This is a genomic window from Sphingobacterium sp. JUb56 (genome assembly GCF_014191365.1).
Taxonomy (GTDB): Bacteria; Bacteroidota; Bacteroidia; order Sphingobacteriales; family Sphingobacteriaceae; genus Sphingobacterium; species Sphingobacterium anhuiense.
This window is the reverse complement of record NZ_JACHWL010000001.1, coordinates 2,479,874-2,710,559: the sequence shown is the minus strand read 5'-3', so window position 1 is coordinate 2,710,559 and position 230,686 is coordinate 2,479,874. Positions and strand designations below refer to the sequence as shown.

Here is a 230,686-nt window from a genome sequence, read left to right as displayed (position 1 = left end):
ATAATTTAGCTTATATTAATCTTTCCAAAAGACACATCACGTCCGAAAATAGGAACGATTATATCGGATATACACAGCGTTTAATTCAAGATCCTAACCATGCAACATCTGGTTATGATTTCTTAATTAGGATTTATGAATCTGTTGGAGAAAAAGCGGCTGTTTTGAAAACATTGGATGAAGCAATGTTTTTCTTTACCACATATTTTACAGCAGATAGAGAACAGCGGGACCAGTATAATGCGATCTTCCTGATGAAGAAGATTTATCTGCTACAGGAAAATAAATTAATACCTCCCGATCAAATCATTCAGGTTATAACAGATCACATACAGCAATTTGCCAGCGATGATGATAGCGACTACCTGTATCTTGCAGAAATAGCTTTTGAAAATGAAGATATGGCCTTGACAAAGGCCATCTTATTGAAATTGATCAGAGGAACAAATAGTAAAGAGGACGTTTTGGATGGGCTGGTGAAATGGCACCAACGTTTCGATAAGCTCATTAAGAATGGACTTGTCGATGATGACGTGTTTTATTTCCAGTTAATCGTTGAGCGGAATCATTTTGAGAGGATGCATCTAAAGGCCGATTTTTATTATCATCACGCACTGAGGCTGTTGGATACGCATTCCGATAAATTTTCGTTGTATCATTTTGCAGGCACCTATTTACATGAAACAGCCCGCCACGCAGAAGCATTACCACTACTGAGTAAAGCCCTAGAAATTAAATCGGCATCCATAACCTGGAGACGCTATTTTATATCTAAATATTTAGTAACGGGAGCAATCGATCTGGAACTTCCAACATTTGAAGATTTGCCTCGGGAACTGTACAATGACGGCGTTGAACTTAGCGAATTTATTACGGAGGAAATTACAGATCCGGAAGATCTTGCGTTGTTTCAAGCGATGTTATCGGGTCTTTATGAACAATCTTTTCATGCTTTCCAAGCATATTACGAAGAAGGTAGTTATGAAAGTGACTATCTCGGCAGCAGACACAATTGGGCCATGTGCTGCAATAACTATAGTATAGAACTTATTAAAAATGGATGTTATGGGACTGCAGTCGATGTGATCCATACTGGTCTGCAAAATAGTGAATTTGAGGAACTCCATCATACTTTATTAGATGGATTAATAAAACAAGAAAATTATGTCGATGCAAAAGCCGCGTTAACAAAATTCTTTCATACTTATACGGCAGAAGATTCCAACTTTTATTTATATCTGAAACATCAAGCCGATTATTTAGTTGTCAAGAATGGCTTAGGGGAGACTGAAAATATTGCTGATGAAGCACAGGAATTGCTAATTAAAATCTATCAACACTATATCGAGAATCCTGATATTTCCGATTATGATTTTAGAGATTATGAAGCCGCGAAAAATACTGTTGAAGGACTGCTGTACGATATTTATGGCGACGAACCATATGATGTTAAGATCGCTTATTATACGCATATTATTGAGCAGTATCCCCATGAAGCACATGCGCCCTATGTGCTGATGCAAATTTACAATGAACTGGAAGACTACAAAAACGTCAACCATAACGCTCGATTATACTTAGCCAATAAGAAGGAATTTATTATTAATGCCTTTGATAAAGCAAAAACGTTGTATATGATTATGAAAAGTCATTATTTCATGGAGGAGTATTCAGCAGGAATTGACTTTTTTACAGCACATGATTCTTATTGTGAAGAAGCATTTGACGCACCGGAATATCTACAATGGCTGTTATATGGTATCAAATTATTTGCAGCTGACAATCAACTGGAACCCTTGCTTAGGTACTCCAATAAATTAAAGCATATTTATGAGACCGAAGATCGGGCATATGATGATACCTCCGAAGAAGTTCATCTGTTAGTGGCAAAAGCTTTGTATGTCAGTGGCGATTTGAAGCAAGCGCATCAACATCTTGACATTGTATTGGGCTATAGTGATCATGTTGCTTTGGCAGATGAGTACAAAAAGACTTGGAAAAAACCAGGTTTATTCTCAAAATTATTTTAGTGATCACGTTGTTATCGTTTTTTTACTGAAGCTAATTCCATGACAAGCAGTGCTAAAAAGTACTGCTTGTATCGTCAAGAGATGAACGTGAAAAATCGATTTCAACTGCAATGTAATTGAAGAAAGTGGGTTTACCTTTAGCAGATATCGCTAAAAACACAGAAGTTACACGATGTCAAAATCTCCACCGTACTTTTAATCATAGCTTGGTTGGTATCGATCAAGATTATTGTATTTTGATTTCAAAGCCTACAAGAAAACTTGGTGAGCATAACTATAGTCTTCAAGAATTGGAAGGTACTAAATTTTGTCACCAGATAATCTAGCATGGCATAGGAGGAAAGTGGATAAGAAAGGATAGATATTTAGTAATAAGTCCTTAAAACAGATTTAGCAAATAAATGTAGCTGATTTCCATTGTCATAGGGATTATAATAGCATTAATATATTCCTATTGATGGTAAAAATCTATATATTTATTAAAATTGAATTTAATAGTATATTAATTTATAGGATTATTCTCTTTACGAAACAGTTTGTAAAGAAGAATTAAATTGATAAAAGACGAATACTGCTTTAGGTTAAAATTTAATAGGGTTTATTTTATCATCCCATTGTTTAAATTTAATTAAGTACAAAAATTCGGTTTTAAATGGCTGAATTTCGACCTCATCGTTTTGTGGATGGAATTTTAAAGATGCTTATCTAGTTTAGATCTATAAACTAATTTAATATGAGCATAAGAAGAATTTCCTTCGTATTATTTTTTTCATTGACATCTGTTTTACTATTAAAAGGGGGCTCCATAAAAAAAGTAGAAAATGTAATATCGCAGAGAATCGGATTAGATAGCGTTATATTCTATGGGAAAATTTTAGAACAAACAACAGAAAAGGTAATCCCATCTGCGACGATTCAAGTAATCTCTATCAATGATAGAGAAATTATCGATAGATTATCATCTGATCAGGAGGGGAGCTTTCAGATGCGAAAAGTTCTTAGTGATTCAATATTACTTAAAATTTCACATGTCGGTTACGATAGTTTGGATTTTTTTTTAAAAACTTCGTCGATCTCAAAAGAGCCTTTAATAATTAAGCTTTTTCAAAAGAGCCGAACCATTGATGAGGTTTCTATAGTATTAAAAGCTCCAATAGTAGAAGAAAAAGATGGTAAATTAATTTATAACGTTGATGGAACCAACAATTCGGATAGTTTTACCGCAGACGAATTACTAAGAAAAGTACCATACGTTAGCGTTGATTTTAATGGGGAGGTCAAACTACGTGGGAGTTCTAGTGTGAAAGTATTCATTAACGACAAACCTTCTACTCTTATTGCTGGATCAGTTTCGGATGCATTGAAATTAGTTCCCGCAAGTATGATTAAACGTGTAGAAGTCATTACAAATCCAGGCGCTAAATATGATGCAGAGGGCACTGTCGGCATCATAAATATAATAACAAAAAGAGATCTTAAAGGCATCAATGCATTTGTGAATGTTTCGGCAGGCTCAATTGGAAATGCGAATATAGCAGCAGGCGGCGGTATAAGTAACACGAAGTTTTCATCAAATGTTTCTTTAACTTCCAATTATTACAGGAATAAAATTCATTCCGAATTAGAGAGAAATAGTTATGGAGATCAAACACAGTATTTATTTCAAGAAAGTGATATAAGGGCCATTGGACGGTCTTATGGAGCCAATCTATCATCAAGCTATAACTTCTCTCATAAAAATATTTTATCAGCCGGAATTCAGGTGAATGATGTTAATAATGATAGGTATGAGGATATCAGTTTTTGGTCCTCGGTTAAAGGAGTGGGAACGGGTGCAAATTCACGATCTATAGATAATAAGATTAAAAAACCAGGTTATTCTTTACATCTTGATCACAATTTGAAGTTGAAGGGTGAAAATCACTCTTTGATTTCATCCATTATATTAAGTTCATCGGATGATAATAACCATTATTTTCTTAATCAAGATCGTGCTTATGATGATAGAAGTTTTAATTTGCAAAAGCGTAAAGAACTGTCGGCACAAATAGATTATTCCAAACCACTTTCTAAAAGGATCAATCTTGAATTTGGAATGAAATATATTGGAAGAGCTTTTAACAGCTCTTCGCTGATGTCGGCATTTGATAATGCTAGCCAAAGTTTTGAACTTATGGACAGTTCATTGAATGAAATGGATTATGATCAGCAAATTATTTCTGTTTATAACAGTTATAATGTTTCACTAGGAAAAGGTTTCCGATCCAATACAGGATTACGTTACGAAAGAACAATAAATGATGGAAGAGTGGATCGTTTGCATTCTTTCGAAAATGATTTTCGTAACCTTTTGCCAAGTTTGTCTTTCGTAAAATCTTTTGGGAAGACTAAGCAGTCTATACGATTAAGTTATAATCAGAGGTTACAGAGACCGGGTATTACATTTCTAAACCCCTTTATAAATCGTGCTGATGTCAATAATGTTCGTTATGGAAATCCAAACTTGAAACCTGAAAAAAGTCATCAAATAGAGGTTGCATATTCAAATTTCTCAGTTAACAAATTATTTTTTACACTGTCACCTTTTTTTACAATCGTGAATAATTCTATTCAAGAAAAAAGAGATGTAGGTTCAGATGGCTCAACCTCTGTTACCTTTCAAAATATAGGAAAAAGTAGATCTTTAGGGGGAAATATCTATTTTTCATATCAGGATTCCAAATTTTCTGTTGCACCAAATTTGAATATTTTTTATAGTAAACTTTCAAGTGAAACTTATTCCAATAAGGGCCTTACCATGAACGCCAGTATATTTGCTTCTGCAAAATTCAGTAAAGGTTTCTCATTAGAGTTATATTCGAACTATAATACTAGAGAAATTAATTTACAAGGGTATTCAGATGCGCTTTCGTATTCAATGATTGGTGTCAAGAAAAATATAATAAATAAAAGTTCAAGTATTTCCCTATCGATGTTAGAGCCATTCCATAAAAATGTAAAATTACATACTGAAGTTTCAGGATATAATTTTAATCAAAATTCTACAATAGTAGCACCAATACGACAATTACGTATAAGTTTTCGTTATCAATTTGGCAAAATTAAAAAGAGTGCGAAACAGGATGATTCGGATGTCATTGAAGACAAAAACGCTGGAGGTACAGCCATCCAAGTTAATTAAAAAGTTAAATAATTAGAAAATTAAAACTATAAAAGCTATTCCATAATATAAGATTCAATGAAGAGATTTTTGAGTACATATTTTAGGGCTTACCTGTTTGCTTTTTTATTGTTTGCCATTATTCTATCGAGTGAAGTTCAGTTTAGTTCCGAATATGTGTTGGGTTCTATCTCCGACTTCTTTCTATCCATCTTTCCAAGATCTTTAATTTATAGCATTCCAGTGGCATTTTTAATGTGGTACTGTGGACAATTTGATTTTCAAAAGCCTAAGCTTAATAGATTAATACAAATTGTAGGATTCCTCTTAATTGGTGTGGCAGTTACAGTGCTCGAAAAGCTGTTGGAGTTTTATTTAGGTACTTGGAACGTTAAAGAATCTTTTGGACTTTTTTTAACTAGCCGTTTCTTTCCCACGTGGCTTGGATTAAACATCTATTCTATAATTTATGGTGCAGTAACTTTATCTATCTCAAATATGCGCAGAAATGTTCTATTACAAGAGCAACTTCAAACTGCTAGTATCAATGCAATAAAAGCCCAGTTAGAACACCATTTCTTATTTAATAATCTCAATACTCTTTATTCTCTTATAGATGATACTAACCCCAAAGCATTGAACTTTTTACATAATCTTTCCGAACTATACCGATATCTTTTAAAGAACGCTGACAACCAAACTGTATCATTAGTGGAAGAGCTTTTGATCGTAGAGAAATTCATTAAGATGACACAGGAAAGGTATGGTTCCAATTTAATAGTTTCGATAAATTATTCACACCAACTTGATGATAAGGCTGTTATTCCTCCTTTGTCAATATATAATCTTGTTGAAAACGTAATAAAGCACAACATTATTGATGATAGTCATCGCGTGAGATGTACGATTGATTTAACATCCCAATTTGTGGTTGTCTCAAATAATATGTTTGGTAAAAGGTATTCTTATACGAAGGAAAACAGTGGGATTGGTTTAGCAAGCTTAAGAAAAATATATGCAATGCTTTCAACAACGAAAGTGGAAGTGGATATCATAGACAATTTCTTCATTGTCAAAATTCCAATATTACAATCCCATCAAACCAATGGAAAAATTAAATTAATAGCATATGAAAATTGTAGTCGTTGAAGACGAAATCGCTGCTTACAATAATATTGAAAGACTAGTTCGAAATGTTAAAAGTGAATCTCTTTCGATTATAGCGTGGCTGAAAAGTATTGAGGAAGCTGAAAAATGGTTCATGCTAAACGGTGAGCCAGATTTATTATTGTTGGATATCCACCTGAGTGATGGCTTAGTATTCGAACTATTTACAAATTTAGAGATTAATTGCCCTATTGTATTCACTACGGCGTTTGATCACTATGCTATAAAAGCATTTGATTATAATGCATTGTCATATCTATTGAAACCAATTTCACAAACACAGTTTGATGATATGATTAAAAAGGTATTTCAAAACAGTTCAAATTATAAAATCGATAATTCTTTGCGTCGGTTAATTACGCAGCTCGATACTTATAATTCTAAAAATATTTTACGTGAACGGTTTCTCCTTAAAAAAGGTGAAAAGTATTTCGTGGTTAAAACTTCTAATATCCGTTATATATATATAGATCATTCCGTGATACTGGAAACGCTCGAAGGTGAGCGTTTTATTTTAGGAAACACACTTGACGAACTTGTTAATCAGTTAGATCCCTTGAAGTTTTTTAGATGCAACAGACAAGTAATCGTTAATGTTGATGCCATAACAATAGTAATACCTTATTTTAAAAATAGTTTATTATTAAAGCTGGATACAAAGACCGACTGTGAAATCGTAGTTCCTAAAGATAAAGTACGAGCCTTCAAACTCTGGATGGATAGATAGAAAATATGAAAAAGTTACCTTATTTATTTATAAACAAATTGTGATTATTTTCCATTTACAGTAATTTTGACTTCATTTCCCTCTTGTAGACCACTCACACCTCCGCCAGTATATTTAACAGTGTACTTTCCCGGTTTGATCGTATAGTTTTTTGCAAGGTTGTATACTGTACTGACGCAATCATGTGGTTGCACTAGAATATAACTTTCCGCAGGAGGTGGCATCACCCTTCTTGCCATCGGACCAGTAAACTGCGCTTCTGTTCCCTGTTCATCGATAATCTCCATATATTTTCCTAAAATCGGTTCAAAGGGTGTTTCCCATTTACAAAACCGCTGTACCGTGTCTGAATGGTTGAATACAGAGAATGATAATAGTACGGAATCTGTGGAAAAATTAGGGTCAATCGCCTGTAGTTGTGTCTCCAGAGGAATTAACGTTGACGTATCCTGTTTAACTTCAGTTGTGTCAGAAACATTTTTTTGATTTTGACAGCCCGTCATTAATATAGCTGCAAGAATTAAGAAAGAGAAGGGACGAATCATATGTATGTATTTAATTAGGGGTAATTACTGATCAGTAGTTAATGAATTTGGTTTTGCCTGTTATATCTAAATAAAAGAGATTTATGATCATTCCAAGCAATTTGCAGTTGATTTAAATCTGTATTTTGTCAATATGTGATACGGTTTTAATACAATTGCGGCAGATTGGCAATTAATATCTCGGTTAGGAACTGATTCCGGATCAGGATTAGTGGATGCTTTTGATCGTATTGTGAAATTTTTCTCCAAACATTTAACCGGCTTCTCCGCTATAAGATAAGTTCGATTTTCTTTGATGTTATCCTTCGTTGAGCCTTCTGGACCATCCTCAAAAGACCACGTGGTACTGGTACTGTAAGTGAAAAATAAAGTACTGTCCTGTACAAAATAACGATCTACAGCCTCATAATGATCATATTCATTATATCTGTGGACAATTAGCCTGAGGTTACCATTTTTTGTAAAGTAACTCACCGTCCCATTTTTTTCATCTTTGCATGAATATTTAAATGTTGTGGAATCCAATTGACCATCTTCGAGTTGTTTATTGACAGCTGCATAAGCCTTTTTTATATCATCCATATTAAGAAGAGGTATATGTTCTTCTGCTGATCTTGTGGGTGACAGTGTATCAGTATTATGAATAGTTGTATTTGTTTTGCTTTTATCAGAACCTGCTCGATCTGTACATGCAGTAACAACACATAAAATGATCAGAGGTAGCAACATCTTCTGCGATGGCAAGATCTTAAGTATTTTACGAGTTTTCTGCATATTGACGGAGTATCTATTTATATCGATAAAATGCTCAAATGATATTATAATATTATAACAATACTGATATAGAAATGTTCATCCACCCTCAAGTATAGCTATATAACAGACTTTGATATCGTATCTAAAGATATCCGTTCAAACGTGTAGAAAGAGAACCTGGGCTATCTAGGGGAAAAATAACTTATCTGAAAAAGTTATCGGTCAGCATTGGGTTAAACTGTTCATAAACCATAGGCAAAACTCATGAGATTCGATATAGAAACTTATAAAAACAAATAGATAAAATATACATTTGCGTAATCTAACCCATATCTTGAATCCGCTCATGCTCAGATAATGAGTAAACCTTTAAAATTCGAAAATCGGCCTTAAATCGGATTAAACCTATATGTTACCATTATTCATCTATTGGATCATTGATATAGTGTAAAATTACACCTTATTTTATTAAGTTGGTTTAAAATATAACTAAATTGTGTATGGTAAGATATAAATACAAAGATGGAAAAGGAAAATCAAATTACAGCAGATAAAATATTTGAATTGTACGGAGAGTACATTTTGAATCACGGTGAGCAGCCAAAAAATATTTACCGTTTTGCAAAGGACAATGATTTTGAAGAAAAAGACTTCTACGATTATTTTACAAGTTTCGAGCAGATTGAAAAATCAATGTTGGTCAATCTTTTTGAAAAGTCCGTAGCATTGGCGTCAGAAGTTAATATTTCTGATAAGATCACTTCGAAAGAAAAGCTTTTGAACGTATATTTTATCTTTTTTGAAAACATGACGATGAACCGTTCGTTGGTTTTGATGATTCTGGGGAATGATAAATTACATGCTGCAAAAATTTCAGATCAACTCAAGGAAACGCATCGAAACTTCATCAAAACCCTCGATTTTAACGATTGGAGTATAATTAAAGAAGCAAAAGATGATGTGAAAAATTTTCATGACAAGGCTAGAGAAGAAGCATTTTGGCTTCATTTGGTTTCTGCCATCGAGTTTTGGAAAAGAGATACCTCGCCATCATTTGAAAAAACAGATATTTTCATTGAAAAAACAATAGATACAGGTTTTGAACTGATGGATAATGAACCATTGCGAAAAGTAGTCGACCTTGGCAAATTTTTATTCAAAGAAAAATTCAGAAAAAGTTAAATGACAGATCTGCATTTAAAATCCTACTATTTTTCAATCAACATGATGGAAATTCTTGACGTCTATTAGCAATGAAATTTTAAAAATGAAAACACTCCATAAAATACCGACAGGAAAGTTAGAAAGAACGAGCAGTTTGCTGAAAGCAGGCGCCAAAGTTGGCGTTAATTACATCAAATATTACGGAAATAAAATTACAAAAGATAAAGATGAGGACGAAGCTCGAAAAACTTTAAATGAAGATAATGCGACCGATATTTACGATTCTTTAAAAGAATTGAAAGGTTCTGCTCTGAAAGTTGCTCAGATGCTGAGCATGGAAAAAAATATTCTTCCGCAAGCCTATGTAGAGAAATTTTCTTTATCTCAATTTTCGGTTCCGCCACTTTCCGGAGCTTTAGTAAAAAAAACTTTCAGAAAATATTTCGGGAAAAATCCGGAAGATCTTTTTGATGAGTTTACAGATGAATCTGTTAATGCGGCAAGCATCGGACAAGTTCATAAAGCCAAGAAAGATGGTCAAGATTTTGCAGTCAAAATTCAGTATCCGGGCGTGAGGGAAAGTATTTCAAGCGATCTGAAAATGGTCAAACCGATTGCGATGAAGATGTTTAATATCAAAAAAGAAGGTTCAGAATCGTATTTTCAGGAAGTGGAAAATAAATTGTTTGAAGAGACAGATTATGATCTGGAACTCAAAAGAAGTCAGGAAATTTCTGAAAAATGTGCGCATCTTCCGAATCTCGCTTTTCCTACATATTATCCAGAATTTTCCTGTGAAAGAATCATTACGATGGATTGGATGAATGGAAAGCATTTCTCAGAGTTTACAAAACTAGATAATTCTCAGGATGATTTGAACAAGATCGGACAGACACTTTGGGATTTTTATATGTACCAGATGCATGTTCTGAAGCAGGTACACGCCGACCCGCATCCCGGAAACTTTTTGGTTTCCGCAGATAAAAAGTTGCTTGTGATTGATTTTGGTTGCATCAAGGAAATTCCGAATGATTTTTACAAACCTTATTTTGAATTGGCTGAACGTAAGAATCTGGATAATCCTAAATTTTACAAAGAAAAATTATATGAGCTTGAGATCCTGAGTGATCAGGATTCAGCAAACGAACAAGAGTTTTTTACTAAATTATTCTACGAATTACTGGAATTGTTTACAAGACCTTTCAATGTCGCGAATTTTGATTTTTCTGATGAAACTTTTTTTCAGGAAATTGCAGATTTAGGTCAGCGGTATGCGAAACTGAGTAATATAAAAGGAATGAACACCAACAGAGGGTCGAAACATTTTATTTATCTGAACCGCACATTTTTTGGATTGTACAATATGATGCACGATCTGAAAGCGCAAAATATCGTCATCAATCACTATAAAAATTTTAAACAATAATGCCTGCTAACTTACCTTCGAAGATTTGTGTAGTCTGCGGATTGCGCTTTAATTGGCGAAAAAAATGGAAGAAAAATTGGTGAGACGTAAGCTCCGCTTGTATTGCGGTAAATAACACCTGTATTTACCGCATACACTTTAGAAGCGATGGCAGTCTATATACACGAGCGACATAATTGGACAGATTTCCAATGGTGAGACCAGAAGATACTTAATTTATTAAGCGAAGTTCGATACCTGCAAGGAAATCTTATTCGAAAAGTAAAGTTGCAAGGATTCGAACTGAATACAAGATATCTCACCTTTTATCAGGATCATGAAAAGCCATTCTGCCAAGAATGGCTTTTATTTCTTAAATATAATCATCATCAATAACATTTTAATGTTATTTTGGGTGTAGATTAATGATAGACTATTATGCAACTAACCAACCAGATACTATTTAACCCTTATTTGATTGAATATGCAATGCAGCAAACATTGGACAGACAATAACATGTATTCAATGAACAGATATATCCTAGTTTTTATTATAGTTCTATCTGGATTACAGGTCTTTTCCCAGTCCACATACTCCAATATTTCTGACAGTGCGGCGTTATACCCGAAAAAATATGGGACATTCAAAGATTACGCATTTTTGCTTAATGGAAAGCTTATCAAGCGAAAGGCTTTACTTAATAATCCAGAAGCTAAGCTGAATAATGTTTTCTCGAACAGCATTACGCTGGAAGGTAAACGTTATGCCGGAGCAGTATATTTTCATACGGAAGAGCGGTATGCTCCTCACGTCCGATATGCCGATCAACCGGCCTATTTCATTAATGGCAGACAGGTTAGTCCTTATCAGATCCGGTTGATCAAGTTGGAACTTTATAAGCGGATCTCGAAGTCAGCACAGGATACAACAATAAATGGTAGCCTTTACCGGGGTTCTATACATGTAGATACCGATGAAGATTTTTTTGCAGACCGTATTGCCTTGCCCGATCTTATTGAAAAGTATACCGGTTTAAATCCTGAACTGGTCACCGTTCGTTGGCTCGGTTCTGAAAACCTAGATAACAGTGAAAATGATACGGGTACGATAATCGGAAGTAATTTTCCACTGTATTCATTCAAAATCGGTAATTCATCCGTTAAGAAAATAGAGGTAGATCGTTTCCACTTTGCTCAGGGTGAGCGGTATGTGGTTCATCTTAGTGACTACAGTTATAAATGGAGTAAATCTAAAGCTGCATTATTATTTGAAGAGCCTTTGGCTCTTGATACGGTATTTCCCTGTTATGTTTCGGACTATGATATGCAAGAATATAGTATTTTTACTCACGCACAAATTGATCCGACAGTCTATAATGGTCTAAATTTTTACCTAAAGAAATTATCATCGACAATGGAACTTCTTGCAGTTAAACCAAGTACGGCTACACAGACCGATTCGATTACCGTTCAGTTTATCGTGATGAAGAATGGTATGATTACCGCTCTAAGCAGTGTCGAATCAGATAAACCTGGTCATGGAGAAATTCTTTCTGCTATTAAAAAAAATGCCTGTGTCTGGTCTCCGGCCATAATGGGCGGTAGACCTGTTTTTTGTCATAAAAAAATGGTGATTTTCTATAGTATAGATAATAAGGGAAAAATTCAATCGTTAGATCGTGTTGAATACCGTTATGATCATCATTAACCGAATATAACCCACAGATATTTCAAATTTTGACGAATCACAGCTTAGATTCTAAATAAGCTGCAATATCACATTGGGGTTTGACTCAATAAGGTGATCTTGGACACTACTATTGTGCTGCTTATTTTGTGCGGATATTAAATAGTTTATTCTCCGCTTTTATTGCGGTGAATAATGCTTATATTTACCGCATATATTTTAGAAGCGATGGCAGTCTATATACACGAACGACATAGTTGGACAGATTTCCAATGGGAAGACCAGAAGATACTTAATTTATTAAGTGAAGTTCGACATCTGCAAGGAAAACTTATTGGAAAAGTAGAGTTGCTAGGATTTGAATTACAAGACGAAGCAAACTTAGAAACACTTATACAAGATGTCGTGAAATCATCAGAAATAGAGGGTGAAATACTTAATCCAGAACAAGTGCGCTCTTCAATAGCTACTCGATTAGGGTTAGATAATTCAGGCTTGATCCAATCTGACCGACATATTGATGGTGTGGTAGAGATGATGTTAGATGCTACACAGAATACAGATAAGACCATAAGTATAGAAAGATTATTTGGCTGGCATGGCGCATTATTTCCAATCGGTAGAAGTGGCTTGTATAAGATTGATGTAGCACAATGGAGAAGTGGAGATATGCAAGTGGTTTCGGGAGGAATGGGAAAAGAAGTCGTACACTTTGAAGGACCTAAAGCTGAACGTCTCGAAGAGGAAATGAAGAGATTCATAGGCTGGTTTAATATGGATTCTAGTATAGATCCAGTCTTAAAAGCTGCTATTGTACATTTATGGTTTGTGACTGTACATCCATTTGATGATGGAAACGGACGTATTGGTCGTGCATTAACAGATATGCAACTATCGAAAGCGGATGGTGTCAATCAACGCTTTTATAGTATGTCTGCGCAAATTAAACAAGAGCGTAAGGAATATTATACGATTCTAGAGAAAACGCAAAAAGGCGATTCTGATATTACCAATTGGGTAGTTTGGTTTTTAAACTGCCTTAAAGAAGCTATTATTGCTTCGAATACGATAATAGATAAAGTCGTGGGAAAACATCACTTTTGGATGCAAAACAATGTTAATATCAGTAATGAAAGGCAACGTATGATGTTGAATAAATTAATGGATAATTTTGAAGGAAACCTGACTTCATCAAAATGGGCAAAGATGACCAAGGTATCGGCTGATACCGCATTACGAGATCTTACAGATTTAGTTAATAAAGGTATTCTAATAAAAGCAGATTCCGGTGGCAGAAGCACAAATTATGAACTAAATTGGTAGTCTTTTCATTTTTAACAGACTATAAGATACATCACCTTTTATCAAGATCATGAAAAGCCATTCTGCCAAGAATGGCTTTTATTTATTGAATATAATCATCATCAATAACATTTTAATGTTATTTTAGGTGTAGATTAATGATAGACCATTATGCAACTAACCAACAAGATATTATTTAACCCTTATTTGATTGCTAGTGCAGTGCAGCAAAAATCGAATAGGTAATAAGATGTATTCAATGAGCAAATATATCCTACTTTTTATTTTAGTTTTATCCGGATTAGAGGTCTTTTCCCAGTCTGCATACTCCCATACTCCTGATAGCGCAGCCATGTTCCCTAAAAAATATGGCGCATTTGAACACTATGCCTTTGTGCTTAACGGAAAGGTTATTGAGCATCAAGCGTTGGTTAATAATCCGGAAGCAGAGCTAAATAATATTTTCCCTTATCCGATAAGGTTGGGAGGGAGGCGCTATCTTGGAGCCGTATATTTTCATACTGAAGCACGCTATGCTCCTCCGGTTCGGTATGTTGATCTTCCGGCATATTTTATCAATGGAAGGCAGATCAGTCCTTATCAGATCCGTTTGGCCAAAATTAAAGCCTATATCAGCATTGTGAAGTCAACAAAAGATACAACGATAAATGATGTGCTGTACCCGGGTTCGGTACATGTGGATTCCGATGAGGATTTTTTTGCAGACCGTATTTCCTTGCCCGATCTTATCGCAGAGTATACCGGTTTATCGCCAGAACAGGTCATCATCCATTGGCGAAATACCCGAAATAACTACCAGAATGAAGATGATATCGGTATAATAATTGGAAATCATTTTCCGCTCTATTCATTTAAGATTCGAGATTTATCCGTTAATAAAATAGAGGTAGATCGTGTTCGCTTTGCTGGAAAAGAGCGGTATGTCATTCACATTAGCGACGACAGCTATAAATGGAGTATGCTAAAAGGCACATTAATTTTTGAAGATCCTTTGGCTCTTAATACAGTTTATCCGTGTTATATATCAGATTTTGATCCGAAAGACGAACAAATTTTTATCTCGCCAGAAGTGGATGCGGCCACGTATAAAGGTTTAAATTTTTATCTGAAGAAATTATCATCCACAACGGGAATTCCTTTAGTTAGACCCAGTTCCACTACGAAGACAGACTCTATCACAGTCCAATTTATCATACTCAAGGATGGTATGATTACTGCGTTAGAAAGTCCTGATTTAGATAAATCCGGTCATGAAGCTATACTTACCGCTTTCAAAAAAAATGCTTGTGGATGGACTCCTGCCGTCCAGGGAGGGAGGCCAGTCCTATGTCGCCGAAAAATGGTGCTCTTTTATAGCAGGGATAAAAAAGGAGATATCCGTTCGCTAGATAGTCTTAAATATCGCTAAAACATTATTTAATTTAAAAAAAATTTATGACCACAGCGCCTATAAAATACCTTTTACTTTTCGTTATCATACTGGTAAACATTCACGTCGCGCGGTCCCAGCAGTTAAGAACCAGTGCTCCGAACAGCACGTTATTATATCCCAAGGAATATGGAACGTTTGAAAATTATGTTTTTATCTTAAACGGTGGTATCATTGAAAAGCAGGAGCTGCTCAATTATCCAGAAGCAAGGTTAGGACGCGTTTTCAATTATACTTCACACATAAAGAGTTTGTATGAAGGTGTCGTAAATTTCCATACACCTTGGTATCCACCTTCACCGCCAGATGAATATGCTAACGATCCTGCTTATTTTATTAATAATATACAGGTGAGCCCATATATCGTACGGTCTTCATTAACAGAACAATATACCGGTATCAAGAGATCAGAACGAGACACCCTTATTGACGGTATTGTCTATAAAGGTTCTATACATATAGATACGGAAGAAGATTTCTTTGCCAACCGCATGACAATATGCGAGATTGTTAAGAAGTATACCGGTCTACCAATTAAAGATGTTATCGTTCATTGGCGTAATGATTTTTGTAATATCCAAAATCCGGGACTTATTATTCAGGATCATTTCCCATTATATTATTTCGACCTCAAGGGGTTGCAAGAAGTGAAAGTCGATCGTATCCGTTTTGCCGGGGGTGAACGTTATTTCATACATTTAGTAGATGAAGGATATCCATCTGATAATTTTTCTAAAAATTCATTTAGATCAACGCTAAAGGCTGATATGATCTTCGATTATCCTATGGATTTCGATCCCGAATCGCCTTGTTATGAGGAAAAATTCAATAGTGCTATTTATGATATCCACCACCGTGCAAAATCTGAATCTAAACCATTTGGAGGAGAAGAAGATTACATGAAAAAATTAGCAAATAATATGGGTTTACAAGCTATTAAACCTCCTGTACAAACCACGCAAGATTCGATCCTCGTGCAATTTATTGTTCTTTGGAAAGGAGGACTTACTCATCTTGAATCTGTGAGTCCACAAAAGCCCGCTCATGCAAAGATCTTAAAGGCCATAAAACATTTTTCCTGCGTTTGGTCTGGTGCAGAGGTGAACGGGACACTCTTGCTTTTCAGGAGAAAAATGGTGATCTTTTACAGTAAGGATAAAGAGGGGAATATTCGGTCGTTAGATCGACTTGAATACCGTTATGATGATCATCAACCAGTAAGTTAGGAAAGGAGGTGGGGACCTATTATTTAGGTTTTAACCCCATTTTAGAAGCTTTCTACTATTTAAGTTAATAATTCAATCCCTTATTCTCTATTTTATAAATACTCCAATTTTTTGGGAGGAGGTTATACTAAGTAACTTTTGTAAGTTTTATTCATTGTTAACTGTGTTCATAATTACTATAAGGTCTAAGAAAGAATCTCTATAAGATTAAGAGATAAAAATCATGCAATACGAATTTCAAGTGAAAGGAAATCGGTGTGTGTGTGTGTGTGTGTAGAAATAAAAATTCATGAAAATATTTTAAATTTATTCTTTCAACAGTAAACTGGAGGGAAAGCAGAAAATTAAAATAAATCTATAGAAAATGCAAGAATTATTCATTAAGCAATATTGGAATGAGGAAGATATTTTGTTTTACATTCACTTTCAAAATGGAGAGGCCGTTAGACAAATAGAAGTGGCTTCTAATAGTAAAGTTTTTTTAACATCCGAGAATCCACATCAAGGAGAGTCATTCTTATATGATCAATCTTTTGATGAACTTGATTTAGAACAACCTGACTTTATTACAGAAGAAGAATTTAATAAAGTTTGGGATGATCAATCTTAGTATTGACAAAAACTGAACTATATCATCCATCACAAGAAAATCTAGAATGGCATATATAGGAAGTTTTTTTGAGCGATTTACTAGATACGCTAAGTAAAAGAAGTTGATAATAATGTTGCATTTGATCAAAAGCGGATAAAATTATTAAAGATGAAAAACTATTTGAAAATGAATTGATGTCTATTTTTAAGCCAATCTACTAGTCTAAAGATTTGGGACATTTATCTGTAAAATTTGCTAATGAGTTAATGTTATAGAAGATATTACTACTTTTTTTAGAACTCAGAGAGCAATGATTCGGAAGGTGATCATGCAGTTGTAAATGATAATACATCTTATAGAGTTAATCACACGATCCTAAGAATAATAAAAGGCTTGGTTTTGAAATGATAAAACGTGTTGACTGTAAAGGAGCGGCCCGTGTAGAAAAAAGACTGATGGCAAAAATTGAAACATCACTTGTTTAATAGAACGAAGAAGTAAGACCTGTACCAGAGAAAGATATACCTAGGAAGAAGTAAATATGATAAAATGGTTACAAAATTGGTATTACCAATTATGCGATGGAGAATGGGAACATCAGAATCGTATTCGTATTGAGACAATTGATAATCCTGGATGGAGTATTGAAATTGATATTAGTAAATGCGGTTCAGATATTTTACCTAAAAGTTGGACCTTATATGAATTATCAGATAATAATTGGATAGGATTTAAGATACATGACCGTATCTTTTATGCAGCTGGTGATTCCTTCAAGCTAGAAGTATTAATTAGTCTTTTTAGAGAGTTGACCGAAAAAGGAGAAATTAAAGAAGAATACATCTGGAGTATTATTAATAGCAAATAGAAAGAGATATTTGAATGTAATATTATAATTGAGAAGGCTGTTCAATTTTAGTAATTATAAAAACGGCTGTAAAGACTTGGTTTGTAAAGAAAATAAGTAATAAAACCTACTTGATTATTGGAAGGGTAAGCTTTTGTTTAATCAAGTAGGCAGATAATATAAAATGTCAAATCATCTTAAGTATTAATAACATTCAAAGCAGAAGAACAAAGCAATGAAATCATTAAGAGTACCACTATTATTCGGTTCAATATCAGAAAGTATAAATTCTAATATATTATTTTCGAATTTTGATCAGAAGTATCAACTTTTACGACCTGCAATGCATTGTATTTTTTGATATAGCTTAGAAATATGGGGTAATTGAATGTTTTTTCATTCTCAAATGAAGCAATTACTTCCGGTGCTCCAGTAAAAAAGCGCTTAAGGTTCTCAGCTCTTTTTTTATTTCCTGGGAAAAGCGCATTATCGTCAGACTGTCTCAGTAATATGACTTCTCCTGTGCTCTTTTTTAGTGCAAACCAAGATTTAACGGTGGTAAATCCAATAAGACCCATTTTAGAACCTGTTCCAATTCCACCTCCCAATGCAAAATTTGAATCTTTTACGAAATATACCATGATATCACCATCTGCTTCTAATTCGGCAAATGTTGGAGCACTATTATCTTTTATTTTAATTTTATAAATCTCAGGTTTTGATCCCTTCACAAGTTCTAAGTTTTTCTCAATAAAAGAGGGAGCATATGTTTTGTTTTTTTTCGCTTTATAAATTCGATAAACTTGATCAGGGTATATTTCACTTTTGTCTTTACCATCAGCAATAACAGCTATTTTGTCATTAACAGATATAACATTTGTGTAAAATGAATCGCCGTTCATGAGAATGATTTGGTCTTTATTATCCTGGGCTTTACACAAAGTTGTGATCATTGGTAAATAAATTATTGCAAATGCAATAATAAAGGGTCTAATTTTAATTAAATTCATATGTGATTAATAATAAAATCAAAAGTAATACTATTTATGAAAAAAATATTGATAAAAAGTTAGGATTTTACCCTCGGTTATTCCTGTCTTTTTTAAGATTCGCGGGTTGCATTTGCCTATTTTACTTTATTCTTATCGTACCATCTTTTTAGATCTTCACTCGATTCAGAGAATTGAAAATATTTTGGTTCCGATAAGATTGATTTGCGGTATACATCATTTGTTTTATTCGATGCCTTAATTTTAATTAAAGTCGAAAAGTGAACCAAGAGAGTACTATAAAAATTAGATAATTGTGTCATTTTATAGGATTTGGTTTTGTCATATCCAATCCATTCAAAATCTTCAAAATCAAAATTATTATAACAGTAATATTCATTATTATTTATCTTCGGCATTTTTTTGATAAATTTCATGATGTCTTTATCATTCTTGACATACTGCAGTACTCTTATCCTCGAGCCAATCAAATTGTTTATTAAACTAAAATATAGGATAGCCTTTTCTTCCGGATTGTCTAATTCAAGTTTTTCTAAATTAATATTGAAGTTGGAAAGATTACCCTCATTGAAGTAAAATGAAAGTCCAGATAATATCCTGCTATAATAATTATCCAGTAGATTTCTAGGATCAATCGTAGATGACAATATTTTTTTAACTACCAAAGAATCTGCAATGGGTTTTTCGTTATTATGATTATAATGAATCTCTCGTATAATATACCAATATAAAAGTATCTCATGACTAGGTTTCTTGAGCATTTCAATTTGAAGAATATCAGCAGTTTTTGCATTTATTACTTTTAATGCAGAAATAATCGGTTCAAGTCTTGGAGTACTTAATTTCTGAAGAGAATCTTGGTAATTCTCACCACCAGATGAATATAATTGACCTATTGACAATAAGTTATTGAAGTCTCTGGAATCAATTAATAGCTGGGACCAGCTGTAATTCTTTACAGAAAATAGTATTAAGAACGTAATTGTCAGTAAAAAAGTCTTCATTAATTTGTGAAAATTTGATTTAAATCTTGTATTAATATGAGCTGTCATTATGTTTATAAATGCTTCGATTTGTAAGTAAAATAGCGAATGCTAATCCAAAATCGAAATAGCCTTTAAAGTCTTTGGTGGATTATCCGTTAATAACAACTTGCTGATCGAATCTAGCTTGTACATGCTGACAGGAGCAAAGCTAAATGGACTAACATAGTATATTCCCTCATTATCGTAAGATTTCTTGTTCTGACGGTTTAAAGGATTATCACTATTAAAGACTTTTACTAGGCCAGATTTTTCCAGTTTATAGACCGCATGTTTCAACTTACTGGCATTGCCCAGTTGCGCTGCAATATCTTTCCTTTCCTTTAATGTTTGACTCCATTCTAGACTATCACCATCTAATCGGTGCTGTAACCTGGGTGTTATTTCCCACCAACCGCCAATAGAATAATTATCTTGATGTGCAACAACTAAGCTGTCTCCGGTTACCTCTTCTTGCATACTATACTTTGTTTGTCTAAGGTAAAATAGGGTATCTTGTTTATTTCTTACTTCAATACAAGAATACATAACGTAGTCGTCTAAAAATGACAGGTTTTTAAAAAGGCTATAAACGATCACTGAGCTATCTTTATTTGACCAATCTGCTTGTTTACCCTTTTCCCAGTTTTTTATGTCAGTGTAAGATACTTGATAATATTCATTTTCATCTCTAGAGCAACTATAATAAACCGTAGTGCCTAAAACTATGACACACAAAATACTTATTGAATTCCAAAGTTTGTTTTTTTTCATTTCGTAGCCAAGATAAACAATTGTTAGAGACCCTGAAAAGAAAGAGTCCTGTTTAACAATGGCATTCTTTCTTGTCAACTTATTTTATGTTATTTCATCATCATAAATATTAATTATATTTACGGTTTAAAATAATTAACCAGACTTATAGACAATATGAATGAAAATTTAGAAAATGAAAGCGTGTCATTGGACTATCCAATTGAAGATCAAAAATTAGTGACCATCACGCAGTATATGTTACTTAGTATTGCCACGTTTGGCCTTTATACCGTTTGGTGGATGTACAAAGAATGGCGTTTTTTTCGAGATAAAGAATATCTTGATATTTATCCTGCCGTACGGGCAATATTTTCAGTTTTCTTTATTTATTCTCTTTCTCAAAGGATTCTAGATTATGCCAAATCCTTGGGGTACACAAAAACCTACGATCCGTTATTAATTCTATTTGTAGTTATTTTTAGCAATATTGCGTCAATATTTCCAGATCCGTATGGCCTTATTTCCATTATATTTTTTTTTGTGTTGGTACCTGTTGTTGAGGCTTCCAATTTTGCGAAATTTCAAGATAGCAGTTTCAACTGTGGATACCAGTCATCTTTTTCGGCGAAACAGTTAATCTTATTAATTGCGGGAGGGATCTTATGGTTTTTTGTTATCATTGGTCTTTTATTTGGAGATCCTAATGAAGTCATCTAACTTTTTTTAGAAGTCATGTAAGTTTTTATCTAAGCATTTAAACGTTATAAGGAATCCTTATCTATCGATTCGCATGTCCTAGAATTTATTGGATATTGATTGATTAATCCTATGCAAGGAGCATATGGAGCTAACAAATATTTACATTCTAATTTTTTAAATTATGTGGAGTTTAATTTTATATTTTTTATTCGGAATAGGTCAACCTTCTAGTTCACAATCAATACAAGGAAATCCGACAACGATGCAATCAACAGATGATGGAGATCCTAATGATCCTAACGATGGTGATGGGGGAGATAAAGGTAATATCAGACCATGATAAATGACAGAATCTTAACGTTATACCTTTTTTATTTATCAGTCTAATTTTTTAAAATATGTGGAGTTTAATTTTATATTTTTTATTCGGAATAGGTCAACCTTCTAGTTTACAACCAACACAAGGAAATCCGGAAACGATGCAAACAACAGATGATGGAGATCCTAATGATGGTGATGGTGGAGATGTAGGGCAAGTAAGACCCCCAAAAGGATAGATGGTTTTTTTATACTAATAAAAAGGGAAGCAATACTTCCCTTTTCCCAGTGAATATTTAAAAATACCTAATGGAGTACAATATTCAATTCCTCTTGGAGCAATTAAATAAAATTATATGTTTAATGAAATAAAAAATAAATATGAAGATTTTTCGGATTCTTTGATTTCAGAAATAAAATATTATCAAATGCATAATATTAGAATAGTAGAAGTTACTTTAAAGTGCATGAATAGTTTCAATGATTATGATTATGAAAATATTAAATTAATTTTCAATGATGTTACTTTTTTTCATTTTAAAGAGGCTGAGCCGTATTCAAGTACGGCTATTAATTCAGCATTTTTGAACAATGACAAAGGGATTATTGTATTTGATTTTTTTCCCTTATTATACGATAATAAATTGGAAGAAAATCCAGAATCAGATCTCATTATAAAAAGCAAACGTCTATTTTATATTAAATTGAAAGATCAGTAGTGTTTAAAATAAATTTTATAAAATACTACATTATTGTAACCGCCCGGTTTAATGCATCTTAAAGTGGGAGGACGTCACAGGTTCAATAGATATCATGTTATTACCAAGACCTATATAGGATTGAATTAAAAATATCGCTGTAGAAGAATCTCTTCTATAGCGATATCCAAAAGAGAAGACATATGAAAAAAAATATAATAGCAGGGTTTATGATATTCGGCTTGTTAAGTTGTTCAAAAGATCATGTTGAGGTCAAACCTTATATTCCAGGTAACTTTAACGGTGAGATTGGAAGACATGGATTTTATGTTAAAAATGATAAATTTAAAAAAAAGATTAAAACATTAGATGGCGATGCACATTCTATCAAATTCGAATTTGAATTGGATAACAGTTTTGAACAATTTATCATCTATAATCAGCTTATCGTCAATTTAAAAGATATTGGTGCTCAGACGGCATATGAAAGGTTTTTTACCTATACTGGTAATAACGTAGTAAATGAAAATTGGATCTCTCTAAAGATTAAGGACGGTACTATTGGAAACGACAATTCAAAAACATATACCACTCTTCAAGATCGAGAAACTTTTAAACTTCAAATTGAAAGAATTAGTGAAGTAGGAGCTAAAGTTCCTTCTGTACAGGGAAATATGAAAGGTTATCTTTTTAATGTGAAAAATCAGAAAGACAGTATTTTAGTACAAGCTTCATTTTTGACAGAACCCGTTCAATAGATTTCTTTTTGCAGTGAGAAAATGTAATTATAAATGATATTATCACCATTTCTTGTCCAGTACCCTATGATCCTTTTTATAAATATTATTCAGAATTAAGTTGGAACAAGGGTAGTTTTTTCATAAGGTAAATAACAAAGCCATTCTATGTAGAATGGCTTTGTTATTTAAAGAACATTTTAGATTTCAAGAACTAGTTAATGGAGTTAGAACTACTGTTAATAGAACAAAACCAATAATTAATGGACAAAGTTATTTTTATTACGAGACAATTTAAGGTAACTAGATTTGTATTAGTTTTTAAAGGTAAAAAAGCCTCAGGTCAAAACAACCTGAGGCTTGAAAATAAACATTGGCCATAAATAAACTACAACTTTTTCAGTTTAAAAAAGGGTTCTATCAAACTGATAGAACCCCGCAATCTGTAGATTACTAAATTATAATTGTAGCTCGTGATGAAATTATAAAAAATATTTTTTTATTCACTGCTTAATATTAAAAAACAGTGTTTGTACTTGTCGATTTCCAGTATTTTAAACATGCAAAAACAGCTTCAAGCGGGTGCCTTAAGCTGTTTAAAAGGACTGGTCAATGTCATGAAAGAATTGAATCTTCTATTTTCCGCGCAATAAGCTCTCTAGCTTTTTTCACTCTTTTGCCAGTTTGCTATCATAGAAAGCATACGCATACGTTTTTTTTCAAAGTTGTTCATAACAACATAATGGGACATAAGTCAATATGTACTTGATAGGAAGGACGGTGTCAGCTTGGGATCTGTAACTCGGACAAATTGATGACTACCTAGTTCTCCATCATAAGGTTTCATTAGTGAAATGATATCATCTTTGTTGGTAGCATGTAACCAGGCATCTTCGTCCTTTTGTGCAATAATCAGATCAGTCTTTTCCATTTGTCCGTTTCTGCAAATTCTTTAATCATACTATTTCTCGTAATGAGAAATTTGTGAAGATATGCTGTTAGAATCAGTTTGTTAAATAATCTTCCAAATATCCCCATAGGCGATTGAAATGTAAAGATATCTTTCATGATTACTTTTTCACCATCCTGTTCAAATATATGTTCGTGGTATAGCGATTTGAATGCACCACTTATTTGCTCATCAACAAAGTAATAAGGTCTTTCAAAAGCTGTTATTTTTGAAGTTAGAATCTGTCTAATACCAAAATGTGTGGCTTGCCAAGTAACATATTCATGTAGCTCTATTAATCCTTGTGTTCTACCACCAATAGCTTTTTCATTTGTTTTTGAAGTTGAAATAGTATGTAAATCAATACTCCTAGCAAGATCAAAACACAATGCTATAGGTGCATTGATTATAGTAATAATTTCAATTTTGGGCATCTATTATTTGCTTACAGTTGTAAAGTTAATAGAAATTATGCTTCATTATTTGAGGACATATATAAAAATGTTGCCTTATCTCAAGATTATTTCAATTATAGTGGACTAGGTTACATTGAGGAAAAACTATGGAAGAGAGTTCAGTATGATACTACTGGTGGCGAGTTTAATAGCTATTGTGTTCAATCTTACTCAGATTGAACTTTCTTGTTATACAACATTCATAAATTTGAGCTTAAGTTATGTGATTGATTATGTATCTGCTGAAAGTGTATTTAAACCCAAATCTGCATACAAATAAGGTGTTTAGAGGGATAATCAAATATTTACAACCTACATAAAAATGAATATTTTTGATTACCTTCAAGGTATCAAACCGTGTCAGAATGAGGGTTAAATATCTTTCAAATAAATGCCTGCTCAATATCGCTATTCTTATATTATTCGCTATGCTGTCAATTGGTTATTCCCAAGCACAAACATCAGATGATAGTCTTGAAAAAAGGGTAGAAAAGGATATAGTCTGGATAAAGCAATGGACCAAATCAAATGTTCCTGATTTTCATTTAGTGAAAATCTTGAGCATGATAAATAGCGTCAATATTGCGAAAGAAGAAAAAGACAGTATTTTATATTTTTATCCGACGCCTTATTGGGGCGGTATGAATACAATTATTGCCAAACCTAATTTCCAGAGTCTAAGTCCATCTGAGTTATTTACATATTGTATGATTAACTATGAATGGTATAATCAAAATTGTAGTGGAAGAATTGTAACAAAGGAAGATGAAGCACAATTATATGGCACTTTTTATCGAAAGTATAGGGAATTTGTGTGGAGCGATAGGCAATTGAATGCTTTAAAGCAGCATAGAGATACCATATTTCATCTTTTGCGTAATGTTATAAGTAAGGATGGATTTATAGGAACTAATTCTTTACTTATGATGGAATCCCTGAATTTTAGAGAAGGGATTCCTATTGTATTGGATCAATTGGATAAAAAAGAGAATAATGATTTATATACTTTGCTCATGTTATTCATGATGAAGGGGGATTATGCTAAATTCAAAAAAACAAAAATTTACGAAGATATATATGGTCCCGAATCCCATATTCGAAGTGCAATCGATAATTCTCAGGAAAATAGAGATTTAATACGAAATATGGCGAAATCATTTTTTGAACAAAATGACGAATAAAGAATTGAGGACGTGGAATTACTTCCAAGTTATCGACATTGGATTAAAGAACTCGTTTTCAGGAAATTACCTCAATTTATTTGCTAAAGATTGTGTTGTCAGCGATTTGTATCTTCTAAAAGTCATAAGCTTAAATATTCAATGAATTATTTTAATAAATGCTTCAATTTGTAAGTAAAATAGCGAATGCTAATCCAAAATCGAAATAGCTTTTAAAGTCTTTGGTGGATTATCCGTTAACAACAACTTGCTGATCGAATCTAGCTTGTACATGCTGACAGGAGCAAAGCTAAATGGACTAACATAGTATATTCCCTCGTTATCGTAAGATTTCTTGTTCTGACGGTTTAAAGGATTATCACTATTAAAGACTTTTACTAGGCCAGATTTTTCCAGTTTATAGACTGCATGTTTCAACTTACTGGCATTGCCCAGTTGCGCTGCAATATCTTTCCTTTCCTTTAAAGTTTGACTCCATTCTAGACTATCACCATCTAAACGGTGCTGGTACCCGGGTGTTATTTTCCACCAGCCATGAATACTTTGATTATTTTGATGGGCGATCATTAAGCTGTCGCCTGTCAAAACCTCATCAATACCATAATGTATTTCTCGGATATAAAATAGGGTATCTTGTTTATTTCTTACTTCAATACAAGAATACATGAGATAATCATTCATAAATCTAAGATCTTTAAAAAGGCTATAAACGAGCACTGAGCTATCTTTATTTGACCAATCTCCCCGCTTACCCTTTTCCCAATCTTTGATTTCACTGTGTTGTACTTGATAATATTTATTTTCATCTCTAAAATAACTATGGTAAATCATAGCACCTAGAACTATGAAACACAGAATGCTTTTCCAATTCCAAAATTTGTTTTTTTTCATTTCTTGGTCCTTCACGCAGCTAAAATAGGCAATTTGAGCTGTTTTTAGTTGACGAATTTAGGAATGCAAAAGTATTACCGAACTGGTCAATATAGATTTCCATTATAAGCGAGGACATCAATATTTCTTATAGAAAATCAAAATATGAAATGCGAATTCATTCGCATTTCATATTTTGATTTCAATTCAATTTTATTTACCAGAATATAAGTTCATAAGAGGTATATCAATTTTTAACCCGACATTAATGATGGCCGCATCAAACGCTTTGTCATTGATCATCTTATTCGAGTTTTCAGGAAGATAAGACTTTAACGGTAAAAGCTTCCCACCTATGAAAGCTACAATAGGTGTATTTTTAATATTGTAAAGTAGATTGAAACCAGGACTTAAGACCTCGCTAAAATGGACTTCTTTGTTGTATGCCGAGTCGGGTGTGATAAGGTAATGGTTAACTAGATTTCCGAGATCCAGAACTTGTACATTAAGGTTGAAGTATTTGAAAAAATCACCTTTTAGTTTTACAGTAACTCCAATTGGAGCAGTAATACCGCCAGTCCATTTGCATCCTAATGATGAATTGCCTATAGGAAGTATACGTCCAGCGAATGCACCTACATAAGCGTTTAAGTCCACTGAAGAAGACATTTTTCTTTTTAGTTTGTAGGAGGTTGGAGGTAGAGCATGTGATTCGATTACATTGCTTAATTCAGCTGAAGTAGAAGATGTAATCACATCCCCAAAGAAGCCCGAAAGCTTCACCAGTTGATTAGCATATGACATTTCTGACAATCTTGTCACACTCAATGATTCAGCTAGCTTAGGATTCTTATGTGAAAGGGTTTTTATCATAGTTAAAATCTCTTTATTAGGTTCTTCTTTTTGAAGACTGTAATATAAGGCTATTAGATTTATAAGATAAAGCTGCTCTTCCTTATTTGGTGTTATCTTTTCTATTGCTGTCACAAAAGGACCTATATTTTCCTTCTTTAATTCTTTATAATATTCTGATAGATCTTTTTTATCTATACGTTGCAGGGTTAGATTTACGTATTTGATATACTCTATTTGATTTTCCTCTATTGAGATACGATTCCAACTGTTTCCACTTTGAATCGTGATTTCATTGTTGAAAAAGTGGAGTTTTAGTAAATTTTTATCGATCGCATTCTGTGCTTCAACCAATTTCGTCTGAATCACCTTATTGGTACCATTGGATTGATAATAACTGTCGACTAATTTTAAAGTATTCTGTGTTGCAGCAACAAAGTTTTTCTCTTGAATATCTTCTATGACTTTAAAAATATTCTTTATACTTTCCAAATATTTGTTCCTTTCTATAGCATTCACTGATGTCGTGGGCAAGGTTTCAAAATTGGAAATTACTTGCGTAAGCACAGTCCAAGTACTAGAAAATGATCTGTTAATTTGTTCCGGTTTACTTTTTTCTAATAATGCTTGCTGTTCCTGATTGATTTTGTCAAATTGACCTAGTGATATTAGTAAGGGGCTTATCCAAGCAATGACCTTTTCTTTTGTGACCCCCTTGACATCAGGTAGGTTTTTAAACACCTGACCATATTTTAATTCAAACAGTTCTAATAATACTTTCCATTGTTCATTATCAAGCGTCTTAAGTTCTTCGTAGCTCAATAGTCTATATGATTTTTTATCATCTATGGTGAATAATTCATTGGTTATCATGTAAAGCACTGCAATTATATTTTGTACTTGCTTATTATCATTTATTTTTTTATAAATATCTGGATCCGCGCTGTATTTTGGGTTTAGATATAATTGACGGATAATATCCCTGTAATTATATCTCGCCTTGATCAAAGCATCGATATCATAGCCGAGATCTACTGCTGATTCCAGTTGAGTGGCGTCTTCTTTAGATAAAAACTGTTTTGTCCAAGTGCTTTTCGATATATTTCGTGGCATTTCAACAAAATCTTTCGATATAGCATAGCGCCATGAGGTGCCAAAATTTGCGGTCTGATAATCTGTTAGACCTTCCAACAGTTCAATTGTTTCTGGAAACACATCAAATACAAGTGGGTTCTTTACCCTTGCTCGTAACTGGTCCATGAACCAGATAACAGCTTCCTGTTTTGCTCGTTTGGCTAAAAACATGGCCATTGCTTCTATCATCTGAGACTGGGAAGGTATGCTCAATCCGGTGTAGTTAAGACCTTGTTGTGCATTTTGTGCGGTTGTAGTAAGATTTATCTGTAAAGATTCTTGTTGGTTTTGTCCAATCTGTTCAACAAGGAAACTTTTGATAGACATGGGCACATCTTTATTATCAAGCATATTATTTGCTAAAGCCTTAGTTTTGTCTTCTAATTGTTTATATAGGCTATCTCGTTTTATAGATAATGTATTTTTTGGATCTATTTCATTGCCTAAGCTTGTTATCTCACTAGTGTTCTCAGTTTTAATTTTATTTAATAATAACTTAACCTCCTTAACGTCAGGGTTTTTTAGAGAATCGAGAGGGTAATTGTTAATTTTGTGTCTTTTTAGTATTTCCTCTATTTGTACAATAGTTGCGTTCTCCATTAAGGCTAAATCCTCAATAATACTTTTGTTATTTTCAGTTTTCTCCTGAAATTGTTTCTTTTTGGCAGTTAAGTCATCATCAAGTTTTTTCCATTCTGTATAAAGCAGATTAAATTCACTAAGCTCTTTCGTCGAAATTTTAATTGGTTTAATTTTAACGTCTCGGTTTGTATTGTTATTACCAATACCTTTTAAATCTTCTAATACCTGTTCTGCTTGTATGTTGATTACTCTTTCTTTAAATTCATAGATTTTCTTGTAGGTAGAGTCATTGGTGATAGTCGCCAATTTATCTTTTCCGACAAGATTCAGCATGCTGGAGTAAATTTTATCCATATCCTGTGGACTACGCCTAATATGACTGAGATATTTACTCAAATAGAACAGATTGTAGGGCTGTATGATGTTACTTTTTAGATCACTGCTATCGATCATTAAAGTTAAATTTTTTGATTTTTGTGTAGCATTAATCTTAAAGTTGATGCATATCATCAGCGAGAAGATAAAAATATAGTATCTTTTCATGAAAAATATTTTAGGTGGTGACTAATTTGGATGTCCTCTATATGGTTGACACCAATTTACAATATTTCTTTTAATAAAAAAACTAAAATGGAGTAGATTTAACTATGATAAAAATACTTGACAAGCAACGCAAGGAAGTGTGGCAACTATGTAATCAACGGATGATGGGAGCTCAAATGATATTAATGATGGTGATTTAGGTCTAGTAATATCTTCAAAAAGGAAATATTTTTATTCAATAGACGCTAGTTATATTCACAATTAATTTTAAATTTTTAAAGTAAGATGATAGCTTTTGATAAATTTGTTTGACTAATCTCTACATATCCTTTCTATTGTGTAGTTCTTCCAAAATCAGATTCTGGTGACTGTGTTTCAATTTGATTTTTTTAACTTAGAAAATGGAAATTTTAATAACTCAAATAGTGGAAATTATAAAGGAAATGGAGTTAAATTCATTTGGTTTTTCATTTATTGTTCTTTCTATATTTATTTTTTTAAACTTAAATAATATTGTAGGTTTTCTTAAATCTTGATTTTCAATTAAGGATCCTGTTAATTTGACTCAGTATTGTATTGAGGACTCATCTCCAGATGCAGAAATACTTAGAGAGATTAATGCTGCGTTAGCATTTAAGAAAATGACAGGAATTACTGCTGGAAAAATGAAAAGAGAGATACTTTTGCAAATCTATAATAGAGATACTCTTAACATAACATGGCCTTTAATAAAATCAGCATTACCATACATATTCTTTAAAAAAAAGAACTTAGCTGTAATAGATAGTGAAAAAGAGGATAAAGGAGATGAAGATAGATTCACAATAGAATTCAATAAGAATTCTGGTAAAATTGATAAATTTCTGATGTGTTTTTCTTATTTTTTATTAATACAAACCCTGTTAATATTTCTAGCAATTATCTTTTTTTTGATAAAAGATGAATATGCTTTAGCGTTCGGTAGTTTAGTTTTGTTTGTACCAATATGTTTTGCCCTTATTGTGGTATCGGCTAGTCGATTCCCATATCGAGACGCAAAAAAGTTAAAGCAAATGGCAAAAGAGTTTACTACCGAATGATTTGATGTTAGACCGAAAATTTATCACTTGTCTTAAAAATATATATCACTTACATTCTCTACCTTCCACCTACATGAACGACCTATCCATTTATTTAAAAGCATTTTTAAGATTAAAGCAGGGTATTACCAAATATGGTAAAGCACCTCATAAGCCAGTTTTTCTATTGACATTGATTGAGTTAATTGAGCAGGGCTTGGATAATGACAATCACTTTCTTGTTAATGCAGATCTGGTCGGTTTATTTCAGGAGAATTGGCGATTGTTGGTTACCACAGCAAATCAATCCGATTTTACACAGCCATTTTTTTATCTGCAAAGCGATCAAGTCGATGGACATTCCTTTTGGCACATTCATACATCTAATGCAATTCCTATGCAAGCACATATCAAAAGCGTTAGTACATTAGCATGCATTGTTGCTTACGCAAGTCTTTCACATGAATTATACGTATTGTTGCAGTCTGTTGAAAAAAGACAGTTAATCCGCAATGCTATTTTGGCGCATTATTTTCCTAACCAATTTCAATCTTATTATGACCATAAACAAATAGGGGATGGCTATTATCATAATCTGCAAGCTTTGGTACTTAATGATCCTGAAGTCAAGTATAAACATATTGTGATTCATACAGAGGAAGATGTATTTGTACGATCGCACCTTTTCAAAAGATATATACCCCAATTGTATCAGGATACCTGTGCGATGACAGGTATGCAGCTGCGGTCCACTTACAATCACAATTTTATTGATGCTTGTCATATAGTACCCTTTTCAATTTCGCATGATGATAATGTCACCAATGGACTTGCATTATGTCCCAACCTGCATCGCGCTTTTGATCGTGGCTTGGTTTCCGTAGATCAAGATTATCGTATTTTGGTCTCAAGACATATACGGGAACTTGGAGAGCATCCCTATAGTCTCAAAAAATTAGAAGGAAATAAAATTATAATACCAAAATCAGAACAATACCATCCATCACAAGAAAATCTAGCATGGCATAGGAGGGAAGTGTTTAAGGAAGGATAATTCTGATAAATGGTACAATCTTTATATAGAGTTGGATATATAAGTTTTTTGGATTAATCCCTTTATCTAATTGTATTTCAAACAATATTTCAGATATTTGGGTAGATCCCTTAGCAATTAAAAAATTTCATCATGTCCGACATTCAACATTTATTAGAGCAGATCCGTCAGTTCCGAGATGCCCGTGATTGGGAGCAGTTTCACAATTCCAAAGATTTAGCTCTGGCATTGAGTATTGAAGCCTCTGAGCTTCTGGAGCTTTTTTTATGGAAAGGCAATGAAGATGCGGATCCTGATAAACTCAAAAAAGAACTAGCAGATGTTTTGATGTATGCTTTATTGCTTGCCGATAAGCATGGTTTGGATATAAAAGAGATTGTTGAGGAAAAGATGAAACTTAATAATGAAAAATACCCGGTAGAGAAAGCAAAAGGAACGGCCAAGAAGTATAACGAATTATAATGATCAAACCTTTCCAGATTATTCCATATCCATTTGATGCGCAGTTGGAACTTACTTTATTGCAACAGCAGCGTGATTATCTGTCATGGCCAATTGTCTATTTTCTTCAGGATAAAAAGGAAGCTTATGTTGGTGAAACCACCGATATGGTTACCCGAATGAAAGCACATCTTAAGACTGTCAGAAAACAACAGTTACAGTCTGTCGCCCTTATCCGGAGTGAACTGTTCAATAAGTCAGCAACTTTAGATATCGAGTCTAATTTGATCCGCTATATCGCCGCCGATGGGCAGTTCGATTTACAAAATGGTAATCTGGGGATCTCCAATCATAAGTTCTATCAACAGAAAGAAGTTTATTGGGAACTGTTTCGTGATATCTGGTCAGAATTAAGAAAAATGGGTATAGCTCGTCATTCACTTGAGCATATCGATAATTCAGATCTTTTTAAGTATTCTCCCTACAAAAGCTTATCGCGAGAACAGACAAATGGATTGAAGATGATTCTTAGATGTTTGCTTGATGATCGTGCAAAGGTTAGCTTGATTCACGGTGGAGCAGGAACAGGAAAGTCTATCCTGGCTATATTTCTTTTTAAATTATTGAAGACCGATTTACAGGATTTCAATAAAGCTGATTTTGATGAGTCAGATGAAGAACTATTTCAGCTAGTAGAAGCTGTCCGTCAAAAATATGGTGACTTGGAAATGGCTCTCGTTATTCCAATGCAGTCATTTCGTAAAACCATCAGTAAGGTCTTCAAAAACATTAAAGGATTGTCACCAAAGATGGTCATTGGTCCAGCTGAAGTGGCTAAACAGAAATATGATCTCTTGATCGTAGATGAAGGCCATCGCTTACGCCAATGGAAAAATCTTGCTGCTTATTATGGTACATTTCGTAAAGTATCACAGCAACTGGGTTTAGATGAATTAAACTGTACGGAGTTGGATTGGGTGCAGTTACAATCCGTTAAATCCATTATTTTCTATGACGAGTTTCAATCTGTCAAACCATCCGATGCCGATAAGCAACGTTTTCTCGATTTGCAAGCATTAGAAAGTACACGGATTGAACGTTTACGCTCTCAGTTCCGAGTAAAAGGAGGAGCACATTATATGGAGTTCGTACATCAGCTCTTCTCTGATAATAATATACTATCACCAAAATCTTTTGAAAGCATACATTACGATTTTCAGTTATTTGATGATCTGGATGCCATGGTCAAGGAGATTAAGCGTAAGGATGATTCTGAAGGCCTGTGTCGCATGGTAGCAGGTTTCGCCTGGGATTGGATCTCCAAGAATGATAAGTCGCTTCACGACATTGTTATTGGTGATACAGAGCTACGGTGGAATAGTACTGATGTCGATTGGGTTAATTCGGCCAATGCGATCCATGAAGTCGGCTGTATTCATACCACGCAAGGCTATGATCTCAACTATACCGGTCTTATTATCGGTCCAGAACTGGATTATGATTTCGATACGAATGCTTTTGTTGTATATAAAGATCGATATAAAGACAAAAATGGGAAGAACTCAGTCAAAGATCTATCAGTTCTTAAAAATTATATCCTCAATATCTATCGTACCATCCTTTTTCGCGGTATTCAGGGAAGTTATGTGTATGTCTGCAATGACAATCTAAGAAAGTATCTAGCACAGTATATTAAAACACCGTCGATAGAAGATAAAAGTGAAACTGATTATAGCATCACCGATTTCCCGTCTGAAAATTCAGTTCCATACTATGACCTTGAGATCGCGGCAGGTAGTTTTTCAGAGCTCCAACAAGCAGAACACACTCGTTATATTCAGGTAAATGGAATCACAGTAGATCCAGCGCATTATTTTGCATGTAAAGTAGTAGGGGAGTCTATGAACAAGATTATCCCTAATGGCGCTATTTGTCTCTTCGAGAAATATCAAGGCGGTTCCCGTAATGGATTGATCTGTTTAGTTGAGTCCAATGATTTTGTTGATCGGGAATTTGGATCCAACTATACGATCAAAGAGTATAACAGTAAGAAAACCATCAGTGAAGAGGGCTGGGAGCATCAAGAGATTACGCTTTTACCCAAATCTACCAATGAAAATTTTCAGCCTATTGTACTGCGAGATGAAGAGCTCTTGGATTTGAAAGTAGTTGGTGTGTTTAAGAAGGTGCTAATATAGGACTTCAAAAAAATAAAGTCATAGTTTCTGAAATGGTTATTTTGCAGGAACTATGACAAAAATCAGTTATAAATAAGCATATTTATTAAATACAGCTTTTTCAATTCTTAATCACACATACTTCTATCCACATAGGTTTTCCCTCCGTTACCATTAATGTAGTAACATCCACCACGTGGACCTCTTATATATGATCTTGCTGAAGAATTTCTTTGTTTCTTAGAAGATTTTTCTTTCAAATTGGAGTTACCAGTTCCAGAAGATAGTTTATTTATAGATGATGAATTAGATTTTACATACTCCCATGTCCCATCCGATTTTAAAATCACCTTCTGACCACTAGCTGTAGTAGCATACTGACTTTGACCAAATAAAATCACTACAATTATTGATAGTGTGAATATTAAAATTAGATTTTTTATCATGTTTTGTTATTAATAAAGATTTTAAGGTAAAGATTCAATGGATTTATTATCCAAATTTACGCTTTTACGCCCTGCCCAAGTATTGATGATATGTTCAGTAGCCGCTTTAAGAGATTTTTTATTGTGTACAGGATGATGCCCCGCAAGAGTAAAAAACTCAACCTCATTTTCAATTTTTGAATACCAAACTTTACCTACATCTGCTTTAGTCAAGGTATCAGGTTTCATGATTTTCTCAAAATTATTGAGCTTATCCTCATTTAGACCTATGATCTGGTTGGGTTGTGTATTATCCCTACAATCTACCTTTATATACTTGATTCCATTCCAGCACATACACTCCTTATTTATAAATGAAAATATAACGATTGCAATAATGACAATTGCCAAACCTCCATATGGATAATACGTTTTGTTCCTGAAAAAAGTTTTACCCTTTATAGGACTTGGTGTAGAAACTTCTGTAGTATCAACCGAAGGTCCAGCTTTAGTAATTACGACTTTTTCACTCTTATCACCATCGCTAGCGGCGGTATTTTCATGTTGACCAGTTGGATCTGGATCATTTATTCCCTTCTCGATTTTAGTTGATTCTTCTTTAGAAGTATCTTCCTCTGTGGAAGGACCAGTCGCTTTTTTTATATCATTTCCCTTAACTTCTTCTTTTTTCTTTTCGTCATCTTCAGTATCTGTCTGGATAGGTGGTTTCTTTGTACTTGAGTTGTCATTCCAATCATTAAAATTATAAGGACGAGGACTGAAATCTACTAATACGGCTAGCAAATTTACATAATTTCTGTCAGGTCTTTTGGCTTTATCGTTAATGATAAAGTATCTCAGAGGGCGGAGTTTATCTGCATCGAAATTCTTTACAATTTCTTTAAGGGATCGATCTGTCGATTTGCTATCATTAAAAAAAGTTTTAAATATAGCTTCATCCTCCTTTGTCAGCCCACGCTCCAAACATTGCTGACACCAGTTTTTTAAGTCGCCTGTTGAAGGCGATTCACGCGGAGAGTCCAGCTGGTTATTATTCTTTAAATCTAGGTAGGCATTTCTTACGGCCTCTTGAAATTTTTCAAACATGGTTCAAAATTAAGTCAATTCTACATTGTAAAATACGGGAAACCGTAGCTTCAAAAATACTTATAATCATCGCGTTCGATTGGAAAATATTGGAAATCGATTGAAAGCTTTTGAAATGTATTGAAACATTGGAAATGTTTAATGCAGAGGCTTTTAACAGCTATACCTTTGTTTTCGAAGTCAGATGATAGATTGATTAGTTTATGAGACTAAGATACTAAATAGATTTCACAATGAGAAGATCTCACGGTAGTCGTTAGCCGGTTTGGGAAGCAGCTTTTGCCTCCCGTGAGTGACACTCTTACTTCCCAAAAAATTCAGAAGGCCTTCTGAAAACACATGTAGTAATCCTATGCACGGAGCATATGGAACTACCAGGTTTTTACATTCTAATTTTTTGAATCATGTGGAGTTTAATATTATATTTTTTATTCGGAATAGGTCAACCAAGTAGTTCACAGCCAACACAAGGAAATCCAACAACTATGCAAACATCAGGCTATGATGATCCAGATGATGGTGATGGTGGAGATAAAGGTAATACAGTACCACCAAAACATTAATTTTTTTTAAGGGGTAAGGAAACTTACTCCTTTTTAGTTACTCACAATTGTATTGTTGGGTAAAATTTGATAAATTCGGTTAAATCTTTAGCCGTGTATAAAATCTTAATCTTTTGCCTTCTACTACTTAGTTTTACTGTTTCTTGTACAGATGTTAAGCACAAAGAGGCAGAAAAAATATTGAATGAAAATGAATACTATGACAAAGCATTTTTTTTATGGGAAAATGGCAGAAGCGATAGTACATTTTATTACTTTAATAAGGCAAAGGAAAAGTATCTTCAGTACAAAAACAGCGTTTACGTTGCACGTTGTTTAATTTATATGGCTACTATCCAATATGATTCGGGTGATTTTTTTGGAGCTCAAGAGACAGCTGTGGAAGCCATCAAGTATTTGGATCCGAAAGACAAGAATCAGCAAGCAATATTAAGTCATACTTATAATACAATAGCCAATGCAACAGATGAAATGCAACAGTTTGATCAAGCTATTCCATATTATAGGCTAGCCATTCAGTATTCAATAGATCATGACAATATTTTGTTATATAAAAATAATTTAGCCGTTTGTTTAAGAAATGTCAAACGCTATGATGAATCTATTAAGCTTTATGATGATATTCTTACTAAGACTCCAAAAGGTACTACTGCGTACGCTAAGTTTTTAAATAATTTGGCAAAAACGAAATGGGCGTCTAGTCATTCTTATAATCCAATTCTAGTCTACCATATAGCTTTAAATATACGGTTAAAAGAAAATGATCTATGGGGGCAAAACTCAAGTTATGCAACACTTTCTAAATACTATGAAGGTAGAGATATGGATTCATCCATATATTATCTGAGTAAGCAATATGAGATCGCTAAAAAAATTAAAAGTGCTGATGATCAACTCAACGCATTAAGAGGTTTGGTCCAAATGAACCCTATTTACTCTGAGCGCTATCTCAGCACATATCTTAGTTTAAACGATAGTCTTCAAACTGCAAGAACAGCAGCTAAGAATCAGTTTGCTTTAATTCGTTATGAGTCCGAAAAGAGCAAAGCACAGAATTTAGTATTGGAAAAAGAGAATGAAAAAAAGGAATCGCATTTAGTTATTCAACGTATTGGGATAGGTTTTCTCCTGTTTTTAATTGTCCTTGGAATCTTCTGGTACAAAAAACGTAAACAGCGACTTGAACTTGAAGCACAGAATAAGATCAAACAAAACCAGCTTCATCTTTCGAAGAAAATTCACGATGTCGTAGCCAATGGAATTTATCGTGTTATGACTGAAATCGAGTATAAGGAAGATATTGATCGGGAAGGTGTACTGGACAAACTAGACGATATGTACCAAAAATCGCGGGATATCTCACATGATGTTGAAGAGCAGACTGTAGCCGAGGTTTCTTACAGTGAAAAACTGGCAGATCTCCTCAAATCATTTGCAAGTGATCACCGTCGTGTCCTTATTGCCGGAAATGAACCAGATCTATGGACACGACTAAATAAACGGGCCAAGGAAGAGGTTAGTCATGTCCTGCAGGAATTAATGGTCAATATGAAAAAACACAGTCAAGCAGATCAAGTTGTTATTCGTTTTGAAAACCAGGGTAATCAGTTAGAAATTTTTTATAAAGATAATGGGATTGGTCTCGCAGATTCAAAAACATATGGAAAAGGTTTATCTAATATGGTTTCCCGTATCGAAGGTATTGGTGGTGAAATTATCTTTGTCAAAGAAGAGAGGAAGGGGCTTAGTGTGAAAATCAATATACCCATATTATAAAAAAACGATAATGTATGTTTAAAAAAGTACTCATTGCCGAAGATCACGAGATGACCAATATTTCAGTACAGAAAACACTTAAAGATCTTGGTGTAGAAGATGTCAAGTACGTTCATTATTGCGATCATGCATTGACCTGGATAAATAATGCACTTCGCGATAAGGATCCATATGATTTGATTATTACTGATATTGAATTCGAAGATGATGAAAGCCCACAGCAATTAAAAGATGGCTTATCACTGATTAAAGCGATTAAGATGGTGCAACCTGATATTAAGGTCATATTATTCACAGCAAAAGATCGAACTAGTAAGATAAGTGATATGTTTAAGTTAAATGAAATTGATGGCATGGTCCGTAAAGCGCGACATGACGGGCGACATTTACGCGAAGCACTTCAGATCGTATATAATAATAAAACCTATCAATCTCCAGATGTAAAAAAAGTTATTCAAGAGCGCAACTCGCATGAGTTTACACAATTTGACCTACACATCATTCGGTTATTATACGAAGGGATATCTCAAAAAGATATGCCACTTTATTTGCAGCAACGAGAAGTTATTCCATCTAGTTTAAGCAGTATTGAAAAGCGGCTCAATATCATGAAAGATGTGCTAAATTTCACTAAAAATGAACAGTTAGTTGCCCATTGCAAAGAGCTAGGTATTATTTAGATTTTTTTCACTTCGAATTTGTTTTAGAAAAAAGGAATTACATAGTCTAAATTTGATACTTTAAAAAATCATTCTTTAATAAAAAATTTGGCAATAAGTATTTGTTTGTCAATATTTTAATGCAATTATAAACTTAATATTAGGCTATCTTTGGATAGCCTTTTTTATTTGTTTGAAAGTGACTTTTAGTCTTTAAGTAGTATTCAGTTGTCTTAATAGTGAGAGAATATTAATTGGATTCTTTTGTAAAAACTTATCAGCAAATTATCAATTCCATTACCTGAAAAGGTTATTCAACTTTAATATTCTCTTCTATAGTTTTTTACTGCTTTCTTTTTTCTTAAATGATTCTTTTGGTTATGGGAAACCGTAACCAACGCATACTCTCATCTTTTACTTTTGTTCACAATCTCAACAAAATTTTAAAAATTAATCTAAAATGAAAATAAACAATTATGGGAAGGTAGTTTTAGTTATCCTGACATGTAGTATCCTGTATTATAGTTGTGGGATTTTTGGCACAAAGTCAGAATTAACAAAAAAAATAGAGGAGCTAGGTAAAGATGGAGTATTGGATTGTAATGATCTAAATGAGTTAACCAAATATGTTCAAAAGAATTATGAGGATAGATCATTAAAGAGATTTATTAAAAACGGTAAAGTAGAGCAGTCTTCTATCAAGGAATATTTAGGTAAAAATGCTGGCAAAAGTAAACTTGATCTCGGAAACTGTGATGGAATTAAAGTAGTTCCTAATTTTTCTATTTATTTAGAAAATTCTGCGAGTATGGATGGTTACGTAAAGGGTGTCTCTAATTTCGAAGCAGTTTTATCAAACCTGGTTATTGGACTTAATTATCATTATGATCAAAAACACGTTAAATTCAGTTTCATTAATTCTGATATATATCCTAGCGATATCAGTAATGTAGATAGTTTTTTTAAATCCCTAGAACCTGGAGTAGCGCCTTTCAAGGTTGGAAATCAGTTTGTTTCCGAGTTGAATCAATGTTTTGAGAAAGTCTTGACTAAAATGAAGCAAAACGATGTTTCCATTTTTGTATCAGATTGTATCTATTCGTTAGAAAAAGGTAGGTCTAGTCAGGAAGGTTTGATTTATCAGGAGAATTTAACCAAGAATGCTTACATGCAACGCTTGAAACAGTCAGATTTTTCAACTGCAATAATTAAACTGAACTCTAGTTTCAATGGAGTATACTATAATTATAAAAATGAAAAAACGAGCCTACACAATGTAGACAGACCCTACTATGTTTGGATTATGGGAGATGATATGCTGGTTCAGGATCTATTGAGTAAACTTAAACTAGAAGATTTACCAGGTTATCAGCATAGTTTTTTTTTAGAAGGAAATAAAGATGTTAATCCAAATACACAGTATCTGTCCACGAATAGTAAAGGTCAAGCACATTACCGTGCTAACGAACCTACATCTTTGAAGAAGATTAAGTTTTTAGATGGAATATTTCAGTTTTCTTTAGCAGTAGATCTAAATAATTTTCCCGATAAAAAATCGCTACTGGATATTGATAACTATTTCATCAGTTCTGGTGCTAGTGTAGTTGCTATTCAAGAAATTCCAAAAAATAATCAACCGGCATTGATCAAACAAAATGATTGGAATAGAATTAAAGACAACGGATTTACTCATTTAATGACCTTGAAAATTGATCAAAAAACATTTCCTGAACAATTAAATATTAGCTATAGAAGTCAAATTCCAAAGTGGGTAAGCAGCTCGTCAACAAGAGATGATTCCGATGTACATAGCACGCTTCAACAGACATTTGGCTTCAATAATTTAGTCCATGGAGTTTATGAAGCTTACAAAATTCACAATAACAACAATGACGTCTTATTTGAAATTAAATATAACCTAACTAAATAACCAACTATGAATGATTTTTTCGCAAGTTTTTATGAGAAGTTTTATTACGCAACAGATTTCTCATTAGAGATGTTCGAACGGTTTCTCTATCAAAGGTATGCACTTGCTGCGATTTTATGTGCTCTAGCATTTTCACTAATTTATTATTTACTATTAGATAGACCAAAGTTTGCTAAACGTATTGTTTGGTTAATAATGCTATTATTAAGCGCTATAATAAGTGCAGTATTTTTATACAATGATTGTAAAGGAATTTTTGAAAACGAAAGTTTAGATTTTCCAAGTGAAGCATATTCAGCACTTGCTTTTGGCAGTTTTATTTTAACCACATTGCTTTTCATTGTTTTATCGCTTTTGTTCAAAAAGATATCAAAGAATGTATCCAAAATTCCATTTTAATCATGCCTAAATTATATGTTTTTGCAATAGGGGGGACAGGGTCTCGCGTATTGAAATCATTAACAATGCTACTTGCTTCAGGAGTTCGTACAGGATATGAGGTAGTTCCAATCATATTAGATCCGGACTCATCTGCAGCTGATGTCGCTAAAACGGAGTCCCTATTAAATGAATATCGTAATATTCAGAAAGCCGTAGCTCCAGAAAACGAAAATGTTTTTTTTAAGAACAAAATTGAATCTCTTGGTGACGTGATAGGTACAGTCGGGACCAATGCTATAGGAAAAGAATTTCGTTTGAGTATTGACGGACTTAATGGGGGAAAATTTAAAGATTTTATCGATTACAATGTGCTAGAAGATGGGGGCAGTAATCAAGCGCTCATGGATATATTATTTTCAGAAGCAAATCTCAATTTAGATCTAGAGGTTGGGTTTCAAGGGAATCCTAATATTGGTTCTATTGTGTTAAATAAGTTTACCGAATCGGATGAGTTTAATCAATTTGCTAATTGCTTTACCAGTAGTGACCGAATCTTTATTATTTCATCCATTTTTGGAGGAACGGGTGCAGCAGGTTTTCCATTAATTCTGAAGAATATTCGACAAGGCATTGTTAATGGAAAAAACTTTGATCACCTTCGCAATGCTGTTGTTGGCGCAATAACGGTCATGCCTTATTTCAAGTTAGATGGTGATCTTACAGATAGTATTCAGAGCTCGACTTTCTATTCTAAAACCAAAGCAGCATTACAATATTATCATAATAATATAAGTGAAAGCAAGGATATCAATGCCCTTTATTATATCGCAGATGATAATAACAATGTTTATAAGAATGTCGTTGGTGGTAGTGGACAGAAAAATGATAGCCATTTTGTCGAATTAGCGGCAGCGCTCGCTATCGTTGATTTTGCCAATGATAATACATTGGAAACCAGCAATGGAAATGCCCAAAACCCGAAATACAAAGAGTTTGGTGTTAATGATCTATCATTGGATCATCCTGTAGTTACTTTTAAAGATTTAGCTCTTGAAACTCAAAATCAGATCCAAGTTAATTTAACCCAATTGTTGTGTTTTTCATTGTACTTGGAAAATGAGCTAAAGGAAAACCTATCTGCACCTTTTGCAAAGGAAACATCACCATTAATCGATCAAAACTTTTTAAGTTCTACATTTTACGCTCATTTAAACAGATTCTTACAACAATATCGAATATGGTTAGGAGAAATGAAACGAAATAGGATCAGTTTTGCTCCTTTTAATATCAAAGAAATTATCGATAATCAAGGTTCCGTTACTGGAATTACTACCCAGAACTCGGATTTACTTCAATTAGTTGCTGGCATCGCAGAGAGAAAAGGACTCTTCAAATTATTTAAAGAGAAAAGCTATGATTTATTGACTGCAGCCTTAAATGAACATCGTAAAAGTAAATATCCAACTGTAGAAAACAAGCTATTGGTGAAGTTTTATAATGCGACTGATAGTATGTTAATCAAAAACTTATTTTAATATTATGGCAAAAGTTTTTAGACTTTTTGAAGATACCCCAATGACACATTGGCAAGCACGAGGAACAGATTATAGTAGTGTTGTCATTGATAAAATTATAAGCCCTGACGGCGATCAAAGTAGTGCATTACCAACCTCTATACCATCACCATTTGCGCGATTGGATTTGTTTCATTCGGCATTTAAACATTTCAATGATTTAAAGAATAAATTAGATGGATATACGCATCATCACAAATTAGTAAGTGACTGTCTGGATCTATTGGAACTGCTCTATAATAAAGATTCTATCAATGGTGAGTTGACAATTAAGGTTTGGGATAAACAGCGCGATCTGGTCAAGTTAGTAGAATCCAGTTATTCCCGTCACCAATTACTGGGACGTACATTGGATCTTTTTCTTAAACAGGACGATCAAGCATTTAATTTTGATAAGCTTAATCGAATTTACATTTTCTATTTCAATCATAAAATTATTGGTGCCACCTCTCCAAAGACACTCGTATTTACTTCAGCCAATGATTTGGGTTTTGCACAAGTTACTTTACATGACCGTAAGTTATTTACGGAGCCTGCATCACTAAAAAATAGAGATGAAGACTTTATTCTCTATTTGATGGCTTTTTTTAAGGAAAATCCTTCATTGAACCAGTATATGTCCACGTTTCATAATTACGTAAAACGCAATATCAAAGAAAAAATGGATACAGACAGCGTATTTATGACGGCGGTGAATACTTTGGATGCTCAATTTTTAGAGAACAAAACAACGATCGATGGAAATGATTATCTCGTTGAAGTATTTAATGTGCCTTTTCGTACCAAAAGTGTAAAAAATACCCATGAGCGAATCGGTAGAGAATCTCAATTTTTGATCCATGCATCGAAAACGGTACAAGGTCTTCTCCCTATGGTACTTGCGACCAACGGAAATTTAGGTATGCTGGATTATTTATACCAAGGAGTTAAATGGGACGTCAATACAAAGGTTCAGCATCCGACGGATCAAATATTAGATATACGGATCTTACCCGGCAAGGATATTAAGTACCCTTTTTTGACCGTAGATGATTTTCTGGAGTCCGAGATTTACGAGATACCTTATGAGGTTAATAAGGAATCTTTTTTTGATGGAAATTTCATTAACGATTCCGACCAGCAAGGGGTTGGCTATCTTCTCCCTTTAAAATCTACATTTTTCACTTATTTCAGCGAGAAAGATCTGATCGAATGTAGCTTTTCTGGAAAGAAAATGATTGAGATAATAAAGAAGAAGAGTTCAGTTAATGTGAAACTGCGTATTCCGATTGACGGGGGACGGCATGTTGTCGAACTGGAAAAGAAGTATGATACAATGGATCTGAATTCTCAGAAAGGAAGAATCATACCCTGTGCTAAATATTTCCAGTTATTTCCAATTCAAAAGGCTACTGTGAATCCTAATTATTATGTTCAGGTTATCGACGAGGGATTAAATGATTATAGCCATGCCTTTCAACTTGCTTTTGATGGCATGCCTGCTGCAGCCAGGAGCATGAAAGCGAAGCGTGATAGCCGTAATGGATCATTTTATAATACCTATTATTTTAGATGTAGACAGCATTTTAATGCCATCCATTTTCAAGAAGAAGGAAGTTCTTGCCGTAATTATCTTATTCCTTTATGGCGAGATGAACGCCATATTGGTGGAGCATTTACTTTTGCCCTTGATTTTGGTACCTCTAACACTCATGTTGAGTATGCTGTTAATGGAAGTGTACCTTCACCATTGGATCTACCATTCGATAAAAATGGTTTTGCTACGTCATTTAATAAGCTAGATACTGATATTAGTAGCTTGAATGAAATTCAGAATCATAAGGATTTAGAATTTATAGCAGAGAATGTGTCAAAGGGATCGAATTATAATTTCCCAATTCGAACAGTCCTTTTCGATTATAATAATTTTAATCCAGCTAACTATCAATCCATTTTGGATTATAATATTGGGTTTACTTACGAAAAAACTAGCTTACCTACTTTCAATAATGTTACACCAAGAACTAATCTTAAATGGGTAAATGGTATTGAGAATCTAGAGGGTGAAGCTTGGGTACATTCGTTTTTGGAACAGCTTTTTGTCATGTGTAAAACTAAAGTGTTAGTCGAACGAGGCGACCTTTCTAAAACAAGATTTACCTGGACTTATCCATTAAGTTATGGGCAGTATAAAATAAATTTAATTGCTGGATTGATAGAACAACTTGTTGCCATTCATTTTGGTCAAGGAATTGAAATAATAAAACTCTCCGAGTCTATTGCTCCATTTTATTCAATTGCGAGTACAGGAAAGATTTTAGGAACTACTAATACCATTTTATCTTTAGACATTGGTGGTGGAACTATTGATAGCGTTGTATATCAGAATCGAAAAGTTATTAATATTTCATCTGTACTTTTTGGCGCCAATTATCTTTATTCCGCGGGTTATGCGACAGATTTTAGATCCAATGGATTTTACAAACTTGGTACTAAGTTTTTTTCTGGATTATCTAGTGTAAAAGGCTACCATAATTTACATGAGATAGAGGCTACAATCCAGCAAGGTGGTAAGATCGAAGATATCATTGCTTATTATTTTTCCATTGATAAGAAAAAAGAACTACAAGATGTGAACAACAAAAGCTTTAATGGATTCTTAGCAATGCATTCTAATGAACGGGCTGTATTTTTATTCTATCTTGCCGCTATCATCTATAATAGCGTTAAAGCAATGAAGATTGCTGATATACCTGCCCCCAGCTACTTGACCTTTTCCGGAACAGGATCTAAATTCTTATCGATTATTGATAAGACTATTAAAAAGGAAAGTATTGTCACATATGCAACTGCAATTATTAATGCTGTTTACGGATTGCATGAATCTCCCGACAAAATGCGAGTAAAGGTATTGGTGCCGGATAATCCAAAAGAACTGACTTCAAAAGGAGCAATAAATGTACTGGAAGAAGGAGAAGAGATTCTCGCAGAACTTTCCATGAATAGTCTCGATGAAAAGTTTCGAAGTTATTTAGGAGATAACGAAGGAACCATTATATCTAATGATAATCCATTGAATTACGAGGATCTAAAAGGTCAATTTAATGAAAGTGTATTTGGAGCTTATAAGGAGTTTGTTTCCTTGTTCCTTCAACTGCCAGGGATTAATTATAAGAATGATTTTGGTATCGATTATGATCTCAAACGAAAATTTGAAAGTATCCTACTAGATAAGAAGGTTGCCATTGAATTTCTGGAAGCAGGTCTCGCACAGCGACTCAAACAGATTTCGATGACAGATATGGTATCGGATAATCTGTCTTTCCACATCGTTCGCGGTATGCTAGGTGAAATGTTAAATAAATTACAAGAAGATGAAAATTGGTAAAATAAACAAAAGTTTAATAATTGTAGCACTGCTATTGGCAATCAAACCAAGCTCTGCATTTGCTCAACAGAGTGATATTGATAGTCAAACACTTTTAATGTCTGATATGACGTTGCAATATGTAGTTATCGGATTAGGGGTGACAGTTTTGTTTCTCCTGGTCGCAATGATAATCCAATCGAATAATCAAAAAGGAGCGATTTCTGATTTAGAAAACAGAATCAAATTTCTGGATAAACAGTCTTTGAATCAAAGTCAAACGTCCAGACCACAAGTATCTTCAACCTTAAGTAGATCTAATGAATCAGATATTGATACATTAAAAAAGCAGATTCAAGAACTGGTGCGAAAGATCGAGGAATTGAACAAAAAAGTTGATGCGAATGATGTAAAGTCTAATCAAGTAGTTCCTGTAGATGGAAGTGTTTCGACTGAATCTTCATCAACTGTTGAGACAATAGAATCCGTAATTCACCAAGATGTGGAGACTCCTTCGGAACCGATAATTCTTTCAGTTCCTCAGCAGCAGGAATACGTCGGGAATTGTATGACTGGTGGAGCTTTTCAAGACCTTCAGTCTGTCAGTAAAAAAGATAGACGTACACCTTATATTATCTCAATGCGTGATAATGAATATTATTTTCGCTTGGATGAATCAAATCTGGACGCCATTACAAACTCATTACAACATCGTGATAGCTATATTGATGGTTTTTGCGAATCATTGAATAATTACTTTCCTGGTGCAAAGTCTTTTGTTCAAGAATCTAAAGTTGGCAGGCTTCAGAAAGTTGAAAATAGGTTGCAGGTTATAGAAAAAATTAATATCAAATATATTTAACCACGATGGGTCAGGTTCATATTATTTTAGAATTATTAGTTGTTGGCTATTTTGTTGTTCAACAGGTGAAGACAGGTATCGCACTTAAAGAAGCTATCCGTCAGTTTGAACGATTTATTCCGCGTCACGATTATTTTAAGACAGAAAAATTATCTGTTTCAAAAAGTTTATTGCAAGAAGGTGAAGTTGCCGAAATATTTCAAAGTTTACAAAATGAAGAAAATACAGAAATCAGTTCAGAAGGAACTGTAAATGTAACATTAATCAACCCCAGTAGTACATCAGGGACTTACTTTGATAAGATTATTGAATCTCTAAATATCTATTTGCTTAAAAACAATGGCGGTATTGCAGATTTCAGTATCGTAAAAGATCTAGTTGAGCGTAATGTGAACGTAGAAGAGGAAGAAATCAAAGAAACCATTAATAAGCCGCTTTACTTAGGTTTAATGGCTACGATCGTTGGTATCATATTTGGTCTTTTCACTATGTTGATCAAACTTTGGAGTACTGATGATTCAGGTACATCTGGTGCTGTTAAACAATTAGAATTGAATGACTTTTTGTTAGCTGTGTGTATTGCAATGATTTCAAGTTTTTTGGGACTATTTATTACCTCATTTATTGGTTTAAATTCATTTAAAAAAGCAAAAAGAACAGTAGAACTAAATAAAAATGGGTTTTACAATTTTGTGCAGACAGATCTTCTTCCTGTCGTTAGTCAAGATTTTGGATCTTCAGTTACGAAGTTGACGAATACTATGAATTCCTTTAATATGGAGTTTACAGCCAATATTAATACATTGAGTTATTTGTTTAAAAAGAATTATGAAACGTTAAAAGTTCAGGATACTGTTTTAGGAAGATTGGAACAACTCAATGCGAATGATTTCGTACAGCTGAATGCCAATGTTTTATTAAGACTTGAAAAAGCAACCAATAACTTTGATAAATTTAATGTCTTTGTCGAAAGCCTTAATAGCCGTTTAGGTGAAACCAGAGCATTGAGCGATAGTATATCAAAATTACTGGATCGCGCCAATAACTTTGAAGGGATAGCCAATAAAATTGATTCACGGGTTGATGATACCAATTCAATTATATCCTTTTTAAAGCAGCAGTTTTCAAGTTTAGATGACATGTCCAGTCGCTATCAAAAGATGATTCTCAGAGTAGATGATAACCTGGATGATACGTTAAAATCGTTCGAAAATCATGTCATTATGAAGCGTGAAGGTCTCGTTAACTTGATTAATCAGCAGCATGAATTATTGGAAAAAGCCTATACTGAAAATGTCACCAAATTTGACAAATTTGATCTTTTGGATAATCTTACCGTATTACCTGAGATAAAACAAGGATTTGATCAGCATCAATCTGATATGCTCACTAAGCAAGTTAATCATGTTGATCAAGTGAACAAATTAGGTTTAGATATCCATCAGAACAAAGAACAAATATCAACGATTGTGAGCACACTTAATGAGGTAAATAGTAAGGTTTCCAATGTGACAGATAGAAAGGAAGAAATCAGTAAATTAAATTCTATGTATAACCTTGTCAATAAGCTCAAAGAAGAAGTTGAAAAAAATAACGAAAGCTTTTTTAAACGTATTTTCCAAAAGAAGTAAACGATGGCTAAAAAAGAAGGAAATAATATTTTCTGGGTTGGATTTTCTGACTTGATGACAAGTTTGTTTTTTATTGTACTGGTCTTATTTGTTGTTACATATGTCAACAATAGAAATACCATTATTGCACAAGATGAACAATTACAAGTTTATAAAGAAGTCGAAAATTCGCTCATGCCTTTAAAGGACAATAGTTCATTTACCTACGAGGACAAGTACAAACGTTTTTTACTTAGCTTCGATGTTAAATTTAAACCTTCCAAGTTTGAGATTATGGATGGTAATTTGGAAAGATATCAAGAAACCAAAACTAATATTATTAATGCCGGTAAAAAGCTTAAACAAGTTTTAGATGACGTTGTCAATTCTGCTAAAGAACAAAACCGGGAGAATAAAGAGAAGGTATCTTATTTAGTTATCATATCTGGATACGCATCAAAACTCTATAGTGCAGATACTTCTCCTATTGGAATGAAAAAAGAGTACGACCTGAGTTATAATCGTGCATACGCCCTTTGGGAGTTTTGGAAAAAAGAAGGGATAGATTTTGAAGAGAAAGCTTATGGAGAACTTATAGATTTACAGCTATCTGGCAATGGATGGGGGGGAGTAGGACGTAAGATTGATAATGAAGATAATAACCAACGTTTTATTATACAAATCGTTCCTAAGATTTCGAATCGTAAATTATAAGAGTGGCAATGACAGAAAAAGAAATGACAGCATTAATTTAATGCTGTCATTTCTTTTTCTTGCTATTCAGATTCAGTAGTAACCATATTGCAGTAAAGACATCAACGATGTTCCAGATTGTCCGTCCTAATGGAAGTTTTAGAATAGGTTGAAATAGGAGTAATAATATTAAATAGATAATGAGTTCTTTATTATTTCTCTTTCTTTTGCTCTTAGGGATATTTAATATGAGCAAGATAAATACGACACATGAAAATACACGAAGTACAGTAAAGTAGCCATAAGGTAAGGGAAGTAATGCTAAGATCAATCCGCATATCAAAATAATTTTAAGATTTTTTAGATTCATTCTGTAATTGGTTTTGCCCACAAACCTAATTTATTTTCCCGAGCATATTTTTGGCTCTCAAAGAAACGTTTTTCATATTTTACATTCGGAGCAATCGTCATCAGGACCGCATACCCATCTTTGATAATTTTTTCATTTACAAAAGTATTATCAAGCAGATAAGCATAAGCTAGTGTACGACCAAATTGATCCATAGAATCCACATCAAATTCCAGTCTGATTTTTTCATGTAGAAGAAGATTTTTTGCGTATTGGGAAGCCTCTTTGCCAAAAGCCTGCTCTTTCATCCGAAAATAATTGCGGGGCTCTGGTGCATCTATTCCGATAAGACGAATTTTGATTCGCTGCTCTCGATCGTTTTTACACCAGAAGGTATCCCCATCAGATACCTTGGTTACGAGGTATATGTCCTTGGAGATGCGTTTACTTTCGGCTGTCCCATTGTCGGAAAATCCCAGCATTTTCTGTTTGTAATCTTCTGATTTAGATTGGCATCCAGTTATCGGAGATGATATCAGGAGAAGAGAACTGAATAGAAAGCTCCATTTTCGATTAGTACTTTTCATATAGAGGTTTTATTTTATCTACCTTCTTCCTTTTCTTTTCTCTGCCGAATTGCGACACCTTTCACAGCAATAGGATTTTCCAAAAAAGAGCGTTAGGACTTTCATTGGAAAACTTTTCCCTTTATAACTCTTTTTTTCTTTTCCAGACTGGATTTCTTTATTGCACCAGGCGCATGAATTATACATGTTTTAGTTATTTAGTCGTGAATAATCAGATTAATAATGATGTCAAAAGTATCATTTAAATTTTTTCTGTCGTTATGGTATCCCGTAACTACCCCTTTAGGTTACTTATTACTTTTGGAGTATCAGAAACGATACTCTTCTCAGGAATAGGGGAGATTGTTTTCTTAATTAAATTCTACCCAATTAATCATGATTTCAATAAAGGAATTAATTTCAGAGGAGCAAGATCCTAAAGTAATTGAGAAGGTGTTACCAAAGGTTAAAGAGTTCTGTACAGAAAATGAAGAGATCAAATACATCGCTGTACAAAAAAAGACCATTGGAATAAATTTTTCTCCAGATTGTATCGTACTGACCGATCGTCGTATTATTCTTATTCGCCCAAAATCCTTCGGATTATCGTTAAGTTTTACTGACTTTTCGTGGATCCAAGTAATGGATGTACATCTGCGTGAAGGGATATTTGCTGCAGATATTACGATCAAGACCACTACGGGACAAACTGATATAATGGAAGATATACCTAAGGCGCAGGCACGAAAATTATATCGTTTTGCACAAGAAATGGAGGAGATGAAGAAAGATGAGAGAAGACTTCGCGACCTTGAAGATAAACGCGCATTAGCAGGTGGAGGTATTGTCATCAATTCTCCTGTTAACTCTGCTCCTGTAGCTCCGGTACAAAGTGAAGATCCTCTTGAAACTCTTTCAAAATTGAAAAGAATGCTAGAAAATGCATTGATTACAGAAGATGAATTCAATTCTAAAAAAGAGCAAGTACTCTCACGAATGTAATTTATATAACACAAAATAATTTATTATGGATTTTAAAGATGAAATTCGTCAGTTCTCGAAAAGAGTAGATCGACTTTTACCACAAATCAAAACCGAAGAAGCTACCAAAACATCACTCGTGATGCCATTCCTAAAAATATTAGGGTACGATGTTTTTGATCCTTTTGAGGTACAACCAGAATTTATAGCTGATATTGGGATTAAGAAAGGTGAGAAGGTCGATTATGCGATCTTACGTGACGAAAAACCTGTTATTTTGATTGAGTGCAAGCATTTTGCTGATGGCCTAGATCCACACAACTCACAGCTTTTCCGTTATTTTCATACTACAGAAGCCAAGTTTGGACTATTGACCAATGGTATTGAGTATCGTTTCTATACAGATCTTGTTACCGCCAATAAGATGGATGAAAAACCCTTCTTCGAATTCAAGATTATGGATATCAAGGACAATGAAGTGTCCGAATTAAAAAAATTCCATAAAACAGTATTTGATTTAGAAAGCATTTCTAGTGTAGCCAGCGATTTAAAATATTTTAATGAATTGACCATTTTAGCTAATTCCGAAATACAGAATCCTAGTGATGAGTTTGTTCGATTTTTTACCAGACAAGTATATCCCAGTGTTGTAACGGCAAAAGTATTAGAACAATTCACTCCTCTTGTGAAACGGGTATTTACCCAAATCATTAATGACCAAATAGCCGAACGACTCAAAAGTGCGCTTAAAAAAGAAACTGAAGTTGAGGAACAAAATGCATCCGCAGTTCCGATTGAGCATGATGCGGTTATTGTAACAACAGAAGAGGAGATTGATGGATTCTTAGTCGTGAAGTCTATTTTGCGCAAAGACATTGAAGTAGGGCGTATTTTTATGCGCGACAACCAGTCTTATTGTGGTATACTGCTCGATGATAATAACCGGAAGCCGATTTGTCGCTTTTATTTCACTCCTAATCGCCTACGTATTGGATTGTTCGATAAAGAGAAAAAGGAAGTGAAATATGATCTCCAATCGTTAGACGATATATACAAATACTCCGAGCAGATTGTAGAGACAGTCGCGAACTATTAACAATCATTAAAAACTAATCCAATCTAAAAATATACATGATGAATATTAATAAATCAATTGTATGTGTAGCTATTCTAATTTCTGCAATACATATTTCTTGCGGAGGAAATTCCGATCATAAAGATAAGGACCAATCGGCAGACGAAACAGAATTAACAAGTAAAAGTTTAGCGTCCGATATAGCAGAGATCTCTGCCGATAAAGAAGGTGTTATTGAAAGTTCAAACTCAGAAAATGATCATGATGCCAATGAAGAATCTGACAATGCAGAAGAAGAAATTGTAACAACTGCTAGTTCATCAAAAGGTAATGAAAATTGGGATGCTTTATTGAAAAGTTATGAAGACTACATTGATCATTATGTTGTATTGATGAAAAAAGCAAAAAATGGAGATTTAAATGCGATAGCACAATATGCAGAATATATGCAAAAAGCAACCGATTTGCAGGAGAAAATTGAAAATGCACAAGGAGATTTATCTATTTCACAGTCTGCAAAATTTATCAAGTTGCAGAGTAAATTGTTGAAGACTATTACTGAAATATAAACAACATTAATTATTAAATCTATATACTAACTTAAATTTTAAAATTATGGCACTAAAACCAGGACCAAAAAGGACAGCAATTTCAACAGGGAAACCAGACAGAAGGCAACGTGATAATAAAGAAACACCGGGTAATACTCCTTCGTTAAAACCTCCCAAGAGACAGCAAGGAAAATAATCATTCCCGTATAATATCTTAAAATGTTTCTTGAAAATTCGAAACAAACTAAAAATGCGAGGTTTAGTTTATGAAAAGTATCTATGTTTTTGGATAAATTTCTAAAACCCTTGCATTTTTTTGTTAAATGTGTAATTAAAACAAACTAATATTTAATTCACCGGTTTTTAGAATGAATTTTAAACGATTAATCATGTTTTACAATTGTTGGAAGCCTCATCTTATCAAAGATATTCGCATTAAAGAAGTATCTCTTTTCGATTTGCAGATTATGATAGTTATTTTTAAGTAAGTTTTGAATCTTTTAAGCTTAACTTTTGTAATATTTAGATATTCTTAATAAAGAAAAACCGACATGTTTTTTTTGACTATGTTTTATACGGTTTTCCATAAGTAAACTAAGTTGTTTTGTAGTTTCTTAGGGTTCATTTAAAAAATATAATTTTTATGGGAACAACAGTTTCAACAATTGTGATATCATATGATATCGACACACAACATTCACAAGTGAAAGATAAAATGAAAGAATTGGGGTATTCAGAATCTTTTAGTTTTAACGGACAAACTAAAGTTTACTATTTACCGAATACGACTTTATGGCATTCAAATAAATCTTCTGATGCCGCGATCAATGATCTTAAATCAGTTTGCAAAAGCTTAAATGTGACCATAGATAAAGCACTCGCAGTCTTAGCTAAAGAATTTGTTGCGATTTAATATGCCATCTTTAGCAACCTATCATAGATTCATATGACATTGGTTCTTTGATTATCCTCCACATTTAACAAATTGTGGAGGATTAAAATTCTAAAATATAATTTATCAGGTAGATTTTAATTTTCTAAACTATTTCTATCTTAAAAAATGTCACTACTTCCACAGCCTTCTTGTCTCTAAGAACAGTTCAATCTGATTGAGTACAATTGGAAGGTTCTTGATGATATCCTGTGTCCAGAACCGGAATACAGTATAGTTCAAGCTACGTAAGGCTCGATTGGTGCGGACATCTTTTTGCATATTTCTTTCGATCTTTGGTATCCAGAATAGCCGGTTTGATTTGATGCGGTTACAGTTATTTATCCAGTCGTATCCATGCCAGAATTCTCCATCTACGAAAATAGCCAGCTTATATTTTTTGATGACAATATCTGGTGTCCCTGGAAGAGATTTATCATGAAGTCGGAAACGGATATTCTTTGACCATAATGCTTTTCTTAATATCAGCTCAGGTTTGGAGTTTTTGGACCTAATTCTGGACATATTCCTGCTCCGTTTTGCGCTAGTGTAGAAACCGGCTTTTTCTTCAAAGCGGGGAACATGAATTTTTTCTGAGTCATCATCATAAAATTGCATGATATGAATTTACGTAATAAAATGGAAAGAAACGAGGCAGAAAGTTATGTTATATTATTTAACTTTTATAGTTTTAACGTAGATGTAATATCTAATTTAAATAAATAGAATTATGGATAATGTAATATTTAGTAAAATATGAACACGTTGTTATTCTGAAAACTTAACCTATGCAATATTGATATATGGGTTGACTATAAGAAAGTTTAATGGGGCTAGCTCGCTATGCGCATCCCTGTATTGTATCTCGCTTTTTACTTTTTTTGATCATAGCATCTATTTTTTTCTGATTTTTACTCATTATTCAAGTTTGTTTTATTGTTGTTAATTTTTTATAATTCCAAGCTTTAGATAGGAAAAGTACATTGTATACTTTTAAAGTGTTTTCAGGACGAGACAATAACAAGTATCTGGATTTTTGTGAAAAAATCCAGATACTAAAATAACTTTTTTTAATCCGCTATTTAGAGAGTGTTTTCATTGGTTACAATGTAAGTGGGAGATTTCATCAATTTCAATACCAAACATTCTTTTAAACTCTTCCTTTAGTCTAGGAATTATCTCTTCATTTCTTTCATTCATTAGCCACTTGTAATCAAATTTGAACTCACCATCTTCACTAATCCACTTAAGAATTAACTCAAAAAGCATTGTATTAAGATAAAATTGATTGAATGTTTCTAACAAGTTCTCTTCTGAAATTTTTTCACGAATTATTGGTTTTATTTCACCATCTTCAGCATCTGTGAACAAAGCTTTGTGATTTTCAAATAATATTTTTACATAATTATTATTCGGTGTAGACATATAATGCCCAATCCAACAAAATACTTCAGGAAAATCCTTTTTATCCAGTTGTATTTTAATAAATTTCGCTAAAAATAGGCGAAATGGCATGTTTTCAGTTTTATACTTGTGGTTTTCTTCTTCTTTTAATAGTTCCTTAATACTGTCATTTTTTAACCACTCTGTATATACTGATAATGATTGGTATGGACATTTGTACCCCAGAGCTTCACTTATCATCTTCGATAGTTCGATGTAAGTTTCTTTAGATGGTATTTTACATTTTTCTAAAAAATATGTTTTCTTTTTAGATATAAAAGAACATATACTTATAAATCGTAATCCGGGATTATTCTTATTAATAAAACCTCTGAAATCGTAAATATCCAGTGGAAAACCATTTGTTGGATTTATTGAAAGGTCACATGATAAAAGAAATAACGATATTAGGCTATCTTCAACAAATATGGGTCTTTCTTCATTTAGTATTCTTAGAAAGTGATCAAATGCTTCTAGATAAATTCCATGTAAAATACCTTGATCAATAAAATCTTTAAAAATAATATTATTTTCCTTGAAAGCATTTTTTAAATAAACTATTTGATTAAAAACAGCTTGACCTTCAAAAATTTGACGTATACCTAATGGCGCGTAGTGAAGCTTGGAATCTGGATAAAATCCATCGACTTTCTTGTGTTCAAGATTTTTAAATTCATTCACCCAATTATCATAATTTGGTATAAATTTAAAGTCGTGATCAATGGTATCTTTATAGACATGTAAAGCATTTGTCCATAATATATTAAAACAATGACCCATTGATAAAAAAAATCTTCTGTCATCAGCAATATCCATTATTGTTTTGTTATCTAAACAAAATAATTTAGCGTACTCAATATCATAGAAATTATTTACTATAATATTTACATCAGCAATATCAGCTGATCCATTTTCTTCGAAATAACTTTTTTCATAATCCAAAATCGGTTTTACTTTTATTCCCTGCTTTATGATATTGTTAAGTGGACTAATTGATTCTACTGCAAGTGCGGGAAATGACGTGTTTAATATAAATCCGAAATTTGAACCTATATGTTGCCACCAATGTATAGTTTCATGTAAGTATGTAGAAAATGCTTGTTTTTTATCTGAATCAAACTCTGTCGATTCATTCAGATTATACCTAACGTTTTCATTTAATCTTAAAACAAATTGCATTGTACTATAACTTCCTTTAATTGAGGATTTATATTGTAAATTGCTTAATTCTTCTGTGGATAGTAGTTTGCTGTTAAATAGCATGTCAAAATATTAATTATTTGTAAATAGCTATTGTATGTTTATTTTTTAATCATTGTTTATACAATTGTTATTGCCAACTTCATTAAGCAAATGTGTAATTTTAATTACTATATTATTTATTTGAAAAATTTTAATAATATAAAAACATCACAATTACTTTTCTCGTTGATTTTATATTGTTAATAATCTAGAGGTTGATATCATGATTTTTTTTACGATCATTTCGATTATTGTGATATCATTTCCTAAGTCTTTTAATTCTGGTGAAGAAGGTAACAAAGGTTCATAGTTTTTTTCCGAAGCTTTAGTATGTACTACTCTACATCTTATTTCATATATTCTTTCTGCAGATTCATTAATTAAATTGGTAGATTTATTTTCAAGGTTAAAAGTTTTATTTGAAATTTTTTTCGACTTCCTTTCTTTGTAAAAATCAACCATATCATTTTGCTGGATAACTTCTCTAATGTCGTCGTCAGTTACACAACTACTTATTGTCGCCTTTAATTGCTCTAACTCAGTACCGAATCCTTCTCGGTTTTTGTTTAAAGAAATTGCAGAAATAATCCTTGTGATGTCTGAATCTTTATTAGCATTAAATCTTGGATCCTTGATAAGATCTTTAATTTGTTGATGAGCAGCTTTTTGTGAAAATATAGGGAAATAAAATTCTAAAATTTGATATAGTGCGAGAAATTGTAACAAAGGCATTTCATATGCAGATTTTGCATACCAATATAATGAAATAGGCTCCTTATCATATTCGTAAATTGGAAATGACTTATCTACTAAAAATTCTGATTTTCGGTTCTTATTGAAAGATTTTTTAAAACTCCTATCTTGAGCTAATTTTAGTCCTAAATTTAGAGTCATATCAATCTTAAAAAGTAACGAATTTCCTATTTTTTCTAAAATTTTTTGTGCTTTTTCATGTGTTGGAATGCTGATATTTTCAATTCTGATAGTTATTTTTCTCCTATTAAAGCTGAAATTAGAGTATGCCCCAGATTTACATGCTAAAAGTGCATACTCGATACTTGCATGACCAATACTAATTTTTATTCCTACCTCAGAATTGTCAAATTCATACCTATTATAATCTTCCGAGTTGTATTCATTCTCACCAAATATTCTATGAAGATTTCTACTTAGTAAGGTAAAGCCCAAAAATTTTCTTGTATTTTCTAGTTCGCATTCGATAACTTTTTCCTCCGTTGACCAAATTGCTTCGTAATCCTTAATATATTTGTATTTTTCAAAGTTACTTTTTAAGTAAAAGTCAGCTTCAATATCTTCTTTTAGATTAAGTAAGGTGAATTCCCTTTCACAGGGGATTTTAGCATAATGCTTTGTTGTAGCTTCTTTGCCATTTTTTTTTATTATATCTAACTTAGAGGTCTCTTCAATTTCTTCAATTTCAATTTCAATTTTAGCATTTTGCAATTTTTGCAGGATTTTGGCGCTTATTGGCATTAGTTATAGGTAATAAATTAGCGTTTTGGATAATTATAAAATATAGTAATATTTTATAGTATCATTATGATACTATATATAAAAAGGTATTAAATTCCGAAAATATTACCAATTAAAATGATATTTATATGTTAATTATTGGGTGTGAAAATCAGTATTGGTACAATCATAAATTGCGAATGTCTATCGGGATTAAACTCTTTTAAATATTTAATTGCATCTTCTTCCATATCGAATTCTCCGGGTAGAATTTCAAAAGGGTGTTCAATTCCATGTTTTAATTGTACAATTTTGTACTTTTTTTCTTTCCAAGCCATTTTGGGTGAATTTTATTTTAAAATCAAATACTATTCTTTAAAAAGCCATGCTAACTCTGATTATGTAGATGCTTGTAATTTTAAAGAATATAGTTACTTATTGATAAAGGTATTAATTGATATCTTTAGAGTTTACGGGTTCCCGTATTTTTCAAATTTAATTTATAATTGTACACTTATTTTATAAAAGTAAGATGAGATTAGCTACAAGAATCTTTATGAGAATTGTCTATAAAATTAGAATTTTAAACAGTTCTATTTCATTCTTAGTTTTTAAAATTTCATAACATTTATCTCGCCTGATATCCCTTTACTATTTGCTATAATAAATCTTAAATGTTCACTTATATCCGATTGACTTATAGTCGAAAATTAACGAGTTTGCACTATGGATATAAAAGAGAAAATTGGTAAACATCTTAAAAATTTAAGAACTGATAAGGGGTTGACACAGGAGAAGTTATCCTATGAATCTGATGTAGATAAGACATATATAAGTGAAGTTGAAAATGGTAAAAGAAATATTTCCATAATCAATCTAGAAAAACTGATTGTAACCTTGGGTGCATCTGTTAAAGATTTTTTTAACCATAAAGATTTCGAATAGATGCCAATTCCAATTGTAGATTTATTTGCGGGGCCAGGGGGCCTTGGTGAGGGGTTTTCATCAGTATTGGATGAAGATAATAATCGCGTATTTCAAATTAAACTTTCTATTGAAAAAGATCAGTATGCACATCAGACATTGCGCTTAAGAAGTTTTTGTAGGCAATTTGCTGATGACCAATATCCTCAGGAGTATTATGATTTTGTTCAGGGTATAATATCATTAGATGATTTATATAATGCTTATCCTGTGGAATACCAGTGCGCAGATGATGAGGCTTGGTGTGTGACTTTAGGGGTTCCTGATGAAAGTGACTCAAATGGAGTTTCTAATGAAAGAATTGATGAGCGTATAAGTGATGCATTAAATAATGAAAGAAACTGGGTGCTTATTGGAGGACCTCCTTGTCAAGCATATTCTTTAGTAGGACGATCAAGAAGACAGGAAACAATTTTGGATGAAACCAAAGATAAGCGCGTTGGGCTGTACAAAGAATATTTAAGAATAATTGCAGTTCATAAACCAGCTATTTTTGTTATGGAAAATGTTAAAGGGCTTTTATCTGCTAAAACTGAAGATAACAGTATTTTTTCAAACATTTTAAGTGACCTTCAAGATCCAACTAAACCTTTTGTAGATGAGATAGAGATTGATAGAGTTAGATACCATATCTATTCATTATCATCTTTACCTAATGAATACGATTTAATTACCGGTGAACCATATTTTAAGCCTCAAGATTTTTTAATAAAATCTGAAAATTATGGAGTTCCTCAGAAGCGACATCGCGTTATTCTTTTAGGAATTAGGGACGATATAAATGTAATTCCTAATATTTTAGAAAGAAGTCCACTTGAAACAGTGAGAAATGTTATAAATAATTTACCTAAGCTACGAAGTGGTTTAACAAGAGAATATCTTGATTTTGAGTGGATACTTGATGAGAGGGGGAACAGAAAGAAGAAAAGAATATATAATAGATTGACTGATAATTTTAATATTTGGAAGGATAAACTGTTGTCATTTGATAAGCAATTGCGAGATATGTTCGATTCAAATTATTCGTTGTGTGAATCAGATTTAGCCTCTTCTTTAGGAAAGGATTATGTTGCGACAGATGAATTTGACCTTAATGATAATCATATATTGAAAGATTGGTATTATGATAGAAAGCTTAATGGTATTCTTCATCATGAATCGAGGAAACATCTTTTGCAAGATATCTATCGTTATTATTTTGCGGCTACGTTTACTATGAAAAGGGGAACTTTCCCTAAAATGATGGATTATAAAAGTGCGGGAAATGGCCTTCTTCCTGATCATGAAAATGCAGAGTCTGGTAAATTTAATGATAGATTTAGGGTACAGTTGCCAGATGATGCAGCTACTACAGTAACTAGTCATATCTCTAAGGATGGGCATTATTTTATTCATTATGATCCGTCACAAGCACGTAGTTTAACTGTTCGAGAAGCGGCTCGTATTCAGACATTTCCTGATAATTATTATTTTTTCGGGGGACGTACAAACCAATATCATCAAGTCGGAAATGCGGTTCCCCCTTATTTGGCTTTTCAAATTGGAAAAATAGTTAAAGCTGTATTTGATCAAATAGTCTAAATAAAATTGTTGTTTGTATGTCTAAGTTAGAATGCTTTAATATTGATTTTGCTACTTCGGATGAATTGCGACCTCACGACATCCTTACGTTTTTGGAAAATAATAAAGAAGGTTTTCTTTTTCAAAAGGTGATAGAAGGAGCATCTCATTACAGTGACCTAGCTGATTATTATTTAGAAGCATCTTTTATCTGTGAGTCCGTTGCTAAGTTTGGGACGGTATCAAATTATAAAGTTTGTACAATTAACTATCACAGACCAGTAGCACAGTTTAAGATAACATCATTTGATGTACAATTATTAAGTACTTATTTATATCAGATGGTTTTAGCCTTACAATATGAGGAGATTGAGGAGTGTGAACTAGATCTCGTAGACTTGCTTGAAAATTATAGATCTGAGATTAAAACTCGAACTTTGCACTTTCCTCATTTAGCGGATGATTATTTAGCTAATTTGATTAACGGAGCTTATTTTGAAGAAGAGTGTAATTATGATAATCCGAAAGAATTTCTTGATCAAATTATAAAATACGATCCAGATCATGTTTTTGGTTTTTGGCGATGTAGTTCTTCACAAAATATTAAACAAGATTTCTATGTTTCTACCGAATCTTGGATTATACCACCGCAGAGTGATATCAAAACTATCCTAAGTCGATACTCAAAGGTCAGGATTCCTAGAAAATCATTTGAAAAAGCAGGTATGTTATCTTTGAACGGCAGCTATTATGTAATAGGTGAAAAGTATATTTTTAGTGTTCCCTTTAGTTCCTTATTAAAGGCTTTTCAATGTATATCCCAAGTGTTTGAGAACGAACGTGATTTTTCAGATCAACATAATTGGATGTCACACATTAATTCAGATCTATATGTCGAAGTGTCTCATCAGGTTAGTTTTATATTGTTTCACTATAGAGGTTATAAAGTTTTGTTTTGGGATTGCATTAAGTTAAACTTTAATGAGATATTACAAATTAATCAAAAAGCTTCCATAATAATGTTTACAACAGGTAATTTAATTGGTTTAAAAGCAAATATTGAATGCGAATGGGAAATGTTGGACGATGAGTCCTTTGAGGAGCTTTGTTATGACTTAATTTATTATGACCCCAGATTTGATAATAAAACTATTCAAAAGATGGGTAAATCTCGTAGTAGAGATGGAGGACGTGATATAGTTGTGTTTACATCACCACGGATAGGACATATCCCAAAAAAATTTATTTTTCAATGTAAGCTTCTTCAGAAAAATAAGTCACTTGCTGCTTCAAAAGTATTAGATATCTCTGACATTATAGAACAGTATAATGCTGATGGTTACGGGATTTTTACATCTAGTGTAATAGATTCAACTTTATATGATAAAATAGATGCTATTGCTTTAAGAAAAAAAAATGTAGTAAGTATGAATTCAAAATATGAAATGGAAAGGGATTTATCAAGGCTTACAGTTTTGAAAGAAAAGTACTTCAAATAAGTAATGTAGAGCGCTATTAAGATTTTAATATTAAACCAATTGACCTAAATATGAGTTCAGATTATTCAAAATATAAAACTGCTGATGCTGCACCAATTGCAGTTAACATGCTCGAATCATTCAGAGCTGTGGGGTATAGTATGGAAGCTGCTGTTGCGGATATATTGGATAATTCAATATCGGCAGGAGCAAAAAATATATGGATAGATTTTGATTGGAAAGGAGCAAATACTACATTTTCATTGAAAGATGATGGTTATGGTATGACGAATGATGAATTGATCAACGCAATGCGTCCAGGATCTAGAGATCCGAATGAAGATCGGGATGTAAATGACCTCGGCCGTTTTGGTCTGGGATTGAAAACAGCCTCATTCTCACAGTGCAGAAAGTATTCTGTCATTTCTAAAAAGAAATCAGAAGAACCCTTTTTCTGGACATGGGATCTCGACTATGTGTATCATTATGCAAAAGAGTGGAAACTTATTGCTTCATTACCAGATGGGAACTGGAACGAACAAATTCAAAATTTATCTTCCGGAACCATTGTTGTCTGGCAGGATATGGATCATTTGTTGAAAGGAATAGCAACTAATAACCAAAAAGCTTACGATAAATTTCTCCAGACAATGGAGCGAGTCAAAAAGCATATTGCAACTGTTTTTCACCGATATATAGAAAGTAATAAAATAAAAATATTTTTCAGTGATAGGGAAGTTGAAGCATGGAACCCTTTCCTGATAAAACATACAGCAACACAAAATTTTCCTGAGGAACCACTACATAATGGGAAAATAAAAGTCAGGGGCTTTGTGTTACCTCATAAATCTAAACTTACACAGGAAGAATTTAGAAATGCAGAAGGTGTAAGAGGGTGGAATGCACAGCAGGGATTTTACGTATACAGGAATGAACGGATGCTGGTTAATGGTGAATGGCTGGGACTGTTCAGGAAAGAAGAGCACTTCAAACTTGCAAGAATTATGATTGACTTGCCAAATAGTCTGGATGGAGAATGGCAGATTGATATTAAAAAATCAGTTGCAAGAGCCCCTTTCGGACTCAAAGACAATCTGAAAGCTTATGCATCTCTGGTAAGAGCTCAGGCTGTTGAGGTTTACAGGCACAGAGGTAAAGTCGTTCAACGGAATTCTGCAACACAGCATTTTCAGCCAGTCTGGATAGAAAAACAAAAGGGTGGAAAGCGTTATTACGAAATAAACCAGGAACATCCTTTCATTTCATCAATGGATCTGAAAGCTATAAAACCGCTTATCAGATTGTTGGAAGAAACATTACCGGTTCCATTGATTGTTATTAATGAGTCCGAAAATCCAGATTCATTTTTGAGACCATTTGAAAAAGCAGCGGCTTCCAGTGAGCTGAAAGAATTGCTGAAAACAGTATATAACTCATTATTGAATACTAACACACCGGAACAGACGAAAAGCAGATTATTGCTGATTGAGCCATTTAATGAGTATCCGGAATTAATTGAATGTCTATGACCAATTTCGAACAGGCCAGACAAATTTGTATTACAATGCTTTCTGTAGCTACAGAAAGCATCAATGCAGATTTTATAAGGCAAAAAATAACACAAGTAAATCAACTGTTTAATCTTTCTGAAACAGAACAACATACTTTACAAGAACAACTTGAAGCACTTTATGCTGTTTTTTCCGACAAATACCGTATTCTGGATGATAAAAAACCAGAACCGTGGGTAAAAAGCGTAAAGGCTGAAATTAAGTGGAACTTCTGGAACAGGTATCGTATGTTATTGGAACAGAAAAATTATGCGCCTGATACCATCAATCAATTGGATAATTTGACTGATGATGTACTAGATCGCTTAATCCGTCCCGGTCATAATATACACCCATTTGATAAACGGGGATTGATTGTAGGTCACGTACAGTCAGGAAAAACGGGCAACTATATAGGGCTTATGTGCAAGGCTGCCGATGCAGGCTATAAACTCATTATTGTACTTGCAGGTATTCACAATTCACTGCGTTCGCAAACACAGTTGAGGGTAGATGAAGGATTTCTGGGTTTTGACACACAAATGGCGAGAAATTTTACTCAGACTACCAACAGAATTGGTGTTGGCAAAATCAATCCAAACCTTGCCGCACACTCACTCACTACCAATACAATAAACGGAGATTTTAATCGAAGTGCATCGGAATCCTCTGGTATTAATATTCGTGGTAATGATCCTATTATCCTAGTCATTAAGAAAAATGCATCTGTAATGAAAAACCTGCTGAGCTGGTTGGCAATCAGAGGTGAGATGATGGAAGATGGAAAAAAGCAAATTAAAAACCTGCCTTTGCTGGTAATTGATGACGAGGCAGACAACGCATCTATCAATATTAGTAAAAACCATGTATCAGGTATTAATGCCTGTATCCGCTCCATGCTCAAGCTATTTGAGCAAAGTGCTTATATTGGTTATACTGCAACACCGTATGCCAATATTTTTATTAAGCAATATACTGATGATGATGTAAAAGGTCTTGAATATAATATCAATAACATTCCTCTATCACTGGGTAACGATATTTTTCCGAAGAATTTCATTGTAAATATTCCTGCACCTTCCAATTACATAGGCCCCGAAAAATTGTTTGGAATAGAGTCCCTGGAAAATATAAAAAAAGACGTACACCCACTAAGGCTGTTTAGAAAAATAGACGATCATGAATCCTTTATTCCCGAAAAGCATAAAAAAGATCTGAAACCCAGTGATATTCCTTACAGTTTGCACAAGGCAATTAGATGTTTCTTTTTATCCTGTGCTGGTAGGCTGGCACGTGGCCAAGAAAATGTACATAACTCCATGCTGATTCATGTTACGAGATTCATTGATGTGCAGGATGAAATAGCTACTCTGGTAGAAAATGAGGTAAAGAATTATATCAGGCGTATAGAGTTCAATGATCGTAATTTTATTAGAAATCTTGAACAATTGTGGAAAGATGAGTTTGTGAAAACTACAAGAGATATAATAGATAACCGCTCTGTAAATGATCCGGACATTCAACCTATCGCTTGGGAACAGGTAGAGAAAAACCTCTATCCAGCAGTGGCAAAGATTGAAGTGAGAGCCATACATGGTGATACAAAAATCGATCGGTTGAAACACAAAAACATCCGCCCGTTGGATTATTACGATAATCCGAAAGGCTTGTCAGTGATTGCAGTAGGTGGAAATAAGCTGTCACGCGGACTCACCCTCGAAGGATTAACCATTAGTTACTTTCTCAGGGCATCAAAAATGTATGATACCCTAATGCAGATGGGACGTTGGTTTGGTTACAGGTCAGGCTATTTAGATTTATGTAGGTTGTTTACAAGCAATGAGGTGATAGAATGGTATGAACACATTACAGTAGCAACAGAAGAAATGCGTGCCGAATTTGACCGCATGGGTGACCTAGATAAGACACCAGCCGAATATGGTCTGAAAGTGCGTACACACTCCGGGGCATTGGTCATTACAGCTTCGAATAAGTTTCGTTATAAAAAAATTATGGAACTCAGTCTTTCTGGAGAACTCGAAGAGACGTATTCATTCCGGAAAAATGATCCAATTCATCTGGAAAACTACACGCACACCCTAGCTCTTATTAACAGTCTCGGTCTACCCGATCGAGCTCCTAATAACCAATCACGTTTCAGAAATCATTTTGTATGGAGAGGTAAAGGTAACGCAGGCAAGGTTATGAACTATTTGGAGAGATATCAAACCAAACAACCATCATTTAATGTTAGGTTAATGTCTGATTATATCCAAGCACAGCAAAAAAATGGAATACTTACCGACTGGACTATAGTGCTGATTAATAATACAGATGACAAAAAAGGAATAAAAATCAATGAAGAAGTCACAGTAGGATTGACGAAACGAACTGATGCAGAAACACAATTTAATTATTATACCATTAATAAATCACACATTATCGATCCACGCCATGAGTACATTGATCTTACGGATGAACAGATCGAAAATGCACTTGGCGATTCCAAAAAAGATGTAGAAAAAAATGGCAAAGACCCTTCGCGTGTAGATAAGCCCAGCCCCATTCGTATTAAAAAGAGCAGACCAGAAAAGCAAGCATTACTATTAATTTATTTGTTGAACCCTAAGCCAGAAGAAAACAAAGCCGCATTTTCAGAAATGCCATTAGTAGGTTTGGCCGCAAGTTTTCCTTGGATAGAAAATGATGAGAAGATTGAATATGCCGTAAACCAACGCTTCCTTGATGAGCTGGATTACGTTGATGAACTGGATGAAGAAGAATTGGATGAACCTCTTGTGACCATAGTTGAAGAAAACCAGCAAGAAGAAAAGGAAGCATTGTGGGGAGAGATAAAAAAGATGGATGGAAGCTGGAAACCTGATTTTCTTCAGGGAGTTACATCAAGCAGACTATCGATAGTTGCTAAAAAAGAAGAAGGCATCCCTTTAGTACATGAAAATGATATTCATCGGTATTATATTAATCCTGACATCGAAACAGGTGTAATAAATGAAAACGTAGCTCAAATAGATAAAGGATTCGTTGTAACTACAGCAATAACTTGTCAGGCACAAAAGTTTGCTTTATCTGAACAAAGACTTGTTATCAGCAGTAGCTGTCTGGCGTTCAGAAGTCCAGAAATGGCATCCGAATACTTACTTGCACTTTTTAACTCTGCATTGTTTGCTTTTTATAATAGTGAAGCAAAAGATAGGAAAACAAAAAGTGTGATTGAGAACTTTCCGGTTGTAACAACAGGACACAAAAATATTGGGATGATATCATTAGTTAAAAGTATTCTAATGCTTGAAAAGGATAAGGTTTCCAGAGATAGCCGCATTTTGAGCTCATACTTTATAAACGTATTGGATGTAGCTATCTTTGAGATTTATTTCCCGGGAATATTTAAAGATAATCGTCTAAGCGTCCTGTCCGAATTAAACAATCTCGAACAATTTGATAACCATATGGAGCAGATAAGAAACTATTATCAGATATTGAATGCTCCACTAAGTACTGTGAAAAAAGCAGTATATACCATTAATACTATTCCTAGGTTCAAACTTATTTACAAAACGCTGACTAATGAAAATTAAACGTATACATATCAGCAATTACAGAGCATTCTTGGTAAATGAGGATCAGGAGTCGTCTCGCTACATGATAGATCTCCCTCACGGAGATAACTTACTGATATATGGAGAAAATGGAAGTGGAAAATCGTCACTATTCAGGGCTCTAAAAGACTTTTTTAATGCTGCATCAAACACAGGAAAGCCATTTTATAAAAACCTGTTTTATAAACCAGGGAATACTTCGGATGAACCCTTTATAGATATAGAAATTGATGATAATAGCCATCATAGGTTTTCCTCTGATGGTAATCAATACCTATTGGTTAATAATGAGTCAGGAGTTGATACAAACTATATTAGCCAGACAAACATTACTAATGGATTTATCAGTTACAGGGATTTACTCAAACTACATTTCAGACCGGATAATCAGGAACCCGATTTGGTTTCTTTATTTCTTGGACAAGACGGATTATTCTCTGACATGGTTGTTCCTGCACCGGCACAACGAGAAAATAAAATAGCTTATAAAAATCTCTGGGTTAAATGTGGAGGATTGGATCAGGAAGCTCTGACTGATTACAATACTAATGTTACTGCTCTTTTCGAGGCGCTTGAAATGAAAGCAAATATGCTTCTTACTTTTTTTCAAAAGGAATGTAGCTTAAAAATACAATATATAGATGGAGAAATAATAGATGGAGCACTTAATAATCCAGCAATTTTATTTAATGTGAAACTTTTTGGTAAGGATTTGCCGGAGCATGATGATATGTTAAACGAAGCCCGTCTTACAGCTATAGCAATCTCTGTATTTCTGGCTCATCAACTCTGTGTTCCCCCCACAGAAATAAGAATTCTTTTTTTAGACGATATCTTTATCGGACTGGATATGAATAATAGAATTCCTTTGCTGAAAATACTCACTTCGGATGATCTTGGAGATGGTAGTTCATTTAAAGGTTCTCAAATTTTTCTCACTACTTATGACAGAGAATGGTTTAATGTCGCTAAATCATATCTTGAAGGCTGGCAAAAAACAGAATTCTATGTAGATAATCACAGTAGTTCGGTTGACAGACCATTAATCAGAAAATCAGGCAGCTATGAAGAAAGAGCGTGGTTTTACTTAACACAGGGAGATTATCCGGCGTGTGCAAATTATTTACGAAAGGCATTTGAACAAAAGTTACGTGAAATTCTTCCTGAGAATATGCTACATTCTGGTTTTTCAAGATCAGATAATGATACCAGCCATATTGTTGTGTCAAAAAAGCATTTATCAATTAATCAAAATGATGAGGTATGGTTTTTCATGCCAAAAGAATCAAATGCTAAGAATATTTCTCAGTCAGGCTTTACGGGGTTACAAAAACTGATAGATAAATTTGAAACTCTGATTAAAAGCTACGGGATGGATTTTAAGTATATTGATGATTTAAACAGAATTAAGAACAGATTGTTGAACCCTCTGTCGCACCACGATTTAAGGTCTCCAATATTTAAAATAGAACTTGAAACAGGTTTTACTATTCTTAAAGAATTAAACAAGGTGAAAACACAAATTATTGTTGAAGTTCTGGATGAAAACCCTGTCTATCTCTTTTTTGATAAGGAAGATGCTAATACAGGTTACGATTACAGATATAAATTCCAGCTTTTAGAGAACCTAATATTGGTGGAATACAGTGGAGAAGAAAGAATGTTGAATGCAGAATGTAAACCAATAGCCCGTTTTTTAAAGTCTGACAATTCAGAAGAGCCCAGAGAAGGAAAAAATCAAAAATCTCTATCTGATTTATGTAAGGGTATTTGTATTTTTTCAATGTTGCATAAAGAAGATAAAAGAAATGTTGTTTTTAATCCTTATGATTTAATTAATGAGGTTTACAATGAGGCTGGGCAGATATTAAAAAATCTTTTGTAAATGGCACAACAGGAACTCAATCGGTTTTATACCGATTTATTACAGGATATTCGATCAGAGCAGCTTTCAAATGAAAGAGGAGGCTCATTAGAGCAGTTGTTTACTAATCAGGCTATTGTTCTTTTGTCAGAAGGAGGTGACACAGCAGATGTCAGGATTTCTTTTCATGAAAGCATCGTACCAAGAAACCGTCATAAAATCAATGCTTATGCCATTTCTGATAATTATGAGACACTCGACCTTTTTATTACAATATTTAAATGTACAGAAGTACCTATACGTATTCAGAAATCGGATATTGATAATGCCGCAAAATTATTACTCTCATTTTTGAAAAAAGCCGATAACAGAGAATATGCCGATAGCCTAGAAGAATCATCAGAGATATTTGATTTTGCAAATACATTAAATGCCTCGATACAACTGAGAGAAAACCTTGTAAGAATAAATATATTTATTTTAACCGACGGTATTTATAATGGGGAAATTCCTGCACAAAAAGAATTAAATGAGATTCCTGTTTTTTTTAGAGTGATTGATTTGAATTATCTTTTCAATATTTCTGAAAAAGAATATGTTCCTATAGAAATCGATTTTGAACAGGACGGTTTTGAAGTACCCTGTATTAAGGCGGATATAGATAATCCTGAATATCAGTCTTACCTGGCTTTAATCCCAGGACAAGCACTTGTCTCAATTTATGAACAATATGGAGCCAGATTACTAGAACAAAACGTGAGGTCTTTTTTACAATTTACAGGAAAAATAAATAAAGGAATACGAAATACAATACTGAAAGAGCCACAGATGTTCTTAGCTTTTAACAATGGAATTGCTGCTACTGCCGACGATTTGAAACTCAAAAAGACAGAACAGGGATATCTGATAGAATCTGTAAAAGATCTTCAGATTGTAAATGGAGGGCAGACAACGGCATCTATATATCACACTTGGAAGAAGGATAAGGCCGATATAAAAGATATTGTGGTTCAGGTCAAACTGAGTATCATAAAAGATAAAAATAATTTTGCTGAGATCGTAAGCCGTATTGCTGAATACGCCAACACTCAGAATAAAGTTTCGATTTCTGACCTTAGTTCTAATACACCATTTCACATTGAACTTGAAAAATTATCCAGAAATATATGGGCTCCTCCTATTACTGGTCAATCCCATCAGACCAGATGGTTTTACGAAAGAGCCAGAGGTCAATACAGAAATGCAAGGTCAAGAGAGGGAACTACAAAAGCTAAGCTGAAGGCATTTGATCTTAAAAACCCCAAAAAACAGTTTTTTACGAAAGAAGAACTGGCAAAATCAATAAATACATGGAGTGAAATCTATGTGGAAGACAAGCTTGTTATCGGACCTCATATAGTTGTAAGGGGAAGTCAGAAAAATTACGCACAGTTTATTGTACATAATATTCCTGAAAATCCGGATAATAAATATTTTGAAGAGGCAATGGCAAAGTCAATTCTATTTAGGACAGCAGAAAAGTTGTACGGAATAAAACCTAATTCTATTGGAGATATGAGATATATTACGGTACCTTACAGTCTTGCCATATTAGCATATAGGAAAGAATTAGAAATAGATCTTTATCAAATATGGAAGAAGCAAGGTCTATCTGACGAGTTGCAAACTACAATTTATGATCTGATGGTTCAGGTAGAGCAATTTATTAAAGATAAGGCACCGGGGTCTTTATATGGGGAATGGGCAAAGAAAGAAGAATGTTGGACAGCGGTTAAGAATAATTTTCAATAAATAATGTGCCGAACCGAATTTTGATTCGGCACTATGCTTGGTAATAATTTTCTGTAAGAGGCTGTAAAAAGTTAAGAGTGCTATTTACTAAGTGAAATATCTTTGTACTATATATTGATTTTTTAGGAGTAAACCTTCTGTAATAAAGCTCACATTGAAAAAATCTTAGCGTTCAATCAAATCTGGAATCAATAGTAATTGACTTTTTTATCATCCCTAAAAATTTCTCATTCTTTCAATTTTCTAATTAATCCACTCTTTAATCATTGCTTCGTAGAAAAAATAAGATGCATATGCTATAAGTGTTACGTTTATCACATATAGGTATTTGATTTTTCCAAATTGGTCATTTCTCAATATTAGTAGATTCAATAAGGAGGCAACAGCTCCAATTACACCAGCTAATACCGCACCTAAAGCACCACCATCAATAAAGGCCAGTAAAAAGGGTAGGAGGGCGAATGCCATTTGATACCAGGGCAATCTTTCGACGATACTATATTTTATATCATTAATTTCTAAAACAGGTATGATGTCAGGAAATGCAGATTTTGGATATGCTTTCACAATTTTTCTATTACTATCAGGTATTAAAAAAGGTTTACCTATTTCAACTGATTGCTCCACGAGCACTTCGTCTTTGTATAATATCTGCTTACCTGTCCAAAATGAAACTTCTATCTCAAAGTTGGAATCAGGAAAAGAAGGCAATATAAATTGATGTTTCATCTATCGTTACTATTGATATTTGTTGGGATCGCTCACTTTAGCTCCTCAGCTATTGCGATTTTTTCATTTAAGATGTTATCTATCCATTGTGTATTAGATATACTGCTTAATTTTTTTGTGTAGTCATATGATCTTGTCTTTAAATTAAAGGTGGAAAGTCTTTTCGGCTGCCTGTAAGATTCAAAATAGAAGTCAAATGAACCGCCCACGATACCTTTGCCCGGTATATATATAAAACGATCTATACCGCGGGGATAATTCCATCCGTCCACAATATTCCATGACGCATATGTCCAAAATTTATAAGCTTTCTCTTTGCCAATTGTAAATATATCTGACAGATACATCCTCATATATTGTTCGTTAGTTCCATACGGTACCATTGTGCTTACTTTGTGATTATAAAAGTAGTCTGTCATGATATAAGGTTTTCCAGGAAAATCTTTCTTATAAATTTTCTCCATATCACGGATTGAAAGTATACTTTGTCCGATATTGATTACATTAATAGGTGTATTAAAAGTGCTACTGTGGTTTGCAAGACCGAAATATTGTGTAAAACAAAAATTAGCTAAATAATAACCATCTTTTTCCTTCTTGATTATAAGTATATCAATGCGCGGTTCAAGGTTTAAGGAAAGAGCAAAAGGTCTTTTAAAATATTTATTATAATCGGCAGGTTTTATGAAATCGTCTGATGCAATATTTTCAATATTGATTTTTGTCCATAAACCTTTGTCGTTTATATTTGGAGGTAAAACAGAAATTAGTACCAAACCTTCTTGTCTAGGCAATATGATATTGAAAAGTTCTACTGTACTCGCAACACGATATAATGAGTCCATCCTTAAAGTGTACCTTTCTACATCAAAAGAGTGTTTCAAACTATCTAATAAGAGGTATTTATTCTGTCCATATGATGAATGTCCTATTGCACAAATAAGCCATACAACTATTATAATTCTCTTTATGATAATTTGACTATAATTCATCCCTTTTCTTGCTTCCATTTTTTAAATTTTTCTATCGCGTAAAAGCAAAATAAATCATATTAAACCAGCATAAGATGCTATGCAAACAGCCCGAAGGATACATTTGTTTCTGTCCCATAAGGCTGCAATAGATCTTAGATATAATCTTTCAGTATTAAAAATTAATCCTATTTTGTTTGACATCTATTTTACTTTTTCGGTAATGTTAGCTTAAGTGGCAACGTATAGTTAACGGCTTTTTTTACACCGTCAATTTCAGCTACTTTCCAGTTTTTAGCTTCAGAAAGTTTTTTCACGACGTGATCATCTAAACCATAACCCATACTATCTTTAACTCTAATATTTGTTAAATTACCTTCAAGGTCAACTGTAAAAATATATTCGCCTTTGAGTTCTTTTTTACCAACTTCTTTTCGAGTCGGAAGTTTCATCGTTTTAGTGAAATCTAATGCCGAGCCCATAGGGTTATTTGATTGTGCCATCCCATTTATAGAAAATGCTAGAAGCGATATTACTATCATTAATTGCTTTATCATGATTTTTTTGTTGTTGTATTTGAATTGTACTTTTAAATCGTCATTTTGGAAATGGAAGGAATATAAATTGGCTATTCATATTTACTTATTATCCATTTTTCGTAATCTGTTATTCTTATCAGTTATAGCGAAGAAAATAACGTAAAACCAGCTAAAAATCCCATGAAGGATAGCATAGCCCAATGATCTGTTTCTATCCCACGAAGTCACTACAGCTATCATAGAACCTAATCCAACCCCTGATTGGGTAATTGTTTTAACAGTTGTGTTTGTGGTCTCCTGTCCAAAAACAATAGTGGTCAGTGACATTAAAAATGTAAGTAGCGCTAGCTTTTTCATATTTCTAATTATTATTGGCGGTTTTCTCTTAAATAATTTTTTAATATTTCTATGCTCATAAGACCACACTTTGTATATTATTTTCTCAACTCTTCTTGTCTTAATAGTTTTCTAGAAATATCAAAAAATACTACTTTCGAAGGAAGGTATTCTGTCGGGTCAACCTCAAATTGGTCACATAGTCCCGATAGTTTTTGTGAATGCACTTTTTCCACATCAAAGTAAGTATATATCATATTGTATTCATCAGATACATAGATCACTTTATACGCCGATTCGCAGCTCATACCATTGCCACTAGAGGCGATTACTCTTCTAATTGCTCTAAATCTATCTTGATATTTTTTCCATTCAGTTTCAGGACGACCAGTTTCTTGTAAGGCATCGATCAAACAATCATTAGCTTTTAAACTAACTGGATTTACTAACAGTATCTTTTTTGCTTCGAGTATTAGACCTTCATAATTTTCCTCTTTTTGGAGTTTATTTAATGCTCTTTCATCTGGCTGATTTTTTAAATAGTCATCTTGAAATGAAAAGCCATAGTATATTAGTGCATACTCGTCAATTGTTAACGTGCTATCAAAGTCGTTGAATCTTTGCAATAATATTGGATAGTATGTGCTCGAGTTTTTGTCTTCGACTTTTGCCTTAATTTCTGAATAATCAATCTTTAATCCTTCTTGTGCTTTAAGAAGTATACTCATTGACAATATAAATGCAAGTGTTAATAATTTTTTCATTGACTAATTGATTGATTTTTCTGTTTTACAAAAAGTATTACCGTTGCAATAATCTGAAGTATGGAAATAAGAAGTGTCAATATATCATTGATAGGATACTTTTTTAAAATTATTGCTTGTAATTGTATTACAGTTTTGAGCGCTATGTACTAACCTTTTTTAAGGATTAAAATTCACGGGCAACTCCATAGTGACATCTACGTTTTTTCCTTCTTGCACACCTGGTGTCCATCGGGGCATGGATTTTATAAAGTCAAGAGCTGCACCGTCAAGGATTGCATTTACGCTTTCGACCACTTCAGCATCTTTCACTCTACCAGTTTTGTCTACCACAAATGTTACTATCACTTTTCCTCTGCTGCCCTTGGCTTTATCAGGATAGATGAGGTACTCACTTACATATTCCGAGAAGGTTGATTTGCCTCGGTTGAAAACCGGTGCTTTTTCTAGCGCCCTAGACTCGTATACACGTTTTCCATTTTCATAAGAAACCGTATTTACCTTTTCCTGCTGACGGGTTATCTTACCATCGCTATCCCACTCAGTTATTTTGGTAGGCTCATTTTCTTCAAATACCATCCAACGATTTTTTTTACCTTTTTCATCCCACCAAGTAAATTCTCCATCTCTCGTTTCGGGTTCTAGCGTGCTGTACCAGCCATCCATCTGCATGATTCCATTTGGATAGTAATCCTGCACGCGTATTGGTTTCTTCTTTACCTCACGATATATGACACGGTAGAAATGCTTGTTTTCACGATCCGTCTTTTCCCATTTGGCATTATAATAAATCGTATCTCTGCTTTGTGCGTTTGCTTTATTAAGGATAAAAAAGCTTGCTGCAATTATTATCGATATGGATATACCCAGTGTATTCGAATTTATTCTATTCCTCATTTATATAGCCCTTGAACTTTTCCTTTAGTCTATTATAGATCTTGCTTCCTTTTTTTAGCTTTTAGATTAAATAATCTTATTATTCTATTTGTAAGACTAGCTCTTAAGAATTCTGTCTACATTTTTATCTATCCACTTTTCAATATGTGGTTTCAATAAAGAAAAATTGTACTTCTTCAATTTAAACTGGTCTATTGGGTCACCCCACACATTTTTTTCAATATAATTATATACATATTCTAGATCTTGATTACAGTCGTACAGCTCAATTGTATCTTTTTCATCCTTACCTATTATTAAAAGAAAAGGGGATTTTTCCCATCGATTATTTAAGCTTAGCGATTTATCACTAATCGATATGATTGTATAAAAAGAAAGATCAGGACCAAAAAATCTGGTACTGTTTTTTATATGCGTTTCGATTCTAAGCACAATGTTTTTATCCAGAAGAGTGGTTTTTAAACTATTGGCTAGTTCTTGAACATCAGTGAAAATTAACCTCTCGAAATCTGCTTTAAATTTTTTGAATTTAATCCAATAGATTTCATACTTAAGATTTTCCTTTTCCTTCTTTTCTCTGCTTGTTAATTCTCTTTCAATGCTTTCTTTATCAAATGCTAAGAGACTTTTTTCCATTGATTTAATAAGGTCATCCATATCAGTCTAATATTTTATTTTTATCCCAAATTCTTTTTTATTTTATTTCTGAAAGTACCCTTATATTTTTAATTAGTTCATATATCGCCTTACGCTTAGTATTGACATTTTAATCTTTATCTTTTACATTAGTTTTATCTTGAGTTAGATTAATATCGCCATATATACTTTTAAACGTTTGAAGAATATCGAGTTCCATTCCATCGCAGAATTTAATAACTTCATCTGCGGTAGCTCGTTTTTTCGGGTCTGCAATTAATTTGGATATTTTATTTTTTGGCATTCCAATGGCAGTTTCAATAACGTTCTTAGATTGAGTATATTTTGCAAATAGCTGTGCAGAGGGTGATAAATCATTTAAGGAATTAATTATAATTCCTTTGTTTCTGTTTAGAATAATTTCGCTTACTGAATCATCAAATTGTTCCTCAGTTTTCCCCGCATAAAAATTAGCAACATAAAGTATTGGATAAAGTTCATCTGCATATAGTATCGCTGTATTTTCATTACTGAGCGCATTTAATCTATCTTCGCTTACTCCAATCATGCTAGAGATCTTTGCTCGGTTTGATTTATGCTTCTCTAAATATTCCCCAAGAGGTGTTTTCATGTTTGTGAAAAATTTATAAGATAATTGGTTGAAAAACTTCCTTATCTCGTATAATTTGTTTATGTTTGTGTATGTTTTAGTAAAAAGCGACATTATTTAGAGGGCTAATACTCTCTATAAACGACGTCACTCATAGTAGAAAACCGCTAAATTTCCATATGAGCTGAACGTGGGGTCGCCAATCTATTGGATTAAAAACTATCTTTGTGATAATTTCCAATAGGGCGCTCTCCATGTTAGACTCTGTGGAACCATGATTTAATTTATGGTGGCTCTTAGCGGTGCCTCTACCAGAGCTTTGGAGACGCTTTATTGGTTAATAGATTTCAATAAATTATCCTCTTCTCTTGCTAGGGTCACATCGTTCGCATAACCTTTTTAAATTATGATGAAACGAAAATTAAACATTCACGGAACCACCACCAACTTGATCCAGGATCAAGCTTGTCGGTTCATTTATTTTAAACTTATAAAGAACGTAAGACGAGCACCACAATAGCTCGTTAATAAAAAACATAAGCATAAATAGGATAGGGGAAGCTTTTTCCAAATCTAAAAGGCGCGTTTTAGTACAAGCATGGTGTAGCGACCATACTTAGCATTAAAAATGACGTTCTAATTAGGTTAAAACTAGCTTATTCCCATTCCTGAATGGTTTTATGTTACCGACTTTTATTTTATTAGTGCACAATTAGATGCTCCAACAAAAAGAGGATCGGAGGCCTACTTTTCAACTTAACACTTTAAAAGTACAATCTTTCCTTTTGTAAAGCAAATATTGTTCGTTAATATTTTATCGTAATACATTAATATTATAAAAGTCGGTTTTGTTCTTTAATCCAAATTATGCAATGGCGGAGACTACAAATAACCAATTGACGAAGACTATATAATTGCATTTTCATTCTTTATTTTTTTAACCTGGTTTCCTTAATGCCCAAGTTATGTCCAATCGGGTAGGGTTTAAGGGAGCCAATTTAAACCTTAAAAAAATGCAAAAAACTTGCAAAGGGGACAGCTATGCGCTATCCCGAGAGGAAGAAATGTTTTCGTATTTGAGTGAAAAGTGCGTCCCCGTTATCAAAAAACGAACTATGATAACACTTTTACCCACAAGAACATTGAAAAATGCTAGACGAATGAGATCTAAAGGTCACCAGCCTTATGTGCCTAAGGCTATCTTAGAAAAAAGAGCGAAGGAATCTTATTATTCTTTATTGATTCCTTCGGAAAAAGATATTAGTCCATTTATTACTATTGTACGCGATGCACGCAATGATGTAATACGGATTACTATGGTCAATATGGCGATCTATGAGTGCTATCTGTTTGCTCTTGGGTTGCCCGCTAACTTTCCGACTGAGCAGATCATCGTTCATGGTCACGATCGGGCCCGATATATCCCCTGTCGAACTTGCCAGTACTGTGAAAAACTGCTATTCGACTATGAACTCACTGTTCCTAGCGGTACAGGTATAGAAGCCTATCAACAGCAGGTCTTGAATGATCTGAATATGCACTTTCAGTTAGATGTTAAAGTCGAGAATCTTTCCGTAGTGAAAGACAGCAGAAGAGTATTTACTACGGCTGGTGAGTCGGTCGAGCTGATCTGGGAAGAACTGCCGATGCTGATTATAAAAGCTAAAGCTGCAGTTGAAAAGAATCAAGAACTCATATTAGAAAAGAATTAAATAAAGTTTCACTACCTGTGGACGCCGATTCTTCCGAGGGATACATTGACGACCTGGTCAACCCTCGGCAAGAAACGGTGATAGGGGAAACTTTGTCCAAAAATTAACAACAATGAACACATATATATTCTATGTAAACAAGCTCTGGGGATATCTCCGGAAGCTATGCAAGCCACGAGGAGCAGACATACTGGTAATCAGTAAGGTGCTCTTAATGTGCTTATTCATGACCTTTCATATGTTGAGTAGTGCTCAGACGCCCCGCAAGGACAGCGGGGCTGATGGGCCTATGAATCATGTGCTGCGCGGTACAGTTGTATCTGCTGTAGATAACAAGCCATTAGATGGTGTATCAGTTCGGGTAGAAGCAGAAAAAGCTAGAACCTCCACCAAGAAAGATGGAACTTTCAGCCTTGCGGTCGAGAGTCTGAAAGGTCTTGTTAGATTCACTTATGTCGGCTACAAAAGCCAAGAAATCAATTATACCTCAGGGGTATCAATAGTGGTAAAATTGATACCTGAGGATAATAAACTTGACGAAGTGGAGGTGGTGTCGACTGGATACCAGAAAATTCCGAAAGAGCGTGCAACGGGAAGTTTTGAACTGATTAATAACAAAGTACTCAATAAAAGAATTGGAGGGAATATAATGGATCGGTTGGAAAATGCGAGTGTGAGCCTACGTATTGATAAAGACTATCAGTTCAGTGACCGATCTCCATATGCAGCTACGCCTCCCAATGCCTTATTAATACGAGGAAGATCGGCTATTTCTGGGGATTTCAAACAAACTGTGGTATTGGATAATGCGATTTATGAAGGCGATATCCGTGATATTAACCCAAATGACATTGAAAGTGTTACTGTTTTAAAGGATGCTGTAGCTTCTTCAATCTGGGGTACAGCTGGTGGTGGAGGTGTTATTGTTTTGACAAGCAAAAATGGTAGTTACAATCAGCCCAATAAAGTAAACTTTACCTCGAATATGACTTTTGCTTCTAAACCTGATATTTATAAACTGCCGTTTATGTCTAGTCCTAATTTTATAGATTATGAGAAATATTTATTTGATAAAGGGTATTATGATTATTTTTTGAATGATAGGAATAGCTATAGTACAGTAAGCCCTGTTATTGAATTACTAGGGGCATTGAGAAGTGGAAATGCCGAGGAAAAGGAAGTAAATAATTATATTGAAAAGTATAAAAATCAAGATGTTCGTGATGACTACAGTAAATATTTTTATAGAAATTCATTTCAGCAACAATACAACTTAGATTTATCCGGAGGCAATCAGAAAGTTACCTATTTATTTTCTTTAGGGACAGATATTAATAAAAATCAAAATATTGCTTCTAAAAATAACAGGTATACATTTAGATCTTCTGTAAAGGCCAAGCCAATAGCTAATTTAGAAATCAATGCTGATCTACGATATACAAGAGTTCATGCTAGAGACCAAAGTATTCTTCAGACGATCTCTTACGGAGCATCTGATGCGAATGGAAGTGAATGGCCTTATCTTAAGCTCGTAGATGAAAGCGGAAATCCGATAAACGTGGATATTGTGCCAATTCGTAAAGCCTATAGAGATACGGCGGGAAACGGAAAACTGTTGGACTGGCATTTTAATCCTCTAAAGGAAATTGGCGATAATTATCAATTGACAGATCCTAAAGATTTATTGATTAATCTTTCTGCTAAATATAGGGTGATCGATAATCTTGATATAAACCTAGCATATATCTATCAAAATTTTCAGAATCCGATCGAAGACTGGGTGGGTATTGATTCCTACGCAGCAAGAAATATGATCAATTTTTATACGCAGTGGAATGACAACAGCGTATTGAAAAGACCAATTCCAGTTGGAGACCGGATTAACTATCTCAATGACAATACAGAAAGTCATACAGCGCGTGTGCAGGCAAACTATAGTTGGCTTTCATCGGATAAACGGCATCGTTTGCAACTGTTGGGAGGTAGTGAGATAAGGAATAGAAAATATACCAGAAATGCTTATGTGCTTTATGGTTTTAATCAAGAAAATTTAAATGATCTTCCAGTGGACTATGTTTCTGTATTTCCAATATTGAATAAAAGCTATGGAGGCAGTAATATAGAAGATGGTGTCGACCTCATGTTGCAGCAAAATCGCTTTATATCTTTCTTTAGTAATGCTAATTACGAATTTAAAGATAAGTATATACTTTCAGGGAGCTTGCGACAGGATGCGTCAAATATTTTTGGCATAGGAGCCAATAATAAATGGCAACCTTTGTGGTCGGCTGGTGCATCTTGGAGAATAGATAAAGAACTCTTTGCAAAAAGTGATCAGATTGATCAGTTAAAACTTCGTTTTACTTATGGGTTCGCGGGGCGGGCTAATAGCTCCTATAGTGCTTATCCGATCATCTATTATAATGGAGCAGATTCGTATACAAATCTGCCATATGGCTCATTGAGCTCGGCTCCAAATCCAAGTTTAACATGGGAGAAAATTCAAACAATAAATTGGGCAGTAGACTTTTCTTTTTTCCGTAACAGACTTTCTGGAACGTTTGATTACTATCAAAAGAATTCGAAGAATTTGATTACAAGTGTACCCATAGATCCGACATTGGGCTACGAGTCGGTTACAAAAAATGGGGGTGAATTAAAAGCAAAAGGATTTGAACTAACACTTTTAAGTCAAAACATTCGCTACGAGAATTTCCGTTGGAATAATAAATTGTTATTGAGTAAAAATCGGACTAAAGTGGAAAGGTATCCTTATAAATGGTCAAGTCCAGCGACTTATGTAACCACATCAGGTTCCGCTGGAGGATTTTTACGCGAGGGGTTTGAAGAGGCGGCTGTGTTTGCATTTGCTTCGGCAGGCCTTGATCCGCTAAATGGAGATCCTCAAGGGTATCTGGATGGTGAAGTTTCTAAAGATTACAGCGCTATTTTATACGGTTCATTAGATAATATGAAATACATCGGGCCCGGGCGTCCAGTTTTCTACAGTTCGTTAGAAAATGAATTTACATTCGGTAACCTTTCGCTCGCTTTCAATCTGCAGGCAAGATGGGGGCATTATATGTTCAGAAAATCTTTCTCTGAAATGGATTTTGCTCAGAATCGTGTGGGGCACGATGATTATCTGAAAAGGTGGCAACAGACGGGAGATGAGTTGAACACGGTGGTTCCTTCATTGCGATACCCATTGGATGCTCCAAGGGACGAGTTTTATAAGAAATCTGAAGTTCTCGTTATCAAGGGAGATAATCTGCGTCTGCAAGATTTCTATTTATCCTATCAGCTGCAGAAGCCCAGTTTCTGTAAGTCGATTATAGTGACTGCTTTTGCAAAAAATATAAATTGGATTATCTGGAAAGCGAATAAACTAAATATAGACCCTGAGTATAGAGATGCAATTCCATTGCCTTTTACACTATCGGTGGGTGCTAAGTTTGGATTTTAAGGATAGATTTTAATAATAACAAAAATGAAAATAAAGAATATAATTTTTATGTCGCTATGGATCTTTTTAGGACTCACAAGCTGCGATAAATATTTGGATGTTAAACCCGATCAGAAAATGCTGGTGCCAAAAACACTTGCAGATTGCGATGCTTTGCTTGACAACAGGACGACTATGAATTCAAATTTCTCTCCTGTACCAGATATTGCGTCTGATCATTATTACTTGACGGATGTCAGTTTTAATGCGATTGCAAATAGTGAAGATCGAAATATTTATAAATGGGATGCAAAAACTGATTTAGCAACAAATCATTGGCAAGCACCATATAAGGTTGTTTTAATCGCTAATCAGGTATTGGCTTTATTAGATGACATAATACGTGACAAGAATGTGATGGATTATGATCGAATAAAAGGAGAAGCTCTGTTTTACAGAGCATATGCATGGATGCAACTGGCTCATGTCTTTACTCTGGGTTATGCTTCGGAAACTGCCAAAAAAAATATGGGGTTGGTATTACGCTTTTCGCCAGATATTGATTACGTAAGTCCTAGATCTTCCTTAGAGGAGACGTATGTAAACATTAAAAAGGATTTGGAAGCTGCTACGACACTTCTTCCAGAAAAGATCACCGTTAGAACAAGACCTACGAAGGTTGCTGCTTTAGCTGCTTTGTCCCGTTTGGGGCTAATGATGGGAGACTATGTTTTGTCCGAAAAAACAGCAAAAGAAGCCCTAAATCTTTACAATGTTTTAATAGACTATAATACATTAAGCAAAACAGCTTCTGCGCCTTTTCCACGATTTAATAATGAGGTGATATTCCATGCCGTTACTTTGACAAATGCCTGTATTAATCCTACAATAGCAAAAATCGATTCCAACTTGATCAAATCATATGTGAAAAATGACCTGAGAGGGAATCTGTATTTTAAAAATAATAACAATGGTACTTATGCCTTTAAGGGCAGGTACGATGGAGCTGTAAATGCTTCAACATTCAGCGGTATAGCTACAGATGAGCTCTACTTCACTTTGGCAGAATCGCTCGTTAGGAACAGTAAATTAAAAGACGCTATCGACTGCTTAAATACGCTGTTAAAAACCCGATATGTCAAAAATACTTATGTTGACTTGATATTAAATACGAAAGAAGAGGCGTTGCGTGAGATTCTTTTGGAGAGAAATAAATCTTTAATCATGCGCAACTTAAGGTGGATGGACATGAAAAGATTAAATCAGGACAAGTCTCAGCAAAAGATCTTCGAGCGCGTTATTGGTAGCGACACCTATTTTCTTAAAGCAGATGACCTGCGCTATGCATTCTTAATTCCTAAAAAAGTGATAGAATTTAATTCCCTTATTCAACAAAATCCAAGATAAAAATGATGAAAATAAATTTATTGTCCATTCTATGTGTGTGTTTATTAAGTTCATTAAAACTGCAGGGACAAGATCGGGGAGAGATGGCGCTCAAAATAGGTGATCAATTTGATTATAAGAAGAGTGTTAAAACATTAAAAGGAGCATTCGACTTTTTGAACTTAAAATCAGACTTAGTTATTCTTGATTTTTTTATGACGAACTGCACTGCATGTATAGAAGCATTTCCAAAAAATAATAAACTTCAGCTCGAATTTGGAAAAGTTATAAAAATATTACCTGTTTCTCCAGAAGAGCTTACAGTTGTTAAAAATTTTTTTGATAATAATACCTATACCAAACAAAATCGATTAGATGTTGTGGTTGAAGACCAGTCTTTGAAAGAACTTTTTCCTCATAACGGTTATCCACACGTTGTTTGGGTCTTTAAGGGAAAGGTGATAGCTATTACAGCTGGCGATATGGTCAACAAAAAATCAATCGAGGAGATCCTGAGTGGTAAAAATACAAGTGAATGGCCGATTAAAAATGATTTTGATGAGCTACAGTTTGTTGATGGTAATTATGACTTTAGCTCTAAACTTTCCGACTATAAAAACGGAATACCAAGTAGTTATCAGATAGATACTATAGGTGATAAGGTGAAATACCAAATGTCTAATGTGTCACTTCTACCTGCACTTTTTTACGCTTATTCCAAAGTTAGAAAACTTCCATTGATGAAAAAAGAAAGGATACAGCTAATTGGTTTGCCGGAATCTGATTTTCTTGATTATCAAGCGGAATCCAAGTCGCAATGGTTAAAAGACCACGGATTCTGTTATGAATCCTTTTGGCCGTTGGGATGGACAGAAGAAGAGCGCGTTAATGCTTTAATTGTAGATCTGACCAATAGAATGAAGGTGCAGGCATCGCTTGGATTGGCAGATCGTAAAGTATGGGTAGTAACAAAGGATACTGCAGTACTAAATCCTGTTTTAAGTAATGATGGTATGCGTGTAAAAGTAGCGTGTACACTCTTAGAAATAAATAATCCGGATTTTCCACCCATAATTTTAGAGATAAAGGATGAAAAAGAAAAGGTTAAAATAGGCCCAGTTACTAATTTTGAATCCTTTAAGTATGAGATGCAAAAAAACGGATTTAAAGTGTCGGAAGAAAATAGAGCTCTTGATAATATCATTCTCAAGAGTCTGAATAAATAAATTCAAAAAGGCCGAAGATGTTATTCTTCGGCCTTTGCAATATTAAATTTTAGGCCTTAAGCCTTCAATTTAACATTTGTGGTATTGCTATGTGTATTCAAAGCAGTTACCATTTCACTCAATAGATTTTCATCTATTTCAGGTTGTCCAGAACCATTGTTATTTGCAGTTATTGTACAAATACGTTGATCTCCTACACAACTTGGAGTACCGGAAGCTAATGAATAGCTACTTTCTTCAGCTGGTGCGCTTTGATTATTTAATTGAAATAGTGCCATTTTGCAAAATTTAAATTAGTAATTAGGTTTATGAATTAATCACAATACGTTATCAGCGTATTGGCCCCCTGCAACTTCCAAATGGAGGCTGCTTTTTTTGGCTTTAGGACTCCTTATTTGACCAAAAACTTTTTCCCGTACCATTTTCTTGGGAATGTCGTAAATCTACGTCCATGTGCATCACGCACCGGACCTGCGCAACAGCAGTTTCCTCTTAAAGACCTGCGGTTTACCGCAATCTGTCTAGCAGTCCTGCAGCTCATAGTTGTAGACCCGTAGCTCATCATGGAGCTAGCAAAGCGCCTTCCTTTTGGCTGCCTTCCAGATTGTCCTTTATTTGTCTTCTGTTGTTGCATGATGATTCTGTTATTACTCCTTTTTTCTTCTTTCGTATATTTCAAAGATATAGCAGGGATTTTGGCGAAAGTAGGTCATAGGGTGACCTGAAATAGACAAATTTTTGGGAAATGGATTATTTTTTCTCTAGATCTGGATAAAGGTTTTTTTATTGCTGATGGGGTGGCACCATATTTCTATTTTATACCGTCATTCTATAATCATGGAATAAATAATTATCTTCAGTAAATTTTTTAACCATTAAACCGATGAAAAACCTTTTCATTACATTGCTTGCTATATTTGCTGTGCTGTATAAATCAAACGGGCAAACAAAACTCAGTGGCCAGCTGTCAAATTATAAGTCAGATTATAAATTGACATTACGCTTATCGAATGCAACAGTAAAATTGGATAGTACAATCGGCGTGTCAAGTGATGGGAAGTTTGCGGTCGATTTACAAAACGTCGTGCAGGAACCTTCTTTTGCAATACTCTCGTTGTCGGATAAGGATAAAAGCTCGTTACTATTCTTAAATCTTTATATAGCACCAGATTATTCATTACAACTTACGGGCAATATTAAAGATGGTGATCCAGATGAAACAAAGAAATCTATTGTAATAGCTGGGAAGGGTAAACATCTTTCTCAGCTTTATTTAACTCCTTTAGGAAAGCGAGATACGATCAATTGGCTTAAAAAGGATATAAAAACCTATGTCGATTATTTAAATAATATGGCATGGGTAAATTATGATAAAAGAGTGGATAGTTTACTGAAAGAAGATTCCAGTGATCCTTCGATCAAGGAATGGAGATCGATTTTTAAACTGAATAAGGAGTACTCCAAATTACATGATTTCATCGCTAATTATTGCTATAACAATACGATTCCTTCTGAAAAAAGTCAGATCTATCTGAAAGATCTCGGATTTCCAGATCTGTGGAATCAATTAAATCAAGATGAAAATTTGAAATCAAGTGCATATAGATCCTTCGTTGAACAGATATTTCTTCTTGAAGATGAAGGCTTGATAAAATATCCGGGTGCAGTTTATCAAAAAATTAATGCTACTCCGCTTTCAAGGCAATTGCTCGTAAAGGAGCTGTTTACTGGTAAAGTGCGCGATTATGTACTGGAATATGAAATTCGTGTGGGTATTCTCAACACACATCAGTTGGCCCAGGTAGATTCTCTACAGACTTTTATTTCCTGGATTACGAATGGAGCGTATAGAGATAAATTGCAAAAGCTTGTTGCTCGTCGGAAGGCTATTATAAGTGAAATAAAGCCGGGAAATAAAATTAGTAAAGTGATTAAATTAAAAAACACAATCACCAATGATACGTTGACATTAGAAGACCTAAAAGGTAAAATGGTATTTCTTGAATCTTGGGCGAGCTGGTGCGGTCCTTGTAAGGAAGAAATTCCACATCTTAAAAAGCTGGTCGAGCATTATAAAGATAATCCTAATATTGCATTCATCAGTGTTGCTGCGTTTGATGATAAGGAAAAGCAGGTAAAAAACAGATTGAAGATCATCAAGGATCAAAATATGAACTGGACCCAGCTTGAGGATATTGATAATAATTTTACAGCTTATTTTAAGATTCATGGTATACCCCATAACGTGATACTGGATAAAAAAGGTGTTATCGTAGACAACGATTGCATTCGTCCTTCGAATCCGGGTATCATCGCTTATATCGATAAACTGCTCAGTCAGAAATAAAATGAAAGGCACCGAACCGATAAGATTCTGGTGCCTTTTTTTTATCCATATAAAGTAGATAATAGTGGTTGACAGAAAACGATTATCGACTATTTTTTCTTCTCAGAAATAGATTTTTAGCACGGTATATGGAGCTCTCGGATGTAAGAAGTAATCTAGCAAGTTCCTGTCGACTGAGGTTGCGGTAAAGGTTTGGGAGATTGTCTGCTACATAGAATAGGCGGTCTGTGACCAAAGTAATACCATCCATAGCCCGTAAGTGTTCCAGTTGGTATTTCTTTTTATGCATTAAAAGCTGTAACAGGGTATCGATGCCTTTATCGTTGTTGCGGTAAGGTTTTATTTTTTTGTAAGGGATCTGCAGTACGATTCCCGGCCGGACAGCAACAATATCCCCCAGTGCTGGGCTTTTGCTGTAATAATGCATGGTGGTGAAAAAGCCCATATTGGGCAAAGCAACAGTCAGGATCTGCTTATTGTTGTTACATGTGGTGTACCGCTCTTTAACCAAAAGACCACGCAATACGATGTACAGATTTTCTTGTTGATCATCGGACTCATATAGTACCTGTCCTTTTTTGACGCGCAGGATCTGTGCATGTTTCGCTAACCAGTTCCGATGGAAGTCTTCCAAAGGTGGATAAATCTTTTCCCAATAAGAGTAGAAGTCTTGTAGTACTTCTTTTTCGGTGTAATAGGTTCCCATAGTTTAGTCTAAAGTTTTATAAAATACAGCGGTATTGCGTAAACGTCGCAATTGTTCGCCGTAAAGATTAGTAAATACACTGATCTCATTGTCACTCAAATAGTCGATGTAGGGTGCGTATTCTTCTAAAAAGTAATGTAGTCTTTCATGACGGTCGGAAAGCTGTCTCAAGAATTCTGATAAATAGTGTTTTGAGTTGTACAATAAATCGATATTTGCCCGCCATTCATTGAATGCTGCTATGTCAGTGCAGATCAGCTGGAGTTTATCAAGCGGTATTTCGAGCAGCCAAGTTGGTGCCAGCGCTTTTGTATAAAACCGAAAACAGACCTGATCATAAATCCAGCAGGTGTCGGGAGCCAAGAGTTGGATCAAAGATGAGGGCTCGATGCTCCGTTTGGTACGGTGATATTCTTTTACCAGTCCGTGTACCAAAAAGAAAAAGCTAGGATGGGGGTGTTCTAATCTTTGACCAGGTGCTAGATAGTGGACCCGAACACTTGCTGTTAACTCATTTTTGTTGGGACAGCATCTTATACCTAATTCATTTATTCGGTGAAAGAAATAGGGAAGTAACTGCGCTTTAATTTCAACATCATTTTTCATATTTATTAGGATTTGGAGATCAACCTATGCAGCATGTTGGTGTAGTATTTTTCATAATAGGCCATGGCTAGTAGCATATACGTCGATCTTTCATAAAATTAGTACCTATTGTGCTGAATAGAAAGGTATATTTTATTCCATTGTGGGTTTGTAGAATTCATTATAGGAATAAAAATATCTCATTGATTAATAAATTGTTTAAAATTGAAATTATTGAGTATATTTTATGTAGTGTACCCTTTTTTTTACTCAATATGGAGAAATGAATTTTTATTTAAAACGATATTTCGATAGATTTAGTGTTTATTTTATTTGTAATATTAAATATATTGCCATATAGACGTAGATTATGAAAGAAATCCATGAGAGCATATTTGAACTGATTGCGGAAATTGAACCGAATCCAATTGTCCGTGCGGAAAAATTGACACAAGTATTTGGCGTTGGACAAAGGTCGGTTATCAATCGTGCAAAGGGATATACGGTGCTCCGGGTGGATGAAATAGAGAAACTGATGGCAGCTTTTAATTTCAGCTGGCTAGACATAGCCAGGCTAAATGGTGAGATCTCCATTGACAATTCAACTTATGAATATGTAAGACTTACGAAGGAAAATTTTTTTCATGAAATTCCTAATTTTTTGCGTCTTTACCGAGACCTGATGGAAGAGATGCTGAAAATGGACAATCCTTGGATCAAAATCATCTGTTCGGATGTACCTATGTTTCATATTATGAAGTTTGAACATTTGACTTATTTTAAGTTCTATATGTACTATCATCATAAATTTGATAAAACATTAACTTTTGAAAAATTTAGGGAACGTCTGAAACTGCTCTGCCTAGATCTAAGTTTTGAAACGATAGCAACCGCTTATGCTTCCATTAAAAGTGTTGAAATATGGGACAGGAAAGCTTTCGAGGAATTGCTGTTACTGATTAAAGAATGTAACGATTACGGCAAATTTGAGCATGTGGCTTCGCTCAGGGTATTGATGGAAGAAGCGAATTTACTGGCCCGGTATCTGCAGAAATGTGTAAAGTCTGCTCAAAAAGGTGATCGGGAGAAGGTGAATTTTTATGAGTATGGATCCATTCTGAGGGATGGTTTTGTGGTTTATGGAAATGGGGGGCGTCCATTTAAATTGAGCCAGAAGGAATTCATGCTGCAGAGTTTTTTAACCAGTGATGCGGTGCTGCTGGCAGATTTTGATGATTCGTTTGCTACATTGAAAGGCCGTTCTGATGATTTGATTAAAACTTCGGTCCGTAGTCAACGTTCTTTTCGAAAACACTTTCGGTGGCTTTTCAAAATGTACAAAAAATGTATTTTCCATTAAAAGTAGCGCTTTTTCTTTAAACCTGTCAGTTGCTGACTATACAGCAGTTTAGAAGGGAATTGACGCTAACATGAATCATATGGAGGAAAACCAATCGTGTCGTTGTCTCGGACAACCATCGGAGTCAAAGGGCTGCCAGCATCATTGCTGGTTTGTTTTTTTAGAGTCTTTGAAAAAAGAGATCCTGGATTGCAAAACGGAAATCAAAGATCTGATCTGCCGTAAAATCCCCGATCCGCCGGTGGTATTGGTCAATAGCAAAGAGGTATGCGAGTATGCAGCCATCGCGCCTAAAACACTCTACCGCTGTGAAAAGAAAAACATGATCAGCTATCACAGCCGGACAAGTAAAGGCAAACTGTATCGTTATGAGGATATGGTCAAATTGAAAAAAATATACCACAATCTCCCTGATTGATCATCCCATTGATCGATCTTTATTCCGCCCGGAATAGCGACCCTAATTCTTCTTTCGTATTTCCATTTTTGCTTCAAGTTTGTATAATTTTCTGCTAGGATTAGCTTGCCTCTGTATTCGTACACTGTTCGGAATAGATTCGGCAATGCTCTACTTCGTCTATACTGTTTGTCTACTGTGCCTCCACAGTTCCTCTAGTATTTTAGTAGAGGCGGGGTATAGGATGTGTATAAGATCTGTGTAGGAAAGCTGAAACTTTTCCGAAGCAGACCCGAATAAATCTCGAACTTTTAGTGACTATTATTTGGTAAAGGAGTGACAATAGTAACCTAGTGACAAGCAACGGAGTAAACACTGTCTAAGTGAAGATAAGTTGTCTCTAACCATCTAACCTCATAACTTTCTAACCTTATACCCATCTCATCTCCTAAACCTCTAATTCCTTAAAAAACGCATAGGACAGCAACTGTACAATTTACTTTTCTTATGGTTCTTATCCCCAATTTGGGCCGGTCAGCAAGTGGACAAAGGTCTTTTACCCCTTGATTTCGAGGTGTTTCCTGTCGTATGTTTGCTTTCGTAAAGTTAGCTATACCGGTATGCATCAATGCTTTATGATGGTTTAATTTTTAAATAAGAAAACAATGGGAAAAATTTTGCAGGGAGCGCTAGGAGGATTTAGCGGTAAAGCGGGAGCTATTATAGGCTCTAGCTGGAAAAGTATTAATTATATTAAGGGATTGTCTAAGAAACGGACAAAACCTGCATCGGAAGAACAGTTGATACAGCAGGCGCGTTTTTATACGATAGCCAAATTCATCATGCCGATAGCGCCTTTTGTCGAGCTGGGCTTTGGTCAGATCAATGCCGATATCATGACGCCGACCAATGTGGCGCTACAAGCCAATATCAAGACCGCAGTGGTCGGTACATATCCTAATTTTACACTTGACTACAGTAAGATCTTGATTTCAAAGGGTAATCTGCAACCTGGAGGTACAATAGGGGCCAGTGCTTCGATCGGTATCCTCTCCGTTACCTGGTCGCCCGAGGCGATAGAAATACAGAAAGGCGAGCTGGATGATGCTGTACATATTTTGCTGTATGTGCCTGCTATCGATGAGTTCTTAACGGCTCCTGTTCCACCGACTAGAGGAAGTGGGGCAGTTGATATCGAATATCCGGAACATTTCATGAGTGAAAAGGCACATGCCTGGATGTTCTTTGCCGATAGAAAAGGAAAGCGGGTAAGTAAAACGAATTATCTCGGTGAACTTGATTTAACGTAATGGTTTAACCTGTAGCCGGCGCTATGTGCCGGCTACATAATGGATATGATATGAAAATATTAGCAATTCAATCTTCAAAAAAATCTAATATTGAAAATGGACGTCAAACTGTTCGGCTAAAATTTCAAAAAGCACGTCAATTTTTGAATCCTGTAAATGCAATTATCCAGATTGGTTTTGCACGGGGGAAAAATAAAGGGACTGCAATAGGTAGGGCCATGTCCTATATTTTACATAGTGCTATGGAGGGTTTATTCCCAGATATCACCGTCAATGCATCTCAAGCAAGATTGAGTGCCGGTGTAATAAGTGGGCTTCGGGTAACGGATATTTCCCGTGTCGGTAAGTCCATATCCGTGTCGTGGGATCCACAAGTATCTCGAGTAGCTTGTACTGAACACGATGACCGGGTATTGCTTTGTGCTTATGCGGTAGAGCAGGAGCTTGCTGCTGTCAATGAGGAGCAGGTGTGGCGCAAAGTTGGGAAGTTACAGCTGGAACTACCCGCGGGAATGGAGCAGCTTGGCGTACATCTTTACCTGATCGTACACGACCGTAGTAAACAGAATTGCAGTAATAGTCAGTATCTAGGATGGTATAATTAAGCTCATGGTTATGAAATCTATATTAAAAGTGCTGCGTAAACAGCTGGGGAAGAACAGTACCCTGTCTGAAATTTACCTGAATAACCAGTTTATCTGCTATGGGCTGGAAGATATCCCTCGTGCGAAGAAGATACCGGGAAGCACTTCCATTCCCTTGGGTATTTATCCCTTGGGTTTTAATAAGGATGGCGGCATGAACGGCAACTATTACGACCGTTTCCCGAAACTGCATCGGGGTATGATCGAGATCAAGGATATTCCTGGTTTTAGCTACGTCTATATCCATATCGGCAATACGCACAAAGAAACTGCGGGCTGTCTGCTTGTAGGGACGGGCTATGTCTTAGAGCATGGAGACTTTCGGTTGGTGCAGTCGGTGACGGCGTACAAGAAATTGTATGCGTTACTGGTGGATTTGTTGGTGAGCGGGGAGGTGTTTATTGAAGTGACGGAGTAACAGAAGTAACTAGTGACAGAGTAACGGAGTGACGAGGGGAATACTTTGTTAAATAACATACTAACGATCTAACCTCATAACCTTCTAACAATTAAAAAACATGAAAATTATAATTCAAAAAATAAGCCGTGCGCTACAGGTAGTGCTTATGGCGCCGATTAAATTGCCGGGCAAGGCATTGAATATTATTAAATACATCGCACTGGGGCTTGGCGTGGTGGAGACCGTAATGGATGATAAAGATAAAAAAGGAGCGGAGGAGTCGTCGCCATTAGAGGAGGGTTCTTCACAGAAAGAAAAGGAGGTGCAGGATGAAGTGGAATGATATCCGGGTCGGAACTATCGGGGGTACTTTGTGTTCGATCTGGGCTAGCTTTTCTTTAGGGGATTTATTCCAAACAGCCTTGATGGCTGTGGTGGGTACAGTTGTGAGTTTTGTGACCAGTAGGCTCCTAGGGAGAGTACGGCGACGTAAAAATGACTAGTTTTTTCTCCTAATTAAATGAGCAGAAATTTACTTTAAAGTCTCACAATCTATAGGGGGTAGCTTTTTGCTATCCCTTTTTTATAAATGGTATTGTTTTGTGTTTTATTCATTAAGTTCCAGAAGAGATGTAAATCCTCTTATTTGTAAGCAACTTGTTTTGGTACAAATGTTACTTTCTTTTCTTCTGGATGATAGTACATTTTTGAGAACATTAAATTAGAAAAGTTCAATCCTAGCTGTAGGAAAAATGGAGCACATACAATAAGGCACTCCTTCAATTTTTGTGATTACACAATCTGTAAAGTTTTTTCATGACAAAACTAATTCTTTGCCTACCAATTGCTCTACTTGCAAATCTCTTGGTGTAGCAACTTTGAGCCGTACAGAAATATTCTCCTAAATTGAAATGTGTAGCTTTGTCTTTATCTAATGAACATGTAATATAAACGCTCAACGATGAAACAGAATGATACATTAAAGACAATAAACTATTCGGGTATTTTCCTTTCCTGTTTTACAGATTTTAGTGAAAAATGTATTCATGCAGCACCGGAGCATGTTTTGGTGTACCTGTATTCGGGCGAGCAGATTATAGTGGACGGAAATAAAAGAACTACAATAAAAGCTGGTGAATGTGCATTTATAAGGCGAAACCACCGATTGACCATGTACAAAAACAGCAAAGGAAGTGAATTATATAAAGGAATTTCTTTGACATTCAACCGGAGCATATTGCGCGAGTTTTACAGTAAGTTTGATAAGGCATACCTGCCTAAAAGAGTCTTGATTTCTGATAAAAATGTTGTTAAGATTGAACCGAGCCCTGCTATCACCAGTCTGTTTCAATCGCTCACGCCTTATTTTGATGAAAATATAAAACCGACCGATGGTGTTACCCATCTGAAATTGCTGGAAGGTATTTATGCGCTGTTGGATAATTCGGATATTTTTTATCCTATATTATTTGATTTTACTGACCCTTGGAAGATCGATATCCTGGAGTTTCTGAACGATCATTATATGGATGACCTCACGATGGAACAGATCGCGGCCTATACGGGGCGGAGTTTGGCAACATTTAAAAGGGATTTTCAAAAAGTCAGTAACCTTAGCCCTCAAAAATGGTTGATTAAAAAACGGCTGGAAGCGGCCTACGTTAAACTGAAAGAAGAGGGTAAAAAAGTACAGGAAGTTTATGTGGAAGTGGGTTTTAAAAATCCCTCACATTTTTCTACGGCATTTAAAAAGCAATATGGCGTACCGCCTACAGAAGCTTAATATTGAGCTTTAGAGAAAAGATAATTGAGCCTCACAACAATACTGTTGTGAGGTTTTTGCTTTAATTTTGTATTGTAATTAAAGGAGATAATATGCAAACAGTTGATATTTTTGAACGCTTGCGAAACGGTGAAACTGTACCAGCTGGTGATCCCGAAGCATATAAATTGAGGGAAGCTTCCTTTGCTACAAAAAAGTTGCTTCTCCAGATGAACAGTGCTGATGATCCTGCCGAGGTGCGCAATTTGTTATCGCAGATTACAGCTACAGAAATTGATGAAAATACGGCGGTTTTTACACCCTTGTATATCAATTATGGGAAAAATACCAAGATCGGTAAAAACGTTTTTATAAATTTTGACTGTGTTTTTTTGGATCTGGGCGGTATCACGATAGAAGACAATGTGCAGATCGCACCCAAAGTCAGTCTGCTGTCGGAAGGTCATCCGATAGCCGCTAAAGACAGACAATCGCTGGTTCCTGGCCATATTCACATTAAAAGAAATGCATGGATCGGAGCAAATGCGACTATACTGGCAGGCGTGACCATTGGCGAAAACTCTGTTGTCGCGGCAGGTGCAGTTGTTTCAAAAGATGTACCTGACAATTGCGTTTTCGGGGGGATCCCGGCGAAAATGCTGAAGCACATTGAATAGTGATGGAAAAGATGATTTATATGCTGCTATTCCTTTTTACCAGCTTACAGAGCAGTGCCTGTACGCCATCGGAAAATAGGGTTAAACATGAAATCCAAAGGGACACTATAGCAAACAAAAAAGTTATGAAATTGAAAATAACTAAGGGAGATAAGGTGATCACGGCAATTTTGTATGAAAATCCTACTACAAGAGATTTCATTGCCCAACTTCCTTTAACTGTTGATATGGAGGACTTCGCTGGTAAAGAAAAGATATTCTACCCACCAAAAAAATTATCTACAACAGAACGAAAAGCTGTCAGCGATCCTAAGATTGGAGATATAAATGTATATGCTCCGTGGGGTAATATTGCTATTTTTTATGGCAGTTATTCAGGCTCCCGAGACTTGATCAGGATAGGAAAAATAACTGAGGGTATGGATTCATTCAATGTTACAGGTACTGTAAAGAACGTATATTTTGAACTGGTGGAACAATAGTGGGTGAAGGTTGATCTTCATAATTAGAAAAATAAAATGATGAAAAAGCTATCAATTTTAATAACGGCTTCTTTGATGCTATTGGGGCAATCCTATGGTCAGACGTTATTAACTCAAAATCAAAAAGAAATGGAAAATCAGGAACATTATACGTTTCAACTGAGCGATAAGGTAGATCGTACAGAAATTACTTTTAAGAACCGTTATGGAATCATGGTTTCCGGAGATCTGTATACACCGAAAAATAAGGGAAATGAAAAACTACCTGCTTTGGTATTGAGCGGGCCGTTTGGAGCTGTAAAAGAACAATCATCTGGTTTATATGCCAGTGAACTGGCTTCCAGAGGGTTTGTGACCTTAGCTTTTGACCCTTCTTTTACGGGGGAAAGCGGTGGCGAGGTTCGCGGTGTCGCTTCACCTGATATCTTTACGGAAGATTTCAGTGCTGCGGTAGATTATATTGGACTATTGCCTTCTGTTGACCGAAATCGTATTGGTCTAATGGCGATCTGTGGTCTGAGTGGTATGGCGCTTACGGCAGCGACAAGCGATTCTCGGATCAAGGCGGTAGCTACTGCCTCGATGTACGATATGTCCCGTAGTATCAGCCGAAGCTATCAAGACAGTTATACTCAAGAACAGCGTCAACAAGTTGTCGATTACTTAAGTCAGCAGCGCTGGAAAGATGCGGAGAATGGCAACTATGCAGTGGGTCTGCATGAAGTACCATTTGATGAAAACGGTAATATGATAAAAGGAACACGTATACTTCCTGAAACGTTGCCTGCTAATCCCGATCCTGTATTAGCCTCTTTCTTTGATTATTATAGAACAGCGCGTGGTTTTCATTCCAGATCTATCAATTCTACCACAGCTTGGACAGCTACAACACCGATGTCATTTTTTAGTTTTCCGATGCATGCAAACATTGAAATGATCGGAACTCGTGCGGTCATGCTTGTTGCTGGAGAAAATGCGCATTCGCGCTATTACTCTGAAGATGTTTATAAAATGATTTCGGGGCCCAAAGAACTGGTTATTATACCTGGTGCCGATCATGTCGATCTATACGATAAAAAGAATAAAATTCCTTTTGACAGATTAGAAACGTTTTTTAAAGATAATTTGAAATAATACTATAATCCCTTATGGGTCAATTTTTTTACAAGACTGTCTAACAAAAGGCAGTCTTTTTTTGTTGCTTATTGAAGTAAATAATTCCTGCCTTTTCTTTTCAGGTAGCTTGTTTAGAAACAGTCCTCTCCAGCTGTTTCTATTTAAAGCTAATTAGAGCAGTAGCTTTCTAATTTCTTCTTCCGGTAATCCAGTATACTCCGCAAATATACTGATGCTGACATACTGGTTTGCTTTCAGTCCGTAGCAATCGCGTATAGACTGGAAGATTTTGTAGGTGTGTTTTTCTGTACGTCCTAATATAACCGCCGCTTCTTTGGGGTATATGCATAAACGATCGTTATTTTTCATGTTATCCTGGTTTTTAGAGGGATGATCTTTTGATAATCAGATCATCTGGATTGTTCGTGATTTGTTACTCCCGCAGACAAACATATCCTATCAAACCACCTGTTAAGCAGGTATAAAGCATAAATCAAGCACGCATAAAGCTTATTTTGCTATGTACAGTATGCGCATAGGCTAAGTGCGTGTTAAGTGCGTTGTAAGTGCATGAAACATACTGTTTTTACACTGTATCTATGCTCTATCTACGCTTTATATACGCTTATGCCCTGCTTGATTACTAGGTAACGTCCAAGTTTAAAGCATACTTTATTCCTTAAGCTTTGCAGATTAGGTTTGATTCCTCTCCAGAAAATGATGTTATTGGTTATTCATTTACTAAGATAAGTTTTTTCTATAAAAAATAGTTTTATTCTCATTTCGGTACATTTTCGTCAATTTATTACGCCAATTCAGTATCATTTTTCCGCATTTTTCCTCTTTTATACGCTTTTGATCCTAGTGCTTTTTTACTGATGATCATCTTAGCAGTGTCAAAACAATAATGTCATGGCAAGAGTAGAAAGTTTAATCAAATTAAATGGAACGATCGGGGATCTTTCCTTTTACAAATCAAAAAGTGTGGGTTATCAGGCACGTATGAAAACCGGTGTATCGGGTGACCGTATTGCCAATGATCCAGCATTTGCACGTACCCGTGAGAACGGCAGTGAATTTGGCAGAGCGCAGCAAGAGGGCAAAAAGCTACGCGATCTGTTGCGCGATGTGCTGTTTGAAAATGCGGACAACAAATTCAGCTCCAGGCTGGCGAGCCGGATGTTAAAAGTCATCCAGATGGATCCGGTCAGTGTCCGCGGGGAACGCGTTTTAGTACCGCAGAACATGGTATTGCTGAATGGTCTGGAGTGTAATCAGCGGGCCAGTTTAAAAAACATCACCTTAAAACCGCTGTCGGTATCCTTCGACAATTTTAGCGGTGAAGGTTTTTTAACATGCGAGCAATTGATTCCGAATCTGCATATCGCCAAGCTGAGTGGGGCAACGCATGTGCAGTACACGTTGGTGCTGCAGGAGTTCTCGGGAGATGAAACAGATCAGCGTCCTGTGATCCAGCGGTCTGCTTATATCATGCTTGGTGAAATGCAGCCCATGGATCTGGATATTGCGGCTACTATTGTTCATGATCCTGATAAAAGTGTGATGGTACTGGTAGGAACAGGGTATTATCAGCTTGTGAACGGTGCTTATTATCCATTGGCAAATGGGCAGTACAATGCGCTGACCATTCATCAGGTCGTGATACCGTAACCTAATTTAATCGTGTATTAATGGGATATCTTCAGGAGGCCGTTCGTTATTGATGAACTTGTGCCTCCTGATATATCCTTTCATCTAAAAAGAACTTCTTATTCTTTTTAATCAATCAAAAAATGTCAACAAAAAAAATCTTGCATCTCCAACGGATTTATGGGGAGCAGGGAACGAACGGTACACTTACTTTTGAAGGTGAGGTCATCTGTCGTACTATCGAATTACCCTGGCGCAATAACCTGCCAAGGCTCAGCTGTATCCCGGTAGGGAGTTATAAATTGGAAAAACGAAAGTATACCAGACATGGAGAGCAGATCGGAATTCCTGCGGTACTGGGACGCGAAGCGATATTGATCCATGCGGCCAACGATGCACAGAAGCAGTTATTGGGATGCATCGCTCCGGTAACTACACTGACAGGGGAAGGTTGCGGTACGGAAAGTAAAAAGGCACTCGCAAAATTGAAGTCTCTGGTTTATTCACTTTGGGATATGGAGCAGGACGTGTTTTTACATATTAAGTAACGGAGTTGTCGCTCTAGCCGCGACAGGCTTTTACTTTTTGTCTTGACACAAAAAGTAAACAAAAAACTCAAGGCTGTATTCCTTTATGCTATTTCACCTTGAATTGGCTAAATGAATTGAAACTCGTTTCACTCAGACATAAATTCATTTTTAACGCCTCTTCATCGGTGTAATTCCGCAATCGGAATGCGAGGCCTTTTGGTTAAGCCTGTGGCTTTTGGGGATTGGTATAGTGATGGATTAACAGGTGACGAAGTAACGATGGAACTGCTCTAACCTTCTAACCTCATAACCCCCAGCTATTTTCTAACATTAAACAAAATGAAAAAAATAATCAATAAAATCGGTCAGGTCTTGCAGGTGATCCTGCTAGCACCTGTTAAATTGCCGGGCAAGGCATTAAATATTATTAAATACATCGCACTGGGTCTTGGTGTGGTGGAGACCGTAGTGGATGATAAAGACAAAAAAGGAGTGGGGGAGTCGCCACCACTGGCGGAGGATTCTTCACAAAAAGAAAAGGAGGTTCAGGATGAAATGGAATGATATCCGGATCGGTACTATAGGTGGGACGCTGTGTTCGATCTGGGCAAGCTTTTCTTTTGGAGATTTACTCCGCACAGCCTTGATGGCTGTGGTGGGTACAGTCGTGAGTTTTGTGACAAGTAAGCTTTTAGGGAGATTACGGCGACGTAAAAGCGACTAGTTTTTTCTCCCTATTAAATGGGCGGAGATCTACTTTAGAGGTAAGCAATATAAGGGGGGGAACTTTTAACTACCCCCTTTTACTATAAATATGATTTACATATTAGAATTTTGATGGTTGTGACGTATTCTAGGTAATCTTTATAAAAGATCAATAGAAATTTCAGAAAAAAATCCATCAATTCTGTGCATGTTAGATATTGAAATTATCTCTATTGTCCGCTTCTAATGAAATGTGCTCATTCTCATATACGCTCGTATCACTTTTGATAAATTCCAACAATGACTCTATTTCTTTTTCTGCAGAATCCCACCATTTTGTTGACCATATTCGATGAAATTCGAATCCGAAGTTTTCCAATTGTTGTTGCCTGAAAATATCCCAGGCATAAGCTTCGGGACTATTATGATACTTTGCACCATCGCATTCAATAGCAATCTTCCTACCGTTTGCAGTTTCTGGATGTATAACTATATCAATTCTAAATCCACCGACTTTAAATTGTTGTTCCACTCTTTTAGGATCTATATGAGCAATCAATCTTGAATAAACCTCATCTTCAAAAGGAGACTCAGAACCTAAGATAGAATCTGAGTGGTCATAATGTTGATCGGTACAATATTGGCTCAATAAATTTAAAATGCTCAATCGTTGATCTTCGTTATTTTCACTAACAGACTTAGCATATGCGAGATATGCATAGAGAACGCCGCGCCCCTTATTGCCTTTATGTTGGATTAACTGAGGATACTGCGTAATATAATTCTCAGAGAAGGAACAGCATATATAAACTTTTACTTTGGCACGTGTAATAATTACATTGAGCATCCTATGACCCTTGCCCTGAATTATTGGGCCAAAGTTTTGTGAAAATGTGCCATTAGGCTTGTTCCCAAAAGTTGTTGATATAATGATAATATCTCGTTCATCTCCTTGTATGTTTTCTAGGTTTTTAACAAAAAAACTATTCCCCAAAGCACCAATTAAATTATCAAAATCCGGTGATACTCTTCTCTCGGCTCCAATTTCTTCCAATATAAGATTTCTTTGATATAGGTTGAAAGTGGCTACACCTACGGAGGGATAGCTTCCGTCAGAATTTGCGAAAATATTATTTTTTAAAATTGAAATAACTGATAAAGCCTCACTACGGTTTGTAGAATTCTCATAAATTCCATTAATCTGTCGGAATTCAATTGGAATATATTCTTTTTTTGCAGGCACAGGAATGAGTCTTTTACCATAAAATGCATGATTACTGAAATCAATTAGATAAGGGTGTTGGGATCGATAATGAACAGTCAAATATGATTCTTTGAAATTTTTATCGACGGCATATGCCAGAAGAGATTCGCTATCTGCTAGTGAAAGATCAGATCTATTGCCTGCATTAATAATATCAATATCATCTTCATTTTCAATCTCATCTTCTATAGGATCTAATAATGCACCACTACCTTCAAAATATGATGAAGGCGCCATTTGATGCTTATCTCCAGATACAATTTTTGCTTTCCCCCTCACAAGTGCCGCATAGGTGTCTTCAAGTCTTAATTGACTCGCTTCATCGAAAATTACAAGATCAAATATTCCTTCTTCTAATGGAATAATAGAGCTACACACAGAAGGATTAAGCAGAACCACCGGAAAGAAATCTGTAAACAGCTCGAACTCATTTTTGACTATCGTGCGTAATGAGTTTCTTCTCATCCCCTTAGCGCCCTTTTTATTAAATAAACTATTTATTCCTTGTCCCTTCGACTTTAACATCTTAACAGCAGAGTTTTGACGATCACACCATTTGGAGATAATGTTGTTAAGCTGGCTTCCATCAAATTCTACTTTTGAACTTTTATATAATTGGATTTCATAATCACTTTTTGGTAATTGTTGTGGTTCATTTTGAGTTAGGATCCAAAATAGATACCAACATTCAAAGCGTTCTTCCCAAGATCCTTCAGTTTTACTTATCATGGTGTCGAATAGATCTTGCTCTCTTTTTTCACAACTAAGGTAAAAGCTTTTCCAATCAAAAAATGAACGGAAATGTTGAATATTTTCGCCGAGTGAATTTGCAAAATCAGACAAAATGCTTAAACAATTTCTTGCAAACTCAAGACTTTTACCTGATTGATAGGGATTGTGGCATATATCAATATTTTGCTGTTTTGTAATTGATAATATAGAAGAATTTAATGTATCATATTGTTTCGTTAATTCTTGATGATCAATACGATTTTTTTCAAATACAGACAGATGCTCTCCAAGTTTTAAAATTATTCCCGGAATATCATTTATCAAATTATTGATTTCTTCGATGGAAATATTATTCTCAATGAGATCTTTAGTAACTAAATTTGAAGTTAAATATTCGTATGTATTTAAGATTTTAAATATACTAGACTTTATTACCATACATTCCGGGTGAAAATTTGTTTTGCTAATCTCATCTAGGTAATTTTTAATTTCAGCAGGTGTATTCTCATACCATTGATTTAATTTTTGATTCAAAGCCCTAATATTATCGGGGAAGATATTTAAATCCGATGATTCAATCTGGTCATTATACTCATGGCTGATATAATTCTTACTTTGCTGTATTGTCCTAATATCTGCAATTCTACTTACTACTTCAACTCTTGCACCTTTCAGTAATTTATGTTTTTTTGAGAACACTGAAAGAAGGTTAGTTTTTAATTTTGCAAATACGCTATTAGATAGAAAGGAGTCCCCATGTTTAGATAAATACTTATCTATAAAATTCAAGTATGATTTAATTTCCGAATTTAAGCTTTGGTGATATTCGTTAAAATAATTTTTAAGTTGATTTGAATAGGTGATCTTTAATTGCTCAGCTTCCTCCGACAATTTTTGTAAATTAATTATAGTTTCCTTTATCTCCTTTTCTAAGGGAAACTCTTGTGGAAAGTAAGAAACTGATAGATTTGTACCAATAATATAATCAATATGTGGCGATAACTCGTCATAGATATACTTAGGAAGTTCTTCATATAACCTATTGGCCGTACCTTCTCCTAACTTCTGTCGGTTATCGATTGTTATTTGAATTTCAGCGGAACTATTTTTTAAACTTAAAACCAGATCTTCTAATATTACTCTAGCTTCACCAAAAGTGGTTTGACTGAAAATATTTTCATTCAGTAATTTAAATACTTCACAATAGGCTGCTGCTGATAGATATAAATTGTTGGCTTTACCTAAACAGCTTAGGAGTGTTTTTAGTTCGTCAGTGTCCTTACTCAATTTAAAGTTATCTTTTTCAAGGTCATACCGCAATGGTATGTCAATAAATTTCTTTCTTAAAGCAAGAAATCGACCGACTAATTGGCTCCAGTTTCGGTTATCATAAATAGAAGTGAAAAGTGCAAGATGTTGACTATTGATAGATTCTGTAACTGTATTTAGTTTTTCTCTATAGGATCTATAGTGAGATGCCACTTGAGAAGCATTATAAAGATTCGGTTTGTTATTTTGACGTTCACGTACAGAATCTATTATTGCCTCCCTGTCCTCATTGACATCATCAATAACAGCTACTAGCTGCGCCATTTCTTCATTAGTTCTTTCAATATTGCGTTTTATAACATCTAAAGCAGTCTTTTTTTCGCAAACAACTAGACATTTTAAGCCGTTTGCTAGTGCATTAGTAACTAAAGCTGTAAGTGATTGACTCTTACCGGTTCCTGGAGGCCCCTGAATAATTTGATTATTCTCTAAAGCTAATGTGCTAATAATGGCCTGTTGGGTAGGATCAGTGTTCACTGCACTAAATGGAGTATCAGAAAGGCTTTCAACTTTTAAATTATCAAAGTCGAATTCTTCAAAGCGGTCGAGTAACTTAGTTATATCAGTTATGATGCTTTCTTTTTGGGCGCGAAATAATCCGAAGACTCCTCCAAAATGAATATAGGCTTTGCTGTTTGCTATTGTATCTACTGAAGCGGAATCTGGCAATGCATTTATTGGTTCCAAGAATTTCTGTTCTAACACTAATAAATGTTGATGTTCAAGTCCAGAATTAAGAGAGCTCAATACAGAGGCACATGCACTTAGAAGTTCGGCTTGATCAACGAGCATATCATCCATAATTTCTGGATTCAGACCAGGTAAAAGGATATCATCCTCTCCTTTAATAAAGGATAATAATACCTCGTTTATATTTACTCCGTGAATATCTGTTTCGGCAAGTTTCCCATTTGGTAACAATACTTTATTTCGGAAAAGTGTCCATTCGTTTACCTTATTTTTGGATTTGACAGCGTCAAGAGGCCATATGAACAAAGGAGCCTTAATAATTTTTGAAGGGTCTTTAGAAGAACGGCGTATTAATATCGGATAACCAAATCCTAATGTTTTAGTCCCATGTTCTTTAAAATAATCCTCGTTCTCAATGATGATCGAATTAAGACGTTTAGAAATTAAACCAAGTTTTTTTTGTTCAATCTGATCGTATTTATTTAGATCAAGAGAATCGAACGATATTCCAAATTCAAAACTAGATTTATTTAACAAAATTTGAAGAAACTTTTGGGATAAACCTTCATCAATAAGGTCCAGCTGTTTTAAATCTAACCGTGTTGCAAATCTTCCCGGTAAGGCATTAAGATGTATAGAACGGGAATTGCCTCCTTTAAGTTTACTTTGTAGCGCTTGAAGAAAAATTTTTGACGACATGCTGAAGGTTTTTATATTATTACTAATATACATCTATTGTGTTTTAAATCAAACTGATAATATTGTTAGCTTTAATGTTAATGGATGTATTGTATTGAATAATGACTTTTCCTAGTTTGGTTTATAGTTTGTTTTAAGACATTTATTATAATATTATGAAAAAATACAGATTGAAAATTTAAACTCTCTGTAAATGGGCTAGAAAAAAACATAATATTCGCGCCAAAAGCATGAGATGTACGTTTTGAATTCAAAATGGAAATACCAATCTCGATAATTCAGAAGATAAATTTTTCTAACATAAAAAATTATGGACAGCTGAGATAGAATACCTTTTTCATGGTTATCCGACCGATGATTACTATGACAAATCGATAAGTCACATTTACAGGTAAAATTCAATTCTTATATTGCTTGGATCATTTAACCAGATCTTTTCTTTTTTACTTGATGTATCGATATGAATACCGCTGTTTTGAATGTTATTAATTGTCAAAACTTTTTCAACCTCCTGCAATTCCTCTAAATTTCTTAGTCCAAATGCAAGATGTTCAAGTCCGATGTTTGAAGGGCTAAATGTCTTTACAGCCTGATTTTCTTGTTCTTTCTGTGTGAAAATCAACACGGTTTGCCCAACTTGATACATGGCAGTATCTGCATTTGAATAAAGCGATGGACCAAATATTTTAGTATAAAAGTGTTCAGTTTCATTTAAATCCAAAATCGTAAAAACAATGTGATGTATTGTTATGCTATCTTTTAAATTAGGATGTATCATGATATTATATTTAGGGGTTTAATTTTGCTATGTTTTACATTGAACTTCTCACTGTCGCCAGCAGATCGTGCGGATATCCCAATGATATAGCACTTAATCTATCTAATGTTGCAAGATGTTGTTCGGTTAAGCGTATGTTAGTTGCCTTTAAGCTGTCTTCAAAATGCGAAATTTTACGCGCGCCAATCAAAGGGAAAGTATCTTTTGATAAAACCCAGGCAAACGCAACCTGGCCGGGTGTTGCATCTACTTCTTTTGAAATTAAAATCAGTTCATCAATTATTGCTTTTGTTTTTTCATCTTCTTTATAATTGGAATCTTGTCCCATGGTGATACGTCCCGATTCTCCGGTTCTATATTTTCCAGTTAGCAAACCACCTGCCATTGGCGAATACATCATAATTCCCAATCCAAATTCCTGTGCCATAGGAATTAATTCGCGGTCAGCTGTTCGTTGCAACAGGTTATATTCGATTTGGAGTGCGGTTAATTTTGTCGAGCTTCCAATAGCTGCGGCTTTCCAGGCAGGGAAATTGGTTAAGCCGGTGTATAAAATTTTCCCTTCTTTTTCGAGATCTTCTAAACCTCTTACAATTTCATCTAATGGCGTTACTCCATCATCAAAATGTGGCATGTAAATATCAATATAATCCGTTTTCAATCGCTTTAGGCTTGCTTCTACAGCTTGCTTCATCGATTTACGATGATTCCCATAATTGCTTATTGCAGGCTTCATTTCACTACTTTTTGTGTATTTTGAACAGACAATAAAATTATTTCGCTGACCTTTCAAAAATTCGCCTACTATTTCTTCTGCTTCACCAAATTGATAAAGATCAGAAATATCAATAAAATTGCCTCCCGCTTCTTGATATGCCGCAAGTATTTTTTTCGATTCATCGGGACTTGCTCCATATCCTTTACGAGTACCAAAATTTGCAGCTCCCAAAATAATCTCACTAGCGTATAAACCTGTTTTTGAACCAAATAATTTATATTTCATCATCATTCTTTTTTTTCAAAAATAAAGGCATTAAGCAACTCAGTCAAGTACGGATAAATTTGTCCGTATCATTATTATTATATTTGTTTGAAAAATGATTTGCTATGTATGAAAGAAAAATACCTGTTACAGTAGAATGTGGGCTTCATTTATTTATGGAGGTTATAAACGGAAAGTGGAAAATTAGCTTGATCTGGAGTATTTATAACGGTATTATTCGACCGAGTGATCTACAAAGAAAAATACCGAATGCATCAAGGAGAGTCTTGGAAAATCAATTAAATCAACTTGTGCACCACGGTATTCTAACGAAGAAAATCTATGATGTAAAACCTCCTAAAGTTGAATATGGTTTAACTAAATTGGGCGAGTCATTAATTCCTATAATAAAATCCACCGCAAAATGGGGTGAAGACAATAGAGAAGAGTTGGAAAAAGCAATTACTTAAGCAATAGATTTGCTGAAATCACCAACATTGCTACTGACCAATAAATTGCTCGAAAAACTAATATCCAATAAATCTACAGACTTACTCATCATCATTTTCACGATAACAATGATTTTTATTGTTGCATATTTAGTTGCAACTTTAATGATGAAAACAAGCTGATAAATGCTTTAAGCATGGGTGATGATAAATTATCCTTCCGATAGATCAATACGGTTTTTACAGCACCGATCTCTGGAGGTAGAGAAAATGTTTTAATTTTTCGTTCATGATAAAATGTCGATATGATATCTTGGGGCAAGAAACTAAAGCCTATTCCGGATTCTATGAAATTGACAACTCCTTCTATGGAATGCATTACTGTTTTATGATAATTAGTAATATCATGCGTTATCAACCAGTTTTCTAAGCGTGCTCTGAAGAAACACCCCTCATCAAAAACAATTGCCTTAAGCTGCGGCTGCTCCAGTAATTCATCCAAACTCTTAAACTTTAAAGGTGTTACAGCGACAATACGTTCATCCATAATATGGATATGTTCCAGTTCTTCGTTATAAACAGGCGCGGGGACAAATACCGCATCCAATCTGTAATTCAGCACATCATTAATCAGCTTATCACGCATAGCTGAAGTTAGATCAAGATCAACCAACGGAAATTTATCGGCCATTTCAGTGACAAGCCCTGGGCCTTTAAGGGCCATCGTAGTTTCTGTAAACCCTACTTTGAGCTGCCCCTTAATCATGTCACTTTTTCCAATGGATAATTTGGCTTCCTCGATTAAATTAGTGATCTGTCTGGAGTAATGCAGCAACGTTTTTCCTGCAGCTGTTAGTTCAACCTTTCTGGAAGTTCTCAAAAATAACGTTGCGCCGAATTCCTCTTCCAGATTTTTGATTCTTGCTGTCACATTCGATTGAACGGTACACATCGCTTCCGCTGCTTTGGTAAAATTACCATGAAAAGCTACCGCTGCAAATAAATTCAGATCATTAATATTCATAAATCATAAATTATGATAGTTGTTATAACTATAAATCGTTTTTAACAATCAAATATAGGATATAAATTTGTCCTATGATAAATAATATCAATACGATTATATGGGCCGTCACAATTCTATCGGCTTTAATACCAAATTCTTATATGATGGCACAGTCAAACAACAGCTTAGTAAACCACACAGAAAATGTGGAGCGTCAAATTTATTACCGTAAAGTGAATGCGGGAGGGCGCGAGATCTTTTATCGTGAATCTGGTCCGTTGGAAGCTCCTGTTATCCTTCTTCTTCACGGATATCCTACTTCATCGCATATGTTTCGGAATCTGATTCCGATATTAAATGAAAAGTATCACGTGATTGCGCCAGATCTTACCGGATTTGGCTTTTCAGAGTCACCGGATAGAAGCGAATTTAAGTATACGTTTGATAACCTTGCTAGCGTGATGCAGGGGTTTATTGATGAACTGAAACTAAAAAGGTTTGCTATTTATGTATTTGATTACGGTGCACCTACAGGATACCGTCTTATGTTGGCAAATCCTGAGAAGATTACAGGATTTATCTCACAGAATGGTAATGCCTATGCAGAGGGACTTGGCTCAGCTTGGGATGCTGTTAAGAAGTATTGGGCAAGTAATGCTGTGGAAGATAGAAATGCGTTACGTGGGTTTGTTAAAGAGCAGGAATTAAGGTTTCAATATTTTACGGGTGTTATAGACCCTGAACTCATTGCTCCGGAAACGTTTACACTTGACCAATATTTCCTAGACCGTCCGGAATCGGATGAAAAACAACTCGATTTAATCGGGGATTATAAAAATAACGTAGACCTGTATCCGAAGTTTCACGAGTATTTTAGAAAATACTTGCCTAAAGCTCTTATTGTCTGGGGAAATAAAGATCCGTACTTTTTACCTGCAGGTGCTGAAGCGTATAAGAAAGATATTCCAGATGCTACTGTCAAGTTTTATGATACAGGACACTTTGCATTGGAAACGCACGTTAGGGAAATTGGGAATGACATTCTGAATTTCATGGAAACGCTTCCACATTAAATATGAGAGGAGACAAGGAGACAATTAATATTCCAAATCTGACCGAACGTAGTCATTTAATAAAGCTCAAATGGCCGTTCGGTTTTTCCCTTTACCTCAGTTTCAATATTTCTGAACTGCAAAATTATCTCATTATGGAAAGTACCTTTTTTACTAATCTTTAGATGCTTAATTAAATAAAGCTCTAAATTCTAATGGAGAAACATTGGTTTTTTGTTTGAATAGTTTATTGAACGATTGAGAATGCTCGAAACCAAGTTCAAAGGCTATTTCGCTTACCGATGAATCGGTTGTGGAAAGCTTTTCTTTTGCCTTTTCGATAAGTTTATAATGGATGTATTGTTTCGCATTTTGACCAATGAGCGAACGTAATAGATCACTTAAATAACCTGGGGAAATATTGAGCTTCTCTGAAATGTACTGTACAGAAGGTATACCCAGCTCAATAGCTCTTTCATTATTAAAATAATCATCTAATATCGCTTCTGTTTTATGGAGAATATCCTTGTTGGTTGTTTTTCGGGTAATGAACTGTCTTTTATAGAAACGATTAGCGTAATTCATTAACAAGTCTATTTGTGATAGTATTACTTCTTGACTGAATTCATCAATCCTTTCGTTCAATTCCTCCTGTATAATGTAAAATACCGAAAGAAGAATGTCCTTTTCTTTTTCTGAGAGGTGTAAGGCTTCATTATTCGTATAGGAAAAGAAGCCATACTGCTTTATTTTTTTTGCTAGAGGATGACCCAGGAAATAGTCTGGATGAATGAACAATACGAACCACTCGGCACTCCCATTGTATTCCGTTGATCCTACGACTTGATTGGGTGCCAGAAACATCATACTACCTTCGTTGAAATCGTAATAATCTTGTCCGTATCTTAATCTCCCTTTATTATTTAAGACAAACGTAATCTTGTAAAAATCCAATATACCTAAAGATGTCAACTGATTTTCATCCGCATTACTTTCTTTTTCTATGTGGGTAAGGCTTATCAAAGGATGTTTGGGTTTGGGCAAACCACAGGCATCATGAATTTCATTTATGGACTGTAATCGATTTATATTTTTCCCGTTTTTCATTTTATGAATTTACAAATAAAAAGACCAGGAGATATTTTTCACCCAGTCTTTTTTTGGTCAAAATTGAAGGTTACCAAGGATAAACTTCTTGATTTGGTCCCGTAAACTGTCCGGTAACTCCACTTTCATCAAGTGCAACTCGAATAGGTTCTTTTGCTCCTTCTTCCACCGTATCTGTTCCCTGGAAATTATTCAGTGCCGTAGCTGTGTAACTTGGACTGACCGCATTAACTTTAATATTGTAATTCTCAAGTTCAATTGCAAAAGCAACCGTTACTGCATTTAATGCAGTTTTTGATGCTCCATATACGACATCAAAACCAAATCTGTAAGGAAATTCAGGATTCAAGTTTAAGGTAAGCGATCCCATTCCGCTGGAAACATTTACAATGCGGGCTTGTTCAGCATTTTTTAATAATGGAATGAAGGCCTGAATTACTGCGACAACTCCAAATACATTGGTCTCCCAGACAGTACGTGTCTCATCTAGAGAAGCAATACTTGGTCTGTTACTTGCCACTACTTCCTCAACTGTTCTACCTGGTTTACCTGCATGTGAAATTCCCGCATTATTAACCAATAAGTCGAGTTTTCCAAATTGTTTTTGGATTTTTTCGAAAGCAGCAGATATGGTCTTTTGTTTGGTAACATCCAATTCGACTGCTATAGCATTGTTGCCGAGCTGTGATGCTGCATTTATTCCATTCTCTAGGTTTCTAGCTCCTACAAAAACGGTGTAATTGTTTTCGATTAAAGCTTTAGCTATTTGGAATCCTACACCTGTATTGGCACCTGTAACGAGTGCTACTCTTTTTTTATTTGTCGGCATCATTTTATTTTTAAAATTTAATACCTCAAAGTTCCTCATCCCTAAGTTGTCGTTTGTGTCCAAAACGAGAATTGTTGTAATCAAATTGAGAATGACGTATCATTTTAAATGATAAGATTTGCAATGAATTTTTTGAAGGAACCTTATTGTGCATCGCCATTACCTGATACATTTTTACATCCATTATGTTGATCCTTTAAATTTACTCGTGAACATTAAAATTTAAAATAATATAGGAATAAGGCGTTTAAGAGGACTTACAAAGATAGTAGCATTGGAAGGGCAATGAATATTAACATTAAAAGAGCAAAATAATACTTTAAAAATTTTGCATCTATGGAGCAAATGTATTAAACTTGTACTGTAATTAAAATTATCACAGTATGAATAATGTTCAGTTTGCAACAGCCATCCATATATTAGCAATGTTGGCTATTCAGAAAAGTAGTTTGTCTTCAGCAAAGATAGCTGAGAGTATTCAAGTAGATTCGGCTATAGTCCGAAAGTCTCTACGATTATTAGGCGCTAAAGGTTTGGTTGTTACTAAAGAAGGGAAAGGAGGAGGGACGCTATTAGCAAAACCTGCGAAAGACATTATGCTCTCTGATGTTTATTTGGCAATTACAGATAACTCAACATCATTATTAGGTAGACTAAACCATCCTGATCCAAATTGTTTTACAGGACGACAAATAAATCTGCATATCACAAATTTGTACAATTTTGCAGAAAATAAACTAATAAAAGCTCTCGGTGAAACGAATTTGGAAGCTTTCATAAAACAATTTGAATAACCGTTTCAAGCATGTTTTGTTTACTAAAACTGAAATTAAAGGATAGTTTTTAGTGGTCATGAAAACAGAAAATTTAAATAAATATAATACTATGATGAAGTCAACATTAAAATTACGTCGGCTGGGATGGGCAGGTGTAGAAATAGCGTTTGGAAACGAGACACTATTGATAGACTACATTCAGGATACAAAACCATTGGTACAGCTTAGAAGTGAGCATGAGGTTTTCCTAGCTTCCTCACAACCGGGAAAAGCAAGTGCAGCATTAGTTACGCACTTACACCCGGATCATGCAGATCCTGAAGCAATCGCTCTTGCGGTTAAGAAAAATGCTCCTGTTTTGAGGCCTGAACCAGCAAAAGGAACAGAAGCAGATCTTGCGTTAACAAATTACGTTGAAAATAAATTTTCCCAATATGATCTGGATATAGAATTTGTTAAGCCTTGGGAGGAACGCGTTATCGGATCTTTTAAGATATGGTCAACTCCTGCAGTTTGCGGCTTTGGAGATCCTCAAGTGAGCTGGGTGATCGAATGCGGCGGAAAGAAAATATTTCATTCAGGTGATAGTATTTTTCATGGTTCTTGGTGGCGCATTGCCAATCATTTCGGACCAATTGATGTCGCATTTCTTCCTGTTAACGGACCCATCATTGACTTCCATTTATTACAACCTTCCAGCTCTTTGGAGGCTGTTATGACACCCGAGCAAGCAGTAGAAGCTGCTAAAATTCTTCAAGCTAGATTATTTGTTCCTATTCATTATGGCTCGCTACATAGGCCACCGGATTATGTGGAAACGGAAAATATTCTGGCGCGTCTTGAAAGCAAGTCTAAAGAAACAAACACATTACTTTCAATAAAACAGCCGGGAGACTGGTTCGAATTAGATTGATTTGAAAGGTCAGGATATGATGATTTTGATTTAAAGAAGCTGAAGATTGAATGAGAGCATGTTTTGCTTTTAAACGTTAAAATTTGTGTGTTGGCCTTATCTAGCGGTATTAAGAGATAAATAAGGAGAGCCTGGATTTCTTTTGTGAAATTGTCCAAAATCAAAACGATGAAACTTAAGCTTTTACTTCATCTATCGTTTATGATGGAAACGATACAAGCTCAGACGATTAATTTTTAAACAAAAAAACAGTTAGAAATGGATATTAAAACGGTATTACTAACCGCTAATAAAGCGATTACGGAGGGAAAATATGCTTATTTTTTACTTTATTGCACAGATCATATAAAATGGGATTTTGTTGGAGACAGAATATTGGAAGGAAAGTCTGCGATATTGCAATACATGGAAGAAACTTATTTAGAACCGCCTATTTTCAATATCGAAAGGTTGAATGTAAGTGGAGTGTTCCTCACAGTTACAGGTGAAATCACCTTAAAGAATAAGAATGGAGGCTATGATGAATACTACTATTGCGATAACTGGGAATTTGAGGATGGAAAAATGGCGAATTTGAAAGCCTATGTTATAAAAAAAGAGATTCCGTCCTCGCCAGAGACGACAAATGAAAAGTAAAGAAGAAATCTTTTAATTGCAATCTACAACTATGCTCTTGGTTTCATGCCCATTGGAGCGATCTTTAAAGTCAAAAGGGCCTAATTTTCATTAGACCCTTTATCTTGACGTTTTGATGTACAGTAATTTTTTTATGTTTCTTATCGTTTCCTCTTTTTTGTTTCGTCATCCAAAAGTTTTGGGTGCATTTGGATTTTCTACTGTACTACGTCGATTTATTTTCTGCTTTATAAAAAGCAGGTTTGCTATAGTTTTCAATAATAAAACAACTGTCCCATAAAAAGGTTCATGAAAAAAAATTTTTTTAATGCTTTTTATGCAATAATGGTTTTAGTTTATTTGTTTTTCGCAATTCTAAATCCGAGGTCGTCAATTTTAAATTTTGACGGATGACTTCTTCTACGTGTCGTTGCCATTACGCTTCTTTCTGTATCATAGAAACCTCCACCTCGAAATATACGATAGGAACCATATACCTCGGTATCGTATAGATCGGAGCACCATTCCCACACATTGCCTAACATATCGTAAAGCCCCCAAGGGTTTGGGGCCTTTTGTCCTACATTTTGAGTTTTATGATCCGAATTGTTTTTATACCATGCAATTGATTCTAAGTCACCATATCGAACTCCGGTTGTTCCTGCTTTACAAGCATACTCCCATTCTGCTTCTGTTGGCAAACGAAATCCGGTTGCTGTTACATCATAAGTTATTTCTTCATTTTCAGCGTTAATTTTATAATAAGGGGCTAACTGATTTTGAGAAGAGAGTGTGTTGCAAAAAATTACAGCGTCTTTGAAGGTCACGGTTTCCACTGGAAGGGAACTTCCGATATAAGTACTTGGGTTGTGATGGATGACTTGGACATAAAGATCTTGGGTTACAGGAAACTTGAGCAGCAAAAATGGTTGAATGCTTACCGTCCACTTCTCTTTTGTTCTGTCGTCGCGTAACGTAATTTTTCCACCGGGTATTTCTACCATCTGCTCCAGAAAATTTGATTTCATTATCATATTACTTAAATTCAATCGCACCTTGATTTTCTTATCGCTTTAGAGGTCGAACTTACAAAATTAATCTGTTTCAAGCTGTATGTGCCCAAAAATAGTACTTTCAGGATATGCATTAAAACTTACTCAGAAGAATTGATTTCTTTAATTAATTTACCTTCGTTATTCAGGATTTTAAACAGAGGATTTCCCAGACTGTCAACCGATATGATGATACGTGGTTTTTCATCTGGACCATTAATGACTAAACCTGAATTTCCATTGTCAGTCATTAAATTAATTCTATTTGTATTACCACCAATTTTACCAGACAGATCCTTATCATTGATGACAATACCTGATTTATAGTGATTGTTTTTATTACTTTGCTGCGTTAAAATGCCAATAGCATCCGCATTGTCATAGTCAAAAGCTAAAGCGTAAGTATTGGTTTCCGGATTTTTTGAAATCGCTAATCCTCCACATTCATCTCCTTTTTCATTATAAAATATGATACCTGCAGGATTCAGCGCGCGTTTGTACTTTTTTCCGAATAAAATCGGTGGCTCCATCCTTTCTTGGTTGGAAATAATCATCCTATTTACACCTTTATCATCAACGATATTGATCCGTTTGACTGTAATCTCATCAAACTTTTGATGTAATGTATTGAACGAGTAAAAAAGCATTAGAAAAGCAATCGTTACTATTCCTGCATAAAATCCGACGATTAACTGAGTTGTTTTTTTCATCTTAAATTGAATTTCGTTTTTGGTTATTTTTAGTTATCCTTAATAATTGATCTATTTTCCAGCCTAGGCTGTGTGCACAACATGGAGGCCGACAAAACAAAGAACGAAAATTGCAGTAGTGTATAATTGTAAAATATCATTTTTTATAACTGACAGATTAGAATAAGCGTAGGGAGCACCATGGCGAGTTCGTAAGGGAGAGGGGGCATATCCATTTTAATGGAACAGGAGGGGAAGTGGAGTGGCTACCAATCAAGATATATTAATCTTGATGAAGTAAAGTACGGATTAGAGATTATAAAAAGGATGATGGTTTTTTGCCCGTAATGGCTTTAAAATCTTTTATAAAGTGAGACTGGTCATAGTATCCTGCATTTAACCCGATTGCAGTTAAAGTGGTTTTCTTGTGATCATTTTCGAATAAATTTCTAAATCTCACGATGTTTGAAAACTGTTTTGGTGAAGTGCCAACTTGTTTTCTGAATTTTTTTTCAAATGAGTCTCTACTAATCTGCAGTTGACCTAATAGTTTTTTGATCGGAATAGAACCCTGGGAGTCAATAATTTCACGGATTGCTTCTTTAATAATGCCATCCGTATGGGCACACAATAATTCCACAAGCAGAAACCTTTCTATTTTTTCGACCATCGGTTCGTATTCATTTTTTTTAGATAAAATTTTATTTAAGCAGGAAATTTGAGGCCGGTTAAAAAACTCATCAAAAGGTATAAATGTCTCAAAAAACTCATTTATGGGGGTATTAATCAATGCGGATGCCATCCCGGGATTAAAGATAATGACAAATAAAGTGGTGCACTTTGAGAATTCAAAATGGAGTGAGGTACGGGCGATCCCAAAAGCGAAAGCTTTGGGTAAACTGATCACCTCCTGATTTTTTTGCTTCATATTGACTGCACCATTCAAAATATAGTTCATTGATACTGATGTACTGGGAAGCGTTTCTAAATTTACTAAATCAGAAGTTTCCACTATCATAAACTCTTTGACATACTCTTGAAGAAATGGGTCTGGAGTAAATCTATATTCCTTTATTTTATTAAAGTGCTCTTGTTCAAAAAAAGCTATATTTTTCTTTCCCATTTTAAGTATAGTTGTACACGTAATCCATTTGTTTATCTACATAAATGTTTTTTGTTTTGATCCAAATTCAACAATTATCTTAAAAAATCAAAATATTTATTTCTAAATATATCTGATTTTTTGGGTTTAAATTATTTGTATATTAACTTTAGGTGGAGATTTTCTGTGTAATGTTTTTCGAAAATATTGTAAACGTTGTTGATAATGACGTCCAACTTAAATAGATCGAAGAGCAGGTTTCGGAAATTGAAGACGGATTTGTTTCTTGAGTAATCTGGAAGCGGCATTTACAAGGGAACGAACAACTGCCGTGTCGGAGTTAAGAGTAAATTTATTCATTAAACTATTTTTGTTAAATCAATCTTTATAAACTGCATCGCTTATAAAAAAACTGTAAGTAATAACAAAATTCTAAATAACTACTGTATTGTTTCCTGTTCTGCTGATGCTTTATTCAGCGCCCCATCCAGTGCATTTAGCAACATTTGTAATGATGGTTGTAGTTCCTCTTTAGGAATGACTAGTGGCTTTTCTGCTAACTTTTTAGGAAATGAGATTTTATTTTTAAATTCGGGAAGCAAATAGTTTAGTTTAGCTTCATCAAAATCATTAATATCCATAAATTTCCAAGCAGAACTTGCGTTTTCTTTTATAGCCATTAAATTGGTGATACCAATAACCATATTATCTTTGCCAGGCATACGCATTATAATGATCTGAGGAATGAATTTATAATTGATAGATCCTAATTTAGCTACATTTAATTTATTATAATTAATAACACTGTCCAACTTTGCAATATCTGTCGTTTGAGTGGAAAAACTCTGTTTTAACAGCTTTATAGCTTTTTCTTTACCTCCCATAGCTTTTACTAATCGGGGTGATGTGTACTTTATAAGTTCAGCAGCATTCTGAGTCAAATTTGCTTTTACCATCTTTTCTAATGCGCTGTTTAATGCTGTATCTTCTTGTGCATAAATTTTCTCTGTGCCACTTAGCGCCAAAATTATAAGCAGGAGTATTACCTTGATTCCTTTCATATCCAAAAGTATTATAAAATATTCAGTATTTCAATGATGAGAATTCGATCAAGAATGGAATAGGGGCATGTTATGTGCTTTCGCTAAAATCTTCTGTAAATATTTAATAGCTTACTATTAGTGTGGTTTCCTGACTTATAACTGATTTATACGGTATCGTCTTATTGTTGCAAAAACTTTTGCGGAAATAAAACTACTGTTTTAGGAAATTTAACATTTAATTATACTTATATTAGATGATTTTAATCACATTAAAGAAAGATTATTTTTCTATACTTTCGAATGAAGAACCTATAAATTATGATGTTGCACATGAAATTCAAACAAGCTTTAAACACAAAAATATCTTTTTTTATAATTATAGGCTTAATGATAGGTTGTGGTCAGACCCAAAATTATGTCCATGTCAAGAATAATTTATATGTATTACCGGCAGTAAAAGATAATTCAAAAGAAAGCGCACTTGAAAGTTTACTGATCGGTAATAAAAAAGGAAAACCTTTAATTGTTTTTCTGACAGGATCTGGAAACTATCCGTTAGTAGTTCATGCCAGCGATTCTAATTATTACTATCTTTTTGACCCGGGAATAGTTGCTGATACCTTGAAATATAATTATCTATTCGTTTCCAAACCCCATATTCCGGCAGTTTTAGAGATGAACAACATTGATCCAAATTCAAAATATTTTAATTTTAATAATGACAATGAGTTGTATGCTAAGTTTTCTAGAAAAAATACAATTGAATATTACAAAGAAAATTTACCTCAATTAATAAAAAATGCGAAAAGTCAGCTATCTCCAGATCAAGTCATACTAATGGGACATTCACAAGGAGCAAGAATTGTAGCTGAAATGGCAGGATCAAAAGTTATTGATAAGTTTGTTTATATGTCTGCCTCACCTATAGGGAGGTTGTTCTACGCTGACGTAGATTCAACAACATATAAATATATTTTAGAAGACAAGTTACAGAAATCCGAACTTGAGCAAAATTTTGACCAAGGAGATTCATACAAAACATGGAAATCATTTTCTTATTCTCCAATAGTTTCAATATCACAAACAAAGAAACCCTTTTTAATAATTTATGGAGAAGAAGATAAATCATGTATTCAATGCGACCTATTCTACTCCTTGAGCTGGAAAAATCCTAAAATTTTTGTCAAAAAATATCAGGGTTTGAATCACATCTTTTACGATTCAAACAAAAAATCTTATTGGTATAAGGTTTCCTCGGATTTAGATAGTTGGATTAAAAATAATTAATGATGAAATTTTCATTATTCAAACAATTCGACTCTATGGATTTTGGCCCTAAGTGTCTGGAAATCTTTTAAAGTATTCCTCGAATGTTCAGTTATAAGCGCATCTTATTACAGTGTATGTTTCCCTCACCAAGTTGAAATGAAGATTAAACTTGGTGAGGGAAATCTAGTTATGTATATTGATACTTTTTAATGTGTCAATATTTTATTTTAATAGATCTAAAAGCTGTATCACTACAAAATAAAGTGCAGCGATCAACGCTGTTTGACCGATCACTTTTAGATATTTATTCTTTGTGGTGTTATTACTTCTAAGGATATCTAAATTATTTAGAAAAGCTACGAGTGCAATTGCGACGAGGATACTTTTACCGTTAAAAATAAAAACCAAACAGAAGGGGAGTAGTGCAATTGCAAAATCGTACCACCTAAGTTTTTCTACTATGTTGTGCTGGATCTGATCGATTTCTAGGGCTTGGACAATACTCGGAAAGTCTTTTTTGGGATAAGCCTTTAAAACTTCTCCTGATTTAGTCGGAATTAAAAAAGGTTTTCCTTTTTCCGATGATCGCTCCATAGGTACATCGTCTTTGTATAACGATTGTTCGCCAAACCAAGTTGAATATTTCATTTCAAAGATTGACTCCGGAAAGTTGGGTAATGTAAATTGATATTTCATAGTTATTTATAATCAGTTTTGCTTCATGGTATATGCATAGATCACATTGTCCGCGTTATTTTCATCAATCACATCAGGCAATAGGATAAATCCATTCTTTTCTAGGAGTTGACGGGACTTTAGATTATCACGAACTGTCTTTGCCTCGATATGGTTGAGCTTTAAAGTAGAAATAGCATAGTTTAGGACCAGCTGTATTGCACTACTCATCAAACCTTTGCCCTGAAATTCAGGTAGCAGTGCATAGCCCAGCTCTGCGGAATTTTTTTCAATATTGATCCTCCATATTGTAATTGTACCCGCAAATTGTTGTGTGTCTCTCGTGTTGATCGTAAAATAATGAGTTGTATCCATCCGCTCTTCTATAAGTGATTGCACTTCTTCGAGGGATTGGTTTAGATCTCGTTTCATAAATTTATTGACCTCAGGGTCTGTCCGGAGTTTATGGATATTGATCGTATCAGTAATGTCTATATATTTCAATAAGACATTGTTCAATAGCATGTGATGACTGATATCCTTAACTTTTGTCCCTACATTTTTGTCATTCATATTTTTTAAAGTTTAGATCAAGGTTATTTCCTCTTTTCGGACTTCTTTTTCATTTATCAGTTCTTGTAAAGAATTCGTAACCCTCTAAAGCATGCTCCTTATATTCATTTCATAGTTATGTCAGCCGTTTATTGAACTATTGTCGTTTTTACCATCTCATTATTAAAAATAATGCCGTCAAAATAATGGGGCCACACTTTAGATTCTTCCATGTATCCAAAAGGTCTTGCCACCTGTTCTTTGAATAACCATGAGCTTTTATTTAAATTTCTTATGTTCAAAAAGAAGTTCTGTTTACCGGTTTTAGAAAATAGATTTTCTAAAGTGTTCTCTTTAGCAGGGGGAATGACCTTATCTTTTTTCATTCCAATGGTGCCCCAATTGCCGTAATTAGTCATAAATGCAATGGAATATATCTTACCTTTATATTTTTCAAATAAATAGTCTCCAGTAGATTTTTCGGGGGCAGTATGATAATTCCTTGCAATATGTCTACTTGCTGCCCAAACTATTATTTTTTTGCCCGGATACCTCTTCTCCTTTAACCATATGATATTATCTGCCATGATGGAGTCTCTGGTGTTCATTGAAAAGTTGTTATCATTATATTTTCGCGAAATTAAAACTGGAGTAACGGCTACTTTATTTTTTAGAACCTGTTTTAGTAAATCAATATCTGAAGAGGACTGATTTTCTAACTGGCTTAAAAATCTTTGTGAAGTCTTTATAAATTTATTAGATAAGGCGATTAAATCGGTTTCTTGAATATCTTTTGGCAAGTTGTTCAGATAAGCCGCTAGATAAGAGTAGAATGTGAAATAGTCATTCTGTTCATTCTGATCTATAAAACCAATATTCAGTTTTTTTAAGGTTAGATATAATTCAACTGGGAAATCATTTCTGTCGATTTTAGAGATCTCCTGGTAATCCATACCGGATACAATCAGCGGATTTTCAGATTTTGCTGATGTATTGATGTACTGGATTAAAGGTTGCACTTCATTTGTCCAAGACCAATGTGGATATGTTGATCCCCTTAGATCTCGGATAGGATTGTTCGAGACTAAACTGTTTTGGAAAGATTTTTCAGCTAAATATAGACTACTTTCAAAGACAAGAACATCAAAATTCATTTGATCATGTAGAAATCTGATGAGCTGCCCCTTTGTTTTAAATACCGTACCATCCCCATGAGACTGCTCCCCTAATAATACAATTTCGGCATCTCCAATAATATCTTTCAGGGCTTTTGGGTTATTGGTTAGATTACCAGTTGTATCGATATTGAGATCGATAATTTCCTTTTTTAACCAGTTTATTTCTTTTTTTTGAGCCAGACTGAAGTTGCTGAAAACTAACGAAAATATTGCAACAATAAAATATTTCATAATTATAGGACATTGATAAAACTAAAATAATGTTTTTAAGTGACATTTTTTTATTTAATTCTAATGATCTGCATATACCCTGTGACTAGCAACATACTTTACAAGTTTAAGAATGGTTAGATCTTTGAAAAAATCAAGTTTTATTTTGTCTTTGTATAACATATTATTTATGCATTTTTTATGAGTCGTTATCCGTTAGTCGTGCATGCCGAGAATGTCAAAAAAATAATTAAGACCACTTGTTTTTAGCTATAAATATATCTTCATTATTCATGTTTATAAGTTGCTAAATTTAAAATATTGGAAATCTTATTCTGTGGCGAGTATCTTTAGAGTGTACCTCATGTGTTTAATAAAAAAGAATGGGGCCTAAAATCTCAATTGTAGTGTAAAGTCTAATGCATGCTATGATTCAGTTAAATAAATTTCATGATAAGATGTAGCTTTCTTGGTCAATACTACGTTTAAATCAAAAAAACCTTTCATGATGAAAAAGCTATTTTATTTTTCTTCCATTCTTTTTCTATTTAGCTCTTGTGCTAAAGATGACGATCTTTATTATTCATTTGATACAGAGATCGGACTGGAAATAAAAAACAAGGTCGGAAAAGACCTGTTAGATGGAGACCTTAGGGTTGAGAAGATAACACTTGCAGGAAATAATAATGGAGGAGAATCTCCAACGGGTGGACGACTTACGCCGGATACTCCGCCAGTAGATAGTTTTCAATTGAGAAAAATAGGTTCTGTCAATTCGCTACATCTTACATTCTCGCCAATTTATAAAGAATCTATTATTATGGTGAAATGGAAAGACATACCGAAGCAGGATACCCTGCGGGCGGAACTGTACAATAAAAATAATACCGTGTACCCGAGAAAAATATACTTAAATGGAAATACAGTTTGGACAGAAGGAGAAAAGGGAAGTAGAGGTGCGATTAAAATAGAAAAGGATATTTAGTTTATACATAGCCTGTTAATTTGGTTTTGTGATTCGAAAAACGAACTAATGATGACGCTTTTTTTACACTCTTAAAGTATAGGTGAAACAGTTGCTTTGTGTCGGCATATTTTCTGGTATATATGATTTCAATAGCTTCAAACGCACGTTTTCTTTTCTTTAAAATTTATATTTGATGTTTAATCTGTCAAAATTTTATATATTTAGTTTTGACAATAAAGGTTTAACAATTCGTAAAGGCAATTATGTTTAAGCATCTAAAATTCATTGACGGTACATCTGATAAATTCTGGGAAATACAAACAAACGGTGCAACACATACAGTGACTTATGGTAGAAATGGTACTGCTGGGCAATCTAAAGATAAAACATTTGATAGTGAAGAAGCGTGTCTCAAGGATGCGGAGAAGCTTATTAATGAGAAAACTAAGAAAGGATATTCGGAGGACGGCACAGTAGAAGTAGCGCCACAAGTTACAAAAGAGGGAACTGTGCGGAAACCTAACGCCTCAGCGCAGCGTAAAGAAGAAGCGGTGAAGCGTATTAAAGAGCTCATCAGTAAAGGCAGTGTATCTGATATTATTCCTTATCTGGAAGAATATGCAAGTGGGAATCTAGAGGTTATTAAAAAGGAGATTCGTGCTGCCAAGCGCTATTGGGTCGATTATGTGGATCTCTCCAAAGATCCTTTGTTTAAGTCGAAAGCGCAGTATGATTGGGGTATACGCGGGACAAAGGGGCAGCAACGTATGGTCAAATTATTGGCTTTAGCGACCTTTAGTGGTTCGGATGCTGCTAGCTGGGATGTATTTATCGAATTAATCAATCAAGTAAGAAGCCCGGAAGTTGACCAGATTCTAACGTATGCCAAACCCAATTGGCTGACACCATATTTGCTGCAATACGTGCGTAAAAATACGTGGCAATCTGTTGATTATGATACTTTAAGGTATGCGGAAAGTAAGGGGTTTCTGGAATTTGAACCGGAGGTTTACGCAAATTCGATGTCAAGACTCCATAATCCATCAGCTGCTTTACTGAGTTTTTTTACAACAGACGAATTGACCATACAGCGCGATATTCCACTTGTTTTTGATTATGAAACACCGATCCATACGGTTTACTCTAATTATAGGTATGAAAATCAGGTCAATGAACTGACCTGGGATAAAATATTTGATCAATTGCTGGCCGATAATAAAATTGATAAAGCGTTTATTTTAACAAGTGCTTTGGAGGTTCAAACCAAAAATTGGAACATTAACCTAAAGAGTTATTTTAGAAAATTGATCGATCGGATAGGCGTGGATGAGAAAATGCTGCTGGAGCACCAGGAGTTATTCTTTCCGTTGCTACACGCTGAAAATAGTGCGGTGATCAATTTCGTCGTCGATACTTTAAAACCTTATTTTGCACATGCTGACTTTAGACTGGAAGATTTTCTAACCTGGTCTGAGGGTCTTTTTATGCGCAATGATATTAAATCGGCACTTAAAACGCTGCTGGTACAATTTGATAAATTGCTTAAAAACCGTCCCGAAGTAAAACAACAATTTATTCTTCAGGCGGCCGATATCTTTATGGTGCAGGATCTGCAATTGCAGGATCGAGCGGCGAAATTTATATTAAAACATCAGAAAGATCCAATAGAAGCACTTACAGAAAAACTTACGCTTTACAGTGCGCAAATGCTGGGAAGTATTCCTGCAGATTTAAAAAATTTAATGGCGGCATCCAGCTATACTGAACAGGAAATCTTAAGTGAATTATTGATCAGTACCGGAGAGGAATATGTTTTTGATCCAGTGAACGAAAAAAAACTCCAGCAACCTATTAGTTATCCTGCGAGTTGGAATGATATTTTGTTTAAGATAGGAGAGGTCATCGGTAGTGCAGATGCCGTTCAGATGGAAATATTGATGAATGCCTGGGTCTTGCAAAGAGCGAATTTTCCGGCGGATTATAAGGAACAACTGGAGCCGTATATCAATCAGCTTAAGAAAGTTTACCGGGAATCACAATGGTTTCATCACTTTTCGGGGGTATTTTTAAATATGTACTTCCAGCCGAATAAGATCTATCAGAATACGGATCGATACTCAAACTATTCCAAATGGGCCAGTATGATCGGAGAGCAGTTAACACAGCTACAGCGCCATATCGCAAAAGAAATTCAATTGCCTTTATTGAGTTTACCGACGCATGAACCTTTTTGGATTGCTCCTCAAACATTGGTACAACGTATTTTAGATTATCAAGATAAAGGCGTAGCCCTAGATTTATTGGATCTGTCTATCGCTTTGAGCCGCACCGTTCGGGAAGATCTGGATGGTGTTGTACCGCTGATGGATCAGGTAAACGACAGTCAGGTCAAAGCAGTCCTGACCTATGCGTTAGGATTTGATGACGAACTGAAAATTGAAAAAAAATCATGGGTCAAAAAGCTTTTATCTTCATCCGATAATGCGCATGTAGGCTGGCTGGGTGTTTGGGCTACTGTTGCCCGGACGCATTATTCAGAGGCTGTTTTTCCGGAATTTGAAGATGAAAATTTGAAAGACATACCCTTTGCCCTAGCGCCTTTCCAACCGGAGCTTACGTTTACACCTTCTTATTATCAGGGATATAATTATCAGACTAAAAAATCAGAAATGGTGTATGATGGTGAAAAATTAAGTTTTCACTTTCCAAACTTCAAACAAGAACCGAACACCTTTATTTACCACAAGGATATTTATCAACGGGGCAAGGACAGTTTGCATAGTTATTATCTCTATAAAGATGATATCTCTTACATGCATAGTGTGATGCCTCAGAATACCGAAAGTCTTTCTTTGTTTCTGACCTTGGGGTTAGCGGCTAAATGTGATCAAGGTGGAAAGACACCGATTGGCTATTTGCAGGAAATGATGTATGATTTCTTTAACTTTGATCGGCAGTCGGTGCTATTTTTAGCGACTTCATGTTTTAACAAAGAAAAAGAAGTACGAGCCATGGCTACAGAAGTGCTCATCACGGCCATCGATAGGCATCGATTATCGGTTCAGAATCTGGGGCATTTCCTGGGCATCCTGATGAGTCATACTTATGGTCCATTAGGAAGATTAGAGGAGGTTTTGGGGCAGTGTCGGGATATCTCTTCCAAACATAATAATGCTTTGATACAAGTGATCAATCAGATGCTCCTGGATTACGCTATAGGTGAAAAAATGCCGACTAATTTCAAGAAACTGATCGAACTATATTATGATCTGGTACATAAGGAAAATCAGGAAATTTCCATTGAAATGAAGCAGGTATTTGAGAAATTAATGGTTTTTAAATCATTACAACCGATATTAAAAAAATTAAGCAAATAAGACATGGCAATTACAGATTTAGCGTTCAGCTACAGCAATAATTCTACACTTGTACAGCAATCAGGTATGCAGCAATTGGTGCTTGCCCACCAGTCCGAATTAAGTGAAGTAAGTGCTGTTCCGTGTTTTTTCTGGGGCAGTATTACCGATCCGCTGTTAACTTCAAAATGCTTATTGACATTGGCCAAAGTGGTGCAGTCCAGTTTTGGACCGGTACCCCCGAGCCTAAGGGATCCTATTGTATCTGCCGGTACAGATCAGATCCGCTTTGAAGGATTCTCTTCCTGCAATGGTGTGTATGCACGGGTTGACCTGCTTGAAGATGCCATTGATGGCGAGTTTATCAGTAGTGGTACGACCAATGTAGACTTTAATGAGCCTATGCTCAATGCCTTAAATGCCGTTAAAAAAACGGAGAAAATCGTGCTGGGTGTCGGAAGTAAAGAGGTTTCCGTCAGTACCGATAAAACCAAAGTAGTGGAAAAGAAAGTCACTTTACCACCCCGATGGATCAAAGGATTGACTTCTGTACAGCTGTATCTTGCCGGTATGCAAGAAAAATACAGTTTGTCCAAAATACAGATTATCCAACTGTTTCAGGGCATTCCAAAAGGGAATGTAAAAGGTGAGTTATTCCTAAGTCAGAGAGGGCCCAGGTTTGTATTTTCACCTATTGCAACAGCGGGATCAGTACGCGTAGGCGGTGTACAGCGCTTGCGTTTATTGGAAGGAATCTTGCCTTATGCCGAAAAGTTGGTCGTCTATCAGGAAGACGGAGGCGAGAGTTGTGCCTTTGTTGCCGATTTTGGTAAGATCAGGCTTTCGTTGGCATTATCGCCCGATAACTACCGCGGTTTTTCAGGGGAAGGAAATGTATTGGAAAATATGGTCAAGGCGGTGCCTCAAGAATGGGTACATGCCGTGAACAGCCTGCTTAAGTCCAATGCACTTTTTGATCCGACTTTATTAGCGATAGAACACGATGTAGATTTTGCATCCATGGATACCTTGACAGGTTCCCTTTCGTCAATAGGTTTACTCGGGTATGATCTGCACGATCATCAGCACTATTACCGCAGATTGCCCTTCAAGACAGAGCGTATCCTGGCTCTAAATCCTAGATTGAAGAATGCACAGAAATTAGTGACAACTGATGGTGTTCAATTTGTCAAAAATACGCCAAACTACATCGAAGCCCGAGTTGAAGGTTCGGGTGTAAAACATACGGTGATTATTGCTGGAGACAAACAGCAATGTACCTGCGACTGGTTTACCAATCATCAAGGAAAACGCGGACTGTGTAAACATATCTTGGCAGTAAAAATGCTAAATGGCTAGTCTTGTATTCAGAAGGATAAAGCTTTGATGAAAACAAATATCAAAGCTTTGCAGTCATTATAAAGAAAAGATGCTTTCCTTAATCGGAAAGCATCTTTTTACGTTTATTATAGCTCTATTTGGTAAATTTTTACTCTTCTGTATCTTCATTCTTCCCCACAACTATTTCTTATTTTAACGTGTAAAGGGCAAGAAAATGTTTGCTGTTATGTTATTTATTTGAGAGAAATCTGATGTCAATTATGTCGTTAAGCATCTCGGAAATAATGAAATGATTTAAATTATAGCTTAAACCTATCCTTATAATTTTTTGCTGTCTTTCAGTTCAGGTGCAAAGGGAATGCATTCGCCATACTGTCAAGTTTTTATTGAAAAATTAGTTGTTATCCTAAAATTTATTGTATCTTAGAAATATTATGTAGTACATAAATACAACCAATAATCTTGTAACTAACGTGGGTAAGATTAGATAAGACCGTAAAGAATGTGATCAAAGAGGATTTTCTAGTTACAATTTATAGTGAGCACTTTTTAAATTTTTAAATAATCATTATGAACAGAAAAACCCTAAATTTTATGGCAGCTGGTTCTTTGCTAGCTGTTTGCAGTATGCATGTGTCCTGCAGCAAAGAACATGTAAACCAATCAACTGATCAATTGTTAAATCTGTCAAAAACAAAAGCGGTTGCGATTACCGCTTCCGTACAAAGTTTATCCGATTATGAATTAATTTGGTCAGATGAATTCAATACGGTAGGTGGCTTTGACGATAGTAAATGGAGCTATGCCGAACGCGGTACTGTAGCCTGGAACAAGTATATGACGCATACACCTGACTATGTTTCGCAAGATGGTAATAATCTCGTGCTGCGCATGGACAATGCTGTGATTCCAACAGATCCAGTTCCGTATCATAGTGGCGGTGTTAAATCACAGAGTAAATTCAGTATGACCTTTGGTAAAGTAGAGGTCAGGGCAAAATTTACTCAAGGAAGGGGTTCGTGGCCAGCGATATGGATGATGCCGGAACCTGCAACGGCTTATGCTGGATGGCCGGGATGCGGTGAAATCGATATTATGGAGCATGTCAATAATGAGATGGTCGTGCATCAATCGGTGCATAATGCTACCGTAACAGGTTCTGGGGGAGGTACCAGTGCGACACATTCTACGAGCTATAATGCCGCAGACTATAATATTTATGGTCTCGAGTGGAGCCCGAATGCGCTCAAATTTTTTGTTAATAATACCCTTCAGTATACGTATACGAAGGCCACTGGAGCGACCTGGCAACAATGGCCATTTGATGTTCCTTTTTATTTAATTTTAAATCAAGCTGGTGGAGCGGGTTGGCCTGGTGCTATTACGAATGCAGATTTGCCGTTTAATATGCAAGTGGATTATGTACGTGTTTATAATCTGCCTATCTTTTACAATGGTGGGTTTGAAACGGGTACACTTTCGCCTTGGACTTCTTGGGGTGGCAATGCGGCGATTGTTAGTTCCAATATGCGTACCGGATTAAAATGTATTCAATTGACGGGGGGAGCAAATGCTGTTGAACAGTATCTAACGGGACTGCAGCCTAATACGACTTATCGGTTTTCTGGATATGGTAAAGTTGCCGCTGCTGGACAACAGGTGTTACTTGGGGTTAAAGGTTATGGCGGCGCTGCTGTCGATGCGGCCTTTAATACCACTTCATACAGCAATAATTCCGTTACTTTTACAACGGGAGCGACACAAACAACGGCAACCTTATACTTTTATAAGGCTGGTACCGGAACTGTTTACGGTGATGATTTTACATTAGAAAAATTATAACAGCTTCTATATTTTTTCTTTATCACTCCTTAAGTCTGACAAGTTTTTGTCTGATTTAAGGAGTGATATTAAGGGCATATAGGTTCCACTACCTAGAGCCTGTTTCAATCAAGATTATCCTATAGTAAAACCTCTTATTGAAAAGACAAAAAATCGAAATGACTGCGAGAGTAAAAATTTAATGATGATGGGGAAAGAATGGAGTTTTAGCAACAATGCATATTATTCTATCCTGCACTCCTAAATCTCATGTATTGTGATTGTTATATTAACCTTGTTTGATAAAATAAAAGCGCCTTTTTAAGGGCGCTTTTTATGATATCGTATTGATTTTGAGAGCGTGGCTATTTACTTGCTGAGAGTCTGAGCGGCAAGGAGAAACCTACTCGGACGGGTGCACCTCCTTGTAACCCAGGTGTCCATCTTTTTGATTTTTTTATTACTCTGATTGCCTCTTCGCCTGTACCGTATCCTAAATCCTGTATAATATTGAAATCTGTCAGATCACCATTTTTATCCACCACAAAAGAGATTTCGACAATACCCGCAACTTTATTTTTCAGTGCTTCTTTCGAATAGGAATAGTTCTTGGTAACAAGTTTCATGAATTTTTCTACTCCACCTGGATAAGTAGGCTGAACATCACGATTGGTACTGTCATAATGATAAAGTTCGCCATTTTCTTTGGTCAAAGTGCCTTCAATAAATTCTCCTTTCCTGTAAAGTTCTTTAAAAGTTCCGATCTTGTTATCTAAAAGTCTTCTTTTACCTGTCCATTCTCCTTCTTGTAGGTGTTCGATCATCTTTCCGCTTTTAAAATTTTCATCTGGAGTTCCAAATTCAATAAATCCTGTTCCTTGATCCAGTGTTTTATTTCCTAATGAATCAAAGTATGCAATATACTTAACTGTCGAGTCTGTCTCTGTTTGTGGGAAATATCGAATCATTTGGGTCCTTCCTGAAGGATAATACTGGTAGGCGGTGTCAATCATTCTTGATTTATGATCATACTGCTTTATAGATTCCAGTTGCCCTGAAGGGTAATACTGGTAGGCCTTGTCGATTATTCTTGATTTATGATCGTACCGCTTTACCGACTCCAATTGACCTGAAGGGTAATAGGTTTTTATTGTACCGATAAATGCGTAGGGCAAGTTCTGGTGACGTATCGTTCCTTCCAATTTTAGGATGTTATCTTTCTTGTACCTTTCTATTACATGATAATACTGTTGACCATCTTTGACAATCGGTGATATTGTTTGGCTGAAATAGGTCGGGGTACTGAGGGTTACCAGGCCATAATTTTCACTAAAATACTGTTGCGCATAGATTTGTTGGATAAAACTGAATTGAATAATAAGGGAAAATAGGTAAAATAGCTTTTTCATGTAAAAAATTTGCACAAAAATAAACATTTTACTCAGTTAAGAAAATTGTGTTGATAGTTTTTATAATAAGGATGAAAAAGCTCATAAGCAACATATAAATCGAAAAAATACTGCAGTGATGACCTGTGTTAATTTTATAAAGTATCGTTTCAAAGAGTGGATATGAACTAAATAGGGCCTTGTTTGTACCTTTTGTATACATAACGTTCATAATATGCTTACAGTTATTCAAAATCTGCCTGACCATGTGTTTGGCGTTCGTGCAAGTGGAGAGGTCACTAAAGATGATTTAAAAGATGTTTTATTGCCCGGACTGGAATCCCTGGCCAATCAATATAAAGAGATCTACTATCTTTTGGTATTGGATACCGATGTGCAGAACTTTACTGCAGGTGCCTGGGTGCAGGATCTGATAGCAGGAGTGAAGCACTTTACAGATTGGAAGAAGATGGCTATCGTAACTGATCAGAAAGCGGTAGAAAAATTTACGGATGCCTTTAGTTACATCAGTCCGGGCGAAGCTAAGGGCTATGAACTCCGGGAGCTGCAAGATGCGATCGATTGGTTGAGTATTAAAAAGTAAGTGTGATTGCTGACGGCATTACCTGCGGGGCTTGCTCTTGAAATCACAATTTTTCCAATCTTATTTATTAGACTCAAAATTGGAAATGGAACAATTGAGGTTCTGCAAAATTCCATTCAAAGCAATTTATCGCAGTCAAGTGTTGCGTGAAAAGCTGTACAGGTAAAAAGAAATATACTAAAAAGTGTAATAGCAACTTTGTTGCTATTACACTTTTTAGTATATTTGCCTTGTGCTGATACATAAACAGATCCAATCTAGAAGTTTAAAAACGAATCTTATCGTTTTTTTGTATCTCTATTGGATTGTCTGTAGTATATTTTTTCTACATATCCATGTTCTAAAATCGGGTGAAGTTATACAGCATAAGCATCCTTATCCGATTACAAAGAAGGGGAATGATCACCATAGTGAGAATGAAATTCGGACCTTTAGTTCTGATTATCTTTTTGAGTTTTCCGAAGGGCCTGTTTATCATAACCTAAATCCATTTTTTACACTGTGGGGTGTTTTATGGAAATTTCCAATCGATCTTTATGAAATTTCCCAGTCTTTAGTTTCGACCTTCCCGCGCGGTCCCCCAATCTTTATCAATTATATTACTATGGTGCGGTAGCACTATTTCATTTTCTGGTTTTTTACGATTTTAAAATGCTTTGTCATTGCTAATAATGATGAAGTAATGAATATATAGGATGAAGAAATTTTTATTTTTTGCTTTGTCTGTTATTGCTACGTTTAATAGTTACGGGCAGACGGACAGCAAGCATACCGGGCGCATTTTGGATGACAAAAAGGGGGCGCCGATAGCAGGGATTACTATTAAAGTACCGGACCTTAAGCTGGAGCTCGTTTCGGATCAGAACGGTGGGTTTATCATCCCCCCGAAATATAAGGGGCAACATTTGGTGGAATTTAGCGGTGTCGGTTACCAGACGCGAAGTTTTAAAATTGATTTGAATAGTCATGATGTACTTTCAATTCCATTAAGTCCGAGCAATTTAACGCTCGATGAAGTCATTGTAACGAGTGCAGCGATCAGCTCAAGCAGTAAAAAAAATAGCACTTCAATCGCTGTTGTGGGCAAACAGCAATTATTGGAGCCAGCGACGAATGCAATAGAAGGTTTGGCGAGGCTAGTGCCTGGGGTAGCGGCGATTACGACTGGATCATCTATCGCGAAACCTGTAATCCGGGGGCTATCATCCAACCGGGTTGTGACGATCAGCAACGGGGTCAAGCAGCAGGGCAATCAGTGGGGCGATGAGCACGGGATCGAGATCGATCAATATGGTGCAGATCGTGTCGAAGTATTGCGGGGTGCAGCATCTTTGATGTATGGATCCGATGCACTAGGAGGAGTGATCAATTTTTTGGAGCCCCTTGTTCCGCAAAGTGGGGAAGTTAAAGGCGAGGTATTATCCAATTATTCGACCAATGGCGGATTAAGTGCCAGTTCTGCTATGTTGACAGGTAATCAAAATGGATTTGTCTGGAGAGGAAGAGGAACTTATAAAAATGCTTATTCATTCAAGACTCCTACAGGTTATTTTCCAAATTCAGGTTTTAATGAAACGAATTTCAGCGCCATGTTTGGGCTTAATAAATCTTGGGGTTATTCCCATGTAAACGCATCTTTTTTTCGCAATAATATTGGATTTTATGAACCTGCTTTTGATAGCCAGGGTAATTATATCGATGCTACAGGGAATCGTTTTACGGATCGAGATTTTAAAAATAGAAGCCTGGAGTTTCCGAAGCAGGATATCCGACATACAAAGCTTTCCTGGAATAATCAGCTTATTTTAGATCAGGGATCATTAAAATTTGATCTTGGTTATCAGAACAACCAGCGTCGAGAACATGATAATCCTGTTCCCAATCTCTTTTTGGATCTACATACATTAACCCTTGATGCGAAGTATACTGTCAATGAATTTCAGGGATGGCAGCCAGCTTTTGGGATCAGTGCCGAACATGCTAAAAATTCCAATAAAGGGGCTGAGTTTTTGCTTCCCGATTACCAGAGTTTTGGAGCGGGGGCTTTTGGGTATCTTAAAAAGACCTGGGATAACACGACTGTTAATGCTGGTGTGCGCTATGATTATCGTGTCAATGATGGTGATGGATATGTCAAAGATGGCGAAACGTTTGAAAAGTATAAAAATCATTTTTCGAACGTTAGTTTTGCTACGGGTCTAACGCATCAATTGAGTCCGTATATTAATCTAAAAGCCAATTTAGGGAATGCTTTTCGATCTCCCAATCCGGCAGAACTTAGTTCAAATGGTGTCCATGAGGGAACCTTCCGGTATGAAATCGGTAATACGGCTCTGAAGCCCGAAAAAAGTTATCAGGCGGATATCAGTGTAGACTACGATCGGGGTATATTCAATGGAAGTATCAGTCTTTATTCTAACCTGATCAAAGATTATATCTACATTTCATCACGGCCTGGTGATGAAACAGCTGATGGGATGGCAATTTACCGGTATGGTCAGGTTGATGCACAGCTGCATGGATTTGAAGGAGATTTTAATATAACCTTATTCCGTTATCTTACTTTTAACAATATTTTCTCGTACACGTATGCTAAAAATAAAACCCTGGATAGACCTTTACCTTTTATTCCAGCAGGACAGTTCAAAAATAGCCTGAAATATAGCCCGGAAATAAAAGGACTGTCGGCCAGCTATTTGAAAGTCGGCATTGATAACTTTTTTGCGCAGCGACGCGTAGACCGTGAATTTGAAACCAGTGTGTCGGGATATACTTTGTTAAATGCCTCTTTAGGAACGACGTTTAAGATCAGGGGATTAAATATACAAACGTATGTTGCTGGAAATAATTTGCTTGATAAAAAATATTACGATGCATTGAGCCGTCTGAGACCCGGCAGATTAGATCATCATGACCTCTCATTGGGTGTCTATAATCCGGGGCGCAATCTTACTTTTGGCCTGATTACAGCTTTCTAAAAGCACAAAAGTGGAAGTAGGGATGCTTCCACTTTTGTAATCACAATAACCTTTTTTCTCCTTCTATCCAGCTCGTAAGAATCAGTTCATAAATGTATAATCTGTGTATCCTCGGGCATCGCCTCCTCCAAATAAAGTATGATTGTCTGATATGTCATTTAAGGGAGCTTCCAATTTAACACGTTGCGGATAATCCGGATTTGTTAAAAATTTCCTTCCAAAACCTATTAAGTCAACCAAATTGTCTGCTAATAGTTTTTCTCCTTCTTCAGGAGTTTTATTTCCTGTTGCGATGATGGTATTTGTGAATTTTTTTCTCAACTCTAATCTGAATATTTCTGGAATTAAGGGTGCATCTGCCCAATCTGCTTCACAGAGATGGATGTAGGCAATATCTAATTTATTTAATTCCGCCGCGGCTAACATAATCGTATCAAGTATTTCGACATCGTCCATATCCTTAAAAGTAATGAACGGAGAAAGACGAACGCCTGTTCTTTCTTTGCCTACAGCCATAATTACAGCTTTGGTAATCTGAATTAATAATCGAATCCTGTTTTCTTGGGTACCTCCATACGCATCGATTCTTTGATTGGAGTTGCTCCGTAAAAACTGGTCAATCAAATAACCATTAGCCCCGTGAATTTCTATTCCGTCGAAACCAGCTTCTATTGCATTTTTTGCTCCTTGTGCAAATTCTTGAATGACCACCTCCATATCTTCTTGCGTCATTTCTCTTGGTTCTTCGACAGGTACAAAAGTAGCATCTCCATTGGGTGCACCATTAAATATATAAACATTCGTATCTTTTGCTATTAATGCCGATGGTGCAATAGGCTGTAATCCGTTAACTTTGGAAGATGAAACTCTTCCAACATGCCACAGTTGTAAAAAGATCTTGCTACCGGCATGATGTACGGCTTTTGTTGTTAATTTCCAACCTTCAATTTGTTCTTGGGTATAAATTCCAGGTGTTTTTGCATAGCCCTTTCCTTGTAAAGAAACTTGGGTAGCTTCTGTGATGATAAGTCCTGCAGATGCTCTTTGGGCATAGTATGTTGCCATTAAAGCATTGGGAATATCGCCGGGTTGTGATGCCCTTGAGCGTGTCATAGGAGCCATCAGGAAACGGTTTTTTAATGCTATCCCTTTCAGGATATAGGATTCGAAAAGTTTTGTAAACATTTTATTTCGTTTTGTAAATATTTTATTGATGCTATTGTGATAAAGCTGGGGTAATCTGTATTTCGGGTTAAAATTTTAGTACTACTTTACCGATTGTTTTCCCACTTTCCAATAGACGGTGCGCCTCTTTTAGGTTATCTGCCGTAAATCCTTCTATGGTCGTATTAAGGGTTGACTGTAAAGTCCGGGCATCTAAGAGTTGGGCAATTTTGTTGAGAATATGATGCTGTTCTATCCTGTCTTCTGTTTGAAACATGGAGCGTGTAAACATGAGCTCCCAATGAAAGCTGACACTTTTGCCTTTTAGCTGACGGAGGTTTACCGGTTCTGTAGGATCGCTGATTGAACCTATTTTTCCCTGTGGTTTGATGAGTGCCACCATCGCATCCCAATATTGATTTACATCTATAAAATCTACAATAATATCTACCGAATCAAAACCGGTATTTCTTACTTCGTTCACTAAATCTTTGTGGTTCACAACATAGTCTGCTCCAAGTTTTTTGCACCATTCAATTGTGTCTGGTCTCGATGCTGTTGCAATAACTTGTAATCCTAAGATGTTTTTAGCCAATTGTATGGCCACGGAACCCACGCCACCTGCACCGCCGATAATCAATATGGACTTACCTTTGTCTTTGTCAGGATCCAGTCGTAAACGGTCAAACAAAATTTCGTAGGCCGTAAGCGCCGTTAAAGGCATTGCAGCAGCTTCTGCAACGCTTATCTTTTGTGGAGCAAAGCCAACAATGCGCTCGTCCACCAGTTGATACTCCTGATTGGAACCGTCTTTTGTAATGTCTCCTGCGTAGAAAACATGATCTCCTTTTTTGAAAAGCGTTGCTTTATCTCCAATTTCTTCCACAGTACCTACAGCATCCCAACCAATGATTTTTGGTTCGTTCAAGACGTTGTCTTTTGCGGCACCCTGTCTAATTTTATAATCGACCGGGTTGATGGAGATGGCCTCGATTTTTACTAAAATATCATGTCCTGTTGGTGGAATTATTTCTTTTTCAAATTCAATGAAGCTTTCTGCTTCGTTGATCGGTAATGATTTTTTAAATCCTATTGCTTTCATTTTGTCTAATTTTGTTTTTAAATAAGTGGTCTGCGGCATAACTGTTATTATTTATTTTGGTAATCAATTGGTAAAAAAACAAGGCATAAATCATTTGTATACCCATTGCTTCCCAATTTTCAATAGTGCTGCTTCCAAATAGTAATAAAATAATAAGGATAGCACCAGCAACACTTGTGCGATATGTAAATAAACCAATGATGAGCAGTAATCCAATGAGGAATTCTGCGAAAGGCAAAGCCAGTCCGAATATTTTGATCGAAAGGGAAGGAAGCCAGCTTTTTTGAAAATTGGTCACCATGTTATCACTAAAAGCATCAAGTTTTGGAATACGTGCTAAGCCGTGTCCCAGCATATTGACACCCATTGCTACTCGCAGTAAAGCATAGGCGACCGAAGAATTATTTGTCTTCATATCTGTTTTGATTTATATCGATTTATTTTTTCAATAGTTTTAAATTACAGTACAAAATTAGAGTCGCAAGGCTAGGGGTTTTAGTAAATTTAAATGTTTTTTTTGTATAAATTCATTGTTATGAACCGAATGGGTCTGGATACCTAAGTGCAACAATCTATTGCAGGTGCCAGATCTGATCGCTGGGGTGAAAATTAGGAACGAAGTTATCGGAATGCAGAAAATGATGCTGTAATAAGTATAAACTATTGGGATAGGTGGTTTATGCCTGTTGGCTTCACACAAATACTTGATTTTACCGTTAGCAGAACTTTGCTAGCGATACGTTGTTATCCTTGCGAATATGCGATGCGGTGTTTATAAGAATTGAGGTATTTTCCGGAAAGGATCTATTTTTAAAATTTTAGCGAAACAATAGTCGAGCTGAAATTTGGACCATATGCTCTTTTATTCAACATGAATGAGGAGGAGAGCGAGACTACCTTTTTTTAAGGTTTCCTCATGGAAAAATTGTCGGAGAGCATAATACTTGGATCATCAGGATCGATCATTCGGAGAATATTATTTAAGCTCATGGGAAAATGAAAGTGACCTGTAGGACACAATGTAAAAATCGACCTTCCACAGTATGCCGATAGCATATTTGATGGAAAGTAAAATCAGTAGAAAGTTGACGTGTAAAATTAATCAATAGCCTTAAATTGTATGGACAATCAAAAATTAAGTTCCATTGCGCTGATCGGTGGGGGGCCAGCCGCTTTATTTATGTTAAAGGAGATTGTCAACCAAAATCTTGCGGTTGAACATATCTCCATTTTCGAAAAAAATGAACGTTTGGGAGTTGGAATGCCTTATGGTAAATATGGGGCCCGTAAGGAACACTTGGCCAATGTTTCGGCCAACGAAATTCCAGCATTAATTGACGACGTCCCGACTTATCTGTCACGTTATACTGGAACTGATTTTCCGGATTACTATGCGCATGGTAAATCGAATCCCTACCAGGTTTTACCAAGGCTTCTTTTAGGGGATTATCTTGAAAATCAATTTCACCAATACATAGCCTTGGCCATCAAGCGTAAAATAAAGGTGGAGGTTTTTACCGAGACCGAAGTGATTGATCTGGTGTATGATAGGGCAAATGAATTTTACTCCGTATTTACGGCCACTGATGATGAATATGAAGCTGAAATGGTTGTTATCTGTACCGGGCATTATTGGCCCGAAACTTTTGAAGGAAAGATAAAAGGGTGGTACGATTCTCCCTATCCACCTACTAAATTTGATCAAATGACTAACTTTCCGGTCGCTATTAAGGGTGCTTCTCTTACTGCTGTCGATGCCGTAAAGACATTATCTCGTCTGAACGGCCGTTATATCGTTGAGAATGATCAGGTGAGTTATGTGCTGCATGAAGAATCGCCCAATTTTTCGATCCATTTATTTTCGACAGGTGGTTATCTACCTGCACTGCGTTTTCATTCGGAAGAGGAGCCTTATGCGGTATCCTGGTCCATGACACTGGATGAGATTTATGAATACAAAGAGAAAAATGACGGTTTTGTAGATCTTGATTACGTTTTTGAGCGAAATTTCAAATGTCCGTTGCAGAAAAGTGATCCTGCTTTTTATGAAAAGATAAAAGAAATGACGATTGAGGAGTTTGTGGAAGAAATGCTGCGCATCCGAAATGAACTTGACAGTTTTACGCTTTTTAGAGCGGAATATCTCGAAGCAAAAAAATCCATTGACAGAAGGCAGTCGATATCCTGGAAGGAAAAACTGGCTGCTTTCAGCTATGCCATGAACTATCCTGCTAAACACTTCTCTGCAGAAGATATGCTCCGGTTGCGGAGGGTTTTAATGCCGCTCATCAGCGTAATCATTGCTTCTTTGCCTCAGGAATCCTACAGAGAAATTATTGCTTTATATGAAGCTGGTGTCATTGACCATATTCAAGTCGATAAAGCAAGTCAGGTAGACCCTCATCATGATTTCGGTGCCATTTATAGCTACATGGACACTGAGGGTAAACAAAAGAAAACGCATTATCAATTATATGTTGACGGTACAGGACAACAACCATTGGAATTTAATGACATGCCGTTTGAAGGGATCAAAAACGAGGGTCTGATCAGTACAGGATACCTGAATTTTAAGAATAGGGCTGAAGGGGAGAAGTATTTTAACGAAAAGGGTTATCATGTGAAAAGCAGTACTAACAATTTTTATATGCAGGTAAAGGGACTGAGTATTAATGACCATTTTCAGGCACTTGATGCTTTTGGAAGTGCTACTAAAAATCTATTTATTATGGCTGTACCATTTATTGGCGGGCTGAATCCGGATTATTCAGGTCTTGACTTCTGTGACACTGCAAGTGAGCGTATCGTGAAGTTCATAAAGAATAAGGGATAAGATCTCACCGTTTTGTTTTGCGCTTTTATATTAAGAAGATACTTTTTTAATAATGTATACCCCTAATGTTTTTATTTTGAAAAATTTATCTTTACTTTGACTTTAACGTTCATGCCAATTAAATGTTAAACCAATAGTGATGTCTCCAAAAGAACTAGCAACACTCGAAAAATTGAAAGATGGGGATTTAGCTTCATTTAATGCTATTTATTTTCAATATTCTCCAAAGATCTATGTGCGGCTGATCAAATTGGTAAAAGATCCAGTTGTAGCAGAAGAAATCTTGCAGGATGTATTTACTAAAGTGTGGGTGAACCGCGCTAAGATCGATCCCACTAAAGGTTTCACCTCTTTCCTCAATCATATTTCGGATAATTTGGCTATAGATTTTTTTCGCAAGGTGCAGCGTGATAAGTCATTACAAATGGAGCTGTGGGTGTCGGCAGTAGAATTGTATTATCATACAGAGGAACATATTTATTTAAAAGATACGCAGGACATTTTAGCAAAGGCAATTGATTCGTTGAGTCCAAAGCGGAAGGAAATTTTGATCCTCAATAAATTTCATGAAAAAAGCTATAAAGAAATAGCCGAAGAACTCGATATTTCGGTTTCTACTGTTAGCAATCAACTGGTCAGTGCACTTAAAGATATAAAAGAATATATTCAAAAAAACTACCGAAATGAGGCTATAATCAGCTTTTTGGCCACTTTACTATTTAAATTTTAAAAATAATTGAAATGCCAATAGTGTGTTTCTTTCTGACAGACGTATAGAGAGTTAAATACAGCAATGTATTCGACTAATTATAAACTGTTTTGAAAGGACATTTTTTTAGAAATAAGCTAGCGGAGTATATTCATCATACACTCGACTTAAAGGAATATGAAGCATTTTTTGATGAGCTGAATGAGGTGGATCCTGTTCTGCTTCAGCAATGGATCTCACAAATTCTAGAGGCGGAAGAAGAAGGTGCGCGCGCACGTATTCCAATTCCTGATCTTTCCAGGGTTCATCAACAAGTTCTCCAAAAGGTGTATGCGATAGATCCTCCGGTGGAGCGAAAAACTCGAAAAATAACATACTGGATATGGGCATCTAGCGCGGCGGTCTTGTTATGTCTATTTTCGCTGCTGTATATCTTCTCCCCGAATATACAAGAGGAGGCTGTCAACAAATCTATGTTATCCTGGTATGAAAACAGTCATCATTATACCATCGATATGCAACTTCCTGATAGCTCTATCGCTATTCTGTATCCACATGCGAAGATCAGTTATGTGCTCAATGAGGAAGGGAACCGTGAGATTAAGCAGGTGCAGGGAAAGGTGATTTATAAAGTCCATAAAAATCCAAAGGCTCCTTTTACGGTTAATTATAGGGGCTATGTAACGAAGGCGCTGGGAACAGTGTTTAGTGTCGATCCCCAAGCGGATGAAAATATTTTGATTAAACTTTTGGAGGGTAAGGTATCGGTCGGCCTGTTTGATGCGCGACCACAAGATCTTGTATACCTGAATGGGAATGAAGAGGTGAAAGTTGATCTGAGGTTGCATACAATGACCAAAATGTCGGCTAAGGTTTTGGAAAAATCCCGTTTAGCACGAGTAGATAAAAAACTAAGGGAGCTTATTCCAAGTTTTAATGCCAATGTCGCCTGGACCAGTCAATCCGTTGAATTCAGCCAAACCAAAAATACGCAGCTTCTCCAGGTGATTGAAAACTTATATGAAGTGTCTATTATCTGTGAAAGTGCGGAATTACGATCCAATTCATTTACAGGAAGCCTCAACAGAAAAGAGCCTCTTGAAAAATTCTTAACTAATTTCTGTCAATTAAATGGTTGCTCGTTCCGTCTTGATAATGGAATCGTCACCTTAAGCAATTCAGCAAGAAAGGAGGGTCCAAATTAGGAAATCAACCCTTAATTATACCTAAAAAATAAAACGACCAGTTTTTAATTTTTAATAACCAATACTTAAAATTATGAAGCATATTTTAATCAAATTAATGCTAATGGGACAGCTATTTCTATACTTTTCTGTAGGATTTGCCCAGTCCAACCTGAAAGTTAGCGGCAAAGTTGTGGATGCCGAGGGAAATTCGTTACCCGGTGCTACCATCGATCTCATTCATGAGAAAACGAACAAGAAATGGAATTTTGTTGCTGATCATGACGGATTATTCATCTTGAGCCCCTTGGTAGAAGGGGAGAGCTATTCCATTTATGGGCATCATGTAGGTTATGCTGCTGATTCTGTCAAACATTTTGTAGCGACCTCAAGTAGTAAAAATGCGATTCTTATCCGATTGAAAACCAATACAGGTACCATTGACGAAGTTGTGGTCATCGGTTACGGATCTGTTCAGAAAAAGGATCTGACAGGAGCTGTTTCGACGGTATCGGGCAAGGATATCCAGGTACGTAAATCCACACAGCTGTCGCAAGCACTGCAGGGATCGGTGCCGGGTGTGATGGTCACCCGATCCAATAATGCGCCGGGTAGTACGGCTCAAGTACGGGTACGGGGGATTACAACGATTACTGAAGGGGGAATGAACCCGCTTATTATATTGGACGGTGTTCCGATTGCCGACATGAATGCCGTCAATCCAAATGATGTCGAGAACATAACGGTATTGAAAGATGCGGCTTCAGCTTCTATATATGGGGCAAGGGCGGCCGCCGGGGTGATCTTGATTACTTCAAAGCGCGGTGAAGAGGGGAAAGTCGCGCTGGAGTATAACGGCGAATATGGTTTTGAAAAACCTACGCAATTGCCGGATTATGTAGATGCAGTGAGGTATCTACAATTAAGTAACGAGTTGCGCTGGAACGATAACAACAACAATGAAAATAAATACCCGATCTATAGCAAAGATATGATCGATAATTATCGACAAAATAATGCTGAAAACCCGGACCAGTATCCCATGACAGACTGGAGAAAAATGATTCTGAAAAATTCGGCTCCCCGGCAGTCGCATCTGCTCTCGGTAACCGGTGCAGGAAAAGCATTGCGTACACGTTTTTCTCTTGGATATGACCATGCCGATGGCCTATATATGGACCGCAATTATAAACGGATCACTGCACGTGTGAACAATGACGTGAAGATCAATGATTTTATTTCATCGATTATTGATATCAATTTTAAACGCAGCATCAACGAAAACCCTTCCATAGACCCTATGTACCGTATCGGTATAACTGCTCCTATATACGCAGGGCAGTGGCAGGACGGGCGCGTAGCCTCGGGCAAAGATGGTGACAATATCTACGGCATGCTCACTCAGGGGGGCTTTAAAAACTACCAGTACAATCAGATCGCCGGTAAATTGGCTCTGGATGTCAAACCTTTGGAAGGACTGAAATTGACGGGTGTGTTTTCGCCACTTTTAAATTTCGATAAATCGAAACTGTTTACCAAAAAAGTTCCCTATACCGCCTGGAACAATCCTGCTCAAAATATTGGTTTCATCAATGGATATAACCAAACTAATCTGGATGAAAGCCGCATCGAAAGCTATGAATATACCGCGCAATTTTTAGCTAATTATCAAAAAAGCATTAAAAAACATAATTTCAATGTGCTGGCTGGATATGAATCCTACTATTATTTTAATGAGAATTTGTCTGCCTCAAGAGATCAGTATTTATTGACCAATTATCCTTACCTGAACTTAGGTCCGCTCGAATTCAGGGATAATGCCGGTGGGGCTTACGAAAATGCCTACCGCTCGTATTTTGGACGTATCATGTACAATTTTGACGATAGATATTTTGTGCAGGCCAATGTGCGTTACGATGGTTCTTCACGCTTTGCTCCGCAATACCGTTGGGGTACTTTCCCTTCTTTTTCTGTCGGCTGGACTGTGAGTCAGGAAAATTTTTTAAAGGATATTTCATGGATTGATTTTTTAAAGGTCAGGGCCTCTTATGGTACTTTAGGAAACGAACGTATCGGTAATTATCCCTATCAGGCATTGTTAAAATTTGAAAACAGCTCCTTATTCTATAAAGGCAATGAAGTCGTTTCTGCGCAATCGGCGGCACAATGGCAGTATGCCATCCGTGATATTTCGTGGGAGAAAACAGAATCTTTTGATGTTGGACTGGATTACGTCGGTTTCAGTAATCGGTTAAATTTTACTTTTGATTATTATAAGAAGATTACCAATGATATGTTACTGGAACTGCAGATCCCGCAGTACATCGGATTTGATAACCCAAATCAAAATACGGGTAAGATGCATACCAAAGGTTGGGAGCTGGTATTGGGGTGGAAGGATAGGGTAGGCGATTTTAGTTATGGCGTAAATGTTAATCTCTCGGATTTTAAATCGGTAATGGGAGATCTGGGAGGAACAGAATTTTTAGGTGATCAAATTAAAATCCAGGGAAGTCAATTTAATGAGTGGTATGGTTACGTGTCTGACGGACTGTACCAGACACAGGAAGAGGTGAGCAATTCGGCTGTGCTGAATGCGAATGTCAAAGCTGGGGATGTACGATACCGCGATATCTCGGGTCCAGAAGGGGTACCGGATGGGAAAATATCGCCAGAATATGATCGGGTACTGCTCGGAGGATCTCTACCACGCTATATGTACGGCGGTATGGTGAATATTGGATATAAAGATTTGAGTTTTTCTTTTGTATTTCAAGGGGTGGGCAAACAGCATGTGCGCCTTACAACCGATATGGTGCAACCTTATCAACAAAACTGGGGAAATTTTCCTATGATTTTAGATGGGGAGACCTGGTCCAATTATAATACCGCAGAACAAAACAGTGCTGCGCGATACCCCCGTTATTCTAACACTTCTGCTAATAATAACTACGCGATGTCAGATTTTTGGTTGTTTAACGGCCGTTATTTCAGATTAAAAACAATTGGAGTTAATTATAATATCCCTACTGGTTTATTGACCAAATATAAAATCAAGGGGCTTGGGATTTCGGGAACAATCAGCGATCTGTTTACCGCTAATAAATATCCTAAAGGCTGGGATCCGGAATTGACAAGTTTTGCTTACCCCATCACGACCTCATTTTTACTGGGGTTATCATTAAAATTTTAAATCATCATTATGAAAAATATAGTTCTCTTGATTTGTGGTTTTATCCTGTTGCAGGGTTGTCACTCACTTGATCTTAATCCTTTATCCGATGGGTCGAGCGAAACGTGGAATAGTACACCGGAAGAATTGGAAATGTCTTTGAACGGACTTTATAAAGAGGTATTCTGGAAAAAAGATCTGGACGACTGGACGGATGACTGGATCTATCGAGATGGTTTGACAGAGGTGACCAATGCGACATTGAATGGTCAGTCTGCCTTTATTAAGACCTGGTGGCTGGATACGTATAAAGCGATTGCCCGCGCAAACACGATTATCAAAGGAGCCGACAGGGCGAAAGATAAACTATCTCCGGAGCAGTTGAGCATTTTTGTTGCTGAGGCTAGATTCGTGCGGGCATGTATGTATTCGACTTTGTTGAGCCACTTTGGACATGTGATCTATACCGACGATATCTTGGATATTGAGCAGGCGAAAAACCTGAAACAGTCAACACCTGAGTTCGTCCTGCAGAAAATATATGAAGATTTTGACTATGCCATCGCAAATTTAAAATTAAAGAACACCAGTACGGAACTGCAGCGTGCGACAAAAGGGGCGGCTATGGCGATGAAAAGCCGAATAGCCTTATATAGGGGGGACTTTGCGACTGCAAGCGATGCGGCGAAAGCCTGTATGGATCTCAAACAGTACAGCCTGCATCCGAGCTTTGCGAATCTTTTTCTGTCTTCGACAAAAAAATCAGCCGAAAGTATCTTTTTATTACCCAGATCTATTGCTTTAAAAGTTGCTTTGGGCGATCGTCAGAATTTTATTTCACGCAATTCCGGTGGTTGGGCTGCGAAAGATCCTTCCTGGGATCTGTTATTTGCATTCACGTGCACAGACGGATTAGAGGTGGATAAATCACCGCTATTTGTTCCTTCAAATCCGTTTATCAACCGGGATCCTAGATGCAAAGAAACCATTGCCGCTTTTGATGAACCGTTGCTTGATTATATCTACACACCACATCCTGAGGCTGTCAATGTACTGAAAATTTCAACGGGTAAAATGGTGGTCAATAATGATAATCGTGTGAATGCTCAATATGCATCTTTTAATGGTCTGGTCTGGCGAAAAGGTGTGGACAGTGATTGGTTGTTAAATAGCTGGCAAACGGAACCGGATAATATTATTATCCGATATGCTGATGTGTTATTAATCTATGCCGAAGCTAAGATTGAATTAAATGATATCGATCAAAGTGTTGCGGACGCGATCAATATGGTCCGAGCGCGGGCTTATGGTGTCGAATTTCATTCGCCAGATTACCCTGCTGTAAAAGCTGCCGATCAACTGAGTTTAAGAAAGGCTTTACGAACGGAAAGAAGGATGGAATTTGCGCTAGAGGGATTACGCTACATGGATCTGATCCGCTGGAAATTAGCGGAGAAAGCTCTGAATAAATCAAACTATGGTCTTTTGGATCCTGCGGATCTCTTGGCGAAAGTGGTTAAAACGGGTAAATGGTTTCTTCCGAATGCACCTGCAATAGATGCTGATGGTCTACCTGATTTTAGTTCCTTCCACCAACAGGGGTTAGTCAAAACCATTGCCGTTCGGAAGTTTGATGCTTCAAAGCAATATTTATGGCCTATTCCTTCAACGGAGGTGTTAACCAGTGGTTTAATTCAAAATCCCAACTATTGATGAAGGGCTTAAAACTAATATTTTGGAAGGGGTAGGGGCTTATGATGAACCATTGGATGATCCTGCTTTTGTTTCTGCTGTCTTTTCAATCGAAAGGACAACAGAAACCTATTGTTCCAGAAGTCTCGATTGAATACCGGGTAAATGACACCCTTGAAATACAGGTAAATCTGATTCAGGATCAAAAGACCTCGGCTTACTTTTATCATACTTTTCTCGCGACGGATATTTGCAATGATAAGGTATGTCTTCCTATTCAAGTAGAGCTGTTCTGGAATTTGATGGGCGAATATGATCATTTTTCAGTTCCCCAAGGTCAGGTATTTACCAAATTTGACCATCAGTATTTTGATCAGACGGATTATGATTTATTACAGGAAATCTTGCTTGATACGCTCTCTCCGATCCGGGATTATGCTGTGGAAGAGTTTCTGGACAAGAAGGAACAAAAATATTCGGTAGAACTGGATGCAATAACTCGTCCGACATTGAAAGTCTTTTCAAATGTGACAGTGCCCGGGGCTTTATATACGGTCTATGCGTTATGGCATATTGTGAATGGGAACATCAAACAATTGATTCGGAATCAGCTGGATGTGGTTTATAAACAACATCAATTCGCTGATTTTTTCGCAACATCCAATAACGCCTCTTACCAAGAATATTACCTGGAGAAGTTAACTGGTGATCAGGTCGTTGCGGCAGAGCCGATTTTGGTCCGTTTACTTTTTTCACATGATGACTATATTCCGCATTATGCCTGGAGAAAATTGGGAGCAGCTTACTATGCTGATCCCGAACGGTATAATAACTTGCTGAAAGATCTGGAAAAGCTTAAACCGCATCTGCAATTGGTAGTTTTAAGAAGCTTAAGCCAGCCGAACCTGCGAACCAAAGAAATTTTAATGGATAAAGCACAAAGTAAAACTTTATTGCAAAATCAAAAAGAACTTATTTATAAACTGTTGAATTATGAAAAATAATCGAAGATCATTTTTAAGAAATTTAGGAATCGGGTCTGGAGCCCTATTGGTAAACCCGGTGTTTGGTATGAGCAGGGATGAACCTGCTGATTCTTCAAGTGGGGCTGCCGAGCATAGTGCATTTATTGCGTCGGATGTTTTTGTGACAAGAAATCTTACGACAGATTTTCTTGTTGCAGGGGGTGGGATGGCAGGTGTCTGTGCCGCTTTGGCCGCAGCCCGCAATGGGATGAAGGTTATCTTCATTCAAAACCGTTCGCGATTAGGTGGAAATGCAAGTTCAGAAATCCGCATGCATATCTGCGGGGCGTCGCAATTAAATCAAGTCTGGCGGGAGTCTGGACTTCTGGAAGAAATTTTGCTGACAGAGGCGGCCATCAACCCCCAGCGCTGCTGGGAAATGTTGGATTATGTTATGTATGATAAGGTGCTGACAAACCCCAATATCACCTTACTTTTTGATACTTCATTGTATGAGGTGGTCCGAAAAGGGAAACGTATCGAATCCATCAAAGCTTATTGCTCGCAAACAGAGGAAATCTACGATATAAAAGCGCAGTATTTCGCAGATTGTACCGGTGATGGTACTCTGGCCGCTTTGGCCGCGGCAGATTTCATGCGTGGAAGGGAGGCTAAATCTGAATACAATGAACCTCTAGGTCTGGATAAGCGTGATGATATCACCATGGGAAACAGTTTATTGTTTCAATCTACTGAACACGATAGACCTATGCCTTTTAAGGCACCTTCCTGGGCGAGGAAGTATCAGTTTGAAGATTTCAAACATCGGAAGATTCATTCTTGGGAATATGGATACTGGTGGATTGAGCTGGGAGGACTGGAAAATATTGTTCAGGACGGTCAAAAAATAAGACATGACCTCATGGCCGTGGTATTTGGTGTCTGGGACTACATCAAAAACTCCGGAAACCACCCAGAATCCGCTAATTGGGCACTGTCGTGGCATGGGGCTATTCCGGGGAAACGGGAGAGCAGACGGATCAAGGGTGATTATGTTCTGACACAGAATGATGTGCTTAAGCAGGAAAATTTTGAAGACCGGGTAGCTTATGGTGGATGGCCATTGGATGATCATCTCCCTGCAGGGATGGACGATACCTCGTTAAGTCCATTTCGATCTATCGGTCTTAAAGGTCCATATTCAATTCCTTTGCGCTGTTTATATAGTAACTCTGTTGATAATCTTGTGATGGCCGGAAGAAATATTTCGGTTACCCATGTTGCTTTATCTACAACACGGGTAATGGCAACATGCGCAACATTGGGGCAGGCCATAGGGACGGCTGTGGCTTTTGCGGTGAACAATAAAATGAAAGTCAATCAAATTGTTGGAAATAAGGAAAAGTTGCAGGAATATCAGCAGCTGTTGCTGAGACAGGATCAAGCGATTCTGAATATTAAGAATTTAGACAAGAAAGATCTGGCTTTGCTGGCATCCATTACTGCAAGCAGTGAATCGGATGGTGGTTTGGCTAATCTGGTAACCGATGGTATAAACCGTGATATTGCCGATGGTAAATTACATCAATGGCGTGCGGCGATGAGTTCGGGTGAGCAGTTTTTGGAGTTAAAATGGAAAAGCCCACAAGAGCTGTCTTTAATCGAATTTACTTTTGATACAGGTCTGAATAGGCATCTGAGACTTTCTGGAGAAAATGGAACGATGAAAAATCAAGTACGGGGTCCGCAGCCTGAGACCATTAGTGATTATCAGGTTGAGTGCTATCTGAAAGATCGTCTGCTGCATAAAATTGAATGTAAAGACAATTTCTTACGGAAGGTAGCACATTCTTTTAATACAAGTAAGGTGGATCGTGTGCGTTTTGTAGCCAAGAAAACACATGGTGACAAATATGCTAAAGTATTTGAAATTAGATGTTATGCTTAGTAATAACGGACTGTTTTTTGCTTGTTGTTTTTTTATCAATCCTTTATTATGGTCGCTACATTTGAATTTCTCGATAATATGAATGCCTTAACGTTGGTGTTTGTTTCGCTTTTGATCTTTGCGATCGCATATCGTTTTTACGGAATTTTTATTTCCAGAAAGGTCTTACGGCTCAACGATACCATAGCGACACCGGCAGTTGAGTTTGCCGATGGTCACGATTATGTAAAGACGGACCGTAAAGTGTTGTTTGGTCATCATTTCGCAGCTATTGCGGCAGCAGGTCCGCTCGTTGGACCTGTACTGGCGGCGCAGTTTGGTTATCTTCCCGGGACATTATGGATCTTGATCGGCTGTGTATTAGGAGGGGGAGTTCACGATATGGTCGTTCTATTTGCATCTGTACGACATAAAGGACAGAGTTTGGCCACTATTGCAGCGAAGGAAATAGGGCCTATCGTAGGTGGTATTGCCGGTATTGCGGTTTTATTTATCTTGATCCTGACGCTTGCTGGGCTATCGCTGGCCTGCATAAGTGCGATGCATGAAGCACCCTGGTCTTTATTTACGATCATACTCACAATGCCCATAGCTATATTTATGGGGTTACTGATGCGTTATCGTCCTGGATCGGTGACACTTGCTAGTGTATTGGGCGGTATTTTACTGCTCGTAGGTATTATTGGGGGGCATCGGCTAATGGCAATACCGGTTATCCATGATCTATTTGATTGGGATGTGAAGACGATTTCGATCGCAATCGCAGTTTATGGTTTTTTTGCTTCCGTGCTACCGATCTGGTTTCTTTTAGTACCCCGCGATTATCTTTCGACTTACTTGAAGATCGGTACGATACTGATGCTTGCTGTTGGTGTCATATTTGTCCATCCAACGTTGCAGATGCCTGCCCTGACGAGTTTTATTCATGGTGGCGGTCCGGTTATCGGTGGGCCTGTGCTTCCTTTCATTTTTATAGTGATTGCCTGCGGTGCTATTTCGGGTTTTCATGCGATCATCGCAACGGGTACTACTCCCAAAATGTTGGGTAAAGAAAGAGAAATACTCTTTGTAGGTTATGGCGCGATGCTTGTCGAAGGGTTTGTGGCGCTGATGGCCTTAATTGCAGCGTGTACCTTAATGCCGGGAGATTATTTTGCGATCAATACACCTGTGGATGATTATGCGCAATTTTTGAAGCTTCATCCACATCTTCATACCGTAGATCTGCCTCATTTTATTGAGCGGATTGGTGTGGATCTGCATGGACGTACCGGAGGTGCTGTTTCGCTGGCTGTCGGTATGGCACATATTTTTGATAAAGTCCCATTTATGGATGATATTATGGCTTATTGGTATAATTTTGCCATTATGTTTGAAGCGGTATTTATCTTGACAGCAATTGATGCAGGTACCCGGGTAGGGCGCTTTTTTTTGCAGGAAATGTTGGGTTCAGTGATTCCGGCATTTAAAGATAAAGACTGGAAACCGGGAGTTTGGTTGTGCAGTGCTCTGTTTACACTTTCTTGGGGATACTTGGTGTTCACGGGTAATGTCAGTAGTATCTGGCCGTTATTTGGCATTAGTAATCAATTACTGGCCGCCTGCGGATTGATTGTGTGTACCACCATGCTGCTTCGGATGAACAGGGGTAAATATGCATTATGTACGGCTCTACCGGGAGTATTCATGGCGACGATCACTTTCTGGGCCGGATATCTGCAGATTACAGATATTTATCTCCCTAAAGGTCAGATGCTTTTGGCCTCATTGGCTATCTTGGCTATGCTTTTAATGTTACTCGTATTCATAGGAACTTTTAGAAAGTGGTACCTTTTATTAAGGACAGATACAAAAATTGTAGATCAAAATGGAGAAATTGTAAAGGCTTTAGTAGAGCGATAAATCGATAAAGAGCAAATTGTCCTTCTAACAGTTGAACAGAAGGTGCATAATACAAATGCCTTAAAAGCGCCTTATCTATAGCGCTTTTAGGGCATTTGTATCTAACTAAAAACCGAGATCTTACTTACATTTTCGTTTTTCTAGTAATCGTATAATATGGATGTATTTGTTTAATTTTAAAAATGAGAGCCCGTTGATGTTTTAATAAAAATAAGATAATCAAAGTCATCTCTTTCTGTTGGACAACTCTTCGCCTTTAGTAGCTTTCAATTACGTTATTAATGATGTATTTACTTTAAAACCAAGGATTACATAACGATATTAAGAGCTAATGGATTCGATAAGCTCAATCGTTTCTTGATGTGCTATGGTTATATTCTTGTTGTATTCTTCTTGATTATTCGCAGCTCCATCGAGGGTTATGACATGAATTTCATCGATCCCAATGACATGGAAAACCCTTTTTAAATAATCGGTCTGAAAATCGATATGTTCATTATAGCCACCTTTTTCATATCCCTGAGATCCTCTTGTCAGTAATAAAACGACCTTTTTATTTGTTAGGAGTCCGATATATGGATTTTGGATATTATCGGGATTGTATTTCCAGGTTTCGTTGATACGAACTATTTGATCAATATAAGCTTTTAGACTACTGGGTATCGACCAATTGTACATAGGTGTAGCAACAACGATGATATCGGCATCTTTTAATTCTTTAATGTATTCATCGCTTTTTTTTAAAGCATTCAATTCATCCTGCGTTCTGTTTTCTATTGGTTTAAATGCTGCGCTGATCCATTCTTCTGTGATATGGGGTATGGATTGGTTTCCCAATTTGCGATGTTGAATTTTAGTATTTAACTGTATTTTTTGCCAATGTCCGATCAAGGTTTCGGCGAGATTTCTACTTTTAGCGTTTCTATTTCTTGCACTTGAATTAATCACCAGCAGGTTTTTTAATTCCTTATTCTGTGAGCTCATATTTATTTTTTTGACAAAAATAGATGTAAATTGACTTACATTTGTATACCAAAAAATATATAATATACAGCCCAGATGTTGCCTTATAAATCTTTAATACATATTGACAGCTCGTCTTCTGTATCGCTCTATATTCAGGTGTGTAATTATTTTATAGCATTAATAACAGATGGTACCCTGCAACCGGCCGATAGATTACCGAGTACCCGAAATCTGGCGTTATTGATCGGCGTTGATCGCAATACAGTTAAATTGGCCTATGAAGAATTAATTAGTCAGGGTTGGACGGAATCTGTGGAACGAAAAGGCGTGTATGTCTTATCTAGTTTGCCTATTCTAACGAAAAAGGATAGGCATGAAGTAAAAACCCAAACGGAAAAGCAGGATGCATTTATATGGACGAATAAGTTTACACATACCATTTTAAGTAAGAATTATCAAAAAACGCAATTAGCAATTGATGATGGTTTTCCGGATGTCAGGCTTGCTCCAATAGATGAATTAATGCGGGAGTACAGAAGTATATCCCGAAAATTCTATGGCCGTAATTTCTTAAAATATGGTAACGCAAAAGGGTCCGAAAATTTAAGAGAGTCGTTATGTGACTATCTTTCTACAACCCGTGGATTAAATGTTGATGCAGATGATATGCTGATTACCAAGGGAAGCCAGATGGGTATTTATCTATCGGCTCAACTACTGCTTGAACAGGGAGATCTGATTGCAGTAGGGGTTTCAAATTACGCCACGGCTGATGAGATTTTTAAACAAACCGGTGCCCAGCTGTTAAGGGTTCCAATGGATGAGTATGGAATGGATGTCGATTACCTTGAAAAGATACTGAAGAAAAAAAAGATAAAAGCAGTCTATCTAATTCCCCATCATCACTGCCCTACGACCGTTACTTTGAGTATGGAACGCCGGTTGAAATTTCTGATGCTTGCTAAGGCGCATAAATTTGCAATTATTGAAGATGATTATGACTTTGATTTTCACTATGCCAATAAACCTTTTTTGCCTTTAGCCAGTATAGACCATAATGAAAATGTTATCTATATCGGATCGGTCACTAAAACTTTTGCTCCTGCACTACGTATTGGATTTATGACTGGGCCATCCAGTTTTATTCGTGCCGCTACGGTTCTAAGAGAGCTTATCGATAGGCAAGGCGATACGATTTTGGAGGAAGCTTTTGCTTCGTTATTTAAGGAAGGGGAGATGAATAGATTTTATAGAAAAGCATTGAAGATCTATAAGGCTCGAAGGGATATGTTCTGCGAACTGCTCAAGGTTCATTTTGCGAATGAAATTGAATTTAAAGTTCCGGAGGGAGGACTAGCGGTATGGTCCGTTTTTGATAAAGCGATCGATCTAGTAAAATTATCCGATAATGCTTCAAAAAATGGGCTTTTTATTGACAATGGTCTGTTTTATAAAAATGAATTATTTGCAACAAACGGACTTCGAATGGGTTTTGCTTCATTAGATGAAAAAGAGCAAATGGAAGCTTGTGCAATCTTGAAAAAAAGTATCAGGTAATTTGGATCTGGGCTGTCCTTTATTAGAAATCTGGTCTATTTAGTTCTTCAAAATGTGTTTTAATTTTACAAAAAAATAGAACATGGAAGATACGTATGAGATTAAAACTATTCCGTCAGCGCTAGAAATGCAACAGTGCTTAGAAGTTGCTCTGGTACTGAGACCCCATTTATCCAAAAGCAAATGGTCGGATCGTATAACAGAAATGGTTGCCCATGAAAAATATACGTTAAAGGGAATTTTTAAAAAAGAGCAAATTATTGCTTTTATTGGTTATCGTATCATGACAACTCTGCACAGTGGACATATCATTTATATTGATGATCTATGTACGTTAGAAAGTTATAGAGGCCGCGGATTTGCCAGCCAATTATTAACGCATGTTAGGGAATTGGCTTCGTCTCAACATATGGATGCAGTAGTTCTGGATACCGGTTTTGATAATCACACAGCACAAAAGCTCTATTTTAACCATGGATTTGCGCTCTCTGCTGTGCACTTACATGCTTATTTAAGGTAATGTTTTTGGACGACTACGTGTTCTGTTGTGAGATGTTAAGGAATGATATAATTTAAAAGATTTGAAAAATGAAAAAACGTATTGATTTATCCGCTGTAACCGCAGGTGTTTATAAAAGAATTATAGCACTAGATACTGCTGTTCAAAATTCAGGATTAGATAAAACCCATCTGGAACTTATTAAAATTAGAGCTTCCCAGGTAAATGGATGTGCCTTTTGCCTCAATATGCACACCAGCGATGCTTTGAATCAAGGCGAAACGGCACAACGCATATTTTTATTAAATGCTTGGAGAGAGACCGAGTTATTCTCGAGAGAAGAACGTGTTATTTTGGCTATGACCGAAGAAATCACGCTGATCAGTCAAAATGGATTGTCTGAGGAGACCTATGAGCAGGCTGCTCAGCTGTTTAATGAAGAGTATGTTGGTTTGATTATAATGGCGATTATTACGATCAATGCATGGAACAGGGTGGCGATCAGTACGCATAAGCCTTTAGATTAATCTTTTGCTTCGCTACCAACTTTTTGTGTTTTAAGGCTATACCTTTAAAAGGTATAGCCTTAAATTTTTTATTTTGCTTAAACAAAAGTTATCTTTTAGAAATTGGCCTATGATAGGAGAGCGCTTTTGAAGTGCTGGATTACGCTGCTATAAATGGTTCTTATAATTCTTAATGTTTATGGTTTTTCCGAAACTACAGGGGTGTTATTCCGGTTTGTTTTTTAAAAAAGCGGTTAAAATATGAATCGTCTGTGAAGTAAAACTCTTTGAATTCCTGCGGGTTTTTAATTTCTTGGATATCGGAAGCTTAGACATATTTTGTTATTAGGATACGATTTTTACAGATTTGAGGTAGAACTCTTTAGGCTCCAGGTTGTGATAAATACTCAGAAAATCAGTTTCGATGTTAATACTTTCCAATCCTGCTTCTATAGGCATATACAAGAGACGTAAGTCGACACCTACAACATTGGCTGTTACTGTAGTCATCTGCGCGGCATTTCTTAAATAAAAAGCTATTCGTTTTTCTCTTATTTCCTGCTCTTCCTTATCTCTGGCTTTTTCCGGAGCTTCACATTCTATAATGAAGCCTTTTACTTTTATAGTATGTGCCAATTCCTGAAGAAAAAAAGAACCAATTCCCTGACCTCTTCCGCTATCTCGGGTGACAGCAAAATAGTCTAATAACTGCAAATTTTTGTCTTTCCACATAAAAGTCGCATAAGCTTTTACCTGCGAATCTTCTTCCAATATATAAGCGGCATATTTATTAGCCGCGAACGCATTTTCGATAACATATAACGGTTTTACTTCCTCTTCAGGAAAATCTGCTATAAGATGCTGCTGATATATGGTACTAAATTCTGTAAAGTTAATTTCTCTTATTTTTTTCATTTTCCTTTTACCACTCTCGTTCTAAACCTTCTTTCCAATCGTAAGGCAATAATTCTCCCAGGGTTTTAAATATCCCATTCTTCACTTCTATTGTAGTCTGAAGATTTTCTTTAGCTAACTGACTGATCAATTCTCTGCATCTGCCACAGGGGGGGAAGGCATTTCCATTTTCATCTACGGCTACGATAGATCTGATTTGGCTTTCTCCGTTTTTCAGCATTTCTGCTACAGCACTGTGTTCGGCGCAGCATCCCATTGAACAGGCGGTATCTATGCTGATTCCGGTGTAAATATTTCCACTAACGGTTTCAATAGCTGCAGCAACACCACCATATGCAATGAAATCATTTAATGTCTTGGGACGGGCATATTTTTGTGCGATTTGTTTTAAAGTTCCCATATCCTCTTTTAATTTGTTTTAAGATTATTTGGATCATCCGATTATTTGGCCTTTATCCATTCCATTCGGCAGTCTGTTGCACCTGTATTTTCGTCCAACATTTCTTCGATAATCCGAAAACCGTGTTTCTGATAAAAATGGATTGCTTGTTCATTCAAGGCGTACACATTTAACGAAAGCTGATCACATTTTGTCTTTATGAACTGCAGAAGTGTAGAACCGTATCCTTCTCCTTGATGAGCAGGACTTATAAACAGGGCTGCAATATGATCGTCTACAACTGATACAAAACCTTTAATACTATTCGATTCATCTTCCAAAATCCATGTTTTACTGGATGGTAAATAAATATCTTTCATCTTTTGAGCGCTATTGATCCAGAAGGATGAATCTATAAAATGATGTGCTTTTATCGAAGCTTCCAGCCAGATATCAATTAAATGACTGTAGTCATCTTGTACAGCAATTCTTATCATATTAAATTCTTAAGGGTTTTAAGTCGTTCCATATATTTTAATTTAACGATAGCGTTTTATTGAAATCAATAAGTTGCTATTTTATTTTCATTCGCATAGATTTACTAAAGGTTTCAAAACCTTCACGCAGATACAATGCCTCTGCTAGGGTATTTTTTGCCAGTACACTTAGTTCTAGATAATCTGCTTCCTGCACTTTTGCCCATTGCTTGATGCGGTCAATCAATGCTTTTCCAATTCCTTTTGCGCGCATATTCTGATCCACCACAATATCCATTAAATACATGCATTTTAACGGAACAAAACAATTATAGGGCGGGCTTTCCTCTAATTTTGCAATGGCAAAACCTTTTGCCTCTCCATCTATAGTGTAAATGAATGCAACAAAATTATCTGCTGCGGCAACTACTTGCTGAAGAAAAGCTTCATCCTGAAGGGCAGGCTGAAGGTAATCAGGTTCATAGTTTGCCAACTGTTCAAATAGCAGGGAATAAAGTATTTTTATCTGTGGAAGATCTGCCGGTGTTGCTTTTCTAATATCCATATGTTTTTCGAGCTAAATTAAAATCGATTTCATTATCTTTTTAGCTTTATTTGAGCGTCTGAATGGTCGTGCAAAATTCCTGTAAGGTGTTGATCAATTTGGCAACATGTAGGCCATCGCAAACGGCATGGTGCACTTGTATGGCCAATGGCATAAGGATTTTGTTTCCTTCCGTCTGGTATTTTCCAAAAGTAAAACTGGGGGCAAAATAGTCCGTAAAATCAGCAATATTGAGGTTAAAACTCTCAAAATGAATCCACGGAAGTGCCGAAATATTAAAATGATTTTTGGGAGCTTTTTCAGGGAGGAAGCTCCTGTTGTTTTCATTTCTTTGAAGGACCGCGTTATAGCTGGCTATAAAATCCTGGAAGCTGTCCGAATAGGGTACAGAAAGTGCAGAAAAAGTTTCTGTGTCCTGATGAAGGACGGTATAAACCGGGTTTACAGAATCCCAAATAATCAAGTCACCATCTTTCATTGCCATTTTAAACTCAGGATGTTGGTTCACGGCTTTTGAAAGTAGATAAATCATCACAGGATAAAATTTAAATCCCTGTTCTTTTACAAAAGGAATAATCGCTGAAATATCTAATTTAACGGTCAAACTGAATCCGCACTTTATCGCATCACGATAAGCACCAAAGTGTTCCTTCCGGTTCCACTTTTCTATATTTACTGTTTTGTATGCTGTCATGATCGTATTGTTTTTTTAATAGGTGTATTTTTATACGCCTAGTTTGTTTTGAGTTATTGGATACAAGTTACAAAATATGCCAGACAAGAACGAAATGTGAAATTCTACGCCGAGAAATTGTATTTAACGCCACATTATTTAACCACATTATGAAAGTCGGAAACTGGAAAATGCATGTTGCAGAGGATTGGCCGTGTGGTTGTAATACAGGCTAAATCATTATCGCCATTCAGGTATCAACTTGATATTTTTCTCATCAGCGTTTCCAAGGGGCCATTCTTATATTTTGTCTTCCATATTTTGCTGAAATAGTAACTGAAGATAAAATATACTATAGAGAATGTTAATATCCACAAGGGGTGTACAGAATCTGTTTGATTGATCTTTGCTCCATAGGGTTTACCGGAGAGGAGTGAAAAAATAATCATTCCGATGGTTAAGTGCGCAATGTAATGGGTGAGGGTCATTTGTCCAGTTGTTGCTAAATTTTGGATAAATTTATTTTCTAAAAAAAACGAACTGCTATACATGAAACCTGCGATCAGCATCAGTCCAAAACCTATTGTGCTCAACAAAAATGGTAAAAGGGGAGGAAGGTAATCTGCAGTAATGATCTCTATCAATTCTTTATTGGTAAAAATATTTTGAGCGCAGATCTGTAATATGGTAACGGGTATAAAAAGTGCTGCTCCTAATAGAAATACCCTTTTTTTGGTGATCAATAATGTCCAATTTAATCTGCCGAGATACATTCCGGTGGTAAAATAGGCTATCCAAGGAAAAACACTGTTCCAGCCATTGTAAAATGTGTTTCGTATAAATCCCGGTATCGACCATAGATCGGTATATTCAAGCGTATCAAAGTTCCATCCTTTTTCGAATGGAATAATAAGCAGGAACACATGGAAAACCAAGATTGATAGAATACTAGCGATCAGGTAATATCTTGTGGGTAAAAATAAAAGAAAAGTGGCAATGAATAGGTATAATCCATAGAAATGCAGGATATCTGCTGGCCACCATATGCTGAGCAATAATCCTAAAACGAATAGGAACAATGCTCTTTTTAAAACAGTATGTCTTAGTTTTTTCCTCTCCTCGGCCGTATAATGTGGTCTATTGGTCATCAAAGCTATTCCCATTCCTGCAAGCATGACAAATAGAGTACTTGAATTTCCACTGAAAAGCGATAGAAATTTTCCGACCGGACTTGTGTCGTTATAACTCCCAAACACCATATTAAAGTTGACAATATACATTCCAAAAATGGCATATGCTCTAGCTAAATCAAACCCAATAATTCTACTTTTGTTACCCACAATATGGAATGTTTAAATGAAAATTCAAATTTCTAAGATTGAATCTGCATTCCATTTGACTTAGGTCAAATAATCAAATTTTGGATCTGATTCTGCTCAGCGTTTCCAGGGATATGCCTAAATAAGAAGCAATATAGGTAAGTGGAACTTCAAGAATAATGTGAGGCTGTTGCCGGAGTAACTGTAAGTATCTCTCAGTTGCATTGCGTGTTCGAAATTCAAATAACCTTTTTTCGAGCCACATCGCATAATATTCTGTCATCATCAGATCAAGTTCAACCAGTTTTGGGAACTTTGCTTTAAGCATCTGAAATGATTGCGCTTCGGTCTGGTAAACCGTTACATCTGTGACGGCTTGAATAAATTCTTTACTGGGTTTTTGAAGTACATAGCTATCAAATGAAACCGCAATATCATGTTCAAAAATAAGCTCGGTTGTAATTTCCTTCGTATCATTCCAATAGAATTTTCGTAGAATTCCCTGTTCAATCCAGAAACTATACCGACATAGTTTATGTTGATGTAAGAGAAATTCCCCTTTTTTATATCTTTTTAATTCTCGAATATTTTCTAAAGCGGATAAGGTTTCAGAATCTAAATTTTGAATCAGTTCATCTATTTTTTTGAGTTGTATTTCTTCGGTCATATCCGCATGGTCTTTTTCATTTTCTTATAGCAAGCTAAACTACGCTAAAATAATGAGGCGTTTGGGTTAAAAGCAAGATTATAATCCCATATGCAAAATCGGATATGCTTTGCCTTGTCCATCAATTTCGGATCTGTTCAGTATCTGAAATCCGATATGCGTATAAAATCCAACGGCTTGTAAATTTTGTTCATTAACATCCACTTTGGAGATCTTGAAATGATCTATACCGTGGGTTACCAGCTTTTTTCCGATTCCCTTGCCGCGAGCATTATGGTGAATAAATAGCATTTCAAGATTTTCACCAGAAATCCCTATAAATCCAATTAAAGTTCCATTGTCATCATATCCAAATAGTTTAACATGTTCAAAATAACTTGGGATATGTTCTTTATAATAATTGAAATCTTCTTCTTTAAGAAAATCGTGTGTATTTGATACTGCACTCTCCCATATTTTTATCAGAGTGGGATAATCTGTTATGTTAATTTTTCTAATCATGCTCGTATATATTAGAGAACAAAAATCTGTTATTTTTTACAGTAAACGCTGAACTCAGGTTAAAAAATGTGCTTATGTATGCTGCTTAAGGCTTGAGGGGTAATATCCTGATAAGATGCAATATACTTGAATGGGATATAATTTAATACACGATCCTATTCATAGTGTGATTATCTAAACCTGATAAAGTTAATGTTTATTGCTGTTCTCTGTTGCGATTCCTTTGATTTGTGCAGTTTTCCCAAGGATATGTGTCAGTTATTATCGGTTGAAGCATGCTAACTTTGAATCATTAAAATGTTAGAATGATGGCACAGGGAAATCATAACCTCAAAAGTGGGTACAGCCAATCATTAAAGAGAAATTAATTTTATAAAATAACAAGCGCATGAACATCCTATCACAATACATCAGTTATTCCATATTTATCGGCGTTGGTGCCACGATTTTTATGGATTTGTACGCTTTATTTATCAAAACTGCTTTTAAAATTCCCTCTTTGGATTATGCTCTTGTAGGGCGTTGGATAGGTCATTTTAAACAGGGTGTCTTCGCTCATAAAAACATTGAACATGCTAAAAAAATCACTGGTGAAAGGGCTTTGGGCTGGATGGCACATTACCTCATCGGTATTTCATTTGCGCTTTTACTTTTATTGATCTGCGGGCTGGACTGGTTGTACCAACCTACATTTTTAGTTTGTATAAATGTCGGAGTTGCGACTACTGCTGCTCCTTGGTTTATGATGCAGCCTGCGTTTGGTTTTGGCATCGCCGCATCTAAAACTCCTAAGCCCTTCACGGCGCGATTAAGAAGTCTACAGGCACATGCTATATATGGTTTGGATTATATATAACCCGCATTAGTTTTGAGTAAGCTCATTTTATAACCAGATATTATTATAATCGTAAGTTTTTATTATCTGTACGGAGCGTGAATAATCGAGTCGCTAAGCGCTATACTTCTTGCAGTTTATATTTCCTGAGATCAACAGTGAGTAATTGATCGGTGCTGACCTGAAAGTAGCGCGATAGTGCTAAGAGTACATCTAGAGGCGGAGCCGTTTTCCCGATTTCATATTTCGCATAAGAATCTCTTGTAACAGCTAGTTCAGCAGCAATTTTTCCTTGTGTAAGTCCGGGTATCTGCATCCTGAGGTACCTGATATTATCAGACAAAATCGATAGTGTTGACATTTTGTGAATATTAATCACATCAAATGTAAGGATAAATGTGAAAAATATTAGCATTTTTACTAAATAATTTAGTGAAATGAATAGAGCGATTGTACATATGGATTTGGATACCTTTTTTGTATCCTGTGAGCGGCTGGTAAATTCGCAACTCAACGATATTCCGTTGATTATTGGTGGAGGGGATCGGGGAGTGGTTTCTTCCTGTAGTTATGAAGCAAGAACTTTTGGGGTGCGGTCTGCGATGCCGATGAAGATGGCATTACGGCTCTGTCCTCAGGCCAGGGTAGTAAAAGGGGATATGGAATTATATTCCAAGATGTCCCATACGGTGACAGAAGTGATTGAAGAAAGTGCTCCAGTAATGGAGAAGGCTTCTATCGATGAGTTTTATCTTGACCTGACCGGGATGGATAAATTTTTCGGGGCTTATAAGTGGACCAATGAACTAGGAGCCAAAATTGAAAAGGAAACAGGTTTGCCTATCAGCTATGCTTTATCTGTTAATAAAACGGTCAGTAAAATCGGCACAGGCGAATCCAAACCTCATGGTCATCGTGAAATACCTTCAGTGGGTGTTCATTCTTTTCTTAATCCGCTATCCATTAGAAAGATGCCGATGGTGGGGAATGCTACTTTCCAGCTTTTATCACGAGTTGGGATCCGTACAATAGGTACATTGTCCGAAATTCCTGTTGAGGTGCTGCAGCAGATGATCGGGAAAAATGGGGTCGATTTATGGAAAAAGGCAAATGGGATTGATGAAACTCCTGTTATGCCTTATTCGGAAAGAAAATCGATTTCCAAGGAAAGAACTTTTAATAGCGACACCACGGATATTCATGTCGTGAAAAGCCTCATCTCGGGTATGGCCGAACAGCTGGCTTACCAGCTGCGCTGTGAGAAGTGGTTGACTTCCACCGTAGTAGTCAAGATCAGATACTCTAATTTTGATACTGAAACGAAACAATGCCGTGTCACTTATACCTCTGCAGATCATACGCTGACCAGGATCGCTTTAGAACTTTTTGATAAAATTTATACCAGACGGATGCGTCTTCGATTGGTGGGACTTCGGTTTACAGATCTGGTGCACGGAAGTTACCAAATGAATTTATTTGAAGACAATACACAGCTTATCAATCTGTATCAGGCAATGGATGCTATCAAAATGCGCTATGGCAGTGATGCGGTGGGGAGGGCAGTAGGTTTTAATTTTTCAACTTAATTGTCTTATGTTTCTTAACTGCCACTCTTTTCACAGTCTTCGTTATGGAACACTTTCCATAGAGGAGCTCGTGGAGCAGGCCGCCGTCTTGGGGTTAAAGGAGCTTGTGCTGACGGATATCAATACCATTTCGGGCATCTATGAATTCAAAAAGAAATGTGAAGAAAAGAACATCAAACCGATTGCTGGTATTGAAGTTCGCAGAGGAAATGAGCTGCTTTATATTACCATTGCAAAAGAGTTTCAGGGTATCGGAGAGGTGAACCGGGTTTTGACTTCCTATAATTGCGATGGGATTGATCTGCCGGCACAGCCTGATTTTCCGAACTGTTTTGTGATCTATCCCTTAAGCAATATTCCTGCGCAGCTCCATGAAAATGAATATATCGGCATCCGGGAAGAAGAACTGAATAGCTTGTTCCGTAAAGAGTATCAGGCGCTGATTGCAAAGATGGTGATCCTGCAACCTGTGACTTTCACAACGAAAAAGGAATTTAATCTACACCGGATACTGCGAGCGATTGACAACAATATGCTGCTGTCGAAATTGCCGAAAAGTGAAATTTGCAGTAAATCGGAGTACTTGAGGTCGGAACAATCGCTATTGGAGGCTTATCAGCATTATCCGCAAATCATTGCGAATACCAAAAATATACTTTCGGTATGCCAGTTCGAATTTGCGTTTACCACACGGAGAAATAAAAGACACTACAAGGGATCAAAGGAGCACGATATCAATAAATTAACAGCACTGGCTTATGCAGGACTGGAAAGACGTTATGGAAAGGATCATGCAATAGCGAAACAGCGTGTTGAAAAGGAACTGCAGGTGATCGATGAATTAAATTTCAGCGGTTATTTTCTCATTACCTGGGATATCATCCGCTATAGCAACAGCATGGGTTTTATGCATGTGGGCAGGGGAAGCGGAGCCAACAGCATAGTTGCATATTGCTTGGGCATAACGGATATCTGTCCTTTGGAACTGGATCTTTACTTCGAGCGATTTCTAAATTTAAACCGAAAAAGTCCGCCCGATTTTGATATTGACTGGAGCTGGCAGGAGCGGGATATGATATTGAAATATATCTTTGACCGCTATGGAAAAAACCATGTTGCTTTTTGTGGTACGAATGTCGAATTTAAGTACCGTTCCATTATTCGTGAGATGGGTAAGGTATTTGGTTTACCGAAAGAGGAGCTCGATGAACTGACCAAAAATCCGGAAAAAGTTTTTAAAGATCAGGTGGTCCAGAAAGTGCAGGAGTATGGAAAGTTATTGGAAAAGTTTCCCAATCAGCGCAGCATGCATGCCTGTGGGATTATTATCTCTGAAGAGCCGCTTACCAATTTTACGGTTCTTGAAATGCCTCCCAAAGGTTTTCCGATCGTGCAGTGGGATATGCATGTTGCGGAGGATATCGGTTTTGATAAATTTGATATTCTGTCGCAACGTGGACTCGGGACTATCAATGATACGGTGAAACTATTGGAAGAAAAACGAGGAATTAAAGTAAATATTAGGGATACGACGCTTTCCAAGGATGAAGCTCTATGTAATGAATTTTTAAGCCGGGGGAAAACGATCGGATGTTTTTATATTGAAAGTCCTGCGATGCGCGGTCTGCTGCGAAGATTGAAATGTGATAATTATAAGGTGCTGGTGGCGGCATCATCGATTATACGTCCCGGTGTAGCGCAAAGTGGTATGATGCGGGAATATATTTTTAGGCATAATAATCCAGATCAGTTTGAATATTTTCATCCGATATTTGAAGAACAGCTCGGTGATACCTATGGTATTATGGTTTATCAGGAAGACGTGATTAAAATTGCACTTCATTATGGCGGGGTTTCTGCTGCTGATGGTGATATATTGCGTAGGGCCATGAGTGGAAAAGGCAGATCGCGTAAGGCGCTTCAAAAAGTAAAGGATGATTTTTTTGAATCTTGCAGGCAACAGGGGCATCCGGAAGAACTGAGTACAGAAATCTACCGGCAGATTGAATCTTTTGCTGGATATTCATTCTGTAAGGCGCATTCTGCTTCTTATGCCGTGGAGAGTTACCAGAGCTTATACCTCAAACTCTATTATCCTCTTGAATTTATGGTATCTGTCATCAATAATATGGGCGGTTTCTACAGAACGGAAGTGTACATCCATGAGGCCCGGATGTCTGGCGCCAAGATCCTGAATCCATGCGTGAACAGGAGTGAGCAGCAGACTACCATCTATGGTGATGAGGTTTATTTGGGATTTATGCATCTGGAGAAAGTGGAAGCGAAACTTGGCCGGTTGATTCCTGAAGAAAGGATCAGAAATGGGGAGTATCGCTCTTTGGAAGATTTTATTAAACGTATTCCGATCGGTATTGAAACCTTGCAGATTTTGATCTTTATTGGAGCTTTTCGGTTCAGCGGTGTGCCCAAAAATGAGCTATTGTTAAAATCTAGGGTGCTGCTCGGTGATTTTAAGCCTGGACGTCGCGCTGAAACCTTATTTGAGGAGCCTGTCAAGCATTTTAAATTTCCGGAATTGAAACGCAACATCTTTGAGGATGCTTTTGACGAGATAGAAATTTTAAGTTTTCCGGTCTCATGTACACCCTTCGATCTGCTGCAGACAAAGTATAGGGGAACAGTGATGGCTAAAGATCTGATCCAACATCATAAAAAGGAGGTCAAAATGCTTGCTTATCTGATCTCACGGAAGCATGTACCTACAAAAAGGGGAATCATGTATTTCGGAACCTGGGTGGACAACAATGGTGATTATTTTGATACGGCTCATTTTCCGGACTGTCTGGAACGGTATCCTTTTCAAGGGGGCGGATGCTATTTACTCTTAGGAACGGTAGAAGTGGACTTCCATTTTCCGACCATAACCATAACGAAGATGGCAAAGATGCCTTTTATTCCTGATCCACGTTACTCACATGATGAGGAAAAGAAGTATGAAGCGCAGGAACGTATGAGAGAAGATGTCAGCATGACTTTTAGAGCTCCTTACCCACAAGAACATGAGATTGGGCTGCCCAGGATGAAAACATTGAAGGAGTAACCAAGTTGCGCTGTGACAACTAAAATTGTGAGTGAATCAGTCAGTGATATGCGATATAAAAGGTTAGATCGAATAGACGGGTGTGAACCGAAGTGGTTTTGATTCATTTAGCGTCCTTTTTTTGAAAGGAGATAGGGCGATGTGCAGTTTATTTTAGCCTACCCTTTTTTTGGGGTAGGCCAATCAATGGTTGCTAGGCTGTGTTAGGCTTGTTTTTAGAGGATGTTGCCGAATCGTCCAGATCCTTATTGAGCTGATCGATAATAGCCATCAGTTTATTTTTCAGAATACGAATCTCATGATGAAGTTTGGTTTTGTCAAACTTGGGGTGCTGTGCTTCGGTTATCTTTATCCTATTGGCTGTATAAATAGGATTTACAAAGTTTTGTCCCCCCAGTTTTTTAGTTTCCCCTTTTGAAAATTTCACTTTTTGAAAATAGTGGTGGTATACGGCAAGTCCTCCCGCGGTTAAATTACTAAAAACACTCCTGTTCTCATCGCTGTCGTAATTGCTGGATGCGGGTATTTCGCCTGTGCTGCTGATCTTTTTTTTAACATATTGGATCAGTTTTTTAGATAAACTATTACTTTTGCTGTCAAATTGTACCGTAGAATAGCGTGCCACCTGTTTCAATTTGAACAGGATATCATTCAGATAGTTCCGTTGTTTATCTATGTCGGCTATATCTTCTAATGTTTTATCCAGCAAATCGAAACATTGATTGAGAAAACCGATGTGATTGAAATTTATACTGATCATGAATTTAATAAAACAATGGTTATAATCCCTGTCCCACGTATCGTGGGCAATGTGTCTGAGTACCCTTAGAAGTTTTATGAAGAATAATTGTTGTTCATAGCTGAGGTTCCGTCCGGGCGCACGGAACTGATCTTCCAATACGTGCTGAATCTCAATTAGAAAGCATTCGGAAACATCTTTTTCTATTAAAGTAGCTTTTAGAGCAGGAAATTGCTCCATCATTTCTGTTTTTAAGACATGAAGGTGAAATTGTGTAAGCGATGCCTGTGGGTCCATATCCTTGCTATAGCTGGTTTCAATATGGACCAGGAATTGGTAGTATTTGAGAATTGTTTCATCGGCCTGTTTATGTTTATAACGGTAGAGCTCATCCAACAAATTGCATAACTGTCTATAGAACAGCCTGAATGATTTGCGTGTTAGTAATAATATTTCTTTGTTGCCATGTCGTAGAACAAATTCTTGTTCTAACTGGAAGATGATAGCAAGAAGGTTTTGATCGGCTTTAACATGTTCTTCTTCATTTAAATGTGGAATGCCATAATATAGTATGGCTCTCTCCAGCTTAAGTAATACTCGGTTCATAGCTGCTATAATTTGGTTTAACTTAATTTTCTTACACTTAAAGCTACAATATTTCTTTTGAAAAAAACCAGTAGATCGTATTAAATTCTTAATGTTGGGAAAAAATATTTTACATCAATCCTAGAAATGATGCCTGGAGCTCTATTATGAGGGAATTAGATCATTTGGCCCTGGTATGGTTTATGTAACAAATAGAACTTCTCAAAAAGAAATACCATCATTTTATTGATATTCAATGATTATCTATATTTACATTTTTAAATAAAAAATTGAGATTTAAGGCTGAGCGGAAAATTGTCATTACGTTAATCTTTAGGGGATTTTTGGTCTTGAAAAGGTATGATATCAAATAATTTTCGGATCGCTTTGTTGAATTTTTATTTTTGCTTTGGATGTTGTACTGTAATACTACATCTCCTGATAAAACATAAATTTTAAGATGATAAAATCAAATAAACCACTCTTTTAAGCATATATGAAAAAGAAATCGATTTCTCGACAGTACTATCTATTCATTGTCACCACATTGTTTGTGGCTTCCTGTAGTAAAAACAGCAAAGGTGTACACGACCAAGATCTGACTGATCTACGACCAGTGGGGGTACAATCACAGCCCATTATTGAAAATGATACGATTTTAAATGTAACATACGAAAATGGCTTGCTTAATTCGGGTATTACGGGAGTAACGTCGACTAAAGCCACGGCATCTGATGCCGCGTATATGGTTAATCTTGCCGAAAATGGTTCCACCAATGCCATTGCTCATAAAATTGTATTTGGCGATCAGGGATATTACTCCGATGATGCTTACAGAAGTGAAAGTGATGCTGTGGCTATAAAGAATGCGCGTTTTTTTCCGGGTGATGAGCGTCGTTACGAGTTTAGTGTTTTGCTTAAAGATTGGACGCCCTGGGTTTCGGGCCCTACTTATGAAACAAATGTTTTCCAGTTAAAGGTATCGGGAAATAGTACGACAGGATCGGGTGTTCCACTCCAGTTTCGTACCGCGAGAAATACGATGCGTTTACGATATGAGGGTTCATCTTCTATCAAAAATATTATTCCCTATCTGCGTCCTTATGTAAATCAATGGATGCATTTCAGGGTAGATGTATTATGGGCAGATGGACCTACAGGGTATATGAGGACTTATATGAAACTTCCAGGGCAAAATGATTATACCTTGGTCGATGAGAAAACAAACTACCGTACTTTTGCGGGCAATGTAACTATTGGTAATATCGGTTATATTAAATGGGGTGTTTATGGAACACAGACGGGGCTTACGCGGATTGCTTACCATGATAATATCAGGATTATCAAACTTCCGTTGCAAAGTACTCATTGATAGAGTGACGGAGAAATCAGTAATGTAGTGATAAGTGAAGTAGGGGTATAAATAAAAAAGTCCATCTCGTTTGAGATGGACTTTTTTCGTGGTGCCAGCTGGATTCGAACCAGCGACACAAGGATTTTCAGTCCTTTGCTCTACCGACTGAGCTATGGCACCTTCCAAGTTTTTGTTTTAAATCTGTTACTTTCAGATTTGGTGGTGCCAGCTGGATTCGAACCAGCGACACAAGGATTTTCAGTCCTTTGCTCTACCGACTGAGCTATGGCACCTTCCAAGTTTTTGTTTTGAATCTGTTACTTTCAGATCTGGTGGTGCCAGCTGGATTCGAACCAGCGACACAAGGATTTTCAGTCCTTTGCTCTACCGACTGAGCTATGGCACCTTCCAAGTTTTTGTTTTGAATCTGTTACTTTCAGATCTGGTGGTGCCAGCTGGATTCGAACCAGCGACACAAGGATTTTCAGTCCTTTGCTCTACCGACTGAGCTATGGCACCTTCCAAGTTTTTGTTTTGAATCTGTTACTTTCAGATCTGGTGGTGCCAGCTGGATTCGAACCAGCGACACAAGGATTTTCAGTCCTTTGCTCTACCGACTGAGCTATGGCACCTTAACCTGCATCCCCGTTTAACTTTGAATGCGATGCAAATATACCCCGATAATTCGAATTCTAAAATTTTTCACCCATTTATTTCATGTATTTTTTTGAAAGACTTGATTTTGATACAGATAAAATTTACAAGAAATTAACACGTAAAAATTTCAAATAGCCTATCTTTGCATTTCAATAAAATAAAATGAGTAAAAGAGGAAGAGTATTAGTTGCTATGAGTGGGGGTGTTGACAGTTCGGTCGCGGCTGTCATGCTTCATGAACAAGGATATGAAGTCATAGGGATCACGATGAAGACTTGGGACTACGCTGCTTCTGGTGGCTCGTCTAAGGAGACCGGATGCTGTAGCTTGGATAGTATCAACGATGCACGTTCTTTGGCGGTGAATTATGGTTTCCCACATTATATATTGGATATTAGAGATGAGTTTGGCGATTTTGTTATTGACAACTTTGTTGATGAGTATATTGCCGGCCGTACGCCAAACCCTTGTGTATTGTGTAATACCCATATCAAATGGGAGGCTTTAATGAAACGCGCCAATAAATTGGACTGCGAATTTATTGCTACAGGTCACTATGCCAATATTCGTCTTCACGATAATAACCGTTACGTGATTTCGAAAGGTAAGGATGAAAACAAAGATCAGTCTTATGTACTTTGGGGTGTTGCACAGGAAAACCTGGCACGTACGCAATTTCCATTGGGATCGTTCACGAAAAAAGAAATTCGCCAGATGGCATTGGATATGGGACAGGTGGAGCTTGCTAATAAAGCGGAAAGCTATGAAATCTGTTTTGTACCGGATAATGACTACCGTGCATTCTTAAGACATAAGGTGCCTACTTTGGATCAACAGATCGGTCCTGGTAACTTTATCCTTACAGATGGTACTGTGGTAGGACAGCATATCGGTTATCCTTATTTTACGATCGGACAGCGTAAAGGTCTTGGTATCGCATTGGGTAAACCGATGTTTGTAGTCGAGATCCTTCCAGAGAGTAATACCGTGGTGCTGGGTGAAGAACATGAGCTTGAAAAATCATTCGCTTATGTGCGGAATGTAAATTTGGTTAAATATGCTTCTTTGGAGCAGCCTATGGAAGCGATATCTAAGGTGCGTTATAAAGATGCAGGTGCTCTATCTACAATCTCACAACAGGGGGACATGGTAAAGATCGACTTTGTACATAACGTAAAAGGTATTGCTCCTGGTCAATCGGCTGTTTTCTATGAAGGCAATGATTTGATCGGTGGTGGCTTCTTAATGAAATAGTCTATACAGATTTAAATAAAATAGGAAAGGTCTTAAAATTCAATTTTAAGACCTTTTTTCGTTGCGTGGGCTCTTGACTATTTGTAAGATTCGATGATTTGATTGATTCTCCATTCTTGATTTACGTTACATAGGGTGATACATTCTACTTTTGTGAAATTGTCATACTTCATTTCTACTTTGGCCATAACACAGTTCTCATTTTTCTCCATGATGGTGTAGGTTGTTTTACAGTTCTGCTTTAGTCCTTTGCTTGACTTTAAAAAATTGACAACTTCTGATTTGCTGTATGTTTTTGTTTTTGCATTGGATGATTGGGTCCATTTGAAGTCATCGGAGAACAAGTGCTGTATACCTTCTGTATTGCCATCTGCAGCGATCTGTATGTAACTGTCAATTACCGTCATGGGATTTGTGTTTCTCGGAGTCTTTCCTTTTGCAAAACTCATGCTCGTCATTGCGACTAATGCTCCGATTAATGCAAATACGATAAAGATTGAGTTTAGTGAATTTTTCATGATTTTTAGCTTTTTAAGTTTTTTTGATTTGTGAATTATTTAATTGATTGAATCAAAGGTATATAAGGGGGCTAAAAGTCGGAATGGTAATCAGGTGAACAGTCGGGTAAACTCGGTAAATGGAGGGGAGGATTCGGTGAATCTTTTGTGAATTTGAAAAGCTCGGTAAAAAATCCGGTAAACGGGAGTTTTATTTGTCGCAAAGCAATTTGCCTATCTTGCTATGATCTGAAATTGGCGATTCTCACTTGTCTATTCTACAGGAGTTGTCTCTTAAAACAATAAGAGTGTTGTTTTATCTATCAGTATCTTCTTGATTTTTAACTTCTTGAAGCTTCGTAATGATATTTCGTAAACGCTCTTCATGATCATCGCCCCATTGTCCTAAAGCCGCGATTACTGGAATTAAAGTTTTACCGAATTCGGTCAGGCTGTATTCCACTTTTGGAGGGACAATCGGATATATTTTCTTTACAATCAATTCGTGCTGTTCTAATTCTTTTAGCTGTATATGCAATACGCGGCGGGAGGCTCCGGGAATTTTGCGCTGGAGTTCGCTTGGGCGTTGATGTCCTGCATTTATAAACCAAAGTAAACGAATTTTCCATTTGCCATACAGTATTTCACCGATGAGGTCGAGACCACAATTTAGATCTAGGGGTATTTTTTTTTCATACATGCGACAAAGCTATGGCTATGTTTCAAAATGTGCAATAGGGGAAAAATTTATCCCTATGCAATTCGTTTTTCCGTACTTGTGTAAACCGGCTGTGTCGCAGACCTTTGTTTTAAATATTTTAGAACATGGAACAGGAATTTAATTTTAATGATGAATTATCGGGCAAAATTGCTTTGGTAACTGGCGGTACAAAGGGAACAGGTAGGGCTATTGCGGAGCGGTTGCTTTATGCCGGGGCGACCGTAATCATTACAGCAAGAAATGAACCTCTGCAGGATAATGGAAAATTACACTTTATTCCGGCCGATTTAAGTACGTCCTCTGGTACGATAAAGGTCGTAAATGAAATACTGCAACAATTTGGCAGGCTGGATATTTTGGTAAACAATATGGGCAGTTCTGAAACGAAAGGAGGAGGCTTTGCTGTTTTGAGTGATGAGGATTGGGAAAAGACGTTTTATACAAATTTGCTGGCTCCGGTTCGTCTGGATAGAGGGTTTTTGCCTCAGATGATAGCTCGCGGAAATGGCGTTATCGTTCATATAGCTTCTATTCAGGCAAGATTGCCTTTGTATGATGCCACATTACCTTATGCAGCGGCTAAAGCAGGATTGGTGAATTATAGTAAAAGCTTATCAAATGAAGTTTCACCAAAAGGTATTCGGGTGTTGACAGTCTCTCCGGGCTGGATCAAAACAGATGGTGCTACAGGGATGATGGATGAAATCGCGAAAAGAACTGGTATTTCTGTTGATGAAGCGGTGCAGCAGGTCATGGAAAGTTTGGGGGGTATTCCTTATGGCCGACCGGCAGAACCTCAGGAAGTGGCCGAATTGGTCGGTTTTTTAGTGTCACCAAGAGCGGCTTATTTGACAGGAACAGAATTTATTATTGACGGAGGTACAATTCCAACAATTTAAAAACCTTAAAAAAACACTTGAAATGAACATACCACAAGTAATGGCCGCATTAGTTCGTGCGCAGAACAATTTTGATTGTGTCTCCTATGCAAATTTTTTTTCCGAAACAGCCCTGATTGTTGACGAGAGTAATACATACAGGGGGAGAAAAGAAATTGAAAATTGGATTGTCGCAGCAAATGAGCAATATAAAACCGTCATGAAGCCATTGAGCTATAAAAAAGGAGAAACCGAAAGCATATTAAAAGCAGTAGTTTCTGGAAATTTTACTGGAAGCCCCGTTGTACTGTTTTACCATGTTCGGATTGTTAATGAGCAGGTACAATCATTGAAAATTACAGGATAAGGTCTTTTTGTATGGTTAAATGTCATGCTTGAGGCCGTACTGGATGATCGTCTGAATAATGGGTAGCAATTCTTTTCCTTTTTCGGTCAAGGTATATTCGACCTTTGGCGGGATTTCGGCAAAGGACTTTTTATGGACAATATCTTTATCGCATAAAAACTTCAATTGGCTGATCAGCATTTTTTCACTGATTCCGACAATACAGCGCTTCAGTTCGCCGTAACGGATGGTGCGTTCGTTAATCTGGAAAATAATGAGCATGGTCCATTTTCCGCCAATGATTTCAAGTGTTTTCCTTAGGGGACAGTTTTCGTCAGAAATATTTATATTCATTGTGCTGTAAATCAGTAATTATTACTTTAACGTAAGTACCCTACTTTTAGGTAGGTACTTGACTATTGTACTGCAAATGTAGAAATTTGTCATATAATTTACTTACTTATAAAATTAAATAGGATGTCAAAAAACGTAAAAATAGTGCAGTCGTATTTTAATGCGGTGGCAACAGGAGACTTTGATACAGTCGGAAGTTTATTTGCAGATGATATTGTATGGCATCAGCCGGGAAAAGGTGTTCAATCTGGAACGTATACCGGAAAAGTAGCGGTGTTTGCTCATTTGGGGAACTTTATGCAATGGAGCAACGGTACCTTTGCTATTGATGATATTGAATATACAAGTGATAATGGAAATCTTGTGGCAGCTTCAATTCATTTCAAAGCAGCAAAAGGTGAGGGGACACTTGCGATGAAAGGTGTCGATCTATTGCGGATCGAAGATGACAAAATAAAAGAAGTCTGGCTGTTTTCAGAAAGAATTGAAGTGGAAGATGATTTTTGGAACAGTGCAGCGAAGAATTAAGATTTGAAGGGGAAATGAGGGTAAGATTTTAGGGTTCTGCTTTGCTTAATTGCGTTAACTGTGCTTTGTGCTGTATCCTATAAAAATCATGTTGCTGTATCTGTATCCATTAAGACTTATATGATAACTTTGTTTAAAAGGAATAAGAATATGAAATTAACAATTTATCAGGTAGATGCTTTTACGGATATGGTATTCAAAGGAAATCCTGCGGCCGTTTGTCCCTTAACGGAGTGGCTGGCGGACGATATTCTATTAAAGATCGCCGCAGAAAATAATCTATCGGAAACCGCTTTTTATGTGCCTAAAGGTGATGGTTATGAAATCCGTTGGTTTACACCTGCATCGGAAGTAGATCTTTGTGGTCATGCAACTCTTGCCACGGCCTACGTTTTGGCCCATTGTGAAAAGCAAGTAAAGGAAACGATTAATTTTTATTCGTCAAGAAGTGGCAAACTTCCCGTAAGCGTACAGCAGGATAAATTTGTGCTCAATTTTCCTGCAGACCAGTTTTCGGAAACTGAATTGACCGATGCACTGCTGGCAGTAACGGATAAAAAACCGATTGCAGCTTATCGCGGAAAGACTGATTATATGCTGGTTTTCGAGAAGCAAAATGATATCGAGGCTTTAAAACCCAATCTACCTTTGATGACTGGTATGGCTGCAAGGGGATTTATCGTAACGGCGAGGGGAGAAAACCATGATTTTGTTTCCCGCTTTTTTGGACCTGTGGTCGGTGTTAATGAAGATCCTGTCTGTGGCTCGGCACATACGACGCTGACGCCTTATTGGGCAGGACAACTCAATAAAACTGAATTGAGGGCATTTCAGCTTTCAGAACGTACGGGTGAAGTATACTGCCGTCTGCTGGGCGACAGGGTAGAGCTGGCAGGAAATGCGGTGCTTTATATGAAAGGCGAGATTTATATTTGATCAAACAGTATTGATGTAACCTGTGTAGCAAGATGCGTCTGATATATTTTTTTGGGTTTCACTGCACATTGTGAAAAATCGTCCCTAATATTAAAATGTTTGTTTTACGGTAATTAAAACTAAAAACAGCTCTTTACGATTAATAAAGAGCTGTTTTTGTTATGTTTAAAGGGGTTTAGTACTTCATCCATTTGATGATTTCTTTCCAGTTTGCCTTTTTTCCGTAGATGAGGATACCTACACGGTATATTTTGGCTGCTAACCAGGTGACCAGTAGAAAGGTGCTTACCAACAATGCCAGCGATACAGCAATCTGCCAGGTGGGTACACCGAACGGAATGCGGACCAGCATGGCAATAGGGGAGGTGAAAGGTATAAAGCTTAGCCATGTTGCAATGGGGCCGTTAGGATCGTTAATAATGACTCCAAACGACAAGACATAGGTCAATAGCAAAGGCATGGTAATGGGCATGGTAAATTGGTTGGCTTCTGTTTCACTATCCACTGCCGATCCTACTGCAGCAAAGATGGCGCTGTAAAGTAAATAACCGGCTAGGAAGAACAGAAAGAAGCAAACGATAATTTCGGTGACATTGACTGATTCCAGATGTTGTAAAATGCCAAATCCAAGACCTGAAGCCGGTGCCTGACTGACCGTGTTCATGCCGGGACCTCCTTGTTGCATTGCAGCCTGTTCTACGGTTTCTTTATTGATCAGTTTGGTGGCTCCAAAAACCAGGCCTCCGGTCAAGATGATCCAGAGTAGGAACTGGGTGAGTCCGACCATTCCGATACCGATGATCTTGCCCATCATAAGCTGGAAAGGTTTGACCGATGAGATGATAACTTCGATAATGCGATTGCTCTTTTCTTCAATTACACCACGCATCACCTGTACACCATAAAGAAACAGCGATAAGTAAACCAATACGGCCAAACCTACACCGATACCCATAGCAATACCTGTGTTGCTGTTTTTCTCCTCGCCATCTTCTGTTAGCTCTTTGGCATTGACGCTGATATGAGGCTGCACCGATTGTAACAGCTCTGGGTCGATACCTAGCTTCTTGTATTCGCCGATGCGGATGATGCCTTCAAGTTGTCTTGCTATTGCATTCTGGATCGTGATATTGGCTTTATCTGCTGAAATCAGCTCGATGGTAGTCTGCTGATAAATTTCTTTCGGAATGACCAGGATGGAGCTGTTCTGCTCATCGTCTTTAATCTGCTTTTTAAGATCCTGCAATGAGCGGTCGCTCACACTAAAAGTAATGTTAGGGTCGCTTTTCAGCTGCTGTGCAAAACTGCCCTGCTGATCCAGAATATATACATGTGCATGGGCATCTTTGAAACTTTTCTTGGTCAGATAAAATATCCCTCCGTAAAGCGCAATGAAAAATAATGGGACTAGAAAAGTCATCAATAAGAATGATTTCTTTTTGACACGGGAGAAGTATTCGCGCTGAATAATGAGTAGTATCTTATGCATGGTCGGTTTCTTTTTTAGCGTTGTTGGATAGGGTCACTTGCTCGATGAAAATGTCATTGATAGAGGGTACTATTTCTAATACTTGATGGATTTCGGCCAGAGGTAAGAGCTTTGTGAGTACTTGATTGATACTAATGTTTTGGTTTAACTTAATGGTGATAGTTGTTTTTTTTTCAGATTGTTCTATATTTTTTAATTGGTATAGATTTTCTATACGTATTGATTTTTCATCATTAACGGCCTGTAATTCGATTTTGTAGGTCTGATTTTTATAGTTGTTTTTGATGTCATGAATATTGCCGTCAAGGATCTTTTGGGAGCGGTTAATAAGTGCAATGTGGTCGCAAAGTTCTTCGACGGACTCCATTCTATGCGTCGAAAAGATGATTGTAGCCCCTTTTCGGTTCAATTCAAGGATTTCATCTTTGATTAAACTGGCGTTTACAGGGTCAAATCCGGAGAAGGGCTCATCCAAGATAATAAGATCAGGTTCGTGGAGTACGGTCGCAACAAACTGTACTTTCTGTTGCATACCTTTACTAAGGTCTTCAACCTTTTTATCCCACCATGACAAAATGTCAAACTTCTCAAACCAATGATTTATTCGATCATTTGATTCTTTCTTACTCAGTCCTTTAAGTTGTGCTAAGTAAAGCATTTGTTCTCCTATTTTCATCTTCTTGTAAAGGCCTCTTTCCTCTGGGAGGTAGCCAATTCGTTCGATATGTTTGGGTGCTAATGGCTCTCCATCGAATAGTATTTCGCCCGAGTCCGGTCCTGTGATCTGGTTGATGATCCGGATCAGGGAGGTTTTGCCGGCCCCATTGGGTCCTAAAAGTCCGAATATTTTTCCTTTGGGAATACTGAGGGAGACATGGTCCAGCGCTCTATGACTGGCATAGTCTTTTACAACATTTTTGATTTCTAAAAGCATGTATTATTTTGGTTAGTCATATGTGTTTAATCTATTTTTTTAAATCGGTTATCTGGCATGGTATTCCTGGTGCTTTCATGTGTTATAGCAAAATGCTCTCCTGCTGTATTTCGGTATTTATTTGTACCGATGCGCGTTAGATGGCCATGTTTACCAGCATATTTTTATCATTAGTAAAGCTGATCTGTGAAACGTTACACTTTTGCCTCCATTTTTGTTTTTAAATAATGAAACGGATCGGAGTTCAATTTGTCAAAAGGATAGTTTTATGCTACCTTTGCAAGATGCAAATTAAAAAAGCCGAATTCATCTGTAGTAATACACGAGTTGATAAATTGCCAGAAGGCAAACTCCCTGAGTATGCTTTTATTGGTCGTTCCAATGTGGGTAAATCATCACTGATCAATGCTATGGTTGGTAAGAAAGGTTTAGCTAAAACTTCTCAAAAACCGGGTAAGACGCAGCTGATCAACCATTTTATCATCAATGACGATTGGTTTCTAGTGGATTTACCGGGTTATGGTTTTGCAAAAACATCGAAGTCCAATCGTGAAGCTTGGGAGAAATTTATTCGCCGTTATTTGACGCATCGCGATAATTTGCAGTGTATATTTGTTTTGATCGATAGCCGTCATGAGCCTCAAAAAATAGATCTTGAATTCTGTTACTGGTTAGGTGAGCGGGGTTTACCTTTTATGTTAGTATTCACGAAAGCTGATAAGCAGTCTAACGTGAAGTCTGATGTGAATATGTCTAAATTTAGAAAAGCATTAGCGGAGTGGTTTGAGGAAATTCCAAAGTGTTTCCTAACTTCTGCTGAAGTGAAGTCGGGCTGTGATGCTATTTTAGAGACGATCGGGGATATCAATACCCGTTTTGTTATGCCTGATTTAACGGCTCCTAGTGATGAAGTCGGGTATGAAGAAGGGGATGAAGATAAATATGGTGATGTGGATCCAGATCGTTATCGTCACGCTGGTGAAGAGGAGTAGTCCATGAAGAAGTATCTGTCCCTCGTACTGTTTGCGCACAGTATTTTTGCATTGCCTTTTGCTTTTATTGGCTTTTTCCTGGCTTTACATACCACCAATCATACTTTTGACTGGAAGTTACTCGTATTAATGCTGGTGTGTATGGTGACCGCACGTAATGCGGCTATGGCCTTTAACCGTTACCTGGACCGTGATATCGATATTTTGAATCCGCGGACAGCAATGCGCGATATACCTGCGGGGCGGATTTCTGCTAGAGGGGCATTGCTATTTACAATCATAAACTGTGTGTTTTTTGTCGTTGCGACTTACTTTATCAACAGTTTATGCCTTATGTTGTCACCTATTGCTTTATTTGTCGTACTCTTTTATTCTTATACTAAGCGTATTACGGCTTTATGTCATCTGGTGCTCGGTCTAGGTTTGGGGCTTGCTCCGGTGGGTGCATATCTTGTGGTAACGGGTCAGTTTCATATTGTTCCTGTACTTTACGGCCTTGCCGTATTGTGCTGGGTGAGCGGTTTTGATATTATCTATGCTCTGCAGGATGAGGCGTTTGACCGTGAGCATAAGCTGAATTCCATTCCAGTATTGTTGGGTACTAAAGGAGCGCTACGTTTTTCCGAGATCCTGCATGTATGTTCGTTTATATTTGTGCTCTTGCCGGTTCTGTATATGGAGGTGGGATGGTTCTATTATCTGGGTGTTGTTTTTTATGGCAGTTTGCTAATCTATCAGCACCGGATTGTGAGTCCAACCGATCTTAGCCGCGTAGATCGCGCTTTTATGACGACCAATGGTATCGCATCTGTTATTTTTGCAGTTTTCTATCTGCTGGATATTATCGTGCTTTAGACGATAGCGTCCAGATTTATATTTTTTATGGTCAAAGCCAGATTAATCTTGATTAATCTGGCTTTTTGTATTTTCTGCTCTATTTTTTGTGCCATCCTGAATAAAAATTTATATTTTCAGGGCTTGTTATTAGGATGTGTACACCAATTATTTGTAAAAGCTTAGATTATGGTAGATAATAATTTTGAAAATTTTGTAAAAATCGCATCGGAGCTGGTGTGGAGTGATGTTTTTATTTACCTGTGTCTTTTGACGGGTTTGTATTTTTCTGTACGGACTGGATTTCTGCAGTTGACCTATATTAAAGATATGCTGCGATTGCTGTTTCAGAAAAAGCAGTCGGACGAGGGTATATCATCTTTTCAGGCCTTTGCATTGGCAATTTCAGGCCGCGTGGGCACAGGAAATATCATCGGAGTGGCCACGGCGATCTATATGGGAGGTCCGGGTGCAATTTTCTGGATGTGGGCGATTGCTTTCCTAGGTGCTGCATCTGCTTTCGTGGAGTCTACGCTGGCGCAGGTGTTCAAACAGCAGGTCGGAGATGAGTTTAAAGGTGGTCCTGCCTATTATATTGAAAAATGTCTGGGTGTGAAGTGGTATGCGGTTCTGTTTGCCTTAATAACCATTGCAAGTACAGGCTTTTTACTTCCCGGCGTGCAAAGTAATGCTATTGCATCTTCGATGCACAATGCATTTGAAATACCTGTCGCTTATACGGGGATTGGAGTGGTGGTTTTGTTGGCTGTTATTATTTTCGGCGGTGTACAGCGTATTGGCCGAGTGGCTGAACTAGTGGTGCCGTTTATGGCGGGAGCGTATATTTTAATGGCTTTAGTGATCATCGCTTTAAATTATACACAGATTCTGGATGTGTTTGGTCTTATCTTCAGTTCTGCATTTAGTCTGAATGCCACTTTTGGCGGCGTTGTGGGTATGGCGATTGCCTGGGGTGTCAAGCGTGGCATCTATAGTAATGAGGCCGGACAGGGCACCGCACCGCATGCTGCGGCCGCAGCGGATGTTAGTCATCCTGCACAGCAGGGTTTGGTACAGGCTTTTTCGGTGTATGTGGATACAATATTCGTTTGTACAGCAACAGGACTTATGATTTTATTTACCAATCAGTATAATGTGGGGCAATTTGATGGAGCCGGTCAACTGGTCGGTTTTATATCGGAGCATATACCAGGGGTCAATTACACGGCCTTTACACAGGCGGCGGTGTCGCATCATTTTCCATTGATCGGAAATGGCTTTGTGGCCATCGCTTTGTTTTTCTTTGCATTTACGACGGTTATGGCTTATTACTACTATGCGGAAACCAACTTATCGTATATCTTTTCCAATAAGGTAAGTCCGGCGGTTACCTGGATATTGCGTATTGTATTTCTTGCGGCGGTATACTATGGTTCTGTGAAAACAGCGGAGATTGCCTGGGCAATCGGTGATATCGGTGTAGGGCTGATGGCTTATGTCAATCTGATCGCGATCTTACTGATGAGTAAAACAGCGCTCAAGGTATGGCAGGATTATAAAGTGAAGCGTAAAAGAGGGGATATGAATCCAACATTCAGTGCCAAGGAACTGGGAATTAAGAATGCGGAGTTCTGGGATAAAGAGAAATAAAAGGAATAAAAAAATCCCTCACCAAGTGTTGAGGGATTTTTTTATGTTTAATTCATTTTTCCGAATTTATCTCCGGCCATATCTTTCTCATAGTAGGCGGTAAGATCATCCCGGTGATTCAGCACTTTTGATTTGGCTATATACTCCTGGTTGTCGGCATAGATGAATAGTAATGATCCATCTTTAATGGTATTGATAATAGGCTTCGCTAACTCTCTAGGCAGCGCAGGACAGCCGTAGCTTCGTCCTAAGCGTCCCAATGAACTTACGATGCGTGGATTTGCATAATCTGCGCCATGAACCACTACAGCTCTTGATTTGGCTCTATCATTAAAGCCCTCTTCCAGTCCATTTAAAACCAAAGAGTAACCATTTGAACCTTGATAAGTATTCTCCGTTACATAAAAGCCCAATGAGCTCTGGAATGACTCCGGCGTGTTTGAAAAAGAAGTAGCGTAATTACTACCGCTATTTTTACCGTGTGAAACGAGCGAATGAAAAAGGACTTTTTCGTTTTTAAGGTCTAGGACGACAAGCCTTTTTTCGGTAGATGGTAAAGTGAAGTCAATGATTGATAATACATCTTTGTTTTTGGCGGGAAGTAATCTATAGCCTTCCATCGCTTCTTTAAATGCTTTATAATTGACTACATCTTTGAGATTCATGCTTTCGTAGAGTGCATCTACTTTTGATATTTTCTTTTTAACTGTAATTTCTTTTTTATGAATTTCTGTCGGTACTACATTTTTAGATTCTGAGAACAACGCTGCATACAAACCCATAAATAAAATGAACACTAATTTCTCCATACTTTATCCCTTATTTGTTTTTCGATAGCAAATTTAAGAACTAAAGATAGTTAAAAAGTGTAAAAAATTGTTAATCAGTATCTTAATTATCGTTAATCAATAACTATTACCAAAGTTTGGAAGTCTTTTGACCGTTTATAAACAAATTGTGCATGTGATGACGCATTTCTGACACACATATGTGACCTGGGGATGGTGCCTAAGCTCCAGCTGTATTCGATCACTTTACCGTTCGGATTATTGACAGGAACGCCGTGTACGTACGCTCCGGCCGTAAAACGGCTTGCAAATGGGGCGTAACCTTCGATAGATTTTGTGCCATCTTTGAAATAAAACATCTTGGATTTATGCTCCTGTAAAACAAAGATTCCAGTAGGAGTTTCCTGTGCATGAGGAGGCTTGTGACGGCCTGTAGTGGCTGGATTCATGCTTCTTACTGCCCATCCTTTTTCTGTTTTATCCAGTGTACAAATATTTTGGTTTGTAACATCCACGACGATTACTTTGTCAAATCTGACAGAATCGCCTATTGTTTTGAGGTATCTTTTCGGTACTTCCCAAGTTCCTTCGAAGGAAACACCTTCCACTTTGACACGTTGTAACGTGTCGCTACTCTGCAGTTTAACCAGCCAGCCATCTCTACCATAAATGGAAGGTAATTTGGTTTCGCCTTCACGATATAAGGGACTCGCTTGGTAGCGTTCTGTTCCTAGGGAGTCAGCAACACGTTTATAGGAATCTCTTTTGAAATGTGGAATAGTAGGTGCCTCACCATTTGAATTCTGATAGTTTTGCAGCACACCATAAATAGCGTTGCCGTTCTGGAAATTCTCAACAAAAGCCAGTTTTTCTTTTATTTTATCCCATTGAAATTGCCTTACTGTATCTTTATAGGGATAAGTGTCTTCTAATGTATACTTGGTGTACTGGAGTTCTTTGGTAATTTCAATATCTGCCGCTGTTTTTGGTTTGGCCTTCGCGATTTCTTCTTCTTTCTTTCTAATCGCATCGATTGAATCTTTTGTTTTCTCCTTTTTCTTTTCTTCCGGATCATTTTTTGATTGTCCTTGTTGGCAAGAAATAAACAAAAAGGAAACGAAAAAACTATATATTAAAATGTTTTTAATGTACAAATGCTTCATAAAACAGGGCTCATTAAGATTTTTACTTTTGAGAAAAGGTACATTATTGTATCGATGCCCCTTTTCTGAATGATTTCATTACCAAACATAGTGCCGAGATTTACATGGATGGATTAAAGATACAAGCTGCTCGCGGAATAGTAAGAGTTAAATTTTTCATTTATCGACTATATATTGAATGGCAGTAAAACAATTTTATAATGATGAGGTTGTATCAATAATTTCTGCTATTTTTAATGTATATGATTTCAAACTTACGTTACTTAATAATACTTGTATTTATATCGTCCTGTGGGATTATGCACAATGTGCCTCTTTCACAGAAGCCGAATTCGTTTGATAAACCCAATATTTCCAATTCTTTTGTGGATCAAAACGGGAATTTTTATCCTGATAATTGGCGTAAGACGTACGGCAGCCCACCTAGTAATGGAAAAAGAGATGCTTACTCTTTAATGAAAATCGCGGCAGACAAAGGTATCACGGATGAGCTGACGGGATTTGAAGTGAAAAAACTAAGGGAATTTAAAGAGCGTGTGAAAACGAAGAAGCGTGTTTTTGTGTTTGTTCACGGCTTTAATGCAAACAATGAAGAAGTAAATGAGAGTTACGGTTATATCCAGAAGCTTATTAAGGTCAATGCTAAGGATGATGAGATTGTGCGTTTTTATTGGGACGGGCTATGGACGAGCAATCCTTTTGCCGGGGCAAAAATCTGGTTTACCGCGACTTCCTTTAGTCAGATGGCCGGTGAGTTTGGTTTAAGGCGTGTGCTGAATACGATTTCAAATAAAGATGTCTATATCATTTCACACAGTCGAGGTGCTTCTGTGGTACTGAGTGCATTGGCGGAACCGCATTTCAATGAGAAGTTTGTAAAAGACATCAAGGAAATTCATAATGTTGATGTGGAAAACGCGAAAGAACTCTTGGAGAATAAAAACCGGATTACCTGTATTATGCTAGCTCCGGCAATCGGATTAGCTGATTTTAAATCGCAGGAGGCAGGCAATGACTCCTTCTGCACGATAAGTCCACAGGTGAAAAAAATGCATATTACAATCAATAATACAGATAAGATGCTGAAGAAGTTTTTCGGTTTTTTTGCCGATAAATTTAATCCGACCGACCTGGGCTATAAAGATAATGTGTACAATGAGCTGGTGAAGCAGTATACCTGCTTTGATAAAACAGACTTCTCGGGTATGGAAAGCCATGCATTCAATAGCTATATTCGCAGTCCGAAATTTAAAACGATGCTAAAAGCAAATGGTATTGCTTTAGCGAAATAGTGTTAGTGTTGCTTGTTGTTCTCCCGGTTATTGTAGGTTAAGTAGATTCTCTTGACTTCCATTTGCTCGGCTCTTCCTTTATTGATGAGAAGCTGACGTTGTTGGGTAAGTCTGGACTTGTTATTACGCATTTTGTTTTTTAAAACATTGAGATAGGCTATGGCACCAATTCTGGTGGTGTCGAGGCCTAAAAGTCTACAGGAATAGCTGCCTAGGAGAAAATGGTTATAATAAAGATGAATTTCGCGCATCATTTTACGTCCCAGCGCTGATTCCGGATAATACGCGGCTATAGGCTCTTCCTGTAGGGCCTGGGCCAATAACCTGGAATCGGCATCGCCTTCTTTTTGTGTCATGGTCCAGTAGTAGAGCGCTTCAATAGCCTGTTGTTCCGTGTCAGGAAGTAGTTGCAAGGGGATACCTAACAAGTAACCGATATATTTCCAGAGGTGAAGTACTGCTGTTATTTCTTCTGGAAGGATCTGAAATTTCATGCGCTGTAACCCGACGATAAAGACCAGCGAAAATCCCAGGTTGGTGGCAAGCATGTCCCACTGATTGAGCGGTAGGCCCCATTCATTTTTGTCCCAATCCGTCTTCGCCAGAATATTGATCCGTGAGAAAGCATGGATCATGCGGGTTTCCATTACTTTTTGATAACCGATCTGCCCGCTTTTTAAAGATCCATTTTCCATGATGTCTACCCAAAAGTCTACTGTATCTGCCAGGCGCTTCACGGCTCCTTTTTTTAGTGCACCGGTATAGATAAGTGGTTTATTGATTGCTGCCGATTCGTAACCACCCATGAGGCAGTAGTCGCGCAAGACGATCAGACCGCTTAATCCTGCGCGCTGACTTACTGCGATGCCACTTTCCAGCAGTTCCCAGTTTAACCAGGACGGTGAGCTCTCAATCGAAGAGAAAAAAGTGTCAAGTGCTTCTCTATAGGGCTCATCGACATTTTCCGGAGCAACTAAATACGCACGTAGTAATTGCTGTCCCTTGCCAAAACCAACTTGCTGATGGAGCTTTCTGACCAATTCGTCTGCCGGTTCATCGCAGTTGAAGAGGTAGGGAACCAACTTGTTTGCTTCCCGAAGGTCGGGCTGCTTTGGCAGTTTTTTTAACAGTTCTACTCCGGCACCTGCGGTCCAATAATGATGAAAGGAGGATGTATTTGTTTTGAATCGGCTCGGTATTTCCATCTTAATTGTCTATATCCCAATTCATAAAATTGCCTGTAGCAACGATGTTCCCAGATGTATAGGAGAAATCGAAATCAACGTAATCGGACTGGCAGGAGATCGTATCACTGCAGCAAAATTGGCGGTCGATGTTGAAGCTGATTCGAAATCTACCTTTCTTTTCGATATCGTTGAAAGTGAAACTCGAGACGCTAAGATCGCCGATCTGCGGTGCGCCATCTTTGTCGGATAGGCTGTCGAATACCGCTTCCTGCAGCTGTTTGCGGTCTTCGGCTGTGATCTGATCGAGCAATAAGGTGAAATTTTGCTTGATTTTCTGTAATGCTGTATCTGTAACCGGTATGTTTAATGTGATTGTTGACATGTTTTTAGTGTATAAGCTAGTTGATGTTCGAGCTGCTGTTGGTCTGGAAAATATGTTGTTCTGATCTTCGGATCTAATGAAATCTGTGAAGAAATGGCTTTAAAGGCCAGGTAATGGAGTTCCGAGACCGATAAGCACGTGACCGATGTGCTAAAAGTAATGTTATTTTCTGCCTGCAGGCTGTAGAGACTCTTTGGTAATGCCCTAAGTTTGATCTTACCCACCAGCACATTTAATTTTTCTTCCCAATAGCCGATTTCGTCTGCTAGCTGCTGGAGTATAAATTGTTTCTGCCAGTCATGTAGCTGTTTTTGATAAGTTGTCCCTTTACAGTACAAGGTAATGGTTCTGTTTTTAACCAGAATTTTGTTCGAGGTGGTATTCTTGATGAGTTTGAGTAAATAGTTTTGTTGAAAGAGACGTACCGGATGTTCTTGATACTCGACTTCTTCAGAAACTGTTCGGCTATTCTTGTTATTTTTAATAAACTGTTCTAAGGTGCTGATTTCAAAGTCGACGGGAGCAAAAATGCGCGCAATGCCCGGATGTTGCTCCAAGCGGATTTCTTTGGAATCGGTTGTAATGATTTGATAGTTTTTTCCAGCTATTTCGATTTGCATACTGAAATTAAATGTTCGACCTTGTAAACATAATACTAACTTTTATTAAGTTTGTCATTAAATTAAAACAAATAAACGGTAATATGAAAAAACATTCAGTTCTTGCCGCTTTACTGATGTGCGGAGGAATGCTCTTTGCACAGCAGCAGCCGGCAATCAATACAGCCTTTATGGATAAGAGTGTTCGTCCTCAGGATGACTTTTACAATTTTGTAAACGGTCAATGGATGAAGACAGTGTCGATACCTTCGGATAAAGCGCGATGGGGATCTTTTGACGAGCTTCGTGAAAACACAGACATTGCGACGTTGAAGATCTTGAAAGAATCTTTAAGTACCACCTTTGCAAAAGGTTCTGACGGTCAAAAGATCGGTGATTTATATCGCTCTTATATTGATTTTGATAAACGTAACCAATTGGGCGTAACTCCAATTAAACCTTATCTGGATAAAATCGATGCGATCAAGGATTTTAACGGTCTGTACAATTATCTGGTTGAGGTGACGCCAATCGGTGGCAATCCTTTTTTCGGTGCTTATGTCTATGCGCACTTAAAAAACAGTAACGTCAATACGGTTTATTTAGGTGCTGCAAGTTTAGGTCTGGGGCGTTCTTACTATCAGGTTGTAGATGCTAAGAATACGGAAACTTTAGGTGATTATTCTAATTTTATCTCGGCGCTTTATAGTAAAGTCGGTCAGCGTACGCGTGACTTAAAGGGTCCGAAGATTGTTGCTTTTGAAAAAGAACTGGCTAAAAACCTGAAAACAGTGGAGCAATCCCGTGATGCTGAAAAGCGTTATAATCCGGTTGCTGTTGCTGATCTGAAGAAAATGGTCAAAAACATTGATATTGCCAAATATCTGAAAGATACGGGTTTTAAAGCGGATACAGTGATTGTTTCAGAACTGGCTTATTATCAGAACCTAGACAAGGTATTGAAGCCTGAAAACCTAGAAGCGATTAAGGAGGTCTTGAAATTTAACGTGATGAATGATGCTGCGGCATATTTAACAGCGGACCTGGATCAGCTTAATTTTGATTTTTGGGGTAAAAAATTGAAGGGTCAAAAAGAACAGCGTGCGTTGGAAAAAAGAGGAGTTGAATTTGTCAACAGTGTGGCAGGCGAGCTTTTGGGTAAACTTTACGTGAAAGAGAATTTCCCGCCACAAGCAAAAGAGCAGGCAGAGGAATTGGTCGGTTACTTGATCAAATCTTTCCAGCAGCATATCAATGATCTGAAGTGGATGTCGGCCGATACGAAAGTAAAGGCTTTAGAGAAACTTTCGAAATTCAATGTGAAGATCGGTTACCCGGACAAATGGAAAGATTACACTACGTTAAATGTGGGTACTTCTTTATTTGATAATATCCTGAGCGAGCGTAAATGGGCTTTTGCAAAGAATTTAGATAAGCAAGGTAAACCTGTTGACAAATCGGAATGGGGTATGACACCACAAACTGTCAATGCTTATTACAGTCCTTTGTTTAATGAAATTGTATTCCCTGCAGCGATCTTACAGCCTCCATTTTATGATTATAAGGCAGATGCAGCGGTTAACTTCGGTGGTATCGGTGCGGTTATCGGTCATGAGCTGTCTCATGGTTTTGATGATCAAGGAGCTAAATATGATGGAAACGGTAATTTGAACAACTGGTGGACCGAAGAGGATAAGACGAAGTTTGAAGCTTCTGCTGATGCATTGGTAAAACAGTTTGAAGCTTATGAACCTGTACCGGGTGTGAAGGTGAATGGCCGTTTTACTTTGGGTGAAAATATAGGTGACTTAGGTGGTTCTTCTGTTGCTTTCGATGCCTTGAAAATGTACCTGAAAGATAAAGGTAACCCAGGTCTGATCGATGGATATACACAAGAACAACGTTTCTTTTTATCGTGGGCTACGATCTGGAGAACTAAAACAACGGATGAGTTTGTTGTGAACCAAGTGAAAACAGATCCGCATTCGCCAGCTCAATATCGTGCTTTTGCGCCGATTATCAATTTGGATGGTTTCCATGAGGCATTCGGTACGAAGGAAGGTGATAAATTATTTGTCCCTAAAACGGATAGAATTGTGATCTGGTAGTTCTTATTTGTATAGGAAAGATCGAGATTAAAATAGAAAGCCCTTACAGATTCCTGTAAGGGCTTTTCTATTATTTTAGTTAAGACGGTTAGAATTTTTTTAACTTCTGAGTCTTCTAGCCATTTCACTTATTAGTTTAGTAACTCTTTAAAAAAGTAATGCTCGGATCTGTTTTTCATCTTCCTGGATCTGATCTTTCATATCCTGCAAGGAATCAAAACGTTCGTCATGACGGATGAAATGCAGGAATTTTACGCGTAACGTCTTCCCGTATATATCATCATTGAAATCAAATAAGCTTATTTCAATGCTTCTGTTCATTCCATCTACTGTTGGTCGGGTACCAATGTAGCCCATTCCTTTAGCAATTTTGATTGGCTGTATTTCTATGTATTCGCCTGTGGTAATATTTTGTAAATGATCGAAAATATGAACTTCAACAGCATAGATACCGTATGCAGGAATTAATTTATGCTGTTCGTGCACCTGCAGGTTGGCAGTCGGAAAACCGATTGTACGGCCGATTTGGTCCCCGCGGATCACTGTTCCTGTTAATTCAAAAGGATAGCCCAAGTAAAGGTTTGCGGTCTTGATATCACCGGTAATCAGTGCAAGGCGTATACGTGTTGACGATACTGCAACGTCGTTGATGTCCTGTTCGGGGATCTGTTCCACCGAGTAGTCAAAAATATCAGCGTACTGTTGCAGATCTTTTAAGCTTCCACTTCTATCTTTTCCGAAATGATGATCGTATCCGATCACTATTTTCTTTGTGCCGAGTTTTCCGACCAGTACATTGCTGATGTATTCTTCAGGTGTCTGGTTTGAGAAATCGCGTGAAAACGGTGTGATGATTAAATGGTCGATATCCAATTCAGATAGTCGGCTCACTTTTTCTTCTATATCATTGATAAGACGTAAACTGTCATCATCCGGATTGATAATTAATCTAGGGTGAGGGTAGAAGGTTAACAATACGGTCTCACCGTTAATTTTTTTAGCGCATTCTTTTAGATGAGTTAATATTTTTTGATGACCGATATGGACACCATCAAATGTACCGATGGTAACAACTGCATTTTCCAATGCTTTAAAATCATCTAAACTTCTATAAATTTTCATTTAATGAAATATTTTTCGAGAAATAAATCAATAGAAATCAATCGTTACAATTGAGGTTCTGTGATACTAATTTCTTTGTGAGCCTTTATTTTTTGAATTAATTCTTCTAGGTTCCAAGCATTTTCAACTTGGTAATTGCCACTTTTCGTTCTTCTTAGTGAACTTAAATGTGCACCACTGCTAAGCGCTTTTCCGAAATCGTACGCCAGGGAACGGATATATGTTCCTTTGCTGCATGATACTCTGAAATGAACGACCGGCATTTCTATTTTTTCGATGATAAAGCTGTTAATGGAGACTTTACGTGTTTTTAACTCGACTGTTTCGCCACGGCGAGCCTTTTCATAAATACGTTCTCCGTTTATCTTGATTGCTGAATGTGCTGGTGGATATTGGTCGATATCTCCTTCGAAGGTTTTCGCAGCATCGTGGATCATCTGCTCCGAAATATGATCGGTCGGAAAAGTTTCATCAACTTCGGTTTCCAGGTCGTAAGAAGGGGTCGTGCCACCTAAGGTGATGGTTCCTGTGTATTCTTTATCTTCAGCTTGATAGCTGTCTATTTTTTTTGTGAATTTACCTGTACATACAATTAGTAAACCGGTAGCTAGCGGGTCTAATGTACCTGCATGGCCTACTTTTATCTTTAATGGTTTAATGGAGTTACGAATTTTCCCCACCACATCAAAGCTAGTCCAGGTCAGTGGCTTATCTATCAGTAACATTTGTCCTTCGGCAAATGAAAATACCTTTTCTATTTGATCTTTCTCGTTATTTTCCATTCATTAGTTCAATTGCACTAGATCATTGATTTTATTTTATTTGCTGAATCTCGTTAAAAGAAGCTTCTAGTAAAACAAAGTCAAGCTGATTTTGTATTTTTTTGCAAAGGTACTCATATTATTTTTCACCATAGCGGGTAAAAGTAAGCGTAGCGTCAAAGTATTAGTTATTCCAGAAGAATACTAATAAAGCAATACCGATAATAATGCGGTACCAGCCCCAGAATTTAAATCCGTATTTCGTTAAGACGGTAATAAATGATTTAACTGCAATCATAGCTACTATAAATGCGACAACATTGCCGACAATAAAGACGATGATGTTTTCATTACTGGCAAATATCATCTCATAACCTTTCTGCGCATGTGCTGTTCCTTCGCCCCACGTTTTTACAAATACGGAGTAAACTGTTACAGCAAGCATAGTCGGAACTGCTAAGAAGAATGAAAATTCTGCTGCTGCTCTACGGTCTAATCCTTGCGTCAAACCACCGATAATAGATGCTGCTGAACGGGAAGTACCTGGCATCATGGCTAGACATTGCCAAAAACCTATAATTAATGCTTTCTTAATCGGAATCTCTTTTTCATCCAAGATAGTTGGATTCTTGAACCATTTGTCAACAAATAGCAGGACAACACCACCTAATACCAAGACGGTTGAAATAGCGATTTGATTGCCTAATACGGCTTCGATCTTATCGTCCAGTAGTTTTCCTAAAACCAATGCCGGAATAACAGCAATAGCTAGTTTGTAATACAACTGGATATTTTTGATGTCGAAAAATTTCTTCCAGTAGAGAACTACGATGGATAGGATGGCGCCAAATTGGATAGACACCTGGAACATTTTGAGGTATTCACTTTCCTGCATACCCATTAAGGCTGCAGTAAAGCCCATATGGGCTGTAGATGAAATTGGAAGATACTCAGTTAATCCTTCTACAATCGCTAGAAGGATGGCTTCAAATAAGGACATAGTGTAATTCTACTTTTATTTAGATTTTGGTTTGTAAAGAATGGCTACAAAACCCAATGCAAAACCAAGTACTATGACGATGGGAGCTAACGTGATTTTAGTAAAACTATAGATATCTGTATTACCGCTCATAAGCAGGAAACCGATGATAACGATAATGATACTAACAATAAATAATTGATAATTCAATTTTCCGAAAACAAAAGCACCTTTGTTTGTCGTTTCAGATTTTTTGATTTGAGCCATTTTTAACTGTATAAATCGTTAGATTTTGCTTTTAAATATTTGGTTACGGCAAAGTATGTACTTAAGCCAGAAATTAGAATTCCGATTGCGATGACCACGATAAAGATCGCGGCAAATTCGTACCAGTTTCTTAAAAATACCAGTTCTGGAATCTGCTGCTGTGCAAACTTCAGTGTGAATATTAATAATAGGATGGCGATAAGGGAGCCCAATAGTCCATGAATAATACCGTAGGTGATGAATGGTTTACGGATGAAGTTTTTGGTTGCTCCTATTAATTGCATGCTTTTGATCAGGAACCGCTGTGAATAGATCGCCAGACGGATGGTATTGTTGATGAGGGCTACTGCTATCACTAATAAGATCGCGGCAAACGCCAATACTACAATACTGATAATGCGTACATTTTTATTGACCATATCGATAAGCGATTCTTGGTAAACCACTTCTTTGATTCGGGTGTTGCGTGATATTTTGTCTATAAAGGTTTTGATACTATCCGAATTGGCGTAATTTTCTTTCATGTATACGTCAATAGAAGGAAGCAGTGGGTTGTGGCCTAAGTACTGTACAAAGTCTTCGCCTAAATCTTCTTTCAATGATTTTGCAGCTAGTTCTTTGCTAATATATTCTGTACGTAGGACATACTTATCTTTTTCTAGATCCTTTTGCAGTGAAAGTACATCTCCTTCATTGGTGCCATCGTTAACGATGACATTGAGTACGATGTTTTCTTTTACGTATTTCGATAGATTCTTTGCGTGAACAAGTAATAAACCTAGCAATCCAGTCACTAAAAGGACTAGAGCTATACTGATAACAGTAGAGACGTAAACTGATTTTGTCTTTCTTTTTTGCGTGCTTGATTCGTATTCTGACATAATAAGCAATAAAAATTTATTTGCGAAAGTAATGATTTGAGGGGATTTATTCGAATTATTCTTGTAATAACTTTCTTGCGGAAGTATGAAAATTCGCTATATCCTTTGTAATTAACTTTTCAATACTATCATTTATTGTTTAAACTACAAAACTTTTCTTACAATTCGCTATTAAAATCGTAATTTCGCAAGTCTTACAAAATTCCTCAATACAAAAATGGAGTACAATCACAAATCGTTAGAAAAAAAGTGGCAAAAATTTTGGGCCGATCATGAAACATTCAAATCTGCGGATACACATGAAAAACCGAAATATTATGTTTTAGACATGTTTCCTTATCCTTCTGGAGCTGGACTGCACGTCGGTCATCCACTTGGTTATATCGCTTCGGATATTTTTTCAAGATATAAACGTTTAAAAGGTTTTAATGTTTTGCATCCTATGGGATATGATTCGTTCGGTTTACCTGCAGAGCAGTATGCCATTCAGACGGGACAACATCCAGCGATTACGACCGAGGCAAATATAAACCGTTACCGTGAACAATTGGATAACATTGGTTTTTCTTTTGATTGGAGCAGAGAGGTACGTACTTCCGAGCCTTCTTACTATAAGTGGTCGCAATGGATTTTCATGCAACTGTTCAACTCTTGGTATAACAATGATTCGGATAAAGCAGAGTTAATCGATACTTTAATTAGTCGTTTTGAAAAAACTGGTTCAGAGAGAGTTAATGCTGTTTCTGATGATGATGTATTAACATTTACAGGAGCGGAATGGCTTGCCTTTGACGAAGTAAAACAACAGCGTGAGTTGTTGAAATACCGTATTGCGTACTTACGTGAAAGTACCGTGAACTGGTGCGCAGCATTAGGGACAGTGCTGGCGAATGACGAGGTGATCAATGGTTTTTCTGAGCGTGGCGGTCATCCGGTGGAGCAGAAGAAAATGATGCAATGGTCGATGCGCATCACTGCCTATGCTGACCGTATGTTGCGTGGTCTGGAGCTTGTGGACTGGCCAGAGCCTTTGATTGAGATGCAACGTAATTGGATCGGTAAATCGGTGGGTGCATTAGTGAAATTTCCAGTTCCACAGTTGGAGACGAATATTGAAGTGTTCACCACCCGTGTCGATACAATATTTGGTGTTTCATTTGTAGTATTGGCTCCGGAGCATGAATTGGTTTCAAAATTAACGACTGCTGATCAGCAGGCTGCAGTTACTGCATATATTGATAAAACAAGTAAAAAATCGGAACTGGACCGAATGTCTGATACAAAAACGGTGTCGGGTGCGTTTACAGGTTCATATGCCAAACACCCGATTACGGGAGAGGATGTTGCGATCTGGATTGCTGATTATGTATTGGCGAGTTACGGTACAGGTGCTGTAATGGCTGTTCCTTCGGGCGATCAACGTGATTATCTGTTCGCAAAGTATTTTGATCTACCGATCGTCAAGATTTCTGACTCGCAACAGATCGAAGAGGAAGCGGATGGAAATAAGGATGGTAAATATATCAACTCTGATTTTATGAACGGCTTGAACTACCAGGAAGGTGTGGCTGCTGTAATTGCAAAGTTGGAAGAATTACAATTAGGAAAAGCTAAAATTAACTACCGGATGCGTGATGCGATCTTTGGTCGCCAGCGTTATTGGGGTGAACCGGTTCCCGTTTATTTCAAAAATGGATTGCCTTACTTAATAAAGGAAGAAGAGCTTCCTTTGTTATTGCCTGAGGTGGACAAATACTTACCTACTGAAACGGGTGAACCACCTTTGGGACGTGCGGAAAACTGGAAATACGAAGATCAGTACGAGTATGAATTGAGTACAATGCCAGGATGGGCCGGATCTTCTTGGTACTGGTTCCGTTATATGGATCCTCAGAACACAGAAGCTTTTGCTTCGAAAGAAGCGGTAGATTATTGGAAAGCTGTTGATTTATATATCGGTGGTTCTGAGCATGCTACAGGTCACTTGCTATACTCACGCTTCTGGAATAAATTTTTGAAAGATTTAGGTTTCCACAATGAGGAAGAGCCTTTCAAAAAACTGATCAATCAAGGGATGATCCAGGGACGTTCTAATTTTGTATACCGCTTATTAGGCGATGAAGGAAAAGCAACAGATACGTATGTTTCTTATGGTTTGAAAGATCAGTACAACACGATTCCATTACACGTAGATGTTAATATTGTGGTTAACGATGTGCTGAATCTGGAGAAATTTAAAGCGTCGAGACCAGATTATGCCGCTGCTGAATTTATTTTGGAAGACGGTAAATATGTCTGCGGAACGGAAGTGGAGAAAATGTCTAAATCAAAGTTCAATGTTGTCAATCCTGATGATATTATCGAAGCTTATGGTGCAGATACACTACGTTTGTATGAAATGTTTTTGGGTCCGTTGGAACAGGCAAAACCTTGGAATACGAATGGTATTGAAGGTGTTTACAAATTCTTAAAGAAAGTATGGCGTTTGTTCCATGATGCTGAAGGTAACTTTAATGTATCGGATGCGGAACCTACAAAAGCGGAATATAAAGCTTTGCATAAGATTATAAAAAAGGCGGAGGATGATATTGAACGTTTTTCATTCAATACGTCGGTTTCAGCTTTTATGATCTGTGTGAATGAGCTTACTGATCTTAAATGTAATAAACGTGCTATTTTAGAACAGCTGGTTGTTGTACTTCAGCCTTATGCACCGCATATTTCGGAAGAGCTGTGGTCGTTATTGGGTAAAGAAGCTGGATCGATCTCGTATGCGACTTATCCGACATTTATTGCTGATTATTTAGTGGAATCGGAATTTGCATATCCGGTATCGATAAACGGTAAGATGAAAATGAACTTATTGTTGGCATTGGATCTAGACGCAAAAGCTGTTGAAGAAGTTGTTCTGGCCAATGAAGATGTACAGCGCTATATGGACGGTAAAGCATTGAAAAAGCTTATTTTTGTTAAAGGGAAGATTATCAATATTGTAGTTTAATCTAAAAACGCTATAATCATATAAAAAATGCGCTTTTGATTTTTTCAAAAGCGCATTTTTATGTTTTATACTATTGTTCCTTTATCGTTTATGATCGCTGAATTTTTATTCTGGCTCTTGCTCTTACACTGCCAGATTCGGTTATCAAGGTGTAGGCACTTTTCGCATTTGATTACTTTCAGTTCGATATTTCTAACTTTATAACCAGAACTGTTTTGAAACCTGAAAGCAGGTTTTAAAACAATACATCTTGAAATGCTTCAGTTTTATCAAATACAGATTTTGCAAAAGGGCAAAGGGGCATGATCTTCGCATTTTTTTTGCGGGCATAATCAACAGCTTCGAGTACCATCTTTTTGCCGACACCATTGCCGTTAAATTCCGGGTGTACTTCGGTATGATCAATAATGAATTTGTCTTCTCCAGCCCAGGTATATTCCATCAAACCAGCTTCTTTACCATCGATTTCTGCGATTATTTGACCCTTTTTTTCGTTTTCAATGTTTTTTATAGTCATCTCTTTTTAATTTAATAAACAGCTAATTTCTGCCTTTGGTTTTTTAAAAATAAGATTTTTATAACAAATTTTTTTCATTTAAATATTTCCAATAACGTTTTGGTAGACTCTGAACATGTAGTTTTGTGTTTTTTCGTTCCTTGATATTGACTGATTCAAAGTAGTTTTTCCAGAGATCACTGTAGCGTGATTCTTCTTCGTCTAAGTGAATTTCGATTTGATTTTTAGCTAAAGTATCGCTGAATTTAACTTCTGTTACTTCCATTAAATCATAGTATATGCCATATTTTCGCTTCAAATCATAGATAAGCCATTTTTGGTCTGCATAGCGTTCTTTGAAAAACTTCACAATTAGTGGTAGGACATTAAAATCAGGTTCTAGATTAGCAAAATATAAACCATCTTTCATTTTTTGAAATCTGACAAATGCTTTTACCCGGTGTCTTTCTCTGGAAACAGAGCGAACAATTTTTTTTATCTGTAAGATATCGTCATGGCCATAGTTTTGATTGGCTTTGGTTTCTGATCTAAAATAGTAAATGATACTTCGCAGTATCAAAAGTTCTCGATCTTTGATTTCTGAAAGATGGACATAATAAAGTTCTTGGATCCCCTGAAGACCTATTTTCTTTTCAAGACCGAGGAGTACGCGTCTGGCTTTTTCATTATCTGTGCTGATCAATTCTGGAGCAGTAAAGAGGCCTGTTTGGCTAGATGAAGCATGTTGCTGTATAGCGCCGATCTGCCATTTGTACTCAAAGGAGCAAAAGACACATGTCATTAGTCCTGACCAGGTACCATCGTAGTTCAGTGTTTTTAACATCTTAGAAAAGGGTTAATTGTTGACTGTCGTTTTTAATGTACTTACTGCTGGATTGTGCCAGAATATATTGTTTGATATGGGATCCGGGCTTGTCCGCATAGAGTTGTTGAAAACCGAGACAAGTAATAAAATACTTTGCCCGATTGGTGGCTACTCCTAGCTTTTGCAGGTTTTCGAGGCGTAATGGACCGAAGCGTCGAGCCAGAATGATCTTTTTAGCAGACTGTACACCAATACCCGGTACCCGCAAAATAAAATGATAATCTGCTTTATTGATATCGACAGGGAAGGCATGTTGATTGCGTAATGCCCAGCTGAGTTTTGGATCGATATCGAGATCTAGCAAGGGATGGTTGTCATTGACAATTTCGTCTGCCCTGAAGCCGTAGAACCGCATGAGCCAATCGGACTGATACAGTCTGTTTTCGCGTACCATAGGAACCGCAGTGCCAATTTGGGGCAAGCGTTTGTCGTAGGAGATGGGTACGTAGCCGGAATAGTAGACACGTTTTAAATGATAATTTTTATAAAAATGCTGTGCGGTCTGGATGATATGTTTATCTGATTCGCCGGAAGCGCCAATAATCATTTGTGTACTTTGTCCTGCTGGAGCGAATGTCGGTGTAGATTTGATGATCTTTCGTTCCTCATTTGTTCTGATAATTTCATTTTTTAGATAGCGCATAGGAATGATCATATCTTCCCGGCTTTTATCGGGCGCTAAAAGTTTGAGTCCTTCTTTTGTAGGTATCTCGAGATTGATACTCAAACGGTCGGCATACAATCCAGCTTCATGGACGAGCTCATCGCTTGCTCCAGGAATGGTTTTTAGGTGGATATAGCCATTGAATTTATGTTCCAAACGTAATTTTTTAGCGATGGACACTAATCTTTCCATCGTATAATCGGCATTTTTAAATATACCTGAGCTTAAAAATAGTCCTTCTATGTAGTTCCTCCGATAAAAGTTGATCGTCAGATCGACGACTTCCTGTACGGTGAATGCCGCCCGTTCGATATCATTGCTCTTTCGTGATACGCAGTAAGCACAATCATAAATGCAATGATTGGTTAACAAGATCTTCAACAAGGAAACACAACGTCCATCTTCGGTATAAGAATGACAGATGCCGCCTTGATTGGCATTTCCGATTCCTTTATTTTTATTAGCTCGATTACTTCCGCTCGAACTGCAACTTACGTCGTATTTGGCGGCATCGGCTAAAATATTAAGTTTTTGAACTATACGATCTGACATAACGCTGTTAATTTTAGTAAAGATACTAATATTATTAGTTATTTATATCAATTGCGATAATTTATAGCAAATTATTTCATTTATGATATCAGAAATAAAGGAGGTTACTCGAATTTTGTAGCCTACGATGCGATCAATATTTTTAAGGGATTTTTAAATTTCCTACCTTGTATCTGAATTTTTAAGGGGATGTGCATGTACGAAGTTTTGGAATTAAATTCTTCAGTAAGGATAGTATGGAAATAGATAGCTTATATATTGAACAGGTTATTGCAACGAGGACCTGGAAATTACGTCAGCAGGTACTGTATCCGGAAGGCTCGTTAAAGGATGTGATGATTGATGTGGATTTTGACGGGACGCACTTTGCGGCGACCATAGCAGGGGAGCTGATAGGGGTAATCTCTGTGTTTAAGATAGAAGAGGGGTACTATCAGTTTCGAAAATTTGCGGTTCTTCCTCATTTTCAGGAAAATGGTATAGGTGCTGCACTATTCAAATCTGTTGTTGACTTTTGTCAGTTATGGAATGGTGTTTCGCTTTTTTGTGATGCACGTATAGCAGCTGTTCCTTTCTATGAGAAACTAGGAATGCATATTAAGGGAGAGCACTTTTTCAAGAAAGAACTTGAATATGTTCGCATGGAAATCGGTTTATTTAATCAGAGCAGACATCAGACTGGTATATAAAGTGATTCGGTTGAGTGAAGTCGTATCGCATCTAAAGCGCTATTTGCCGCGAACGTAACGATGTGCTAATTCCAAGTTTTTAAGTTTTGGGGGTAGAATTTCCATTCAGGTGTTCTGATTACATCACCAGATAAGACGTACCAAGGGCTTAAAGATTTGTTAACGGGATTATTGATAATCTGCAATTCCTGTGCAGGCATATAACTTTGAGCCATTAAAACCAGTTTCTGACCATTTTTAGGGTTTACGGCTATATCGACAATAATAATAGCATGTCCAATCGGATTTCCTTTTTGGACGAAGGTATCACCTATTTGGACATCATCCATGGATTTGACAGTTGTCAGTTCATCGTGAAGGGAGCTTGTATTGGCATAAGCAAAAATATTCTCTAGGTATTTCCAGTATTTTGGATAGGTGTAATCTCCAGCGGCAAATTGTTCATAATAACGAGGTTTACCATCGGACAGAAAATTGAAATGAATATCTTTGTATTTCTTATTTTGGTATAAATAGTCAGCTCGCAACCGCATGACAGCATCTGCACATTGATGTAGGTCTCTTTTTCCTATGGGCAGATCGATTACACTTGCGTAGATGTCTCTTCTATCTTTTGTTCTTCCATTATAATAAGTCACAAGTGACTCAATAGGTTTGAGAGGGAGTTGCTGTAAGAAATAACCAAATTCATTTTTTTTGTAGTTTTCTCTTTCGTAGCCAACCGGGGGTTTGAATCTGTCTTTAATGGTTTTACCCTGGGGATCTATCAATTTCTGATTATAACCATCAACCACATGCAACTGTTCGGGCTTATCCTGAGATTTATTTTGATTGGATGATGCTGTACAGCTCATGAGGACAAAGGGGACAGAAATGAGGTATAAGATCTTCATGTGTTTTTTTGTTAAAATAAAACATTGTATCCCAATGAGAAACGTGCAAATGGGTAGCTTTTGTTGATATCAGGATAGTCTTTGAAATTACCTTCTAATCTAAAATAACCAGAATTCATGTTTAAAGAGAAGTTTTTCAATAGACGTAGACTGCCACTAATCGATGCTGTATGTAAAAAATAATGGGATTCATTGCCACTTAAGGTAACAAAATAACCACCATGGTATTGTGCTCCGAATTTAAATCTGTTCAGCACACTGATTTCTCCTGAACCGCGGACATCGACACCTGGTCCGTAATTGTAATTACGGCTTTCTCCAAAGAGGAGGTAGGGATCAGGAACTGCTGCCAGTATGACAGGACCACCACCTATAGTTGTTGTTAAGCGATTCTTGCCTCCTAAACTAAAGTTTGATATGACGTTGTAATTCATACTTTGTGCTCCGTAGAAGAAGGCTTCATTATGATAGAAGTCATAATTTGCAGAGAGGACGCCGAGATGTCTACCCGGAAGATTTTTGATAATGCGTTTTCCGTAGAGTGACGCATATACGTTTACGGTGTTGACAAATGAGCTGTCGTCTCCGCCAACCTCCAGATTGACATAGAAATCATCAAACGGTTTTTTGTTTTCAATGTTGTCATTGGTATAGATCAAGCTTAACCGCACAAAATAATCTGTTTTTCCTTTTGTGATAATGTCTAGGTCTTTTGTGTCAAAACGGCGGAAACCAAAATCGACCTCGGCTTTGACTTTAGAAGAATCAATAACAGCTCCTTTTACGACTCTTCCCCAACGGCCATCCAATAAACGATTTAGCCCGTTGACTGGATTAATGAAAAAAGCTAATACTTCTTTTCCTTGCCGTTCGGCTAAGGAACTGGTGGGTCTGGACAGTACATTTTGTGAAATACGGTGTGTGATTTCCCCCAATATAATGCCGCCATAGGTTGTGTTTACTAAATCATTGATTGAAGGGGCCTGTGTCTCTCCTGCAGTTTCCCAGATAAAGCTTCCTGCTAAAGTGGCAAGGGAGGATTGAAGAAAGCTATAGTTGTTGGATCTGAATGCATTAAAATACAGTTGACCGTGATAAGGGTGGGCAATTTGATTTGTAGCAAATGCATTGTCGTCCCATGCCCATGCACTTGGTTTAAGATGTTTGAACCAGTTGTTTAATGTGATGTGCGAGTAGGGATCTTTTCTGATGAAGTAGTTGAAAGAAGCTGGTAATGCCTGAAACATGAACCATTCGGTCGCCGCTCTTGCAAAGTGTTTCCGAGGGTTGTGATTGATGGTATCCTGGTAGTTTGGAATCTGATAGCTCTTATTTACATAACTTTGCTTTACAGAGTTATTTGAATAAGGAGTGACCTGAGTGTTGCTGATGACCGTATCGGTGTTATATTTTTCATTTAAAGGTTTAAATTTGTTTACGGTATCTCGATATTCCTGTATATATTCTTGTGCATAAAGAGGTCGTGCAATAGTGATAACCAATAATAGGAGGGGCAAGATAAAAAAGGAAAGAGAAGCGCGCTTCGTTGTTGTAATCATATCTATACTTCAGGCTTAATTTCTTAAACAAGTAATAAACTTAAATAGTTTTAAACTTAATCGGAAAAAATATTACTGTTACGCAATCAATCTTGACTTAAGTTTGATTATTCTGAGCCTGCTTTTGTCAGATCCAGTCTGTCTGCTTCCGTAATTGGCCGAATGATCTGACATGGGTTTCCTGCGGCGATGACATTGGCCGGTATGTTTTTGGTGACCACGGAGCCGGAACCAACAATACTGTTTTCACCGATCTCTACGCCAGAATTAACAATAACATTGCCTCCTAACCAGACATTGTCTGCTATGTTGATCGGTTTAGAACATTGCCATCCTTTTGCGCGGTCTTCAGGATGGATCGCATGAGTGGACGTAAATAATGAAACATTCGGGCCGAATAAGACATTTTTACCAATTGTAATCGGAGCAGCATCTAGCAGAGTGCAGTTATAATTGGCGAAAAAATTGTCGTCTATAGAAATGTTAAAACCATAGTCGCAATAAAAAGGGGGTTCAATAAAAAAACGGTTGGATTTCGTGTTAAGTAGATTTTTAATGATGATCTGTCTTTCTTTGAAAGATTTTGGTTCGGCATCATTAAATTTCTTTAACTGCATTTTTGCATGGAGTCTTTTCTCGAAAAGCTCTTTTCCAGATTCACGATAATATTGATTCGTTAGATTCTTATTGTCCATGGGCCGAAATTACTTCAAAAAAACTAACTTTGTTGTTGAAATAGAAAAAATTATGGCAAATAATAATTTAGATACCTTAGCTCCTCAAGAGCTATGGGCGAATTTTTCTGCATTGAATGCAGTTCCACGTGCTTCGAAGAAAGAAGAACGTGTTATCGCATTTATGATAGCTTTTGGTAAAAGCTTGGGTCTTGAGGTTACTGAAGATCATGTTGGGAATGTCCTGATTAAAAAAGCGGCAACTGCTGGTATGGAAGACCGTAAAACGGTCGTACTGCAATCCCACTTGGATATGGTTCATCAAAAAAATAACGATACTATTTTTGATTTTGATACGCAGGGTATCGATATGTTTGTGGATGGTGATTGGGTAAAGGCAAAAGGCACGACTTTAGGTGCAGATAACGGAATTGGCGTTGCTACAATTATGACCATTTTAGCTTCCAAAGAACTGGAGCATCCTGCAATCGAAGCCTTGTTTACGATTGATGAAGAAACGGGTATGACTGGAGCAATGGGGTTGCAAGGTGGTGTATTGACTGGAGATATTTTATTAAACCTGGATACGGAGGAGGATGATGAACTTGATATCGGGTGTGCAGGTGGAATTGATGTAACAGCTACTAAGTCTTATCAAGAGGAGGCTAGTCCCTCTGGAGCTGTTGCTTTTGAAATTGTTGTCAAGGGCCTTAATGGCGGTCACTCAGGAATTGAGATTCATAAAGGTTTGGGGAATGCGAATAAAATCATGAACCGCCTTTTGTATAAATCTTATGATGAGTTTGGTTTACAGCTGGCAACTCTAAATGGTGGAAGTCTTCGGAATGCAATCCCGCGTGAGTCTACTGCAACGGTAATTGTTTCTTCTGAACATGAGGATAATTTTGCGTCAGATTTAGCTCCTCTTATTGAAGCTATTAAAACTGAGTTTAAAACAGTAGATGGTGGATTGACAATATCAATTGAAAAATTGACTACTGTTCCTGCTGCTGTTCTTTCTGCTCAAGATCAGGAGTTGTTGATCAATGCAATCTATGCGGCACATAATGGTGTTTACCGTGTGAGCGCAGACTTTGAAGATCTTGTGGAAACCTCTAATAATATTGCTAAAGTGAGTGTTGGCGATGGAAAAATGAGTATTAAATGCTTAACACGATCATCTGTTGAAAGTTCTAAAATAGACTTAGCCCAATCTTTGGAAGCTGGTTTTTCAATAGCTGGATTTGATGTTGTATTTTCAGGATCTTACCCTGGATGGACACCAAATGCTGATTCTGAAATTTTAGAGGTTTTGAAACGTATTTATATTGAACAGCATGAAGAGGAGCCGAAGGTGGTTGCGTGCCATGCTGGACTGGAATGTGGAATTTTGGGAACGAATTATCCTGACATGGATATGATTTCCTTTGGACCAACTATTTTGGGTGCACACTCTCCGGCAGAGCGGGTATCTATTTCTTCTGTTCAGAAATATTGGGAATTTGTGAAACAAATTTTAAAAGAAATTCCTAAAAAATAGGATATTGTATCAAAAATAAGAAAAGGCTTAAATTTAATTTTAAGCCTTTTTTTTGTTTTCTCTATTGTTATTTTAATAAAGTTTGTATATATTTACTTTAGATCGATTTTAATTAAGGGGGTATTACCTCTTTTATTTAAAATAACCTTGATCTTCATGTTTGGCATTCCCATGCTACTGCTGTAAAATATAGTTTAAGAAGGCCTGCCTTTCATTTATTCAAAAAGGACAAAGTTTTATTCTGACTAGAATTGCCAATGTGGTAATTTAGACTAGTTTTTGCAATTAAATATTTAAAATATATCCTTGAGTTTTTATGACTTTAAAATATATTTGTTTGTTTAATGCTATTTTATCAAAATTTCAGGTGTCAAAAAAGATGTTTTAACATATTCATTTCATGTTAAAATTAGTTAAATAGATATGGGAGTTTTACTTTTGCAGCATCAAAACTATATCAAACACATCTTACATGAAAAAGTCTCTACTTTTTTTTGCTCTTGCTGTCGGGAGTTATGGAACTATCCATGCACAAACAACAACAAGCAGTGTTACAGGGATTGTAAAACAATCTACTGGACAAACAACGACAGGTGCAACTATTAAAATTACGCATCAGTCAAGCGGAGCCACCTTCAGCGGATCGGCAGATTCGAATGGACGTTTTAACATCGCAAATCTTCAAGAGGGCGGACCTTACAAAATTGAAGTTACCTACATCGGTCAAAAACCAGTTGTTTACGATAATGTCTTCTTGAAAGCCGGTGAAGCACTACAATTAGATCCTGTTTTTGCAGAATCATCTGAAACAAATTTAGGAGAAGTTGTTGTTGTAGGTCGTGGTTTAATTGATATCGCGGAAGATCGTAAAACTCCGATAGCTGTTTCTACAATCTCGAAACAAATCATCGAAGAAAAAGTGGGTGCAATGGATATCACTGCTTCCATGGTCAATACACCTGGTGTATACGTATCTGGTCAATCAAAAGGTTTTGGTGAATCTTCCATGACAACACGTGGCTTTGATCAATCTAACACAGCTTTCTTATTAAATGGCCAACCGATCAATGGTATGGACAATGGTCGTGTTTTTTGGTCTAACTGGAGTGGTTTGTCAGATATTGCTTCTTTAGTACAAATTCAACGTGGTTTAGGTTCGTCAAAATTAGCGATCTCTTCAGTAGGGGGTACGATTAACTTTGTGACTAAATCTACAGATATGCAACAAGGTGGTTTTGTTAAAACAACTATCGGTAACGATATGTTTGTAAAATCTACGATTGCTTATAACACCGGTTTGATGAAAAGTGGATTTGCAGTATCTGCAATGGTAACTGGATGGCAAGGAAATGGTTACATGAAAGGTACTGAAGGTGCCGGTCAAAACTATTTCTTATCTGTTGGTTATAAAGTAAACGAGAAGCATAACTTAAATTTAATGGTTACAGGTGCTCCACAATGGCATAACCAGGGTTATACTTCTGCATTGAAAAACTTCCTGGATAACGGAAGAAAGTATAATGATAATATGACTACTATCAACGGGGTAGAAACTAATCCTCGTAAAAACTACTATCATAAACCGGTTGCTAACTTAAACTGGGATTGGACTATTGATGATAAATCATCATTATCTACTGTAGTTTATGCTTCTATGGCTCGCGGTGGCGGTCAGTCTAAACGTACTGATGCTTCTAAAGAAAAAGTTCCCTATTTAGCTGCTGACGTTAATAACCACCAATGGTATGGTGTGGTTTCTAACTATAACCGTAAATTGAGTGATAACTTGAACTTTAATGTTGGTTTTGATTTACGCGACTATAAAGGTGAACACTACAGACAGGTTACGGATTTATTAGGAGCTCCAAGCATCTCCCATAAAGACAATGTAAATTTACCTGGCTTAACCGTTACTTCGAATGAATACTCGACAAACCCTTGGAAAACATGGGGAGATAAACCTAAAGATGCCAAAGACCGTTTAGCGTGGGATTATGAACAAATGATCAGATATGCAGGTTTATTTGGACAATTAGAGTTTGCGAAAGATGGTTTTACAGCTTTCTTTCAAGGTTCCCTTTCTGGTCAGCAAAACAGTAGACAAGATTATTTCCTTTATAAATTAGGTGAAGGTAAATCTAAAGATGTGAACAATTTAGGCTACAATGTAAAAGGCGGTGCAAGTTATACATTAGGTAACCATACCATCTTTGGTAATGCGGGTTATTATTCTCGCCAGCCATACCAAAACAATATCTTCATGAATTACATGAACGATGTTAATCCATATGCTGTTAATGAGAAAATTTTAGGTTTAGAGGCTGGTTACAAATTTGCCTCTGAATATTTTGATGTTAGCGTAAATGCATACCGCACGACATGGGCTGACCGTACAACAGGAAGTTCTTTTACGGCTGCTCAAAAAGAAGTTGACAAATATGGTATTGACAAAGTACAGGTCGGAAGTTTAATTTATAACACGAACTATGGTGTAAAACAAGATCACCAAGGTGTGGAGTTAGAGTTATTAGCTCGTCCATTCCGTGGCTTTGAATTAAAAGGTTTTGCTTCCTTAGGTAAATGGGAATATGATGGTGATGCTATAACGATTGTTCGTAATGAAAATCGTGAAGTATTAGAAACTACAACGAGAGATTTAACAGGTGTTAAAGTTGGTGAATCTTCTCAGACGAGTTGGGGTTTAGGTGCTAAATACAAAGTCTTAAAAGGTCTTTCTGTGGATGCTGATTATAGACGTTATGAAGATCTGTATAGCTCATTACCTGCTAATAGGCCTACGATGAAGTTGCCAAACTACGATTTGTTAGATGCAGGTGTATCTTACAAGGTTGTTTTGAGTGATAAAAATGCGATCAGTTTCCGTGTTAATATGAACAACGTATTAGACAAATTGTATATCTCTGAAGCGACTTCAAATGTTGAGTCTAAAGCTAATGCTGAGTACTGGAAAGGTATTGATACCTCTAACTACGTGTTAATGGGGTGGGGACGTACATGGAATGCTTCTGTGAAATTCACGTTCTAAGCGAGTACAAAAATAAAACATAATTATACTTCTTCAAAGCCGTTGCAATAAATTGCAACGGCTTTTTTATTTTTCGGCTTCATTACCACCAATGCTTGCTTGTCCTTTACTTTGTCATTATTTAAGGCTCCTGATCAATGTGCTTATCCTACAAGCTGAAATTTTGGAAATCTATTCTTTATTTCTTTGGTGTAATTAGTAATGATTGATAAACCTTTAAGCATGTGTAAGATTATAGGGATAATGCGATGGAATTGTTGTATTGGTATTGAGAAGTTTGTGGGGTAGTGGCGTAATGCTATTGCCATAATGGGATTTCGGTGGTATAAAATAAGGATGTATTAATGTAATTTCCTTGATGTTATTATAGGAAGCAAAAAAAAAGGCTAAACATCAACTGCTTAGCCTTTCTATATTTTTTAACGTTATATCTATCTTGACATAGACTGAATCACACTCACATGTGATTTGAATGCTGAATTGAATGTTTTGTATTCAAGATATTTAACATTGAACTCCAAACAGGTCTCTCTGACCAATTTATTAATCGCGGGATAGTGGATGTGACTTATCTTAGGGAATAAATGATGTTCAACCTGATAATTTAAACCACCTAGAATCCAAGTTAGAAATTTATTTTTTGTAGCAAAATTAGCTGTAGAGCTCAATTGGTGAATCATCCACTCATTTTCCATTTTTGTTGGGTCTGCAGTCTCTTCTATGGCAACAAATTCTGTTTCAGTTACGACGTGCGCAAGCTGGAATACGGTTGCCAAACAGATACCACAAGCGATACCTGAAATTAGTAACCCAACTAATGTTGGTAACCATCCTACCACTAAAACTGGGATAACGATGAAAATACTGATGTGAATAATTTTACTTACCCAAAAGATCACTTTTTCACGTAAAGGGAAATCGAATGATTTCTTTTTGCTTCCCATGGCTTCAAGAAAATATTTCTCATAATCTTGATAGAAAATCCAAGCTAAGTAGGAGATGCTATATAGAACCATAAAATAATATTTCTGGTAGGAGTGATGCTTTTTTAATTCTTGGTCTTTATGCACACGCATAAATTTGATATCAATATCATGATCTTCACCTTCAATGTTGGTATAAGTATGATGTGCAATATTGTGCTTCAATTTCCAGAAATAGATATTTCCACCCATTAGGTTAAGACTGTAGGATAGGGCACTGTTTAGTCTCTTACTATTAGAGAATGTATCATGTCCGGCATCGTGCATCACATTGAATCCGATTGCGGCAAAATTTATTCCAAGTAAAATTAATACAACAACACTGATTAACCAGTGTGGTTGAATTACAATTAATGTGATGTAGAAAGATATAGCGGTTACAAACAGGATGATTGCTTTTGTTAGTACTCTTTTTTCTCCTGTTTTTTGGATTTTATTAGTTTTGAAATAATCGTTAATTCTTTCCTTTAAAGATTTAGAAAATAATGTATTAACATTATTAAATTTTATTGTTGTTTTCATTGAGATCGTTTAACTCTGTTAAAAAATAATAGTAAAAATTAGGTTTATATACAGAGCTTAAATTATAATTTTTATAAAGATAACAAATATTTTTTTTAATGATGTTAATTTAAGTTAAAGCTTTTAAAAACTAATTATAGCCCAACCCCAGCTTTTTAGAAGGTCTGAGGCGATTCAAAACATGTTTTCTTTGTGGATCTCTATGAAAAACAAGAAGGGGATTGCAATACATGCAACCCCCTTCTTATTAAAGATTAAGTAAACTTAGTTTAAAGCGTTAATTTGAGCTGTAATTTCAGTTGTTTTAGCTTCATCTTGCATGAAAACATAGTAGTTTTTCAAGTTTGTCAAAGCATCGACATTTTTAGGTTGTAATTGTACCGCTTTTGTTAGATAAACTAAAGCAGGTTTAATTTCTTCCTTAATTTTAGCTACTCCTTCGTTGTATTTTGCTTGGCTCAATGATCTATCGTTGTTTAAAACATTTAATTTTTCACGTACACCATTCATCATTGTGATTGCAATATTTGTATTTGCTTCAAAATAATCAGGATCTACTGCTAAAGCCTTTTTATATGCTTCAATTGCAGCAGCATCATTTTTATTTGCTGAATGAGCGATTCCTAAATAGTAATTTAAGCTTTTGTTATTTGGATCTTTTGCCAATTGCGCAGTGATGCCCGCTAAAATTTCTTTTTCGCGACCAGCGATTAAATTGAATTCAATGTTTTGAACCGCAGCTGCATTGTCATCAGGATACATTTCTACTGCTTTTGCTGCATAATCCAATGCAGAAGCGGTATCTTTAGCTGATAAATATAATTTTGGTAAGTCTACAACAATTTGTTTATGTGAAGAAAATTCTTTTGAAGGAATAAGCTCTTTATATTTCGCAATTGCTTTGGCATAATCGTTACTTTGAAGAGCTGAAATACCACCATAATAGATTAATGTTGTATCACCTGGCAAATATGTCAATGCTTTTTCAAAAGAGTCATATGCTTCCTTGTATTTTTGACCTTGATATTCTTCAGCACCAAGATTGAAGTTGAATTGACCTAATACTTGTTCAGAGACACGAATATTATCTTTATTTGCGCCATCTTTATCCAATTCTTTAGCTTTAACAATTGCATCTTCAGCTTTTTTAGCCTCATCAGCAGACTTATCTAAATTAGCTAAGTTTGCATAAACCAATGAATAGATTGTCCATGCCTCTGCATTATCTTTTGTTTTCTCATGAACAACAGCTAAATCAATAGCTTCTTGTGCAGTTTTCAAATTTGGCAGTGCCAATTGTGGCGTACCTGCACCTTTTAGCTCTTCGAATTTTGCGATACTTGTTTTTGCCTTATTAACATTATTTTTTTGTGCATAAACAGATGTACTTGCTGATGCAACAGCTGCCAATAATAATAATGATTTAATGTTCATCTCTAATTAACTGTTAATTGATTTAATAATATATTCACACGATCTAACTGCACATAATCTTCTATTGCATTGTAATAAGTAGACAGTGCTTTAAGTGCATTCACATCATATGGTTTAATTTCATTTGCTTTCAAAAGATAAGATTGCGCATATTGTTTGTCTTCGTCAGATTTAGATTTAAGAAAATCCTTTAAATAAATAAGGCCTAAAGCTAAATTTGATGGGTAGTTATTAGCATCTAAACGCAGAACTTTATTATAATATTGTTTTGCATTTCGAATATCTTTCGCGTCTTCGTATGCATAACCCGCCAGGTAATTTAATTCAACATTTTCAGGCTCTAATTTGATCGCTTCATCAATTATCGTTAAGATGGCGTCATAAGATTCATTTTTAGCATAGATATCGATCAGCTTGAAGAGGATATCTTTGTTCTGAGGAAACTCTAATCGGCCTGCAGATAGTGTATTAAGTTCATCTTGTTTTGTTCCGATTTTCTCATATACAGCTGCGAGCTCTAGATAATATTGCGGTTTTTTTGAATCCTGCTTGATTAACTCTTTGTAATATTTAATCGCATCAGGATATCGTTTACTGCTTACAGCTAAAGTTGCTAAATTAAATTTTAAATCGGCATTTTTGAAACCAAGGGAGTCTACTTTCAGAAATCCTTTGTACGCTTCTTCAAACTTGTTATTTTTTAACTCAACATTTGATTTATAGATTAATGCAGTTGCTAAATTTTGCTTGATATAATCAACTTCTACAGGGAAATTGCGATATGCTTTTTTCTTATCAATGAGTTTTAAGGTATTTAAACTTTCATCAATAGGGTCTATGATATACTTTTGTTTCCGGGTGGAATCTACAACTGCTAAAGAACTGTAAACAAGTCCTCTCAAAACATTATTACGAACTGAAGAAGAATCTTTACGGGTTTTGAAAGCTGCATCACTAAATTTGCGTGCGTTCTCCAAATTTTTGATATCTCCAGTTTGTGTATAAAGCGCAAAACTGTTGTTGCCCTCCTTGATATTGGATTGGGCAACAACAGTTAAACTTGTAGCTGACAGTATTAATGATGTCAATAATGCTCTCATTCTATTTTTATTCTTCGTTAGATTCAGATTTATCGTCTTGATCGGTTTCAGTGCTTTCTGTCGCATCTTCTACTTCTTCACCTGAAAGAATTTCTTCTTCCGTTTCTTCCACTTCTTCCTCTCTATCTACTTTAGTAATTGATGCAATTTCATCTTCACCTTTCAGATTAATTAAACGGACACCTTGCGTTGCACGCCCCATTACTCTTAATCCTTCTACTGAAATACGAATAACAATACCTGACTTATTGATGATCATTAAATCTTCAGTATCGTTAACACCTTTTACAGCAACTAATTTACCTGTTTTCTCAGTGACGCTAATTGTTTTTACACCTTTACCACCACGGTTTGTAACTCGGTAATCTTCGATATCTGTTCGTTTACCGTATCCTTTTTCAGATACAACAAGTACCGTAGTCTCTGGATCATCTACACTAATCATACCAATAACCTCATCGCTTTCACTACCTAAAGTAATACCACGAACACCAGTTGCTGTTCTACCCATTGGTCTAACAGTAGACTCGTTGAAACGAATAGCACGTCCAGAACGTAATGCCATTACAATTTCACTTGTTCCGCTTGTTAAGCATGCTTCTAACAGCTGATCTCCCTCATTAATGTTGATGGCATTGATACCATTTGCACGAGGACGTGAATAAGCTTCTAATGACGTTTTCTTAATTGTACCTTTTTTAGTACACATAATGATGAAGTTATTTTCCAGGTATTCCTGGTCTTTTAAGTTCTTCACTAAAATGTATGCTTTAATTTTTTCGTCTTTCGGAATATTGATGATATTCTGCAACGCTCGACCTTTAGAAGTTCTACTTCCTTCAGGAACTTCAAATGCTCGTAACCAGAAACAACGACCAGATTCTGTAAATAGCAACATATAATTATGTGCCGAAGCAGTAATAATATGTTCTGTAAAGTCTTCTTCGCGTGTGGTCGAACCAATAGATCCACGTCCACCGCGTCCTTGACGTTTATACTCAGTTAGAGGAGTACGTTTTACATAGCTATTATGAGAGATTGTGATCACGATTTCTTCATCATCGATGAAATCTTCCATACGCATGTCTTCTGCTGAATGGACGATAATAGATCTTCTCTCGTCACCATATTTCTCTCTGATTTCGATCAGTTCTTCTTTAATGATCTGCATGCGAAGACCTTCATCTGCTAATACAGATTTTAAGTAATCGATCGTTTTCATTAGCTCAGCATATTCTTCTTTAATCTTATCGTGCTCCAGTCCGGTTAGACGACGAAGCGTCATATCCAAAATTGCGCGTGCTTGAAGATCTGATAGACCGAATCTTTCCATTAATCCTACGCGGGCATCTTCAGGAGTTGAAGAGGCACGGATCAACTTGATTACTTCATCTAAATGATCAAGCGCGATTAAATATCCTTCTAAAATATGTGCTCTTTTTTCAGCCTCAGCCAATTCAAAACGTGTACGACGCGTGACAACATCATGACGGTGATCCACGAATACCTGAATCATATCTTTCAGGTTCATCAATACTGGTCTACCTTTTACAAGAGCAATATTGTTTACTGAAAATGAGGTTTGTAATGCTGTGTACTTGAATAGGTTGTTTAGAACGACATTTGCGTTAGCATCGCGTTTAATATCGTATACAATACGTAAACCCGTACGATCTGACTCATCGCGAATTGCTGAAATTCCTTCTAATTTTTTTTCATTAACCAATTCAGCTGTACGTTCAATCATATTCGCTTTATTGATCTGATAAGGAATTTCTGTAACTATGATAGACTCTTTACCTGATTTTGATACTTCAATTTCTGTTTTAGCACGCATCACGACACGACCACGGCCAGTGTTCTCTGCATCCTGAACACCCGAGTAACCATATATCAAACCTCCTGTAGGAAAATCGGGGCCTTTGATATATTGCATCAATTCGGGTACATCGATATCACGGTTGTCAATATATGCAACTGTACCGTTGATAACTTCTGTTAAGTTGTGTGGCGCCATATTGGTTGCCATACCGACTGCAATACCTGAAGCACCATTTACCAATAGATTGGGAATACGTGTTGGTAATACTGTTGGTTCTTCCAAAGAGTCATCAAAGTTCAATTGATAGTCTACTGTATCTTTATTGATGTCCGATAAAATTTCTTCCGCAATTTTTTTCAATCTTGCTTCCGTATAACGCATTGCCGCAGGAGGGTCTCCATCGACAGAACCGTAGTTACCTTGACCATCCACTAAAGGGTAGCGCATGTTCCAGTCTTGTGCTAGACGTACCATTGCATCGTATACGGAAGTATCACCATGTGGATGGTACTTTCCTAATACGTCACCAACAATACGGGCAGATTTTTTGTAAGGCTTACTGCTTGTAACACCTAAATCCAACATACCGTAAAGAACACGACGGTGTACAGGCTTCATACCATCTCTAGCATCTGGTAATGCACGAGAAACAATAACTGTCATTGAATAATCAATGTAGGCAGTTTTCATTTGATCCTCGATACTTACCGAAAGAATTCGATCGTTTGCAGGTACTAAATTATTATCATTTTCTGTTTCTTCAGCCATATTAATTTGGTTTCGATAAAACTATTAAACAATCCCGTTTACACGGATTGCTACGCATGCGAAGTTACAAAAAAATAACCTCAAAAGCGAATGTTTTGAGGTTCAAGATAGTGAAAAAAATAGTCTATTTTTTTATTGATTTAAAAAAGATTTAAATGCGGTCAATTGCTTGTTACCGCAGTTTTTTAAAACGAAGACGAAGTGAATTGCCGATGACAATAACATCGGAGAAAGCCATTGAGAAGGCGGCGAGCATGGGGCCTAAAAATCCCATTGCTGCGAGCGGTATTGCGATGATATTATAGGCAAATGCCCAGAAAAGATTTTCTTTGATCGTTTGCAGTGTGTGCCTTCCGATAAGTAATAGATTTTCAATCGATTTTAGATCGGAATTCAAAAGAATTATTTTAGCAGATTGTATCGCAATGTGACTTGCGTCACCTAGAGAGATACCGACGTGGGCTGTTGTCAGGGCAGGAGCATCATTTATACCGTCGCCGACCATTGCTGTAATACCTGCTTTTTTAAGTTTGTTGATAATATTCAATTTCTCTTCAGGATTGCGATCGGAATAAACTTCTGCTATTCCAAGTTTTTGAGCGACTAGGTCACATTTACTTTTTCGGTCACCACTTAATATTACTGGGGTTATATTTTTGCCTTTAATGGCTTGAATGAGTTCTTTTGCATAAGGTTTTATCTGATCTTCAATCACTAAGCCTGCAACTACGACATCATTAATGGATAGAATTAAGTCGTAGCGGTTTGAATAATCTACTTTTCCTAAACGTGCATTGATTAATTTGTACACATTACTATTTGTATCTGTAGCGTAAAGTCCTTCGCTTTTAATCTCTTTGACATCTTGAAAGACAATGCGGTAGGCTTTTACTTCTTTCATGTGCTGTCTGATGGACTTTGCTATAGGATGATTTGAATAGCCTTCTAATTGTGCAATGATAGATTCTACTTGTTTTTGTTCTATTCCAAACGTTTGGATGGCTTTGATATTGAAATCTCCGGTAGTTAAAGTGCCAGTTTTATCGAATACCATATATTTAAGATCCGACATCTCTTCAATTGTATCACCTCCCTTAATTAAAATTCCCATTTTAGCGGCTCTTCCTAAACCTACCATGACAGCAGTTGGGGTCGCTAGACCCATCGCGCACGGGCAGGACACGACAAGTACTGCAATGGCATTCATTAATGATTGCTGTAGTGATATTTCGGCTATAAAGTAAGTGATAAAAAAGGTGAAAATGGCGATGACGACCACAAAGGGTACGAAGTATGATGCGACTTTATCACCGAGTTTTTGAATAGGTGGTTTTTTTGATTGTGCTTCCTTGATCAGTGCGATAATTTGGGAAAGGACGGTTTTACGTCCAACTTTGGTGGCCGTGATTTTTATATTGCCTTCTGTTAGTGTTGTTCCGCCGATGACGGTTGCATATCTATCTTTGAAAACGGGTAGGCTTTCTCCTGTAATCATGGATTCATTGACAAAGCCATCTCCTTCAATAATATCTCCATCAACTGGAATAAGATCTCCTGATTTGATCAGTAAAACATCGCCTTGTTTAACATCTCTTGTATGGATGATCTCTTCTAGATCTGCTGTGATTTTTGTTGTGGTTACATTTTGAATCTTAATAAGGTCTCCGATTGCAGATGTTGTTTTTTTTATGGATTTTTTTTCAAATAGATTTCCCAATAGAACGAGCGTGATGATTGTTGCGCAAGTTTCATAGAACATATAATCTGGGCCTAGGTGATTGAGGGTTCCGATGAGGCTGTACGTGAATGCAGCTGTTGCACCTATAAATATGAGCACGTCCATATTTGGCATGCCATTTTTAAGGGAGTAAAACGCACTTTTACCAAAATGAAAAAAACCGAGCAGAAATACGGGAGCACAGAGTCCGAGCTGGATGTATGGGTCATGCAACAAAGGGTGTTGTATAAACATATGTGCAAAGAGAGGAAGCGTAAAAAATAGACTGAACCAAAATTTGGTTTCTATTTTTTTATAAAATGATTCCTTTGGACTTTCATCAGTCAAGACCTGAAAACCTAAATTTTCAATCCCTTTTGTTATTTCGGGAAGTTCTTTTGCCGTTATTCCTGAGAATTTAACTTCATCAGATGCAAAGTCGACAAATATATCTTTTGCCTCTTTTTTTTCTAAATATTGATGAATAGCAATTGCACAGTTTGTACAATGCATTCCTGTAACTGTAAGCTCTACTGTTGTTGTTTCTTCGTTCATATTTTTCGACCATTGGTCTTTTGCAAATATACTTATTTTTAGGAGTATCATTTTTTTGTATTGAATGAAAAATGATTAGTTTAGTTCCTAAAGAAAATTAGATTTCAATGGTTAAAAATAAATTATCCCTATCTTTTGTATTTCGTTGTGCTTTGTGGATAGCTTTAAGCTATTCTTTTGTGGGTTTAGCCTCTTTTTACGAGAAAAACAAGATTATTCTTCACTTTGCTTATGCTTTAAATACTTTTTTGACTGCCAATCTGTTGATCTCAATCGGCCGGTTCTTGATTGTTTCGCTGTATAACCGTAAACATGCAAACCATGATGTGAGAGGAAATTTTGTACTGGGTATTTCCCGGGTTGCTACAGTATTGAATGCCGGTATGATTGTGATTACGTTGATGGTTGCGCTGGGAATTGATCCTAAGGAATTTATAACCAGCATGACCATTGTTGCGATGGCTATTGCGGTTATATTTAGGGAGTATATTACCAATATGATCAGTGGATTGCTGGTTATGTTTTCTGATCAATTTTCCATTGGAGACCATATTAAAATTAGTAATTATCAGGGTAAAATTGTTGATATTACTTTGGCAAATATTGTCGTTCGTGATGAAGATGATGATGTTGTGCTAATACCAAATAATTTGATATTCACTTCAACGATGGTCAATAAATCTTCTCAAAAGTCGAATAAACTGATCGTTAAATTTGAACTTCCTTTAGAAAAACCGTTGCATGTCCAATCTGTTGAAAATCATTTAAGACCTATCCTGAAAATAAATAAGAATATTATCTGGGACGATTTATTTAAAATAAAAGTTGCCGAAATCGGTAAGGACTTTGTGAAATATAAGATTGAGCTCAATACCATATCGAGTAGCAATAAATTACATTATCAGATTCAGAATGAAATTTTAAATGAGATCTTATTATTTCGTACGCGGGAAGATTAAATCTTACGGACCTTTACATTTTTAACAAAGTGATGACTGCCTTTTTCTAAAATTAGATCAGCGCGGTAACGTGTTGGTAAAATATTCTGGACCAGATTTGGTTTGTTGATCTCATTCCAGATCTGATGAGCCATCTGGATACTTTCTTCAGTATTCATGTCGGCATATTTGTGAAAGAATGAGGCCGGATTTTGAAATGCTGTACGTCTTAAAGATTCAAACCTGTTGGTATACCACTCTAATAAGTTTTTTTCGCTGGCATGAACATATATGGTATAATCAAAAAAATCTGACACGAATACACTATGTCCTTTTCGTGGTCTTTGCGAATTGACCTGCAGTACATTAATGCCTTCGACGATTAAGATATCAGGATGATGGATCAGCTGTTGCTGGTCATCAGGTAAGACATCATATTCCAAATGGCTGTACAGGGGTACCGAAAGTGATCCCATGCCTGATTTTATAGCGGAAAGGAACTGTATTAATTTTTTAGCATCGTAACTTTCCGGAAAACCTTTACGATTCATTATGCCTCTTTCATTCAGGATATGATTCGGGTACAGAAATCCATCAGTCGTTACTAAATCTACTTTTGGTTTACTGGGCAATAAAGTCAGCACGCGTTGCAATACACGTGCTGTTGTACTTTTACCTACAGCTACAGAGCCAGCAATACCAATAATAAAGGGAAGCGTACTTTCATTTTTTTCGAAAAAATGATTTGTGCTTCTGTGTAAATCTTGAAACCGTTCAATATGAATACCTAAGAGATGACTTAAAGGGAAATAGACATCTTCGATTTCTTCTGCATTCAATGGTTCATTAAGTGCATGCAATTGATCCAAGTCGTGTTGCGAAAATGTGTGCTTAAAGTGACCGTTCAGTTTTTTCCAATTTTCTCTTTTTATTGAAGTAAAAGGAGAGTCAATAGGAGTGTGCTGTTCATTTTGCATGTTCATGATTCTTTGTGGCGACAAATATAGCATCTCGTGGATATAATCAAAAATTCTAATTGATTTTTTTAGATCAGGTTGGAAGAAATAATAATCGGATTAGAAAGAATTTTGTGAATAGGACATTTTTCTGAAATTTGGAGAAGTCTGTCTTTTTGATCTTTATCTAGATTTCCTTTAAGAGAAACATGACATTTGATATAGGTGGTCTGTTGCAGTTCACTTTTTAAAATTTCGTATGAAAGTTTAATATTTACCTCCTGTAAATCCCATTTTTTGCGGTCAGCATACATCTTTACTGTCATTGCTTTACATGAACCCAATGAAGATAGTAAAAGGGCAGGCGGATTGAATCCTTCATCTTGACCTCCTAATTCTTCAGGTTCATCTGCAATTAGCGTATTATTTCCATGCTTAATTGTTGTTGTGTATGGCGTATTACCTATTGTTACTAAGATTTCATTATCATTCATATCTCTAAATATAAAAAATAATAAGGGGATTAGGAATTTATGAAGTGAATATTAAATTCCTGGTTATAGTTCATCTTCCAGTAGACCTTCGATAATGAGACTTCCAGTTGCGGGATTGGTTGCTAATGGTACGTTGTACAAATCACAAACCCGCATCAGCATCTGAATATCGGGTTCATGTGCATGTTTACCTAATGCATCTCTGAAAAAAATGATTCCATCTACTTTACCTTCTGCAGCTAATGCTGCAATCTGTGCATCTCCGCCCATAGGTCCGCTTAACTTTAATTCGACTTCGAGTCCTGTTTGTTTTACATAAGAACCGGTGGTGCCTGTCGCGACTAGATGAGCTTTTTTTAAGAACTCAATATGGTCTTTTACAAAGGCAACCATTTCTGGTTTTTTACCATCGTGTGCAATTAAAGCAATTGTTTTTTTCATGTTATTGAAAGATTAAAGTTTAACCAAAAAAGATGTATGCTAAAATAATAGCTGCAATTAGTCCAACAAGATCGGCAATTAAGCCACATATAAGCGCATGTCTAGTGTTTTTAATACCGACAGAACCAAAATATACCGCTAGAACGTAAAAAGTTGTTTCGGAGGAACCTTGGATAACACTGGCAAGTCGTCCTTGAAACGAATCTGCTCCATATGCCTGCATGACATCGACCATAAGTCCTCTAGCGCCACCACCACTTAATGTTTTCATTAATCCTACTGGAAGAGCTGGTACGAAACGTGTGTCCAAGCCAAAATAAGCGAAACAAGAACCGATTGCATTCACAATATAGTCCATACATCCTGTTGTTCGGAAAGCAGATATAGCCACCAGTATGGCGATTAAAAAGGGGATGATCATGATGGATGTTTTAAATCCGTCTTTTGCACCATCTATAAAGGCATCGTAAACATTTAGTTTTTTAAATGCGCCGTAAACGATAAATAGGATGATGATGGAAAAAATTAAAACACCACCGATTAGTCCAGTTACAATTTCAATTTTTTCTGGAGGCAGGCCATTTAAACCGAAATATAGTCCAGCCATCATGACAATGAAACTGCCTAGGAATATCAGGATGGGTAGTTTAAAGAGGTTTATTTTTTGAAAGAATGCAACGGCGATCATCCCTGATATAAACGAAATAAAGGTTCCTATCAAAGCTGGAATAAAAATATCTGCGGGGTTTGCTGCTCCATTGGCCATTCTTAGAGCAATTACCGATGTTGGAATAAGTGCTATTCCAGCGGTATTGAGCACTAAGAACATAATTTGTGCATTCGTCGCGGTTTCCTTTTCTGGATTAAGTTCTTGCAGTTCCTGCATAGCTTTTAGTCCAACCGGTGTTGCCGCATTATCTAAACCTAGCATATTGGCTGAAAAATTCATAATAATAGAGCCGTTTGCAGGATGGTTTTTTGGGATTCCAGGGAAGAGCTTGCTGAAAAATGGATTTACAGCTTTTGCAAATAAGGTAATCATTCCTGCTTTTTCACCCACTTTCATGATGCCTAACCAGAATGTCATCATGCCGACGAGACCTAAGGAGATTTCGGCACCGTTTTTAGCACTGTCAAACATGCCATTGATAATTTTCATGAAAATTTCGGTGTCCCCAAAGAAAATAAGCTTGATCAAAGCAACGATGAACGCAATTACAAAAAATGAGATCCAAACGATATTCAGTGCCATATAGATTTAAAATATGCGTAAATGTAAACTTTTACAACCTATCCATCAACTTAGACCACGGATTTTTCTTGTTTTTTGCCTCTTTTTCTTTTATTAGATGATCCACTATCTTGGTGAGTTGAACTTCATTTTCGCTCATCAGTCTATCTGCTAGCGAGATAAGTTTTTGGATGTTGTTTTTGGATGCCGCATCCATGGAAGACTCAACACTTGACATATTTGTTGGCTCTAGTCGGATGTAGTTTTTGGATTTTCTATTGAATTGAAACAGTTGTTCAATAAAAAATTCTGTACTCTCTGCAGAGGCACTTGTCATAATATCGACTAAAGCTGGACCAATGGTAATGGCCAGTTTTTTCTTAAAATGCTCATAGTTATAAGCTTTTTTTGCAACCCCGGTACCTAATGAGACCATAAACAGATCGTTTATCTCTGTATCTTCAAAAGCTTTCATCACTTCAATCAAAGCGCAAATGGATGGGTTTTGAGCCACCATGCCACCGTCTACCAATGGAAATCTTGTACCTGCAATGGAATAAATCTCCGCAACAGAAAAATAGGTAGGTGCGGCGGAGGTCGCTCTGCAGACATCTCTTAGATAGAAGTCTCGTGCTATTCCATGTGTAATAGCTTTTTGCTGTCTAAAAAAATGATTTTTCCGGAGTTCAATATTATAGGCCGTTATAATACAGGGTTTTATTAGTTGGCTTAGTTTGGTGTCGCCAAAATATTCATGTAATACATTCTCTAATGCGGTAGCTGAATATAATTCACTCACCAATCCGAATTCACTTAGAAAGCGTCTCCATCTTGTTGTTTTGAAAATATCAGTGCCGTGGGAGACGTACAGATCTAATGCCTCTTTAGCAGAAAACTTAGGTTTTGAAGGATTTTCCTCACTTGGGTATAATAAAATGCAGGCTAAGATACCTCCAGTACTAGTTCCTGCAATAAAATCGAAATATTCTGCAATTCGTGCATCCGGGTCATTGCTCTTCTTTTGAAGAATTTCTTCTAAAACGACCAATACTAGAGCAGGTATTATACCTCTTATTCCACCACCATCTATGGAAAGTATATTTTTCATTTTTTAATGTTTATAACTTAAAAGTAGTATTAAATAAATTAAAAAATTGATGGCTCTTTGTTTTTGTGGTTAGGATAATGCGCGTTGGTAGGCACAGCGAGCTGTGTAAACAATTCTTTACACGTTTTTTACAAAAAACAGAAGCCGGCTACCTTTTGGATAGCCGGCTTCTGTACGAACTAATTATTTATGCAAACCATGCCAAGACCTCGTCTTTTGTTGGCATGGTGATTTCTAATTTCATTTTTTTACGCATACCCCCAAGGTCATTGAATACTTTATTAGGATTAGCTTCTTTTAATTCCGGTATAGTATTGAAACCCATTTTTTGTAAAACAGGAACCCATTCTGCTGGAATACCCAATGCAACATAATCCTCTGTCGAAGCTACTGTTACTATTTTTTCTGGTCGCATTTGTGGGAAAAATAATACTTCCTGAATAGAGGCATTGTTGGTCAGAAACATAATTAAACGATCCATACCAATGCCTAATCCTGATGTTGGAGGCATTCCATATTCTAATGCACGTAAGAAATCTTGATCGATAAACATGGCTTCGTCATCGCCACGTGCCGATAAGGCCATTTGTGCTTCAAAACGCTCACGTTGGTCGATCGGATCATTTAACTCCGAATATGCATTTGCAATTTCTTTACCACATACCATTAACTCAAAGCGTTCTGTGATTTCAGGATTGTCGCGATGTTTTTTTGTTAATGGCGACATTTCTTTAGGGTAATCTGTGATAAATGTAGGCTGAATGTATTTACCTTCACATTTTTCGCCAAAAATTTCATCAATTAACTTGCCTTTACCCATGGTATTATTGACCGGAATTCCCATTCCTTTGGCTGCTTCGAAAATTTCTTGTTCAGATTTTCCTGTAATATCAAAACCTGTGAACTCTTTAATCGAATCGGCCATTGTGATTCTTTTATAAGGTGCACGGAAGTCGATTTCATGTTCTCCAAATGTCGCTTTGGTGGTGCCGTTTACAGCAATTGCACAATGTTCTAGCAATTGTTCTGTGAATTTCATCATCCAGTTGTAGTCCTTATAAGCTACATAGATCTCCATTGCTGTGAATTCTGGATTGTGAGTACGGTCCATACCTTCATTTCTGAAGTTTTTTGAAAACTCGTAAACACCATCAAAACCGCCCACAATTAGGCGTTTTAGATATAACTCATTTGCAATCCGCAAATATAAAGGCATATCTAAAGCATTGTGATGCGTGATAAATGGACGGGCCGCAGCACCGCCAGGGATGGATTGCAATACTGGAGTCTCAACCTCCATATAACCTGCGTCATTAAAGAAATTACGCATTGCACTAAACAATTTTGTTCTTTTTACAAAGATCTCTTTGTTCTGCGGGTTAACTACTAGATCGACATAACGCATTCTATAACGCAATTCGGGATCTGTGAATGCATCATATGTTTTTCCTTCTGCAGTTTTAACGATTGGAAGAGGGCGTAATGATTTAGATAATACAGTCAGTTTTTCAACATGTACACAGATGGCATCTGTCTGGGTTGTGAAAACATAGCCTTTAATACCAACGATATCACCAATATCTAATAATTTCTTAAAAACGATATTATACATCGTTTTATCCTCATCAGGACAAATGTCATCACGTTTGATGTAAGCTTGAATACGGCCTGAACTATCTTGAATTTCGAAGAACGACGCATTTCCCATAACACGACGGCTCATGATACGTCCTGCAATGCTTATATTCTTATAGTTAAGCTTATCTCTATCGTAATTTTCTAATATATCAGTAGCATTTGCATTGATCTCAAACTCTTCAGCTGGATATGGGTCGATACCCAAATCTATTAGAGATTGCAATGCCTGTCTTCTTAATTGTTCCTGTTCGGATAATACAGTACTCATTGGTAAGGATTAAATAATATAAAAATCGAACAAAAATAGCTTTTTTTTTGCATTTATGAGAGGTGAAAACAATATAATATTTATAAAATACGGTGTAGCGTTTTGTAATACGGTATCGTTATGAAGATGTACTTAAAAAACAGCATGGCAGAAATTAAAAGAAAGACTTTCATAATCTTAATTCAGAAAGTATTATTTTAGATGAAGATTAAGGATTAATATAGTCTTATTGAGTGAATATTATTCAAACATACTTAAAAAAGCAGAAACAAGTAACACTTAAAAGTGCACTGGAGGATTGTTTACGAAATCGTGAGCAGGGGAAGGCTTTTGTCTATAAAAAGTACTATGGATATTTGATGGCTATTATTATTCGCTATGTTAAATCTGATGTGGATGCTGAAGAATTAACGAATGAGTCTTTTATTCGGATTTTTAGACGATTGGATTCTTTTAACCATTTGGTTGAGGATGATGTTTTGGAGAAATCATTTCGGTCATGGATAGGGAGAATTGCAGCTAATATTTCAATTGATTTTCTGCGCTCAAAAAAGGAGATGACTTCTTTAGAAGATGTAGCTGAGGGCAGTCTTGATGTGCCAAGGGTATATAACTCCAGTAATCTAGAGGTTGATGATATTATGAAGTTGCTCGATTCTTTACCAGAATTGCAGCGTGTCATCTTTAATCTTTATGAGATCGAGGGTTTTTCGCATGATGAAATTGCAAAGCAGTTGCATATCCCGGATAGTACTTCCCGTACTTATCTTACTCGAGCAAAGCAAAAGTTAAGGATGCTTTATTTGGAACAACATAAGATAAGACAGGAATTTAAATAACAAGAAGTAGCGTGTAAAATGGCAAAAGAAAAAAATAAGGAATTAATAGACCATATCGTCGACAAAATAAAAGCTCATGAGCTTCCTTATTCGGAAGGTGCATGGGAAAAATTTGCGTCACATGATGTATCTCTTGTTTCTAAGAAGCAAACGAACTGGAAGTATTGGAGTGCAGCTGCTGCTGTGCTGCTCTTTGCTAGTGCTTCATTTTTGTATTTAAATCAGTCCGCTGTCAATCATGGGACAATTGTTGCAAACTTACCGGTAGAGACAAAATTGGATACAGATAAATTAACTGTTGAAACAAATACTGTTGAAACAAATAAGGATGATACCCCTATTTTGAAATTAGATCATTCACCGAAACAGCTTATTGATGCTTCTCCTGATCAACGTAGCATAGTTAAAGACAAAATTGAACATGCTATTGCTTCTATCGATCATCTTTTGGAAGCGACTACGCAAATTTTCACAGATAATGATGTAAAACAAGAACCAGTTGATATGACTTCTAAAAGTGGTAACGAACTTGTTGAGGTTAAAAAGCAAGAAGTTAAAAATAATAATCTAGCGCAAAATACTAATACCGTTAGAAAAGAGGGAGATGGAAACAGTTCTATTGCTCAGAAATTGGAAAAACTGGGTTCTATATTCAATTTGAATTCCGATAAACATGATTTTGCATCTGCCATAAAGAAGTGGGAGGTAGGCGCATTTGTGGCTCCGTCTTCAACAGTCGATAAGATGAGTATGGGGGGGGGATTAAGTTTAGCGTACCAAATTACCGATAAGATCAGTATACGTTCAGGCGTTTCTATGCAGCAGTATGGGGCCGGAGTAGATCGACAAAATAACTTAGGAGCAGTGCAGTCAGCTGGTATGGCGTTTAATGATGCTGTTTCTAATAGTCCTGTCATGAAAAATAATGAATCTTTACTTTTGGCTAGACAAACTGTCGATAAAGAATTAAGTGCTGTTAATAATAAACTTTTAACGATTGATATTCCGGTAGATGTGCGTTATCATGTAAGTAAATCATTCTACACTTCCGTTGGGGTGTCCTACGTTGGAGTTTTGGATCAGACACAAGAAAATTATTTTGTAAATGGCATCAATGAGAATACTTCGGCTAATAATGGTCAGGCGGTATCTTCTCCTGAAAACGTTAAACAAACATTTAAAGGAAGTGCTGTAAATACGAATGATTTTAATGGATTTGTTAATCTCTCCATTGGAAAAAAGATGACAGTAGGTAAGAAGTTGTCCATAGCCGTAGAGCCATTTGTCAAACTTCCTGTTGGGGGGCTTAAATCTACTGACTTTAATTATACCAATGGAGGTTTAAAGGTTGTAACGAGTTTTTAAAGCTGATCAATACGAACAGCACCCATTCCAGCAGCCAAAGCTCCTTGTACTCCTGGGATTCCGTCCTCGTAAACTAAACACTTAGCAGGGTCAACCTGAAGCTTCTCGGCCGCTAATAAAAATGGCTCAGGCGATGGTTTTCCATTAGGAGTATCACCGGCACACACCAAGGTTTCCAATTTATCAAGTACTCCAAGGACGGTTAATGTGATGGTTAATGTTGATCTGGTTCCTCCAGAAACAGCCGCAATACGTTTCTTTCCAATCTGGTATTTTAGATGTTCGACAACATAATCAATAGGTTGTGTCTGCTGGATGAACTGTTCTATAAAGATGGCTGATTTTCTTTTTGAAAATTCATGAACATCAAAAGTGGTGTTATAGCGGATACAGATTTCTTTTGCAACAGCTATGGTTGGCCATCCTGCGGTTTCGTCGATTAGACTATCATCCAACAGGACATTGTATTCTGCTGCTGTAGCTACGTAGGCTGCTTTATGCGCACTTATATTGTCAGCTAAGGTTCCATCGACATCAAAAAGTAAGGCGTCGTATGGTTCTGCTATTTTATTGAGTTTGTTGAATTTCTCTATTGATTCGGGTGACATATCTGATTATTGAAGGTACAAAATTATAAAAAAAGCTAGTCTTAACGACTAGCTTTTCTTCTTTGTTTCTCTTTAATGATTAACCCCAGCTCTCGGCCTGTTTGACCAGCTACTGATGTGTTTTCTTGTGCTCTACGGAATAAATAAGGCATAACAGCTTTTATCGGTCCGTAAGGCATATATTTTGCAACGTTGTAGTTTGATTCAGATAAATTAAATGTTAAATTATCTGACATACCCAACAATTGTGCGAAAAATATACGGTCGCTTCTATGATCTATTCCACGTCTGTCAAGCTCATTTGCTAACAAAAGACTACTTGCTTCATTGTGTGTGCCTGCCATAACACCAATGCGATCGATATGATCCAGTATGAAATGAATAGCGGCATCGTAATCTTTGTCTGTTGCTTCTTTTGTAGGTTGAATAGGAGATGGGTAACCTTTTTCAGCTGCTCTCTGTCTTTCAATTTCCATATAGGCACCACGTACGATTTTTGCACCTAAAAAGAAGTTTTGTGTTTTTGCATAATCAAAATCAGCTTTTAAAGAGGCTAATTTATCATGTCTGTACAATTGATAGGTGTTGTATACAATAGGTTGTTCTTTATTGTATTTTTCCATCATATCGCGGGCTATGTCATCAATGGCATCTTGAATCCAAGAGTGTTCAGCATCAATTAATACTTTAACATTAGCTTCGTAACAGGCTTTACAGATTTCATCACATCGATCGTACATTCTGTTGTACTCTGCTTGCTCTGCTTCTGTTAACGTTTCGTTTGCGTTTACTTTCTCAAATAATTCGAAACGGCCAAGCCCTGTAGGTTTGAAAACTGAAAAAGGGATGTATTTATTTGTTTTTGCAGCAACTACTGTGCGTAATGTTTCTTTAAAAGTAGCATCAAATGCGGCCTCAGTATCTTCTCCTTCTACAGAATAATCCAGGATTGTACCGACATTGTTTTCTCCTAGGTGATTGATTGCAGATGTACAACCTTCAATTGTTTCGCCACCGCAAAACTGTTTGAAAATGGTTGACTTAATGATTCCTTGGATAGGTAGTCCGATATTTAGAGCAAAATTAGTAATTGGAGGTCCGACTTTTACTAAGAAATTACTTGCTATTACTTTATACAGTAAATAAGCACGATCTAAATCTTTATCGGTTTTACTTTTGAATGCAATTTCTGTATTATCAAAAGATAGTTTTCTGGGTTCAGCAATCTGTGTCATTATTTTAATCTAATCCACACAAATGTACTAAATTCAAAAATATTACCACTTATTGATTAGGAGATTCCTGAAATATTAACTTATTTTTGCTTTATGCAAACATTCAAAATCGAAGGAGAATATATTCCGTTAATTCAGTTACTTAAAGCTTTAAATTGGGTAGAGCATGGTGCTATGGCTCAGCTAGTTGTTACTGAGGGGATGGTGACCGTTAATGGTCAGGTAGAGTATAGGAAAAGAATGAAAGTTAGACCCGATGATATCGTCGAGTTTGAGGGTCAACAAGTAAAATTGGTATAAGATATAACAAAATTTGTTTATAAAAAACGTAAACTGAATCCATTAGAAATGCAATTTATAGAAAGTTTAGGCTATCAAGTAGTCTTTGATGACTCATTACAGTCTCTAAAAACCTTTATACAGGAACGAAATTACTCAAAGATTTTTGTCTTAGTTGATCGCAATACCAATGATAACTGTATGCCTGTTGTACAGCCAATTTTAGCTGAATTGGGAAACTACGATGTGATTGAGGTTGATCCTGGTGAAGAAAATAAGAATATTGATTTCTGTATCGGTGTATGGAAAACAATGCTTGACTTTGGGGCTGACAGACATAGTCTGTTGATTAACTTAGGTGGTGGTGTGGTCACGGATATGGGGGGATTTGCTGCTTCTACTTTTAAACGTGGTATTGACTTTATTCAGATTCCGACAACATTATTGTCTCAAGTGGATGCATCGGTAGGTGGTAAGACGGGAATAGATTTAGATAATTATAAAAATATAATCGGGACTTTTACGCAGCCGCAGGCTGTCTTTATCGCTAGTGTGTTTTTGAAAACATTGGAAAGAAGACAGTTGGTTTCTGGTTTTGCGGAGGTTATCAAGCACGGATTAATTTTTGATGGGGCGTACTATAATAAGGTTAAAAATTTGGATGTTTCGGATATAACGACCGAGCATGTGAGACATTCCGTTGGGGTTAAAAACACGGTCATAACCCAGGATCCAACAGAAAAGGGTTTACGGAAAATCTTAAATTTTGGGCATACTATTGGTCATGCAATAGAAGGTTATTCTTTACTTCATGATGAACATTCGTTGCTACATGGCGAGGCTATTGCTGTCGGTATGATTTGCGAAGGCTATCTGTCACATAAATTGAATGGTCTTTCATTAGAAGAATTAGAGGATTTAATAACAACGTTTAGAAAGAATTTTGCTGATTATCAATTTGATGATTCTATTGATCATGAATTGTTGAGTTTAATGAATAATGATAAGAAAAATCATTCTAATCAGATTGGTTTCGCTTTATTGAATAAAATTGGTTCTTGTGATTATGATATTTTTGTTACGGAAGACTTAATTATAGAAAGTTTAGATTTTTATCGTAATTTAATCGCATAAACCTGACAACATGATGTGCAGCATAATTAAAAGAGTATCATTTCTCTTCACTATTTTCTTTGTTACCCAATTGAGTGCGCAGGAAAGAATTTTGATTTTTTCAAAAACTACTGGATTTAGACATGAAAGTATAGAGCATGGGGTTGCTGTTTTAAAGCAATTGATATCTTCAAAAAATATGCTAGTAGATCATTCTGAGGACAGTCAATTGTTTACGGATTCTATTCTTTCGCGATATGATGCTTTAGTTTTTCTGAGTACAACGGGTGATATTTTTAATGAAAGTCAAAAAGCTGCTTTTGTCCGTTTTATTCAATCAGGTAAAGGTTTTTTAGGTATACATGCTGCAAGTGATACGGAATTTAACTGGCCTTGGTACGGACAACTTGTGGGGGGGTATTTTTCTTCACATCCGGCCGTTCAGGATGCTCAAATCCGGGTTGTAAACCAGAAGCATCTTGCGACAAAGCATTTACCAAAGATATGGTTTCACCGCGATGAATGGTATGATTTTAAGTCGGTAAAGGAGGGGCTTCATATTTTGATGGATTTGGATGAAACAAGTTACAAAGGGGGAAAGATGGGGAAATTTCATCCGATAGCGTGGTATCAGGAATTTGATGGAGGCAGATCATTCTATACGGGATTAGGTCACACCTTAGAGGCTTTTGATGAGGAAAAATTTCAGACCCATGTTCTGGGAGGTCTCCGATATGTCCTGAAAAAGAAATAAAAATAGGTCAGTCTAGTTAGGCTGACCTATTTTGTTTAATAAGCAATTGTATATTTGGCACCTAAGGAATACCAGGTACCTGGCATGGGTACAGCTCCGGCTTCTATATATTTGACATTAAATAGATTTTGCGCGTCAACATAAAGATTTAACTTGTCGATTTGACGTGCTAAACGTACGTCTGAAATAAAGTACGATTTGTAAGATAAACGTTCGTTAAAACGATTGGCAGTGGTAAAACTCCAATCCCTGTGACTTATAGTAAAGTTTAGGTTTGCCTGATTTCTTAGGCTTTCAATAGTGTACTTTGATAAATTATTTTCTGTAGTATTATTTTTTATTCTGGGATTCAAATAGCTGTATCCGATAACAGCATAATACTTTGTAATGGAATTCTGAGGATTAATATTAATACGGAAATTGACGTTAAATCCCTGGACTTCATTATTGTCCATGTTTTGAGGCTGCCAAGGCTCAGTGTTCAGATTACGTGTCCAATCAATAAAATCATTAATTGTTCTATAAAAATATCCTGCCTGTGCAATAACATTTCCACTGGTATATTTTATAGCTCCTTCAACTTGTTTTGCTCTTTCGGCTTGAAGTGAAGAATTTCCAATGTTTGCAGGTCTCTGATTTAAGTAAAGATCTGTAAATGAGGGTATCCTTTGGCTCGATCCTGCATTAAAAATCAATTTCCAATGATTATTGATATCATATCCAAGATCTATTCCAGGGAAAACCTGCCAGTTGTAGTCACTGTTATAATTGAGGTAGGTACCTACATTAATAAATAAATTTTTGATCATTTCAGTTTTAAATTCGACATAAGCACCATAATTCTCGCGGCTGTGCTTACCGATGTTTGAACTGTTGATATTTTCGAATCTGCTTTCAACTCCAAGGCCGAATGAGCCATAATTTTGTTCGTATGTGGCATTTAATTCGGCCATAAAGGCATTGTTGTAGTGCTGGCTTCTTGCTTTGCTCAGGTCATGTCTGAAATAACGGTAATCATCTTCGTTGTATCTGTTCGAAATTCTAGGAGATATCGTTAGTGCATTGGATAGTTTATGTTTGGACTGTATAGTTGCAAAAGCTGTTTTCACCAATTCGTAGGATTCTTTGTCTCCGGGGGCAGCATAATATCCGTTGGCTCCAAATTGATTGTCAATATACCCGAATGAGGTCGATATATTATTTAGAGAGTCGGGTGCATACGCTCCTTGGTAATAGATTTTATTGTTTTTTGAAGCTGTATTATAGCGTTGACCATTGGAATCTTCATGGCCTAAATACAGCTGCTGACTGAATTGTGCAATTTTATGGGTAAATCCCAATTGAAAACCCTTGCCGTAATATTTTCCGTTTTGTGTATCCTCACTGTTTTTAAAAGAAGTGCCGGTATACGCCTGTGCACTGATCAGATTTTCTGAGACTGTTTTTGTGACAATATTAATAGCCCCGGTTAGGCTGTTGATTCCATAAATACGGGATGCTGGTCCTTTAATGATCTCGATCCGTTCAATAGCGTCGGTAGGAATTGGAAGATTAAGGGAGTGATGGGCAGTTTGTGGATCTGATATTTTTGCTCCATTTAGTAGGATCAAGGTCTGTTCAAATGATCCGCCATCGATTGTGACGTCTGCCTGTGAACCGAAAGGACCTCTTTGGCGGATATCCACACCATTAATATAAGCTAAAAGTTCATTAACAGACTTTGCGGGAAGACGTTTAATATCTTCTTGCGTTATAATTTGAATGTTTCTGGTCTGCTTAGAGAATGGAATCTGTAGACGGTTCTGATTAATGATAACTTCATTTAAATTTGTAGTATCTTTTAAAGTTAACGTCTTATTATTAGTTACTTCTTGACTAAAAGCATAAGAATATCCAATTAAGGATAATGCTAATAGCGTTAAATTCTTACTCATTATGGCTCTTCTTAAAATTTACCGGACAAAAGTAGGTATGTATTGTTTAATTGCAGGGTGCCAGTTTTTAATAAGTATATAGTCCGGTTGTTTTATAGTTCTTCTCTGCCCATATTTTTTTTATTATTGATATCAAGGGGCTGGTCATCTATCGTTACTTTTTGTAGATTTTTGAGGTCTGGTTGTCCGGCCTCAACCCAAGCAGAATACCAGAATGACCCCACTTGTTGTATAGCACTAGCCATTCTTTTTTCAACCATGCCATTGAGGGCAGTATGATAGGCCCTGGCATATTCATCGGAATAGGTTCTGATCAGTAGATTATTTCGCTCTATAAAGGAATATTTTTGATGTTTTGAAAAAGATTTATCCAGTTGTTTTTCAAGTGCAAGTACTGAGTCAACAAGCAAGTTACTTTGTTTGACGATATTCCAGGAGGTATGCAATGGATCTTCAATAAATTTTGCTGGACCTTTTATAAATGAATACTCTTTGACAAACATTTCGGGTAAACGACTTTCCCAAAATGCATGTATTCCAATTTGGTTGGTTAATTGTCCGTTATAATTTTTGGTTGTATGTAAAGGAACATGAGCATCACCAATATAGTGCCCTAGGTCTGCAGAATGACGGATGATTTGTCTAATATCTTTGAATTTAAATGCTTTGACGAGTTTATGGTAGGAAAATGATATTTGCCAAGGGACAATTCCATTTAACAAGAGCTGTTTTTCCTGATATTTTTCTTTGGCTTTTGTCCAGTGAATGGGGATCGAGTCAATCGAGGGCTCGTTATAATCATCAATATCGATATAATGGCGGGGCGATTCAAGGCTATCTATATAGCATCTTTTATCTGCGTCTACGGCTTTTGAACTAATTAAGAGAATATTTTTCTTATAAAAGGAAGCTAATGTTGGAGGAAGGGTATAAACGGCATATTCATTAATTTTTTTATGTGCAAAAAATCCCCATGAGCTACATATTATAAATATAATAAATAAAGAGATTATAATTGATAATCCTTTCATGTTGAAACAATTGGTTAATAAATAGTAAGTTACAAAATATCCTTCGCATTTTTAAATGTATTCTTTATTAAGAACAAAAAACGTAACCTAAATTTAACTTTATTGTCATGAAAAATTTTTATTTTGCCGATAAATAATCGCGAAGTTTATGAAAATACTTTATGCGGTACAGGGTACAGGTAATGGCCACCTCAGTCGAGCGATGGATGTTGTGCCTTGTTTACGTAATTTTGGAGAGGTTGATGTTTTGGTGAGTGGAATCCAAGCGGATTTAGTTTTACCGTTTGAAGTGAAATATCGCCTGCATGGTTTGAGTTTTATTTTTGGGAAATCAGGAGGGGTAGATCTCTGGAAGACATTTATGAGTTCTACTGTTCGTAAATTTACACAAGAAATCAAATCACTTCCTATAGATCAGTATGATCTTGTAATTAATGATTTTGAACCCATATCTGCCTGGTCTGCTCATATGAAGGATTTTCCCTGTATTGGTTTGAGTCATCAGATCGCTGCGTTAGATGCTTCCAGTCCCAAACCAGATGAGACGGATATGCTGGGTAAATTTATTATGAAGAATTATGCCCCCACGGCGCATGCTTACGGTTTTCATTTTAAAAGCTATAATAAGAACATTTACACTCCTGTCATTCGTAATTCCGTGCGCGAGCTGGATGTTCAGGATAAGGGGCACTATACTGTTTATTTACCGGCCTATGATGATGCACATCTGTTGAAACATTTAATGAAATTTCCAGATATCAGTTGGCAGGTTTTCAGTAAGCATAATTCGCGGGCTTTTGATATGAAGAATGTGGCGATACGTCCTATTAACAATGATGCATTTATTGCTAGTATGGCAAGTTCTTCGGGAGTGCTATGTGGGGCTGGATTTGAAACCCCAGCGGAGGCATTGTTCCTTCAAAAGAAATTGTTGGTGGTTCCAATGAAAAATCAGTATGAGCAACATTTGAATGCTGCGGCACTGGAAGAGATGGGTGTACCCGTTATTTCGAGCTTAAAACAAAAAAATATGCTATCTATAGAGGCTTGGCTAAATAGTAAATCGCGAGTTGTTGTCGATTATAAGAACAATACTCAAGAAATTATTACTAATATTGTGTCAAAACATACTTAAAATTATATGAAATATATTGCTTTGGCATTATTGTCTTTGGCTACACTATCTGTAACGGCACAACAAAAAAAGAAAACTGTAAAGAAAACAACAGCTGTTAAACCATTATTAGCGACTAAAACAGACTCCGTGTCATATGCTTTTGGACGTGACATTGGTGGTACATTGAAAAATTTGGAGATTACAAATTGGAATAAAGAGTTAATCGGTAAAGCAATAGTTAGTGCTCTTGATGGTCAAAATTCTTTGATTGAAGAAGATCAATTGCGCATGGTTATCCAAAGCGCAGTTACCGAAGCGAGAGAAATAAAGGAGAAAGAAAATCTTGCCAAAGAGCAGGCTTTTTTTACAGAAAATGCTAAAAAAACAACTGTAAAAACTACGGAAGAGGGTTTGCAGTATGAAGTATTGGTAGAAGGCACTGGGGAAAAACCGACTCGAGAAAACGAAGTAACAGTACATTATACAGGAACTTTATTGGATGGAAAGAAATTTGATAGTTCATTAGATCGTAATGAACCTCTAAAAATGAAATTAGATCGCGTGATTGAAGGCTGGAAAATAGGTGTTCCTTTAATGTCTAAAGGAGCAAAATATCGTTTTTATGTACCAAGTAAAT

At 36.4% G+C, this 230,686-nt stretch carries 207 protein-coding genes and 5 tRNA genes (2 of these 212 cut by a window edge); 112 read left to right on the top strand and 100 right to left on the bottom strand.

Features of this window, described 5'->3' with window-relative positions; genetic code table 11:
- The 4 genes from FHR29_RS11405 to FHR29_RS11390 all read left to right on the top strand — a co-directional run.
- Positions 1-2,030 carry the 3' portion of a hypothetical protein gene (locus tag FHR29_RS11405; RefSeq protein WP_183914751.1) on the top strand. It extends 277 nt beyond the left edge of the window, so the window shows 2,030 of its 2,307 coding nt (coding positions 278-2,307); the start codon falls outside the window, past its left edge; it ends in the stop codon at positions 2,028-2,030.
- A gap of 733 nt (positions 2,031-2,763) precedes the next feature.
- Positions 2,764-5,211 (top strand): outer membrane beta-barrel family protein, encoded by a 2,448-nt coding sequence (locus FHR29_RS11400; RefSeq protein ID WP_183914749.1) that lies wholly within the window; start codon positions 2,764-2,766, stop codon positions 5,209-5,211.
- Positions 5,212-5,268: 57 nt separating this feature from the next.
- Positions 5,269-6,339: a sensor histidine kinase gene (locus FHR29_RS11395; RefSeq protein ID WP_183914747.1), complete on the top strand. Its 1,071-nt coding sequence runs from the start codon at positions 5,269-5,271 to the stop codon at positions 6,337-6,339.
- Positions 6,320-7,084, top strand: coding sequence for a LytTR family DNA-binding domain-containing protein (locus FHR29_RS11390; RefSeq protein ID WP_183914745.1), 765 nt, complete (start codon positions 6,320-6,322; stop codon positions 7,082-7,084). Before FHR29_RS11395 ends, FHR29_RS11390 begins: the two co-directional genes overlap by 20 nt.
- 44 nt (positions 7,085-7,128) lie before the next feature.
- On the opposite strand, the gene FHR29_RS11385 is transcribed toward FHR29_RS11390, so the two are convergent.
- Both FHR29_RS11385 and FHR29_RS11380 read right to left on the bottom strand, forming a co-directional pair.
- Entirely contained in the window at positions 7,129-7,629 is a 501-nt protein-coding gene (locus FHR29_RS11385) for a protease (RefSeq protein WP_183914743.1), read from the bottom strand.
- A gap of 87 nt (positions 7,630-7,716) precedes the next feature.
- Positions 7,717-8,403 carry a hypothetical protein gene (locus tag FHR29_RS11380; protein ID WP_183914741.1) on the bottom strand — a complete coding sequence of 229 codons (687 nt, stop codon included), beginning with the start codon at positions 8,401-8,403 and terminating at the stop codon, positions 7,717-7,719.
- Positions 8,404-8,907: 504 nt separating this feature from the next.
- Here FHR29_RS11380 and FHR29_RS11375 point away from each other — a divergent pair.
- From FHR29_RS11375 to FHR29_RS11335, 9 genes are all read left to right on the top strand, one after another.
- Positions 8,908-9,567, top strand: coding sequence for a TetR/AcrR family transcriptional regulator (locus tag FHR29_RS11375; RefSeq protein WP_183914739.1), 660 nt, complete (start codon positions 8,908-8,910; stop codon positions 9,565-9,567).
- A gap of 85 nt (positions 9,568-9,652) precedes the next feature.
- On the top strand, positions 9,653-10,975 hold the full coding sequence (locus tag FHR29_RS11370) for an AarF/ABC1/UbiB kinase family protein (RefSeq protein WP_183914737.1): 1,323 nt from the start codon (positions 9,653-9,655) through the stop codon (positions 10,973-10,975).
- Entirely contained in the window at positions 10,975-11,058 is an 84-nt protein-coding gene (locus tag FHR29_RS26870) for a DUF2256 domain-containing protein (protein ID WP_183916657.1), read from the top strand. The genes FHR29_RS11370 and FHR29_RS26870 overlap by 1 nt, the downstream gene beginning before the upstream one ends.
- A gap of 422 nt (positions 11,059-11,480) precedes the next feature.
- Complete coding sequence (locus tag FHR29_RS11360) at positions 11,481-12,662, top strand: hypothetical protein (RefSeq protein ID WP_183914735.1); 1,182 nt, start codon at positions 11,481-11,483, stop codon at positions 12,660-12,662.
- Between the two features lie 174 nt (positions 12,663-12,836).
- Positions 12,837-13,964 (top strand): Fic family protein, encoded by a 1,128-nt coding sequence (locus FHR29_RS11355; RefSeq protein WP_221197847.1) that lies wholly within the window; start codon positions 12,837-12,839, stop codon positions 13,962-13,964.
- A 238-nt stretch (positions 13,965-14,202) separates the two neighbouring features.
- Positions 14,203-15,372 (top strand): energy transducer TonB, encoded by a 1,170-nt coding sequence (locus FHR29_RS11350; protein WP_183914733.1) that lies wholly within the window; start codon positions 14,203-14,205, stop codon positions 15,370-15,372.
- 26 nt (positions 15,373-15,398) lie between these two features.
- On the top strand, positions 15,399-16,619 hold the full coding sequence (locus FHR29_RS11345; RefSeq protein ID WP_183914731.1) for a hypothetical protein: 1,221 nt from the start codon (positions 15,399-15,401) through the stop codon (positions 16,617-16,619).
- Positions 16,620-16,983: 364 nt separating this feature from the next.
- Complete coding sequence (locus FHR29_RS11340; protein WP_183914729.1) at positions 16,984-17,229, top strand: hypothetical protein; 246 nt, start codon at positions 16,984-16,986, stop codon at positions 17,227-17,229.
- A gap of 523 nt (positions 17,230-17,752) precedes the next feature.
- The gene (locus FHR29_RS11335; RefSeq protein ID WP_183914727.1) at positions 17,753-18,079 is read left to right on the top strand and encodes an immunity 53 family protein; all 327 of its coding nucleotides are present in this window, start codon (positions 17,753-17,755) and stop codon (positions 18,077-18,079) included.
- 269 nt (positions 18,080-18,348) lie between these two features.
- Here FHR29_RS11335 and FHR29_RS11330 read toward each other — a convergent pair whose 3' ends face one another.
- The 3 genes from FHR29_RS11330 to FHR29_RS11320 form a co-directional block, all read right to left on the bottom strand.
- Positions 18,349-19,068, bottom strand: coding sequence for a hypothetical protein (locus tag FHR29_RS11330; protein WP_183914725.1), 720 nt, complete (start codon positions 19,066-19,068; stop codon positions 18,349-18,351).
- Between the two features lie 116 nt (positions 19,069-19,184).
- Positions 19,185-20,072, bottom strand: a complete 888-nt coding sequence (locus FHR29_RS11325) for a hypothetical protein (protein WP_183914723.1) — start codon at positions 20,070-20,072, stop codon at positions 19,185-19,187.
- A 90-nt stretch (positions 20,073-20,162) separates the two neighbouring features.
- Complete coding sequence (locus tag FHR29_RS11320) at positions 20,163-20,864, bottom strand: hypothetical protein (RefSeq protein ID WP_183914721.1); 702 nt, start codon at positions 20,862-20,864, stop codon at positions 20,163-20,165.
- Positions 20,865-21,020: 156 nt separating this feature from the next.
- On the opposite strand from FHR29_RS11320, the gene FHR29_RS11315 reads away from it, so the two are divergent.
- From FHR29_RS11315 to FHR29_RS11295, 5 genes are all read left to right on the top strand, one after another.
- Positions 21,021-21,563: a hypothetical protein gene (locus tag FHR29_RS11315; protein WP_183914719.1), complete on the top strand. Its 543-nt coding sequence runs from the start codon at positions 21,021-21,023 to the stop codon at positions 21,561-21,563.
- A gap of 163 nt (positions 21,564-21,726) precedes the next feature.
- Entirely contained in the window at positions 21,727-21,885 is a 159-nt protein-coding gene (locus FHR29_RS11310) for a hypothetical protein (protein WP_183914717.1), read from the top strand.
- Positions 21,886-21,943: 58 nt separating this feature from the next.
- Entirely contained in the window at positions 21,944-22,102 is a 159-nt protein-coding gene (locus FHR29_RS11305) for a hypothetical protein (RefSeq protein WP_183914715.1), read from the top strand.
- A 117-nt stretch (positions 22,103-22,219) separates the two neighbouring features.
- Positions 22,220-22,582, top strand: a complete 363-nt coding sequence (locus FHR29_RS11300) for a hypothetical protein (protein ID WP_183914712.1) — start codon at positions 22,220-22,222, stop codon at positions 22,580-22,582.
- Between the two features lie 182 nt (positions 22,583-22,764).
- A complete protein-coding gene (locus tag FHR29_RS11295; RefSeq protein WP_183914710.1) occupies positions 22,765-23,319 on the top strand; it encodes a DUF5025 domain-containing protein in 555 nt (184 codons plus the stop codon).
- A gap of 733 nt (positions 23,320-24,052) precedes the next feature.
- On the opposite strand, the gene FHR29_RS11290 is transcribed toward FHR29_RS11295, so the two are convergent.
- Positions 24,053-24,229 (bottom strand): hypothetical protein, encoded by a 177-nt coding sequence (locus tag FHR29_RS11290; RefSeq protein ID WP_183914708.1) that lies wholly within the window; start codon positions 24,227-24,229, stop codon positions 24,053-24,055.
- Entirely contained in the window at positions 24,211-24,681 is a 471-nt protein-coding gene (locus FHR29_RS11285) for an SRPBCC family protein (protein ID WP_183914706.1), read from the bottom strand. Before FHR29_RS11285 ends, FHR29_RS11290 begins: the two co-directional genes overlap by 19 nt.
- A 386-nt stretch (positions 24,682-25,067) precedes the next feature.
- On the opposite strand from FHR29_RS11285, the gene FHR29_RS11280 reads away from it, so the two are divergent.
- Entirely contained in the window at positions 25,068-25,883 is an 816-nt protein-coding gene (locus FHR29_RS11280; RefSeq protein WP_183914704.1) for a hypothetical protein, read from the top strand.
- Between the two features lie 189 nt (positions 25,884-26,072).
- On the opposite strand, the gene FHR29_RS11275 is transcribed toward FHR29_RS11280, so the two are convergent.
- A complete protein-coding gene (locus FHR29_RS11275; RefSeq protein WP_183914703.1) occupies positions 26,073-26,774 on the bottom strand; it encodes a hypothetical protein in 702 nt (233 codons plus the stop codon).
- A gap of 192 nt (positions 26,775-26,966) precedes the next feature.
- Positions 26,967-29,864 (bottom strand): hypothetical protein, encoded by a 2,898-nt coding sequence (locus FHR29_RS11270; RefSeq protein ID WP_183914702.1) that lies wholly within the window; start codon positions 29,862-29,864, stop codon positions 26,967-26,969.
- A gap of 641 nt (positions 29,865-30,505) precedes the next feature.
- Here FHR29_RS11270 and FHR29_RS11265 point away from each other — a divergent pair.
- The 4 genes from FHR29_RS11265 (at position 30,506) to FHR29_RS11250 (ending at position 34,615) form a co-directional block, all read left to right on the top strand.
- A complete protein-coding gene (locus FHR29_RS11265; protein ID WP_221197846.1) occupies positions 30,506-30,943 on the top strand; it encodes a hypothetical protein in 438 nt (145 codons plus the stop codon).
- 73 nt (positions 30,944-31,016) lie between these two features.
- A complete protein-coding gene (locus FHR29_RS11260; protein WP_183914698.1) occupies positions 31,017-31,976 on the top strand; it encodes an HNH endonuclease in 960 nt (319 codons plus the stop codon).
- Between the two features lie 132 nt (positions 31,977-32,108).
- Entirely contained in the window at positions 32,109-32,438 is a 330-nt protein-coding gene (locus FHR29_RS11255) for a nucleotide pyrophosphohydrolase (protein ID WP_132845707.1), read from the top strand.
- Entirely contained in the window at positions 32,438-34,615 is a 2,178-nt protein-coding gene (locus tag FHR29_RS11250) for a DNA/RNA helicase domain-containing protein (protein WP_183914696.1), read from the top strand. Before FHR29_RS11255 ends, FHR29_RS11250 begins: the two co-directional genes overlap by 1 nt.
- Positions 34,616-34,722: 107 nt before the next feature.
- On the opposite strand, the gene FHR29_RS11245 is transcribed toward FHR29_RS11250, so the two are convergent.
- Positions 34,723-35,040, bottom strand: coding sequence for a hypothetical protein (locus FHR29_RS11245; protein ID WP_183914694.1), 318 nt, complete (start codon positions 35,038-35,040; stop codon positions 34,723-34,725).
- Between the two features lie 21 nt (positions 35,041-35,061).
- A complete protein-coding gene (locus FHR29_RS11240; RefSeq protein WP_183914692.1) occupies positions 35,062-36,126 on the bottom strand; it encodes a hypothetical protein in 1,065 nt (354 codons plus the stop codon).
- Positions 36,127-36,530: 404 nt separating this feature from the next.
- Between FHR29_RS11240 and FHR29_RS11235 the strand changes: the two genes are divergently transcribed.
- From FHR29_RS11235 to FHR29_RS11190, 10 genes are all read left to right on the top strand, one after another.
- Entirely contained in the window at positions 36,531-36,689 is a 159-nt protein-coding gene (locus FHR29_RS11235) for a hypothetical protein (protein WP_165905932.1), read from the top strand.
- Positions 36,690-36,782: 93 nt separating this feature from the next.
- Complete coding sequence (locus FHR29_RS11230) at positions 36,783-38,465, top strand: tetratricopeptide repeat-containing sensor histidine kinase (protein ID WP_183914690.1); 1,683 nt, start codon at positions 36,783-36,785, stop codon at positions 38,463-38,465.
- A gap of 14 nt (positions 38,466-38,479) precedes the next feature.
- Entirely contained in the window at positions 38,480-39,145 is a 666-nt protein-coding gene (locus FHR29_RS11225; protein ID WP_183914688.1) for a response regulator, read from the top strand.
- 439 nt (positions 39,146-39,584) lie between these two features.
- Positions 39,585-41,054 (top strand): hypothetical protein, encoded by a 1,470-nt coding sequence (locus tag FHR29_RS11220; protein ID WP_183914686.1) that lies wholly within the window; start codon positions 39,585-39,587, stop codon positions 41,052-41,054.
- A 6-nt stretch (positions 41,055-41,060) separates the two neighbouring features.
- On the top strand, positions 41,061-41,453 hold the full coding sequence (locus FHR29_RS11215; protein WP_183914684.1) for a hypothetical protein: 393 nt from the start codon (positions 41,061-41,063) through the stop codon (positions 41,451-41,453).
- A gap of 2 nt (positions 41,454-41,455) precedes the next feature.
- A complete protein-coding gene (locus FHR29_RS11210) occupies positions 41,456-42,970 on the top strand; it encodes a hypothetical protein (RefSeq protein WP_183914682.1) in 1,515 nt (504 codons plus the stop codon).
- A gap of 4 nt (positions 42,971-42,974) precedes the next feature.
- The gene (locus FHR29_RS11205; protein ID WP_183914680.1) at positions 42,975-46,376 is read left to right on the top strand and encodes a hypothetical protein; all 3,402 of its coding nucleotides are present in this window, start codon (positions 42,975-42,977) and stop codon (positions 46,374-46,376) included.
- A complete protein-coding gene (locus FHR29_RS11200; protein ID WP_183914678.1) occupies positions 46,363-47,217 on the top strand; it encodes a hypothetical protein in 855 nt (284 codons plus the stop codon). Before FHR29_RS11205 ends, FHR29_RS11200 begins: the two co-directional genes overlap by 14 nt.
- A 5-nt stretch (positions 47,218-47,222) precedes the next feature.
- Entirely contained in the window at positions 47,223-48,848 is a 1,626-nt protein-coding gene (locus FHR29_RS11195; RefSeq protein WP_183914676.1) for a hypothetical protein, read from the top strand.
- 3 nt (positions 48,849-48,851) lie between these two features.
- Positions 48,852-49,541 (top strand): OmpA family protein, encoded by a 690-nt coding sequence (locus FHR29_RS11190; protein WP_132771211.1) that lies wholly within the window; start codon positions 48,852-48,854, stop codon positions 49,539-49,541.
- Positions 49,542-49,587: 46 nt separating this feature from the next.
- On the opposite strand, the gene FHR29_RS11185 is transcribed toward FHR29_RS11190, so the two are convergent.
- Complete coding sequence (locus FHR29_RS11185; protein ID WP_183914674.1) at positions 49,588-49,890, bottom strand: DUF6804 family protein; 303 nt, start codon at positions 49,888-49,890, stop codon at positions 49,588-49,590.
- Complete coding sequence (locus FHR29_RS11180) at positions 49,887-50,456, bottom strand: thermonuclease family protein (protein WP_221197845.1); 570 nt, start codon at positions 50,454-50,456, stop codon at positions 49,887-49,889. The genes FHR29_RS11185 and FHR29_RS11180 overlap by 4 nt, the downstream gene beginning before the upstream one ends.
- 375 nt (positions 50,457-50,831) lie before the next feature.
- Between FHR29_RS11180 and FHR29_RS11175 the strand changes: the two genes are divergently transcribed.
- The 5 genes from FHR29_RS11175 to FHR29_RS11160 all read left to right on the top strand — a co-directional run bounded on the left by FHR29_RS11175 (position 50,832) and on the right by FHR29_RS11160 (position 53,955).
- Positions 50,832-51,437: a PH domain-containing protein gene (locus tag FHR29_RS11175; RefSeq protein ID WP_221197844.1), complete on the top strand. Its 606-nt coding sequence runs from the start codon at positions 50,832-50,834 to the stop codon at positions 51,435-51,437.
- 25 nt (positions 51,438-51,462) lie between these two features.
- Positions 51,463-52,512, top strand: a complete 1,050-nt coding sequence (locus FHR29_RS11170; RefSeq protein WP_183914671.1) for a type I restriction endonuclease — start codon at positions 51,463-51,465, stop codon at positions 52,510-52,512.
- A 35-nt stretch (positions 52,513-52,547) separates the two neighbouring features.
- Complete coding sequence (locus FHR29_RS11165; RefSeq protein WP_183914669.1) at positions 52,548-53,060, top strand: DUF6591 domain-containing protein; 513 nt, start codon at positions 52,548-52,550, stop codon at positions 53,058-53,060.
- A 46-nt stretch (positions 53,061-53,106) separates the two neighbouring features.
- Positions 53,107-53,238, top strand: coding sequence for a hypothetical protein (locus FHR29_RS26650; RefSeq protein ID WP_260292057.1), 132 nt, complete (start codon positions 53,107-53,109; stop codon positions 53,236-53,238).
- 447 nt (positions 53,239-53,685) lie between these two features.
- Positions 53,686-53,955, top strand: coding sequence for a hypothetical protein (locus FHR29_RS11160; protein WP_183914667.1), 270 nt, complete (start codon positions 53,686-53,688; stop codon positions 53,953-53,955).
- Between the two features lie 153 nt (positions 53,956-54,108).
- Here FHR29_RS11160 and FHR29_RS11155 read toward each other — a convergent pair whose 3' ends face one another.
- The 4 genes from FHR29_RS11155 to FHR29_RS11140 form a co-directional block, all read right to left on the bottom strand.
- Positions 54,109-54,591, bottom strand: a complete 483-nt coding sequence (locus tag FHR29_RS11155) for a very short patch repair endonuclease (protein WP_183914665.1) — start codon at positions 54,589-54,591, stop codon at positions 54,109-54,111.
- Between the two features lie 477 nt (positions 54,592-55,068).
- A complete protein-coding gene (locus FHR29_RS11150; protein ID WP_183914663.1) occupies positions 55,069-56,679 on the bottom strand; it encodes a hypothetical protein in 1,611 nt (536 codons plus the stop codon).
- A 171-nt stretch (positions 56,680-56,850) separates the two neighbouring features.
- Positions 56,851-58,152 carry a hypothetical protein gene (locus tag FHR29_RS11145; RefSeq protein WP_183914661.1) on the bottom strand — a complete coding sequence of 434 codons (1,302 nt, stop codon included), beginning with the start codon at positions 58,150-58,152 and terminating at the stop codon, positions 56,851-56,853.
- A gap of 131 nt (positions 58,153-58,283) precedes the next feature.
- A complete protein-coding gene (locus FHR29_RS11140; RefSeq protein WP_183914659.1) occupies positions 58,284-58,469 on the bottom strand; it encodes a hypothetical protein in 186 nt (61 codons plus the stop codon).
- A gap of 388 nt (positions 58,470-58,857) precedes the next feature.
- Here FHR29_RS11140 and FHR29_RS11135 point away from each other — a divergent pair, with 388 nt between their 5' ends.
- The 7 genes from FHR29_RS11135 to FHR29_RS11105 are packed head-to-tail and all read left to right on the top strand — an operon-like array spanning position 58,858 to position 70,978.
- Complete coding sequence (locus FHR29_RS11135; RefSeq protein WP_183914657.1) at positions 58,858-59,076, top strand: helix-turn-helix domain-containing protein; 219 nt, start codon at positions 58,858-58,860, stop codon at positions 59,074-59,076.
- The gene (locus FHR29_RS11130) at positions 59,077-60,696 is read left to right on the top strand and encodes a DNA cytosine methyltransferase (protein WP_183914655.1); all 1,620 of its coding nucleotides are present in this window, start codon (positions 59,077-59,079) and stop codon (positions 60,694-60,696) included.
- A gap of 17 nt (positions 60,697-60,713) precedes the next feature.
- Positions 60,714-62,174, top strand: coding sequence for a hypothetical protein (locus FHR29_RS11125; protein ID WP_183914653.1), 1,461 nt, complete (start codon positions 60,714-60,716; stop codon positions 62,172-62,174).
- 50 nt (positions 62,175-62,224) lie between these two features.
- Positions 62,225-63,682, top strand: coding sequence for an ATP-binding protein (locus tag FHR29_RS11120; RefSeq protein WP_183914651.1), 1,458 nt, complete (start codon positions 62,225-62,227; stop codon positions 63,680-63,682).
- Complete coding sequence (locus FHR29_RS11115; RefSeq protein WP_183914649.1) at positions 63,679-67,302, top strand: Z1 domain-containing protein; 3,624 nt, start codon at positions 63,679-63,681, stop codon at positions 67,300-67,302. Before FHR29_RS11120 ends, FHR29_RS11115 begins: the two co-directional genes overlap by 4 nt.
- Positions 67,292-69,208, top strand: a complete 1,917-nt coding sequence (locus FHR29_RS11110) for an AAA family ATPase (RefSeq protein WP_183914647.1) — start codon at positions 67,292-67,294, stop codon at positions 69,206-69,208. The genes FHR29_RS11115 and FHR29_RS11110 overlap by 11 nt, the downstream gene beginning before the upstream one ends.
- Positions 69,209-70,978: an AIPR family protein gene (locus FHR29_RS11105; RefSeq protein WP_183914645.1), complete on the top strand. Its 1,770-nt coding sequence runs from the start codon at positions 69,209-69,211 to the stop codon at positions 70,976-70,978.
- A gap of 243 nt (positions 70,979-71,221) precedes the next feature.
- On the opposite strand, the gene FHR29_RS11100 is transcribed toward FHR29_RS11105, so the two are convergent.
- The 8 genes from FHR29_RS11100 to FHR29_RS11065 form a co-directional block, all read right to left on the bottom strand.
- Positions 71,222-71,707 (bottom strand): hypothetical protein, encoded by a 486-nt coding sequence (locus FHR29_RS11100; RefSeq protein ID WP_183914643.1) that lies wholly within the window; start codon positions 71,705-71,707, stop codon positions 71,222-71,224.
- 32 nt (positions 71,708-71,739) lie between these two features.
- The gene (locus FHR29_RS11095; RefSeq protein ID WP_183914641.1) at positions 71,740-72,717 is read right to left on the bottom strand and encodes a hypothetical protein; all 978 of its coding nucleotides are present in this window, start codon (positions 72,715-72,717) and stop codon (positions 71,740-71,742) included.
- Positions 72,718-72,887: 170 nt separating this feature from the next.
- Positions 72,888-73,235, bottom strand: a complete 348-nt coding sequence (locus FHR29_RS11090; protein WP_183914639.1) for a hypothetical protein — start codon at positions 73,233-73,235, stop codon at positions 72,888-72,890.
- A gap of 81 nt (positions 73,236-73,316) precedes the next feature.
- Entirely contained in the window at positions 73,317-73,574 is a 258-nt protein-coding gene (locus FHR29_RS11085) for a hypothetical protein (protein WP_221197843.1), read from the bottom strand.
- 77 nt (positions 73,575-73,651) lie between these two features.
- Positions 73,652-74,317 (bottom strand): DUF4919 domain-containing protein, encoded by a 666-nt coding sequence (locus FHR29_RS11080; protein WP_183914637.1) that lies wholly within the window; start codon positions 74,315-74,317, stop codon positions 73,652-73,654.
- A 159-nt stretch (positions 74,318-74,476) separates the two neighbouring features.
- Positions 74,477-75,214: an energy transducer TonB gene (locus FHR29_RS11075; protein ID WP_183914635.1), complete on the bottom strand. Its 738-nt coding sequence runs from the start codon at positions 75,212-75,214 to the stop codon at positions 74,477-74,479.
- Positions 75,215-75,310: 96 nt separating this feature from the next.
- Positions 75,311-75,850 (bottom strand): hypothetical protein, encoded by a 540-nt coding sequence (locus FHR29_RS11070; RefSeq protein WP_183914633.1) that lies wholly within the window; start codon positions 75,848-75,850, stop codon positions 75,311-75,313.
- 130 nt (positions 75,851-75,980) lie between these two features.
- The gene (locus FHR29_RS11065; RefSeq protein ID WP_183914631.1) at positions 75,981-76,481 is read right to left on the bottom strand and encodes a hypothetical protein; all 501 of its coding nucleotides are present in this window, start codon (positions 76,479-76,481) and stop codon (positions 75,981-75,983) included.
- Between the two features lie 992 nt (positions 76,482-77,473).
- Here FHR29_RS11065 and FHR29_RS11060 point away from each other — a divergent pair.
- The 4 genes from FHR29_RS11060 to FHR29_RS11045 all read left to right on the top strand — a co-directional run bounded on the left by FHR29_RS11060 (position 77,474) and on the right by FHR29_RS11045 (position 84,229).
- The gene (locus FHR29_RS11060; protein WP_183914629.1) at positions 77,474-78,172 is read left to right on the top strand and encodes a hypothetical protein; all 699 of its coding nucleotides are present in this window, start codon (positions 77,474-77,476) and stop codon (positions 78,170-78,172) included.
- 112 nt (positions 78,173-78,284) lie between these two features.
- The gene (locus tag FHR29_RS11055) at positions 78,285-81,638 is read left to right on the top strand and encodes a SusC/RagA family TonB-linked outer membrane protein (protein ID WP_183914627.1); all 3,354 of its coding nucleotides are present in this window, start codon (positions 78,285-78,287) and stop codon (positions 81,636-81,638) included.
- A 24-nt stretch (positions 81,639-81,662) separates the two neighbouring features.
- Positions 81,663-83,024: a RagB/SusD family nutrient uptake outer membrane protein gene (locus tag FHR29_RS11050; protein ID WP_183914616.1), complete on the top strand. Its 1,362-nt coding sequence runs from the start codon at positions 81,663-81,665 to the stop codon at positions 83,022-83,024.
- Positions 83,025-83,026: 2 nt separating this feature from the next.
- Positions 83,027-84,229: a hypothetical protein gene (locus FHR29_RS11045; RefSeq protein ID WP_183914614.1), complete on the top strand. Its 1,203-nt coding sequence runs from the start codon at positions 83,027-83,029 to the stop codon at positions 84,227-84,229.
- Between the two features lie 56 nt (positions 84,230-84,285).
- Here the strand turns inward: FHR29_RS11045 and FHR29_RS11040 are convergent, their stop codons facing one another.
- Together FHR29_RS11040 and FHR29_RS11035 are read right to left on the bottom strand one after the other, a co-directional pair.
- Positions 84,286-84,507, bottom strand: a complete 222-nt coding sequence (locus FHR29_RS11040) for a hypothetical protein (RefSeq protein ID WP_183914612.1) — start codon at positions 84,505-84,507, stop codon at positions 84,286-84,288.
- Between the two features lie 113 nt (positions 84,508-84,620).
- The gene (locus tag FHR29_RS11035) at positions 84,621-84,863 is read right to left on the bottom strand and encodes a hypothetical protein (protein ID WP_183914610.1); all 243 of its coding nucleotides are present in this window, start codon (positions 84,861-84,863) and stop codon (positions 84,621-84,623) included.
- A 249-nt stretch (positions 84,864-85,112) separates the two neighbouring features.
- Between FHR29_RS11035 and FHR29_RS11030 the strand changes: the two genes are divergently transcribed.
- Complete coding sequence (locus FHR29_RS11030; protein ID WP_183914608.1) at positions 85,113-86,576, top strand: redoxin domain-containing protein; 1,464 nt, start codon at positions 85,113-85,115, stop codon at positions 86,574-86,576.
- 82 nt (positions 86,577-86,658) lie between these two features.
- Here the strand turns inward: FHR29_RS11030 and FHR29_RS11025 are convergent, their stop codons facing one another.
- Entirely contained in the window at positions 86,659-87,282 is a 624-nt protein-coding gene (locus FHR29_RS11025; protein ID WP_183914606.1) for a Crp/Fnr family transcriptional regulator, read from the bottom strand.
- 3 nt (positions 87,283-87,285) lie between these two features.
- On the bottom strand, positions 87,286-87,888 hold the full coding sequence (locus FHR29_RS11020) for a hypothetical protein (RefSeq protein ID WP_183914604.1): 603 nt from the start codon (positions 87,886-87,888) through the stop codon (positions 87,286-87,288).
- A gap of 349 nt (positions 87,889-88,237) precedes the next feature.
- Between FHR29_RS11020 and FHR29_RS11015 the strand changes: the two genes are divergently transcribed.
- From FHR29_RS11015 to FHR29_RS10970, 10 genes are all read left to right on the top strand, one after another.
- On the top strand, positions 88,238-89,227 hold the full coding sequence (locus FHR29_RS11015) for a hypothetical protein (protein ID WP_183914602.1): 990 nt from the start codon (positions 88,238-88,240) through the stop codon (positions 89,225-89,227).
- Positions 89,228-89,306: 79 nt separating this feature from the next.
- The gene (locus FHR29_RS11010) at positions 89,307-89,645 is read left to right on the top strand and encodes a hypothetical protein (protein WP_183914600.1); all 339 of its coding nucleotides are present in this window, start codon (positions 89,307-89,309) and stop codon (positions 89,643-89,645) included.
- A 644-nt stretch (positions 89,646-90,289) separates the two neighbouring features.
- Complete coding sequence (locus FHR29_RS11005) at positions 90,290-90,934, top strand: DUF6266 family protein (protein ID WP_183914598.1); 645 nt, start codon at positions 90,290-90,292, stop codon at positions 90,932-90,934.
- A gap of 50 nt (positions 90,935-90,984) precedes the next feature.
- Positions 90,985-91,539 carry a DUF6266 family protein gene (locus FHR29_RS11000; RefSeq protein ID WP_183914596.1) on the top strand — a complete coding sequence of 185 codons (555 nt, stop codon included), beginning with the start codon at positions 90,985-90,987 and terminating at the stop codon, positions 91,537-91,539.
- A gap of 10 nt (positions 91,540-91,549) precedes the next feature.
- On the top strand, positions 91,550-91,996 hold the full coding sequence (locus tag FHR29_RS10995; RefSeq protein ID WP_183914594.1) for a DUF5675 family protein: 447 nt from the start codon (positions 91,550-91,552) through the stop codon (positions 91,994-91,996).
- Between the two features lie 100 nt (positions 91,997-92,096).
- The gene (locus FHR29_RS10990; protein WP_183914592.1) at positions 92,097-92,321 is read left to right on the top strand and encodes a hypothetical protein; all 225 of its coding nucleotides are present in this window, start codon (positions 92,097-92,099) and stop codon (positions 92,319-92,321) included.
- Between the two features lie 618 nt (positions 92,322-92,939).
- Positions 92,940-93,761, top strand: a complete 822-nt coding sequence (locus FHR29_RS10985) for an AraC family transcriptional regulator (protein ID WP_183914590.1) — start codon at positions 92,940-92,942, stop codon at positions 93,759-93,761.
- 92 nt (positions 93,762-93,853) lie between these two features.
- Complete coding sequence (locus tag FHR29_RS10980) at positions 93,854-94,417, top strand: sugar O-acetyltransferase (RefSeq protein WP_183914588.1); 564 nt, start codon at positions 93,854-93,856, stop codon at positions 94,415-94,417.
- A 125-nt stretch (positions 94,418-94,542) separates the two neighbouring features.
- Positions 94,543-94,899: a cyclophilin-like fold protein gene (locus FHR29_RS10975; RefSeq protein WP_183914586.1), complete on the top strand. Its 357-nt coding sequence runs from the start codon at positions 94,543-94,545 to the stop codon at positions 94,897-94,899.
- A gap of 36 nt (positions 94,900-94,935) precedes the next feature.
- Entirely contained in the window at positions 94,936-96,033 is a 1,098-nt protein-coding gene (locus FHR29_RS10970; protein WP_260292054.1) for an alpha/beta hydrolase, read from the top strand.
- Between the two features lie 153 nt (positions 96,034-96,186).
- Here the strand turns inward: FHR29_RS10970 and FHR29_RS10965 are convergent, their stop codons facing one another.
- Positions 96,187-96,384, bottom strand: coding sequence for a hypothetical protein (locus FHR29_RS10965; RefSeq protein ID WP_132771260.1), 198 nt, complete (start codon positions 96,382-96,384; stop codon positions 96,187-96,189).
- A 543-nt stretch (positions 96,385-96,927) separates the two neighbouring features.
- Between FHR29_RS10965 and FHR29_RS10960 the strand changes: the two genes are divergently transcribed.
- The 3 genes from FHR29_RS10960 to FHR29_RS10950 all read left to right on the top strand — a co-directional run bounded on the left by FHR29_RS10960 (position 96,928) and on the right by FHR29_RS10950 (position 98,759).
- Positions 96,928-97,686, top strand: coding sequence for a hypothetical protein (locus tag FHR29_RS10960; protein ID WP_132771261.1), 759 nt, complete (start codon positions 96,928-96,930; stop codon positions 97,684-97,686).
- Between the two features lie 122 nt (positions 97,687-97,808).
- A complete protein-coding gene (locus tag FHR29_RS10955; RefSeq protein ID WP_045756394.1) occupies positions 97,809-98,213 on the top strand; it encodes a DUF5675 family protein in 405 nt (134 codons plus the stop codon).
- 321 nt (positions 98,214-98,534) lie between these two features.
- A complete protein-coding gene (locus FHR29_RS10950; protein ID WP_183914584.1) occupies positions 98,535-98,759 on the top strand; it encodes a hypothetical protein in 225 nt (74 codons plus the stop codon).
- A gap of 352 nt (positions 98,760-99,111) precedes the next feature.
- On the opposite strand, the gene FHR29_RS10945 is transcribed toward FHR29_RS10950, so the two are convergent.
- From FHR29_RS10945 to FHR29_RS10935, 3 genes are all read right to left on the bottom strand, one after another.
- On the bottom strand, positions 99,112-103,614 hold the full coding sequence (locus tag FHR29_RS10945) for an AAA domain-containing protein (protein ID WP_183914581.1): 4,503 nt from the start codon (positions 103,612-103,614) through the stop codon (positions 99,112-99,114).
- A gap of 385 nt (positions 103,615-103,999) precedes the next feature.
- On the bottom strand, positions 104,000-104,392 hold the full coding sequence (locus FHR29_RS10940; RefSeq protein ID WP_183914578.1) for a VOC family protein: 393 nt from the start codon (positions 104,390-104,392) through the stop codon (positions 104,000-104,002).
- Between the two features lie 34 nt (positions 104,393-104,426).
- Complete coding sequence (locus FHR29_RS10935) at positions 104,427-105,401, bottom strand: aldo/keto reductase (protein ID WP_260292048.1); 975 nt, start codon at positions 105,399-105,401, stop codon at positions 104,427-104,429.
- Positions 105,402-105,499: 98 nt separating this feature from the next.
- Here FHR29_RS10935 and FHR29_RS10930 point away from each other — a divergent pair, with 98 nt between their 5' ends.
- Positions 105,500-105,844 (top strand): helix-turn-helix domain-containing protein, encoded by a 345-nt coding sequence (locus tag FHR29_RS10930; RefSeq protein ID WP_045754038.1) that lies wholly within the window; start codon positions 105,500-105,502, stop codon positions 105,842-105,844.
- A gap of 115 nt (positions 105,845-105,959) precedes the next feature.
- On the opposite strand, the gene FHR29_RS10925 is transcribed toward FHR29_RS10930, so the two are convergent.
- Positions 105,960-106,847: a LysR family transcriptional regulator gene (locus FHR29_RS10925; protein ID WP_183914577.1), complete on the bottom strand. Its 888-nt coding sequence runs from the start codon at positions 106,845-106,847 to the stop codon at positions 105,960-105,962.
- Between the two features lie 74 nt (positions 106,848-106,921).
- Here FHR29_RS10925 and FHR29_RS10920 point away from each other — a divergent pair, with 74 nt between their 5' ends.
- A complete protein-coding gene (locus tag FHR29_RS10920; protein ID WP_183914576.1) occupies positions 106,922-107,902 on the top strand; it encodes an alpha/beta fold hydrolase in 981 nt (326 codons plus the stop codon).
- Positions 107,903-108,070: 168 nt separating this feature from the next.
- Here FHR29_RS10920 and FHR29_RS10915 read toward each other — a convergent pair whose 3' ends face one another.
- The gene (locus FHR29_RS10915) at positions 108,071-108,988 is read right to left on the bottom strand and encodes an AraC family transcriptional regulator (protein ID WP_183914575.1); all 918 of its coding nucleotides are present in this window, start codon (positions 108,986-108,988) and stop codon (positions 108,071-108,073) included.
- 70 nt (positions 108,989-109,058) lie between these two features.
- Positions 109,059-109,856, bottom strand: coding sequence for an SDR family NAD(P)-dependent oxidoreductase (locus tag FHR29_RS10910; RefSeq protein WP_260292045.1), 798 nt, complete (start codon positions 109,854-109,856; stop codon positions 109,059-109,061).
- A gap of 344 nt (positions 109,857-110,200) precedes the next feature.
- Between FHR29_RS10910 and FHR29_RS10905 the strand changes: the two genes are divergently transcribed.
- The 3 genes from FHR29_RS10905 to FHR29_RS10895 all read left to right on the top strand — a co-directional run bounded on the left by FHR29_RS10905 (position 110,201) and on the right by FHR29_RS10895 (position 112,142).
- Positions 110,201-110,611, top strand: a complete 411-nt coding sequence (locus FHR29_RS10905; RefSeq protein ID WP_183914572.1) for an Rrf2 family transcriptional regulator — start codon at positions 110,201-110,203, stop codon at positions 110,609-110,611.
- A 91-nt stretch (positions 110,612-110,702) separates the two neighbouring features.
- Positions 110,703-111,506: an MBL fold metallo-hydrolase gene (locus tag FHR29_RS10900; protein WP_183914571.1), complete on the top strand. Its 804-nt coding sequence runs from the start codon at positions 110,703-110,705 to the stop codon at positions 111,504-111,506.
- Between the two features lie 258 nt (positions 111,507-111,764).
- Positions 111,765-112,142: a nuclear transport factor 2 family protein gene (locus tag FHR29_RS10895; RefSeq protein ID WP_183914569.1), complete on the top strand. Its 378-nt coding sequence runs from the start codon at positions 111,765-111,767 to the stop codon at positions 112,140-112,142.
- 335 nt (positions 112,143-112,477) lie between these two features.
- Here FHR29_RS10895 and FHR29_RS10890 read toward each other — a convergent pair whose 3' ends face one another.
- From FHR29_RS10890 to FHR29_RS10875, 5 genes are all read right to left on the bottom strand, one after another.
- A complete protein-coding gene (locus FHR29_RS10890; RefSeq protein WP_260292043.1) occupies positions 112,478-113,149 on the bottom strand; it encodes a formylglycine-generating enzyme family protein in 672 nt (223 codons plus the stop codon).
- A gap of 125 nt (positions 113,150-113,274) precedes the next feature.
- Positions 113,275-113,883 carry a hypothetical protein gene (locus FHR29_RS10885; protein ID WP_183914567.1) on the bottom strand — a complete coding sequence of 203 codons (609 nt, stop codon included), beginning with the start codon at positions 113,881-113,883 and terminating at the stop codon, positions 113,275-113,277.
- A 295-nt stretch (positions 113,884-114,178) separates the two neighbouring features.
- Positions 114,179-114,985, bottom strand: coding sequence for an AraC family transcriptional regulator (locus FHR29_RS10880; RefSeq protein WP_183914565.1), 807 nt, complete (start codon positions 114,983-114,985; stop codon positions 114,179-114,181).
- A 216-nt stretch (positions 114,986-115,201) separates the two neighbouring features.
- On the bottom strand, positions 115,202-115,324 hold the full coding sequence (locus FHR29_RS26645; protein WP_260292041.1) for a hypothetical protein: 123 nt from the start codon (positions 115,322-115,324) through the stop codon (positions 115,202-115,204).
- A gap of 80 nt (positions 115,325-115,404) precedes the next feature.
- On the bottom strand, positions 115,405-116,025 hold the full coding sequence (locus FHR29_RS10875) for a hypothetical protein (protein ID WP_183914563.1): 621 nt from the start codon (positions 116,023-116,025) through the stop codon (positions 115,405-115,407).
- A gap of 312 nt (positions 116,026-116,337) precedes the next feature.
- On the opposite strand from FHR29_RS10875, the gene FHR29_RS10870 reads away from it, so the two are divergent.
- Positions 116,338-117,294, top strand: coding sequence for a S9 family peptidase (locus FHR29_RS10870; protein ID WP_183914561.1), 957 nt, complete (start codon positions 116,338-116,340; stop codon positions 117,292-117,294).
- A gap of 204 nt (positions 117,295-117,498) precedes the next feature.
- Here the strand turns inward: FHR29_RS10870 and FHR29_RS10865 are convergent, their stop codons facing one another.
- The 3 genes from FHR29_RS10865 to FHR29_RS10855 form a co-directional block, all read right to left on the bottom strand.
- On the bottom strand, positions 117,499-117,972 hold the full coding sequence (locus tag FHR29_RS10865; protein WP_183914559.1) for a hypothetical protein: 474 nt from the start codon (positions 117,970-117,972) through the stop codon (positions 117,499-117,501).
- Between the two features lie 12 nt (positions 117,973-117,984).
- Positions 117,985-118,524 (bottom strand): GNAT family N-acetyltransferase, encoded by a 540-nt coding sequence (locus tag FHR29_RS10860; protein ID WP_183914557.1) that lies wholly within the window; start codon positions 118,522-118,524, stop codon positions 117,985-117,987.
- 128 nt (positions 118,525-118,652) lie between these two features.
- Positions 118,653-119,912, bottom strand: coding sequence for an erythromycin esterase family protein (locus tag FHR29_RS10855; RefSeq protein WP_183914555.1), 1,260 nt, complete (start codon positions 119,910-119,912; stop codon positions 118,653-118,655).
- A 484-nt stretch (positions 119,913-120,396) separates the two neighbouring features.
- Here FHR29_RS10855 and FHR29_RS10850 point away from each other — a divergent pair, with 484 nt between their 5' ends.
- From FHR29_RS10850 to FHR29_RS10835, 4 genes are all read left to right on the top strand, one after another.
- Positions 120,397-120,876 (top strand): hypothetical protein, encoded by a 480-nt coding sequence (locus tag FHR29_RS10850; RefSeq protein WP_183914553.1) that lies wholly within the window; start codon positions 120,397-120,399, stop codon positions 120,874-120,876.
- Between the two features lie 245 nt (positions 120,877-121,121).
- The gene (locus FHR29_RS10845; protein WP_183914551.1) at positions 121,122-124,235 is read left to right on the top strand and encodes a DUF6493 family protein; all 3,114 of its coding nucleotides are present in this window, start codon (positions 121,122-121,124) and stop codon (positions 124,233-124,235) included.
- 3 nt (positions 124,236-124,238) lie between these two features.
- Positions 124,239-125,573, top strand: a complete 1,335-nt coding sequence (locus tag FHR29_RS10840; RefSeq protein ID WP_221197841.1) for an SWIM zinc finger family protein — start codon at positions 124,239-124,241, stop codon at positions 125,571-125,573.
- A 552-nt stretch (positions 125,574-126,125) separates the two neighbouring features.
- Complete coding sequence (locus FHR29_RS10835) at positions 126,126-127,397, top strand: family 16 glycosylhydrolase (RefSeq protein ID WP_183914549.1); 1,272 nt, start codon at positions 126,126-126,128, stop codon at positions 127,395-127,397.
- A gap of 344 nt (positions 127,398-127,741) precedes the next feature.
- Here FHR29_RS10835 and FHR29_RS10830 read toward each other — a convergent pair whose 3' ends face one another.
- Positions 127,742-128,785: an energy transducer TonB gene (locus FHR29_RS10830; protein ID WP_183914547.1), complete on the bottom strand. Its 1,044-nt coding sequence runs from the start codon at positions 128,783-128,785 to the stop codon at positions 127,742-127,744.
- 214 nt (positions 128,786-128,999) lie between these two features.
- Between FHR29_RS10830 and FHR29_RS10825 the strand changes: the two genes are divergently transcribed.
- Both FHR29_RS10825 and FHR29_RS10820 read left to right on the top strand, forming a co-directional pair.
- A complete protein-coding gene (locus FHR29_RS10825) occupies positions 129,000-129,368 on the top strand; it encodes an STAS/SEC14 domain-containing protein (RefSeq protein WP_183914545.1) in 369 nt (122 codons plus the stop codon).
- Between the two features lie 695 nt (positions 129,369-130,063).
- A complete protein-coding gene (locus tag FHR29_RS10820) occupies positions 130,064-132,346 on the top strand; it encodes a TonB-dependent receptor (protein ID WP_183914543.1) in 2,283 nt (760 codons plus the stop codon).
- 81 nt (positions 132,347-132,427) lie between these two features.
- On the opposite strand, the gene FHR29_RS10815 is transcribed toward FHR29_RS10820, so the two are convergent.
- From FHR29_RS10815 to FHR29_RS10805, 3 genes are all read right to left on the bottom strand, one after another.
- On the bottom strand, positions 132,428-133,531 hold the full coding sequence (locus FHR29_RS10815; RefSeq protein WP_183914542.1) for an alkene reductase: 1,104 nt from the start codon (positions 133,529-133,531) through the stop codon (positions 132,428-132,430).
- Positions 133,532-133,598: 67 nt separating this feature from the next.
- Positions 133,599-134,612: a zinc-binding alcohol dehydrogenase family protein gene (locus tag FHR29_RS10810; protein ID WP_183914540.1), complete on the bottom strand. Its 1,014-nt coding sequence runs from the start codon at positions 134,610-134,612 to the stop codon at positions 133,599-133,601.
- The gene (locus FHR29_RS10805) at positions 134,593-135,027 is read right to left on the bottom strand and encodes a DoxX family membrane protein (RefSeq protein WP_183914538.1); all 435 of its coding nucleotides are present in this window, start codon (positions 135,025-135,027) and stop codon (positions 134,593-134,595) included. Before FHR29_RS10805 ends, FHR29_RS10810 begins: the two co-directional genes overlap by 20 nt.
- Before the next feature lie 705 nt (positions 135,028-135,732).
- Here FHR29_RS10805 and FHR29_RS10800 point away from each other — a divergent pair.
- From FHR29_RS10800 to FHR29_RS10765, 8 genes are all read left to right on the top strand, one after another.
- On the top strand, positions 135,733-137,445 hold the full coding sequence (locus FHR29_RS10800; protein ID WP_183914536.1) for an FAD/NAD(P)-binding protein: 1,713 nt from the start codon (positions 135,733-135,735) through the stop codon (positions 137,443-137,445).
- Between the two features lie 139 nt (positions 137,446-137,584).
- Positions 137,585-138,175: an RNA polymerase sigma factor gene (locus tag FHR29_RS10795; protein ID WP_183914534.1), complete on the top strand. Its 591-nt coding sequence runs from the start codon at positions 137,585-137,587 to the stop codon at positions 138,173-138,175.
- 89 nt (positions 138,176-138,264) lie between these two features.
- On the top strand, positions 138,265-139,359 hold the full coding sequence (locus tag FHR29_RS10790; RefSeq protein WP_183914532.1) for a FecR family protein: 1,095 nt from the start codon (positions 138,265-138,267) through the stop codon (positions 139,357-139,359).
- Between the two features lie 73 nt (positions 139,360-139,432).
- Entirely contained in the window at positions 139,433-142,531 is a 3,099-nt protein-coding gene (locus FHR29_RS10785; RefSeq protein ID WP_221197840.1) for a TonB-dependent receptor, read from the top strand.
- A gap of 9 nt (positions 142,532-142,540) precedes the next feature.
- Entirely contained in the window at positions 142,541-144,223 is a 1,683-nt protein-coding gene (locus FHR29_RS10780; RefSeq protein WP_183914530.1) for a RagB/SusD family nutrient uptake outer membrane protein, read from the top strand.
- A 41-nt stretch (positions 144,224-144,264) separates the two neighbouring features.
- Positions 144,265-145,206, top strand: a complete 942-nt coding sequence (locus FHR29_RS10775) for a hypothetical protein (RefSeq protein WP_183914529.1) — start codon at positions 144,265-144,267, stop codon at positions 145,204-145,206.
- Complete coding sequence (locus tag FHR29_RS10770; RefSeq protein WP_183914527.1) at positions 145,196-147,115, top strand: FAD-dependent oxidoreductase; 1,920 nt, start codon at positions 145,196-145,198, stop codon at positions 147,113-147,115. Before FHR29_RS10775 ends, FHR29_RS10770 begins: the two co-directional genes overlap by 11 nt.
- 48 nt (positions 147,116-147,163) lie before the next feature.
- Entirely contained in the window at positions 147,164-149,017 is a 1,854-nt protein-coding gene (locus FHR29_RS10765) for a carbon starvation protein A (RefSeq protein WP_260292040.1), read from the top strand.
- Positions 149,018-149,338: 321 nt separating this feature from the next.
- Here FHR29_RS10765 and FHR29_RS10760 read toward each other — a convergent pair whose 3' ends face one another.
- Entirely contained in the window at positions 149,339-150,001 is a 663-nt protein-coding gene (locus FHR29_RS10760) for an FMN-dependent NADH-azoreductase (RefSeq protein ID WP_183914525.1), read from the bottom strand.
- A 75-nt stretch (positions 150,002-150,076) separates the two neighbouring features.
- Between FHR29_RS10760 and FHR29_RS10755 the strand changes: the two genes are divergently transcribed.
- From FHR29_RS10755 to FHR29_RS10745, 3 genes are all read left to right on the top strand, one after another.
- Positions 150,077-151,540, top strand: coding sequence for a PLP-dependent aminotransferase family protein (locus FHR29_RS10755; protein WP_183914523.1), 1,464 nt, complete (start codon positions 150,077-150,079; stop codon positions 151,538-151,540).
- A gap of 82 nt (positions 151,541-151,622) precedes the next feature.
- Complete coding sequence (locus FHR29_RS10750; RefSeq protein ID WP_183914521.1) at positions 151,623-152,060, top strand: GNAT family N-acetyltransferase; 438 nt, start codon at positions 151,623-151,625, stop codon at positions 152,058-152,060.
- Positions 152,061-152,128: 68 nt separating this feature from the next.
- A complete protein-coding gene (locus FHR29_RS10745; protein WP_132841547.1) occupies positions 152,129-152,566 on the top strand; it encodes a carboxymuconolactone decarboxylase family protein in 438 nt (145 codons plus the stop codon).
- A gap of 324 nt (positions 152,567-152,890) precedes the next feature.
- Here the strand turns inward: FHR29_RS10745 and FHR29_RS10740 are convergent, their stop codons facing one another.
- The 8 genes from FHR29_RS10740 to FHR29_RS10705 form a co-directional block, all read right to left on the bottom strand.
- Complete coding sequence (locus FHR29_RS10740) at positions 152,891-153,460, bottom strand: N-acetyltransferase (protein ID WP_183914519.1); 570 nt, start codon at positions 153,458-153,460, stop codon at positions 152,891-152,893.
- 7 nt (positions 153,461-153,467) lie between these two features.
- Positions 153,468-153,860 (bottom strand): cytidine deaminase, encoded by a 393-nt coding sequence (locus tag FHR29_RS10735; RefSeq protein WP_183914517.1) that lies wholly within the window; start codon positions 153,858-153,860, stop codon positions 153,468-153,470.
- Between the two features lie 41 nt (positions 153,861-153,901).
- A complete protein-coding gene (locus FHR29_RS10730) occupies positions 153,902-154,336 on the bottom strand; it encodes an N-acetyltransferase (protein WP_132841552.1) in 435 nt (144 codons plus the stop codon).
- Positions 154,337-154,412: 76 nt separating this feature from the next.
- Positions 154,413-154,880 carry a GNAT family N-acetyltransferase gene (locus FHR29_RS10725; RefSeq protein ID WP_183914515.1) on the bottom strand — a complete coding sequence of 156 codons (468 nt, stop codon included), beginning with the start codon at positions 154,878-154,880 and terminating at the stop codon, positions 154,413-154,415.
- 46 nt (positions 154,881-154,926) lie between these two features.
- A complete protein-coding gene (gene catA, locus FHR29_RS10720) occupies positions 154,927-155,574 on the bottom strand; it encodes a type A chloramphenicol O-acetyltransferase (protein WP_183914513.1) in 648 nt (215 codons plus the stop codon).
- A gap of 236 nt (positions 155,575-155,810) precedes the next feature.
- Positions 155,811-156,893, bottom strand: coding sequence for a DUF418 domain-containing protein (locus tag FHR29_RS26775; protein ID WP_221197839.1), 1,083 nt, complete (start codon positions 156,891-156,893; stop codon positions 155,811-155,813).
- 73 nt (positions 156,894-156,966) lie between these two features.
- The gene (locus tag FHR29_RS10710; RefSeq protein WP_183914511.1) at positions 156,967-157,539 is read right to left on the bottom strand and encodes a Crp/Fnr family transcriptional regulator; all 573 of its coding nucleotides are present in this window, start codon (positions 157,537-157,539) and stop codon (positions 156,967-156,969) included.
- Positions 157,540-157,617: 78 nt separating this feature from the next.
- Positions 157,618-158,040 carry a GNAT family N-acetyltransferase gene (locus FHR29_RS10705; protein WP_183914509.1) on the bottom strand — a complete coding sequence of 141 codons (423 nt, stop codon included), beginning with the start codon at positions 158,038-158,040 and terminating at the stop codon, positions 157,618-157,620.
- A gap of 388 nt (positions 158,041-158,428) precedes the next feature.
- On the opposite strand from FHR29_RS10705, the gene FHR29_RS10700 reads away from it, so the two are divergent.
- Positions 158,429-158,896, top strand: a complete 468-nt coding sequence (locus tag FHR29_RS10700) for a DUF2938 domain-containing protein (protein WP_183914507.1) — start codon at positions 158,429-158,431, stop codon at positions 158,894-158,896.
- A 100-nt stretch (positions 158,897-158,996) separates the two neighbouring features.
- Here FHR29_RS10700 and FHR29_RS26460 read toward each other — a convergent pair whose 3' ends face one another.
- Positions 158,997-159,236 carry a helix-turn-helix domain-containing protein gene (locus FHR29_RS26460; protein ID WP_037528090.1) on the bottom strand — a complete coding sequence of 80 codons (240 nt, stop codon included), beginning with the start codon at positions 159,234-159,236 and terminating at the stop codon, positions 158,997-158,999.
- Between the two features lie 76 nt (positions 159,237-159,312).
- Between FHR29_RS26460 and dinB the strand changes: the two genes are divergently transcribed.
- Both dinB and FHR29_RS10685 read left to right on the top strand, forming a co-directional pair.
- A complete protein-coding gene (dinB, locus tag FHR29_RS10690; RefSeq protein WP_183914505.1) occupies positions 159,313-160,461 on the top strand; it encodes a DNA polymerase IV in 1,149 nt (382 codons plus the stop codon).
- A 7-nt stretch (positions 160,462-160,468) separates the two neighbouring features.
- The gene (locus FHR29_RS10685; RefSeq protein ID WP_183914496.1) at positions 160,469-163,522 is read left to right on the top strand and encodes a DNA polymerase III subunit alpha; all 3,054 of its coding nucleotides are present in this window, start codon (positions 160,469-160,471) and stop codon (positions 163,520-163,522) included.
- Between the two features lie 193 nt (positions 163,523-163,715).
- Here FHR29_RS10685 and FHR29_RS10680 read toward each other — a convergent pair whose 3' ends face one another.
- Positions 163,716-164,867, bottom strand: a complete 1,152-nt coding sequence (locus tag FHR29_RS10680; protein WP_183914494.1) for a hypothetical protein — start codon at positions 164,865-164,867, stop codon at positions 163,716-163,718.
- A 475-nt stretch (positions 164,868-165,342) separates the two neighbouring features.
- On the opposite strand from FHR29_RS10680, the gene FHR29_RS10675 reads away from it, so the two are divergent.
- Positions 165,343-166,218: a heparin lyase I family protein gene (locus tag FHR29_RS10675; protein WP_183914492.1), complete on the top strand. Its 876-nt coding sequence runs from the start codon at positions 165,343-165,345 to the stop codon at positions 166,216-166,218.
- A gap of 89 nt (positions 166,219-166,307) precedes the next feature.
- Here the strand turns inward: FHR29_RS10675 and FHR29_RS10670 are convergent.
- From FHR29_RS10670 to FHR29_RS10650, 5 genes are all read right to left on the bottom strand, one after another.
- Positions 166,308-166,380: transfer RNA gene (locus FHR29_RS10670), tRNA-Phe, on the bottom strand.
- A gap of 37 nt (positions 166,381-166,417) precedes the next feature.
- A tRNA-Phe gene (locus tag FHR29_RS10665) sits at positions 166,418-166,493 on the bottom strand.
- A gap of 37 nt (positions 166,494-166,530) precedes the next feature.
- Positions 166,531-166,606, bottom strand: a tRNA-Phe gene (locus FHR29_RS10660).
- 37 nt (positions 166,607-166,643) lie between these two features.
- Positions 166,644-166,719 (bottom strand) — tRNA-Phe (locus tag FHR29_RS10655).
- A 37-nt stretch (positions 166,720-166,756) separates the two neighbouring features.
- Positions 166,757-166,832: transfer RNA gene (locus FHR29_RS10650), tRNA-Phe, on the bottom strand.
- A gap of 187 nt (positions 166,833-167,019) precedes the next feature.
- Between FHR29_RS10650 and mnmA the strand changes: the two genes are divergently transcribed.
- A complete protein-coding gene (mnmA, locus tag FHR29_RS10645) occupies positions 167,020-168,111 on the top strand; it encodes a tRNA 2-thiouridine(34) synthase MnmA (protein ID WP_132771329.1) in 1,092 nt (363 codons plus the stop codon).
- A gap of 77 nt (positions 168,112-168,188) precedes the next feature.
- Here mnmA and FHR29_RS10640 read toward each other — a convergent pair whose 3' ends face one another.
- Positions 168,189-168,629, bottom strand: coding sequence for a nuclear transport factor 2 family protein (locus FHR29_RS10640; RefSeq protein WP_183914484.1), 441 nt, complete (start codon positions 168,627-168,629; stop codon positions 168,189-168,191).
- A 295-nt stretch (positions 168,630-168,924) separates the two neighbouring features.
- The gene (locus tag FHR29_RS10635) at positions 168,925-169,308 is read right to left on the bottom strand and encodes a helix-turn-helix domain-containing protein (RefSeq protein ID WP_183914482.1); all 384 of its coding nucleotides are present in this window, start codon (positions 169,306-169,308) and stop codon (positions 168,925-168,927) included.
- Positions 169,309-169,433: 125 nt separating this feature from the next.
- Here FHR29_RS10635 and FHR29_RS10630 point away from each other — a divergent pair, with 125 nt between their 5' ends.
- Together FHR29_RS10630 and FHR29_RS10625 are read left to right on the top strand one after the other, a co-directional pair.
- Positions 169,434-170,228, top strand: coding sequence for an SDR family oxidoreductase (locus tag FHR29_RS10630; protein WP_183914480.1), 795 nt, complete (start codon positions 169,434-169,436; stop codon positions 170,226-170,228).
- Between the two features lie 22 nt (positions 170,229-170,250).
- On the top strand, positions 170,251-170,574 hold the full coding sequence (locus FHR29_RS10625) for a nuclear transport factor 2 family protein (RefSeq protein WP_183914478.1): 324 nt from the start codon (positions 170,251-170,253) through the stop codon (positions 170,572-170,574).
- Positions 170,575-170,589: 15 nt separating this feature from the next.
- Here FHR29_RS10625 and FHR29_RS10620 read toward each other — a convergent pair whose 3' ends face one another.
- Positions 170,590-170,907 (bottom strand): helix-turn-helix domain-containing protein, encoded by a 318-nt coding sequence (locus tag FHR29_RS10620; RefSeq protein ID WP_132771477.1) that lies wholly within the window; start codon positions 170,905-170,907, stop codon positions 170,590-170,592.
- A 123-nt stretch (positions 170,908-171,030) separates the two neighbouring features.
- Here FHR29_RS10620 and FHR29_RS10615 point away from each other — a divergent pair, with 123 nt between their 5' ends.
- Entirely contained in the window at positions 171,031-171,435 is a 405-nt protein-coding gene (locus FHR29_RS10615; protein WP_183914476.1) for a nuclear transport factor 2 family protein, read from the top strand.
- A 120-nt stretch (positions 171,436-171,555) separates the two neighbouring features.
- Positions 171,556-172,371 (top strand): PhzF family phenazine biosynthesis protein, encoded by an 816-nt coding sequence (locus FHR29_RS10610; RefSeq protein ID WP_260292035.1) that lies wholly within the window; start codon positions 171,556-171,558, stop codon positions 172,369-172,371.
- Positions 172,372-172,546: 175 nt separating this feature from the next.
- Here FHR29_RS10610 and FHR29_RS10605 read toward each other — a convergent pair whose 3' ends face one another.
- A complete protein-coding gene (locus FHR29_RS10605) occupies positions 172,547-173,860 on the bottom strand; it encodes an ABC transporter permease (RefSeq protein ID WP_183914474.1) in 1,314 nt (437 codons plus the stop codon).
- Positions 173,853-174,794, bottom strand: a complete 942-nt coding sequence (locus FHR29_RS10600) for an ABC transporter ATP-binding protein (protein WP_183914472.1) — start codon at positions 174,792-174,794, stop codon at positions 173,853-173,855. The genes FHR29_RS10605 and FHR29_RS10600 overlap by 8 nt, the downstream gene beginning before the upstream one ends.
- A 284-nt stretch (positions 174,795-175,078) precedes the next feature.
- Between FHR29_RS10600 and yihA the strand changes: the two genes are divergently transcribed.
- From yihA to FHR29_RS10585, 3 genes are all read left to right on the top strand, one after another.
- Positions 175,079-175,786: a ribosome biogenesis GTP-binding protein YihA/YsxC gene (gene yihA / locus FHR29_RS10595; protein WP_132771334.1), complete on the top strand. Its 708-nt coding sequence runs from the start codon at positions 175,079-175,081 to the stop codon at positions 175,784-175,786.
- Positions 175,787-175,789: 3 nt separating this feature from the next.
- The gene (locus FHR29_RS10590) at positions 175,790-176,641 is read left to right on the top strand and encodes a UbiA-like polyprenyltransferase (protein ID WP_183914464.1); all 852 of its coding nucleotides are present in this window, start codon (positions 175,790-175,792) and stop codon (positions 176,639-176,641) included.
- A gap of 168 nt (positions 176,642-176,809) precedes the next feature.
- Complete coding sequence (locus FHR29_RS10585) at positions 176,810-178,270, top strand: sodium:alanine symporter family protein (RefSeq protein WP_132771336.1); 1,461 nt, start codon at positions 176,810-176,812, stop codon at positions 178,268-178,270.
- A gap of 47 nt (positions 178,271-178,317) precedes the next feature.
- Here the strand turns inward: FHR29_RS10585 and FHR29_RS10580 are convergent, their stop codons facing one another.
- The gene (locus FHR29_RS10580) at positions 178,318-179,079 is read right to left on the bottom strand and encodes a murein L,D-transpeptidase catalytic domain family protein (protein ID WP_021189035.1); all 762 of its coding nucleotides are present in this window, start codon (positions 179,077-179,079) and stop codon (positions 178,318-178,320) included.
- Positions 179,080-179,171: 92 nt separating this feature from the next.
- Positions 179,172-180,221, bottom strand: a complete 1,050-nt coding sequence (locus FHR29_RS10575; protein ID WP_132841574.1) for a L,D-transpeptidase — start codon at positions 180,219-180,221, stop codon at positions 179,172-179,174.
- Positions 180,222-180,463: 242 nt separating this feature from the next.
- Here FHR29_RS10575 and FHR29_RS10570 point away from each other — a divergent pair, with 242 nt between their 5' ends.
- Entirely contained in the window at positions 180,464-181,513 is a 1,050-nt protein-coding gene (locus FHR29_RS10570) for an alpha/beta hydrolase (protein ID WP_132771338.1), read from the top strand.
- A gap of 2 nt (positions 181,514-181,515) precedes the next feature.
- Here FHR29_RS10570 and FHR29_RS10565 read toward each other — a convergent pair whose 3' ends face one another.
- From FHR29_RS10565 to FHR29_RS10555, 3 genes are read right to left on the bottom strand one after another with little or no spacing between them, the layout of a single operon-like run.
- Positions 181,516-182,718, bottom strand: a complete 1,203-nt coding sequence (locus FHR29_RS10565; protein WP_183914462.1) for an oxygenase MpaB family protein — start codon at positions 182,716-182,718, stop codon at positions 181,516-181,518.
- 1 nt (position 182,719) lies between these two features.
- Positions 182,720-183,082 carry a hypothetical protein gene (locus FHR29_RS10560; protein WP_132771340.1) on the bottom strand — a complete coding sequence of 121 codons (363 nt, stop codon included), beginning with the start codon at positions 183,080-183,082 and terminating at the stop codon, positions 182,720-182,722.
- A complete protein-coding gene (locus tag FHR29_RS10555; RefSeq protein WP_132771341.1) occupies positions 183,064-183,702 on the bottom strand; it encodes a DUF45 domain-containing protein in 639 nt (212 codons plus the stop codon). Before FHR29_RS10555 ends, FHR29_RS10560 begins: the two co-directional genes overlap by 19 nt.
- 83 nt (positions 183,703-183,785) lie before the next feature.
- Between FHR29_RS10555 and FHR29_RS10550 the strand changes: the two genes are divergently transcribed.
- The gene (locus FHR29_RS10550; protein ID WP_031287693.1) at positions 183,786-185,789 is read left to right on the top strand and encodes a M13 family metallopeptidase; all 2,004 of its coding nucleotides are present in this window, start codon (positions 183,786-183,788) and stop codon (positions 185,787-185,789) included.
- A 147-nt stretch (positions 185,790-185,936) separates the two neighbouring features.
- Here FHR29_RS10550 and FHR29_RS10545 read toward each other — a convergent pair whose 3' ends face one another.
- The 5 genes from FHR29_RS10545 to FHR29_RS10525 all read right to left on the bottom strand — a co-directional run bounded on the left by FHR29_RS10545 (position 185,937) and on the right by FHR29_RS10525 (position 189,799).
- Positions 185,937-186,911: a bifunctional riboflavin kinase/FAD synthetase gene (locus FHR29_RS10545; protein WP_183914460.1), complete on the bottom strand. Its 975-nt coding sequence runs from the start codon at positions 186,909-186,911 to the stop codon at positions 185,937-185,939.
- Between the two features lie 44 nt (positions 186,912-186,955).
- Positions 186,956-187,693 (bottom strand): tRNA pseudouridine(55) synthase TruB, encoded by a 738-nt coding sequence (gene truB / locus FHR29_RS10540; RefSeq protein WP_183914458.1) that lies wholly within the window; start codon positions 187,691-187,693, stop codon positions 186,956-186,958.
- Between the two features lie 163 nt (positions 187,694-187,856).
- Positions 187,857-188,672 carry an undecaprenyl-diphosphate phosphatase gene (locus FHR29_RS10535; protein ID WP_045754414.1) on the bottom strand — a complete coding sequence of 272 codons (816 nt, stop codon included), beginning with the start codon at positions 188,670-188,672 and terminating at the stop codon, positions 187,857-187,859.
- Between the two features lie 15 nt (positions 188,673-188,687).
- The gene (locus tag FHR29_RS10530) at positions 188,688-188,918 is read right to left on the bottom strand and encodes a DUF3098 domain-containing protein (protein WP_021191640.1); all 231 of its coding nucleotides are present in this window, start codon (positions 188,916-188,918) and stop codon (positions 188,688-188,690) included.
- A gap of 2 nt (positions 188,919-188,920) precedes the next feature.
- The gene (locus FHR29_RS10525; RefSeq protein WP_183914456.1) at positions 188,921-189,799 is read right to left on the bottom strand and encodes an ABC transporter permease; all 879 of its coding nucleotides are present in this window, start codon (positions 189,797-189,799) and stop codon (positions 188,921-188,923) included.
- Positions 189,800-190,016: 217 nt separating this feature from the next.
- Between FHR29_RS10525 and leuS the strand changes: the two genes are divergently transcribed.
- Complete coding sequence (gene leuS, locus FHR29_RS10520) at positions 190,017-192,800, top strand: leucine--tRNA ligase (RefSeq protein ID WP_183914454.1); 2,784 nt, start codon at positions 190,017-190,019, stop codon at positions 192,798-192,800.
- 235 nt (positions 192,801-193,035) lie between these two features.
- Here the strand turns inward: leuS and FHR29_RS10515 are convergent, their stop codons facing one another.
- From FHR29_RS10515 to FHR29_RS10505, 3 genes are read right to left on the bottom strand one after another with little or no spacing between them, the layout of a single operon-like run.
- Positions 193,036-193,317 (bottom strand): GNAT family N-acetyltransferase, encoded by a 282-nt coding sequence (locus FHR29_RS10515; RefSeq protein ID WP_132771345.1) that lies wholly within the window; start codon positions 193,315-193,317, stop codon positions 193,036-193,038.
- A 58-nt stretch (positions 193,318-193,375) separates the two neighbouring features.
- Positions 193,376-194,140 (bottom strand): TIGR03915 family putative DNA repair protein, encoded by a 765-nt coding sequence (locus tag FHR29_RS10510; protein ID WP_132841585.1) that lies wholly within the window; start codon positions 194,138-194,140, stop codon positions 193,376-193,378.
- A 1-nt stretch (position 194,141) separates the two neighbouring features.
- Positions 194,142-195,398 (bottom strand): putative DNA modification/repair radical SAM protein, encoded by a 1,257-nt coding sequence (locus FHR29_RS10505; protein WP_183914444.1) that lies wholly within the window; start codon positions 195,396-195,398, stop codon positions 194,142-194,144.
- Positions 195,399-195,634: 236 nt separating this feature from the next.
- Here FHR29_RS10505 and FHR29_RS10500 point away from each other — a divergent pair, with 236 nt between their 5' ends.
- Positions 195,635-196,087, top strand: a complete 453-nt coding sequence (locus FHR29_RS10500) for a GNAT family N-acetyltransferase (RefSeq protein WP_183914442.1) — start codon at positions 195,635-195,637, stop codon at positions 196,085-196,087.
- A 65-nt stretch (positions 196,088-196,152) separates the two neighbouring features.
- On the opposite strand, the gene FHR29_RS10495 is transcribed toward FHR29_RS10500, so the two are convergent.
- The 3 genes from FHR29_RS10495 to FHR29_RS10485 form a co-directional block, all read right to left on the bottom strand.
- Positions 196,153-196,980 carry a DUF4846 domain-containing protein gene (locus FHR29_RS10495; protein WP_132841589.1) on the bottom strand — a complete coding sequence of 276 codons (828 nt, stop codon included), beginning with the start codon at positions 196,978-196,980 and terminating at the stop codon, positions 196,153-196,155.
- 11 nt (positions 196,981-196,991) lie between these two features.
- Entirely contained in the window at positions 196,992-198,539 is a 1,548-nt protein-coding gene (locus FHR29_RS10490) for a DUF3943 domain-containing protein (RefSeq protein ID WP_132771350.1), read from the bottom strand.
- A 107-nt stretch (positions 198,540-198,646) separates the two neighbouring features.
- Entirely contained in the window at positions 198,647-199,234 is a 588-nt protein-coding gene (locus FHR29_RS10485; protein ID WP_183914440.1) for a sugar O-acetyltransferase, read from the bottom strand.
- Positions 199,235-199,286: 52 nt separating this feature from the next.
- Between FHR29_RS10485 and FHR29_RS10480 the strand changes: the two genes are divergently transcribed.
- Positions 199,287-200,753: an aminoacyl-histidine dipeptidase gene (locus tag FHR29_RS10480; protein ID WP_221197838.1), complete on the top strand. Its 1,467-nt coding sequence runs from the start codon at positions 199,287-199,289 to the stop codon at positions 200,751-200,753.
- Positions 200,754-201,225: 472 nt separating this feature from the next.
- On the top strand, positions 201,226-203,799 hold the full coding sequence (locus tag FHR29_RS10475) for a TonB-dependent receptor (RefSeq protein WP_183914437.1): 2,574 nt from the start codon (positions 201,226-201,228) through the stop codon (positions 203,797-203,799).
- A 431-nt stretch (positions 203,800-204,230) separates the two neighbouring features.
- Here the strand turns inward: FHR29_RS10475 and FHR29_RS10470 are convergent, their stop codons facing one another.
- The 5 genes from FHR29_RS10470 to FHR29_RS10450 all read right to left on the bottom strand — a co-directional run bounded on the left by FHR29_RS10470 (position 204,231) and on the right by FHR29_RS10450 (position 212,700).
- Positions 204,231-205,304: an acyl-CoA desaturase gene (locus FHR29_RS10470; RefSeq protein ID WP_132771354.1), complete on the bottom strand. Its 1,074-nt coding sequence runs from the start codon at positions 205,302-205,304 to the stop codon at positions 204,231-204,233.
- 264 nt (positions 205,305-205,568) lie between these two features.
- Complete coding sequence (locus tag FHR29_RS10465) at positions 205,569-206,738, bottom strand: tetratricopeptide repeat protein (protein ID WP_183914434.1); 1,170 nt, start codon at positions 206,736-206,738, stop codon at positions 205,569-205,571.
- 2 nt (positions 206,739-206,740) lie between these two features.
- Positions 206,741-207,838: a lipopolysaccharide assembly protein LapB gene (locus tag FHR29_RS10460; protein ID WP_183914432.1), complete on the bottom strand. Its 1,098-nt coding sequence runs from the start codon at positions 207,836-207,838 to the stop codon at positions 206,741-206,743.
- 7 nt (positions 207,839-207,845) lie between these two features.
- Positions 207,846-210,428, bottom strand: coding sequence for a DNA gyrase subunit A (gyrA, locus tag FHR29_RS10455; protein WP_183914430.1), 2,583 nt, complete (start codon positions 210,426-210,428; stop codon positions 207,846-207,848).
- A 172-nt stretch (positions 210,429-210,600) separates the two neighbouring features.
- Entirely contained in the window at positions 210,601-212,700 is a 2,100-nt protein-coding gene (locus tag FHR29_RS10450) for a cation-translocating P-type ATPase (protein ID WP_183914428.1), read from the bottom strand.
- Between the two features lie 107 nt (positions 212,701-212,807).
- Between FHR29_RS10450 and FHR29_RS10445 the strand changes: the two genes are divergently transcribed.
- Complete coding sequence (locus tag FHR29_RS10445; RefSeq protein ID WP_132841601.1) at positions 212,808-213,659, top strand: mechanosensitive ion channel family protein; 852 nt, start codon at positions 212,808-212,810, stop codon at positions 213,657-213,659.
- On the opposite strand, the gene coaA is transcribed toward FHR29_RS10445, so the two are convergent.
- From coaA to lysS, 6 genes are all read right to left on the bottom strand, one after another.
- Positions 213,656-214,621: a type I pantothenate kinase gene (coaA, locus tag FHR29_RS10440; RefSeq protein ID WP_232789220.1), complete on the bottom strand. Its 966-nt coding sequence runs from the start codon at positions 214,619-214,621 to the stop codon at positions 213,656-213,658. The genes FHR29_RS10445 and coaA overlap by 4 nt on opposite strands.
- Before the next feature lie 62 nt (positions 214,622-214,683).
- Entirely contained in the window at positions 214,684-215,088 is a 405-nt protein-coding gene (locus FHR29_RS10435; RefSeq protein WP_132771359.1) for an OsmC family protein, read from the bottom strand.
- Positions 215,089-215,151: 63 nt separating this feature from the next.
- Positions 215,152-215,529 carry a methylglyoxal synthase gene (locus FHR29_RS10430; RefSeq protein WP_021191664.1) on the bottom strand — a complete coding sequence of 126 codons (378 nt, stop codon included), beginning with the start codon at positions 215,527-215,529 and terminating at the stop codon, positions 215,152-215,154.
- Between the two features lie 19 nt (positions 215,530-215,548).
- Complete coding sequence (locus tag FHR29_RS10425; RefSeq protein ID WP_183914425.1) at positions 215,549-216,781, bottom strand: nucleoside recognition domain-containing protein; 1,233 nt, start codon at positions 216,779-216,781, stop codon at positions 215,549-215,551.
- 31 nt (positions 216,782-216,812) lie between these two features.
- Complete coding sequence (locus FHR29_RS10420) at positions 216,813-217,868, bottom strand: patatin-like phospholipase family protein (protein WP_183914423.1); 1,056 nt, start codon at positions 217,866-217,868, stop codon at positions 216,813-216,815.
- Between the two features lie 187 nt (positions 217,869-218,055).
- Positions 218,056-219,774, bottom strand: a complete 1,719-nt coding sequence (gene lysS / locus FHR29_RS10415; protein WP_021191667.1) for a lysine--tRNA ligase — start codon at positions 219,772-219,774, stop codon at positions 218,056-218,058.
- A 233-nt stretch (positions 219,775-220,007) separates the two neighbouring features.
- On the opposite strand from lysS, the gene FHR29_RS10410 reads away from it, so the two are divergent.
- Together FHR29_RS10410 and FHR29_RS10405 are read left to right on the top strand one after the other, a co-directional pair.
- Positions 220,008-220,613, top strand: a complete 606-nt coding sequence (locus FHR29_RS10410) for an RNA polymerase sigma factor (protein WP_021191668.1) — start codon at positions 220,008-220,010, stop codon at positions 220,611-220,613.
- A gap of 18 nt (positions 220,614-220,631) precedes the next feature.
- Positions 220,632-221,978: a hypothetical protein gene (locus tag FHR29_RS10405; RefSeq protein WP_183914421.1), complete on the top strand. Its 1,347-nt coding sequence runs from the start codon at positions 220,632-220,634 to the stop codon at positions 221,976-221,978.
- Here FHR29_RS10405 and FHR29_RS10400 read toward each other — a convergent pair.
- Positions 221,975-222,586: an HAD family phosphatase gene (locus FHR29_RS10400; RefSeq protein ID WP_183914419.1), complete on the bottom strand. Its 612-nt coding sequence runs from the start codon at positions 222,584-222,586 to the stop codon at positions 221,975-221,977. The two genes, FHR29_RS10405 and FHR29_RS10400, sit on opposite strands and share 4 nt — an antisense overlap.
- A 41-nt stretch (positions 222,587-222,627) precedes the next feature.
- Positions 222,628-223,821 (bottom strand): proline dehydrogenase family protein, encoded by a 1,194-nt coding sequence (locus tag FHR29_RS10395; protein ID WP_183914417.1) that lies wholly within the window; start codon positions 223,819-223,821, stop codon positions 222,628-222,630.
- Between the two features lie 93 nt (positions 223,822-223,914).
- Here FHR29_RS10395 and FHR29_RS10390 point away from each other — a divergent pair, with 93 nt between their 5' ends.
- The 3 genes from FHR29_RS10390 to FHR29_RS10380 are packed head-to-tail and all read left to right on the top strand — an operon-like array spanning position 223,915 to position 225,967.
- Complete coding sequence (locus FHR29_RS10390; RefSeq protein WP_132771366.1) at positions 223,915-224,121, top strand: RNA-binding S4 domain-containing protein; 207 nt, start codon at positions 223,915-223,917, stop codon at positions 224,119-224,121.
- Positions 224,122-224,169: 48 nt separating this feature from the next.
- Entirely contained in the window at positions 224,170-225,234 is a 1,065-nt protein-coding gene (gene aroB, locus FHR29_RS10385) for a 3-dehydroquinate synthase (RefSeq protein WP_132771367.1), read from the top strand.
- Between the two features lie 10 nt (positions 225,235-225,244).
- Complete coding sequence (locus FHR29_RS10380; RefSeq protein ID WP_132771368.1) at positions 225,245-225,967, top strand: ThuA domain-containing protein; 723 nt, start codon at positions 225,245-225,247, stop codon at positions 225,965-225,967.
- A gap of 35 nt (positions 225,968-226,002) precedes the next feature.
- On the opposite strand, the gene FHR29_RS10375 is transcribed toward FHR29_RS10380, so the two are convergent.
- Both FHR29_RS10375 and FHR29_RS10370 read right to left on the bottom strand, forming a co-directional pair.
- Positions 226,003-227,901, bottom strand: coding sequence for a TonB-dependent siderophore receptor (locus FHR29_RS10375; protein ID WP_132771369.1), 1,899 nt, complete (start codon positions 227,899-227,901; stop codon positions 226,003-226,005).
- A 92-nt stretch (positions 227,902-227,993) separates the two neighbouring features.
- Positions 227,994-228,932, bottom strand: coding sequence for a zinc dependent phospholipase C family protein (locus FHR29_RS10370; protein WP_132841612.1), 939 nt, complete (start codon positions 228,930-228,932; stop codon positions 227,994-227,996).
- A gap of 148 nt (positions 228,933-229,080) precedes the next feature.
- Between FHR29_RS10370 and FHR29_RS10365 the strand changes: the two genes are divergently transcribed.
- Together FHR29_RS10365 and FHR29_RS10360 are read left to right on the top strand one after the other, a co-directional pair.
- The gene (locus tag FHR29_RS10365; protein WP_021188742.1) at positions 229,081-230,067 is read left to right on the top strand and encodes a glycosyltransferase family protein; all 987 of its coding nucleotides are present in this window, start codon (positions 229,081-229,083) and stop codon (positions 230,065-230,067) included.
- 6 nt (positions 230,068-230,073) lie between these two features.
- Positions 230,074-230,686: the 5' portion of an FKBP-type peptidyl-prolyl cis-trans isomerase gene (locus FHR29_RS10360; protein ID WP_132771371.1), read on the top strand. The gene runs 95 nt beyond the window's last position; 613 of the gene's 708 nt are visible here — the first part of the coding sequence; it begins with the start codon at positions 230,074-230,076; its stop codon lies beyond the right edge, outside the window.

Excerpts from the sequence above, each read along its gene's own strand:
- FHR29_RS10985 (WP_183914590.1), top strand. The coding sequence starts at position 92,940 with ATGAAACAGAATGATACATTAAAGACAATAAACTATTCGGGTATTTTC.
- FHR29_RS10865 (WP_183914559.1), bottom strand. The coding sequence starts at position 117,972 with ATGAAATATCAATTTACATTACCCAACTTTCCGGAGTCAATCTTTGAA.
- FHR29_RS10620 (WP_132771477.1), bottom strand. The coding sequence starts at position 170,907 with ATGAATATAAATATTTCTGACGAAAACTGTCCCCTAAGGAAAACACTT.
- FHR29_RS11330 (WP_183914725.1), bottom strand. The coding sequence starts at position 19,068 with ATGAATTTAATTAAAATTAGACCCTTTATTATTGCATTTGCAATAATT.
- FHR29_RS10610 (WP_260292035.1), top strand. The coding sequence starts at position 171,556 with ATGATAACTTTGTTTAAAAGGAATAAGAATATGAAATTAACAATTTAT.
- FHR29_RS10860 (WP_183914557.1), bottom strand. The coding sequence starts at position 118,524 with ATGAATGACAAAAATGTAGGGACAAAAGTTAAGGATATCAGTCATCAC.
- FHR29_RS10890 (WP_260292043.1), bottom strand. The coding sequence starts at position 113,149 with ATGAAATCAAATTTTCTGGAGCAGATGGTAGAAATACCCGGTGGAAAA.
- FHR29_RS10630 (WP_183914480.1), top strand. The coding sequence starts at position 169,434 with ATGGAACAGGAATTTAATTTTAATGATGAATTATCGGGCAAAATTGCT.
- FHR29_RS11240 (WP_183914692.1), bottom strand. The coding sequence starts at position 36,126 with ATGTTTGAAAAATTTCAAGAGGCCGTAAGAAATGCCTACCTAGATTTA.
- FHR29_RS10420 (WP_183914423.1), bottom strand. The coding sequence starts at position 217,868 with ATGAAAAATATACTTTCCATAGATGGTGGTGGAATAAGAGGTATAATA.
- FHR29_RS10830 (WP_183914547.1), bottom strand. The coding sequence starts at position 128,785 with ATGAAAAAGCTATTTTACCTATTTTCCCTTATTATTCAATTCAGTTTT.
- FHR29_RS10760 (WP_183914525.1), bottom strand. The coding sequence starts at position 150,001 with ATGAGCTCACAGAATAAGGAATTAAAAAACCTGCTGGTGATTAATTCA.
- FHR29_RS11385 (WP_183914743.1), bottom strand. The coding sequence starts at position 7,629 with ATGATTCGTCCCTTCTCTTTCTTAATTCTTGCAGCTATATTAATGACG.
- FHR29_RS10725 (WP_183914515.1), bottom strand. The coding sequence starts at position 154,880 with ATGGATATTAGAAAAGCAACACCGGCAGATCTTCCACAGATAAAAATA.
- FHR29_RS10950 (WP_183914584.1), top strand. The coding sequence starts at position 98,535 with ATGAAAAAAATAATCAATAAAATCGGTCAGGTCTTGCAGGTGATCCTG.
- FHR29_RS10580 (WP_021189035.1), bottom strand. The coding sequence starts at position 179,079 with ATGGAGAAATTAGTGTTCATTTTATTTATGGGTTTGTATGCAGCGTTG.
- FHR29_RS11270 (WP_183914702.1), bottom strand. The coding sequence starts at position 29,864 with ATGAAAAGATACTATATTTTTATCTTCTCGCTGATGATATGCATCAAC.
- FHR29_RS11080 (WP_183914637.1), bottom strand. The coding sequence starts at position 74,317 with ATGAAAAAATTATTAACACTTGCATTTATATTGTCAATGAGTATACTT.
- FHR29_RS10585 (WP_132771336.1), top strand. The coding sequence starts at position 176,810 with ATGGTAGATAATAATTTTGAAAATTTTGTAAAAATCGCATCGGAGCTG.
- FHR29_RS10395 (WP_183914417.1), bottom strand. The coding sequence starts at position 223,821 with ATGACACAGATTGCTGAACCCAGAAAACTATCTTTTGATAATACAGAA.
- FHR29_RS10435 (WP_132771359.1), bottom strand. The coding sequence starts at position 215,088 with ATGAATGATAATGAAATCTTAGTAACAATAGGTAATACGCCATACACA.
- FHR29_RS11110 (WP_183914647.1), top strand. The coding sequence starts at position 67,292 with ATGAAAATTAAACGTATACATATCAGCAATTACAGAGCATTCTTGGTA.
- FHR29_RS10905 (WP_183914572.1), top strand. The coding sequence starts at position 110,201 with ATGAATAATGTTCAGTTTGCAACAGCCATCCATATATTAGCAATGTTG.
- FHR29_RS11175 (WP_221197844.1), top strand. The coding sequence starts at position 50,832 with ATGATTTCAATAAAGGAATTAATTTCAGAGGAGCAAGATCCTAAAGTA.
- FHR29_RS10475 (WP_183914437.1), top strand. The coding sequence starts at position 201,226 with ATGAAAAAGTCTCTACTTTTTTTTGCTCTTGCTGTCGGGAGTTATGGA.
- FHR29_RS10550 (WP_031287693.1), top strand. The coding sequence starts at position 183,786 with ATGAAAAAACATTCAGTTCTTGCCGCTTTACTGATGTGCGGAGGAATG.
- FHR29_RS10935 (WP_260292048.1), bottom strand. The coding sequence starts at position 105,401 with ATGATGATGAAATATAAATTATTTGGTTCAAAAACAGGTTTATACGCT.
- leuS (WP_183914454.1), top strand. The coding sequence starts at position 190,017 with ATGGAGTACAATCACAAATCGTTAGAAAAAAAGTGGCAAAAATTTTGG.
- FHR29_RS11090 (WP_183914639.1), bottom strand. The coding sequence starts at position 73,235 with ATGATAAAGCAATTAATGATAGTAATATCGCTTCTAGCATTTTCTATA.
- FHR29_RS11140 (WP_183914659.1), bottom strand. The coding sequence starts at position 58,469 with ATGGCTTGGAAAGAAAAAAAGTACAAAATTGTACAATTAAAACATGGA.
- FHR29_RS11380 (WP_183914741.1), bottom strand. The coding sequence starts at position 8,403 with ATGCAGAAAACTCGTAAAATACTTAAGATCTTGCCATCGCAGAAGATG.
- FHR29_RS11180 (WP_221197845.1), bottom strand. The coding sequence starts at position 50,456 with ATGAAAAGTACTAATCGAAAATGGAGCTTTCTATTCAGTTCTCTTCTC.
- FHR29_RS10850 (WP_183914553.1), top strand. The coding sequence starts at position 120,397 with ATGATGAAAAAGCTATTTTATTTTTCTTCCATTCTTTTTCTATTTAGC.
- FHR29_RS10490 (WP_132771350.1), bottom strand. The coding sequence starts at position 198,539 with ATGATTACAACAACGAAGCGCGCTTCTCTTTCCTTTTTTATCTTGCCC.
- FHR29_RS11100 (WP_183914643.1), bottom strand. The coding sequence starts at position 71,707 with ATGAAACATCAATTTATATTGCCTTCTTTTCCTGATTCCAACTTTGAG.
- FHR29_RS11010 (WP_183914600.1), top strand. The coding sequence starts at position 89,307 with ATGGAGGAAAACCAATCGTGTCGTTGTCTCGGACAACCATCGGAGTCA.
- FHR29_RS10785 (WP_221197840.1), top strand. The coding sequence starts at position 139,433 with ATGAAGCATATTTTAATCAAATTAATGCTAATGGGACAGCTATTTCTA.
- FHR29_RS11015 (WP_183914602.1), top strand. The coding sequence starts at position 88,238 with ATGAAAGAAATCCATGAGAGCATATTTGAACTGATTGCGGAAATTGAA.
- FHR29_RS11045 (WP_183914614.1), top strand. The coding sequence starts at position 83,027 with ATGATGAAAATAAATTTATTGTCCATTCTATGTGTGTGTTTATTAAGT.
- FHR29_RS11115 (WP_183914649.1), top strand. The coding sequence starts at position 63,679 with ATGACCAATTTCGAACAGGCCAGACAAATTTGTATTACAATGCTTTCT.
- FHR29_RS10470 (WP_132771354.1), bottom strand. The coding sequence starts at position 205,304 with ATGAAAACAACAATAAAATTTAATAATGTTAATACATTATTTTCTAAA.
- FHR29_RS10910 (WP_260292045.1), bottom strand. The coding sequence starts at position 109,856 with ATGAGGAACTTTGAGGTATTAAATTTTAAAAATAAAATGATGCCGACA.
- FHR29_RS10710 (WP_183914511.1), bottom strand. The coding sequence starts at position 157,539 with ATGACCGAAGAAATACAACTCAAAAAAATAGATGAACTGATTCAAAAT.
- FHR29_RS11195 (WP_183914676.1), top strand. The coding sequence starts at position 47,223 with ATGGGTCAGGTTCATATTATTTTAGAATTATTAGTTGTTGGCTATTTT.
- FHR29_RS26645 (WP_260292041.1), bottom strand. The coding sequence starts at position 115,324 with ATGAATAAATTTACTCTTAACTCCGACACGGCAGTTGTTCGTTCCCTT.
- FHR29_RS11065 (WP_183914631.1), bottom strand. The coding sequence starts at position 76,481 with ATGAAAACACCTCTTGGGGAATATTTAGAGAAGCATAAATCAAACCGA.
- FHR29_RS11005 (WP_183914598.1), top strand. The coding sequence starts at position 90,290 with ATGGGAAAAATTTTGCAGGGAGCGCTAGGAGGATTTAGCGGTAAAGCG.
- FHR29_RS10895 (WP_183914569.1), top strand. The coding sequence starts at position 111,765 with ATGGATATTAAAACGGTATTACTAACCGCTAATAAAGCGATTACGGAG.
- FHR29_RS11150 (WP_183914663.1), bottom strand. The coding sequence starts at position 56,679 with ATGCTATTTAACAGCAAACTACTATCCACAGAAGAATTAAGCAATTTA.
- FHR29_RS10600 (WP_183914472.1), bottom strand. The coding sequence starts at position 174,794 with ATGCTTTTAGAAATCAAAAATGTTGTAAAAGACTATGCCAGTCATAGA.
- FHR29_RS10705 (WP_183914509.1), bottom strand. The coding sequence starts at position 158,040 with ATGATTAGAAAAATTAACATAACAGATTATCCCACTCTGATAAAAATA.
- FHR29_RS10825 (WP_183914545.1), top strand. The coding sequence starts at position 129,000 with ATGCTTACAGTTATTCAAAATCTGCCTGACCATGTGTTTGGCGTTCGT.
- FHR29_RS11370 (WP_183914737.1), top strand. The coding sequence starts at position 9,653 with ATGAAAACACTCCATAAAATACCGACAGGAAAGTTAGAAAGAACGAGC.
- FHR29_RS10445 (WP_132841601.1), top strand. The coding sequence starts at position 212,808 with ATGGTTAAAAATAAATTATCCCTATCTTTTGTATTTCGTTGTGCTTTG.
- FHR29_RS10780 (WP_183914530.1), top strand. The coding sequence starts at position 142,541 with ATGAAAAATATAGTTCTCTTGATTTGTGGTTTTATCCTGTTGCAGGGT.
- FHR29_RS11145 (WP_183914661.1), bottom strand. The coding sequence starts at position 58,152 with ATGCCAATAAGCGCCAAAATCCTGCAAAAATTGCAAAATGCTAAAATT.
- FHR29_RS11260 (WP_183914698.1), top strand. The coding sequence starts at position 31,017 with ATGAACGACCTATCCATTTATTTAAAAGCATTTTTAAGATTAAAGCAG.
- FHR29_RS26870 (WP_183916657.1), top strand. The coding sequence starts at position 10,975 with ATGCCTGCTAACTTACCTTCGAAGATTTGTGTAGTCTGCGGATTGCGC.
- FHR29_RS10625 (WP_183914478.1), top strand. The coding sequence starts at position 170,251 with ATGAACATACCACAAGTAATGGCCGCATTAGTTCGTGCGCAGAACAAT.
- FHR29_RS11375 (WP_183914739.1), top strand. The coding sequence starts at position 8,908 with ATGGAAAAGGAAAATCAAATTACAGCAGATAAAATATTTGAATTGTAC.
- FHR29_RS11070 (WP_183914633.1), bottom strand. The coding sequence starts at position 75,850 with ATGGAAAAAAGTCTCTTAGCATTTGATAAAGAAAGCATTGAAAGAGAA.
- FHR29_RS11275 (WP_183914703.1), bottom strand. The coding sequence starts at position 26,774 with ATGAAAAAAAACAAATTTTGGAATTGGAAAAGCATTCTGTGTTTCATA.
- FHR29_RS11120 (WP_183914651.1), top strand. The coding sequence starts at position 62,225 with ATGAGTTCAGATTATTCAAAATATAAAACTGCTGATGCTGCACCAATT.
- FHR29_RS11255 (WP_132845707.1), top strand. The coding sequence starts at position 32,109 with ATGTCCGACATTCAACATTTATTAGAGCAGATCCGTCAGTTCCGAGAT.
- FHR29_RS10505 (WP_183914444.1), bottom strand. The coding sequence starts at position 195,398 with ATGTCAGATCGTATAGTTCAAAAACTTAATATTTTAGCCGATGCCGCC.
- FHR29_RS10515 (WP_132771345.1), bottom strand. The coding sequence starts at position 193,317 with ATGACTATAAAAAACATTGAAAACGAAAAAAAGGGTCAAATAATCGCA.
- FHR29_RS10535 (WP_045754414.1), bottom strand. The coding sequence starts at position 188,672 with ATGTCCTTATTTGAAGCCATCCTTCTAGCGATTGTAGAAGGATTAACT.
- FHR29_RS10640 (WP_183914484.1), bottom strand. The coding sequence starts at position 168,629 with ATGAAAAATTCACTAAACTCAATCTTTATCGTATTTGCATTAATCGGA.
- FHR29_RS11000 (WP_183914596.1), top strand. The coding sequence starts at position 90,985 with ATGAAAATATTAGCAATTCAATCTTCAAAAAAATCTAATATTGAAAAT.
- FHR29_RS10920 (WP_183914576.1), top strand. The coding sequence starts at position 106,922 with ATGATAAATAATATCAATACGATTATATGGGCCGTCACAATTCTATCG.
- FHR29_RS10835 (WP_183914549.1), top strand. The coding sequence starts at position 126,126 with ATGAACAGAAAAACCCTAAATTTTATGGCAGCTGGTTCTTTGCTAGCT.
- FHR29_RS10365 (WP_021188742.1), top strand. The coding sequence starts at position 229,081 with ATGAAAATACTTTATGCGGTACAGGGTACAGGTAATGGCCACCTCAGT.
- truB (WP_183914458.1), bottom strand. The coding sequence starts at position 187,693 with ATGGAAAATAACGAGAAAGATCAAATAGAAAAGGTATTTTCATTTGCC.
- FHR29_RS11290 (WP_183914708.1), bottom strand. The coding sequence starts at position 24,229 with ATGGAAAAGACTGATCTGATTATTGCACAAAAGGACGAAGATGCCTGG.
- FHR29_RS10870 (WP_183914561.1), top strand. The coding sequence starts at position 116,338 with ATGAAATTCAAACAAGCTTTAAACACAAAAATATCTTTTTTTATAATT.
- FHR29_RS10450 (WP_183914428.1), bottom strand. The coding sequence starts at position 212,700 with ATGAACGAAGAAACAACAACAGTAGAGCTTACAGTTACAGGAATGCAT.
- FHR29_RS10745 (WP_132841547.1), top strand. The coding sequence starts at position 152,129 with ATGAAAAAACGTATTGATTTATCCGCTGTAACCGCAGGTGTTTATAAA.
- FHR29_RS10875 (WP_183914563.1), bottom strand. The coding sequence starts at position 116,025 with ATGAAAGGAATCAAGGTAATACTCCTGCTTATAATTTTGGCGCTAAGT.
- FHR29_RS10765 (WP_260292040.1), top strand. The coding sequence starts at position 147,164 with ATGGTCGCTACATTTGAATTTCTCGATAATATGAATGCCTTAACGTTG.
- FHR29_RS11160 (WP_183914667.1), top strand. The coding sequence starts at position 53,686 with ATGGGAACAACAGTTTCAACAATTGTGATATCATATGATATCGACACA.
- FHR29_RS11075 (WP_183914635.1), bottom strand. The coding sequence starts at position 75,214 with ATGAGGAATAGAATAAATTCGAATACACTGGGTATATCCATATCGATA.
- FHR29_RS10735 (WP_183914517.1), bottom strand. The coding sequence starts at position 153,860 with ATGGGAACTTTAAAACAAATCGCACAAAAATATGCCCGTCCCAAGACA.
- FHR29_RS10845 (WP_183914551.1), top strand. The coding sequence starts at position 121,122 with ATGTTTAAGCATCTAAAATTCATTGACGGTACATCTGATAAATTCTGG.
- FHR29_RS10810 (WP_183914540.1), bottom strand. The coding sequence starts at position 134,612 with ATGAAAGCAATAGGATTTAAAAAATCATTACCGATCAACGAAGCAGAA.
- FHR29_RS10990 (WP_183914592.1), top strand. The coding sequence starts at position 92,097 with ATGAAAATTATAATTCAAAAAATAAGCCGTGCGCTACAGGTAGTGCTT.
- FHR29_RS10425 (WP_183914425.1), bottom strand. The coding sequence starts at position 216,781 with ATGGCACTGAATATCGTTTGGATCTCATTTTTTGTAATTGCGTTCATC.
- FHR29_RS11225 (WP_183914688.1), top strand. The coding sequence starts at position 38,480 with ATGTTTAAAAAAGTACTCATTGCCGAAGATCACGAGATGACCAATATT.
- FHR29_RS10510 (WP_132841585.1), bottom strand. The coding sequence starts at position 194,140 with ATGTTAAAAACACTGAACTACGATGGTACCTGGTCAGGACTAATGACA.
- gyrA (WP_183914430.1), bottom strand. The coding sequence starts at position 210,428 with ATGGCTGAAGAAACAGAAAATGATAATAATTTAGTACCTGCAAACGAT.
- FHR29_RS10680 (WP_183914494.1), bottom strand. The coding sequence starts at position 164,867 with ATGAACCGAGTATTACTTAAGCTGGAGAGAGCCATACTATATTATGGC.
- FHR29_RS26460 (WP_037528090.1), bottom strand. The coding sequence starts at position 159,236 with ATGTCAACACTATCGATTTTGTCTGATAATATCAGGTACCTCAGGATG.
- FHR29_RS11400 (WP_183914749.1), top strand. The coding sequence starts at position 2,764 with ATGAGCATAAGAAGAATTTCCTTCGTATTATTTTTTTCATTGACATCT.
- FHR29_RS10740 (WP_183914519.1), bottom strand. The coding sequence starts at position 153,460 with ATGAAAAAAATAAGAGAAATTAACTTTACAGAATTTAGTACCATATAT.
- FHR29_RS10770 (WP_183914527.1), top strand. The coding sequence starts at position 145,196 with ATGAAAAATAATCGAAGATCATTTTTAAGAAATTTAGGAATCGGGTCT.
- FHR29_RS10800 (WP_183914536.1), top strand. The coding sequence starts at position 135,733 with ATGGACAATCAAAAATTAAGTTCCATTGCGCTGATCGGTGGGGGGCCA.
- FHR29_RS11020 (WP_183914604.1), bottom strand. The coding sequence starts at position 87,888 with ATGAAAAATGATGTTGAAATTAAAGCGCAGTTACTTCCCTATTTCTTT.
- FHR29_RS11055 (WP_183914627.1), top strand. The coding sequence starts at position 78,285 with ATGAACACATATATATTCTATGTAAACAAGCTCTGGGGATATCTCCGG.
- FHR29_RS11200 (WP_183914678.1), top strand. The coding sequence starts at position 46,363 with ATGAAAATTGGTAAAATAAACAAAAGTTTAATAATTGTAGCACTGCTA.
- FHR29_RS10400 (WP_183914419.1), bottom strand. The coding sequence starts at position 222,586 with ATGTCACCCGAATCAATAGAGAAATTCAACAAACTCAATAAAATAGCA.
- lysS (WP_021191667.1), bottom strand. The coding sequence starts at position 219,774 with ATGAGTACTGTATTATCCGAACAGGAACAATTAAGAAGACAGGCATTG.
- yihA (WP_132771334.1), top strand. The coding sequence starts at position 175,079 with ATGCAAATTAAAAAAGCCGAATTCATCTGTAGTAATACACGAGTTGAT.
- FHR29_RS11295 (WP_183914710.1), top strand. The coding sequence starts at position 22,765 with ATGAAAAAAAATATAATAGCAGGGTTTATGATATTCGGCTTGTTAAGT.
- FHR29_RS10430 (WP_021191664.1), bottom strand. The coding sequence starts at position 215,529 with ATGAAAAAAACAATTGCTTTAATTGCACACGATGGTAAAAAACCAGAA.
- FHR29_RS10485 (WP_183914440.1), bottom strand. The coding sequence starts at position 199,234 with ATGGACAATAAGAATCTAACGAATCAATATTATCGTGAATCTGGAAAA.
- FHR29_RS10930 (WP_045754038.1), top strand. The coding sequence starts at position 105,500 with ATGTATGAAAGAAAAATACCTGTTACAGTAGAATGTGGGCTTCATTTA.
- FHR29_RS11235 (WP_165905932.1), top strand. The coding sequence starts at position 36,531 with ATGTGGAGTTTAATATTATATTTTTTATTCGGAATAGGTCAACCAAGT.
- FHR29_RS11095 (WP_183914641.1), bottom strand. The coding sequence starts at position 72,717 with ATGGAAGCAAGAAAAGGGATGAATTATAGTCAAATTATCATAAAGAGA.
- FHR29_RS11170 (WP_183914671.1), top strand. The coding sequence starts at position 51,463 with ATGGATTTTAAAGATGAAATTCGTCAGTTCTCGAAAAGAGTAGATCGA.
- FHR29_RS11245 (WP_183914694.1), bottom strand. The coding sequence starts at position 35,040 with ATGATAAAAAATCTAATTTTAATATTCACACTATCAATAATTGTAGTG.
- FHR29_RS11395 (WP_183914747.1), top strand. The coding sequence starts at position 5,269 with ATGAAGAGATTTTTGAGTACATATTTTAGGGCTTACCTGTTTGCTTTT.
- FHR29_RS10775 (WP_183914529.1), top strand. The coding sequence starts at position 144,265 with ATGATGAACCATTGGATGATCCTGCTTTTGTTTCTGCTGTCTTTTCAA.
- FHR29_RS10565 (WP_183914462.1), bottom strand. The coding sequence starts at position 182,718 with ATGGAAATACCGAGCCGATTCAAAACAAATACATCCTCCTTTCATCAT.
- FHR29_RS10370 (WP_132841612.1), bottom strand. The coding sequence starts at position 228,932 with ATGAAAGGATTATCAATTATAATCTCTTTATTTATTATATTTATAATA.
- FHR29_RS11185 (WP_183914674.1), bottom strand. The coding sequence starts at position 49,890 with ATGAATCTAAAAAATCTTAAAATTATTTTGATATGCGGATTGATCTTA.
- FHR29_RS11165 (WP_183914669.1), top strand. The coding sequence starts at position 52,548 with ATGATGAATATTAATAAATCAATTGTATGTGTAGCTATTCTAATTTCT.
- FHR29_RS10570 (WP_132771338.1), top strand. The coding sequence starts at position 180,464 with ATGATTTCAAACTTACGTTACTTAATAATACTTGTATTTATATCGTCC.
- FHR29_RS10995 (WP_183914594.1), top strand. The coding sequence starts at position 91,550 with ATGAAATCTATATTAAAAGTGCTGCGTAAACAGCTGGGGAAGAACAGT.
- FHR29_RS10545 (WP_183914460.1), bottom strand. The coding sequence starts at position 186,911 with ATGAAAATTTATAGAAGTTTAGATGATTTTAAAGCATTGGAAAATGCA.
- FHR29_RS10460 (WP_183914432.1), bottom strand. The coding sequence starts at position 207,838 with ATGAGAGCATTATTGACATCATTAATACTGTCAGCTACAAGTTTAACT.
- FHR29_RS10915 (WP_183914575.1), bottom strand. The coding sequence starts at position 108,988 with ATGAAAAACGGGAAAAATATAAATCGATTACAGTCCATAAATGAAATT.
- FHR29_RS10390 (WP_132771366.1), top strand. The coding sequence starts at position 223,915 with ATGCAAACATTCAAAATCGAAGGAGAATATATTCCGTTAATTCAGTTA.
- FHR29_RS10500 (WP_183914442.1), top strand. The coding sequence starts at position 195,635 with ATGGAAATAGATAGCTTATATATTGAACAGGTTATTGCAACGAGGACC.
- FHR29_RS10555 (WP_132771341.1), bottom strand. The coding sequence starts at position 183,702 with ATGCAAATCGAAATAGCTGGAAAAAACTATCAAATCATTACAACCGAT.
- FHR29_RS10700 (WP_183914507.1), top strand. The coding sequence starts at position 158,429 with ATGAACATCCTATCACAATACATCAGTTATTCCATATTTATCGGCGTT.
- FHR29_RS10980 (WP_183914588.1), top strand. The coding sequence starts at position 93,854 with ATGCAAACAGTTGATATTTTTGAACGCTTGCGAAACGGTGAAACTGTA.
- FHR29_RS10945 (WP_183914581.1), bottom strand. The coding sequence starts at position 103,614 with ATGTCGTCAAAAATTTTTCTTCAAGCGCTACAAAGTAAACTTAAAGGA.
- FHR29_RS10590 (WP_183914464.1), top strand. The coding sequence starts at position 175,790 with ATGAAGAAGTATCTGTCCCTCGTACTGTTTGCGCACAGTATTTTTGCA.
- FHR29_RS10955 (WP_045756394.1), top strand. The coding sequence starts at position 97,809 with ATGTCAACAAAAAAAATCTTGCATCTCCAACGGATTTATGGGGAGCAG.
- coaA (WP_232789220.1), bottom strand. The coding sequence starts at position 214,621 with ATGAACATGCAAAATGAACAGCACACTCCTATTGACTCTCCTTTTACT.
- FHR29_RS11215 (WP_183914684.1), top strand. The coding sequence starts at position 41,061 with ATGAATGATTTTTTCGCAAGTTTTTATGAGAAGTTTTATTACGCAACA.
- FHR29_RS11205 (WP_183914680.1), top strand. The coding sequence starts at position 42,975 with ATGGCAAAAGTTTTTAGACTTTTTGAAGATACCCCAATGACACATTGG.
- FHR29_RS11265 (WP_221197846.1), top strand. The coding sequence starts at position 30,506 with ATGACAGGAATTACTGCTGGAAAAATGAAAAGAGAGATACTTTTGCAA.
- FHR29_RS11335 (WP_183914727.1), top strand. The coding sequence starts at position 17,753 with ATGATAAAATGGTTACAAAATTGGTATTACCAATTATGCGATGGAGAA.
- FHR29_RS10795 (WP_183914534.1), top strand. The coding sequence starts at position 137,585 with ATGTCTCCAAAAGAACTAGCAACACTCGAAAAATTGAAAGATGGGGAT.
- FHR29_RS10405 (WP_183914421.1), top strand. The coding sequence starts at position 220,632 with ATGGCAAAAGAAAAAAATAAGGAATTAATAGACCATATCGTCGACAAA.
- FHR29_RS10970 (WP_260292054.1), top strand. The coding sequence starts at position 94,936 with ATGATGAAAAAGCTATCAATTTTAATAACGGCTTCTTTGATGCTATTG.
- aroB (WP_132771367.1), top strand. The coding sequence starts at position 224,170 with ATGCAATTTATAGAAAGTTTAGGCTATCAAGTAGTCTTTGATGACTCA.
- FHR29_RS10560 (WP_132771340.1), bottom strand. The coding sequence starts at position 183,082 with ATGTCAACAATCACATTAAACATACCGGTTACAGATACAGCATTACAG.
- FHR29_RS11040 (WP_183914612.1), bottom strand. The coding sequence starts at position 84,507 with ATGGCACTATTTCAATTAAATAATCAAAGCGCACCAGCTGAAGAAAGT.
- FHR29_RS11280 (WP_183914704.1), top strand. The coding sequence starts at position 25,068 with ATGAGGGTTAAATATCTTTCAAATAAATGCCTGCTCAATATCGCTATT.
- FHR29_RS10815 (WP_183914542.1), bottom strand. The coding sequence starts at position 133,531 with ATGTTTACAAAACTTTTCGAATCCTATATCCTGAAAGGGATAGCATTA.
- dinB (WP_183914505.1), top strand. The coding sequence starts at position 159,313 with ATGAATAGAGCGATTGTACATATGGATTTGGATACCTTTTTTGTATCC.
- FHR29_RS11125 (WP_183914653.1), top strand. The coding sequence starts at position 60,714 with ATGTCTAAGTTAGAATGCTTTAATATTGATTTTGCTACTTCGGATGAA.
- FHR29_RS11285 (WP_183914706.1), bottom strand. The coding sequence starts at position 24,681 with ATGCCCAAAATTGAAATTATTACTATAATCAATGCACCTATAGCATTG.
- FHR29_RS10880 (WP_183914565.1), bottom strand. The coding sequence starts at position 114,985 with ATGGGAAAGAAAAATATAGCTTTTTTTGAACAAGAGCACTTTAATAAA.
- FHR29_RS11300 (WP_183914712.1), top strand. The coding sequence starts at position 22,220 with ATGTTTAATGAAATAAAAAATAAATATGAAGATTTTTCGGATTCTTTG.
- FHR29_RS10855 (WP_183914555.1), bottom strand. The coding sequence starts at position 119,912 with ATGAAATATTTTATTGTTGCAATATTTTCGTTAGTTTTCAGCAACTTC.
- FHR29_RS10940 (WP_183914578.1), bottom strand. The coding sequence starts at position 104,392 with ATGATACATCCTAATTTAAAAGATAGCATAACAATACATCACATTGTT.
- FHR29_RS11035 (WP_183914610.1), bottom strand. The coding sequence starts at position 84,863 with ATGCAACAACAGAAGACAAATAAAGGACAATCTGGAAGGCAGCCAAAA.
- FHR29_RS10525 (WP_183914456.1), bottom strand. The coding sequence starts at position 189,799 with ATGTCAGAATACGAATCAAGCACGCAAAAAAGAAAGACAAAATCAGTT.
- FHR29_RS11355 (WP_221197847.1), top strand. The coding sequence starts at position 12,837 with ATGCTTATATTTACCGCATATATTTTAGAAGCGATGGCAGTCTATATA.
- FHR29_RS10755 (WP_183914523.1), top strand. The coding sequence starts at position 150,077 with ATGTTGCCTTATAAATCTTTAATACATATTGACAGCTCGTCTTCTGTA.
- FHR29_RS10805 (WP_183914538.1), bottom strand. The coding sequence starts at position 135,027 with ATGAAGACAAATAATTCTTCGGTCGCCTATGCTTTACTGCGAGTAGCA.
- FHR29_RS10605 (WP_183914474.1), bottom strand. The coding sequence starts at position 173,860 with ATGCATAAGATACTACTCATTATTCAGCGCGAATACTTCTCCCGTGTC.
- FHR29_RS11220 (WP_183914686.1), top strand. The coding sequence starts at position 39,585 with ATGAAAATAAACAATTATGGGAAGGTAGTTTTAGTTATCCTGACATGT.
- FHR29_RS11190 (WP_132771211.1), top strand. The coding sequence starts at position 48,852 with ATGGCTAAAAAAGAAGGAAATAATATTTTCTGGGTTGGATTTTCTGAC.
- FHR29_RS10685 (WP_183914496.1), top strand. The coding sequence starts at position 160,469 with ATGTTTCTTAACTGCCACTCTTTTCACAGTCTTCGTTATGGAACACTT.
- FHR29_RS11340 (WP_183914729.1), top strand. The coding sequence starts at position 16,984 with ATGCAAGAATTATTCATTAAGCAATATTGGAATGAGGAAGATATTTTG.
- FHR29_RS10965 (WP_132771260.1), bottom strand. The coding sequence starts at position 96,384 with ATGAAAAATAACGATCGTTTATGCATATACCCCAAAGAAGCGGCGGTT.
- FHR29_RS11130 (WP_183914655.1), top strand. The coding sequence starts at position 59,077 with ATGCCAATTCCAATTGTAGATTTATTTGCGGGGCCAGGGGGCCTTGGT.
- FHR29_RS11345 (WP_183914731.1), top strand. The coding sequence starts at position 15,399 with ATGACCACAGCGCCTATAAAATACCTTTTACTTTTCGTTATCATACTG.
- FHR29_RS11025 (WP_183914606.1), bottom strand. The coding sequence starts at position 87,282 with ATGGGAACCTATTACACCGAAAAAGAAGTACTACAAGACTTCTACTCT.
- FHR29_RS10960 (WP_132771261.1), top strand. The coding sequence starts at position 96,928 with ATGGCAAGAGTAGAAAGTTTAATCAAATTAAATGGAACGATCGGGGAT.
- FHR29_RS10575 (WP_132841574.1), bottom strand. The coding sequence starts at position 180,221 with ATGAAGCATTTGTACATTAAAAACATTTTAATATATAGTTTTTTCGTT.
- FHR29_RS10730 (WP_132841552.1), bottom strand. The coding sequence starts at position 154,336 with ATGATAAGAATTGCTGTACAAGATGACTACAGTCATTTAATTGATATC.
- FHR29_RS11320 (WP_183914721.1), bottom strand. The coding sequence starts at position 20,864 with ATGAAAAAAAACAAACTTTGGAATTCAATAAGTATTTTGTGTGTCATA.
- FHR29_RS11315 (WP_183914719.1), top strand. The coding sequence starts at position 21,021 with ATGAATGAAAATTTAGAAAATGAAAGCGTGTCATTGGACTATCCAATT.
- FHR29_RS11305 (WP_183914715.1), top strand. The coding sequence starts at position 21,944 with ATGTGGAGTTTAATTTTATATTTTTTATTCGGAATAGGTCAACCTTCT.
- FHR29_RS10495 (WP_132841589.1), bottom strand. The coding sequence starts at position 196,980 with ATGAAGATCTTATACCTCATTTCTGTCCCCTTTGTCCTCATGAGCTGT.
- mnmA (WP_132771329.1), top strand. The coding sequence starts at position 167,020 with ATGAGTAAAAGAGGAAGAGTATTAGTTGCTATGAGTGGGGGTGTTGAC.
- FHR29_RS10900 (WP_183914571.1), top strand. The coding sequence starts at position 110,703 with ATGATGAAGTCAACATTAAAATTACGTCGGCTGGGATGGGCAGGTGTA.
- FHR29_RS10465 (WP_183914434.1), bottom strand. The coding sequence starts at position 206,738 with ATGAACATTAAATCATTATTATTATTGGCAGCTGTTGCATCAGCAAGT.
- FHR29_RS10375 (WP_132771369.1), bottom strand. The coding sequence starts at position 227,901 with ATGAGTAAGAATTTAACGCTATTAGCATTATCCTTAATTGGATATTCT.
- FHR29_RS11135 (WP_183914657.1), top strand. The coding sequence starts at position 58,858 with ATGGATATAAAAGAGAAAATTGGTAAACATCTTAAAAATTTAAGAACT.
- FHR29_RS11325 (WP_183914723.1), bottom strand. The coding sequence starts at position 20,072 with ATGAAGACTTTTTTACTGACAATTACGTTCTTAATACTATTTTCTGTA.
- FHR29_RS11085 (WP_221197843.1), bottom strand. The coding sequence starts at position 73,574 with ATGAAAAAGCTAGCGCTACTTACATTTTTAATGTCACTGACCACTATT.
- FHR29_RS10750 (WP_183914521.1), top strand. The coding sequence starts at position 151,623 with ATGGAAGATACGTATGAGATTAAAACTATTCCGTCAGCGCTAGAAATG.
- FHR29_RS26650 (WP_260292057.1), top strand. The coding sequence starts at position 53,107 with ATGGCACTAAAACCAGGACCAAAAAGGACAGCAATTTCAACAGGGAAA.
- FHR29_RS10885 (WP_183914567.1), bottom strand. The coding sequence starts at position 113,883 with ATGAAAAAAACAACTCAGTTAATCGTCGGATTTTATGCAGGAATAGTA.
- FHR29_RS11210 (WP_183914682.1), top strand. The coding sequence starts at position 41,456 with ATGCCTAAATTATATGTTTTTGCAATAGGGGGGACAGGGTCTCGCGTA.
- FHR29_RS10635 (WP_183914482.1), bottom strand. The coding sequence starts at position 169,308 with ATGTATGAAAAAAAAATACCCCTAGATCTAAATTGTGGTCTCGACCTC.
- FHR29_RS11050 (WP_183914616.1), top strand. The coding sequence starts at position 81,663 with ATGAAAATAAAGAATATAATTTTTATGTCGCTATGGATCTTTTTAGGA.
- FHR29_RS10530 (WP_021191640.1), bottom strand. The coding sequence starts at position 188,918 with ATGGCTCAAATCAAAAAATCTGAAACGACAAACAAAGGTGCTTTTGTT.
- FHR29_RS10820 (WP_183914543.1), top strand. The coding sequence starts at position 130,064 with ATGAAGAAATTTTTATTTTTTGCTTTGTCTGTTATTGCTACGTTTAAT.
- FHR29_RS11155 (WP_183914665.1), bottom strand. The coding sequence starts at position 54,591 with ATGCAATTTTATGATGATGACTCAGAAAAAATTCATGTTCCCCGCTTT.
- FHR29_RS11350 (WP_183914733.1), top strand. The coding sequence starts at position 14,203 with ATGAGCAAATATATCCTACTTTTTATTTTAGTTTTATCCGGATTAGAG.
- FHR29_RS10380 (WP_132771368.1), top strand. The coding sequence starts at position 225,245 with ATGATGTGCAGCATAATTAAAAGAGTATCATTTCTCTTCACTATTTTC.
- FHR29_RS10615 (WP_183914476.1), top strand. The coding sequence starts at position 171,031 with ATGTCAAAAAACGTAAAAATAGTGCAGTCGTATTTTAATGCGGTGGCA.
- FHR29_RS11360 (WP_183914735.1), top strand. The coding sequence starts at position 11,481 with ATGAACAGATATATCCTAGTTTTTATTATAGTTCTATCTGGATTACAG.
- catA (WP_183914513.1), bottom strand. The coding sequence starts at position 155,574 with ATGACAGCATACAAAACAGTAAATATAGAAAAGTGGAACCGGAAGGAA.
- FHR29_RS11105 (WP_183914645.1), top strand. The coding sequence starts at position 69,209 with ATGGCACAACAGGAACTCAATCGGTTTTATACCGATTTATTACAGGAT.
- FHR29_RS11030 (WP_183914608.1), top strand. The coding sequence starts at position 85,113 with ATGAAAAACCTTTTCATTACATTGCTTGCTATATTTGCTGTGCTGTAT.
- FHR29_RS10840 (WP_221197841.1), top strand. The coding sequence starts at position 124,239 with ATGGCAATTACAGATTTAGCGTTCAGCTACAGCAATAATTCTACACTT.
- FHR29_RS11060 (WP_183914629.1), top strand. The coding sequence starts at position 77,474 with ATGCAAAAAACTTGCAAAGGGGACAGCTATGCGCTATCCCGAGAGGAA.
- FHR29_RS11250 (WP_183914696.1), top strand. The coding sequence starts at position 32,438 with ATGATCAAACCTTTCCAGATTATTCCATATCCATTTGATGCGCAGTTG.
- FHR29_RS10925 (WP_183914577.1), bottom strand. The coding sequence starts at position 106,847 with ATGAATATTAATGATCTGAATTTATTTGCAGCGGTAGCTTTTCATGGT.
- FHR29_RS10480 (WP_221197838.1), top strand. The coding sequence starts at position 199,287 with ATGGCAAATAATAATTTAGATACCTTAGCTCCTCAAGAGCTATGGGCG.
- FHR29_RS10675 (WP_183914492.1), top strand. The coding sequence starts at position 165,343 with ATGAAAAAGAAATCGATTTCTCGACAGTACTATCTATTCATTGTCACC.
- FHR29_RS10975 (WP_183914586.1), top strand. The coding sequence starts at position 94,543 with ATGAAATTGAAAATAACTAAGGGAGATAAGGTGATCACGGCAATTTTG.
- FHR29_RS11310 (WP_183914717.1), top strand. The coding sequence starts at position 21,727 with ATGTGGAGTTTAATTTTATATTTTTTATTCGGAATAGGTCAACCTTCT.
- FHR29_RS11390 (WP_183914745.1), top strand. The coding sequence starts at position 6,320 with ATGAAAATTGTAGTCGTTGAAGACGAAATCGCTGCTTACAATAATATT.